Source organism: Micromonospora sp. D93, assembly GCF_018070365.1.
Lineage (GTDB): Bacteria > Actinomycetota > Actinomycetes > Mycobacteriales > Micromonosporaceae > Micromonospora > Micromonospora ureilytica.
The window spans coordinates 172,489-361,500 of sequence record NZ_JAGPXW010000004.1 but is presented as its reverse complement, the minus strand read 5'-3'; the positions used below and the strand labels follow the sequence as shown (position 1 = coordinate 361,500).

Genomic DNA, 189,012 nt, shown 5'->3' with positions numbered 1-189,012 from the left:
AGCCCACGGCCGGCCCGTTCCGGTTGCTGCCGCTGTCAGCGAGCCCTTTCAGGCGGTCGTCCGGGCCGCCTCCAGAATGACCTCGGTGACCTCGCCGGGATGCGAAATAAGGCCCAGGTGACCGGCGTCGATCCGGGTGATGTCGGCCCCCGCCCGCTTCATCATCTCCTCCTGGCGCGCTGGCGGGATGACACGGTCCTCGGTGCCGATCACCGCCCATACCGGGATCGTCTTCCACGCCGGCTCGGTGGCCGGCACCGCCAGGGCGTTCGTGGCCAGGGCGACCTGGGATACGGCGAGCACCTCCGCCTGCCGCCGGGGCAGACCGTTGGCGAAGCCGGGGATGAACACCTTCGGCAGGACGTACGCGTCGACCGCACCTTCCGGGGCGCCCGGGAACGGCACGAGCTTGAACACGCTCGTGGGGTCGGTCAGGGCCGGCTCCAGCACCGAGCCGGAGCCAGCGGTGAGTTCCTCCACCGTCTCCCCCTTGTCCGGGGCGAAGGCGTCGACGAACACGAGCGCCTTGACGTTCTTGTTGCCGGTCGCGGCGTCGCTTACCACGAAGCCGCCGTACGAGTGGGCCGCGAGCACGACCGGACCTTCGATGGTGGACAGGAAGTCCTTCAGGTAGCCGCTGTCGATCGTCGGCCCCCGGTTGGGTTGCGGCGCGACCTGCACCTCGAAACCGCGTGCCTGGAGTCTGCGGACCTCCCCACTCCAGCTCGAACCGTCGGCCCAGGCGCCATGCACCAGGACGATTGTCGGCTTGGTGCGATGCCCCTCGTCGGGGGTTGGTCGTGCACCGCCGTCCGCGGACACGCCTGGGGCGGCTGAGCCGAGCACCGTCACCAGCGTTGCGGCGGCGAGCGTTGCGGCGATGGTCTTCGGCCGACGTAGCGAGATACCGAGCATGTCTCTTCCCCCTCGTTGGTCAGTGGTTTCCGAACGCGGGCAGATGTGCGTGGCGCCAACGCGACCCCGCCGGAGTCACAAACCGTCGGAAGCACCGCCGAGCGGCGCACGCACCGACAGCGGCCGGGCTCCGGTGCCGCGGTGAGCTGCCTGATCGCCCAAAACTCACCGTACTGACGCGCAGCGGAAGTCTCGGACAGAAGGGGAAAATCGCTCAGGTTTCACCTTGCTGGAGGACATGGCACCAAACCCGCTCGCCTTCAGCGATCGGTGGCCGCCGGAGTGGGCTATCCGTCAGCAGGTGGTCGGCTGTGCACCACCAGCTCACCGATCTCCAACCGGCCGACGCGCAGCTCCCGCACGACCGCCCGGCGGATCGCCAGCCGCCCGATCACCAGCGCCCCGACGGCGACGGCACCGACGGCCAGCGCCCCCACGGCGAGAGCGCCGACCGAGGCCGCCCCCGCGGCCCGCGCGCCGGTAGCCGCCGCACCCGTCGCGACCGCGCCGTTGGCGCGCGTCCCGGTCAACCGCATCAGGCGTACCTCTCGCTTCATCCCCCCATTGTCCGCGTACCGCCGGCGGCCCGCCCAGTCGGCTCGAGCTGTCCGATCCCTGTGCTCTAATCCCGCCATGCATGTCGTCGTCTGCGGCGCACTCGTGGAGCACGGCGCGGTCCTGCTGGTACACCGCAGCCCGACCCGCCACGCATACCCAGATCTCTGGGATCTGCCCGGGGGGCACGTCGAGGCGGGTGAGTCCGAACTACAGGCTCTCGCGCGGGAGATGCACGAGGAGCTTGGGGTTCACATCGTGGCGGAGTCCTCGTCACGATTGGGTGACCTGCATGCTGGCAGTGGCGAGAGCGCCGTCCACGTAGGTGTCTGGCACATCAGCGAGTGGGTCGGCTCTCCCACCAATCGCGCACCTGAGGAGCATGACGACATCGCATGGGTCGAGATCCGCGAGCTGGGCGGCCTTCCCCTCGTGTTTGCGACCCTGCCGGCACTGCTCTCTTCCCTGCCTGAGCCTGACCGGCTGCCTCGTCGCGACGAAGCACGGACAACCGCGTCGCCGGTGGTCGCACCCGAACTGCCGATCGAGGACAGCTGCGTGGGGCTCGCGTCGGTGCCGGCCGGGCGGCTGACCAGACGGACGCGATAATTCGTCGGCGCCGGGCTCGATTTCGGGTCAATCCTGCGGCGCGATCAGCCGGTCATCGGTGGCGTCGCGGACCGTGATCGCCTCCACCGGGCACGAGTCGGCGGCGTCGAGGATGACTTCGGCCGGGGCGACGACGTCGGCCAGTGGCGCGGACAGGCTGCCGACCAGGCGGAAGTGCTCGGGCGCGGTGCCGGCGCAGATGCTCGCGCCGATGCAGCGGCGCGAGTCCACCGCGATCCGCCACGCGGTACTCACCAGGCCACCGGCATGGCGAGCAGGCCCCGCACCAACATGCCCCGCTTCCACTCCAGCTCGGCTTCCGGTACGGCGAGCCGCAATCCGGGTAGGCGGGTCACGAGGGTGGCGACGGCGACCTGCAACTCCATGCGGGCCAGCTGCGCGCCGACGCAGTGGTGTACGCCGTGCCCGAAGCCCAGGTGCGGGTTCTGCTCGCGGTTGAGATCCAGCCGGTCCGGGTCGGCGAAGACGGTAGCGTCCCGATTCGCCGACGACAGTGAACCGAGAACCGGCTCACCTGCCCGGACCAGCACCCCGCCGACCTCGACGTCCTCCTTGGCGTACCTAGCGAAGGAGGAGCCGACGCCGAGCGGCACGTACCGCAACAGTTCCTCGACCGCGGCCGGCACCAGCGACGGGTCGGCCCGCAGCCGAGCGAGCTGGTCCGGATTGTGCAGCAGGACGTAGACGAAGTTGGGAATCTGGGTCACCGTGGTCTCGTGGCCGGCCGCGAGCAGCCCGCCGGCCAACTCCACCAGCTCGGTCTCGCTGAGCCGATCCTGATTCTCGTCGCGGGCCCGCACCAACGCGCCGAGCAGGTCGTCGATCCCCGGCTCGCGGCGGCGCTCGGCGACCAGATCACCGATGTAACCCCAGAGACTGTTCAGGTACTCCTGGATCGTTTCCAGGGGCAGGGAGGTGGTCGAGACGATCGCCTCGGACCAGATGTGGAAGCGGTCACGGTCGGCGTACGGAACCCCGAGCAGCTCGCAGATCACCTGGATCGGCAGCGGCGTGGCGACATGCTCCACCAGGTCGGCCGGAGGACCGAGCCGGACCATGTTGTCGACCAGCGTGTCGGCGATCTCCTGGGTTCGGGGTCGCAGCGCCTCCACCCGACGTGCCGTGAACGCCTTCGCCACCAACCGTCGCAATCGAGTGTGATCGGGCGGGTCCATGGTGAGCATGCCGCTGTACTGCTGGCGCGGCGTGAGCCTGGGCTCGTCGCGCTGAACGGCCGGGGCGCGGCCGAACCGCACGTCGCCGAGGACCGTTCGGACGTCCTCGTACCGGGTGGCTAGCCACGCCTCCTCGCCGTAGGGGAGCTGGACCCGGATCATCGGCTCGTTCTCGCGCAGCTCGCCATAGGTCGGATCGACGACGAGGCGGTCGGGCACGCTGAACGGGTACGCCCGCGCGGGCGGAACGGTTCGACGATCGGTGGTCTGCGCGCTCTCCGTCATCCGGATTCCCTTCGTCGAGACGGCGTGATCCTCAGGCCGGCACCACGTTCGTAGCGGCGCCGGATTGCCAGCGTCCAGGGCTCGCGGACAGCACACATTGACGCTCGGTGACTCGTCGATATCGGATCGTAGCGGGAGGTGTCGATGATCGCCATGGAGTGCGGCCCACTGCGGACAGCAGTGATTCAGTACGGCCTACTTCAGGCGGTCAGGAGGTGCAGAAGGACGCGGGCTCGGTCAGGCCGAGGTCCTCGCAGTCCCATCCGGTGCCCTGGTCCTGGAATCGCCAGCCCGTGCCGGTCGTGTAATGGAACAGGTAGATGACGCCGCTGGCGTCCGAACGCTGCACGTCGGCCGCCGCCCACGTCTCGACGCACTCCACTTCCCTGGAAGCGAAAGACCAGCCCGCCGGCAGCTCGACCAGGGTCCCGAGGGTCTGCGTCGAGGGACAACTGGGGTTCTGGGGTCCCGCACTGGTGGGGGCGGATGCGGGTGGCGTCGAAGGGTCGGGCCGCTGGCGGGTGGCGAAGGCGACCGTACCGCCGATGGCGAACACCACCGCCGCGGCCGCGGCGCCGGTGGTGACCGCTATCCGCCGCTGCGACTGCCGCGACCTGCGCAGGGCGCGCTCGTACATGTCCGTGGTGCCGCCGTGCTCGCTCAGATCGGACATGGCCTGACGCAGGGGCCCGAGGTTGTCGGTCATCAGGCCTCCTCCATCACGGCCGAGAGCAGCTCGGGCGCTATCTCCCGCATGCGAGCCAGCGCCTTGCTGGTCTGACTCTTGATCGTGCCAACGGAGCAGTGCAACAGATCCGCGGCCTCGGCCTCGCTGCGGTCCTCGAAGAACCGTGCCACCAGTACGGCCCGTTGCCGCTGGGTGAGTTGGGCGAGGGCCTGGTGCAGGGCAAGCTTGAGATCGGTGCGGCGAGCATGGTCGCTGCCGGGCTGGACCACGTCCGCCAGTTCGCCGGGCAGGGACTCGGCTACTCTGCGGCGCCGCCACCAGCTCACGTGCTGGTGGTACATGGCCGTGCGGGTGTACGCCTCGAAGTGCCCGGGATCATCCAGCCGGCGCCGGCCCCGGTGCGTGCGGGCCAGCGCATCCTGCACCAGGTCCTCGGCGAGGTGCCGGTCGCCGGTCAGCAGGAACGCCGTCCGTAGCAACGCCGGCGAGCGGGTCCGAACGAACTCACAGAAAAGATCGTCTATGGAGTCCGCCATGCCCCGCTCGTCCCCCCACGTACCCCAAAGTCCTTCAGGCAGCGGCGGCGTCGATGCGGCCGGGTGACTGTGGCGCACACCATAGCTGGTGTGCGCCACGGCAAGCGACCGCGGTCACCTCGGTCAGGAGATGCAGAACGGCGCCGGTTCGGTGAGGCCGAGGTCCTTGCAGTCATACCCGCTGCCGTCGCCGTAGTACTTCCAGCCGGTGCCGGTCACGAAGTGGAACAGGTAGACGCCGTCACCTGCCTTCGGGCCCTGCGGATCGGCTCCCGCCCAGTCCTTGACGCACTGGACACCGCCGAACGTCCAGCCCTTCGGAAGCTCGACAAGGGTCTCGAGAGTCTTCGCCGAGGGGCACTTGGCACTCGTGACCGCGCTGTTCGCCGACGTGGTCGTCGTCGTCACCGGATCCGAGATGCAGAACGGCGCCGGCTCGCTGAGGCCGAGATCCTTGCAGTCCCATCCGCTGCCCTGGTCGTAGTACTTCCAGCCCGTGCTGTCCACGTGGCGGAACAGGTAGACGCCGTCACCGGCGGTCGGGCCCTGCGGATCGGCCGCGGCCCAGCCCTTGACACACTTCACGTTCGTGAGAGACATGCCCTTGGGCAGCTTGACCAGCGTCTGGAGGGCCGTCACCGAGGGACAGTCGGCAACCCCGGTGGCCGTGGCAGCCACAGCGGGCGACGCACCGGGGGTGCCGGTGGCCGCAGCACCCGACGTCGGAGCAGATGCGGCTGGGCTGGGACCAGCTGGCGCAGCGGAGTCGCAGGCCGACAGTCCGATCAGGACGGCGACAGCAGGCAGCAGGAGGTGACGTGCAGACATTTCCGGGCCCCTATGGATCGTGGCGATCGTCGCTTACATCCGGGTACATGCGATCCACGACCCGCAGGTTGCCGCCAACCAGAGAAATTCTGCAAATCTTTTCGGCGACCCGCTCATTAGTGACTTCGGTCCCCGCGGAGGAAGCACGACAGCAGTTGCCTGAACTCCTGCGGGTGCTCGATCGCCGGCACGTGCCCGCATCGGCCGAGCACGTGCAGACGGACATCGGCCAGGTGTTCGAGCAGGGGCTGGGCTGCCGTCCCGAGCGGGGTCACTCGGTCGTCGGCGCCGTGAACGAGCAGCACCGGCGCGCGGACCGTTGCCAGCGTTCGCGCCGAGAGGGTGAGATCGTCGACCCATCGTGCCCTGGGTGGGGGGAACAACGAGGCGAATGCCCCCGCCCCCGCTCGCATCGCAGCTGCACGGGCATCGACGGCCGAATCGGTTACGAGCGCCTGGTCGAGGACGAGGCGACTCAGCATGTCTCGTGCCCCGAGCGGGCCGGCGGGGGCGGCCCAGATTGCGTCGAGGTCGGCGGACAGCGGCGCCCCGGGGGTGCCCATCGTCGAGACCGCCACGACACGGGTGACCTGCTGGGGGCGCGCGGCCGCCAACGCCAGCGCCACCGCACCGCCCATCGAGTGACCCACCACGGCGTAGTGCTCGATACCGAGGGCATCCATCAGGCCCGCGGCCTGTTCCGTCCACAGCCTCAGCCCACCCCTGGAACCCGCCGGGACAGGTGTACGGCCGAACCCCGCCTGGTCAGGCGCCACCACGTGCCAGGACGCGCCCAGCGCCTGCGCCGTCGTTGCCCAGGCTCCGGACCCGGTCGTGCCGGGTCCGGAGCCGTGCAGCATCAGCACCGTGGGCCCGGCACCGCTCTCCAGGACGTGGACCGGGGAGCCGTCGACTGCGACGGTCCGAAGTGTCGTCATCAGGGCAGGTCAGGTGTGCTCATGCCGGTGCGGAGTTGACCGACTTCGAGAAGAGCTCCATCATCGCCCTGCCGAACTGCGGCATGTCGGGCCAACCCCGGCAGGAGACGAGGTTGCCGTCCACGACGTCGGGAGCGTCGATGACTGTCGCGCCCGCGTTCTCCATGTCACCGGTGATGGGCGGGAAGCAGGCAGTCTTTCGACCCTTCAGCAGCCCGTACACAGCTGGCACCTGCGCGCCGTGGCACACCAGCGCGATGGGGAGGTTGCGCGCGAAGAAGTGTTCGGTGATGCGCCTGACGTCGGCGTCCACCCGGATCCACTCGGGGGCACGTCCCCCGGGGATGATGAGGGCGTCATAGCGCTCGACGTCGACCTCGGCCCAGGGCACGTCGACCGGCAGCTTCCGGCCGTTCTTCTCCACGTAGGCGTCGGAGTTGGGGTCGAACTCGTGGATGACCAGTTGCACGTCACGCAGCGTCCGTGACGAGACGTCGACGTCCCAGCCGCCCTCCTGCACGCGATAGTAGGGATACATGGTGTCGAGCTCCTCGGCGGCGTCGCCGGTCAGGAGCAGCGCTCTGGGCACCTGCTTCTCCTCGCGTCTGGGGGCGGGTGGTGTCGATCCAATCCGATCCGATCGATTGTTAGCATTCCTCGGCCCAGCCCGCCCGTCAAGCCTCTACCGCCATTCCGTCCGCGCCCTTGACCTCGTCGAACAATCGTCGGAAACGCTCGCCGGATCGCAGGATGTGCCGACGCATCGCGTAGGCGGCGGCGTCGGGGTCACGCGCGGCGATCGCGGCCACCACTTCCTCGTGCTCGGCCATGGCCAGGTGGGTGACCTGGGTGTCGTGGTGAAGCCGGAAGAGGTGCACGTGGCTGTGCAGGCGAGCGAGCGCCTCACGGATGACCTGGTTCTCCGCGCTCAGGGCGACGAGATCGTGAAAAGCGGCGTCGCGTAGCCCGAAGGCGCCATAGGCCGTGGGCCCGTTGCCCCCCTCCAGCTCCGCCATCTCCTCCAGCATTCGTCGCAGACCGGCCACCTGCGCGGAGGACGCGCGTTCGGCGGATCTGCGTGCCGCCGCCGGCTCGAGGAGCAGGCGGACCTCGAGCATGTCCTCGAATCGATGACGGGTGATTTGCGGCGGAATGCGGTAGCCGGCATGGGGCACCCGCACGACCAGACCCTCGGCCTCCATGCGGTTCAGGGCGTCTCGGATCGGTGTCTGCGAGACCCCGAGCTCTCGTGCCAGGACGTCGATCGTGACGCGGGACCCGGGCTCGATCCGTAGCGACATCAGCTGTCCGAGCAGGGTGTCGTACACCTCGTCGGCAAGCCGGCCGCCAGATCTTCCTGGCGGCACTCCACCCGTCACGGCCCTGCGGCCCGGTGCGGTCATCGCTTCCTCGTCCATCGTGACGTGAGGTCCTTTCTTGCGTCTTCGGGAACCTGTTGACATCAGTCACAACGCTGCGGGATGCTGACGCCCCCACTCGATCGTATAGGAAAAGTGCCGGATGCTCGTCATCCTGCACCATCGCGGGACCGCCCGCCATCGCTCTACTTCGATCTCGTGACACCGGTCCGCGGTTCGGCCCCGCGACTGCCCGGCACCGCACCTGAACGACCCGGCAACTGCTCGGCGAAGCACATAGCGAGGCTCTAGAAGTCCCCAACCCAGAAGGCAGGCAAGAAGATGCGGTATCCAAAGCGAACAGGACGAATGTCCGCTCCCGGTCGAAGGGTTCAGCTGGCGACGGCGGCCATGCTGCTGGTGGCCACGACCGCGACGGCTTGCGGCGACGGCAAGGACGACGACGCGAAGGCGAGCGCCCCCAAGGCGCCGGCGACCATCCCGGAGCTCACCAAGGACCCGCTGACCCTCAGCTTCATCTGGTTCGAGTGGCCGCCCGCCAAAGCACTCGAAGCCTTCGCGAACGCGGAGTACAAAAAGGAACGGCCGAACGCGACCATCAAGGTCAACACCGTGCCGAACGCGAACTGGCACGACGCGATGTTCACCCAGTTCGCCGCGCACAAGACCGACTTCGACATCGCGATCCTGGACTCGCAACACATCGGCGAGGCCGTGACGAACGGCAACATCCTCGACCTCACCGACTTCGTCAAGAAGAACATCGACGTCACGGCCTACAACCCGTACCTCCTGGCGGCCTACGGCCAGTACCCCCAGGCGGAGACCGGCAAGCGCGACGAGAACGCCAGCCTGTACGGACTGCCGCTGCTCGGCGACACCTGGACGATGATCTACCGCAAGGACCTGATCGGCGACAAGCCACCACAGACCTGGGACGAGATGATCTCAGCCGCCGAGAAGTGCCAGGCGGACAACCCCGGCGTCAGCGGGCTGGCTTTCCACCAGGCCAACGGCTCCGACGCCGCGGCCGTCACCTACAACACTGTCAACGGCGTCTACGGCGGCAACCTCTGGGACTCCAAGACGCGCAAGATCGACGGCGTCCTCAACGACGCAGCGGGCCAGGAAGCGATGGACGTCCTGGTCAACAAGATGAAGCCGCTGACCGCCAAGGGCTCCGGCAACTGGTTCATCGACGAGGTGAACGCGGCGGTCGCGCAGGGCAAGGCATGCATCGCGTTCAACTGGATCGCCGCCAGCGGCGGCCTGCTGGATCCGAAGGAGTCGACGCTCGGCACCACGCGGGAGCAGATTCTCGACAAGCTGGGTTTCGCCACCCTACCGAGCCAGAAGACGAACCTGGTCCCTCTCGGCGGTATGGGGATGCACGTGTCGGCCTACTCCTCCACGGCGAACCAGGCCGAGGCCCTGAACTTCATGGAGTGGTTCGAGCGGGCTGATGTCCAGAAGAAGTGGGCCGCGGCCGGTGGCGTGCCATCGCGTACGGACGCCCTGGAGTCGCCCGAGTTCCTCAATGCCGGGCCGTTCAACCAGGTCTACACCGACTCGGTCCCACGGATGCGGGACATGTGGAACGTGCCCGAGTACGCCCGCCTCGTCAACATTGAGAACACCAACGTGAACGCAGCTCTCAACGGCGCGAAGAAGCCGAAGGATGCGCTCGACGACATCGCCAAGGAGCAGCAGAGCGTACTCGACTCCAGCGGCCGCAAGGGCGGCGGCGGACTGTGAGTGACCCCGCCCCTCTGACGACCGACGACCCCGGGCAGGTGGCGTCCGCGACGCCGCCTGCACGGGGCCGGTCCCGCGGGCTGAGCGACCGCGGGCTCGCCGTCGCCTTCATCTCCCCCGCGCTGCTGCTGTTGCTCGCGATGTCGGTATTCCCGTTGCTGTGGGCGTTGTACCTGTCTTTCACCGACTACTCGGCCACCCGCGGGGGGCCCGCCCATTTCCTCTGGTTCGGCAACTACACCGCCATCCTGACGTCGGCGCAGGTCCACCAGAGGGCCCTGACGACGTTGATCTACGTGATCGGCGCGGTCGGCCTACAGACCGTGCTCGGCTTCGCCATCGCCTACCTGATCTCACGGCGCACACACGGGCGAGGACTGCTGACCACCCTGTTCCTGGTTCCGATGATGCTGTCGCCGGTAGTGGTCGGGCTGTTCTGGCGATTCATGCTCGATGCGCAGTTCGGCGTGATCAACAGCATGCTCGGCTCGATCGGCCTGGGGCAGGTGGAGTGGCTCACCCGGCAGCGAACGGCACTGGTTTCCCTGATCGTGGTCGACACCTGGCAATGGACGCCGTTCATCATGCTCATCGCACTCGCGGGCCTTACCGCGGTTCCGAAGTACCTGTACGAGGCCGCCTCGATCGACCGGGCGTCCGAATGGTTCCGGTTCCGCAACATCACCCTTCCGCTGGTGTGGCCGCTGCTCCTCATCGCGGTGTTGTTCAGGGCCATCGAGGCCTTCCGCCTGTTCGACCTCGTCTACATCCTCACCAGCGGTGGTCCGGGTGTCTCCACCGAGACCTTGTCGTTCCACGTCTACAAGGTCGCGTTCCTGGGCTTCAACACCGGAACCGCCTCGGCGTACGGGATTCTCATGGTCCTCGTCGTCATCGTGCTCACGCAGTTCTACCTGCGCTACCTGAACAAGCTCAAGGAGGGCTGATGGCCGTCTCCGTCGACGAGGCCGTGTCCACGGGTCCTGCCGCGGATCACACGCCCCCGACGCGCCGCCTCGGCGGCCGGGGCCGCTCGGTGCTGGAGGTCGCGCTGCTGACCGTGCTGGCCGTCGTGATGCTCTTCCCGGTGCTGTGGATGATCGAGACGTCCATCAAGGAGAACCGCGACGTCTACGCCATCCCGGCCGAGTTCTTCGGCTTCACTGTCACTCTGGACCATTACAAAGACGTGTTCGTCTCCCCCGACGGCGGTCGCTCGGCCCTGTCCGTCGCGTTCCTCAACTCCGTCGTGGTCGCCGGGGTCTCCACGGTGCTGGCCACCGTGCTGGGGGTCCCGGCGGCCTGGGCCTACTCACGCTTCGCGGTGAAGGCCAGGAAGGATCAACTGTTCTTCATCCTGTCCACCCGCTTCATGCCGCCCGTGGTGGTCGTGGTCCCGATCTTCCTCATGTACCGCCAAGTCGGACTCATCGACTCCAAGCTCGGGCTGATTCTCATCTACGCCGCGTTCAACGTCCCGTTCACGATCTGGATGATGAAGGGGTTCGTCGACGAGGTGCCCTCCGAGTACGAGGACGCCGCCATGCTCGACGGCTACACCCGTTTGCAGGCGTTCTGGAAATTCACCCTTCCCCTGCTCGTGCCCGGTATCGCCGCGACGGCGGTCTTCGCACTCATCTTCTCGTGGAACGAGTTCGTGTTCGCCATCTTCCTCACCTCCAGTGACAACGTGCGGACGGCCCCGCCCGCCATCGCCGGCCTCATCGGCGGCACCACAGTGGACTGGGGTCTCGTGGCCGCCGCCTCCGTGGTGTTCGCCCTACCGGTGCTCGTCTTCGCCTACCTGGTACGCAAGCACCTCGTCGCCGGTGTGACGCTCGGGGCGGTGCGACGCTGATGGCGGGCATCGAGGTGACAGCCCTGCACAAGCGCTACCCGGACGGGACGGTCGCGGTTGATCACGTGGACCTGTCCATCGGCGACGGCGAGCTGTTCGTGATGCTCGGCCCTTCGGGCTGCGGCAAGACGACCACGCTGCGGGCCATAGCCGGCCTGGAGAGGCAGACGACTGGCGACATCCGCATCGGCGACACGCTGGTCAACGACCTGCCGCCCGCCGAACGCGACATCGCCATGGTGTTCCAGTTCTACGCCCTCTACCCACATCTGAAGACCCGCGACAACCTGGCGTTCCCACTGCGGGCCGAGGGACTGCCCAAGCCGGAGGTGCACGAGCGGGTCGAGGAGGCCGCCCGGCTGATGCGGCTCGGTCCGCTCCTGGACCGGCGACCGCGCCAGCTGTCCGGCGGGGAGCAGCAGCGCGTCGCGCTTGCTCGCGCCCTGGTGCGACGACCGCGCGCATTCCTCATGGACGAACCTCTCACCAATCTGGACGCGGAGCTGAGGGCGGACATGCGCACGGAGATCAAGCACCTGCAGGGAGAGCTGGGGGCGACGATGGTCTACGTCACCCACGACCAGGTCGAGGCGATGTCTCTCGGCCACCGAATCGCCATCCTCAACAAGGGCCGCGTCGAGCAGATCGGCACGCCGCTGGAGGTCTACGACCGTCCGGCGAGTCTCTTCTGCGCAGCGTTCATCGGCTCCCCGCCGATGAACCTGATCGAGGTGGAGGTGGCCGACGGGAAGCTGCGCGGTCTGGGCGGACTGGTCCTCACGCCACCGCCGGGCCTGCCGCGCGACCGCAGCCTGGTCGCAGGCGTCCGGCCGGAGGCGCTGGAAGTCACCGAACCAGGCGCGGATCGTTCGGTACCGGCCCGCGTGGTCTCGGCGGAGTGGCTGGGCGACGAAATCATCTACGTGGTTGACCACAACGGCCAGCGCGACGTACGGGTTCGGATGCCACCGACTGTCCGCTTCGCCACTGACGCAAAGGTCGGGCTACGGCACACCGGCGCGACCCCGGCGGTCTACGACGTGAGCACGGAAGAGCTGGTGGCCTGATGGGAACCGTGGCAGTGCGTGGGCTGTGCAAGTCCTTCGGCAGGGTTCAGGCCCTGGACGGGGTGACGCTGGACGTGCCGGACGGCTCGTTCTTCGTCGTGCTCGGGCCCTCCGGGGCAGGCAAGACGACGACCCTGCGGGCGATCGCCGGCCTCGACAAGCTTGACGCCGGGTCGGTGCATCTGGACGGGAGGGACGCGACAGCTGACACCCCGGCCGCACGCGACCTGGCCATGGTCTTCCAGAGCTACGCCCTCTACCCGCGACACACGGTGTACGACAACATCGCTTCGCCGCTGCGGGCACGCCGCTGTTCTTCGAGCGAGATCGCCGCTGCCGTCGAGCAGATGTCGAGCCTGCTGCACATCGAACGTCTGCTGCAGCGTCGTCCCGCGCAGTTGTCGGGCGGTGAGATGCAGCGTGTCGCCCTGGCCCGGGCGCTGGTCCGTCGCCCACGCGCGTTTCTCATGGACGAGCCGCTGACGAACCTCGACCTCAAGCTCCGCGTCGAGATGCGCACCGAGCTCACCCGCATCCACCGGAGCCTCGGAGCAACCTTCGTCTACGTGACCAACGACCAGGTCGAGGCCCTGTCCATGGCCGACCAGGTCGCGGTCCTCAAGGAGGGGAAGGTGCAACAGGTCGGAACGCCGACCGAGGTGTACGAGCGTCCCGCCAACCAGTGGGTCGCCGGCTTCGTCGGGAGCCCGCCGATCAGCCTGCTCGCCTGCCGCGCCGAGGGAGATCGTCTGGTGGGTGCGGAGGGCTGGACGCTGCCGCGGCCCCGCTGGACCACGGCCGAGGACGGTCGTGCGTTGCTGCTGGGCCTGCGCGCGGAGGACCTGTCCGTCGAGCAGCGTGGGAACGCGTCGTTGTCGGGGGAACTCTACGGACTTGAGCCGCTGGGTGACCGCACGGTGGTCGACGTCCGAGTGGGGACGGAGATCCTCAAGGTCAAGGCACGACCCACAGTCACCGGTACGCCGGGCGAGCGGCTGCTTGTCACTGTCGACCTGGACCGTGCGCACCTGTTCGATGCGGGCACCGGGCTGTCGCTGTCCGAGGCTGGGCGATAACCGCGCCGGGTGACACGTCCGTCGACACGCGTGGCGCGATCGTTGAGGCACGCCGGACATCACCAGGAAGATCACAGGAGGCGACGCAATGAGTGACCCGATGAACGTCCTGGCCCCCGAGCACCGGCGGCTCCGGATCGGCGACGCCTGGCGCGACGCCGCAAGCGGCGCCACCTTCGCCGTCGAGGACCCGGCCACCGGCAAGACCATCGCCGAGGTGGCGGACGCCGACGCCGCTGACGGGCTCGCCGCTCTGGACGCGGCGAGCAGGGCAATGGCGGAGTGGGCGGCGACCCCGCCGCGGAAACGGTCGGAGTTGTTGACCGCGACGTACCGGGCACTTACCGAGCGATCCGAGGACATCGCCCGGCTGATAACGCTCGAGATGGGCAAGCCGCTCGCCGAGGCGCGGGGGGAAGTGGCGTACGGCGCCGAGTTCTTCCGTTGGTTCGCCGAGGAGGCGGTGCGCGTCGAGGGCCGCTTCAGCATCGCTCCCGCAGGTGGATATCGCATCCTCACCGTGCCGAAGCCGGTCGGACCGTGCGTCTTCGTGACGCCCTGGAACTTTCCGTTGGCCATGGGTGCCCGCAAGATCGCTCCTGCACTGGCCGCGGGCTGCACGACGATCACCAAGCCGGCAGGCCAGACGCCACTCACCATGCTGTTGCTGGCCCGCATCATGGAGGAGGCCGGCGTTCCCCCGGGCGTCGTCAACGTGGTGACCACCAAGCGTTCCGGGAAGGTGGTCTCCGCACTGCTGGCCGACGGTCGGACCCGCAAGCTCTCGTTCACCGGGTCGACCGAGGTCGGGCGCGTGCTGCTACGACAGGCCGCGGACAACGTGCTGCGCACCTCCATGGAACTGGGCGGCAACGCGGCCTTGATCGTGTGTGCCGACGCTGACCTGGACGTCGCGCTCGACGGCGCCATGGTGGCCAAGATGCGCAACATCGGCGAGTCCTGCATCGCGGCCAACCGGATCTACGTCGAGGAGCCGGTGCGCGAGGAGTTCACGGCACGCTTCGCCGAGCGGATGGGCGCACTGTCGGTGGGCCATGGTCTCGACGACGGCGTGAACGTCGGAGCGTTGATCGACGAGGCCTCGGTCACCAAGATCGACGAGCTCGTCGCCGACGCGGTCGATCGCGGCGCCCGGGTCGTGGTGGGCGGCGAGCGTCCGGATGGACCGGGCCACTTCTACCCGCCCACCGTCATCGTCGACGTGCCCGACGACGCACGGATGCTGGAGGCGGAGATCTTCGGCCCGGTGGCGCCGATCATCTCGTTCACGTCCGACGACGAGGTGATGGCGAAGGCCAATGACACCGAGCACGGCCTGGCCGGGTACGTCTTCACCCGTGACCTTCAGCGGGCGCTCCGGTTCGCCGAGGGGCTCGATACCGGGATGCTCGGCATCAACCGTGGTTTGATATCGGACCCGTCAGCTCCGTTCGGAGGCGTGAAGCAGTCCGGGATCGGCAAGGAGGGGTCGCACGAGGGCATCCTCGAGTACCTCGACCTCACCTACGTGGCGATCGACCTACCGTGACCGGCCCGCCGCGCCGCGCGCACGCCGCGCGCGCCCGCGCCACCCGGGCGGCCAACCCTGCCGACGCCGTCCCGGTCACGCAGGTGACCTGGACGTCCGCCCAGCACATCGCCGCCGACGTTCCGGAGAGGCACTGACATGCTTGAGACCGTCCGCGGACCACGCCAGCTGATCGTGGGCGAAGGGGTCGCGCAGAACATCCCACGAGTGGTGGCCGAGAGTGGCTCCCGAGTCCTCATCGTGACCGACCAGGTTCTTCTGGGGCAGCCGGGCGTGGCCGACATCGTGGCCGCCGTACGGGAAAAGGTCGAGGTCGTCGCGGTGTTCTCCGACGCGACTCCCGACGTGCCACTCACCGATGTCGCCCTGGCCGTCTCGGTCGCCGCCGAGGTGGACGCCAACGTGATCCTCGCCATCGGGGGTGGCACGGTGATCGACCTCGCCAAAATCGTCGGCGTCATCCGGCGCCACGGTGGGACTCCGCGCGACTACTACGGCGAGTCGAAGGTGCCGGGGCCGACGATTCCTCTCGTCGCGGTCCCGACGACGTCAGGCACCGGCTCCGAACTCACACCGGTCTCGGTGCTGACCGACCCGGACCGCGAACTGAAGGTGGGGGTTTCCAGCGTCCACATCGTGCCCGACTTCGCCATCGTCGACCCCGAACTCACCTACACCTGCCCTCCGACCGTCACCGCCCACTCCGGCATCGACGCGTTTTGCCACGCGGTGGAGAGCTACACCGCGCGACCCCGGGCCCACGGACCGCGCGACCCTGTGGAGCAGGTGTTCCTCGGCCGCAACCCGATCACCGACCACTACGCGCTCCTGGCCGCCGAGCGGATCGCCCGTAGCTTGCGTCGTGCTGTCAGGGACGGAGGCGACACGGACGCGCGAGCGGACATGTCCTACGGCTCGATGCTCGCCGGGCTCGCGTTTTCCCACGCGGGCAACGCGGCCCCGCACGCTCTCCAGTACCCCATCGGCGCAGCCACGCACACGCCGCACGGCCTGGGCGTCGGGCTGCTACTGCCCTACGCCCTGGACGCGGCCAGGGATGCCATCAGCGACCGGTTGGCGATCCTCGCCAAGGTGTGCGGGCTCGACGTGACCGACGCCTCGGATGCCGAGGCCGCAGAGACGTTCCTCGCCTGGCTCGACGGGCTCCTTGCCGACATCGGCATCCCCCGCACCCTGGCGGACATCGGCGTGGCACGCGCCGACCTCCCGCGCTTCGCGGAGATGGCAAGTGGCGTCACCCGCTTGATCCAGAACCATCCAGGCCCGACCGACACCGCCAGCCTGACCGCGATCCTCGAAGCGGCCTGGACCGGGGACCGGACCCGACGCGTCCCGACTCCGAGCAGATAGTGACCGGCCGTTCACCTGACCACGAGTTCCCTGGCCCCACCCGTGGGTGTCGGCATGCTCCCGGCCTCAGCGAAGGAATTCACTGAGGACCCCGCACCGCCCCTGACCTGCGGGAACGTGGAGCCGCAGGCAGGGTGCGCAGGCGTCGGGCGTGAATCAGGGTCGGGCCGCACCCTCGATGGTGGTGCTTTCCTGCGGACGGAGTGCTGTCAAGAGGCTGTCGAGTTGACCCCAGGCCCGCGCGCTGGCGACGTGGTCAATGTAGTCCCGGGACTCGATGATGAGCCCATCGCGGATACGCATCACGAAGACGCAGGGCACCGTGAATGCCTCACCTGTCTCGGTGACCCGCCCCTGATAGGCAAACTCGGCGACAATCACCTCCGGGTCCGCGGTTTCATGAATCCGCACGTCGACCGGCTTACGGTTCAGCGTCCGGGCAACCGGAGGCGTCGCGGTGAAGTGCTCGTGCAGTTCGCTGCGGCTAAGCAGCGGCGGCGGGTTGAGCGGGTGGAACGGATGCGTGACATGGGTTTGTTCGGCGTACAGGTCGGCCAAGTCTTCGTACGGGCCGTCGCAGACACCATTCACCAGTCGGAGGAAAGTCTCGCGTGGGCCACTCATGCCGGCCTTCCTTCGAATCGGTGGATCTCACGTGGGGCATGCCGAGGACGACATCAAGGGATGGCCGGCACCCTACCGACCTCAGCCCTGATCTGACTGCCCCCTGGCGCTTCCGGAGCCAGGTGTCCAGCCGTGTCCAGCCGCGTCCAACATCTCACTCGCGGCCCCCTCCCGATTGCGAGGATTGCCGTCTGGTCCGGGCCATCCGGCTCCTGACCTGGCCGACCAGTCCCCCTCGTGATCGGAGCGGTGAATGTCAGAACCTGTTGTCAGCCACCCGCGTACGACAAGGCCAAGTCGCAGGTCCCTGCTCGCAATGGCACTCGCCGTCGTGGCGTCGGTGGCCTTCGTCCCGACGGCCGCAGCGGCTGGGCCCGTCGACCAACCGGCCCGGCCCGGAGGCGCGGCGGATCCGGCCCGCACCGATGGCCGGGCAGCCCTGGCTCCCGCCGGAGGCGTCGCCGGAAGGGCCCAGGCGGACGGGGCGGCGGACATGGCCGAGGCGATCGCCGAGCAGCGGGGCATCAGCCGCGATGCCGCCGAGAAGCTGATCAGTGCCGAGAACGCCAACGTGCGACTCGCCAACCAGTTGACCACCGAGCTGGGTGCCAGCTCGGGCGGCGCGTACCTGTCCGACGGCAACCTCGTTGTCACGGTCACCGACGCCGCGGCTGCCGCGAAGGTGACCGCCACTGGCGCGAAGGCCCGCCTCGTCGCTCGTGGCGAACGGCAACTCCAGAAAATCCAGCGGGCGTTGGAGGCCACGCCGAGTGAACCGAACACGACCTGGGGGGTGGACCCGAAGACCAACCAGGTGGTGGTGAGCCTGCCGGCGTCGGGGGCGAAGAACGCCGCGCAAAGCTCGGCGGCGCGCAAGTTCGGCGCGGCGGTCCGTTTCGAGACCAGCGCCGGCCAGATCCAGCCGAACGTCGGGATCTCCAGCGGGGACTCGCTGGGCGGCTGCTCGGTCGGCTTCACCGCCACCGACTACACATTCAACTACATCATCACGGCCGGCCACTGCACCCAGGGCTACCCGCACTGGACACTGCCCAACGGCCAGGACGTCGGGCCGTCGCTGGAGAGCAACTATCCGGAGAACGACTTCGGCCTCATCTGGATGAACGGTTCGTCGGTCTGGGCGACCGGCACCATCAACCTGTGGAACAACACGAGCCGCAGCATCCACGGTTGGGCGACGGCCGTGAGCGGGCTGTCGGTCTGCAACTCGGGCAGGACCACCGGATTCAGGTGCGGCTCCGTGCTCAGGACCAACGTGACGGTCAACGGCACGGGCGGCACCGTACGCCAGATGGTCGAGACCAACATCTGCACCCTCGGCGGCGACAGCGGTGGGCCGCTCTTCGCCACCAACACCGCGTACGGGCTGAACTCGCACGCCAATCGGAACGGCAGCCAGTGCAACTCCACGCCGCGAACCTGGCATCAGCCGGTGGGAGAGGCGATCAACGCGTACCAGGTCGTCATCTACGGCGCGCCGTGACGAGCGGCGACGAGCGAAGGAGACAGGGATGAGAACCGCATTCACCAGAGCCGCACGCCTCACCGCCGCGGCCGTCATGGCGACGGCAGTGGCCCTGACCGTTGCCGTCGGCCCCGCCCAGGCGGACCTCTGGCAACACACCGACGGGTTCGAGGGGAATCCGGCAGCGGTGTGGGAGTTCCACCGCTCCGGGGCCGGAAGCGGAGCCTACGAGCTGGGTACCGGAACGGCCCGGTCCGGTTCGAACAACGCCATTCTCACGACCTCGACCGGTGGCTGGTCCGGGGTGGGCAAGCTGCTCACCGTGGGGCCGCGTACCGCCGGGCACTCCACCACCTGCGGCGGCGGGTTCTTCGTCCGGGCGGTCAGCGGGCCGGCGGTGCTCAACGTCGAGGTGATCGATCCGGCGAGCTGGACCTACCTCGCGCTGCGCACCGTCCGGATCACCGACACCGTCTGGCGGCGGCATGACGTGGCCAGCTACGCGAACGGTCCGAGCCAGGTGTTCGTCCGGGTCTCCCTGCTCGGTGGCAGCGGTGCCGTGCGGGTGGACGACATGGCCTTCCAGTGCTCCTTCTACCGCGCCTGAGCAGGTCGACCACAGCGGGGCCGGCGCTCGTGGCGCCGGCTCCGCGAGGGTGATCGAGCGCGACGGGGGTGCGTTCGTGTCCCTACGACTCTCGCGCGCGGTTACGGCGGTGGTGAACGATCAGCGCGACCGCGCTGAGCACCGCCACCAGGCCGAACGCCGAGCTGATCCACTGGTTGTCCGCCGCCGTCGACAGCACCACGTTGGCCGCGGCGCTGACGAAGAGCACCAGCCACAGCAGCGGGCGTAGCAGGCCGCCGCCCGGCTTCTTCGATGCGTCGACCGTGGCTTCGGTGATGCGGTACGGATCGGTCATGACTACCCCCTTCGGCGAACGTTCCTCGACTCCGTCAACGCTAGGCGGACGGCGCGGCGGGGCCGATCCCGCCAGCTCGACGACAGTGGTACAGCAGGCTGCACCTTCCGCGCCGGGCGTTGCCGGGCGGGGCCCGCGGTGGCCTATGTTGGCGGGGGAGGTGGGTCGATGACGTACGTGCGGGGCCGCGTTCGCGCCTCGGTCGACGCCCTGGAGCACCTCGCCGGAGGGCTGGGCACCGCCGCGCTGGCGCTGGGCGCGCTGCTCTGGGCGGCGATCGTTGCGGTGACCTGCCTGGGCGGGGTGGGGCTGCTGGCGGCGCCTGGTGCTCTGCGGGCGGTGCGCTCGGTGGCCGACCGCGAGCGGGCCCGGCTGTCCCGCTGGGGTGAGCCGATCCTCACGCCGGGGCCGGCGCCGGCCGGGTTGCGGACGGCGACGCGCGATCCCTTCGTACGCCGGGAGTTCGGCTGGATCGGGCTGTACTCGCTCGTCGGCCCGGTGACCGGGCTGGTCGGCCTCGTGCTGCCACTCTCTGCCGTGCAGTACGTCACGTTCCCGCTGTGGTACGAGCTGCTCCCTGCCGACGCCGGCGGGCCGGGGATCGTCTGGTGGCGCATCGACGGATTGTCCGAGGCACTCGCGGTCGGGTTGTTCGGGGTGGGCTGGCTGGCCGCCGCGATCTGGTTCAGCCCGGTCCTGGCCCGTCTCCAGGCATGGCCGGGCCGGTTGCTGCTGCCTCCGCCGCCGGGTGTCGACCTGTCGCTGCGGGTGGCCGAGCTGACCGCCACCCGCGCTGCGGCGCTGGACGCCCACGCTGTCGAACTGCGCCGGATCGAGCGGTCGCTGCACGACGGCACCCAGAACCGGTTGGTAGCGGTCAACGTGTTGCTGGGCGCCGCGCGGCGGGCCGCGCGCCGCAATCCGGACCGCGCCGACGAGATCCTCGGGCAGGCGCAGGACGCCGCGGAACAGGCACTCGGCGAGCTGCGTACGGTGGTGCGCGGGATCCTGCCGCCCGTGCTGGACGACCGGGGTCTCGCCGGCGCGCTGGCGGGCCTGGCCGGAAGCTGCGTGGTGCCCTGCCGACTTGAGGTGGACGTGGCTGTGCGGTGCGCGGCCTCAGTGGAGGCCACCGCCTACTTCGTGGTGGCCGAGGCGCTGACAAACGTCGTCCGGCACAGCGGTGCGAGCCAGGTGGACGTGGACGTACGCCGCGAGCGCGGCCGGCTGCTGGTGTGCATTGAGGACGACGGGCACGGCGACGCGGACGAGACACGTGGCTCAGGGCTCGCCGGTATCCGCCGGCGGGTCGAGGCGTACGACGGCCGGATGACACTGACGAGCCCTCCGGGAGGGCCGACGAGAATGGACGTGGAGCTGCCATGCGGATCGTGATCGCCGAGGACGACCCGCTGCTGCGTGAGGGGTTGGCTCTGCTGCTGCGGGCGGAGGATCTGGACGTGGTCGCCACGGCCGGTACTCCGGGCGAGTTCCTGGTCGCCGTCGACAACCATGCGCCGGACGTCGCGATCGTGGACGTACGGATGCCGCCGACCCACACCGATGAGGGCATCGTGGCCGCGGTGGAGGCCCGGCGGCGTCGCCCCGGCCTCGCGGTGCTGGTCCTGTCGGCGTACGTCGAGCAGGCGTTCGCCACCGACCTGTTCTCGGTCGGCGCCGTCGGGCTCGGTTATCTGTTGAAGGAGCGGGTGGGCCGGGTCGAGGAGTTTCTCACCGCGCTGCACCGCGTGGCGGACGGCGGCAGCGTGATCGACCCGGAGGTGGTGGCGCAGTTGCTCGCCCGCAACCGCCGGACGGACACGGCGCTGAGCGAGCTGTCGCCGCGTGAGCGTGAGGTGCTGGGGCTGATGGCCGAAGGGCTTGGCAACAGCGCGATCGCCGAACGGCTGTTCGTCACGGACGGAGCGGTGCACAAGCACATCCGCAGCATCTTCTCGAAGCTTCAGCTTCCACCGGACGACCAGGCCGACCGCCGGGTCACCGCGGTGCTGCGCTACCTGAACGGCGATCGACGGTAGCGCCTGCTGTACCCGGACCTGGCAGCCCACGGGATGGTCGCCGTTCTCGCACGTCAATAGGTTTCTGGTGCGCGCAGTTCTTGCCGATGACACGGAGAGAGGCCACCAGAATGCCGGATTATCCGGGACAGACCGTCGAACCGGCGGTACGCGTCGAACACCTCACCCGCGTGTACGACGCCGGCCGCAACCAGGTGACTGCGCTCGCGGGTATCGATGTCGGCTTCGACCGGGGCACCTTCACCGCGGTGATGGGGCCCTCGGGCTCCGGCAAGAGCACGCTGCTGCAGACCGCGGCCGGGCTCGACCGGCCCACCTCCGGTCGGGTGGTCATCGGAGGCACCGACCTGTCGGGGCTGTCCGAGACCCGTCTGACCGAGCTGCGTCGTACCCGGATCGGGTTCGTCTTCCAGGCATTCAACCTGATCGGCGCGCTCACCGTCGAGGAGAACATCGTGCTGCCCCTGCGCCTGGCCGGCGTCCGGCCGGACCGGGCCTGGCTGACCCAGGTGGTCGAGCGGGTCGGCCTCACCGACCGACTGCACCACCGGCCGGCCGCGCTGTCCGGCGGCCAGCAGCAGCGGGTGGCGATCGCCCGGGCGCTGGCCACCCGCCCCGAGGTGATCTTCTCTGACGAACCCACCGGCGCCCTCGACTCGCGGACCGCGGCGGAGGTGCTGACGCTGCTTCGCGGGGTCGTGGACGAACACGGGCTGACCGTGGTGATGGTGACCCACGATCCGATCGCCGCGTCGTACGCGGACCGCGTGCTCGTGTTGGCCGACGGTGCGATCGTCGCCGACCTTCCGCAGCTCGGAGCCGCCGGTATCGCCGAGCATCTGGCATCGCTGGATCGGCGGGTCGTCCGATGATCGGCCTCGCCGCCCGCCTGCTGCGACACCGCGCCGGCCCCGCCGCCGCCACCCTGCTAGCCCTGATCGCCGGCGTGCTGATCCTGGTAGCGATGGGCACGCTCGTCGAGTCCGGGCTGCGTTTCCGCACGGAGCCACGGCTCTGGGCAACTGCCGACGTGGTCGTCGCCAACCGCACTGTCAGCCACACGTTCAAGGAGTTCGGCGGCGATACCACCACGAGCACCGTCACACTGCCCGAGGGCGGCACTGTGGACGCGGCCCTGGTAGAGCAGATCCGTCAGGTGCCGGGCGTCGCGGCCGTCACCGGCGACGAAGGGGTGCTGATCGGCTCACCCGCTGCCGTGGGACACGGCTGGGACACGTACGCCTTCACCGGCCGTCCCATCGGCGCGGGTGCCGCGCCACGGGCCGACGACGAGGTGCTCGTCGACACCCGGTTCGGCGCGGCACCCGGCGACCGCATCGACCTGGTCGTCGGCGGGGTCAGCCGGTCGTACCGGGTGAGCGGAACCGCCGAGACCGGTGCGACCGCGGTGTTCTTCACCGACGCGCAGGCCGCCCGGTTGTCCGCCCACCCGGGCCGGGTGGATGCGATCGGCGTGCGGATGGTGCCCGGCGCCGACCTCGGCCCGGTACGCGAGATCGCGTCGGCGGCCGGCGCCACGACGTACGCCGGGAAAGACCGTGGGAACGTCGAGCAGTCGGAGGATCAGGCCGCCCAGACCTTGCTGATCGAGGTCGGATCGGTTTTCGGGGGGTACGTCGTCCTGCTGATCGTCTTCGTGGTGGCCGGCACCATCGGGCTCTCCGTCCGGCACCGTCGACGTGACCTGGCGCTACTACGCGCGGTCGCGGCCACGCCGGGGCAGGTGCGTCGCATGCTGGTCGCCGAGGCCGCGCTGCTCGCCCTGATCGGCTCTGCGATCGGCGGCCCGGCCGGCCTGCTGGCGGCCCGTTGGGTGCACGGCGAGCTGGTTGGGCGGGGGTTCGTGCCGGCCAGCTTCCCGATGGCCGGCGGCCTGTTCGCGGTGCCGGCCGCGGTCCTCGTGGCGGTCCTCGTGGCGGTGCTCGCCGCGTTGGTCGCCGCACGCCGGGTCACCGGGATCAAGCCGATCGAGGCGCTCGGCGAGATCGCTGTCGAGCCTCGGCGGAGCGGCCGGGTGCGGCTGATCGCCGGCGTGCTGACGCTGGCGGCGGCCGGCGCCTCCGGGGCGTTCACGCTCGGTGCCGCCGGGTCGACCGGGGCTCTGGCCGGCGCGGTCGGCATGCTGTACCTGTTCGTCACCGCGGTGGCGCTGCTCGCACCGAGGATCAACGCGTACGCGGCACGCCTGCTCACACCGTTGTTGCCGCGGATGTGGCGGGTCAGCGGCTACCTGGCCGCGGCCAATCTGCGGGCCAACGCGCAGGGCATGGCGACCGTCCTGACCGCCCTCGTGCTGTCAGTGGGGTTCGGCGGCTCGGTTTGGTTCCTGCAGAACAACCTGGAACGGCAGACCACCACGCAGAGCAGCGCGGGCACCCTCGCCGAGCGGGTGCTTGTCGCTCCGGGTGGGCTGCCGGCGGACGCGGCGCGGGAGATCCGTGAGTTGGCCGGGGTGCGGGCGGCCACCGGTGTGCGCCGTACGCAGGTGGTGGTGCGGGCGTTCGGCGGAATCGAGCCGGTCAGCGCGCAGTCGGTCGACCCGGCGGGCATCACGTCGACGATGGACCTCGCCGTACGCGAGGGCAGCCTGGCCGACCTGCGCGCTGGCACTGTCGCCCTGTCGGCGATGCAGGCGTCCTCTTCCGGCTGGGAGGTCGGCGATCAGGCGGAACTCTGGTTGGGCGACGGCACCCCTGTCACGTTGGACGTCATCGCGATCTACGGACGTGGCCTCGGCTTCGGCGACGTCACGCTGGCTGCCGAGACGGTCGCCGGGCACACGGCCGGGGGTACCGACGACGAGATCCTGGTCAGCGCCGGCCCGGAGGCCGACACCGCGTTGGCCGCGTGGTCGTCTGGGCATCCGGGCACCGAGGTTCTCGACGCCGCCACCCGTACCCGCCTGATCAGCACCGATATGGCGTTCGGCGCCTGGCTGAACCGGCTGCTGATCGGCGTGATGGTGGGGTACGCGGCGCTGGCGGCGGCGACCACGATGGTGCTGGCCGCGCTGGCCCGCCGCCGCGAGTTGGCGTTGCTGCAACTGGTCGGGGTCACCCGCCGTCAGATTCGGAGGATGGTCCAGGCCGAACAGGCCGGGCTGCTCGGCACCGCGGTGCTGATCGGCGCGACGATCGCGGCGCTGACCCTGAGCGGGGTCGTCAACGGACTGACCGGCAGCCCGATCCCGTACGTCCCGCCGCTCGGTTGGGCGGCGGTGCTCGGCGGCACGACACTGCTGGCGTTGACAACCACTGTGTTGCCCGTCCGACGGCTGCTCAGCGCTCCTCCGATCGACAACATGGGTGTGAAGGAGTAGGCGTCGAGGCTCGAATATCGGCGTCCGTGCCGCCTCCGCGAACATCGCTGAGGCGGCACGGTCGTCCTGGTGTCCCAGCTACGCCCGGGCCCGCGCTGAGGACCACCAGATCGAACTGCTCGGTTACCTCGTTCAGGTCCGGGTCGAGATGGCGCAGCGTCGCCCACCGGCTCCAGGTCCGGCGGTATGCCGGATAGGAGTCAACCACCACGTCCCAGGGCTTGGCGGCTGTTAGACCGCGTCGCCGGGATCCTTATTGCCGGATTCGACGACTACGCTGCGGACGTGATCAAGGGACTGCTGCTGGACTTCTACGGCACGGTGGTCGAAGACGACGACGCGATCATGCAGGCGATAGCTGAACAGGTAGCCGCCGGCGCCTCGACATCCGTCTCTGGAGGCGAGGTCATGGATGCCTGGGCGCGGCAGTACGAGGCGGTCGCCGCCGGCCCGCAGTTCCGGACGCTACGAGACTGCGCGATGCGCAGCCTGGCTACGGTGATGGCTGAGGTGGGCTGCCCCGGTGACCCGGCCAAACTGTGCGCGGCGCAGTTCACGTACTGGCAGTCGCCGCCGTTGCGTCCAGGTACCCGGGAGTTCCTCTCCCGGGTCACGGTGCCCATCTGCGTGGTGTCCGACGTCGACCGCGCCGACCTGGACGCGGCTGTGGCACATCATGGCCTGGCCTTCACCGCCGTGGTGACCAGCGAGGACGTCCGCGCCTACAAACCGGACCGGGCCATGTTTGCCCGGGCGCTCGCCGCCCTGGACCTGGGTGCGGACGAGGTGCTGCACGTGGGCGACTCGACCACCGCCGATGTGCACGGGGCACACGCGGCCGGCATCCAGGCGGCGTGGATCAACCACCGCGGGCATACCCTGCCGGGCGATACGCCCGTCGAATACGAGATCACGGACCTCACCGGCCTCATCGAAATCATCCAGTAGTCCCCTGGACGACAAGGATTCCTGGGTCTGGTCCGACACCATCGCGCATCCGCCGCTGGTCGGCGCCGCTACAGCCAGTCGTGTTCGCGGGCGTAGCGGGCCGCCTCGTGGCGGGTCCGGGTCTGGGTCTTGCGCATGGCGTTGGAGAGGTAGTTGCGGACGGTGCCCGGGGCGAGGTGGAGCCGAGCGGCGATGTCGGTGACCGAGTAGCCCTCGCCGGTGACCCGCAGGACGTCGGCTTCCCGGTCGGTGAGGGGGTTGTCCTCGGTGACGGCGAGCGCGGACACGTCCGGGTCGATCCAGCGTTTTCCGGCGTGCAGGGTGGCGATGACCGACGTGATGTGGGCCGGCTCGGCGGACTTGCTGACGAAGCCCTGGACGCCAAGCTTCAGCGCCTTGCGCAGCACACCGGGGCGGGCGTGCCGGGTCAGCATGAGGATCACCTGCTCCGGCCGCTCGCGGCGGATCTCGGCGACCGCGCCCAGGCCGTCCACGCCCGGCATCTCCAGGTCGATGACCAGCACATCGGGCCGGTGCCGCAGGGTGGCGGCGATCGCCGTACGGCCGTCCTGCGCCTCGGCGAGGACAGTGATGTCGCCCTCCATCGGCAGCAGCGCGGCCAGTGCCGTGCGCAGCAGCGCCTCGTCGTCGGCGAGCACGATGGTGGTCATCGGCGGTCACCCCGCTCCGTGCCGGCACGCACGGCCGGGAACGTCGCCGCCGTCCGAAAGCGTCCCTGCTGCTGTTCCACGGTCAGCTCACCTCCGTCGCCCGCCACCCGTTGCCGGAGTGCCGCCAGCCCTCGCAACTCCGGGGGTGAGGTGGCGGTCACCCCGTCGTTGACGATGGTGATGCCCGACCCGCTGAGCGTGATCTGCACGTGGGTGGCCTGTGCGTGCCGAAGGACGTTGGTGGTCGTTTCCCGCAGCACCTGCCCGAGCAGTTCGCTGGCGCGGGCATCGACCTCGGCCTCCCGCGTCACCCGGACCCGGATGCCGGCGGCCTCGAACAGGTTCTTCGCGTTCTCGATCTCCGCGGTCAGGTTGAGGCGCCGTTGCGCGTAGGCGAGTTCCTTGGTCTGCGCGATGGTGTCGCTGACCAGCGCGTACGTCTCCCGTAGCTCCTTCTCCGCCCGACTGCTGTCGCGGAGCAGCAGTCGCTGGGCCAGGGCGATCTTCAGCTTGACCACGTGCAGGGTGTGGCCCTGGATGTCGTGCAGGTCGCTGGCGAACCGCACGCGCTCCCGGACCACGGCCAACTCCGCCTCGCGTTCCCGGGTCTGTTCGAGTTCCCGGATGAGGTCGTAGAACCGCTCGCCCACCACTGTGAAGACCGTCACGACGACGGTGAGGACGGTCGGGATGAGGACGTAGGTGAGCAGGACGTGACCGATGTCGTCCCGCTGCACCAGCAACCGCGCCGCGCCGACGGCGGCCACATAGGTGAACAGCCCGGCCATCGTCAGGGCCCGATGCCGTCGCACCTCGCGCAGGGAAAGCGAACCTACGGCGCAGACACCCCAGTAGGCGTTGGGGCTGCCGGTCACCAGGACCCCGAGCGGCCAGACCGCTGCCGCTACGACCAGGCAGGGCAGCGCGACCCTGGCGAGGTCGTTGGCCGTCCACCGTTCGAAGGCCACCACGGCCGCCACGGCCCCCGGCAACAGGACGACAATGTGCCACCAGGTACGCGCGTCGGTCCAGAGCAGGACCACAGCGGCGAACACCACAGGCGGCAGTGACGTGGCGAGGTTGAGCCGGCGCAGCCTTCCCTGCGTCGACTCGGTGAAGCGCGGCGATCTCGCGGTCACCACCCCAGTATCCGGCAGCCAGGTGGCCTGAACAGTGACACCACGTCACATGCGGTGATGACGTGGTGCCACTGACGGGTCGGCCGCGCCCGCGCTGTCATGGGTGCATGTCCACCACACCCGTCATCGAAGTCGAACGGCTGAACCTCACCTACGGCGACTTCCACGCCGTCAAGGACCTCTCCTTCGAGGTACGGCCCGGGGAGCTCTACGCACTGCTGGGCACCAACGGGGCCGGGAAGACCTCGACCCTGGAGGTTGTCGAGGGACACCGGAAGCCAACCTCGGGCACCGTACGCGTCTTCGGGCACAGCCCCGACGACCGGCGGGCGGTACGTCCCCGAATGGGCGTCATGCTCCAGGAGAGTGGATTCTCCCCGGACCTCACCGTCCGTGAGTCCGTCGGTCTGGTCGGTCGGCTCACCCGACGCACCGACGACGTCGGCCGGGTGCTGGACCTGGTCGACCTCACCGGCCGGGCCGGCCGCAAGGTGTCGCAGCTGTCCGGCGGGGAGAAGCGGCGGCTGGACTTCGCCACCGCGGTCTACGGCACCCCGGAGCTGATCTTCCTGGACGAGCCGACCACCGGCCTCGACATTCAGTCCCGCGATGCCGTCTGGGCGACGGTCGACCGGCTCCGGGAGAACGGCGCGACCATCGTGCTCACCACGCACTACCTGGAGGAGGCACAACAGCGCGCGGACCGGATCGGGCTGATGCACGAGGGCGCCTTCCACCGGGAGGGCACCGTCTCCGAGCTGACCCGCACCCTGCCCGCGGTCATCCGCTTCTCCCTCCCGGCATCGGCGCCGACGCTGCCGGTGCGGGCCGCCGCCGACGCGGACGGGAAGGTCACGGTCGAGACCTTCGAGCTGCAGAAGGACCTGCACCTCCTGCTCGGCTGGGCACAGGACCACGCCGTGGAGCTGCGGGACCTGGCGGCAGGGCCGACCCGGCTCGACGACGTCTTCCGCGCCATCAACAGTTGATTCGATCTTCCGCGAGGAGCCTCACCGTGTTGTCCATCGCGTCCAGCGAACTGATCCAACTCTTCCGCAATCGACTGGTGCTGATCACCAGCCTCATCATCCCGGTAGTCGTCAGCGCGTACTTCGTCCGTCAGCACGAGACCTTCGCCGACATCGGGAGCCTCGGCTACATCGCCGCGATCGTCATGTTCACGATCGCCGCGTTCGGGCTCTACGCCACCGCCGTCACCACCCTGGCCTCCCGGCGGCAGAATCTCTTCCTCAAGCGGCTGCGCTCCACCGCCGCAAGCGACACGAGCATCCTCGCCGGCCTGCTGCTGCCCGTGGTCGTGCTCGCCGTGGTGCAGGTGACCGCGATCCTGACCGCCCTGGCCGTGGTCGCCGGCGGACCGGCGAACGTTGCCCTGCTCGTGGTGGCGACCATCGCGGCCCTGGCCATGCTGATCGGCCTCGCGCTGGCCACCGCCGGGCTGACGAACTCCCCCGAACACGCCCAGGTCACCACCCTGCCCGTCACACTCGGGGTGATCGCCGTGACCACCTGGGTGGGCATCTCCGGCACCGAGAGCCTCGCCTGGCTCAAGCGACTCCTGCCCGGCGGCGCCGCCACCGAACTGACAATGAACGCCTGGAACGGCGGCGTCGCCGTGACCGACTCCCTGCTCCTGCTCGCGCCCACCCTTGCCTGGGTCGCCATCGCCGTCGCCCTCGCCACCCGACTCTTCCGCTGGGAGCCCCGCCGATGACCACCGAACCCCAGTTCGACGCCCCGACCCTGGTGGAAGATCTTCTGCTGCTGCTGTTCCAACCCAGGTCCGGGACCATCGCGGGAGAGGGCACCCTCTTCTACGTCCTCGGCGGAGCCGTTCTCGCGGACCTCGCCCTCGGCGATCACCTGACCACGGCGGACCGGGGGCGGCTCAGGAGCGTGGCGGATCACCCACCGTCGGATGGCCTTCTACGCCCGGCGTGGGACTACCTCGCGGAGAAGCCGCGGGGGGTGCAGACGGCGCTGGCGGCGATCGGTCCCGCCCTGCGTAAGCCGGTGTTGGAGCGGCTCATCGCGCGAGGCGACATCGACCAGGAGCCCCGTAAGGTGCTCGGCCTGTTCCGGACGACGGCCCTGCGAGACGGCAGGACCGAACGACGGGCCCGCCTGCTCGCCGACGTTCGGCACGTCCTCGTGGACGGAGCCGAACCGCAAGCCCGTGTCGCCGCGCTCGCGGCGCTGCTCTCGGCGAGCGGAACGCTCCCGCAGTTCCACAGCGAGATCCCGTGGACGTCAGAGGTGATCACGCGAGCCAAGGAACTCGAACGGGGCGACTGGGGTGCCGACGCCGCGGCGGCGGCCGTGACCCGCACCGTGACGGCCACCGTCGTCAACAGCGCCATCGTGGCCATCACCGTGCTTCCTCGAAGCTAGGAATTGGGCGGGTGCGGCCGTTCGGGCGGTTTTCCCCTGGCATGGACGGCGTCGGAAGCCGCGATGCCGGCGAGGACGACGACAGCGGTGACGGCCACGGCCAGCGGCGGCAGAAGGATCATGAACGGCGAGGCGCCGGCAAGCGTCAGAGCGCCGATGATCCGAGAGTGGGACACCCGGTCGAACACGGCATGTTCCACCAGGGCCCGCCCGATCAGGAACAGCATTGGTCCGCCGAGGACAACGAGAATCCACGCCGTGTTGGTGTGCCCGAACGGATGTACGATCACGATTTCGTATCCGACGGCGACCGCGACGATCCCCACGACCATGAGTACGTGCGCGAGGAAAGCCTCCCGGATGAGGTGCGCGGGCTCAGCGGAGGCTCTGATCGCCTCGGGCAACAGTTGGCCCGCCCGGAAGAGGTAGACGCGAAACAGCAGCACCGTGGTGACGAATGCGACAGCGAAAGCAGTCGCGGGGCCAACATGCCGAAAGGAAGTGTCGCTGTAGGCCGAGCCGGTCGTCAAAATCAGTTCACCGAGGGCGATGATGAAGAATTGTCGGTAGCGCTCGGACAGATATTCGGCCAGGACGGGCCACCGCTGTTGGGTGGGGCGGGACCACGGCGCGGGATAGAACAGCAGCAGTGCCGCGCAGTCGATGGCGATCGCGAGCGTCCACAACAGCCCGCGGGCCAGATCCGTCACGACCGCACCGGCGATCCACGGCACGGCTGACAAGGTGAACCAGAAGAACACCCCAGCCGCTCGGCGCTGAGCTTCGTGGCCTCGCAGTATCGGCACGATGACCAGCCCACGAATGATGTGGACGGCGACGTACGCGCCGGCGAAGGCCAGACCTCTGTCACCGAATGCCTGCGGCACGGCGACCGCCATCACCAGCGCGCCGAGCATAGCCGTGTAGACCAACAACTGCAGTTGCGGCCTCTGCGGATCGTAGAGGTCGGTGACCCACGCCGTGACGAACCACAGCACCATGAAGGCCAGCAGCAACAGCAGCGTCTCCCCCGCATCGACGAGAACGATCCGCCGCTCGGTGAGCTCCTCGACCAGCCGCTGTGAGACCCGATTGAGAGCAAAGACGAACACCAGGTCGAAGAAGAGTTCCAGAAGGCTGGGTCGCTGCGGTTGCCCCGGCTTTCGAAGTAGCGCTGCTGCCCTTGTCGACATGGGCTGCCCATCTCTGCCGGCTTCGCCTATCCGGGTATTGGTACCACGCCGGGCAGATCGTCGAGTCGATACCCGAAGAATGCCTCCGGACCAGACACCTTTCGCGGGCCCACCCATCACCCGCAGCTCACGGTTGTTTCTCCCTTCTTGGGGTACGCCCGCTGCGCCACGCGGGCGCCGTCGGATCAGCCGAGCGGGTCGGTGTGAGCCGCGTACACGCCGGGGGGCCGGTACCGGATGGATCAGCGAGAGGCGGCCGGGCGCGCTGGGCCTGACGGCGTCGTACAGCTGCGGGTGCACGGGGTGTCCGCCATTGGGCCGGAGGACCTGCTGGATCGGCCGGACGTGCAGCAGGTGGCAGGTGACCACCGGGGCGGCTTCTACCGAGTCCGGCCGGGCAACCACGAGGGCGGCGAGACCGATGGAGTGACGCTGGAGGCCTACCGCTGGAACAACCTGCCCGCGGGCAACGCGCTGCGAACGCTGGCGATGGTGATCCTGTTGCCGTTCATGCTGATCAACCTCGCCATCTGGATGCGTCCGGCCGGAGCCGGCTCCGACCCGGTGATCAAGGCCCTGTGCCGGTTGTTGGCGCTCACACTGACCGGGATGTACGTGCTGAGCATGGTGGGGATCGCGCTGGACGTGATCGCGTGGAAGTGCATGTCCTCGCCCGAGTGCCTGGCCGGACGCAGTTGGCTCTCCTGGCTCGGGGGCCGTCCGGCCGGACTGCGCATGGCGGTGCTCGCGCTTGCGCCAATTGCGGCCATCAGCCTGGTGTGGGGGCTCAGCGCGCGGCCGGCACTCCCCTTCCACGTCTTCCGCGCGGCCGACCAGCCTCTTGCGGCGCACCGGCTCACCGCCGTCGGCCGGTGGGACAACGAGCCGCTGGTCGGTCGACTGCGCTCGATTCACGTCGCGGCGGCGTTCGCCACGCTGGACCTCAGCCTGCTCGGTGCTCGGGCCGCACAGGGCTTGTCGATCGGCACCGTCGCGCTGACGGCAGTTGCCGGACTTCTGCTGGTCACCTGTGCGGTTCTGCTCTGCACTCCACCCCTGACCGCGCCCATGGAAGGGCGGCTCGACCGGTTGGTCAGCGCGCTGCGCACGGTCACCCTCGGCCTGACCGTGCTGGTCTGGATCCACGTTCTGACCAGTTCCGCCTCCTGGCCGGAGCGCAACGGGCTGCCCGGTTACAACCTGACAGTCGTCGGTCTGTTCATCGGTCAGGCGGTGCTGCTGGCTGCCCTGGGTGCGGTGTTGTTCTGGCACCGGGACCGACAGTCGGACGCCGCGCCCTCGCTCGGGTTCGGCGCCCTGGCGGCCTCCGTCGCGGCGATCAGTCTGGCACTGACGTTCTCCGCCGAACTGGCCTACCGGGTGTCCGACGTCCTGAACCGGGGCGCACCGACCGCGGAGGCGCTGATCACCAGCCCCCCGCGCGCCTGCGTCTGGGTGATCCTCGGCTTCACGCTGGCGGTGCTGGTGACACTTGTCGTCGCTGGCATCGATTCGTTGGCGTCACGACCGGGACGGATCCGCGCCGCGTCGGCAATCCTTGCTCGTGACTTCCCGGACGCGCCGGCAGATGCCACGCCACGGCTGCGGCAGGTACGCAAGGCCATCGCCCATGCCCGGTTCACCGAGCGGCTGGTGCCAATCGCGGTGCTCTACGCCTGCCTTGCCGGAATCGGCATGACGATGGTCGCGCTCGGCCTGCTGCCGACGCCACCGGGCGAACTGATCCAGCGGTACGTGGGGCTGCCGGCCAGCTTCGTCGACTTCGGCATCGGTGTCGGCAGCTACCTGATCGCCGCCATCATCGTCGGCCTCGTCATCGGCGGGATCTTCGCCTACCGCACCCCTGGATTCCGCAGGTACGTGGGCGTGCTGTGGGACCTGGGCACCTTCTGGCCCAGAGCCGCGCACCCGTTCGCGCCACCCTGCTACGCCGAACGGGCCGTCCCCGAGCTGACCTGCCGGATCACCCACCTCGTCGACTCCGGCAACACGGTGGTGCTCACCGGACACAGCCACGGCTCCGTCCTGCTCGCCGCGACGGTGCTCCAACTGCCGCCACGGGTCGCCGAACGGATCGCCCTACTGACCCACGGCTCGCCCCTTCGACGGTTGTACGCCCGACTCTTTCCCGCGTACGTCAACGACGAGGTGATTCACGAGATCGCCGACCGGGTCGACTGGCGGTGGGTGAACCTGTGGCGAGACACCGACCCCATCGGCGGCCGCGTATTTCCGCCGCAACGGCCCGAAGGGACACCGACCGCACCCGACCAACAGGCGACGGTGGACCGACGGCTTCGCGACCCCAACGGCGTCACAGCTCCGGCCGGCGACATCTTTCCACCACCGATCAAAGGACACAGCCCTTGCGAAGCCGACGGGGCGTTCGACGAGGCGGCGCGTGACCTCGCCGGCCGCCTCCGCTGAGCAAGCGGCGCGGGCAGGCGCCGGTGGGAAGGAGCCGGATCCGACCTGCCTCCGAGCTGTGGCAGTGGGTGCTCAGGCCCGTGGTTGGACCAGGCCGTTGTCGTACGCGAAGATCACGGCCTGGATTCGGTCTCGCGCTCCGATCTTGGCGAGGACACGCCCGACATGCTTCTTCACTGTGGATTCGGTGAGGGTGAAGCGTTCGGCGATCTCGGTGTTGGTGGCTCCCTGGCCGATGGCTTCGAGAACCTCTCGCTCCCGCTCGCTCAGCGTGCTCAGGCGGGGATTCTCGGATGTGGCCGTTGCCGGTTCCTGCAGGTAGGCGTCCATCAGCTTCCGGGTCAGGCTGGGGGCCACCACCGAGTCTCCGCTCGCGACGGCGCGGATGCCGGCGATCAACTCCTCGGGCCGGGCGTCTTTGAGCAGGAAGCCGCTCGCCCCGGCTCGCAGGCCGGCGTAGACGTATTCGTCCAGATCGAAGGTGGTCAGCATGAGTACGCGGCTGCGCGAGCCGACCGCGGTGATCCGGCGGGTGGCCTCTATGCCGTCCATGCCGGGCATGCGCACGTCCATCAACACCACGTCGGGGCGGGTCTGTTCCACCATCCGCACCGCCTCAGCGCCGCCCGAGGCTTCACCAACCACTGTCATCTCGGGGGTGCCGTCGAGCAGCATCTTGAAACCCATGCGTTGCAACTGCTGGTCGTCCACGAGTAGCACGGTGGTCATGAGGGCTCCTTGAGGATGACGTCGACGAGCCAGCCCCGCTCGGCCGGGCCGGCGGTCGCCGCCCCGCCGTACATGGAAGCGCGTTCCTGCATACCGAGCAGGCCGTGGCTCGGGGCCGCCGGTCCGCCGAGGCCGTTGTCGCGTACCTGTACCCGTACCACACCTTCGTCGACGGCGAGAGTGACCTGCGCGGCAGCGCCGCCTCCCGCGTGCTTGAGGGTGTTGGTAAGCGCTTCCTGAACGATGCGGTAGACCGCGAGCTGCACGCCCTTACCGAGGGTGTGCAGCTCGCCCGAGGTGGAGTAGGTGACCGGCAGCCCGGCCGCCCGTACGCTCGGCAGCAGCCGGTCGAGATCGTCGATGCCGGGCTGGGGGCTCAGCTGCGGATCGGCGTCTCCCTCGCGCAGCACGCCCAGCACCCGGCGCAGCTCGGACAGCGCCTGCCGGCCGGTGTCACCGATCAGCCGCAGCGGTTCGACGGTCTGCTCGGCCCGCGAGGTCGCAAGCGCGGCCCCGCCGTCGGCCAGGCCCACGATCACCGAGACGTGATGGCCGACGATGTCGTGCATTTCGCGGGCCACCCGGGCTCGCTCCTCGGCGACGGCGAGGCGAGCCCGCTGATCCCGCTCGACCTCCAGGCGGGCGGCGCGGTCCTCGAGGGCGATGAGGTACGCCCGGCGGGTGCGCACCGCGACGCCGGACGCGATCGCTGCCACTGTCGCCCCGAGTGCCAGCAACGACGTGAGGGTGCGGTTCTGCGTGACCGGCCCGAACAGGTAGATCTCAGCGAGCAGCTGGGCCACCGTGATCCCGGACGCCCAGGCCAGCGCCCGCCACGAACCGCGGGAGGCCACCCCGAACAGCATCACGAGCAGGATCACCCCGGCGCCGACGCCGACGTCCAGCAATCCCTCAATCAACTCGATGGTCGCGGTGACCAGGAACGCCGGGAACGGGTACCGCCGCCGCCAGTAGAGCGGCGGTAGCAGGGCCAGGGTCGCGATCGTCGCCGACAGTGGCTTCTCGATGATGTTCGGGATGCTGAAGAGCACGATCGGAACGGCCACCAGGGTGTCCGTGACCCACGGGTGGCGCCGGTCGAAGGCTCGCAACCGCGCCTGCCGGTCCACCAGCCACCCCTGCGTGCTCATCAGCCGATTCTCCCCTTCCGCGCTTACGCGTCGCTCGTCTTGAGCCGGTACGCCGCCGCGGCGAGAGTCGCGATCACGTACCCGGCGAAGACCGCGAGGCCGGCCCATGGCGTCAGGGCGCCGTCCGCCGGAGTCAGCATCATCATGGCGCTGCCGGCGTTGCTGGGCAGGTACGGGGTGATGGCCTCGGAGATCGACTCCGGCAGCAGCGCGGCCAGACCGGGCACGATCAGCAGCAGGCCGGCCAGGATCGCGATGGCGCCGGCGCTGGAGCGGACGAGGATGCCGAGTGCGACGCCGAGCACCGCTACCAAACCGAGATAGAGGCCGGCGCCGAGCAGGGCCCGCAACACGCCGTCGTCGCCGAGGCCCACAGCACCGAGCTTGTCGTTGAGCACGGCCGACCCCGCCGCGAAAGCGGCGAACGCGCCGGCGGTCATCGTGACGAAGGCGGCCGACCCCGCCACAAGGCTCTTCGACCACAGCACCGGCAACCGGCGCGGCACCGCGGCGAGAGTCGCCCGGATCATGCCTGTGGTGTATTCGCCGGCACCCAACAGCGCGCCGAGCACGCCCACGGACAGGGCGGCCAGGACGCTGCCCGACAGGGCCAGATCGACCGAGGTCAGGCCCTCACCCGAGAAGGAAGCCGAGGCGATCATGCCGAAGGCGACCAGGAGGAAGACGGAGATGCCGGTCGTGATCCAGGTGGAGCGCAGCGAGGAGAACTTGGTCCATTCGGCGGCAACGACGCCACCAGCGGTGATCTTCATCGGGATGCCTCGTATTCGACAGCGTCGCGGGTCAGGTCCATGAACGCCTCTTCGAGCGAGGCGTTCTGCGGGGTGAGCTCGAACAGTGGAATGCCGCGAGCAGCCGCGGCCAGCCCGATCACGCGGGCGGAGGTGCCGGCGACGAGCAGTTCCTCGGCACCCGTCGAGGTGACCGTGATACCCGGGCCGGCGATCGTCGTGCGCAGCGCGTCGGGGGCGGGAGTGACGACCCGGACGCCCTCGGCGGTCACGAAGTCGGCCACTGTGGTGTCGGCCAGCAGCCTGCCCCGGCCCACGATGACCAGGTGGTCCGCGATCAGCGAGACCTCGCTCATCAGGTGCGAGGACAACATCACGGTGCGGCCCTCGGCGGCCAGGCCGGTGAGCAGCTTGCGCACCCAGAGGACCCCCTCGGGGTCGAGGCCGTTGACCGGCTCGTCGAGCATCACCACGGCCGGGTCACCGAGCAACGCGGCGGCGATGCCGAGCCGCTGGCCCATGCCGAGAGAGAACGCGCCGACCCGCTTGTGGGCGACGGCCGAAAGGCCGGCCAGGCCGAGCACCTCGTCGACGCGCGAACGCGGGATGCCGTGCGTACGGGCCAGGGCCAGTAGGTGGCTGACCGCCGTCCGGCCGGGGTGCGCGGCCTTGGCCTCGAGCAGCACGCCGATCTCGCGCAGTGGCGCCTTCGACGACGCGTACGGCTTGCCGTTGACCAGCACGTCGCCCGAGGTTGGCGCGTCGAGGCCGACGATCATCCGCATTGTCGTCGACTTGCCGGCGCCGTTGGGACCGAGGAAGCCGGTGACCTGTCCGGGCTTCGCGGTGAACGAGAGACGGTCGACGACCGTTTTCGCACCGTATCGCTTGGTGACTTCGCGTACTTGAATCATGCTCACGACGCTAATTTCGGGCAGCGCCGGGATCGTGGTACCGCAGTCGACACTTCCCGACCGCCAGTGGTACCCAGGTACCACTGGCGACCGGCCGCGCTGCCGCCGCGACGCGAGTCGCCGTGTTGGCACTTGTGCCCGAGCAGCGAAAAGCGAGATCATCACGCATGCTCGACCCCTCACCCGAGGACGACGGGACTTCACCGACCGTTTCCACGCCGCACTTCGTTGGCCGTGATCGGGAGATGGCGGCGCTTCGGGGCGCCGTGGCCCGGCCACCGGCGATCGTGCTGGTGGAGGGCGAAGCGGGGATCGGGAAGAGCCGACTGCTGCGAGAGTGGCTGGCCGCGCCGGGCCAGCGCACTGCCTTGGTGTCGGTGTGCCCACCGCTTCGCGAGTCGCTGACGTTGGGGCCGATCGTCGACGCCTTCCGTGGGATCGACCGCCCGGTGTCGCGATTGCAGCTCACCGAGCTTGCGGGCGCGTTACGGCCCCTGTTCCCGGAATGGTCCTCGGACCTGCCGCCCGCACTGCCGCCCTTGGACGACGCGAAGGCGGCACGGCATCGCCTGTTCCGCGCACTGGACGAGCTGCTGCGGGCTCTGCGTGTCGACGTTCTCGTGCTCGAGGACGCTCACTGGGCCGACGAGGTGACCTTGGAGTTCCTGCTGTTCGTCACCTCCCGACAGCAGTCGCACGGGCCCAGCCTGGTGATCTCGTATCGGCCGGAGGAGGTGGACGACGGATCGCTGTTGCTGCGGCTGACGTCCCGGTTGCCCGCTGGGGTGACCCAGCTGAGGATCGCGCTGGCGCCCATGCGACCCGACGACACGGCAGCGTTGGTGTCCTCGATGCTGGACGGCAACCCGATATCACAGGAGTTCACGACGTTCATGCACGATCGGACCGGTGGGGTTCCGCTGGCCGTTGAGGAGTCGGTGCGCCTCCTGTGCGACCGGGCCGACCTCGTCTTCCGCGACGGACAGTGGGTCCGGCTGAAACTGCGCGAACTACAGGTCCCGCCAACGGTGCGTGACTCCACCCGGGAGCGGGTGGGCCGTCTGTCGCCGACGGCGCAGCAGGTCCTACGAGCCGCGGCCACGTTGGCTGAGCGGTCATCGGTGGCCACGATCGCGATGGCCGCCGGTCTGTCACCAGCCGCGTGCCGAGGCGCTGTCGCGGAGGCGGCCGGCGCCGGTGTCCTGGACGGAGACGACCGCGGCCGGTGGCGATTCCGACATGTGCTGGCCGCCACGGCCGTCTACGAAGCGATCCCGTTGACCGACCGCAGACACTTCCACCTGTTGGCCGGCCGGGCCCTGGAGCCCCTCCAACCGCCGCCTGTGGCACGCCTTGCCCACCACTTCCGTGAGGCGGGCGAAACGCAGTCCTGGGCGCGGTACGCCGAGCAGAGTGCCGAGCTGGCCATGGCCTCGGGCGACCACACCAAGGCTGTCGATCTGCTTGTCGATCTGTTGACGTGGGCCGTGCTGGCGCCGGTGGATCGGGCACGGGTCGCGCGGATCGCCGGAGTCGCCGCACTGGGTCGTCGTGAACAGGTCGACGAGGTCTACCACCGCGTGATCCGTACCCTGCGCTCGGTGCTGGAGACCCCCGGTCTCTCCGCCCGTCAGCAGGCCGATATCCGCAACCCCCTGGGTCGACTCCTGATCACCGGTGGTGAGGCGCAGGCCGCACTCACCGAGCTGGAGCAGGCGGTTGCCAACCTCGACCATGACCCGGTCGAGGCGGCTCGGGCAATGACCTACCTTGGCTGGGCCTATGCGGGACCGTGGCCGGCGTCGACCCATCGGCGTTGGCTGGATCGCGCCGCCGAACTCACCGCCGAATTCGACTCTCCCGCAGAGCGGCTGAACCTGGCCGGCAACCGAGCCGCGGCGTTGCTCATGCTCGGCGAAGAGGAGGCCTGGGACGTCGTCGCCGACCTGCCCATCGACGGCGCGACCGCGGCAGAGCGTCTCGACGTGGCCCGCATCCACGCAAACGTCGGGACCGGCGCACTGATCTGGGGTCGGTACGCCGACGCGGAGGAACACCTCGCCGTGGCCATGCGCCTCGCCGAGGCCGAGCAGGCGTCCCGGTTGCACCACAACGTGCGACTCGAACAGGCCAACCTGGCATGGCTCACCGGCCGGTGGGAGGGTCTCGCGGAGCGGAGCGCGGCACTCGCCGATGCCGACCGGGACCGGCCGGCGCACTACCTCGGCAGCATTCGCCTCGCTGCCCGGCTGGCAGCCGCAGCCGGACGGCGGCGCGCCGCGGAGGAGCAGTTCCGGCTGGTCCTCGAGGAGTCTGCCCGTCTCGGCGCGGCCGACGACACGATGGAGGCCGCCGCCGCGCTGGCCCGACTGTGGCTGACGGACGGAAACAGCGGCCGGGCGCTGCAGATCACGAACGAGCCGATGGACACCGTCCGGAGAAAAGGCATCTGGGTCTGGGCGACGGACCTCGTCCCCGCCCGGATCGAGGCGCACCTCGCCGCGGGCGATCTGTTGACCGCGACACGCCTGGGCGACCAGTTCGCCAGAGGGCTGCGTGGCCGTACGGCGCCCGCGCCTCGCGCCGCGCTCACCGTGTGCCGTGCCCTGCTGCTCGCCGCAGCCGGAGACCACGCCCGCGCGGCGACGGCATACGATCGGGCGGCGCGCGCCTGGAGCGCGTTGCCGCGCCCCTATGACGCCATGCTCGCCCGCGAGCATCAAGCCGAGGCGCTCATCGCGCAGGGCCAGATCGAACGGGGCCGAGAGCTGCTCGCGGCACAGTACGAGCAGCTGTTCAGGCTTGGCGCCCGGGGCGATGCGGACCGCGTCGCCCATCGGCTTCGCGAACACGGCGCCGAGGTCCCGCGACTGTGGCGCGGCGGCCGACGCGGGTACGGCGACCAGCTCTCACCTCGCGAGCTCGACGTGGTCCAACTGGTTGTCGCCGGCAAGACGAACAGGGAGATCAGCCGGATCCTGGCCAAGTCCCCGGCCACAGTGGATCAGCAGTTGCGTGCCGCGATGCGCAAGTTGAAGGTGAGCTCCCGGACCGCGCTCGCGGTCAAGGCAGTGGAGGCCGGAGTGTTCGCAGAAGAGGACTCCCTGCACGACGCGTCGTGAAGATTGACGTATCCGCTGGATAGCGACTGTCACTCGTCCCGCCGAGCATGACTCCATGATTCATAGCCGTTGGGCAATGCATGCCTGAGCGAGAAGTCGCGGGTGATGACGCCGCCGTCGAGCGCCCGCCACCACCCGACCTGCCCCGTGAGCCGCGGGTCAGCGCCCCCGACGCCCATGACGTTGACGGTGGCGACGACCACAAGAACCACGACCCCTACCAACCCCTGTAGGTCGAAGGATTCTCATGAGACTCAAAGCCCTCGCGGCTTCGCTCGCCGCAGCGGTCGGCCTGAGCATGATCCAGGCCCCACCAGCGTCTGCCGCTGAGCCGGATCCCGGCACCCCCTCCAACAAGATCGCGTCGAGCCTGAAGGACCGCTTCCGCACGTCTCCGGCTTCCGACTTCTGGATCACGTTCGAGACCAAGGCCGACCTCGGGCCGGCGAAGAAGCTCGCCGATTGGACCGCTCGTGGTCAGTTCGTCTACGACGCGCTGACCGCGGCGGCGAAGGATTCCCTGGCATCCGTCTCCACCGACCTCGACCGGGCGGGCGTCAAATACACCTCCTACCCGATCGCCAACGCCGTGCTCGTCAAGGGTGGCACCGAGAAGCTCGCCCTCAATGTGGCGTCGAGGGTGCAGGTCGCCGAGATCCACGCGACGCCGCAGGTCGCGCTGGTCGAGCCTGTGGACGAGAAGATCCCCACTGACCAGGCCGCCCGCCCCACTGCCCCGAAGGCCACCGCCGAGGCAGGCACCTCCACGTGGGGTCTGGACGCCATCCACGCCCCCGAGGCCTGGGCCATGGGCGCCACCGGTGCGGGCATCACCGTGTCCAACCTCGACTCGGGCGTCCAGTTCGACCACCCCGCCCTGATTCACCAGTATCGCGGCACGAAGCCCGACGGCACCATCGACCACAACTACAACTGGATGGCCACCCGGGGCACGTGCGTGGGCGCACCGTGCGACGACAACGGACACGGCACGCACACCATGGGCACCATGGTCGGCGAGGACGGCACCGACCATGTCGGCGTCGCCCCGGACGCGCAGTGGATCGCGACAAACGGCTGCTGCGACAGCACCGGCGTCGAGTCGCTGCTCCGGTCCGGCTGGTGGCTGCTCGCCCCGACCGACGTCCAGGGGAACAACCCAGACCCGTCCAAGCGCCCCCAGGTGGTCAACAACTCGTGGGGCCAGACCATCGAGCACAGCTTCGACGACTTCTTCCAGGCCATCGACGAGGCCTGGAGCGCCGCGGGCATCTTCAGCGTCTGGTCATCGGGCAACACCACTCCGTACGCCGCCTGCGACACCGTCTCCTCGCCCGGCTCCGCCGAGAGTGCCTACTCCGTCGGCGCCTACCGGCCGGACGGCACGCTCTCGTTGTTCTCCCGCAAGGGCGAGGGTGAAGGTGGCCGGATCAAGCCCGAGATCTCCGCTCCGGGCGACGGCGTCCGTTCGTCGTACCCGGGCAACAGCTACGTCGAGATGTCCGGCACCTCGATGGCCGCACCCCACGTCGCCGGCGCGGTCGCGGCACTGTGGAGCTACGACCCGACCCTCATCGGGCAGGTCGACGAAACCCGCCGCCTGCTCGCCGAGTCGGCCGTCGACGTCGACGACACCGAGTGCGGCGGCACCGCCGAGGTCAACAACAAGTACGGCGAGGGCCGGCTCGACCTCCTCCGGCTGCTCGAGCTCGCGCCCCGCGAGGGCGGCACCCTCACCGGTGTCGTCACCGCCGACGGCGCCCCGGTCCCCGCTGCCGAGGTGACGATCAGCGGGCCGTTCAGCCGGTCGATCGGAACCGACAAGGACGGCAAGTTCACCACGAACCTCCCAGTCGGCGACTACCAGCTCAGCACCAAGGTCTTCGGCTACCTGACCGCGACCGCCAACGTGACGATCTCCCTCGGCCAGGACACCTCCGTCAAGCTGCCGCTCACGGCCGCCGCGCGGCACGACATCAGTGGCAGGGTCGTCGATGACAAGAAGCGCCCCGTCCCGAACGCCGACGTCTCCGTCAAGGACACGCCGCTGAAGCCGGTACGCACCGATGCCAGCGGCGCGTTCACGATCAGCGCCGTACCCGAGGGCGGGTACACGCTGAACGTCAAGCCCAACGCCTGCTTCTCGCCCACGACCCTCGCGCTGACCGTCGGCGCGCAGAACGAGTCACGTGAGATCCCCGTCGGGCTCGTCGTCGACAAGGGCGGCTACAGCTGCGCCGTCTCCGAGGGCGAATACCTGCGCGGCACCGACCCGGTCACGTTCGGCAGTGGCGTGTGGGCGACTGTCAAACTGCCGTTCCCGATCGCGCTCTACAACGGCAGCCACGACACCCTCGGCGTCGGCCTGCGCGGCGTGATCGCCCCGGACGGCTCCACCGGACCCGGTTATGGCGGTGCGGGCATCTTCCCGCTCTACGTCGAGACCCCCGTCGAGTTCGCTCCCGGTGGCGGCATCTTCACGGCGGCCACCACTGTCAACGGTGAGGATGCCTTCGTCGTCGAGTACCGCAACGCCAAGCTGTGGGCGTATCCAACCCGGACGGAGTACACGGAGCCGGTCAACTTCTCGGCCACTCTCACCCGCTCGGGCACGATGATCTTCGGGTACGGCGACGGCGTCGGGACCGACGACCCGGTGACCGCCGGCGCGCACGCCGTCACCGGCATCCAGGGCTGGGCCGGCGTCGACGGCATCCGGTTCTCCGACCACGCCCCGGTGCTGCGGGACGGGATGATCGTCACCTACGACATGCCTGACTTCGGGTACCTCGACGCGACAGTCGTCGACCAGAACGACGGGCTGCCGGTGGCCGGGGCCGAGGTCTCCTTCAGCAACAAGAACGGCCTGGTCGAGACGGTCACCACCAACGGGACGGGCGTCGTTCATCGCCAGCTTCCGGTGGGCGACTACACGATGACTGTCGACGCGCCGAACTACACGACGGTGTCGTACCCGTTCTCACTCGACAAGCTCTACGCGCAGGCGAAGATCGACGCACGTCTGACCACGGGTGTCGCCGGCCTCAAGGCCGACGGCCTTGAGGCGCTGTTGGGGACCGACCAGAACGGCGTGGGCTCGCTGACGCTCACCAACAACGGTTCCGCCCCACTCACGTACAACCTGGGCGAGGCCGCGCGGCACCCCGAACTCGACGCCGCCGGCACCACCGGGCGCACCGCGAAGGGCGCGGCCAGCTCGATCGATCTCACCGCGTGGAAGAACGGTGCGAGCGGCATGAAGCCGTCGAACGTCGACGGCAGGACCGCGACGGCGAAAGCCGCGGAAGCGCAGGCGGCCGGCAAGGTCGGTGCCACCTCCGGCGGTGACGTCATCACCCGGATCGCCATCCCGGGCAAGATCGAGGACAAGGAGCCCTCCGGCGTCGGGTACGACGGTGACGTCTGGGTCCACGACTACAACGCGCGGACCAACACCGCCTACACGGTGACGGGCAAGCCGACCGGGAAGGTTTTCGACGCGTCGTGGAACCCCGCGTACCGGGCGTTCGACATGGCGCTCGACACCAAGACCGGTGACATGTGCCAGATGGAGGACAGCCCCGCCAGCTTCATCCACTGCTTCAACCGGGAGACCGGAAAGGAAACCCGGCAGATCAAGGGTGACTGGTCCACGCTGCAGCTGACCGGGCTCGCCTACAACCCGACCGAGGACGTGTTCTACGTCGGCGGCCGGCGGAACGGCATGATCGGCACCGTCGCCGGGACGTCGCACGACAACCCGGGTGCACTGCTGTCCTTCTGCGCCCCGCCGCTGCCCGAGGTGATGGGCCTGGCCTACAACCAGGCGTCCGACACCATCTGGTACACCGACCTCACCTCGAACCGGCCCACTCGCCTGCTGCAGGTCGACCCCGACGACTGCTCGTTGGTGAACGCGTGGTGGTTCCCGGGTCAGAAGGCGGGCCAGGGCGGCGGTCTGGAGACCGACTCGACAGGTGCGCTGTGGGCTGTGGACCAGGTCGCCGACGACGTCGTGCTTGTCGACGTCGAGGATGACCTGCTCACCGACCTGCCGTGGCTGTCGCTCTCCTCGAACGGTGGCACCCTCGCCCCGGGTCAGTCGACGACCGTGAAGGTCTCGATCTCCTCGAAGGGCGCCAAGCCCGGAGTCCTCGGCGCGAACATCGTGGTGCGGTCCGACTCCGGACGTCAGTCCAAGAGCTACGTCCCGGTGACGCTCACGACCACGAATTACCAGGTCGGCGTCAACGCCGGCGGCGCGAAGTTCACCGACGGCTCCGGCTACACCTGGCTCGCCGACCAGGCCGCCGGCAAGAAGGCGTGGGGCTACGAGGGGAAGACGAAGGTCACCGCCACGACGGCCGCGATCGCCGGTACGACTGACGACACCCTGTTCCAGTCGCAGCGCACCACGCCGGACAAGCAGCTGTTCTACCGCTTCCCGGACGCGCCCAAGGGCACCTACGCGATCGATCTCGGGTTCGCCGAGATCGAGAACGTGGCAACGGGTAAGCGGGTGTTCGACGTCGTCGTGGACGGTTCGCTGGCGGAGTACGCGTACGACCCGGCCGCGGCTGTGGGGCCGAACGCCGCCGACTGGCGTACCGCCGTCGTGAAGCACGAGGGCGGTCCGCTGACCGTGGAACTGCGGGGCTCGAAGGGACTGAAGGCCCCGAGCACTGCCGCGCTGCGGGTGACGCTCGACCCGCGCGCAGACACCGCGGAGCCGGAGCCGGAGCCCGAGCAGCCGGAGCCGGGCCCCGTGCCGGTGGCCCCCGCCGGTCGCTCGTACTCGATGAAGGTGACCGACGGGCTCTACCGACAGGGCACGCAGGAGTCCGGGTGGCACGGCGATGACCTGTGCGGCCCGCTGTGGTTCGACTCCAGCTTCCTGCAACCGTTCTACGACACGGCCTGGGACGGGGTGTGCGTCACGACGAACGGCACGCTGACCTTCGACCGCGCCAGCACGTCGGGGAACAACACGGCACTGCCGTCGTCGTACCCGATCGACGCGATCTATCCGCTCTGGGACGACCTCATCGTCGACGACGAGGCGGGCATCTACTTCGGCACGACCGAGGTCGACGGGCTGGCTGCGCAGGTCGTCGAGTGGCGCAACGTCGCGTTCTACAGCGACCGGACGGCCCGCGTGAGCTTCTCGGTCACCCTGATCGCGGACGGACGGGTCCAGATCGGGTACGGCGACGGCGTCGGCGGCGACAACCCCCTCACCCGAGGGTCGTCGGCGACGGTGGGCCTGGAGAGCCTGGACCGCAACCCCGCGAGCCAGTACTCCTTCAACCAGCCCGTCCTGAAGGCCGGTCTGGGGCTGGAGTACACCCTCCCGGCCGCGGGCACGATCGAGGGGACGGTCACCGACGCGAACGACCGCAAGCCGATCGAGGGCGCGATCGTCACGCTCAAGGGGCCGGCCGGTGAGCGGGTCATCACGACCGACGCGAAGGGCCGGTGGAAGTCCCAGGCGCTGGTCGGCGAGAACACCGTGCAGGTCGACACGCCGAACTACATCACCGCCAGCCACCCCGTGACGATCGCCAGGAAGGATCAGGCCGAGACCGTCGACACGGCGTTGACCACGGGCATCGCCACCGTCACCGGAGGTGACCTCGACTGGCTCCTCGACAAGGGCCAGAAGGCGACGGCCGACGTGACGGTCACCAACACCGGTTCCGCCCCGCTCGACGTGCGGGTCACCGAGCAGAAGCGCACCAGCGACGGTGGGCACGAGGCCGCCGACCTTTCCTGGCTGACCCTCACGGGTGCGGCCGCAACCGGCACGGTCACGCTCGCGGCCGGCACGTCCACCACGGTCACGGTGACGGCGAGCAACGCCGGCATCGAGCCCGGCGTACTGGTCGGAGACGTGCTCGTGTCGTCAAACGCCGGCAAGGGCGAGACCCAGCTCAAGCCGGTCCGCCTGGCGACGTCCGCGTACTGGAAGGGCGTCGACGCGGGCGGGTCGGGGTACGTCGATGCCGACGGCTTCTTCTGGGCGCCCGACCAGGCGCTCGGCTCGCGGCCCTGGGGCTACGTCGGCGGCAAGGCTCATGTCACCAAGGCCAACATCGCCGGTACCGAGGACGACGCGCTGTTCCGCACCCAGCGGACCGGCAAGACGTTCAGCTACGTGTTCAAGAACGCTCCCGCCGGGACGTACCGGATCGCCCTCGACTTCGCGGAGATCGAGAAGGTCAAGGCCGGCAAACGTACCTTCGATGTGCTGGTCGACGGCAAGGTCGTGCTCTACGACCACGACGTGCAGGCGAAGGTGGGTGCGCTGACCGCAGACGTGAACACCGTCACCGTCGAGCACGCCGGCGGCGATCTGAAGGTCGAGCTTCGCCGCGACAACGGCGAGAGCGACCCGATCCTCAACGCCCTGAAGGTCCAGCAGGACCCGCGCCTCTGAGCCAGCCAGCCAGTTCGCGAGCAGTGGTCGGAGCCTCCCCGGAAAGGATCGCCGGGGAGGCTCTGACCACGACCACCCAAGCGAGGTTGCCGACAGCCACCGCGTCAGCCTAGTCTGGACGTTATGGTCCAGTTACCTTACGCCAGAGTGCGGCCATGCAGCCACAACTCGGGGCGCGACGCATGGCACTGATCACCCGCGGCTTCGGTGGCCGCAGACGCGACGACACCGATCTCCCACCCGGCCAGTACCGCACGGACGACTTCCCGGTGCTGTCGGCGGGACCGACACCCCGCATCGACCTCGACGAGTGGGAGCTCGCCGTCGTCACCGAGACCGGTGAGCGGAGCACGTGGTCATGGGCGGAGTTCACAGCCCTTCCTGCCGACGAACCGACCGTGGACATCCACTGCGTCACGCGCTGGTCGAAGTTCGGCACGAGCTGGCGAGGCGTCTCCCTGGACACGTTGCTGGCCGACGTCGAAACTGCTGCCCAGTACGTGGTCGCCCACTCCTACGGCGGCTACACCACGAACATCCCGCTCGAGGGCCTTCTCGACGGCCAGGCCTGGGTGGCGTACGAGTTTGACGGCGAGCCGCTGGCTCCCGTGCACGGCGGCCCAGCTCGTCTCCTCGTTCCTCACCTGTACTTCTGGAAGAGCGCGAAATGGCTGCGCGCTCTGGAACTGCGTCTCGACGACGAGCCCGGGTTCTGGGAGACGGCCGGCTACCACAACGACGGTGACCCATGGCGCGAGCAGCGATACCTGGAAGACTGACCTGGCAGCCGGCGACCGTCGCCGCGACCCGCGCGGAGACTGCGACGGCGCGGACCCTGGTCCTCGACGTCGACGGCTGGACAGGTCACGTGCCGGGCCAACACCTCGACATCCGGTTGACGGCTCCCGACGGCTACATGGCGCACCGCAGCTACTCGATCTCGTCCGCCCCCGGGCCGGACCGGCTCGAGGTGACCGGTCCAGGTAGTGATCGACGGCGAGGTCTCCGCGATGCCGACGTTGTCGCGTTCGTCTGCGGGCCCACCGGATTCGTCGAAACCGTGGCCGACCTTCTCGTCGGCAGCGGCCACAACCCCGCGAACATCCGCACCGAACGTTTCGGAGCCACCGGAGGATGACCATGCCGACCACCAACGTCGGAGCAGACGATCCATACTCGGGTGGCGCGAACCTGTCGGTAGCCACCCCGCCCGGCGCGGAAGACTTCGTCATCACCAACAACAGCGCGAGCGGCATCTACGAGGCCGCGATAGGGGGCCGGACAGCCGCGGGGCTGGTCTACAGCCAGGTCGGAAGCCGCGTCATCCTGTCGGCGACATCCGTGTTCCCCGAGTTCCGGGGGAAGGGAGTAGCGGGCAGGCTCATCGGCGGGGTTCTCGACGAGCTGCGCATGCAAGGGAAGACCGCTACCGTGACGTGTCCGTTCGCGGCAGCATTCGTCAGTGCTCATCTGGAGTATGCCGACGTGCTGGACCCGGCGTTTTCTCGGTCGCACCCAACCGAGCGGGGGCATTGAACACGCGTCGTCACGGCCGGCTTCCCCGGTGGCTGCGGGCTGCGATCGCGTGGGCACGTCCGCAGCCCCGAAGGACAGCGGGCCGGTAGCTGCCCCCGAATCCTTACGAGCGAGCGCGGATGATCGTCTTTCCGGTGCTCCGCTCGGTCGGGTTGAGAGCGGCGACGGCGTCGTCGAGGCCCGCGACGTCGCCGATGTTCGTACGCAGTCGCCCGTCCCGTACCCGTTGGACGATTTCACTCAGCTGGCCGCGGTCAGACGTCACGACGAAGTCGATCGTCAGGGCGTCCGCGGGCCGCACCTCGGGCGGCCCGACGACGGACACGAGGCTTCCTCCGGCTCGAATCAGGCCTGCCGATCGTTTCCCGATGTCGCCGCCGATGACGTCAAAAACCAGATCAGTTCCACCGATGTCTTCGAGGACGTCGTTCTCGAGGTCGACGAACTCCTGCGCGCCGAATTCGAACGCCTTCTGCCGGTCGGCGGCGCGCCCGGTGCCGATGACATAGGCGCCGAACTCGCGTGCGAGCTGCGTCACCATCGAACCGACTGCGCCGGCCGCGCCGTGCACGAGGACGCTCTGCCCCGCCCGGAGGCGGCCGTGCTCGAACAGTCCCTGCCAAGCGGTCAGACCAGAGATCGGCAGGCTCGCGCCCACCGTGAAGTCGACGTCGCCGGGCAGCGGTGCGAGGTTTCGCGCCTCGACGGCCACATACTCCGCCAGGGTGCCGTCGCGGGTCCAGTCCGTGAGGCCGAAGACCCGCTGTCCCACCGACAGTCCCGTCGTGCCATACCCGAGTGCGCTTACCACTCCGGCCAGTTCGTGCCCGGGTATCGACGGAGTCCGGTCACGGCCGAGGCGATCGGTCCAGGTCGAGGGCCATGCCATCTCGGTCGGGACGAACCCCGACGCATGAACCTGGACAACGACGTCGTTGATGGCCGGTTCCGGCTCAGGCCGCTCCACCAGCGTCATCCCGGCCGTTCCCGCAGCCTCGTCCGTCACCACGATCGCCTTCATCAGATACCTCTCCCTGCATCCAGTCCTCGCCGCACTGCCACGAGGAGCACAACTCCGTTCCCAGCAGTGGCGGCGCCAAGCCTCGGCGCCGTGCCACACCACGCTGACCGGTGGCGGCTGCGGCGCGAGGATGAGGATATCCCGAACCTAGTTGCGGCAAAACTGGTCTGTCAAGTCCACTACTGGGCAAGGCGGTCACTGCTGGGATTAGCATAAATCCCAGTTCAGGCCGGTAACAGGGCCCTCGTTCGCCCCGGCTGCAGACGCTGTCCTGGACTTTGGAGTCCATTCGAGGCAGCGGCTGCGGGAATATGGCCGACCCGGGGATTGTCTGTACCTGCGTGTCCAGGTGCGCTCCGCCTGGCTCGGCAGCTTTGCGTCGCAAGGCCATGAAGGGAGAGCTGTGCACCAGCACACCCAGTACCACAAGAACCCGGAAGCCGTTTCGCGGCTCAACCCGGAGCAGTACCGCGTGACCCAGCAGGACGGCACCGAGCGACCGTTCGCCAACGCCTACTGGGACAACCATGAGCCCGGCATCTACGTCGACGTCGTGTCCGGCGAGCCGCTGTTCGCATCTGTCGACAAGTACGACAGCAACTCGGGCTGGCCGAGCTTCACCAAGCCGATCGCCAGGACGAACGTCGTCGAGCGCGAAGACTCCAGCCACGGAATGATCCGGACTGAGGCCCGCTCGTTGAACGGGAACAGCCACCTCGGCCACGTCTTCAACGACGGTCCCCCCGAGAAGGGCGGACTGCGCTACTGCATCAACTCGGCGTCGCTGCGGTTCATCCACCTCGACGACCTGGCGAACGCAGGGTACGGCGAATACCGCACCCTGTTCACGAGTGACACCAACACCAGCACGATGACAGGCAAGGAGACGATGTGACCACCGAAAAGGCGATTCTGGCCGGCGGCTGCTTCTGGGGCATGGAGGAGTTGTTCCGTCGTCAGCCCGGCGTCGTTTCCACGCGCGTCGGGTACAGCGGGGGCGACGTCCCGAACGCCACCTACCGCAACCACGGCACCCACGCGGAGTCCATCGAGGTCGCCTACGACACCGACCAGACCGACTTCCGGGCGCTGCTCGAGTTCTTCTTCCAGATCCACGACCCGTCGACGAAGAACCGCCAGGGTAACGACATCGGCGTGAGCTACCGCTCGGCGATCTTCTACACCAGCGACGAGCAGAAGCGGGTCGCCGAGGACACGATCGCCGACGTCGACGCCTCGGGCCTGTGGCCCGGCAAGGTCGTCACCGAGGTCACCGCAGCAAGTGACTTCTGGGAGGCCGAGCCTGAGCACCAGAACTACCTGCAGACCTACCCCAACGGATACACCTGCCACTTCCCCCGCCCGGGGTGGAAGCTTCCGAAGCGGGCGACGGCCTGACACTTCCGGCGCGCGGACCTCGGGTCCGCGCGCCGGTCGGGGCCGATCGAACTGACAGAGCGGACGTCCGTCGCTCGCCATCACGTGAATGCGACGGGACAATAATGGACTTCAAGGTCCCATTTTCGCTAGATCATCTGAACCACTGGATACACTTGACAGATGAGCGACGAGCAGGTGGCTGCGCCGACGAATAGGCGGAGGATCAGTCAACGGGGCATCGCGACCCGAGATCGAATCCTCGAGGCCGCGAACCGGCTGATGCTCGTGCGCGGAGTGAACGCGACGACCCTTGACGACATCCGCGAGGCAAGCCAGACGAGCAAGTCTCAGCTCTACCACCACTTCGCCGACAAGCAGGAACTCGTACGCGCCTTGGTCAAATATCGAGGCGCGCTCGTACTTCAGCGTGAGCGTGCAGGGCTCGAACGACTGCGATCATTCTCAGGTCTGGTCCGGTGGCGTAACGCGCTGGTCCAGGCCAACTCGCTGAACAACGGCAAATACGGGTGCGGCCTCGGTTCGATGGCTCTTGAGCTGTCCGATCAAGATGAGCAGGCTCGATCGTCGCTGTCGGAGACGTTCGCGGCATGGGAAAAGCTGATCAGTGACGGCCTGCACCGCATGCGGGACAGCGGTCTACTGCGCCAGGACGCCGACCCGGAGAAGTTGGCCACGGGGTTGATGGCCGCATTGCAGGGCGGCTACCTGCTGGCGAACGCCGCGCACGACGTCGCACCCATGGGAGTCGCGCTGGACATGGCACTGGAACACATCAAATCGTTCCTCGTGCAGCCGTCCGGTGAGCCGACCCCATAACTGGGGCCAATCAGTGGTGATGAGGCTGCTCACAGCGGGGCACGAGCAGCCCGGGGGTCGATGAGAGCGAGGTCGCGAGAGCGAGCCGCCCCGACCTCCCAGCCAACGCACGGTCGCCAGACCTGTTGGTCCATTCTCTGGCCTGGCGTTGATCTAGCCGTCCGGAAGCAACGCTGAACCCTCGCCGCTATCAGTGCTGCTTGAAACACCACGCCGTCCGGGTTCACCCAGCAGTCGACCTTGGGAGTGAACGAGCGATTGGACTAACTAGTCCGCTGAAGCTAACCTCCGAAGGTACCCGGCCATGGGGTGAATACGCCTGGCCACGGCCCCCTGCTCAGACTGCGGCTCGGCTGCCGCTGGCTACGTATGCCTGGACCCCTCACCACTGGATCTACAGGAAGGCGCGGCTGATGGAAACCGCTCGTGATCATGTCGTCGCATCGGCCCGAGTTGTCCTTCCGGCCACCGAGCGCCGGCGCACGGACATGACTACCCGCGGCTTCACCTTCGTCGCCGATGAACCACACAACGGCGCATTCGGTGACGGCCCGACGCCGACGGAGTACCTGTTGATGGCGCTCGCGTCGTGCACTGCTCAGACGCTGCGGCAGTATGTCGACTACAAGTACGACACCGCCGGCGATATCACCGTCGAGATCGGCTACCACGAACCCGAGCAGGAAGGCGCAGAGCGCTACCTGCAACGCACGATCACGCTCAGCGAGGAGCCCGACCCCGACGACCTGAAGGTGATGCACGACATTGCCGAGAGGTCCCCGGTGACCCTGCTGATCCAGTTCGCATGGAGCGTGCGAACGGAATTCGTCGGGCCGCGCTGAAAACAGGCCGTCTGCTGCTCGGCGATCACGGCTGTGCAGCAGACGCCTGGTGCTGCTGAGTGGCGGCCAGCAGCACCGGGTCCGGGAGGTCGCGTGGTTCCTTGCGCCACCTGGTCTAGCTATCCGTGCCGGCGCGGCCAGCACGTCGGAAGGTGACTTGTGACCCGAACCAAGACCGGTCGAACGATCTGGAGGCGGAACCTAGCGTCACCGCTGCGAGACCGGCAGAGCCGCGCGTAGCGACCCGACACGAGGTCAGAGGACTTCTCCCGATGTTGGGGGCTGCGCACAAAGTGACGTCCCCACCACTGGTCTGTCGTTGTCACCTGAAGGAGGTCCCCTTGGATACCAGGATTCAGAACGTCCGACTGAACGTCACAAACGAACGACTCATGGATCTGGCAAACGCCGGAGCCGCAGCTTTCGGCCATACCGCCACACTCCAGGTGGACAAGGCCCTGGCCCAGCTCCTGCGACTACGCGTCGCGCAGATCAACAATTGCAGCTACTGCCTTCTGGTGCACCACGCCGCCGCCCGCGTCGCCGACATCCCGCCGCCCAAGGTCGAGACCCTCAGCGCGTGGTGGGAGACGCACCTGTTCACCGAAGAGGAACAAGCCGCCCTGGCCTATGCCGAGGCGTTGACCCGGGCCGCCGACGTCACCGTCAACACGCGGCTCCAGGCGGCACACGACAGGATGGCTGCGCACTTCACGGAGGACGAGATCCTGGAGATCGTCGCTGTTGTCATCAACATGAACATTTGGACGCGACTCAAGCTCGCCGAGGGTGCCATGCCCACGGCGGCGCCCGCCGTGTGAGGTGCCACCCGGCGCTGCGCGCGTCCGGAGGGGTCGGCGAGTGGTTCCCGCCGCCCCCTCCGGGTGAGATCACTGTCCGTACAGCTCGAACTCGTGGAGCGAGAACCCGTACGAGGTGGCCCGCTTGACCCCGTACACCCGAACGTAGCGGGCGGTGACCGGGGCGAAGGTGGCGTTGTCGACGCCGCCGTTGCCGGTGGTGGTGGCGAACACCGGCGCCCAGGAGCTGCCGTCGCCGGAGAACTCGATCCGGTACGAGGTGCCGTAGGCGGCTTCCCAGCGCAGCACCGCCCGGCTGACGCGGCGGGCGGCGCCGAGGTCGACCCGGAGCCACTGGTTGTCGTTGTAGCTGCTGGCCCACCGGCTGCCGAGGCTGCCGTCGACAGCCTTGGCCGGTGTGTGGCCGGTCAGGAACTGGGTGCTCGACGCGGTGGTCGGGCGGCCCTGCGCCAGGTTGGCGACGTCGTCGCCCCGGCGCGCCGGGAACGAGACGACCTGCTGGTAGGTGGGGCGGTTCTGCCAGGCGATCACCGGATGGGTGATGCCGCCGAGCCCGGACTGGGCGATCGAGTCGGCACACCACTGATCACCGGCCCCGCAGGACTTGTCTCCGGGGTAGACCGTGGTGGTCGGCACCGCGGCGGCCTGGCCGAGCGCGTCGAGCAGTGCCTGCCGGCACGCGCCGAGGTTGCCGTTGCCGCAGTACGCGCGGCCCAGCCCGCCGGCCACCGGGTCGCCGAGCACGGTCCGCAGGTCCTTGTCGACGTAGCCCCACCAGCCGTACTGGAACGACGAGCCCTTGTGCGCCTGCCCCTGCGACGCCCAGCTCGCGGCGCCGTCGCGTCCCCCGTTCTGGCCGCCCGACGGCGCCTCGTTCACCTCGATGGCGTCGACCAGCGCGGCGTAGAGGTCCGGCCCGAGGCCGGGACGGAACTGCGCCGAGGCCAGCAGCGGCCACCAGGCGTCGAAGATCCGGATGGCGTCGGCGTGCTGGTAGACCTTGGAGCCGGGGGACCTCTCCACCCGACGGGCCCCGGCCTGCTGCCAGGCGCGCAGCTTGCCGACCGCGTCGGCCAGCGCCGGGTCCGTGACCGGCGTGCTGTCCAGCACCCGCAGCAGGTCACCGAGAACCTGCTGGCCGCGCAGGTCGGTCACCGCCGCGTCCGCCATGATCGTGACGACGTCGGCGCGACCAAGCTTGCGCTGGGCGATCGCGGCGCGCACCGGGCCGTCGAGCAACTGAGCCCGGTGTACGGAGCCGAAGCTGAAGTTGCCGTCCGCGGCCCCGAAGTCCCGCGCCTGCTTGTTGTTCCAGCTGACGTAGTAGTCCTGATTGACCGACTGCGGATGCGCCGACGCCGGGGTGTAGGTGGCGTCGTTGGTGTCCGGGTTCCAGCCGGCCCACTCGTACGCCGGTTCGGCCTTCGTGGGCAGATTCGGATCCACCGTGGCCGGACGGACCGGGTTCGAGCCGGAGTTGTGGTACGCCGCCTCGGTCGAGTTGACGTAGAACCAGTTGAACGCGTACCCGACGTCGGCCGCGGACGCTTGGAAGGCCGCCGCGCTGCCCATCGCGGACGGGTCGTTGAATGCCTGGAAGCCGATCGCCGAGTCCGCCTCGTGCCGGTAGGTCGAGCGCAGTTTGGTGAACGCGGTCGGCTGCCCGTTCACCAGGCCCCGGTGGGCCACCAGCCCGTACTTGGTGCGCAGCGCGCGCAGCGTGTACGAGCCGGCCGGGGTGGAGTCGGCAAGCGTCGGGGACCAGGAGTTGCGCTGCTCCAGCGCCTCCATGGCGAGGCACTGCCCGTGGTAGAGGTAGCGGTTGGTGCGCAGCGTCGGGGCGCTGCCGTCGGTGGTGCACAGCGGCACCGCGTACGTGTCGGTGAGGTCCTGTGCGGCCGAGGTCGCGCTCCACGCGTAGTCCTGACCCCGGCCGAGCAGCACGTAGAGGTTGAGCCCGGCGAACGCGGCACCACGAGCGCTGATGCCTGGCCCCTGCAGCTCCTGGAGCATCAGCAACTGCGGCGCGAAGTAGCCGGTCTGCGGCCCGAACACCGCAACCGGGTTGCCGGTGGTGGTGTGCCGCCCGGAGACCACCACCGCGTTGGACATGCCGTGCGCGCGCAGGTTGGTCAGGCCACCGAGCAGTTCCTTGGTGGCGGTGCTGGCGCCGGTGCGGGTGGCGGCCCCGCCGACGGCGTCGTAGGCGAAGGGCTCGGCGACCACCGAGCCGGCGTCGGGGAGCACCGCGCTGGTCGCGCCGGGCGGCGTCCCCCCGTACGGGAAGCTCTGCCCGTCGTGCAGGGTGAGCACGGTTTCCGGGTCGTTCTGGGAGCGGAACGCCGCCCACACGCGGTCGCCCTCGGTGGCGCCGTACTTGGCGCGGGCGGCCACCCGGACCAGCGCGGACTGGATCTCGCTGCCGCCGCCCCCGCCGAAGAGCCCGCCGATCACGCCGGCGGTGGCGATCAGGTCGGTCATGGTGAAGTGCTTCGGCTTGCCGGTGCCAGCGAGCACGTACTCACCCGGGTAGTTGTCCTCGGCGATCGACCTGTCGATGTAGGCGTTGATGCCGGCGATGTAGTCGACCACGTCGGTGTAGAGCTGCTGGCCCCGGGCGCCCTTGGTGCGCAACGCGTCCACCTGGGCCTGGAGGTCCGCCTCGGTGTACGGAGAGTTGGCCCAGACGCTCTGCTCCAGCTCACGGTTGCCGGGGGCGCCGCCGGCGAACGAGGTGACGTTTCCGCGGCCGACGTGCCGCAGCAGGTCCATCACCCAGAGCCGGTCCTGGGCCCCGGCGTAGCCGGCGCCGAACATGGTGCCGGCGCGGGTGGTGCCGGTGACGTGCGGGACGCCGGTGGCCTTGTCCCGCACGATCGTGACGTCCGCGCGCGGCGAGACGGTGCTCTCCACCTGCGCGGCCGGGACGCCGAACGAGGCGTCGTTGTAGAAGTGGGCGATCTGCTCATCGGTCAGCCCGGCGTAGTTGTAGACCAGGTTCGCGTACTCGTCGAGTTGGTCGCTGGAGTGCGCCGGGCGGGTGCCGAGCGCCTGGTGCGCCAGGATCGCGACAAGCGTGGCGTTGCCGTTCTGCCCGGGGGGCAGGATGTCGGCGCACTGGCCGAGGCAGTAGTCGTTGGCGGCGAACGTGCTGGCGGCCAGCGCGGGTGACGGCGGGTTCACCGTCAGGACGCTCGCGGTCAGGACGGCGGCGGTGAACGCCGCGAGCCGGTTACGGAGAGCGGGACGGGGCATGGCGATCCTCCGGGGACGCGGAGTCGGGCGTTCGGTACGCCCGGCTTCCGGTGCCGATGTCTCGCCCTCCGTGCCCGGACGTTCCACCCGGAGGTGAGAGTGACTCGCATCTATCTCCGGGCAATGATCGACGCAGGATCCCCCTCGGGGATACCCGTCGTTCACCACGCGCCAATGCCGACGTTTCGCCGCCTTTCGCCATCAACTCCGGCGCGAGTGTCGCCCGGCAGGCTCCCGACGCGATCGCGATTCGGCCGCGTCCAGCGCCGCAGCCTCTTTCGAGCGAAACGTGAGTTGAGCCGAACATCTCCTGGTTGCTGCCGTCGCGCACCTTTCGGGACAAATACCCGGCATTAGCGATGCACGTCGACCGTGACGTAATCCCCTGAGAGCTCTCCGGTGGCCACGGCGGGCGAGGCAGTGACGATGGTGGTCGTACGCCCTACCGACGCTTGTGGAGCGGTGGTTGTCGTACCGGTGTGTGAGGCTGCGGGGCATGGCGACTTTCGTTCTGATCCACGGCGGCGGGGGCAGCGCCTGGGACTGGCATCTCCTCGTCCCCGAGCTGATCAGCCGCGGCCACGACGTGGTAGTCCCGGAACTGCCGATCGAGGACGGCTCCGCGGGGTTCGCCGAGTTCTGCCAGACGGTCGTCGACGCGATCGGCGACCGAAGCGACCTCGTGGTCGTCGGGCACTCGTACGGTGCGTTCACCGCGCCGCTCATTGCCGACAAGCTGCCGGTGCGGCTACTCGTCCTGCTCACACCGATGGTCCCCAAGCCCGGCGAGAGACCCGGTGACTGGTGGGCCAACACCGGCTACCACGGCACGCAAGGACTCAGCGAGGAGCAGCAGTTCTACAACGGCGTGCCGGCCGACATCGTCGCGGAGGCAGCGGCACACAATCGGGACCAGGTCAGCACGGAAGGGAACGAGCCGTGGCCCCTGGACGCCTGGCCCGACGTGCCGACGACCGTCCTCATCGCCCGCGAGGACCAATTCTTCCCGGCAGACTTCCAACGCCGGGTAGCCGCCGACCGACTCGGCACCACCCCGGACGAGACAGACGGCGGACACTCCGTGGCGCTCAGCCACCCGCAGCAACTCGCCGACCGGCTGACCGCCTACCTGCTCCCCTGAAGGCATGCCTCCGAAGGTGCTCTCGGTGGGTTGACGAACGCGCCCGGGTACTCGCAGTGGGCAGGCACGGCACCGACAAGGCCGGCTACCCGCAGATGCTCGCCGCCGGCCGCAAGTACGCCGATCGGGTGCGGGCGGTCGAGGGCTGCAACGGCATCGGCAAACACATCGCCCACCGCCTGCTGCACGACGGAGGACCGGGTCCAGAACGGCCGGCCGGGCGCTCTCGCACACGGTGAGGGAGAATCGAAGCATGTTTGTCATCAGGGAGCGGTTCTTCTCGATCGGCGACGACTTCGACGTGCTCGACGAGCACGGCACCAAGGTTTTCCACGTCGATGGCAAGGTGCTCAGCGTTCGCAACAAGGTCGTCATCGAGGACGCTTCCGGGCATGAGGTCGCCACTCTGCACCGGCACCTGGTGGCGCTGCGTCCCACCTACGAGATCCGGATCGGCGGCGAGAAGGCCGCAGAGGTCCGCAAGAAGCTCCTCACGCCGTTCCGGGAGAAGTTCACCATCGATGTGCCGGGGTCCGACGACCTGGAGATGAAGGGTGACCTGCTCGACCACGAGTACGTGATCGAGCGCGACGGCGTCGAGGTGGCCGCGGTCTCCAAGCGGTGGCTGACGATCCGGGACACCTACGCTGTGCAGGTCACTGCCGACGTCGACCCGCTGCTCATCATCGGCAGCGTCCTCGCGCTCGACCTGGCCATGGACCGTGACAAGAAGGACGACCAGGACTGACCCCCTGCGAGGCAGGCGCGCTGCTCAGGGCGGGCTCGTCGCCAGGACGGTCAACGCGATCGTCGGCGGTAGGTCGCTGACCACTGCGCCGGCGTTGCCGGCGACCGTCCCCAACGGACAACGGCCGGAGTCTGACCAACTGGCCGGCCGGCCGAGGCGCCTCTACCCGGACCGGTACAACATCTGGGCCGGCGGCTCGGCCAACGGGCACGGCGCGCAGTGGGTCGGCCCGAACGGTGGCACCGGCGACCGGGCCAAGGCAGTGGTGGTCGAGCCGGGGGCCGGGATCACCACGCTGCCCGACATCCTGCTGGACCGGGCGGGGTCGATCACCGGGTCGATCACCGACGCGGTCACCGGCCAGCCGGTGTCGGTGACCGTCGCGCTGACGACCTACGACCCGTTCTGGTACGAGACCACCTGGAAGGTTTCCGGCAACGGCTCGTACACCTTCAACGGGCTCGGCCCGTACGAGTGGTCGCTGGCGTTCATCCCACCGGGCAACGGCGGCGCCAACAGCGTCTACGCCACCCAGTGGTCCGGTGGGGCGCCGAACAGCGTCAAATCGACCCGGATCAAGGTCGTCGCCGGCGGCACCACCGTGGCGAACGAGCGGATGCGCGCCGGTACCCCCGTCTCCGGCCAAGCCAACGGCCTTCCGGTGTACGGCTACAGCTACCCCGTCTACGTCTACAACGCCGACACCGGCGACATCGTCGCGGTCGACGAGAACGTCGAGGACGGCCGGTACGACGCCCGACTCCTGCCCGGCCAGCGGGTCCGCTTCTGCCTGCACGCCGACCGCTGCTACCCGGACTACCTCCGGCAGGTCGACGCGTCCGCCATCCGGGTGGGCACCTCGCCGTTCACAGTCGACTTTCCCGGCCGGCGGGGCTGAGCCGGCTACGGGCACCGGCGCCGCCCGGATCTTGCGCCATAGGGCGGTTCGGCGACCTCCCGCCGGGTGCTATTTCGGAGCGCGCAGCGCCTGCCATAACGTGCGGTAGAAGTCGATGTACGTCCGCTCGACGTGTCTGGCGAGCCGCCGCGTTTCCTCGTGCCGGGCGGGGAGTTGGTTGATGGGCACACTCATCGCGGCGTGATGCTCGATGTGCAGGTTGTTGCCGTTGGTGTACCAGGTACTCAACCAGCTTCCACGGATCGAACGGGTGTTGTGGAGCACGTTTGTGGTCTCGGTGTCGCAAAGAATGTGCTCGGGCAGCTCCACGAGAAAGTGCATCGGCACGGCGGCGACGACCGGCAGCACCCAGAGCAGCAACACGTACTCACCGAGACCGGCGAGGGTCAGACCGGTGGCGGTGAGAACTGCGGCGCCCTGAACCAGGTGCTCCTGCACGACGTGACGCCGCATTTTCGGGCTGATGTCGCCGAACTCGTAGCTCCACCGACCGGCCGCGCTGCGGACGACGTCCCGCAGCACGACCAGGACGCGGTAGTAGTCGAACGATCCGCGCAGCAGCGTGGCGAGCGTCAGCGATTGGCGCGTGTCGAATCCGAAGAACTCGGTGTCGTGCGGGGTGCCCAGAAAGCGGTGGTGCTGCAGGTGCCGCACCCGGTAATGGCTGTAGACGACGAACAGTGGGAGGCCGAGTGGCACCCCGACCAGGCGGTGGGGCCAGGCCCTGCGAAACGCGGAGTGGTGCAGTACCTGGTGTTGGAGTTCGACCGCGTGGGTGTACATGGCGGCCAGCAGCAGTACGCCCGCGACGACCGCGACCGGCTCCGGACGCAGGGCGAGGGTGACCCCGGCCGCGGTGATCAGGGCCAGGACGCCGAGCTTGCCGAGGAAGACGCGCTCGTCGGCTCCGGTGGTACGGGCGCGGGCGAACAGCAGGGTGGGCGCAGGGGTAGGGATGGACGCGGGCGCGGCGGTGAGCGTCATTGTTGTTTCCTCGGAGGCGGGTGTCGGTGGGATCAGCGGCCGCTGAGCAGGACGACGTGGGTGCCGGTCAAGGCGGTGCTGCGGGCGTGAGCGAGCAGCCCGGCCAGGGCGACCGAGCCGGCGGCGGTGGGCTGGGCTCCGTACTCGACGAGCAGGTGCCGTGCGGTGAGCAGTTCGTCGTCGGTGGCCGCGTGCACGGCACCGCCGCTGGCCCTGATCGCGTCGATGGCCTCGGGGCCCTGTAGTGCGTGCCAGTTGACAAGCGGCTGGTTGTGGTCGGTCGTGGTGACGCCGTCCGGGTCGAGCTTGCGGTACGGTCCCGGCCAGCTCGTCACCAGCGGGTTGTTGCCGGCCGAGCCGACGCCGTGCAGCGGCACGTCCCACCCGAGCTGAACCAGCGCCCTGTGTACGGCGATGACTGTGGTGCCGTTGCCGACCGGGATCCACAGCGCCGCCGGCGGTTCGTCCAGCTCGGCGTGCAGGGCGTGGACGACGGTGCCGTGGCCGGTGAACACCGCCTCGACGTAGGGTCCGTCGACGTTGCCGTCGATCGCGCCGTCGAGGATGGCCAGTCGCCTGGACTCGTCCACCGCGTCCTCATAGCTGCCGTCGATCAGGTGCACGTCCGCGCCGGCCGCGCGCATGAAGGCGCCGCCGTCGCTCCAGCCGGCGGGCAGCACGACGGTGCAGGGCATGCCGATGGCGCCGCAGGCCATGGCCATCGCGCGTCCGTAGTTACCGCAGGTGGCGATGACGATGCGCCGTCGACCTTCGGCGATCGCCCGGGCGACGACCTGGCGCGCGGCCGGTTCCTTGTGGCTTCCGGACGCGTACCGGGTCTCGTCCTTGACGAGGATCCGCGCGCCGGGTACGAGGTCCTGCGCGTCGATCAGGGGGGTCCCGTACGCGTCGACGGGGTGCTCGACGTAGGTGTCCACGGACATGTGATGGCCTTTCGCGAGGGTGGATGTCAGCGGGGGGTGGACAGGGCGGCGTCGGCCGCGCGCTGCAGGTCGTCGCGAGAGCCGATCTCGGCGGGTGGGAGGGCATCGGGCAGGCCGTCCTCGAGCAGGCGCAGCCGGCGGTCGAGCCAGCCCCGAACGGCCCACGCGAGTTGCAGCAGGCCACTGACGGTCACCAGCAGCGCGAGTCCGCGTCCGGGTCCGGTGCCGAGCACCTCGCCGACGGTGCCGGCGAGAGCGCCGCCGGGTTCGAGCAGTGGTTGGACGTACCGTTCGGCGAGTGGGCCAACCACCAGGTAGCCGATCGGCATGGTGAGCATCATCAGCGAGATGAAGATCGACAGGACGCGGCCCTGCAACTCGAAGCCGACCTTCGTCTGCACGACGGCGATCCAGTGCCCCTCGGCGAGCGACTCGCCGAAGGTCAGGAGGAACATGCCCACGATCACCCACACCGGGCTGGCGCCGAGCCCGACGACTGTCATCGCGATGCTCGCCAGGCCCATGAAGAGGATGAGGCCGTGGGCGCGGCGGACGGTTCCGCCCCAGACGCCCATGAGGACACTGCCGGCGAGCCCTCCGATGCCCCCGGCGCCCAGGGCCAGACCGAGCACCGCGGGGCTCTGCTCGATGAGCAGCATCGGGGTGATGACGGCGAAGCCGAGCGTGTAGAAGGCATGGTCGACGATGAAGAACCGCAACGCGGCCCGTAGGCCAGGGCGGCGAATGATGTAGCGCCAGCCGTTGGCGATCTCGGTGCGGAAAGCCTCTTCCCGGCGATGGAACATCAGGTTCGGGAACCGCACGAGCAGGAGGGACAGCACCCCGGCGACGAAGGTGGCGGTGTCGATGAGCAGCACGCCGGGAACGCCGACGGTGGCGATCAGGCCGGCGCCGAGCAGCGGGGCGAACACGGTGCCGACCGAGACACCGAGCTGGCTGATGCCGTTGGCGTGCCCGAGGAACCGCTTGGGCACCAGTTGGGCGACGGCCGCGAGGTAGGCGGGCCGTTGGAACGCGCCAGCCATCGAGGTGACCGACACCGCCAGGTAGATCTGCCAGAGCTGCAGGCCGCCACCGGCGAACACCGCCACGGCCAGAGTCACCATGGACAGGCCCGCGACCGTGTCGCTGGCGAGCATCACCCGTCGCCGGTCCCAGCGGTCGGCGACCGCGCCGGCGATCGGCCCGACGAGAATGCCGGGCAGCAGACCTATCGCGTTGACGGCGGCGAAGTCGGTGAGGGATCCGGTGCGTTGGAAGACCCAGATGCTGAGTACGAGGGCGCTGAGCCCACTGCCGATCATCGAGAGGAACTGGCCGGCAGCGACCGTCGCGAAGCGCGCGAGACTCGGCGCCGGCCCCGCCTGCTGATCCTGTGGCAACGGTTCGGTCGTCGCGCCGCCCGCGAACGCCACGAGCTCGGCGGCCAGCGGCTGCGCGTGCGACTTGACGAAGAAGTGCCCGGCCTTGGGCAGGACCGCGAGGCGCACACCACCCGCGCCGAAGTGCTCCCACTCGTGGAAGCGCTCCTGGTAGTGCTCGGTCACCCGGTCGCGTGAGCCCACAACGGCGAGCACGGGAGCCTTCAGCCCGGCGGTCTGCCCCCCGTAGGCGGTGGTGAAGAACTCCTCGGCGTCGCGGGCGTCGTGCCGGACGTTGCGCAGGACGAACGCCTGCTGCTGCGGGTCGTCCACATCGGTGAAGCCGCCGCGGCCCCGCAGGTAGGCCAGGTACTCGCGGTCCGAGGTGAACGCGTCGGTCGGCACGAACCGGTAGAACCAGTCGAAGACTCGTCCCGGCAGTCGGGCCGTCGGGAAGCCCGCGCCGAGCGCCACACCCGCGAGTTCGATGCCCGCCTCCTCGGCTCGCCGTGCGATCTGCATGGTGACGGCGACGCCGAGGCAGTGGCCGTACAGCAGCACCGGTCCGCTGACCTCCCGCAGCTCGGCGAGCACCCGCTCGGCGACCTCGGCCGAGGGCAACAGCGGCTCATCGGGGCGGGCGTAGTCGTGTCCGGGCAGCTCAACGGCCAGCAGCGCCCAGGTGGATGGCAGCGCGTCCGCCAGCGGCTGGTAGGCCACCGCGCTGCCACCCGAGTACGGGACGCCGATGACGGTCATGCCACCGGCGGTGAGGTCCGCGTCGCGCGGCGTGAGGCGGTGCAGCATCCGCCGCTCGGCGGGCGGGTTCTCCACGCGGCTGTCCAGCAGTGCCGCGAGTCGTCGTACGGTCGGTTGCTGGTAGAGGTCGAGCAGCGTGGGCGCCGGCGTGATCTGCCGGACCACCTTCAGCGCCGCGAACGAGTCCCCGCCGAGGGCGAAGAAGCTGTCGTCAAGACCGATGTCGGCGACACCGAGCACGGCGGACCACGCCTCGGCGATCGCCTTCTCCCGTGGTGTTCCCGGTGCGGGGCCGCTCACGGTGGCACCGGTCTGCGGCGGTGCGGGCAGACGGCGCCTGTCGAGTTTGCCGTTGGGTGTCAACGGCAGTGCGCTCAGGCTCAGCACGCGGGCGGGGACCATGTGCACGGGCAGGGTACGGCCCAACGCGTCGCGGAGCGCGGCCTCGTCGGCCTCCCCGCCTGTCGCCGTGACCACGTATCCGATCAGCCGGGCGATACCCGAGGTCGGGGTGTGCACGGCGACCGCGCACGACGAGACGCCCGGCAGGGCGCCCAGCGCGGCTTCCACCTCACCCAGTTCGATCCGGTAGCCGTTGACCTTGACCTGGTCGTCGAGGCGACCGAGGAAGTCGACTGTGCCGTCGGCGTGGAAGCGGGCGGCGTCGCCGGTGCGGTACATGCGGGCCCCGGCCTCCGGGGCGTACGGGTCATCGATGAAACGTCCGGCGGTCAGCTCGGGCCGCTTGTGGTATCCGGGGGCGACACCGGCTCCACCCAGGTACAGCTCGCCGACGACACCTGCGGGTACCGGCTCGCCGTGGGCGTCCAGCACGTACACGCGGTTGCGGGGAAACGGGCGCCCGATCGGCAGCGGCGCCTCGGCGGGCAGGTGTGCCGCGGAGCCGTCGAACCAGACGTTGTCGACGGTCACCTCGGTCACGCCGTACGCGTTGACCACGCGGCCGTGCGGCCCGACCAGGCGGCGGGCCAGTTCGTACTCGTGCACGTGCCACTTCTCGCCGCCGCCGATGAGCATCCGCAGCCAGGGAAGACCCGCGCCCGTGCGGTCGGCGTGCGCGAGCAGTCCGCGCAGCACGGCCGGGACCAGTTCGGTGCACTCGACCCGTTCGGTGCGCATCAGCTCGTACAGGTCGGCCGGGTCGAGCAGCGCCTCCCGGGGTACGACGACCAGTCGCCCGCCGGTGGTGTGGGCCCGCAGCGTCTCCCCGACGAACATGTCGAAGGAGAAGCTGGCCGCCTGCTGGTACGTCCATTCCGGACGCAGGTCGTAGGCACGCTGCCACATGTCGACGGCGTGCACGAGGTTGCGGTGTGTCACGACGACGCCCTTGGCCTTGCCCGTGGAACCGGAGGTGTAGATGACGTACGCCGGGTCGTCCGCCGCGGCGGCTGGCGGCAGGTTGCTGCCGTCGCCCGGTAGCGGGTCCCGCAGGTACGCGGCGTCAATCGACACGGTGGCACCGCTGTCGGCGAGCATGTAGTCGAGCCGTTCGCGCGGGTAGGCGGGATCGAGCGGCACGTAGGCCGCACCCGCCTTGAGTACGCTCCACATCGCGACGAACAGGTCTAGGCCCCGGTCGAGGCAGATCGCCACGCGGTCGCCGGGTTGGACACCTTCGACCCGTAACCGGCGGGCGATGCGGTTGGCCCGCATGTTCACTTCGCCGTAGCTCATCGTGTCGCCGCGAAACGTCAGCGCCGGCGCGTCAGGTGTGGCTGCGGCGTGCCGCTCGAACAGCTCGTGGACCGTCGTCGCGTCCGGAACGGGTGCCGCGACGTCGTTCCAGTCGTGCAGGATCCGGTGCCGCTCCTCGGCGGTCAGCAGCGGCAGGCGTAGTACCTCGGTATCCGGGTCGCTCGCGGCGGCGGCCAGCAGGGTGAGCAGGTGGTCGGCCAGCGCCGCCACCCGCGGCTCGTCGAACAGTTCGGTGGCGTAGTCGATGGTGAGCAGCGGTCCGTCGGCCGGGAAGTCCAGGCCCACGGCGAGGTCCACCATGGTGGCGGCGGGCGGGAGTTCTCCGGCGTACCGGAGGGCGGTATCGCGCGGCGCCGGCGTGTTGTGCACGGTGAGCATGACCGGGCTGATCCGGTTCCGGTTGCCGCTGCCGGGCCGCGCCAACGCGTCAACCAGGTCGGGCAGGGCGAGCGTCTGGTGGTCGAGGTCAGCCAGGACGGCGTCGCGGACCCGCGCGACCAGCTGGGCGAACGTCGGTGCGCCGGTCACGTCGCCTCGCATGGGCAGGATGTTGAGCAGCGGCCCGACCAGGGCGGTCTCGCCCGGTCCGGTGCGCCCGGCGGCCGGTGTCAGCACTGTCACGTCGGTTCGGCCGGTGTAGCGGGCGAGGACCGTCTGCAGCCCGGCCAGCACCACCATGAACAGGCTCGTGCGCTCGCCTCGGCCGTAGGCGCGCAGCCGCTCCAACAGCGCGGGATCGACGTGACGGGTCAGCCGCGCGGCGGAGAAGGACCGGGCTACCGGGCGCGGCCGGTCGGCGGGCAGTTCCAGGTCGAGGTCCGCGTCGACGAACCGCTGCCGCCAGTACTCTCGCAGCTCCGCGTCGGAGCGCGCGGCCGTGTTCCGTGCCGCCAGATCGGGCAGCGCGACGGCAGGGGCCAGGTCGGGCTCCGCACCAGTTCGGGCGGCGCGGTACAGCGCGGCCAACTCCTCCCCGACGACAGTGGCGGACCAGCCGTCGAACACCAGATGGTGCACGACCAGAACCAGCTGTCTACCGTCGGTGTCCAGGTACGCCCGCGCGAGCGGCCCGGCGGCGAGGTCGAACTTCGCCTTGACCGGCTCCCCCTCCACCAGCTCGAGCAGGGCGTCGGAGCCGATCACCATCCGCGGTTCTGCACCGTCGTCGGGAAACCGGGCACGCAGCAGTGGGTGCCGACGAGCCAGCGCAGTGAGGGCTCGAGCCAGCGCGGCGGGGTCGACCCGCTCGGCGAAGCGGTAGCGGATGCCCAGGGTGTGCGCGGGCAGGTCGGCACAGACCTGCTCGGCGATCCAGAAGTCACGCTGCAGTGGGCTCAGCGCCACCGGGACGCCCTCGGCCACGGCGACCGGCTCGCCCATCCCGCCGGTTCCGACGCTCGTGACGAGGTTCGCCACCTCCGCCAGGGTGGGCGCCGCGTACAGCCGGCTCAGCGTCAGCTGCACGCCGTGCTCGTGCCGCACGGCGCTGATCATGCGTATGGCGTCGAGCGAGTCGCCGCCGAGTGCGAGGAAGTCGTCGTCCTGGCGTACCTGCGGGATACCGAGCACCGCCGTCCAGATCCGGGCCACCGCGCGCTGCGCCGGGGTGAGGCCGGTGTCCACGACCGGGCCGTCCGGGACAACCGCGGCCAGGGCCCGCCGATCGACCTTGCCCTGCACGGTGAGCGGCAGGCGGTCGTGGCGCACCAGAGCAGCCGGGACCAGGTACGCGGGAAGCACTTCGGCCAGGGTGGCGCGAACCGCGATCAGATCGATCCCGCGGTCGGCCACCACGTGTCCGGTCAGCCGCGCCTGGCCGCCCCGCTCACCGAGCAACACAACGGCGTCCTCGATGCCCGGCGCAGTCCGCAGCGCCGCCTCAATCTCCCCCGGCTCCACCCGGAAGCCACGGATCTTCATCTGCTCGTCGAGGCGCCCCAGGAACTCCAGCGACCCGTCAGCGGCGCGGCGCACCCGGTCCCCGGTGCGGTACTCACGGCCATTGGGCCCCGGCCGGAAACGCTCGGTGGTCAGGTCCGGCCGGCGCAGGTACCCGGTGGCGACCTGGGCTCCGCCGATCGCCAGCTCCCCGGCTTCACCGTCGGGGGTCTCGGCGCCGTCCGCGGCGAGTACTCGACAGGTGAGGCCGGGCAATGGGTGCCCGATCGGCACGGCGTCGCCGGCCCAGCCGGTCAGGTCGGCGACGGTGGCGACGACTGTGGTCTCGGTCGGCCCGTAGGTGTTGAGCAGCCGTACCCCGGGACCGGCGGCACGCTGCCACCGGCGCACCGCGTCGGGCCGCGCGGCCTCGCCCCCGATGATCGCCAGCCGGATCGTGGCGGGCAGGGTCGCCTCGCCACGGTCCAGGGCGGCGACCAGGTCGTGCCAGTACGCGGTCGGCAGGTCCAGCACGGTGATGCCGAGTCCCGCGCAGCCGTCCAGGAACAGGTCGGGGCGACTGATCATGTCATCATCGCGCAGCACGACGGCCGCCCCGCAGGTCAGCGCCGGGAAGATCTCCTCGACGCTGGCGTCGAAGCTCAGCGACGCGAACTGCAGGACGCGGTCGGCGGCGGTGAGCTCGTAGCGCTGCCGGGCGGCGGCGCAGAACGCGGCGAGCGCGGACATCGGCACGACCACGCCTTTGGGCCGCCCGGTCGACCCGGACGTGTACACGACGTACGCCGCTCCCGTGCCAGCCGCTGCGTGCGCTTCTGTTCCGACCGGGGTGTCCGTCGCGGCGACGCCGTCCGGGCTGATGACCGCGCGGGGCCTCGCGTCGGCGAGGATGAGCTCCTGGCGTGCCGCCGGATAGGCCGGGTCGATGGGCACGTAGCCCGCGCCCACCCGCAGGACCGCCAGCATCGCCACGACCGCGTCCCGGCTACGCGGCATACGCAGCCCCACCAGGTCGCCGTCCGACACCCCGGCCACCGTCAACTCCGCCGCCCGCTCCTCGACGCGGGCAACCAGCTCCGCGTAGGTCAGGTCTCCCGCGCCGTCAACCACCGCCGTAGCCGCGGGCCGGCGGTGGGCCCGCGCGACGATCGCCTGCCACAGTGGACCCTCCCCCACCGGTGATGTGCGGATGCCAATGGCCTGACTCATGACGGGCTCCCGGGTGTCGCAGACAGCGAAAGGCGTGCCGGCGCAAGACCCTAGGGATCAACTGAGGTTCGCGGATGAACACCGACCGACGTCCGGAAGGACCTTGATCACGGGCACGTTCACCTGATGAACGCCACGGCCTACCGGCCAACGTCGCCGCCGCCTGCGGGAACATCGTTGTCGCACACCCGGTCGCGCTGAACTGCGCGTGAACTCGACGACATGGGAGGGGGGCCGTGGTTGCGCTGCCCCGTTGCCTCGCCGACCCACGGACACGTGCTCGCCACGAGGTCGCCTTGAAGGGACACCGCACGGTTCGGGCGCGGATTCCCTTTGGCCAGTCCGAATTCACCGCGTCTCTCTACCTTGCGATCGGATCACTACCGCGAAGTAGCTGGTCCTTCGTTCCCCACGAAATGAGGACTGATGGCAGTAAGCAAGCGGGTGGGCCTGGGTGCTGCGGTGGCCGCGCTGATCCTGACGCTGCCGGGCGCCGCGTCCGCCACCGAGCGGAGCACGTGGAACCGGGCCGAGTTGACTAAGTTCGCCATGCTGCCGGCGGCGACCTTCGTTCCCGGCAGCGACCCGTCCGGCTCGTCGCTCGGCACTGCCCCCATCAACGGCATCATTCCGCCGTTCGTCGACCAACCGGTCCAGGGGTTCAGCGGCGTCCTGCGCAACACCGACGGCACCTTCGACGTGTTGTCCGACAACGGCTTCGGCAACAAGGCCAACAGTGCCGACTTCCTGCTGCGGGTCCAGCGGGTCGCGCCCGCCTTCGCCGGCGGCGCCGTCGACGTTGTCGGCGGCATCAACCTGACCGACCCGTACGGCAAGGTTCCGTTCGCTCTCACCCGCGCCGACCGGGTGCTCACCGGTGCCGATTTCGACGTCGAGTCGATCACTCGGACGGCCGACGGCACCTACTGGATCGGTGACGAATTCGGTCCGTACCTGCTGCACTTCGACCGGGCGGGCCGGCTGCTGCAGGCGCCGGTGCCGCTGCCGGGGGTGTTCGCTCCCGAGAACCCGACCCGCGGTACGACCCCGGCCAACCTCGCCAGCAGCAAGGGCTTCGAGGGCATGGCCCAGTCGCCGGACGGCGCCACGCTCTATCCGCTGCTGGAGGGCACGGTCGCGGGCGACCCGACGGGCACACTCCGGCTCAACGAGTTCGACGTCAGGACCAACGCTTACACCGGTCGGCGCTGGACCTACGCGCTCGACGCTGCCGACCACGCGATCGGCGACGCGATCATGGTCGACCGCGACCGGTTCCTGATCATCGAGCGGGACAACGGTCAGGGTGAGACGGCGAAGGTGAAGAGGATCTACCTGGCCGACAAACGCGACCGGAACCGGGACGGGCGCCTCGACAAGACGCTGGTCGCCGACCTGATGAACATCGCCAACCCGCGACACGTCGGCGGGTTCGGCAGCACCTTCACGTTCCCGTTCCAGACCATCGAGGACGTGGTGATCCTCGACGACCAAACGATCGCCGTCCTCAACGACAACAACTTCCCGTCCTCCTCGGGCCGCACGGCCGGCCAAGCGGACAACAACGAGTTCATCGTGATCAAGCTGGACCGCCGCCTGGATGCCGACAAGCGCATCCTGCGTCGCTACTGACCCAGACACCAGGGGTGGGTGGCCTGATCCGCCGCCCACCCCGTACGCCCGGCACCTTGGAGGTCAGGGCCGGCACCACCAGGGGCTGGTGTAGGCCACCGCGAAGTCGTTACACGGGTGGCCGGCTGGGCCGGGGGTGTGGTCGTGGTAACAGTGGTGCGGGTGATGTCCAGTCATGAATATATAGATGTTGATGGACCTGGCGGAGACCTCACACCGAGTCGTCGGTCAGGCGAACACTGCGGTACGGCTCAGTCGTGCACCAATCCGCCCCGGATACCGTCGATTGTGGTTCGGGCCGCCGTCGGCGAGCCCGTTGACCTCCGCGGGTCGTCTGGCCACGATCATTCGTACCACCACCTCGTACGCCGACAGACCGCACCGAATCGCCACCGAGTCACCTACCCGTCAGCCCGGCATGCGACGCTCAAGCTCCGCGACCAACAGGCCACGCCACATGGCCCCGCACATTACCGCCATAGCCGCACAATTCCTGGCATGACAGCACGGCACCCCCAACCCCACACCCCATGTGCCCGGAGGAACGCAGACCATGGACCACGCATCTCAGCTCATCCAGGAGCGGAGTGCCCCGCCGGCCACGCTGGTGATCTTCGGTGCTTCCGGTGACCTGACCCGGCGTAAGCTGCTGCCCGCAGTCGAGAGCCTGGCTAGGCACGAGCGGCTCCCGGACCAGTTCGCGCTGGTGGGCGTCGCGCGCACGTCGATGACCGACGAGCAGTTCGCCGAGAGCGCCCTCGGTGAACGCACCCTCGCCAGCAAGCGCCAGCTTCTGGGCGGCGTGCGGTACGTGACCGGCGGCTACGACGACCCGGAAACCTATAAGCGGCTTGTGGAGACCCTCGACGAGCTGGACGCGCAGCGGGGCACGTCCGGCAACCGGCTCTTCTACCTGTCCACCCCGGCCGGGGCCTTCGAGCCGGTAATCAACGGACTGGCCGGTGTCGGGCTCAACCAGCCACGCGAAGGCTCCTTCTCCCGCCTGGTCATCGAGAAGCCGTACGGGCGCGACCTGCCCACGGCCCGCGAGCTCGACGGCGTCGTGCACAGCGCGTTCGACGAGCACCAGGTCTTTCGTATCGATCACTATCTGGGCAAGGACACCGTCCAGAACGTGCTGGCGCTGCGCTTCGCGAACTCGATCTTTCAGCCCATCTGGGATCGTTCCTGGGTCGACCACGTGCAGATCACGGTCGCCGAGACCCTCGGCGTCGGCAGCCGGGGCGGCTTCTACGAAGACGCCGGCGCGATGCGGGACATCGTGCAGAACCACGTGCTCCAGGTCCTCGCGCTGGCACTGATGGAGCCACCGGCCTCATTCGAGGCTGAGGGCCTGCGCAACGAGAAGGTGAAGCTGCTGCAGGCGATCCGGCTCCCCACCGACCGGGACATCGCCGAGGCCGCGGTCCGGGGACAGTACACCCGGGGCGGCACCCGCGAGGAGCTGATGGCCGGCTACCGCGAGGAGGCCGGCGTCGACCCCCTGTCGCGGACCGAGACCTACGCCGCCATGCGACTCAACGTGGACAACTGGCGCTGGGCCGGGGTGCCGTTCTACGTACGCACCGGCAAGCGCCTGCCGGCCCGGCTCACCGAGGTGGCACTGCAGTTCCAGCGGCCGCCGCATCTGCCGATCCCGACCGACCAGCTCACCGGTCTCGATGCTGACGCGCTGATCCTGCGGATCCAGCCGAACGAGGGCATCTCGCTGCGCTTCGGTGCCAAAGTGCCGGGCCACTCCTTCCGGGTCCGCACCGCCACGATGGAGTTCTCCTACGACCAGACGTTCGTCGAGGAGTCCCCGGAGGCGTACGAGCGTCTGCTCCTGGACGCGTTGATCGGTGACGCCTCGCTGTTCATCCGCAGCGACGAGGTGCAGCAGTGCTGGCGGATCGTCGACCCGATCATCGACAACTGGGAGAAGGACAACTTGCCGATCCCCACCTACGAGGCCGCATCCTGGGGCCCGACCGACGCCGACCGGCTCATCGGCCGGAACGGCCGCAAGTGGCGCAACTCCGCGTGACCCTGCCCATACCCGGAGTCTCCACGTGAGTCCGGGTGATCTTGGAGCGCAGAGTGGGGTGGCCTGCGGGACCGGGGTCGCGCCGCGCGGGACGCCGACCCAGCAGTCCGGGGCCGGCTGGCCACCACCGCCCAGGTGAGGCCGGCCAGGACGCGGACCAGGCGACCGGCCACCAGGTCGTCGCCGGTGTAGGCGATCGGCAGGTAGGACGGCGACGTTCCGCCGCGGACCGCCGCCTCGGTGATCTCGGTGGCCTCGCCGCCGCGCGGTCGCAGGCGCTGCCAGGCGAGCGACGGCTCGGCGAGGGGGTGCCGGCCCACGGAGACCTAGGCCAGCGTGGGCAGGACGCCGCCGCGCGACGAATGTGCCATTCGGGGCGCTGCCCGGGACAGCCGGGCGATGCCCTGACACGGGGCACACCGCCGGGCAGTCGGTGGATCACCAGACCGCCCGGTGGTGTGCCATATCTGATCAGGACTCGGCGGACTCGACGATCATCTGTTGGTGCCGGTTGATCAGCCGGTAGAGCAGGGCCACGACGACGAGCTGGGCGAGACCGGATACCGCGAACGCGGTCGGCACGCTGGTCTCGACGGCCACGACTCCACCAAGCACAGCACCAAGTGGAATGCCACTCCACAACACCACGCGGTGGGCGCCGAGCGCTCGGCCGAGCAGTTCGTCCGGGATCAACGCCTGCTTCAGTGACATCACCAGCACGTTCCACATCGTAATGCCCACCGCGATGCCGAAGAACCACACGCCGGCCGCCCAGAGGTTCGTAACAGTGCCGAGAAGTACATACATCACCGGGGCGATCGTCACAGCGATTTTGATCATTCGCGGCCGCCCGAGACGGGCGGTCAGCGGACCGACCGCAGCAGACCCGACGAGGCCACCGATCCCCATGGCGATGAACAAGATGCCGTACACCGACGGGCTCAGCCTCAGCGTTTCCAGCGCGTACAGGACGAAGAGCGAGGTAGCCATGGACATCAAGCCAGCTATCAGCCCACTGAGGATCGTGAACCCGCGCAACAAAGGGTGCCGCCAGAGCCAGCGCAGCCCGTCGCGGATGTCCGCGCGCACTGTCGTCGGCTCGGTGCGCTTCGGTCGGAACCGACCGGGGACGGCGAGCACGAGGACGGCGGCCACCGCGAAGCCGATCGCAGCGCCAAGCAGAGGAGCGGCGCGGAACCAGCTGAAGAGCAACCCACCCACTGGCGGACCGACGAAGCTCTGGCCGACGGTCTCCTCGACCGTCAGCCAGCTGTTGGCCTTTTCGAGACCGCGACGGCTGACGATCTGGGGCAGGATGGCGCGGATCGCCGACTCGTACACCACCTGGCAGAGACCAAGCGCGAACGCGATGACGTAGAGCACCAGAATGCTGTCCACGCCGGTGATGATGAGCAGCACGAGGGCGCCGATCAGGGCCGCCCGCATGAAGTTGACGGTCGACATGGCTGCTCGACGGTCCAGCCGGTCCGCCAGCGCGCCGCCAGGTAGACCGAACACTAGCCATGGCAGGAACGAGAACGCGGTGAGGCCAGAGATGAGCACCGGGTTGGTGGTCAACGACGTGGCGAGCAGTGGCAGCGACACTCTCGCGATGCCATCGGCACTGGTAACCGTGGCCGACGCGGAGAACAGTTTCCAGAAAGAGCGGTCGAGTACCGGCGCAGACTTGTCAGATGTTTTGGTCAGCGGAGTCAACGACTTCCCACCCGTAGAAACGGAACGTCGTTTCCGCTCAGGCGCCGACTGGCCTCCTGATGGCGCGGAAACGCATGACAAAATGAATGTTCACAGTCCCGCCTCCCATCAATACGTGAGGACAATGGGGCGTAGCCTAGCACGGCCGGGAGGATAAGGTCCCTGTCCTCGGCCGTGCGCCCGCGGGTCCCGCGCGTTCGCCGGGCGGGTCAGTTCAGGTCACCAAGGGATGCGTTCGTTCGCGCCCAACTGGTCCAGGGTCTGGCGGGACCGGATGAGGTCGAAGCTACCGTCCACCCGGCGGAGCACCTCTGCGGCCTCCGGACCATGCAGCGCATCTCTGGGAACTACTTGACACCTGGGTCCGGCGCGACGGGCTAGCCGAACGGGTTCTCAGCGCCCTCCACCTCACCGACGACCAAGCAACCCCCGACCTACGCGCCCTCGTCCGGGCCGGCGGGCTCGAACAGGACGGCAAGACCCGCGCCAGGTTCTACCTCACCTCACCGAAGCGGGGCGGCGAGGCCTCCTCAAGTGGACGTCCGTGGGCTCGGATCGTGTCAGAGACGGCAACGCCGAGCAGGACCGCGGCGGCTGCCGCAGCAACCTCGAGGGGCGGTAGGCCGACCATGATCGGCGCCATGGCCGCGAGGACGAAGATCCCGATCGGCCGCGGCCAGGACACCCGCGCGAAGGCCACGTACTCGAATACCGAGCGCCCGGCGAGGTAGAGCGCAGGCCCACCGAGGATGGCCCCGACCCAGGCAGGTTTCGCGTCTCCGGATGGATCTAGGAGGACGAGTTCGGAGCCGGCTGAGCTGGCGAGGATGCCGGACACCATGAGCAGGTGCGCGAACTCGGCCAACCGACCGAGCCGGGCAGGATCGGCGGATGCCGCGATGGCCTCGCCCAGGATTTGGCCGGCTCGGTAGAAGTAGATCCGCCACAGCAATACCGTGGTGAGGAACGACAAGGTAAGGGCCATCGTTCGTTGCGCCACGATCGGACCGCGGAGAAGACTCGACCCGGAGGTCAGGATCGTCTCACCAAGCGCGACAATGACAAGCTGCCAGTAGCGTTCGGCCAAGTGCTCGCCCGCGACGGCCCACGGGGACCCCCGCGAGCGCCCCAGCCCCGGTACCGGCCAGCCGAGCCTGGCCCCCAGGTAGTCGATCGCCAAGGCCGCCGTCCACAGCGAATTGCGCGTTACCTCGGGAGCGAAGGCTCCGGCGAGCCACGGTACGGCCGACGCGCCGAACCAGATGAGCGCCAGCATGTTGACGCGGCGCAGATTGTGACCGCGCACGACGCCTACGAAGAAGAGGGTGCGGCCCACCTGAATCGCGACATAGGTGCTCGCGAAGAGCAGGCCAGTCTCGGCGAGAGCCCCCGAAATCGCGACCGCCAGGAGCAGGCTCCCGTACATCGTCGCAACGACAACGAACTGGATCGGCGGCTGAAACGGATCGAATCTACTGGTCACCCATGCCGTCTGGGTCCAGATCCACCAGACCGCCAATAGCAGCAGCAGAGTCTCGCCGTTCTCCGCAAGGGAGGTGGTCAACCGCTCGGCGACGTGACCCCTGGTGTAGTCCAACACCAACTCGTGCACAATCCGGGTGAGCGCGAAGACGTACACGAGATCGAAGAACAGTTCCAGGAAGGTCGGCCGCTGCGGACTCTCACGCCTGCGCAGCAGATTAGCCACTCTATTCCTCGTCACCCGGCCCGCTCGCTCCGTCGGCTAGTCGCTGAAGCAGTCGTACCACGTCGCCGCAGCGCCCAGGGATGAGACGCACCCCCGATGACTAAATAGCCTGACGGCCGACGAGGGCTGCCACCGCGCCCAGCACCGTCCTCTCCCGGAAAGCCGACGGCTGGCTGACAGACGTGCTATGCGGCTTCCACGCAGGGCCCACAGGCGGCGGACAACGACGACAAGGCGCGGCAGCACCCGGTCCACCGAATCGTCTCTGGTGAACACCTGCGGCTGGTACGCGGCATCAGGAAGCCCTGTCCGTACATGGCTGCCTGACGCTGCTCACCCGCATCCACGACCTCACCCAGGCCGGCGCGCAGTTCGTCGTCGCCACCCACTCCCCCATCCTGCTGGCCGCCCCCCACGCACGGATCCTGCAGATCGAATCCGACGGCGCCATCCGGCACGTCGACTACGACGAGGTTTAGCCGGTGCTGCTGACCCGCTCATTTCTGGCCAACCCGCAGCGCTACCTGCACCACCTGTTTCCGGACGAGAGCCGACGTGGGCTGGCGTCATGGTCAGCCCGGCTTGCGAGGCCCGCGGGTGCCAACGGCTCGGCGAAGTCGCTGCGGTCGAGGAAAGCCCGCGCCGCACATCAGCACCAGCAGTTCCCGGCCATGACTGCTGTGCAGTGACGTCGTCGAGGTCAGCCGTGTTGGTGGATGTGATCCTGGATTTGCTGGGCGAAGCCTTCGGCGGTGGCGAGTTGCTCGCGTAAGGCTTCGACGCGGTTCTGCGCGGCGGTGTGGAACATCGCGAGGCGGTCCTGCAGGGCGGCGCGGTCTTCTCCCTCGGCGGTGCTCAGTGCGTCGAGGATGGTCAGCAGGTCCCGCATTTCCTCGAGGGTGAACCCGAGCGGCTTCATCCGCTTGACGACGCGCAGACGGTCGAGGTCCGGTTCGGTGTAGAGCCGAAACCCTCCCTCGCTGCGCGCCGACGGGACGACGAGGCCGGCGTCGTCGTAGTGGCGGATGGTGCGGATGCTCAGCCCGACCCGTTCGGCGGCTTCGCCGATCTGCATGCGCCCTGCGCTCATCGCATCAGTGTCCCTGGCGTCCATCAGTGGCCGACCTTGAGCTTGCCGGCGAGGTTCTCGTGGAACTCCGCGCTGGCGGCGTTGAGCCCGACAATGTCCACCCTCTTGCCGCGGGTCTCGTACTTCCTGGTGATGGCGTCCAGGGCGGCGACCGACGAGGCGTCCCAGATATGCGCGGCGCTCATGTCGATCACTACGTGGTCTGGGTCGTGCGCGTAGTCGAACTGGTAGACCAGGTCGTTGCTGGAGGCGAAGAAGAGTTCGCCGTGCACGCGGTAGATCCGGGTGGTCTCTTCCGGGTCGAGGACGCTGGTGACCTGCGCGAAGTGCGCGACCCGGCGGGCGAAGATCACCATAGCGGCGATGACGCCGAGCACGACACCGATAGCGAGGTTGTGCGTGGCCAAGGTGGCGGCGACGGTGACCACCATAACGATGATCTCGCCGGCCGGCATCCGCTTGAGGGTGGCGGGGGCGATGCTGTGCCAGTCGAAGGTTCCCACCGACACAATGATCATGACGGCGACCAGCGCGGCCATCGGGATCAGTGCGACGACGTCGCCCAGGGCCACGACGAGGATGAGCAGGAAGACCCCCGCCAGGAAGGTGGACAGGCGGGTGCGGGCGTTGGACGCCTTCACGTTGATCATTGTCTGGCCGATCATGGCGCAGCCGCCCATACCGCCGAAGAAGCCGGTGACGATGTTGGCTACGCCCTGCCCCCAGGACTCGCGGGTCTTGTCGGAGCGGGTGTCGGTGATGTCGTCGACGAGCTTGGCGGTCATCAGCGATTCCATCAACCCGACCAGGGCGATGGCCAGGGCGTAGGGGGCGATGGTGGTCAGCGTGTCAAGTGTGAACGGCACGTCCGGCAGGCCGAGGATGGGCAGGCTGTCGGGCAGGGTGCCTTCGTCGCCGACGTTGGGCACGTTCAGGTGCACAATGACGACGAGCGCGGTCAGCAGGACGATGGCGATCAGCGGCGCCGGCACGGCGGTGGTGAGCTTGGGCAGGAGCACCATGATGGCCAGCGCGACCGCCACCAGGGGGTACACCAGCCACGGCACGCCGAGCAGGTGCGGCACCTGGGCAGTGAAGATGAGGATGGCCAGGGCGTTCACGAAGCCCACCATCACGCTCCGGGGGATGAACCGCACCAGCTTCGCCACCCCGGCCAGCGCCAGGACGATTTGGAAGACCCCTCCGAGGATGACCGCGGCGACCAGGAAGCCCAGTCCGTGTTCGCGGGCCAGCGGTGCCACGACCAGCGCGATCGCCCCGGTCGCGGCGGAGATCATGGCAGGTCGGCCGCCGGTGAAGGCGATGGTGACAGCCATCGTGAAGGAGGCGAACAGGCCCACCTTCGGGTCCACACCGGCGAGGATCGAGAACGAGATCGCCTCGGGGATCAGCGCCAGCGCGACGACCAGTCCGGCGAGGACCTCGGTGCGTAACACGCGCGGCGAGGCCAACCACTGCGGGCGCGACCATCGAGGCGTCCGTACTGACTGCGACGACATAACTCTCATTTCCACTCGATGTGCACGTGCTCAGGCACGCACCGGCAACGCCGGCTGGGCCGCGCTGCTTGTCCTACGGGGTGCCGGGACGCGGCGGATAGCCGTCGCCGTGGCGCTGAAGCGTCTTCGCTCACGAAGCTTGTCGCTGCCCGGGCGCACACGGCGCCACATCTCGGCAACGCAGCCGACCCTACTCTTCGGTGAGAGGAGAGTTGACCTGACGGCCGAGTGTCGATCATCACCCGCAACCAGTCGGCCGGGGGCCAGGGCCACGTCGGTACCGCGGCCTCTCCCGCAACCAGCCGGCCACTCAGCAGGATGGGCGATGGGCAGCGATGGGGCACAGCGGCGGCGACTCAGCCGAAACGCTGCAAGCGGGTCGCCGACGCGTCAAGGGCGATCGCGCTCGTCACGTTCTACCTTGCGGCTCAGCGTGCTCGGACCGTCTCGCAGTAAGATCACTCTTAGGTGCGCCGGGAAGTCTGGTCGGCAATGTCCGACCCGACCCCGAAAACTGGAGCGTTCATGACGCCAGAACCTGCCCGCAGCCCGCACGTGTTCGGTCGCGGCTCATGGCCTGAAGCCCGCCGAATCGCTGACGTCCTCCGTAAGGAAACCATCGGCGGAGTCCTGCTGCTCGCCGGCGCCGTCGCCGCTCTGGTCTGGGCCAACTCACCGTGGGCCGACAGCTACGAGTCGGTGCGTTCGTTCACGTTCGGCCCCGAGGTGCTGCACCTGAACCTGTCGGTAGGGACGTGGGCAGCCGACGGACTGCTGGCGATCTTTTTCTTCGTCGCCGGCTTGGAGCTCAAGCGGGAGTTCGTCGCTGGCGACCTGCGGGATCCTCGCCGCGCCGCCGTCCCGATCGCCGCCGCCGTGGGTGGCGTGATCGTCCCCGCCGTGCTGTACCTGGTGATCAACCTCGCCGCGGGTGAGGGGGACGGCAAGGGCTGGGCGATCCCGACCGCCACCGATATCGCGTTCGCCCTGGCCGTGCTGGCGGTCATCGGTCGCTGCCTGCCGCACACAATGCGCACGTTCCTGCTCACCCTCGCCGTCGTCGACGATCTGCTTGCCATCGCCATCATCGCCGTCTTCTACACCGCGAGTCTGTCGCTGCTGCCCCTGCTGGGTGCTCTGCTCCCGCTGGCCGCGTTCACCGTGCTGGTGCAACGCCGGGTTCGTTCGTGGTGGCTGCTGCTGCCGCTGGCGTTCGCCGCCTGGACGCTGATGCACGCCTCCGGTGTGCACGCGACGGTCGCGGGGGTTCTGTTGGGCTTCGCGGTCCCGGTGCTGCGCAGCCGTAAGGCGGGCGGGCCGCAGGCGGGCCCTGGTCTGGCTGAGCACTTCGAGCACCGCTTCCGACCAATCTCCGCAGGCATCGCCGTGCCGATCTTCGCGTTCATGTCCGCCGGAGTCGCGGTCGGTGGGCTCGCTGGGCTCGGCTCCGCGCTGACCGATCCGGTCGCCGTCGGCATCGTGGTCGGGTTGATCGCCGGCAAGCCGATCGGGATCACCGCGGCGACCTGGCTGGTCACCCGTTTCACCCGGGCGAAGATGGATACCGGCTTCGCCTGGATCGACGTGTTCGGCATGGCCGTGCTCGCCGGTATCGGATTCACCGTGTCGCTGCTGATCGGGGAGTTGGCATTTGGGATCGGCAGCGAACGCGACGACCACGTCAAGGTCGCCGTACTGGCCGGTTCTCTGACCGCCGCGCTGCTGGCAACGGTCATCCTGCGGCTTCGTAACCGCACCTACCGGCGGATCCACGACGCCGAGACCGCCGACGCCAACCGTGACAACATCCCGGACGTCTACCAACAGGATGTCCCCGTGCACCCCGTGGGCAGCCTGAGCGAAACCCGCAATTCTCCTCAACCCTGAAGGTCGCGCCGTCGATAGCCCACGACACCGGCCACGCCCAGGGCAACGCCCAGCGTCATCATGATCAGCGTGCTGGTCCAGCTGACCGCGGTCAGCGGGACCGGCGCCAGGTGGGCGAACGGCGAGAGTCCGCGAACCCAGCCGGGTGCGCCGACGCTGTCGGCGATCACCAGGAGCAGGAACCCGCCGGTCGCGGGCAACGATCCGGCGAAGGCTGCCGCCCGCGGCGCCCAGCCGGCGGCGAGGATGGCCGCGCCGAGACTGAGCAGCACGATCGGCAGCGTGTTCCAGGCCCCACTCAATGCTGCAAGCACGCTGAGATCACCTCCGGTCGCGGTGATGCCCGCCCAGACGGCGAACCCGGCGACACTCACCAAGGCGATCGCGCCTGCTGCCGTGGCGGCGATCTCAACGGCGAGCAACCGGGTCCGGGTGACCGGCTGGGCGGTCAGCAGCGTGAGAATGCGGCTGTTCTCGGCCGCGACGAAGGCGGACACGCGGACCGCCGTGAACCCTCCGACGGGCAATGCCAGTAGCGCGAACAGGGTCGCGGCGAACCCCTCGACGGCACCGAGTTCGGTGAACCCGGCTTGTGTCGCCTCCTCGGCAAGAGCCGGATTGTCGGTCAGGAACTGGGTGACGGACACCGTGGTAAAGCCGATGAGCAGGTAGTAGGCGCCGATGCCCACAGCCCAGCCGGTGAGGGGCCGCAGCAGGCGCCGCACCGCGAACGCTCCCACGTCGTTCAGCAGCATCAGCCGCGGGTGGCGACCGGCAGCGATCGCGATCAGCCCGCCGCGGACATCACGGCGGCCGGCGACGGCAACCGCGATGCCGGCCAGCATCACCGCGGCGGCCAGCAGAATCAGCAGCGGCAGGATCCGGTTCCGCGCGTACGGTTCGCTGAGGGCGAGCAGCCCAAACGGTGACAGCCAGCGCAGCCACCCAAGTCCGGTGAGGCCGTCGCCGACCATGCGCGTCAGCAGGGCGGTACCGAGCACCGCCACGGCGGTTCCGGTCGCGGCCGGCCGGTTCGGGAACACCTGCGCCGCCAGCCCGGCGACGGCGACGAAGAACAACCCGAGCACACCGACACCGCCGCCGTGCACAGCGGCGCCGGCCGCATCGGTACCGGCCAGCAGCAACACCACGGCCACGGCGACGCCCGCGGCGACCGGAACAAGCATCACGGCGCCCAGATGGCGGGCCACCACCTCTCGCAGCGGCGCCCGTCCCGCCAGCAGCACGTCCCACCGGCCGGCGTCCTCCTCACCCCGGGTGATGCGGGTGGTGGCCAGGATCGCCCAGACGGCAAGCAGAACAGCGAGAAAGGTGCCGACCCGCCACACCGCGAATCCGCCAGCCTGATCGAGGGCGATCGGTTCGCCGAACAGGGTCCGAATGGCAGGGTTGGCGGCGAGCGCGGCAATGCTGCCCGCCGCGGCGGGATCCGCCATGACGCTGTTGTACGTGCTCACGACGAGCGCCGGCAGGGCAGCGACGAGCCCCAGCACGATCAGGCCACTGCGGCGCAGCTGGCGCACCGCCAGCCTGGTGACGGCTCGCCCGGGGCTGACCGGCACGCTGAGTCCGATGGCGGACGGGACCGTCCTGGTGATCATCGGACGCTCTCCTGGGCGCCGTAGTAGTCGAGGAAGATCTCTTCGAGGCTCGGTTCGCGGACTGCCAACGCGGTGACCTCGGCCGCGGCGAGCGCCCGCAACGCCGGCGCCGGCGGCCCGATGAGCGAGAACCGTAGTCGCCCGGGGCTGACCTGCTCGACCGTCTCGACGCCAGGAACCAGATCAAGACCGGGCGGCGGTACGCCGACGTACGACACGGTCACCTCGGCGCGATGCAGACCCCGCATTTGTTCGATGGTGGCGATCTCGACGAGCCGGCCGGCCCGCAGGATCGCGACACGGTCACAGACCGCCTCGACCTCGGCCAGTTGGTGCGAGCTGAGAAACACGGTCTGCCCGCGGTCACGGGCCTCGGCGACAGCGAGCCGGAACTCGCGCTCCATCAGCGGATCGAGGCCACTGGTCGGCTCGTCCAACACCAGCAGCGGCGCCCGGGTCGCGAACGCCGCGACCAGGGCCACCTTCTGCCGGTTTCCCGTCGAGTAGGCGCGGGCCGGCTTGCTGGTATCGAGCGCGAACCGTTGCACCAGTTCATCGCGGTACGCCAGGTCAACGCCCGGCCCCGTACACGCCTGCAGGTGCAGGATCTCCGCGCCGGTCAGCTGCGGCCACAACGCCACATCGGCCGGCACGTACGCCAGCGACCGATGCGCTCGGGCGACATCCGCCGCGTCACTGTCGAACACCCAGGCACGCCCCGCCGTGGGACGGACCTGTCCCAGCAGCAGGCGGATGGTGGTGGACTTGCCTGCGCCGTTGGGGCCGAGAAACCCGAACACCTCACCAACGGGGACCTCAAGGCACAGGTCGTCGAGCGCCGTGAAACGGCCGTACCGTTTGGTCAGATTGATGGCACGCAACGCGAGATCGTTCATGGCGGAAGTCCTCACCAGCCGACGCGGATATGACCGCCGACCAGACTTCCCGGCACACCAGAGCCACCGTACTCCCGCATCTACCCGGCAGGAAGCCGCCGCGTGGACACTCAGGACGGTTCAGCGTCGCTCAGCGTCGACGGTGGTGCCGACGAGTCTTTCGTCCTACCCTTGCTGCGGCTTGTGTCGGGATTGATGGCATTTCGAGCTTCGGCACGAGATAGATGAACTGAAATTCTTTGACTCAGTGCCTGTGTTGCCGGTTAATCACATCCACCTCGGTGTCGAGAGGAACTTCTGATGACGGACCTACCCGTGAGCCGTAGGCGCCTGCTCGCCACCGCCGCGCTGACCGCCGGCTCGTCGGCCCTGATCCCGGCCGTGGGCGCCGGACGGGCCGCCGCCTGTACGGCGCGTGGCCCCTGCACGAGATCAATCCCGAGGAGGCGCCCGGTCTGGTCACCGCCGCGCTCAGGGCCCTGGCGCTGCGCGGTGACGAGAACATCTCGGCGCACGGCAGCCTGCATCGAGCCCTCGCCTCCGCCCGACTCAAGGACGCAGCCGGCGTCTACAGCAACCTCCGGAAGATCATCGGCAACAACATGATCTTCCGGTCAGATCGTCGTAGGTCTGCCGGCCGCCGCCGCCGGCGGCGTCGTTCGACTGGTCAACCAGCGCAGCGCAAAGGTGCTGGACGTCAACGGCGGCTCCACCACGGACGGGGCAACTGTCATCCAGTGGCCGTGGACTGGCGCGGCCAACCAGCAGTGGCGGCTGCTGCCCAACAGCGACGGCTCATTCCGGCTGGTCGGTGTCAAAGGCGGGAAGGTCCTGGACAGTCCAGGTGGCTCGGGCCAGGGCGCGGCACTCGTTCAATGGGCCGACAACGGCGGACGTAACCAGTGGTGGAATCTCGTCCCGGCGACGACCAGCGGATACTACCGGTTCGTCAATGTGAGCAACGGCTGGCGTGTCGGGGTCGAAGGCGGCTCCACTGCGGACGGCGCCCGGGCGGTCCAGCAACCGGTCAGCGGCGAGATCAGCCAGGAATGGCAAATCCTTGATGCCTGAGACAGGGGGTCAGAGGCACCGGTCCCAGCGGCTCCGGGCGATGGCCGCCAGGACCTCTGCCACGCCAAGCGCCGCCACGCCGGGTGGGACTCGGAGGGTACGTCTGACCTTTAGGGGAGCATCCGTCAGTCGATCGCCTCTTGTGCGCCGACTCCACAATGCGATGGCGCGAACGGTGTGGGCCGGGTTTACGAGCCCTTGGCGGTTGGGACGCCCACATAGCATGTGGTCCCGTGGCAACGCATTGACCATTTTTTTGAGGATGTGCACTTCGCCGCAGCAGAGCGCCGCGGATCGGCGGGGCGCTCGCTTACGCGCCCGGCGACCGTCGCGGGCATCGGCGGCCACGCTGACCGATGCCCGAACCCGTACGACTGAACTGACTCGCCACGCGTCAGCCCTCAGCCGGCCTCGGCCGCACACGTGACGTCGTGCCGCGGCCGCTGGCCGGTGGTGAGGAAGGCCGTCACCGTGTTGTTGGCGCACATGTTCTTGGCGAAGAGCAGGTAGGCGCCGTGACCACCCTGGTCCACCGTCACCATCCGCGCCCGGTCACCGAACGCGTTCCTGAGCTCGCGGGCGCCGACCAGCGGGGTCCCCGGGTCGCGAAGGTTCTGCACCATCAGCACGTTCGACGGCCCTCGGTCACCAATGCGCACCGGCCGCTCGACCGGGGACGGCCAGAACGCGCACGGACCGATATTGGCCGCGGCGGCACCGACCATCGGGTACTTGACCCGCTGGACCGCGACGGCCCGCTGGTAATCGCGGACGGAACTCGGCCACTTCGAGTCGCCGCAGATGACATGCAGGCGGCCGGAGACGGCGTTGTCGATATTCGCGGGGGGCGGCTCGGGCGGCATCGGCTGGTTCGTGTCGAGCGCTTTCCACACTGCGGCCAGGGTGGGCATGCTCACGTCGCTGTAGAGGTGGTCGAACGTGATCCCCCGGAACAACGAACCGTCCACGCCCTGCACCGGTGACTTCTCCAGCCGCGCGGCGAGGTCGAAGAACTTCGCCCGCACCTGCTTCGGCGTCGTGCCCAGTCCGTACTGGGGATTGGCGGCGGCGAACTTCGCGAAGTCCGGGAACCGGTCCTCCAGGCCGCGGCCGAGCCTTCGCATGGCGGTGAGGTCGTAACCACCGGGGCCGAGGTTGCTGTCGAGCACGAACCGGTCACTGTGCTGGGGGAACATCGTCGTGTAGACCGCACCGAGGTAGGTGCCGTACGACACACCGAGGTAAGAGATCTTCGGCTCACCCAGCGCCTCCCGGATGCGGTCCATGTCCCGTGCGGTGTTCGCGGTGGTGATGTGGGGCAGCAGCGCGGCCGTCTCCGATGTCGCACACTGCCGGGCCATCGCCTTCGCGATCTCGGCGTCCTTCCGCACACCGGCCGCGTCAGCCGGGTACCAAAGGTTGCGCCGCGCGATCTGCTCCGGCGTCACGTCACAGGTCACCGGCGAGCTGTGGCCCACACCGCGCGGGTCGAATCCGATCACGTCGTACTGGTCCTGGACACTGCGCGGCAGCGGCTGCGGCTGCGGCTGCGGCGACAGATTGCCGGCGAGCAGGCCCGGGTAGATCAGTCCCCCGGCGCCGGGACCGCCCGGGTTGGTCACCAACACGCCCCGGCGCTGCGACGGGTCCTTGCTCGGCAGACGGGAGACCGCCACGTCGAGCTGCCGCCCCTGCGGCTTCCGATAGTCCAGGGGGACCTGGACTATCGTGCATTCCAGTCCGGGAAGCGCGCTGTCGGCGGGGCACGGACCCCACTTCAATCCGCTTTGCGCCGTCGCTTGTGAAGCCCCCAGAACCGACACCAGCGACATCGCCGCGACTGCCGAAACGAGCACGACCGACAACGTTTTTCGCATCTGACTCCCCTACTCAAGACTTGCCGCACCAGTGAAAACCCTGTCGCCGCCACACGGTCAAGGGAATGGCCGCGCACGATCTACTGTCCGACGGAGTCGCCCGTGATCCGCGTGGGCCGATCCGGGGTCTGCGCCCGGCCGTCGACGAGTTCGTACTGCAACGCTCCGGAGGGACAGCGCCGGATCACTTCGGCCAAGCGCTCGGCCTCGGCAGCGTCGGGTCGGATCCACGGGCGCTGGCCCGGGTCGAAGACCTCCGGCAAGCTGCGGACGCACTCGGCGGCATGCAGGCAACGCGTGGCCTGAAAGGTCACGGTGATCGACTGGCCCTCGTATGCCTTCTTCGCGGTTCCGCTGCTCATACCGACCTCCATCTCGCTGACGTGCCCTGCTGTTCAGTCGCTGACTCTGCTGCGGGACTGGTACACCAGGTCCTGGTACTCGGGGTGCCGGGCGATCCACCCCGCGAAGAATGGGCAGGTGGGCAGGACCAGCAGGCCCGCGGCGCGGGCCTCGTCGAGGCCGGTGCGGGCCAGAGCCGCCCCAACTCCCCTGCCCTCGTACTCCGACGAGACCTCGGTGTGTACGAACGCGATGAGCTCCGCGGTGCGGATGTACTGCGCGATACCCGCGACCTTGGACTCTCCCTCGAACCGGGCCTCGTACTGTTTGGCCTCGGGGGCATCTTTCACACTCACTACCATGTGTCCTCCCATCAGATTTCATGTCCGATACGGGGCCGACCGGCGCGGCGGTCACCACCCCAGTGTTCGGCGCTCACCCGGCTACGAACAGTGACACCACGTCACCAGCGATCGTGACACCGCGTCACTGACGCCTCGGGCGCGTCCACGCTGTCATTGGGGAACGCGCTCGTCGTGGTCCTCGCACCTCGACGTCGGTCGGTCCAGCCGAAGGATCCGGCTACCTCCCGAGCGCAGCGGCACCTCCGGTGGGTGGGTCCACCCCACGAGTGTCGGACGCTGCGGCCTGTCGCGAATCGGCCGGAGCCGGACACGACGTGTGGTGACCGCCCATCCGGGTTGCCACCGGAGCATCATGAGTACCAGTTCCTACAGACACCGAGGTGGGAGAGATGCCAGGTCTGAGCCCGGTCGTTGCGCAGCGCGTCGAGGCCGTTGCCGTCGCGGCCCTCGCCGTCGTCGTGACCGTCACCGCCGGATACCCGTGGTGGTCGCTGCTCGCCCTCTTCCTCGTCTTCGACCTGTCCATGCTCGGCTACCTGCACGGGCCACGCCTCGGCGCCTTCTGCTACAACCTGGCGCACTCCTACACCCTGCCGGCGGCGCTCGGCGCGGTGGCCGTGACCGCGGCCGCGTTCCGCGACCAGATCGCCTGGCTCGGCATTCTGGCCGTCGCGTGGGCATTCCACATCGCCGTCGACCGCACGCTCGGTTACGGCCTCAAGACCACCGAGGGATTCGAGCACACCCACCTCGGCCGGATCGGAAAGGCTCGGCACGCCGGGACACATCAATGATCGCTGTTCGCGCACGGTCTAGCCTTGACGCCAGCCGGCGCCAGTGTCCATGTGATCGACTGCCCGGTCCGGGTGCTTGACCGTGCTCTCCAGCGACAACTGGGGTCACACCGCCTACGCGCTGAGCGCCTGCGCGACCGCCGCGATCGACGCCTACCTGCTGACCGGCAAGCCGCCGGCCAGGGACAAGGTGTGCACGAACGCTCCGGAGCCGTTCGTGGGGCAGACGTTCGCCGAGCGCCGGAGTAAGCCACCGCACAATGTCCGCGAACCGCACTGCTCTCCAAAGGGCCGACATCGCGGTCATTCTGCGCAACGGCGCGGGGGCCGACACCCCGGCGGGTTTCGGCCGTGGTCAGTCACCTGCTCTCAGGGCATTGAGCACGGCCGTCACCTCGGGACGTGACGCGGCCGGTCGCCGGGCCCCGGCGGTGATGCGCCGGGTCAGCGGCGGGTTCAGCGGTCGGGTCACCACCCGGTATCGCGGGTCCACCGCCAGCTTCGGCAGCATGGTGATCGAGCGGCCGCTCTCCACGTGCTGGAGCGCCAGCATGTAGTTGTTGAACCGACAGATCACCACGGGTTCGAAGCCGGCCTCCCGGCACAGCCGGGTGGACAGCTCGGACATGTACGAGCCGTCGACGTCGAATGTCCAGCGCTGCTGCGCGCACGCCTCCAGGGCGACCGACTCGGCGCTGGTCAGCGGATGCTCCGGGGGCAGCACGAGCACGATCGGGTCGGTGGCGAGCGGCACCAGGTGAATCTCGGGGGAGAGTTCGGCGCCGGCGAAGTCGGCCGTCGTGATGATCAGGTCGACGTCGCCGCGACGCAGCGCCGGCATGCTCTCGTGCGGCTCCAGCTCCAGCAACACCACGCTCACGTCCGGGTGTCGGGCCGCGAGACGGGCAAGCGCCGGTTCGGCGAGGGCTTGCACCGCACTCTGGAACGCGGCCACGGTGACCATGCCGGCCGGCTCGTCGGCGAGGCGGCGCAGCTCCGCCTCGGCCGCGTCCATGGCTGCGAGGATCTCCCGAGCGCGGCCGGCGAGCAACATTCCGGCCGCGGTGAGCTGCACCCGGCGCCCGGTGCGTTCCAGTAGCGCGGTCCGGGTCTCCCGTTCCAGCGTGCTCAGCTGCTGCGACACCGCCGACGGGCTCAGGTTGCCGCGCTGCGCAACGGCCCGGATGGTGCCGTAGGTCGCCAGGTCGGCGAGCAGGCGCAGCCGCCACGGATTCAGCGTCATGACCGCCGACTGTACGGCTCTGCTTAACAGCGACAGCGGAAATGTGCGATGGACGCGCCTGTCCGGGCTGCCTAGCGTCGGCCCCATGGCTGATTCGTTCTGGTCCGACGCCGATCGTCACCTGGTCCGCTACATCGGCGCGGGCAGCTTCGTACGTGAGATCATCGACCGCGCCGAGGGCAGTTTCGTCTTCACCGCCGACGGCCGCCGCCTGCTCGACTTCACCTCGGGGCAGATGAGCGCGATCCTCGGCCACTCCCACCCGGCCGTCGTAGCCACGATCCAGCGGCAGGCAGCCACTCTCGACCACCTGTTCAGTGGCATGCTGAGCCGGCCCGTGGTCGAGCTGGCACGCCGCCTCGCCGGCTCGCTGCCCGCGCCGTTGGACAAGGTCCTGCTGCTCACCACCGGCGCGGAGTCCAACGAGGCGGCGATCCGGATGGCGAAGCTGGTCACCGGCCGGCACGAAATCATCTCGTTCGCCCGGTCCTGGCACGGGATGACGCAGGGTGCGGCGAGCGCCACCTACAGCTCAGGGCGCAAGGGGTACGGGCCCACGGCGCCCGGCAACTTCGCGATCCCCACGCCGAACGCGTACCGGCCCGACTTCACCCTTCCCAGCGGCGAGCTGGACTGGCAGCATCAGCTGGAGTTCGCGTTCGAGCTGTTCGACGCGCAGTCGGTGGGCAGCCTGGCGGCGTGCATCGTCGAGCCGATCCTCAGCTCCGGCGGGGTGATCGACCTGCCGCCGGGATACCTCGTGGCCCTGCGCGACAAGGTGCACGCGCGGGGCGGGCTGTTGATCCTCGACGAGGCGCAGACCGGTCTGTGCCGCACCGGAGAGTGGTACGCGTTCCAGCGTGACGGCATCGTGCCGGACATCCTGACCCTGTCCAAGACGCTCGGCGCCGGCCTGCCGCTGGCCGCTGTGGTGACCAGCCCGGAGATCGAGCAGACGGCGCACGAGCGCGGCTTCCTCTTCTTCACCACGCACGTCTCGGACCCGCTGGTGGCCGCGGTCGGCAACACGGTCCTGGACGTGTTGGAGGCCGACCGGCTCGACGAGCAGGCGGCGCACCTGGGTTCGTACCTGCGCAAGGGTCTTCAGGAGATCAGCCAACGGCACCCGGTGGTTGGCGACGTGCGCGGCCGCGGGCTGCTGGTCGGGCTCGAGCTGGTCAGCGACCGGGAGTCGAAACGACCGGCCGACGCGCTGGGCGCCGCAGTGACAGGGCGTTGCCTGGAGCTGGGCCTGCACATGAACGTGGTGCAGCTGCCGGGCATGGGCGGCGTCTTCCGCGTCGCGCCGGCGCTCACCTCCAGCCACGCAGAGCTGGACCTGGGCCTGGAAATCCTCGACCACGCACTCGCCGACGTGGTGCCGCAGTTCGCACCCTGACACTCCGCTGGGGATCGTGGTCCCGGTTGGATGAGGGCTTGTCGGGCGGAGTAACTCAGAGCCGCATCTCCGCCGAGACCCGACGCGGGCCGCGGTCCGGGCAGCGTACGGCCCGCCATGCTCACCATGGCCCAGCCCGCGCTGTCCCGCGCCATCACGGCGCGGGCACGTGCTGTGGGAGTTCGGCTGCTGGACCGGACGCCGCGTGGAGCGATGAGCGCGTCGCGCTGGTCTCCGCGTCGCCGATCCGGAGCTGACGCGAAGCACCGACCGCCGCCGCCCGAGCTGCTTCCGGGCTGGGAGCGGCAAGGGCCGCCTCGGCGATCTGGCGGCACTCGTCCAGGGTGTGCGCGGCCAGGGACTCGCGCACCGCCGGAATGCTGCGGGGCGCCATGGACAGGCTGGTGATGCCCAGCCCTGCGAGCACCAGGGCGAAATCGGGATCCGCTGCGGACTCTCCACACACGCCGACTGGCTTGCCCGCCTCGATGCCGGCTGCCGCGCAGGAGGCGAGCAGCGCGATCAGAGCGGGCTGCCACGGGTCGAGCAGGTCAGCGAGGTCGCCGCACATGCGGTCAGCAGCGAACGTGTACTGGCTGAGGTCGTTGGTGCCGACGCTGAGGAAGTCCGCGTGGCGCAGCACCTGGCTGGCGCGCAGGGCCGCGGCCGGCACCTCGATCATCACGCCGGCGGTCGGCAGGCCGTGCTCGCGGCAGGACTCAGTGAACGCTGCCGCCTCCGCCGCCGTGGCGACCATCGGCGCCATTACCCAGACGTCGGCGTCCGTCGCCGCAGCCGCCGCCGCGATCGCGGCCAACTGCGTGGTGAGCACGGACGGTGTCTGCCGCGCGACCCGCAGACCGCGGATGCCCAGCGCAGGGTTGGGTTCATCGGCCAGGCGCAGGAACGGCAGCGGCTTGTCGGCGCCGGCGTCGAGGGTGCGCACGACGATCTTGCGGCCGGGCAGCGCGGCGAAGACGTCGCGGTACGCGGTGACCTGCTCTTCGTGCGACGGCGGGTCGCTGCGGTCGAGGTAGAGCAGCTCGGTGCGGAACAGGCCGACGCCTTCAACCTCGCCGGTGAGGTCGCGGGCGGAGCCGATGTTGGCCAGTAGCGCGATGGGATGGCCGTCTGCTGTCCGCCCGGGGCCTCGGGAGCGGGCACGGCGTTCGATCTCCGCGAGCCGGTCCGCGTTGACAGTGGTCACCGTCTCGGCGGAGACACCGGCCACCACGACGCCGCTCGTGCCGTCGAGACTGGCCAGCGCCCCGTCGGTCACTTCCAGGATGCCCGGGCAGCGGACCACGGCCGGGATACCGAGTGTCCGGGCCAGGATCGCGGTGTGGCTGGTCGGCCCGCCCTCGGCCGTGATCAGGCCCAGCACCAGGCCCGGCTCGAGGCCGGCGGTGTCGGCGGGCGCCAGGTCGCGGGCGATGAGCAGGTACGGATGGCCAGGGTCCGGCACGCCCGGCATCGGCTGCCCCAGGCACGCCGCGACGAGGCGGTTCCGCAGGTCGTCGAGGTCGCTGACCCGCTCGGCGAGGTACCCGCCTGCGGCTTCGAAGGCGGCCCGGTGCCCGGCGAGCACGTCGGTGATCGCGTGCGGCGCGTCCGCACCGCCGTCGATGGCGATGTCGGCCGCGTCAATGAGCGTTTCGTCCTGCGCCATCATGACCTGCGCGCGCAGGACCTCGGCGGCGGTCACGTCCATTGCGGTGTCCGCGCGACGGGTCAGGTCGGCGGCGACGGCGACGGCCGCAGCCCGGACGGCGGTCTTCTCGGCTTCGGGGTCGACGGTCTCCACCAGCGGCGGCAGGGCCGGCGGCGGGGCCAGCCGGTAGACCGGCCCCGCCGCACCACCGGGGCTGGCCCCGATCCCCCGAAGTTCACGCATCGACGGCGTCCAGATCACGTTCGAGGAGGTCGGCCAGGGTGTCGACGGCGGCCTGGGCGCCGTCGCCGTCGGCCTCCAGGGTGACCTCGGTGCCCTTCTTGGCGCCGAGCGACAGCACGGCGAGCATGCTGCGGGCCGGCACGGGTTTCTTGTCGCCGCTGCGGATGGTGACCAGCACCGGCTGCTTCGCCGCCTCGGCGACGAACAGCGCCGCCGGTCGGGCGTGCAGCCCGCTGGCGGAGCCGACGAGGACTGTTCTGGTGGGCATCGGATCCCCCTAGGGTTCGATCGTCACCTTGATCGCTTCGCCGCGCGCCACGATGCCGAAGGCGTCGAGGGCGCGGTCGAGCGGCAGGCGGTGGGTGATGAGGTCGGCGACCGGCACGGAGCCGTTGGCGATGAGTCGCAGCGCTTCCTTGTTGTGCTCCGGGCTGGAGCCGTTGGCGCCGACGATGGTCAGTTCGCGATAGTGCACGAGGTTGGAGTCCAGGGAGATGACCGGCTTGTCCTTCGGCAGGCCGCCGAAGAAGCTGATCCGGCCCTGCCGCGCCGTCATCTGCACCGCCTGCTCCTGGGCGACGCCGGCGGCCGTGGCGGTGATGACGACGTCGGCACCCCGGCCCTCGGTGAGCTTGAGCACCGCGTCGACGACGTCGGTCTCGGCACCGCAGATCGCCGCGTCCGGCCGGACCAGGTTGGCGGCCAGGTCGAGGCGTTCGCGGTTGAGGTCGACGAGGAACACCCGGGCCGCGCCGCGCGAGCGGGCCAGGCGGACGTGCAGGCAGCCGATCGGCCCGGAGCCCACGACGACCACGTCGTCGCCCTCCCCCACACCGGCGAGGTTCTGGCCGTTGAGGACGCAGGCGAGAGGCTCGGCGACGGATGCCTCGGCGAAGCTGAGTCCCTCGGGGATCCGGTTGAGTCCGTCGACGGCGAGGACGTTGTGCGGCACAACCATGTGCTCGGCGAACCCGCCGTCGAAGTGGTAGCCCATCGACACCTGGTTGGGGCACACGGTCATCCGGCCACGCCGGCACTCGGCGCACTGACCGCACGGGATGGCGGCGATGACCTGGACCCGGTCGCCGGGCTGCCAGCCCGTGACGTCGGCGCCGACCTCGACGATCTCGCCGGCGATCTCGTGGCCCATGACGCGCGGCGGGGCGATGTGGTGGTGGCCGAAGCGGGAGATCTTCACGTCGGTGCCGCAGGTGGAGCATGCCCGGACGCGGATCTTCACGTCGGTGGGGCCCGGCGTGGGCTCGGGCCCGTCCTCGATGCGGACGTCACCGGGTGCGTGGAATCGGACAACATTCACGAGGGCTTCCCTTCAAGGATGGTGATCACGTCATCGACGCTCGTCGACTCTCGTAGCCGCTGCGCCTGGGCCGGGTCCATCAGCACCGAGGCGAGCTGGGCCAGGATGTCCACGTGCCCGTCACCGGCCGCGGCGATGGCGACGCAGACCCGCACGTCGAAGCCGTCCCAGTCGACGCCGTCCGGGAAGCGCAGCACCGCGAGGGCGTCGCGCTGAACCGACTCCTTGCTGTTCAGCGTGCCGTGCGGGATGGCGACGCCCTCCCCGATGTACGTGGAGACGCTCTGCTCGCGGGCGAGCATCGCGTCCACGTACGCCGGCGCGACCGCGCCGACCTCGACGAGTACCGCGCCGCAGCGGCTGATCGCCTCGTCCCGCGATCCGGCCCGCTCGTCGAGCCGGATCGCGTCACGGGCCAGCAGTTCAGCCACTCAGCTCACCACCGCGCTGCACCGCGTTCACGACCCTGGTGACGGCCGGGTCGCCGATGAACACCTGGATCGGCACGATCACCTTGTCGGGCGCGCTGACCCGGGCCCGTGCGGCGAGCCCCTGGTGGCAGATGACCACGTCCGCGTCCGCCGGGATCGAGTTGACCGGCGTGTGCTCGACGGTCACCGCGTTCTTCGCGAGTTGCCGCCGAAGTTGGCTGGCCAGCATCACGCTGCTGCCCATGCCGGCGTCGCAGGCGACGACGACCTTCTTGATGTCGGTGCCGTTGATGGTGGACATATGTTCAGACCTCCTGCTTTGCCGACTTGTCGAGGGTCTCGTCGGGGTCGATGACCCTTTCCTCGTCCGGGCGGACAGCCGTCTCCTCGTCGGGGCCGACAGCGTCCGCGGCGGGCTCGCCGCGCCCGAAGCCGAGCAGGGCCGAGGCGACGGCGAAGGTGACGGCGGCGGCGATCACGACGCCGAGGATGACCCCGAAGTGGCCGCCTTTGGGGGTGACGGCGAGGTAGGCGAAGATGCTGCCCGGCGAGGGGGTGGCGACCAGGCCCGCACCGGTGATCACGAAGGTGCCGACGCCGGCCGCACCCCCGGCGATCATGGCGAGGATCAGCTTCGGCTTCATCAGCACGTACGGGAAGTAGATCTCGTGGATGCCGCCGAGGAACTGCACGATGATCGCGGCTGGGGCGCTGGGTCGCAGCGCGCGGGGGCCGAAGACCATGAAGGCGAGCAGCAGACCGAGGCCGGGGCCGGGGTTCGACTCGATCATGAACAGGATCGACTTGCCCTTGTCGGCCGCCTCGGCGATGCCCAGCGGGCCGAACACGCCGTGGTTGATGGCGTTGTTGAGGAAGAGCACCTTTGCGGGTTCGACGAGCACCGAGGTCAGCGGCAGCAGGTCCTTGCCGACGAGCCAGTCGACGCCCGAGCCGGCTTGCTTGGTGAGCCATTCGACCACCGGGCCGATGCCGTAGACACCGCCGATGGCCATCGCGGCGCCGATGATGCCGGCGCTGAAGTTGTCGACCAGCATCTCGAAGCCGGGACGGATCCTGTTTTCGATCAGGCCGTCGAACAGCTTGAGGACATAGGCCGTGAGCGGCCCAATGATCATCGCGCCGAGGATCATTGGCACATCCGCGCCGACGACGAGGCCCATGGTCGCCACCGCGCCCACGACGGCACCGCGCTGGCCGTGGACCAGCCGGCCGCCGGTGTAGCCGATGAGCACCGGTAGCAGGATGCTGATCATCGGGCCGACGAGTTCGGCCAGGGTCTTGTTGGGGATCCAGCCGGTCGGGATGAACAGTGCGGTGATCAGGCCCCAGGCGATGAACGCGCCGATGTTGGGCATGACCATCGCGGCCAAGTAGCCGCCGAGGCGTTGCACAGTGGCTCTGAGGCCCTGGCCCTTCACCTCTGGTGTGTAGGAAGAGGAGGTCACGGGGGTATCTCCTTCATCGAGGGGCGGTCCAGACGGCCGCAGGGAAGAAGCTCGTCCGGCTAGGGGTGGATGGTGACGTCGTGGCGGAGCAGGTCCGCTGGACCGGGCATCCGGCTGCCGGGCAGGCTCACCGCGGCGGCGCCCCAGGCCAGGCCCTCAGCGAGAGCGGCGGCACCATGCGCGCCCGCAGCGAGGAACCCGGCGAGCAGCGCATCGCCGGCGCCGACGGCGCTCCGGGGCCGGGCGACCGGACAGGTGCCGGTGCGGACCCCTTCGGCATCGACAAGGACAGCGCCGTCAGCGCCGAGGCTGGCCACGACGGTGCCGGCTCCCCATGCCCGCAGGCACTGAGCGGCATCGACCACGTCGCCGAGGTCCTTCAGCGGGGTGCCGACCACTTCGGCCAGTTCGTCGCGGTTGGGCTTGAGCAGGGTCGCCCCGGCCAGGGCGGCCTCGCGTAGGGCAGGACCGCTGGTATCGACGGCGACCCTGACGCCGGCAGCACGCAGCTTGCGGCACAACTGAGCGTAAGCGTCGGCGGGCAGGCCGGGCGGGACGCTGCCGCACAGCACGACCCAGTCGGCGCCGCTGGCACGGGCGAGCACACGGTCGATCACCTCGTCGAACTCGGCGCCGCACATGGCCGGGCCAGGCTCGTTGATCTTGGTGACCGTGCCGTCGGGCTCGGCCAGGGTGATGTTGGAACGGGTCCTTCCGGAGATCGACACGGCGAGGACCTCCACACCCTCCGCCTTCAGTAGGCGGATGAGCTGGTTGCCCTCGTCACCGCCGGACGGCAACACTGCTACCGACGGCACCCCGTTGGCCAGCAGGGCACGGGATACGTTGACGCCCTTGCCGCCGGGGTCAAGGTGAGCGGTGGCAGCCCGAATGACCTCGCCCCGGGTGAGTGAGTCGACCTCCACGGCCCGGTCGAGGCTGGGATTGAGGGTGACGGTGACGATCATGCCCGGCCCGCTCTCATGCGCGTGCCACCCGAACGCCTGCGGACTCCAGGTCACCGACCAGGTCGAGGTCGGCAAGGCTGTCGGTGATGAGCAGGTCGACGTCGGCCAGCTCAGCGAACCGGGCCAAATAGTCGTTGCCGAGCTTGGTGTGATCGGCGACCACCACCGTGCGGCGGGCCGCACGGACCATCGCCCGCTTCACCGCCGCCTCGGACGGGTCCGGGGTGGTCAGTCCACGCTCGACCGAAATCCCGTTGGTCCCGATGAACGCGACGTCGACGTAGAGGTGCGCCAACGGCGACAGCGCCCAGTCGTCGACGGTCGCCAGGGTCTTCCCGCGGACCCGTCCACCCAACAGCAGGACGTTGAGGTTGGCATAGGTACCAAGGGTCGTGGCGATGACCGGCGAGTTGACCACGACGGTCAGCTCACGGTCGACCGGGAGCAGCTGGGCCAGCCGGGCGGTCGTGGTGCCGGCGTCGAGGATGATCGCGCCCTCCTCCGGCACCTCGCTCAAGGCGAGCTTGGCGATGCGCTCCTTCTCCTCGATGAGTACCGCGTCACGCGCCGCCAGCGCGGGCTCGAACCCGAGTCGCTCGACCGGAATTGCTCCACCGTGGACCCGGCGCAGCACGCCGGCCCGCTCCAGGATGGTGAGATCGCGGCGGATGGTCTCCGACGTCACGTTGAGCTGATCGGCCAGGCCAGCGACCTCGACCCGGCCCACGTCCCGGGCGATGCGAAGGATCTCCTGCTGTCGTTCTTCGGCGTACATGGTGTTGTTTCACCGCCGTTTCGTTTTGCTTGTGCCTTGTTTACGCCCGGCTTTTAGGGAAGTCAAGAGGTGGGCCACAGAAAGCCACACCGGCCGGCACCCGCCTGGATCTGGTATTCCCGGACGCACCCGCGCGCGCCGACCTCGACAAGCTCGACGCCCAGGACACCGGGTTCAACGTCAGTCCACCCGGCCCGGCGCGAAACCATGCGATTGGCACAGCAGAGTGGGAGGTTCAGCACCACCCGACATTGCAAGCACTGTGGGCGAGCACCCCCGTACACAGCGTCGTCACGCTGGACCGCGCAAACTAATCACCCGAACGCCCCAGCCGCACCCGGCTAGGTAGTGTCGGCACCGGGCGTCGGTCCCCTCCTTGGCGTCACCGAGCCCCGGACGGCTCACCAATGCCGGCCTCCACGGCGTGGGCGAGCCGCGCCTGGTGCGCTAGCGGTACGGTCCCGGGGCGGTGCGTCGCTTCCAGCGCGGCGGCACAACGCCGCTCCAGGCCCCGATAACCGGCCTGACGGGTGATCTCCAGCGCCCTGCTCGCCCGCTCAACCGCCTCAGCGGAACGATCGGTACGGGCCAGCAGCATCGCCGACCCGATCAGCGCCTCCGCCTCCGGACGCCGCGAGCCGGCGTCCCGGGCACTGCGGGTCGCCTGCTCGAAGTGCGCGAGGGCCTCCCCCTCCTCGCCGAGGAGGGCGTGGGCCTCGCCGAGCGCGTTGTGGGCGTCGGCCGCGATCAGACCGTCGCCCAGCTCCGCGCTCAGCTCAAGTGCCCGGGCGGCGGTGTCGACGGCAGCTTCGCCGTCGCCGTCGTCGGTCTGAACCCGGCTCAGCTCGATGAGAGCGGTGGCCTCGCCGTTGCGGTCCCCGACGTCGCGGTGGAATCGCAGACCGTCGTTGATGAGGCTGGTGGCCGCGACTGGGTCGCCCAACTCCCGGCGGACCGCACCCAGCGCGGTCAGCACGCTCGCCTGCCCGGTCGGCGACTTGAGCATCCGGTAGCGGACCAGCGCGGCGGCGAGGTAGTCGATCGCCTCCGGGAGCTTGCCCATCCGCCGGTACGTGTCACCCAGGTTGTTGAGGTTGACGGCGACGCCGGCCAGGCTGCCGTTGACCTCGTTCGCGTGCAGGGCCCGGTTGAAGTGCGCGACGGCGGCGTCCAGCTCCCCCAGGTCGTTGTAGACGATGCCCAGGTTGCACAGCGCCGCCGTGTGCCCCTCCGACCAACTAGCCTGCTCGCTGAGGGCCAGTGCCTGCCGGAGGTGGGTGATGGACTTGGCGTAGCGCGTGACGCTGTGGCACGCCTGCGCGAGGCTGTGGTGCGCTGCTGCCTGCCCGATCGCGCTGTCCTCCGCGACGGCCGCGGCCAGACCCGCCTCGGCGATGGTGAACCAGTCATGCGTGTACTGACGCAGCGCGAGATAACCCCGCAGGGTATCGGCGAGCAGCCATTTCATCGGGCGCACTGCGGGATCGTTGACCACCTTGGCGAGCGCCACGAGGTTGGGCCGCTCACCGTCCAGCCAACTCAACGCCGCCTGGGGGTCGTCCAACGTGACGATCGGCACGTCGGTTTGCGGCTCGGGCAGCCGGAGCCGGAACATCTGCGGGTACAGATGACGGGCGGCGGAGTCCGCCGTGTGCAGGTAGTAGGCGAGCAGGCGGCGCAGGGCGGCGAGCCGCATCTCGCTCGTGGTGTCGATCTGGGCCTGACGCCGGGCGTACAGGCGCAACAGATCGTGGTGGGTGAACCGGTCCGGCCCGCGCTCGTCGAGCAGATGGGTACTGACGAGCTGTTCCAGCAGACGTTCCGCCGTCGAGGTGGTGTCGCCGAGTAGCGCCGCAGCGGCGGGCACCGAGAAATCCTGTGCGGGCGCGACACCGAGCAGGCAGAACATGGTCCGCACCTCGGTCGGCAGCGCGCGGTACGACAGGTCGAACGCGGCACCCACCGTGCTCTGCTCGTCGCCGTCGCCCATGGAGAGGGCCTCCAGCCGATCGCTGACGTCGAGCCGGCCGATGTAGTGCTCCACCGACTGTCCCGGCCGGTCGGCGAGGGTCGCCGCGGCGATGCGCATCGCAAGCGGCAGGTACGCACAGGCCGCCGCCAGTGCCTCGAGGGTCCTCGGGTCGGTGGCCCCGGCGCGCGCGGCCAGGAGGTTGGTGAACATGCTGGTGGCCTCGGCGGGTCGGAGCACGTCGAGCTGAAGCCGCTGCGCGCCGTCCAGGGCGACCAACCCGCGGAGCCGGTTGCGGCTGGTGACCAGGACCATGCATCCGGGTGCCGCCGGCAGCAGGGGGCGGACGTCGCTGACCGCGGCCGCGTTGTCGATCACCACCAGGACGCGCCGCTCGGCCAGCAGCGAGCGGTACAGCGCGGACAGCTCGTCGACCGCCAGTGGCACGGTGGGCCCCGGCGCACCGAGCGCACGGACGAATTGGGCCAGCGCCTCGGCGGGGCGCACCGGCGCCCGGTTGGCGTACCCGTACATGTTGATGTAGAGCTGGCCGTCCGGGAAGCGGTCGCGGACCCGGTGCGCCCAGTGCGTGGCCAGCGCGGTCTTGCCGACGCCCGCCGACCCGGAGATCACCACTCGGATCCCCGCCGGGCCCGGCTCAGGCACCAACAGATGGTCTAGCTCGGCCAACCGCTCGTCGCGGCCGATGAAGACCGCCGCGTCAGCCGGAAGTTGCGCCGGTACGGAGGCGGCCCCGGCCCGGACCTGTGCGGTGCGCTCAGATTCGGCCAGTCGGCTGCGCTCGGCCCGTGTCGGCGACCGCAACATCGCTACGTGCAGCTCGCTCAGCTCGGGGCCGGGTTCCACACCGAGGGCGTCCAGCAGGTGCTGGCGGGTACGCGCGTACCAGTCGAATGCCTCCGCCCCCCGGCCGGTGGCGTGCAGGGCCCGCATCAGGCCGGCCACGATGGACTCCGTCAGCGGGTTCTCGGTGGCGAGGGTGGTCAGCGTGGCGATCACGGCTTCCGGCCGTTTGTTGTCCGTCTCGAGCCGCGCCCACTCGGCGGCAGCCATCAGCCGTTGCTGGGCCCACGTCTCGCGGGTGCGGCTCACCCACTCACCGGAAAGGTCGGCCATCGCGACGCCGCGCCACAACGACAGCGACGTTCCGAGGAGGGCCGCTTTCCGCTCCGGATCGGGTTCGCCCCGAGCTTGCCTGAGAAGAGCCTGAAAATTGCTGATGTCGACGAGTTCCGGCGGCGCGTTAAGCGCATATCCCGACGACGTCCGAGATATCGAGATATGGCTCGGGCGGCCTGCCGTCGTCAATAGCTGTCGGATCCGAGAAATGTGCGCGTACAGTGCATTACGCGCGGCGCGGGGCGGCCGTTCCCAGACCCGGTCGACGAGGACGTTGACCGGGACCACCTGCCCGGCGCCGGCCAGCAGCGCGGCCAGGACGAGTCGCTGCTTGACCGGGCCGAGCGGCAATGGCGCACCGTCAACCAGGACTTCCACCGTGCCGAGCAGCCGAAAACCCCACTCGGCCATGAAGCCCACCACCTTTCGGTAGCCCCCCGCAGGGCTTAGACGTCGCCGCCGCCGAGTTGGCCGGATCACCCGACATCGATGGTCGCCGGCCGGCGTACGTGACGCAAGTCTGACGCAGAGTCCCAACCGTGCACAAGAGACGTACAAGACTTCTGCAAGGTCTTTCGTCCACGCTGGTCACGCACCATGAAGTTGCGGCAGGGAACCACTCGGCAAGAAACAAGCCCCGTTTCAACGGCTACGAATCCATTCCCGCACGGGACTGGTCCTGCTATGTGTGGCCGGCCCTGGCGTCGGGCCGCCCACGGCGGCATGCTCCTCGGTTCTCGTATCGCCGTGGATCTTCCCGAACCCGACCTGCCCGCAGGTGGCGGTTCTCGCAGTGACGAGCCCGGAAGGACGTCGCCATGCACCGAGTCGTCGTGCTGGCGCTCGACGGTGTCCACCCGTTCGAGCTCGGCATCCCGGCCCGTATCCTCGGTGCCGCCGTCGGTCCCGACGCTGAGCCGCTCTACGAGGTCGTCACCTGCAGCGCGGACGGCCGCCCGGTCGCCACCGGTGCGGACTTCGCGATTGCCGTCCGGCACAGCACCGAGCTGATCGACCAGGCGGGCACCCTGGTCCTGCCGCCCTTCGCCAATCATGACCGGCCGCCCGGCGCGGTGGCGGCGGCGCTGAGCCGCCTGCCGCCGCGCGCGCGGATCGTCTCCCTGTGCACCGCCGCGTACGCGCTGGCCGCCCTGGGCCTGCTCGACGGCCGGCCAGCGACGACCCACTGGAAGTTCACCGATCACTTCCAGCGCACCTTCCCGGACGTGCGGGTCGATGCCGCCGCCCTCTTCGTGGACGACGGCGAGGTGCTCACCGCAGCCGGAGGGGCGGCCGGCGTCGACCTCTGCCTGCACCTCGTCCGGCGCGACCACGGCGACGCCGTCGCCAACCGGGTGGCTCGCCTGTGCGTCGTGCCGCCGCGTCGTGAGGGCGGTCAGGCAATGTTCATCGACCGTCCGACGCCCCCGGTGGAATCCAACCTCACCGCCACCGCGTCGACCAGGCGATGGGCGTTGCAACACCTGCACCGACCGCTCACCCTCGACGAGCTGGCCGCGCAGGCGAACATGAGCGTCCGAACCTTCACGCGCCGCTTCCGGGCCGACATCGGCATGGCGCCGGGGCAGTGGCTGGCACAGCAGCGGATCGCGCGTGCCCGGCACCTGCTGGAGACCACCGACCTGCCGATGGACCGGATCGCCGCAGAGACCGGCATCGGCACCACCGCGTCGCTGCGGCAACGACTGTCCGGCGCCACCGGGGTCAGCCCCTGGGCGTACCGGCGCGCCTTCCGCACCCGGGCCGCCGCCCAGGTCTGACCGGTAGAGCCCGCGCAGCGCCCGAAGCGTCCGGGCGCCAGCCCTCTCATGTCCGCACACCTCCGGAAGGACCGCCCTTGATGACCGAAGCCACCTTGGCCACACCGCCGGCGACCCTTACCGGGAGTCGCCATCGTGACGTCGCTGATGGCACCCCCGTTGCTGCCCCACGCCATGCGGCGTGTCGCGCAGAACGACGAAGAGGTACGGCGTCACGCCACCCAGATGGCCTGGGCCCGGCCAGGCGGGAACGGCGTCGGCGGCGGGCTGACACCCGCCGCCGCGCCGGCCCCTCAGCGCCGGTAGGCGGCGGGCACCCGGTCCGCCAGGCCCCACGGCTGGGCGGACCGGTAGGCCCGCAACCGGCCCAACGGAATGTCGGCCACCCCGACAGTCGGCTCTGCGTCGGCGCGCCACGTGACCATGTCCCGGGCCGACCCGTCCTCGTCGAAGGCAATGCCGTCACAAACCAGTGACGCGCCGGCCATGGGCGGCGTCGAATAGTTGGCGACCGCGATCGCATACTGATTTTCGAAGGCGCGGGTCCGCACCTGCGCCTCGCGGTTCAGGCACAGCGGACCCGCGTTCGGCACCAGCACCACCTCGGCGCCGGCCAGCGCCAACGCGCGACCGGCCTCCGGGAAGACCCGGTCGTAGCAGATCATCAAGCCGACCCGCACCGCTCTGCCGTCAGGCCGGGTCAGGTATCCCGCCAGCAGCCGCTTGCCGGAGGTGAAGGCGCGCTCGCCGGCGAACCGGGCCACATGCACCTTGGTGTAGCGCAGCAGCACCGTACCGTCCACACCGACGAGCGCGGCGCAGTTGCCCAGCGTATCCCCGTCGGCCCCGAGGTAGGTCGCCACCACCGCGACGCGTAACTCTCGAGCGACCTCGGTCATCTGTCCGAGGAACTCGTCGGCGAGCTGCCGCGCCGCAGCCCGGAAGTCCGCCGAGGCGGCCTGTTGCGGCGTCGGCAGCCGGTACCCGATGTTCCACAGTTCGGGCAGGACGACCACCTCTGCGCCGGCGTCGGCGGCGGCGCGGATGTGCCGCTCGGCCTCCGCCGCGGCGCTGCCCGGGCCGGGGACGGGCTGTTGAACCAGCCCGATCCGCAGCACGTCTGTCTCTCGCGACTCAGTCAACGTCAATCCCCGATCGTCACGGCTTGAGGAGCTCGGACCCGGTGCCGCCGAGCAGCGATCGCCAGCCCGGCGGTCTCGCCCAGGACCCCGCCAAGCACCGCCAGCGAGGCGCAGGCCAGCCCGGGAAGGCCGGCCACGAGCGTGCCGGCAAGCACCGCGACCAGGCCGGCCAGGTGCACGGCGATGCCGGACGCGAGAACCTGTGAGCCGCCGCCGGCCATCGCACCGGCCCGCAGGTAACCACGCGCCACCCAGCCGGCCGGGATCAGCAACGTGCACATCGACCAGGTCAGGGCCAGCCGTAGCGGATCGCCGGTCAGCCCGGAGAAGGAGCCCAGGTACGCCGCCAGCAGTGGAGTGAACAGCACCAGCCCGTACACCGTGGTGACCCCGGCGACGAGGACCGCACCGAGCCGACCCGGAACGGGATCCGTCGGATCCCGACGCAACGCCGCGGCGCCGACCGTCTCGTAGTCCGCCAACGGGCCGGTGAACAACGAGAGCAGTCCGTAGACGACCGGCCAGGCGGCCAGTGAGGACAGTGAGCCGACCGCGTGCGCGATACCGACCATGGTGATCAGCTGCGGGATCATGTTGAGCACCCGGGTCGCGGCCAGCGGCAGATGCGCCGCGCCGATGACGCCCAACCCGGCCGGCGGCGCGTCGGCGTGGGACTCTTCGCCGACGCGTACCCGGCGCAACCGCAGAGCCAGCGTGCTCGCCTCGGCGCAGGCGCCGATGGTCAGCGCGGCTGCGCCCAGTACCGCGCCCGATTCGACGAACGGCGCGGTGCACCAGGCGAACGTCGCCGACGCGACCAGCCGGACGGCGGTTGCCACACCGATGCCGCCGGTGGCTCCGAGTGCGATCAAACGGCCGTGCTGGTAGCGGCGGATGGCCACGACCACCGACGCGGGCGCGAGGGCGAGCAGCGCCGCGCCGGCGTCCCGGATGGTCTCCGCGTCCAGGTCGAACAGCGCCACCAGGACCGGTCGGCACAGGCCGAGTGCCGCGACGACCACGGCCGCCGAGACACCGAGAACCAGGGTGTACCGGCGGATGCTGCGTCGCGCGTACCGGCCGTCGAGCGTCACCACCAGCGGCGCGAGGGCAAGGGCTGGGCCGTTGACCACGACGATGACGGCGATCGCGATGCCGAGCGCCGCGATGGCCCGGCCCGCTGATTCGGACCGGGCCACTGCGGCCGCCACCACCGGGATCTCCAGAACCAGCATGCTGGAACCGAGGCTTGTCGGCAGCCACTGCCACCAGAGTCCGCCGAGGGTGGCTCTGTTCTGCGACATCAAGCCGCCGGTCGGTCTCGCCGGTACTGCTCGCACACGCACCCGGGCCGAAACTCGTACTCGGTGAAGGTGAACGTGAGAGTGTCGGTGTTCACGTAGAGGCTCTGCCCGCTGGTGCGGGTGGCCGGCTTGGCGCCGGAGAGAAGCTGCAGAACCTCGTTGACCGCGATGCCGGCGAGCATGGCCACCGTCGAGCCGGTCAGCGCCGCGGTCTCCTCGTGCCGCAGGATGTCGAAGCCGTAGATCCCGGCGCACTCCCAGCAGGGGGTCATCCCGGGCAGCATGGTCGGGCCGACCCGAGCACCCTTGTCGGTCGCCCCGATCGAGCTCAGCGGTGTCCCGGTGCGCAGGCTCGCCAGATTCGACCAGGCGGCAGCGTGCTCCCGCGGCCGGTCGAAGGCGTGCAGGAAGAAGTCGGCGCCGTCGATCAGCTCAGCCAGGTCGTCGGCGGAGCGGATGGTCCGGTCGTGCGCGGTGAACGCGGTCCGCGAATTCTGCCGGAAGAGGTGGCGGCGCAGCGATTCGAGCTTGTGCGAGCCGACGTCCTCCTCGTCCAGGGTGGCGTGTGTCGGCAGGTTGTCGATCGCGAACGTGTCGAAGTCGACCGCCTCCAGGTGCCCCACCCCTGCCGCGTTGAGCAGGCGGAGAAGGGTCGTACCGCCAGCGCCGGTGCCGACGACCACCACGCGGGCGTCGCGGATGCGCTGCTGACCGTCGAAGCCGGACCAACCCGGCCTGTCGTACAGGCGGAGGTAGTTGATCTGGCGGCTCCAGCGCTGGGCGACGTCCGCCGGCAGCACCACGTCGCCCTCGACGTCCTCGAGCACGTCGACGCTGGCGAGACCGCGCAGCCAGTCGTCGGTCTCCGGGTACTTCTCGCGCAGTTGCTCGACGCTGCTGCTGCCGTCGAGGCCGACCACGAAGTCGACCATCGCCGGCGTCGGGTCGGCGATCCGGACCTTGTCCGGGCCGACGCCGACGAACAGGTGTTTCTCGTCCTGGCGGTGGTAGACCCGCAGGAACGGCTTGAGGCGTGGGTTGGTCACGGTCTCCTCCGCGTGTGCTGCATGCCGTCGGTGGTCGCCCGTGGTTCGGTGGGGGCCCTGAGGCCCCCACCGGCCACGATCAGATCTGGTTGCCGTGCCACTCCTTGACGAGGCCCTCCTCGTATACGCGTTCGATGGTCATCTGGTCACCTCCTTCCGCCTGCTGCCGGAGTCCCCAACGGGATCCGGAAATCTTCGGGTTACGAGAAAGATGCTCCGCAACTCGGTCCTCGTTCGGTCCTCGGTCCGTCCACCCGAGCGCCCTACAGGCTCTGGACCAACCCACCGTCGCAGCGCAACAGGGTGCCGGTCACGTACGAGGCCGACGCACCACACAGGAACGCGGCGGCCGCTGCGAACTCCGCCGGGCGGCCGTACCGACGCATCGGAATCGTGGCGGCCGAGGCTTCGCGCACCTCGGCGAGGGTGCGGCCGGTCCGTTTCGCGTTCGCCGCGTCGACCGCCGCGGTCCGATCAGTCTCGATCCGGCCGGGCAGCACCATGTTCACAGTCACCCCGTCGGCGGCCACCTCGGCGGCGAGCGTCTTCAGGTAGCCGGCCAGCGCGGCCCGGCCAAGGTTCGAGAGCGCGAGGTTCGGCAGGGGCGCCGCGACACCGCTGGAGCCCACCGCGACGACGCGTCCCCAGTGCCGCGCACGCATGACCGGCAGCACGTACGCCAACAGCCTGATGTGTTGCCGTACCAGCGCGTCGAACGCGGCGTCGACCGCGGCGACGTCAACGCCCGCCGCCGGGCCGGGCGCGGGTCCCGGCCCGTTGATCACGAGGATGTCCGGGGCGGAGAAGGCTTCAACCGTCGCCTCGAACAGCTTCGTCGGCCCGTCCTCGGCGAGCAGGTCGACGCCGACTCCGACGGCGGAGGGCAGGCCCGCGGCGATCTCCTTCGCCTGGGCCTCCCGGCGGCCGCAGACCACCGTCCGGGCCCCCTCGGCGGCCAACTGCTCGGCGATCGCCCGGCCGAGACCGCCGGTCGACGAGCAGACCAGCGCCGTACGCCCCGCAATACCGAGGTCCATCCCACCCTCCTTCGTACGATTCGCGGACTCGGTGCGGTCAGCGGCCGGCGACTCGGTCGAGCATCTCCTCGCCCTCCGGATTGCGTTTCGCCGTGATCGTCTTCTGGTGTGGATCGGTGACCATGACGCGGTGCAGGACCCGCGCCTGCCCGGAGATGTCCGTACGCGGCGACCACAGCACCCCGTCGTGGAGGACCCGCAGGTCGTTCACGCTCAGACCGCTGATGCGCTCCAGTTGTGGGGCCAGCAGCCGGTCGTCCTCACCGGTCAGCAGAGCCCGGATACGGTCCTCGTCCATCAGCAGGTGCGGGTGTTCGCCGGCCAGGAACTCGCGCAGGTGGACCGCACCTCCCGCGAACGGCGAATACACCATGCAGACGAGCTGGGTGGTGGTGAGCCCGAAGGCGTCCTCGGCGTACTCGCCGGCCACCTTGCGCATGTGCTCGACGCCGTCCTCGGTCTCATACCGCCGGCGCATCTCCTCGACCAGGTGCTCGGGGAAGTTCTTGCGACGCATCAGCTCCAGCGCGAAGTCCACGTACTGACCAATGCCCTCGGCGTAGGTCCGCCCGTACGCGCGTTCGGTCCGCAGCCCGCGTAGGTGCGCCATCAGCGCGGGGTTCGCGCAGTCGGACTCGGTGAAGTTGAAGGCGATCTCGTCGAACACGAAGCCCAGGAAGTCGGAGAGCAGCCGCCAGTGCGCCCCCGAGGCGTAGCTCGTGTAGTCGTAGATCGAGAAGAACTGCAGGGCGACCGGCACGTCCGAGGTCACCCGGCGCTCCTGGCTCCGTTCGACATCCGTCGAGCCGTGGATCTCCTGGAAGTAGGCGGTGGCCAGCCCGTTGAGCGTCTCCAGGGTGCCCTTGAAGCCCTTGCGGCTGTCCGCCGGCTTGAGGCCGGCGTCGCGTGCGAGCTTGCGGATCCACAGGGCGTAGTCGCGCTGTTCCTGAGGCGAGTCACCGGTGATGATCAGGTCGACGCCGTTGTCGTGGCGTGCCGCGACGCCGAAGGAGTTGGCCACGTTCAGGTTGCAGGCGTTGCAGAAGGTGGCCCGACCGTCACCGTAGCTGCGGTGGCCGGACATCAGCATGTCGGTGCGGTTGAACTCGATCAGCCGGTGCGGCATGGGGCGGTCCCGCTCGAACGGGCGCACCTGGTTGCCCTCGATCAGCAAGAGGTCGACCCGCGAGTCTTCGTAGAGGTCCAGCGCTCGGTACGTGCGGTCGATGTTCAGCATCACCTGGTATGGCATGCCACCATGCCGCATGGTCACCACGCGCAGCTGGAACGTGTCCCCGTACCGCTCCGCGAGCGCCAGGTGGACGGCCCGGACGAACGCCACCGCGTAGGCGCTGTCCTTGCCGCCACCGTAGGCGACCATGACTGTGTTCCGCCCCAGGTCGTCCTGGTCCGGCAGCGACTCGTACAGGCGCGTGGCACATTCCTCGACCGCGGGGACGTCCCGCTCGGGCAAAGCCTTCCGTAGATCCGCCAGGATCGTGGTACGCAGCATGAGGTGCCTCCCTGGATACCGCCCCCGCGTGGGAGCGGTCGAAATGTGGTGGTCGGCCCGTCTGGTGACGCGGCCGCTCAGTGGTGGACGTGGCGGCGCGGCCGAGCCGATGTCGCGTCGCGCAGCCACGTCACGAAGGCGTCGTCGGCGAGCAGGTCGATGTGACCGCCCGCGAAGATCCGGTGGTCGAAGTCCCCGGTGGTCGCCCGCCCCCAGTCCGCGAGCCCGGCCGTGGTGATCAGTGGATCGGTCTCGCCCTGGGCGGCCAGGATCGGACAGCGCAGCAAACCCAGACGCGAGGGGGTGAATCCCCGCAGCAGAACGAGGTCGCTCATGGCCGTGTCGACCATGACGTCCCGCCACTCGCCCGAGGAGTCGATGTCCGGGTTGATCTCGTCGAGGTAGGCGGCGAGCGCCGCACGGCTCTGAGTGACCGATTCGGGCACCGAGAACAGATTGGGCGGCATCGCCCCGACCACCACCACGCTGCCCAGCTCGGTTCCCAGCCGCTCCAGCTCGACAGCGGCCGCGTACGCCACGTACGCGCCGAAACTGTGCCCGACGAGCGCCGGCCGGTCGGTTGATCGGCGGGTGACCTGCTCGACGCAGGAGCGCACCACCTGGTCGAACGAGTTCGCCGGCCGACCGAAGTCCCTCCCGAACCGGCCCGGGTAACGCACGAGCCAGGCCGACGGCTGGAACGCCTGGATGAGCGGCCGCAGCTCACCTCCGAAGGAGCCGGCGCCGGGTAGGACCGCGATGTCGGTGTGCAAGAGAGCCTCCCCCAGGGGTGTCAGAAACCGAGACCCAGCTCGTCCATGACCATCGCGATGCTGATGGCGCTGAGTCGGAAATCCCACTTGTCCGGCCGGTCGGCGCGGCTCGCGTCGAGACAGCCCGGTGCGAACAACCCAGTGGCCGCGACCATCTCCCGCCAGCCCGACCAGATCTGAACGTCCGTGATCGATTCCAGGTCGGGCGCGGTGAAGCCGTGCTTACCCCGGCGGAGGACGCGGTCCGGGACGATGCCCGCGTAGGCGGACCGGAGGCAGGACTTGCCCTCGTAGTCCACGACCTTCGCGTCGTCGCCGATCTGCAACGCGGCGGAGACGACCGAGTTGCCGAGGAACGGGTAACGGCCCTCGATCGACGTCTTCATCAGCATCGCGTCGCCGTGGTCGCCCAGGAGGTGACCGGACATCTGAACGTAGACGTCGGCGACGGAGCGCAGCTGCATCGCCGACAGCCGGCCAGCCTCCTCGTCGGAGAACGGGATCAGTCTCGACCGCCAGAACTCGTTGCCGATGATGGCCTCCCGTGCCGCCGGCGAGAGGTACGTCGCACGGCGCTGGTCGAGCTTGCGCCAGTCGACCTCCCAGCCGAACTCGGCGCTGCCCCAGGCATGTTCGTTCTCGGGTCGGCCGGCGCGTCGAAACCGGGTAGCGCTGTCGAAGGCGTACGAGTCGTAGCCGAAGAACAGCTCGTCGGCGCCCTCGCCGGACACGACGCCCTTGATGCCGTCGGCGCGTACGGCCTCGGCCAGCATCATCGCCGCCACGTTGTAGGTCTCGCGCTGCGGATAGCCGCAGTGCCGGACCATCTCCTCGAACCTCGACATCACGTCGGCCGGCCGGCACATGATCTGCTCGTGTTTGGTGCCGGCCCGCTCGGCGACCTCGCGCTGGAACTCACTCTCGTCGAGTGCCGGGTCGTCGAAGACGACCGAGTAGCTGCGGACCGGTCGATCGAAGAGGCCCGCGGCCTCCATCACGATCGCTGTGGAGTCGAAGCCGCCACTCAGGTAGGCGCCGATCTCCACGTCGGCGCGCAACCGGGCGCGGGTCGACTGTCGCAGACTGTCCCGCAACTCCTCGTCGGACATCGGCGGGCCGCCGTCGGTGAAGTCGCCGTAACGCCAATAACGGATCGTTTCGTGCCCGTTGGCGTCGAATCGGACGGCACAGCCAGGAGGTACGGCCATCAGGCCGGCGACGAGCGTACGCGGAGCGACGATGTTCCCCAGCGAGAAATACTGGTCGATCGCGCCGACGTCGACCTTCCAGGACCGGTCGACGCAGCGCACCAGCGGTTTGATCTCAGAGCAGAAGTGCACCTGCGCGCCGTCGACGGTGTAGTAGAGCGGGCAGATGCCGAACCGGTCCCGGGCGAGTAGCAGCGAGTTGTCCGACCGGTCGAGGATTACGGTGGCGAACTGGCCGTCCACCAGGCCGAGCCCCGCGATGCCGTGGTTCGCGACGAGTTCCGGGATGACGGCGACATCCACACCGTTGCTCCCTGGATTGTCACTCCCCTGCTGCCGCAGCGCCCGATGGTTGTAGACCTCGCCGTTCGTCATGGCCAGGTAGCGGCCACTACGGTCCTCCGCCGGCTGCCAGCCGTCCACCAACCCGGTCATGCCGAGGCGGGCGAGCTTGGCCGAGGCCCACGGGGTGTTCAGCGAGTAGGTCTCGTCGGGTCCGCGGTGCACGAGCCCGGTGTGCATGGCGGCGACGAGGCCGCGGTCGAAGCGCTCGGTCGGCGAATATGTTCCACAGACTCCACACACGGCGTCACACGCTCCGCTCGGACAACTCGAGGACCAGTGACTCCAGGTTCTCGGCGCGCAGGACGTCTCGAACGCCGACGTCCATCCAGCCCAACTCCTTGAGCCTGTTGACCAGGATCAAAGTCGAGGCCGAGTCGCCCCCGATGTCGAAGAAGTTGTCGTTCAGGCCAGCGTCGGCCACCCCGGTGAGGTGGCGGGCCAGTTGCAGGACCTGCTCGGCGGCGGGCACCGTGGCCTGCTCGGACCGCGTGGCCTGGCGGCTTGCCCGCAGGGCGTCCCGATCGACCTTTCCGTTGCGGGTGTAGGGCAACGTGTCGATCTGCTGGATCACCGAGGGCACCTTGTAGCCGTCGAGGACCACCTCAAGGTGTCCGCGAACCTCGCGCGGCGTGGCCGCGCCCAGGTAGTAGCAGACCAGGGCATCCGCGGCGGCCTGATCGGAGCCGTCGTGCGACTCGGCGGTGACCACTGCCTCGACGACTCCGTCGAGACGACAGGCGGCGCTTTCGATCTCGCCCGGATCGATGCGGTAGCCACGCACCTTCACCTGCCGGTCGACCCGTTCCACGAAGTAGAGCTCTCCGCCCCGCATCTCGACGACGTCGCCGGTCCGGTAGATCTGGACCCCGTTGGCATCGAGGAAACGCCGCACGCCGGTCGGCGTCAGGTATCCGAACGCGACGCACCCACCGGTGATCACCAGCTCTCCTCGGGGGCCGCGGCGGGTGCCGTCCTCCGTCGACAGCGGCAGCGACTCCAGGTGGTAGTCGCCCTCACCGACCAGCTTCCCGAGCGGTACGCCATCGGCGCACTCGTCCGGAGTCAGCGGATCACTGAGAAGATTGCAGATGGTGGTCTCGGTCAGCCCGTAGGCGTTGTGGAACGCGGCCACCTCGGACCACTTGCGCATTAAGGCCGGACGGCAGGCCCCACCGCCGTTGACCACGTGCCGCAGGCTCATCGCCGACGTCGGATCGGTCGCGGTCAGCGCGAAGGGTGTCGTCTTGAGGTGCGTGACGCGGTAGTTCTCAAGCGTGGCGCCGAGCATGGCGCCCGGCCGCAGCCGCTCCTCCGGCAGGATCACCAGGCAGGCGCCGGCGGTCAGCGTCCAGAGGATCTCCGTGATGCAGCCGTCGAAGGTCAGTCGGGCGAACTGGAGCGTCCGGGACTCGGGCGTCACCTCCAACTGCCGTACGTGGTCCTCGATCACCCGCGCCAGCGGATCGACCCGGACCAGCACACACTTGGGCTCGCCGGTCGAGCCCGAGGTGTGGATCGCGTACCCGATCCGGTCGCCGCCGGTCGGCACCCCGATCGCCGGGTCCTGATCCGCCGCGGTGCCCCACGGCAGCGTCGAGGCCGTGGCGAGCACCGGGACCGGTGACCCGTCCGCCGTCCGGGCCACCACTTCGATGTCGAGTGACGAGACCTTGCCGGCGTTCGACGACGTGCTGTCCCGAGGGTCGATGAAGACGAACGGGCACTCGGCGATCATGGCTCCGACCATGGCCACGATCGAGCTGGGGGTCCGAGTGGCCTCGATTCCGACGAACTCGCCGCGCCGGGTGGATGCCTGCAACTTCGCCACGAACTCGTCGACGTACTCGCCGAACTGCCGATAGGTGATGACCTCGTCACCCGTGACGAGGGCGTCGTTCTGCGGATGACTGCGGATGGAGTTCTCAAGCGCCGAGACGATGCGTCGCTGTGTCATGGCCGTTTCCCTGCCTTCATGCCACTGTGTGCGAGAGCGTGCCCACGCCCTCCACGACGGAACTGATCACGTCGCCGGGGCTGATGACCGCCGCTCCCGGCGTACCGGTGCAGATGACGGTTCCCGCGGCGATGGTGCGGCCGGCGGTGAAGTATTCGACCAGGTAACCCAGGTCGTACTTCATCTCCGACACCGGAGCGGCGGCAACGGTCTCGCCGTTGCGTACGGTGGCGACCCGGATCGACCGAAGGTCGGCGTCGTCGAACTCGTCCAGGCTCACCAACTGCGGGCCCACGCTGCAGAAGGTGTCGAACCCTTTGGCCCAGGGGATGTACCGGGGGTTCTCCCGGATCACGTCCTCTGCCGTCATGTCCAGGACCGCGGTGACCCCGGCGATGACCGACCGCCAGTCGTGGCGGCGTACGTCCTTGCAGGTCCTGCCGACGACAAGACCCAGTTCGGCTTCCGCGGTGACCCGCTTGGACTGGCTGGGTAGCGAGATCTGCTGGCCGTTGCCGATGAGACAGCTTCTCGGTCTCAGGTAGGACCCCGGCCCGGAGGCGGGCTGCTGGGCGTTCAGGTCCGCGGAGTGGCCCCGATAGTTCAGGCCCGCGCCCCAGATGTCACCACGGTCCAGGGTGGTCGCGGCGTCGTCGAGCGGGCGGACGCTCAGCGCGGTGGTCGGCGCCGAGGCGATCTGCTGCGCGATGTCCGCTCGGCGGTCCTCGGCGAGGAGATCGGTCATGCTCAGCCCGTCGGTGCCGGTGAGCGCGACCCAGCCGCCGTCGCGGCCGGCAAAGATCTGGTGGTCGCCGTCGACGGCGAATCGGGCCAGTCTCACCGGACCCCTCCCGCGACGGAGGAGTTTAGCGGCTGCATGGACGCTTCGATGGAGCGCACGATCCGGTGGGCGGCCTCGCGGATGTCGTTCTTGTCGATGCTCTGCCGGGCCAGCTCGGCGGCCTTCTCCATCAGAATCGCCGCCTCAAGGTCGTACTCGGCGCAGATCTGTTCGATGAACGGGAAGAAGCCGGAGTGCACGCCGATGACACCGCCGAGAACCTGCAGGTTCCGGTTCTCGGGGAGCGGCTCGAGACTGGTCCGGCAGAACGAGGCGAGGTGGGCCAGGCTCTGGTAGGAGTACTTGTCGTCGCCGACGATGCTGAGAATGCCGGCCAACGATTCGGTCTCCGCGTTCCCGGCACCCCGGCCGATGCCGTCCAGCGTGCCGTCGACGATCGCGGCTCCCGCCTCCAGGGCGGCCATGCTGTTCGCGTTTGCCAGGCCGAGGTTGTCGTGACCGTGGAAGCCGACAACGGGGCACAGGCTCTTCGCGACGTCGATGTACTTCTTGACGTCGCCGGGGAGCATCGAGCCGTAGGAGTCGACGACGTACAGACCGGCGATGCCTGGCGAGACCCCCCGGAGCAGCTTGGGGATCTCCTCGGCGGACACCGCGCTCGACTTCATGAGATTGAGGTAGACCTGGTCGCAGGTCTCGACCGCCGCCTCGATGTAACCCAGGTTGTCCTGGACCTGGTCGGCCTCCATGCCGATGCGGACGAACGACATCCCCTGGTCGCAGAGCTCGGTCAGGGTCGAGAGCCGACTGAACTCGGGCTGGGCGAACATGCCCCAGGACGACGACGTGAGCGTCGACCGGGCGATCTCGCACCACCGGTCGAGGTCGATGTTGCAGGCCTTGATCCCGGCACGCTCGGCTTCGTATCCGATGCCGTGACCGATCTCGATCTTCTGGATGGGCGTGTCGTCGAGGTGGCTCAGCAGGGTGGCGACGAACTTCTCGTCGAGCTCGAAGTTCACCGCGTAGGAGCCTTCGCGGATGGTGGCGTCGAGGACCTCGACTACCGGAGTTTGGAAAAGCGGGACGGGCGGTGCCGACATTGTGACTCTCCCGAGCTGATCGCTGGCGCTGGTTGTCTTCGGAGCGGTTGACCCCAAGGTCTTCGGTAACCCGGATCACCCAGCGATGCGAACGTAGGAAGCCGCGTCCTCGCACGGTCCTTGGCGCTTGGGCGCTGCCAAGAAGGCGCTGACGCAAGGGGCCCGGCTTCTGGCGAAGCCGGGCCCTGTCGACGTGCTGCGGAGTCAGGCCAGTTGCAGGGAGTACGCCCGAACCAGTTCGTTCATGCGGTAACGGCCCTGCCCGGTGGAGGTGAGCAGATGGGAGTCGACCAGCTCTTCGAGCAGCCGGGTGGCCCGGGCAATGGAGAGGCCGGCCATCGTCGCGAGTTGAATGGGCTCGATGTCCTGGTCATCGATGTGACCGAGCAGCCGGAAAAGCCGCTGGTGCTCGGGGTCGAGCCAGTAGAACGACATGTCGAAGGCCGCCGCGACCCCGGTGTTCTCCATGCTCAGTTCGGCCAACCGGGACTGGTCATCGGCCAATCGGGCGGCCATGTACGACACGCTCCAGTTGGTGCGGTGACGTAGCCGGACCGCGGCGCTACGAATGGCGAGCGGCAGCCATCCGCAGTGCCGCAGGATCTCGTCGACGGCCGCCGCGTCGGCGAGGGGCCGTTCATCGCCCACCACGCTGCTGAACAGGGCCCTGCCGGCGGCGATGGTGAACTCCGGCAGGGACAGGTGGCAGGTCGAGTGCATGCTGGTCAGTCGGCGTCGGCTGGTCACCACGGTGAGACAGCCCGGCACACTGGCCAACAACGGGGTGACGTGTGAGGTGCTCGCCGCATCGTCCAGGAGGATGAGGACACGCTTGCCGAGCAGCCGACTCTGCCATGCCGCATGCCGTCCGTCCAGATCGTCCGGGATCGACTCGGCGGGCACGCCGACGGTGCGCAGCAGCATGGACAGCGCCGACGACACCTCCGTCCATCGCCCTTCGATACCGTGTGCGCCGAGGTCGACGAAGAGCTGCCCGTCCGGGTACGCCGTCGCGAGCCGCCGGCCCAGGTGCAGGGCGAACGCGGTCTTCCCGACCCCGGCCATCCCGTCGATCGCCACCACCGCCGGCGGCGGCACGTCGAACCCGTCGGAGTGCCGCCGCAGCTCCCGCAGGACCGTAGCCTCTTCCCGGTCTCGGCCGGTGAGCCGCACCGCCTCGCCGGGCAGGTTGTACCAGGGCGACGACGGCTCGGACACCACGGCCGGGGCGGCGGGCGGCAGGTCGCTGGAGAGGATCTGCAGGTGCAGCTCTTGCAACTGGGGCTCGGGATCGACGCCCAACTCGTCGCGCAGGAGGCGGCGGGTGGCGTCGAATACCTGCAACGCCTGCGCCCGGGCGCCCGAGCGGCACAGCGCGATCATCAACTGCGCCACGAAACGCTCCCGGAACGGGTTCTCCGCCACCGCCGTGGTCAGCTCCCCGATCACGGCGGAGTGTCGGCCGAGTTCGACTTCCAGGTTGATGCACTGCTCGAGGGCGGTCAGTCGCAGTTCTTCGACGCTGACCACCTCGGAGCGCAACGCCTCGCTGGTCAGCCCCGCCAGCGCTCGGCCCCTCCAGAGCGACAGCGCGCCACGCAGCGCCTTCACCTTGCACACCACGTCGGGTTCCTGGCCCGCCGAGTCGACCTGCCGGACGAATTCCGTCAGGTCGAGCCCCGCACCCATCCGGTCGAGCCGGTAACCGTCGGCGGCCGGGTTGATGGTCACTCCGGTCACGGCCAGCGCCTGACGCAGGTCGGATACGGCGTTGCGGATCTGCTTCGACGCGGTCGACGGCACGGACTCGTCCCACACCGCGTCGACCAACCGGGACAGCGCCACCGGTTTCTCCTTGGCCACCAACAGCATGCCCAGAACGCTCTGCTGTTTCGCTCCGCCAATCCTGATCGTCGTGTCGTCCACATGACATTCGAGCGGACCCAGCACACGGAAAACCGTAACCGGCACGAGTTACCCCCGTAACTGTGTGGCGATTCATCAGGCGGAAGCCGGTCCTGACAAACAGACAGGACACCATGACTTGCACCATTGCCGAGAGGCTGGAGGCCGGAATTCCCTTACATCGGCGGAAGAGCCACCCGGGCTCGCAGCCGTCACGCTAATGCCGCGCCTGACATTCGTCAACGGCCTTGATGCGAAGCCTGGGCAAGATCGGCATCACGCAAGGTCACTAAAAGCGGCGCTTTCCGCCCGTGAACGGACCGCGCTTTCACGCTGCGTCGCAATTGCCGGGCGCGGCGGCATGCCCAGGAGAGCGCCGCCGCGTCTCAGGTTCTGAGAGCGGAGAACCGCCGCGTCCAGGGTCCTCGAAATCGACTCGGTTCGTCGCCGAGGGACCATGGCAGCGCCGGCCGCCTCGCCAACGGGCGAGACTGACGGTTACCGGGCCGAGCCCAGGGTCTGCGCCGGCCGCGCCGGGGGTGCCGCGGCCAGCTGCCGCGAGCGACTCCACGGGTTCACCGCAAGCAGGGCGCCCGCGAGCATGACCAGCGATCCGACAATCTGCCAGGCAGTAAAGGACTCGCCGAGGAAGAGCACCGAGCAGGCGATGCCGAACACCGGCACGGCGAACATCATCACCGTCGCGGTGGACGGACTCACCTTGGCCAGTCCCCGGTAGTACAGCAGGTAGGCAAGCGCCGTCGGACCGACGGCCAGGTAGACGACGTTCGCCCAGGCGGTGCCGGACACGGCCGTCCACTCGGCCGAGGGCAGGGCCGGCGCCGCCGGGATGATCAGGGCGATCGCGCCGACCGCCGTCGCGATCGTGGTGGCGCGCAGCGGCTCCATGCCGACCAAGACCTTCTTCGACACGATGCTGTAGGCGGCCCACGCCGCAGCCCCCAGTAGGAACAGCACGTCGCCGAGCAGCCGCGAACCACCGAACTCGCCACCGGTCCCCCGCACACCCAGGAAGAAGGCCGCCGCACCGAGCAGACCCAGGAGCAGCCCCACGCCCCTGGACATGGTCGTCCGTTCCGCCCCGGTGATGATCAGGGCGGCCGTGGTGAGCACCGGGCTCAGCACCGGGACGATGATGCTGCCGTCGATGGACGGGGCCAGCGACAGCGCCCAGAAAAAGAAGAGGTTGTAGGCGAACACGCCGAGCAGACCGACGAAACCGCACCGGACGACCTGGCGCCACGTCAGCCGGGGCCCGTCCGGACGCCGCGCACCCAGGGCGATGCTGATCAGGACCAGGATGAGGGCGCCACCACCGAACCGCAGCAGGGCGGCCACCTGGTGCGGCACCTGCTCCACGACCACTTTGGAGCTGGCGAATGCGCTGCCGAAGAAGACCATCGTGGCCAGCAGCGACAGGTAGGCGTCGGCTGGAGCGTCCGGCCGCCCGGCCTCGTTGCGCATAAGGGTCCCTTCACCGTCGATCACCGGGTCAGTGGTGCATGTCGGCGCCTTTCAGCACCCTGTCCACCGCGTTGCGCGGGCCGTAGACCGCCAGCCCGACGAGGTCGAGCTTCTCGGTGGGCACAGCCCGCACGGCGGACCGGTTGTCCCGGTCGTTGGCCGTCGCGAACAGCTCGGACGTGAACACCGACGTGGGCAGGTCCCGGCTGAGGGCCCGGTCGTGCGCCAACCGCAGCAACTCCTTGTCACCCTGAAAGACCAGGACGGGCTGGCGGAACATGGACAGGTACTCCACGCCGCTGGCGTCCTCGTACGGCTTGCCAATCACCTCGGGCAACGCCGTACCCATCCCACTGACTAGGAACGCCGTAATGTTCAGGCGCTGCCAGGGAAGCACGTCGTCGCGGAGCAGCACGGCGATCTTCGTGTCGAAGCGCACGGGTGCTGGTTCAGGTTGCATGGCTCAATCATGTGACGGCGGCACATCCGCGGTCTTGTACAAAGTTGACGTGGCGGGTGGGGCACGTGCAAGGAGCGCACAAGACTTCGACAAGGTCGGCCCCGGAGGCTGGATCACGACCACCGAGGGAGGCGTGATTATGACTTACGAACTGTCGCCAGCCGAACTGGAGCATTTCTCGTCGCGCGGTTATGTCCAACCCTTCGACGTTCTCGACGATGAGGAGCTCGTACGTATACGGCCGACGTTCGAGAAAATTCTCTCCAACGACCTCAAATCACCAATCTACGACCGGACCACGCACCGCGACTGGCATCTGTACTACAAGAATCTGCTGACGATGGTCTACCGGGCGCAGGTGATCGACCGTTTGAAGTCCCTGCTCGGCGAAAACCTTCTGGTGTGGCGGTCGTCGATCTTCCACAAGGCACCCGGCGATGGGCGTCTCGCCTGGCACCAGTCGAGCCTCTTCGCCGGCGAGGAGTACGGCATCTTCAAGCCGGCGCTGCTGCCACCGGAGGAGTACGAGGTCTACACCGACCTGTTCAACGTCTCGGTATGGATCGCCCTGGACGACGTGACCGAGGCCAATGGTGCCATGGAGTTCGCGCCCGGCACGCACTACCGGCAGTTCCCGGTGCGCAGGGTGCCATTCGCCGACTCGGTGTTCGGCAAGGTGGCCAAGGACACCTTCACCAGGGCCGGCGACACGGCGCGGCTCGCCGAGCTGGCTGAGCGGTTCGCGTGCGAGACCATCTTCGACCCCGAGGCCGAAGGCGTCGAGGTCGTCCCGATCACGATGAATGCCGGGCAGGCAGTCATCTTCACCGACCGGGTCATGCACGGTTCGCTGCCGAACGTCACAACCGACGAGCGCCGCCTCGCGATCAACTTTCGAGTCACGATCCCGCAGGTCGAGGTGTACCCGCATCGCAAGGACGGCGACTTCGTCGATGGCAACGACCACAGCATCGAGAAGCACGCGTGCGTGATGCTCAACGGCGAGGACCGCTTCGGCAAGAACATCTACTTCAACTGATCAAACTACGCAGGCTCCGGCCGTTTATCGGAGGTGGGGGATCATGACGACGCCCGGACCGGACCGGTCGGCACTTCTCGGGGAGTTCTACCGGGACCTCCACCGGCATCCCGAGCTCGCCACACACGAGCACCGCACCGCCGCGCGGATCGTGGCGCAGCTCGCCGACCCCGCTGTCGAGGTGACCGTCGGTGTCGGGGGCACCGGGGTCGTAGCGGTGCTGCGCAACGGGCCGGGACCTGTCGTCATGCTCCGCGCCGACATGGACGGCCTGCCGGTGGCCGAGGCTACCGGCCTGGACTACGCCAGCACGGCGTATGGCAGGGACCCGCAGGGAAACGACGTCCCGATCATGCACGCCTGCGGGCACGACATGCACGTGGCCTGCCTGGTCGGCGCCGTGTGGGAGCTGTCGGCCAGCCGGGCGAGCTGGGCGGGAACAGTGGTCGCTGTCTTCCAGCCGGCCGAGGAGATCGCGGCCGGTGCCCGGCTGATGGTGGACGACGGTCTGTTCGAGCGCTTTCCCCGGCCGGACGTCATCCTCGGGCAACACGTGGCCCCCCTGCCCCCCGGCGTGGTGGGCTACGTGCCCGGGATCGCCATGGCGAACGCCGACCTTCTGGTCGTCCGTCTGTTCGGCCGGGGCGGCCACGGCTCCCGACCGGAGTCCACCGTCGATCCGATCGTCATGGCCGCGGCAGTGGTCATGCGCCTGCAGGGCGTAGTCGCCCGGGAGCTGCTGCCGAGCGAACCGGCGGTGCTGACCGTGGGATACATCCACTCCGGGGTGAAGGCGACAGTCATCCCGGACATGGCCGAGTTGGGCCTCAGCCTGCGCACGTTCTCCGAGGAATCCCGGGATCGGGCGCTGGCAGCCATCCGGCGGATCGTGTCGGCGGAGGCTGCGGCGTCCGGCGCCGACCGGGAAGCCGAGGTGGAACTGACGCATCGCGTACCGGCGCTGCTCAACGACGAGGCGGTGGTGTCGCGTACCGTCGAGCGGTTCGCGGACGCCCTGGGCCGGGACCGGGTCATCGCGATGGAACCGGTGACCGCCAGCGATGACTTCGGCACGCTCGGCCGGGTCTCGGGTGCGCCCGCCTTCTACTGGTTCTTCGGTGGTCCGGCGACGCGTGGCGGTCCGGCGGTGGGCATCGACCAGGCCGCGCCCAGCAACCACGCGCCGGACTTCGCGCCGGTGATTGAGTCGACCCTCGGCACCGGCGTGACCTGTCTGGTGACCGCGGCTCGGGAGTGGCTCGGCACTCCGGCCGAGCCGGACCTGCCCGACGTGGCGGCTCTCGCCGGGCGCTACGCCTGAACTGATCTTCGTTGTCGACAAAGGGAGCAGTGCCATGCCGTTGGCGCGTGCAGAATTTCGGACCGAGTTGGAGTCGGTGCTCCACAACAAGCTCACGCTGTCGCACCCGATCTTCGACATCCTCTTCGACCCCGCGCAGCCGGACATCGAGACCCTGCGCAAGGTCGCCCTTCAGGGCTACCAGCTCACGAAGCACTTCCTCGAATACATCGAGACGTTGTTCTTCTACTGCCCGCCCGGCCGGAACAAACGCCGCCTCCTGCACAACATGTACGAGGAGGAGACGGGCCGCATCTCCGGGACGAAGAACCACGTACGCCTGATGCAGGACTTCCTGCGGGCGCTCGGGATCGACGACGACGTCCGCGACTCGGCGGCGCCGCTGCCGGCCACCCGGGAACTCATCGACTACCGGATGGAGAACGTGAAGGACCCCGCCCGGTACCACATCGGCGCGGCCGCCGTCATGATCGCCAGTGAGGGACAGAACCTGGAGACCCGGGGTGCCGAGGCGCGCGACACCCTCTTCAAGCGGGTCTACGGCCTCACCGACGCCGACCTGCTTTTCTTCTCGGTGCATCAGGCCGAGGACGTGCAGCACGTGCAGCACGGCCTCGACCTGGTCGCCGACATCTGCGGCACCGACCAGAAGCAGGCGGAGGCGCTGTACGCAGTCGAGCACACGTGCGACCTCTTCTACGAGATGTACGAGGGCATCTTCCGGCAGTACAAGGCCGGAACGCTCTAGCCGGGGGCGGTCGCAGACATGAACCGTGTCAAGGACTGGCGGCAGTACCGCAACGCCACACGTGCGGTCCGGGCAGGCCAATATCAGGATGTCGGGGACCAGCACAGCGAGGCGCTGGCGCTCACCTCAAGCTATGTGTTCGACGACGCCGAGGACGCCGCCGAGAAATTCGCCGGTACCCGGTCCGGGAATGTCTACATCAGGTTCACCAACCCAACGACGCTCGCGTTCGAACAGCGGATCGCCGCGATGGAGGGCGCCGAGGACGCTGCTTCGGTCGCCTCCGGCATGGCCGGCTACCTGGCGGTGGCGATGGCCCTGCTCCAGGCCGGTGACCACGTGATCCTGGGTGCCGGGATGTTCGGGACCACCACCCGGCTCTTCGAGTCGTACCTGCGTAAGTTCCAGGTCGACGTGAGCGTCGCCGGCGTGGTGGACCTCGCGGACTGGCGTGCGCTCGTCCGACCCAACACGAAGATGTTCGTGGTGGAGAGCCCCACCAACCCGATCATGCAGGTGGCTGACATTCGGGGGTTGGCCCTGCTGGCCGCCGAGTCGGGCGCGCTCCTCGCTGTCGACAACACCCTGTGCACCCCGGTGTACCAGAATCCGATCGATCTCGGCGCGGACCTGGTCCTGCACTCGGCCGCGAAGTACATCGACGGCCAGGGACGCTGTGGCGGCGGAGTCGTCGCCGGCCGGGCGGACCTGATCGCCGAGGTACGCGGTGTCCTCCGCACGATGGGCCCGAGTCTGAGCCCGTTCAACGCCTGGGTGTTCCTCAAGGGGTTGGAGACGTTGCGCATTCGGATGCGGGAGCATTCCCTCAACGCGCAGATCGTCGCCGAGTGGCTCGCCGTCCATCCGGACGTCGAACAGGTCTTCTACACCGGCCTGACCAACCATCCGCAGACGGAGCTGGTCGCCAAGCAGCAGTCGGGTCACGGCGGGCTGGTCAGCTTCACCGTCCGAGGCGGGCAGGAGCGGGCCTGGGCGCTCGTCGACCGACTGGAACTGATCTCCAATACGACCAACATCGGCGACACCAAGAGCATGATCACGCATCCGGCCACCACCACGCACGGCCGCCTCTCCTGTGCGCAGAAGCTCGCGTCCGGCATCTTCGGCAACCTGCTGCGGATCTCGGTAGGGCTGGAGGACGTCCAGGACATCATCGCCGACCTCGATGGTGCCTTGCAGCACAGCACCGGTGAGGCCGGTCGATGACCCTGACCCGCTACCAGCCCCGCCGCTACCGGCCTGCGGCGGGGCTGCGGATCGGCATCGCGGATCTCATGGGCGCCGGGGCGCGGGGCGTCGCCTACCGGATGTTCGCCGATCTGGTGGCGAGCCGGCGCCCGGCACCCGAGGTCCGACTCTTCGATCCGCTCCAAGCTGTACCCCGCGCCTCGACGCCGGGCTCCGCCCGGATCGGGTGGCGCGACCTTGCCGGGCTGGACGCCCTCGTCGTTACCGGCGCCGAGCCGACCACCGCCCACCTCGAGGCCGACTCGACGTGGCCGGTGATCACCCGCATCGTCGAGAGCACCGCGGCCGGTTCCCTGCCGGTCGTGTTCTCGTGCCTCTCGGCGCACGCCGCGCTCCGCATCCGCTATCGGCTACCGCGCAGCCCGTTGGTCGGCAAGCGGTGCGGGGTGTTCGAATACCCGGTCACCGATCCGACGAGCAGCCTGATGGCCGGTGCCGGCCCGATCGTCACGGCACCGCAGTCACGGTGGAACACCGTCGCCCTCGACGACCTGGTGCGGACCGGGATCAGGCCGCTCGCAGCGACCGCCGACGGCGATTGGCACATCGCCGTAGGCCCCGACGGGTTGCGCGAGGTGTTCCTCCAGGGGCATCCGGAGTACGGGACGGACATGTTGCTGCGGGAGTATCGCCGCGACGTCCGGCGCTTCCTGGAAGGGCAAACCGCACGCTATCCGGCGCTTCCCGCAAATTACTTCGACGCCGCGGCGGTCACCGCGCTCGAGGAGTTCCAGTCCCGAGCCGTGCGCCGACGCGACATTCGCCTGCTGGAGTCGTTTCCGGGCACCCTGGCCGCGGCTGGGCTGCGCGACGGGTGGCGACCGGCCGCACGCACCATCTTCGGTAACTGGCTCGATCAGATCGCCCTACGCAAGAACGGAGTTTCGATGTGAGTACGGTGACCCGCGCCGGCCTGCGGTGGCGATGGGCGACCGATGTCCTCGCCATCCGCGACGAACTCGGCGGGTTCCTCGGGGCCAGCGTCGACGACGACGGCATCCTGGGTTACCGCGAGCCGCCGTCGCCCCGCCAGGTGCGAGAGTTCGCGGAGGATCTGCAACGAGGGGTCACCAAGGGCGTGGCGCACCTGCTGGTTGGTTCCGGCGCGTCCGCGCTGGCGGCAATGTGTGTGCTCAAGCCGAGCTCGATGCCGAACTGTCGGCACATCGCCGAGGTGTCGAAGGCGTACCTCACTCCGGCAGTCCGTCGCACCGGCGCTCTGCTGGAGCTGGCCGGCAACGTCTGCGACAAGGCTCGCGAACTTGGCGTGGAGAAGTTGGTCATCGACGTCCGCGAGCAATCCCCGGCATACCGCACCTGGCTACGGCTGGGCTTCACCACCTTCGGGACGCTGGAGGACTACGCCCGAATCGGGGGCGTCAGCCATCGCGGCCACTACATGGAGCACTCCCCGGCGGCACTGCGCGCCGTCGTCGACTCCGTACAGGCCGCAGGGCGGCACGGATGATGCCGGTCCAACGTCGGTGGCGCGCGTCGATGGTCGCTGTCGCGGCACTGGCCTTCGTCATCACGCTGTTCTCGTCGGCGATGAAGAACACCATCACGGCGTTCTTCGTGCCGATGGCCGTCGACTTCGAGGTGTCCCGGGGGATCTTCGCGGTCGCCCCGTCGTTGTTCATGTTCACCTACGCGGTGGCATCGATGGTGAGCGGATACCTCGCCGATCTCCTCGGCGCGAAGCGGGTGATGATCGGCGGGCTGGTGCTCAGCGCGTTGGTCTTCCTGGTCGGCGGGCTCACCGAGTCCTTCACGCTCTTCGCCGCCCTCTACGGCGTCGGTATGGCGTTCGCCTCTGCGACGGTCTCATACGTGCCGCTCGGCGTCCTGGTCGACGAACTGTTCCCGCCACACCGCCGGGGCCTGGCGTACGCGGCCATCACCAACGGCACCGCGGTCGGCTTCATCGTGCTGCTTCCGCTCTGGATCCAACTCAGCGACCGGTGGTCGTGGCGGTCCGTCTTCGTCGCGCTGAGCCTGGTGATGCTGGCCCTGGCGGCGGCCGCCGTGGCCGGGATTCCGCAGCGGGTGTCCGAGCCGGCGCAGGCCGCGAGCGACGACGAGGCGGTCGCCGGCAGGTGGAACGGGTTCGCCCGCGTACGCCGTTCGCGTACCTTCTGGGCGGTCAGCACGGCGTTCGTCGGCTGCGGAGTGACCATGGCCTTCGTCGACGTACACCTGGTCGCGAGCCTCAGCGAACACCATCTCGGCCATGGCGTGGAAAGTCTCACGTCGGTCGTGCTCGGCGCGGCTGAGCTGGTCGGTGCGATCGTCGCCGGATACCTCTGCGATCGCGGGCATCCGCTCGCCGTGCTCGCCGGGGGTTATCTGCTCCGTGCCCTCGGCATGATCGTCCTGGCGGTCCATCCGACAGCGTTCGGCGCGGCGATGTTCGGGCTGCTGTTCGGGGTGAGCTATCTCGCCACGGTGGTCGCCGGAACGATGCTGCTGCTCGCCGAGTTCGACGCGCGCAGCCGCGGGCTGGCGCTCGGTCTCATGTGGCTGATGCACCAGGTCGGCGCGTTCCTGGCGAGCCAGGCGGGTGGGCTCAGCTTCGACAGGTACGGATCGTATGGGCCGATCACCGTGGCCGGGGCAGCGGCGGCAATCGGATCGCTGCTCATCATCGTGCTGACCCGCCCAGGCGACCGGGCAAAGAGCCCGGTGCTACCCACCTAACCCGACCGTACGGGCGAAGATGCCCGGGCTGACACCGAGGATCCGCTTGAAGTGGCGGGCCAGATGAGGCTGGTCGTAGAAGCCGCTGCTCGTGGCGACCCGGTCCAGGGGGTGCCCGTCCAGGATCAGGCGTCGCGCCTCGTCGACCCGGCGGGAGGTCAGGTAGCGGTGCGGCGACATGCTGAACTCGCGGCTGAACGCCCGGACCAAGTACGAGGGGTCGAAGTGCAGCAACCGACCGGCGTCGTACAGCGAGACCCCGTCGGCAACGTGCTGCTCGAGCAGATCGCGAAGCAGGTAGGCCGCCGTGGGATCGGCGTCCGGCATGACGATCCGCTCCCCCAGGCGGGCGCGCACGCTGTCGGTGAGCCGGGTCAGCAGCGTTTCCGCCCGCAATTCGTCACCGGGTCTCAGAAATGCGCCATGCAATGCCGATATAGCGCCGCGCAGCCACGGATCGGGGAAGCTGGAAATGTCGACCGATCGACCAGCGAGGTCGGCCGACAGATGGCTCGCGTCGAGGTAGATCACCCGTTTCCGGAAACCACCCGGACTGGCCGAGCGACCGTTGTGCGGAACGTGCGGAGGCAAGAGGGTTACCAGCTCACCGAACGCGCAGCGCTCGTGCCGGTGCAGGTCATAGCGCACCGCACCATCATCGACGATGAGTAGCGTCCAGGTGTCGTGAGCGTGCATGGGATAAGCATGATCGGTGAGGTGGGCATGCAGCACCTCGGCGACGCCCGGCAGTTTCGGGCGCCATGCCTGCATCTCCGTAGCGGGCTGCACGTTCCGTGACACAAGAGCATTCTTCCCGCCTCGGCAGAGAATTTCCACCTGTGACGTCGCATCCCTGAGCCGCACCGCTGGACGGGGCCACTCCGACGAACTCAGATCGCTCATGCCCTCCAGGGGTCGAATTCGATCGAGGGTTACCAGGTATCCCTGGACGACGCAACCGCGGCCGTCGCCAGAGACGAACCGGTAGAGACCAACCCGCAGACCTGGGAGGTCATCACCGGCTACCGGGACGCCCTGACCTACGTGCAACAACTCGCCCGCTCACGCGACTAGGTAGTTCTTGCCGATGTGTAGCGGTTGCCGTCTTGGCACGATCGCATCTGCCGGGTGTGGATCTAGCGGCCCACACTCATGCCCGGCGATCCGATGGTCAGTGACCGCAGAGAGGCTTCACGATGGAAAACACTACGGACACCGGCGAGGCCGGTATTGACGTGTCGGCCCCGGTGGTCAGCCGCCACAGCGTCACGGTGACCGCGTCGGCGGACACCGTGTGGCGAATCCTCAGCGACATCGACGCATGGACGACCTGGCTGCCAGAAATCCCGTACGCACGCGTGGAAACACCCGGTCCGCTCGCCCCGGGCTCCGTGTTCCGCTGGTCGGCCGCGGGCATGGAGATCGAGTCGACGATCGTTCAGGTACGGCCGCGGGAACGCCTCGTGTGGCGGGGATACGGTGACGGACCGGACGGGGTCCTCGGCGTCCACGTCTGGGCGCTCACCCCGGCCGGCGACGGTGTGGAGGTGTCGACCGAGGAGTCCTTCGCGGGCCCGCCTGTCGATGCCGACCCTGGGCCGTTCCAGGAGGGCCTCGACACGACCCTCGCCACGTGGCTGGAACGACTCAAGGGCACCGCCGAGGCGGTGGCCGCCTCATGAAGAATCGTGTGTTTGCCGTCGCGACGGCAGTGGTCGTGGCCGGCCTCGTGGGCACCGCAGGTGCGCCGGCTCGGGCCGAGGTCAGGCGCGATGTCGGTGCCGACCACGCGACGGTGCGATGTGCGGGACGGACTGTCGACACCGCGGCGAAGATTCGCTATCGGACGGAGACGACGATCAACGCTCCGCTGCGAACCGTCTGGAAGTTGCAGACCGACGTGGAGCGCTGGCCGTCGTGGCAGAAGCCCGTTTTGTCCAGCAAGCGGCTCGATCGTGGCCCACTGCGTCCCGGTTCGTCGTTCCGGTGGACGACACCGGTCCCCGAGACCGCGCTGAATCCCGCCACGACCCTCGTCGTCACGTCCACCGTCCGGCAGCTCCAGCACCAGAGGTGTCTTCGGTGGGACGGCCCGGCGATCGGTGCGGGTCTGCGCATCGACGAGGGGGTGCACGTGTGGACGTTCACCGAGATCGACGGTCGGGTTCTCGTGCGTACCGAGGAGACGTGGCGCGGTGACCAGGTGGAGCAGGACGTCGATTTCTCCACAATGGCTCTCGGAGGGGGCCTGGAGACGTGGCTGACGGAGCTGAAGACGCGTGCCGAACGGGAGTGTGGTCGGGCCCGGCGCTGACGTGACCCAAGGTCCCCGCCGGTCTCGTACCGGCGGGGCCCTTTCGTCGCTCGGTCGGCCCGGCTCCGTCAGCGGAGTAGTTCTCGTAGCTGCCGGCGTGAGGTGATGCCCAGTTTGCGGTAGAGGTTGCGCAGGTGGGCGTCGATCGTTCGCGGGCTGACGAACAGCAGCGCGGCGACCTCCTTGGTGCCTGCGCCGGAGGCGACCTTGCGGGCGACGAGTAGTTCGCGGGCGGTCAGCCCCGCGAGCGGATCGGCGTCGTCGGCCAGGGTCGGCTCGCCGATGGCATCCAGTTCGCGGGCGGCGCGGCCGGCGAACCCGCGCGCGCCGATGGTGGAGAGCAGTTCGTGGGCGGCGCGCAGCTCCACCCGCGCCTCGGCGCGACGGCCGACCCGTCGCAGCCACTGCCCGTAGAGCAGTCGGGCACGCGCGTAGTGGACTCGCATCCTGCTCCCAGCGAACCGGCTGATCGCGGCACGGTAGTGGTCCTGCGCGCCGAGCCCCGGGTCGAGCAGCGCACTCGCCAGTAGATGCGCACCGGTCGTCCACGCGTTCGGGTTGACCCGTGCGACATCCCCGATCCATTTAGCCGATTCCTTGGCTTCTTCGGGACGTCCGACGTACGCGGCGGCCTCGACCATCTCGTGGTGGAAGACGGAGGCGGCGTACGCCCCGCGCCGGTGCTGGTCCCGTAGCAGCAGCAACGCGTCGATCGCGGCCTCATGGTCGCCGCTGCCGTTGCACAGCACGCCGATCGCATAGTGCAGCGCTGTGGGTTTCACCCCCACCCAGTCGCGCAGCTTCTCCCGGATCTCGCGGAACCGTTCGACATCCCCGCTCCAGGCGGCAAGCATCAGGTCGGACCCGACGAGGTTTGACGTCCCGGCGGCCTCGTCGACCGCACGCGCCTCGATGATGCAGACCTGCGCGTCGGCGAAGCGACCCACGATCGTCCGGGCGACCGCCTGGAAGCGCAACGCATGGGGAAGGATCGCGTAGGCCCCCTGCGCCCGGGCGAGTTCCACCTGACGGTCGGCGATCTGCTCCATGGCATCACTGTCACCGATGTCGACGCTCAGCACGCAGGCGCGTTCCATCCACCACGGATCCGCGCCGGGCGTGCGGGCGTGGTCCCGGAAGGCGTCGACCGTGCGGCGCATCAGGGGCATCGCCTCGTCCACCGGGCGGAGATGCTGCTCGACCAACGCCCGCAGCAGCAGGTCGACCGGACGTGGTGGCTGACGCTGGGGCACCCGTTCCCGGATGTGCAGGGCGAGCCGCCGCAACCTCCCCGGCTCGTCGACGCTGAACATGAGCGACGCGAACGCCTCCAGGTAGGTCTCGCGGACCTCACCGGGCCCCACGCCGTCGGCCGCCTCGATGAGCGCGATCGTCGCCGGGATACTGCGCGCCACGTGATAGTCGATCGTCGCGCGCAGCAGCCGCGCGGCGCGGCGGTCGACGGGGTCCGGCTGGAGACGCTCGGCCTCGTCCACCAACTCCCGGGCGGCAGAAGGTGCCCCCGAACCCAACCGCGCCCGAGCCGCGGCCAACAACCGGCGGGCCCGCCGCGACCGGCCGGGCGTCAGTCGGGCCGCGCGCTCGAGGAACGCGGCCACTGCCGCGAATTCGCCGCGGCGCTGTGCCCGTCCGGCCGAACGCTCCAGCTCGGCCGCGGTCTCCTCATCCAGGCCGGTGATCGCGTTCGCCTGGTGCCAGGCGCGACGGTCGGGATCGACATCGGCGTCCGTACCGGCGGCGAGCGACGCGTGCGCCTGCCGTCGCGCCCCGGCGCCAGTCGACAGGTACACCGCGGAACGCGCCAACGGATGCCGGAAGTGCACCCGGGGCCCGGCCACCAACAGGCCGCTGTCCTCGGCCGCGGCCAGGTCCACGGCGTCCAGCCCCTGGATCGCCATCGCACGCCGCAGCAAAGCGAGGTCGCCTGTCGGCTCCGCCGCGGCCAGCGCCAGAACCGAGCGCGTGGGTGCCGGCAGCCGCAGGAACCGACTCACGAACCGGTGTTCCACGGCGCGGTGCCCGGCATCCCCGGGTAGCCCGAACGGTCCGGCGTCGCGGGCGAACTCGACCAGGGCGAGCGGGTTGCCGGCCGCTTCGGCGAGGATCCGTTGCACGATCGCCGCCTCGTGGCCGAATGGTGCGCGATACCGCAGCAGGGTGAGGGATTCCGAATCGGTGAGCCCTGGAAGAGTGAGGGCGGGTAGGTGACCGAGCCCCGACACCGAGGCGGCGTCACGGCCAGCGAACACCATGGCGACCCGCTCCGCCGCAACGCGTGCCGCGACGAAGGCCAGTACCTGCCGCGAGCCGGCGTCGATCCACTGCACGTCGTCGACCACGCAGAACACCGGCCTGCGCCGGCCTACGGCACTCAGCAGGCCGAGAACGGCCAGGCCGACAAGCATCGGGGTCGGCGTGGCCCCGGCCTGCAGCCCGAACACCGCGTCGAGCGCGCTCCGCTGCGGCACGGGGAGCCCAGCGCGGTGGTCGAGCACGGGCGCGCACAACTGGTGCAGGGCCGAGTAGGGCAGCTCGCTCTCGAACTCGACACCACCGGCCCGCAGCACCTGCCATCCGTCGAGCCGCGAAGCGGCCGCACCGATGAGCGTCGACTTGCCGATCCCCGCATCACCGAGAACGAGCATCGCTCCGCCACGGCCCCGCGCCGCGGCTGCCGTCACCGAGGCGATCTCGCCCAACTCCGCCTCGCGAGCGACGAACAATCCCGACCTGATATCTGTCATCAGCTTCTGCGTGTCGCCGGACGAATGGTGCCCTCCGGTTGTTCGGTCCCACCGATGGTATCCAGAGCAGCGCACCGACCGGGACGGGCGCCGGGTCCGGAGTCGGCGGCGCTCCTACGAGGGCAACTCGAACAGCTCCAGCTGGATGCCGTCGGGGTCACGGAGATAGAGGATCTTCGTCCCGGTCAGCGCCCCCGCTTCGACGCCATCGCCGTCCTGGAGCACGACCGGATCGGCGTTGACGTGCACGCCCCGCTCCACCAGGTCGCGGTGCGCCGAGTCGAGGTCGTCGACCTCAAAACACAGGTGCATGACCCCAACGTCAGAGTTGCGCCCGGTGAAGGGCCTCGGCTGCGGGCTGTCGTACTGGATGAGTTCCAGCAGGACGTTGTCACCGGCCAACGCGAACGATGCCCGCATCGACGCGTTCTCGACCTCGACAACCGCACCGATCGCCGGGTTCGTCGCCGAGATCGTCACGCCGTTCGGCGCGATGCCGAGGACGTCCTCGTACCACCTCACCGACCGCGCCAAATCGCTGACCGGCACTCCAATGTGATGCATTCTGGTCACTCTGCTCATGATCCCCATCCTGAAGGGCCAGCCAGCACTGTGGAAGGCACAGGTCTTCCGCGTACCGCTGGTACCACCCAGCTCCCCGGACCGATGGCGGATCATGGGGTTCATGAATGACCTCGGAGCCGCGCTGCGGGCCTGGCGGGATCGCACGGACCCGGCCGCGACCGGTCTCACGAACGCGTCGCCTCGCCGCGTCGCCGGGCTACGGCGCGGCGAGCTGGCAGCACTCGCCGGCATCTCCCCCGAATACGTGGCACGCCTCGAACAGGGCCGGGCGGCCACACCATCGGCGCAGGTGTGCACCTCCCTGGCCCGCGCGTTACGACTCTCCGACGACGAGGAGGCGCACCTGATGCGCCTTGCCGGCTTCGCCGCGGCCCCGGACCGGATACCCCACCTGATCCCCAGCAGCCTGCACCGCGTCATCGACCACCTCGGCGACACCCCGGTGGCCATCTACGACGCCGTCTGGCGGCTGCTGCACTGGAACCGGCTGTTCGCGGCCGTCTTCGGCGACCCGACGGGCGCCACCGCCGACGATCGCAACGCCCTGATCGTCCAGTTCGAATCCCGAAACCCCCGAGTCCGCCAGACCGACACCGAACGCGCCTACTTCGAGCAGTCGTTGGTGGCCGACCTGCGCGCCACCAGCGCCCGCTATCCGAACGATCCCGACGTGGCGGCACTGATCTCGCGGATGGTCGGGAACGACAGGTTCTGCCGCCTCTGGGCCCTCCGCGCGGTGGCCAATCACGAGAGCGCGCACAAGACCGCCGTACACCCGGACGTGGGCGCCATCCCGCTGGACGCCAATGTCCTGACCACCCAGAACACTGACCTGCGCCTCGTGGTCCTCACGCCTCGGCCCGACACCGCCGCTCGCGAGAAGCTGGATCGACTGGGTTGACGACACCGGATCCGCTCTGAAACCAGGGGACGTCGAGGCCGCTCAGGCAATGGGCGGCGTCCGAACGCGCTCGTCACCGCAGGTGAATCCCGAGAGGTAACGGCGGATCGGACGCCGGCCAGCCCACCCCGCCCCGAATAGGCAATACGCCCTGGAACCGCCGACACCGGCGGTAGCGGTAGTGCGGGACCTGATCGTGGGGTCCTGGAACATGCAGGACCAGAACGACGCAACGGCATCGACATCGGCATCACCGAACATCGGTACACGGCAGTAGGGGGTGGCGGTACCGGCACGTTTCTTCGAGAACCTGCGCTGACCAGGCGTGCGATCGCCCGGCCGGCTCAGGCCACGCCCGCCGGGCGACCGCACACACTTCGGCTTATGGGAGGGGCGTTCGGGCCGTACCGCGTCGTGATCGAGATCAACCACTCCCCCACGTGACCAGGTCGCCCGAGCTCGCTCGGCTACCGGATGGTCAAGGCCCACCGGAGATCAGCGAAACGGCATTGTCCCGTGCTTTCGCCGGACCCTATGCCGGTTTGCGGCTCAGTTTCGACAACACCGTTGCCAGCAAATCAGTGCACCAGGGTGCTGATCCAGCCACCGTCCACGCTCAGGAGCTGACCGGTGACGAACGAGCTGGCCGGCGACGCGAAGAACAGGACGGCCTGGGCAATGTCCTCTGGTTCACCAAGGCGACCCAGTGCGTACTGCGCGGTCAGCGTTTTCTTCCATTCGGGGTCGGCGAAGATGGGCGCCGACATGTCGGTGTTGGTCACGGCAGGACGGACAGCGTTGACGCGCACGCCCTTCGGGCCCCACTCGGCGGCCATCGCGAGTGTCATTCCGTCGACCGCTGCCTTCGTGGCGCCATACAGGGTCTGGTTGGCGATGGCCCGTTCGCTGCCGATGACCGATGAGAGGTTGACGATGCTGCCGCCTCCTCGCGATGCCATGTGCTCAGCAGCTCGACCGGCCAGGATCAGCGGGGAGCGGGCGTTCAGCCGCCAAAGGTCGTCCGCCTCGGCCTCGGTGAGTTTTTGGCTTTGGGTGAAATTGAGAGCGCCCACGTTGTTCACCAGGATGTCCAACTGACCCAGGCGGGCGAGGGTGGCGTCGAAGAGTCGCTCTGTTTCGCCGTCCCGTGACAGGTCCGAGGGGATGATCACGGCGCCGTCCTGGAGGCTGTCGGCGACCTTGCGTAGTGACTCCTCCGATCGGCCGGTTAGCGCGAGCCGGGCGCCGGCCGTGGCGAACAATCTGGCGACGCTCGCGCCGACGCCGCGCCCTCCACCGGTGATGAGAGCGGTGCGGCCGGCCAACGGGTGAATCGGCAGTCCTTCGTTCACTTCTTCGGCTCCTCGACGAGGTTATTCGCGGGTGGGCGGCGGTAGGCGCCGTACCACCAGATGTGCCCGAGTTCGCGGGCGAACGCGGCGTCGCCGCCGCCGTCGTCGACTTCGATATGCCTGGCGATGGCCTGTCCCCCACCCCACACGATCACCCGGCTCGCCGCGGCGGCGTCCAGGTCGGCCGGGGTCGTTCCCGACTGCTGCTGTTCGACAAGTGTGCGGAGCACGGCCTGGTCGAAGCCCTCCAGATCGGCGGTATAGAAGCCGCGAACCGTCTGGTCGTAGCTCGCGACCTCGCGCAGCGCCGTCAGCACGAAGCCTTTCCGGCGGTGCAGGGCGATGACGTCGGCGAAGAAGCGGGTGTACCGTTCGGCGCCATCCTCGCCTGCTGCGGGATCCCATCCCTGGGCCATCTCGAGCAGCCGCTGCCGCAAATCGGCGGTCACCCGCACGATCAGGTCGGTCTTGTCCCGGAAGTGCGCGTAGAAGGTCGCCCGGGAGACGCCCGCCTCGGCCAGGATTTGCTGCACCGAGATCTCGGTGTAGCGCTCGCCCCGCTCGATCAGGCGTTCCGTGGCGGCCAGGATACGGCTCTCGACCGCCGGCGTACCGGGGCCCGCCTTAGCTCGCCGAGTGAACGAGGCCATCGATTTCCACCAGGACGTCAGCGAACTCGGCGGGATTCGACCAGAACGGCGCGTGGTTGCCGGGCACCCGGAACACCCGGTCGGCACGGGCGGCCATCTGCTCGGCGATCGTCCCGGTCAGGGAGATGTCATCGGACGGAATGACATAGCTGTTGGCCACCTCGCGCCAGCCGACGCGAGTCACCGACTCGTAGTCAGCGCGGGCGCTCTGGGGAACCAGCCGCGCCATCGCCGCAGCGGTCTCGGGGTTGGTCGGGTCGCCGTCGTAGAAGGCGAGGGGCAGGTTCAGGTCCGGGTTCGCTGCGGGGCGCAGACCACCGAGCGAGTCCGGCGTCGGGACTCCGTGCGTGCCGAACATGCTTTCCCCGCTGTCGACCATGTAGGCGGCTACATAGACGGCGTGGGCGACCCCGGACCCTGCGGTGATCGCCTCGGTGACGGGCACCCCCGCGTAGGAGTGGGCCACCACGACGACCGGACCGGTGATCTCGGCGATAGCCTCCCGGACGACCTGGGCATCGTCGTACATGCTCGGGTAAGGCTCACCGGACGACGCGTCCGTCACCGCGGTCGGCAGCGTCACCGTGCGGGTCGCAAGACCGCGCTCCGCCATCGCTTTCTGCAAAGGACCCCAAACCCACTCGCCGTGGTGGCCACCGTGTACGAGCAGGAAAGTCGCATCACTCATAAAGCTACTCCGAAGCTGAGGAGAGACAAGTACGGCCCGAGTGTACGACGCAACCATACATGGTGTTTAGACACGATGTTCCGATGTAACTTCGGTCACAGCGTGGCCATCTCCGCAGGTGCTTGATGAAACGTTCGCTCAGCCCGTTGGCGAGAAGGCATTCCTTCGTCACCGGCGTCTTCGGACTTTCGTACCGCGTGTGCTGCTTCACTTGAAGAGGAAAATCCCGCCGAAGGATGCCGGCCCTGCCGATCAGCACGAAGTCGCATCCCTCATCCAGAGTCATGGCAAGCGGGCACGGACGGTGTCCCTCGTCTCGCCCGACGACCCGTTCGCGAAGCTGCTCGGCATCGCGTTGTTCGGCACCGCCACGACCTGGCTGCTCATCTTCGCGACCCACGCGGCCCTCCGCCGTTGGCCCGCCGACGACGCACCCCGGTCGCCGCTGTCGCTGCCCGGCGGTTGGCACACCAGTGCCGCGGCGGCGGTCGTGAGCATGCTGTTCGTCGGGACGTTCCGGGTCGCGTGGACGGCCGGCGCGCCAACCGTGGAGGCGACCATGGCAACCTGCGAGCTGACCCCGAACGGTACGGCGCACACACCCTCGACGGTGATCTGAACCGGCATCGCCCTCTCCAGTCAGCAGCCGAGCCGCTTACTGGAGAGGGCGATGTCATCGATCCAGAGGCCGAACTCGCTCGGCGTCGTGTGTCTGCACGGTTATACCTGCCAGGGCGTCCGGCACGACCAGATTGGTCAGCCAAGCTTGCGGGTCAGGAAGTCGTGGATGAGCGGAAAGACCTCGTCGGCGCGGTCCTCGAGCGGGAAGTGCCCGCTGTCGAAGAGGTGGAATTCGACGTCCTTCAGGTCTCGCTTGTAGGGGTGCGCGCCCTCGGCGGGGAAGATCACATCATTCGCACCCCACACGATGAGGGTGGGCGGCTGCGTGTTGCGCAACCACTCCTGCACCGGCGGGTAGAGCGCCGGGTTCGTGCCGTAGTCGAGGAAGTAGTCGAGCTGGATCTCGTCGTTGCCGGGCCGGTCGAGCAGGGCCTGGTCGACGATCCAGTTGTCGGGTGAGATACGCGAGGCGTGGGCCATCCCGTCGGTGTACTGGAATTTCGTGGCGTCCAGGGTGACCAGGCCGCGGAGGGCATCCCGGTTCTCCGGGTTGTTGTCGGCCCAGTAGCGCTTGATCGGCACCCAGAAGTCGTTGTCCAGGCCCTCGTCGTAGGCGTTGCCGTTCTGCACGATGAGCGCCGTGATCGCGTCGGGGTTCGCGAGGGCGAGGCGCCAGGCGGTTGGTGCGCCGTAGTCGAAGACGTTGACGGCGTACCTGGTCACTCCGAGCTTCGTCAGCAGCTTCTGCACGTACTTCGCCGCGTTGTCGAAGGTGTAGGAGAACTCTGCGCGATCGGGTGCGGCGCTGTTTCCGTAGCCGGGCAGGTCCGGCGCGATGACGCGGAACCGATCCGCGAGGAACGGGATCAGGTTGCGGAACATGTGGGAGGAGGTCGGGAAGCCGTGCAGGAGCAGGACGACCGGGCCATCGGCCGGGCCGGCCTCTCGGTAGAACATCCGGAACCCGTCGAGGTCCTCGGTCTTGTACTGCACGACGGGGACGAACGGTGTGGCGGTCATGGTGGTGCTCCCTTCGGTGAACGTCGGTCGGGAAGAACCATACATACCTCTAGGTATGGCAGCAACCCTACCTCCAGGTATGGAGCTTGGTAGTCTTGTGTCATGGACAACAGGCGGCTGATCATCGACTCGGCCAAGAGGCTCTTCTGGCATCACGGATACTCGACGACGAGCCCGAAGCAGGTGATGGCCGACTCCGGTGTCGGGCAGGGCAGCTTCTATCACCACTTCCCGACGAAGCCCGACCTCGGTCAAGAGGTGGTTCGGGAGAACGGGCGGGATCTCCTCGCGTCCGTGCGCGCCGCGATGGAAGGCCTGCCGACGGGCCGGGAGCGTCTTGCCGTATTCCTCGCGTCGGCCGGCGACGCGCTCGGCGGATGCCAGATCGGCGGTTTCGCATACGACGCAGGGGTTCTTGCCGAAGCCGGCTTGCGGGAGGCACTCGGTGCCGCGTTCACCGAACTGGGCGACCTTCTCGAGAACGTTGTTCGAGAAGCTCAGGTCGACGGCTCTCTATCGCCGAAGCTGGATCCGGCGAAGACCGCCGCCGCTCTCCTGGCCGTCGTCGAGGGCGCGTTTGTCATCGCGCGAGCCACTGGACGGCAGTCCTCCGCCGACAACGCGACCGCCGGCGCCCTCGCGTTGCTGGACGGGAACGAGATCAGGTCGTGACTCCCAGTCGACGTGCCGCGAGATCGGACCGGGACGTTCGAGCCTCAGATGGCCCGCAAGCGGCAGCGCCGGCCGTCGGGGGTCGACGAGGTGGAGTTGTCGTTACATGCGCTGGATCACCGACACGGTGATCAAGGAGATGAACGACTGGTCAAGCCGGTCCCCGTCGGACCGTGGGCCGGCGGCGGTGACGCAGGCGCGTTAGGCAGGTGGGCACGCTCGGCGAGGTCCGACATCTCCTGGCGCATCGGTGCTGTACGTATTCGCCGCCTGCTGGGGACGCAGCCACGAGGGCCGCTGCAGCGACGACGTAGGTGAGCTACCTCTGGGCGACGGCGTCCAGGTACGCGTCGATGGCCTGCAGATTCTTGGCCAGCGTCGGGTTGTCGGCGCCGGCAAGCGAGATGAGTGCCGCACCCACCAGCACCGAGAGGCCGCCGCTGATGATCACTGGCAGATGGCCGCCCATCTTGCGACGGGTGACACTCACCATGAGCTGAACCAAGCCGGCCACGATGGATGAGCGCCCAGACGACGGCGAACACGAAGCGGACGCAATACAGCCGCCGCAGGGCGGAAGCGGTCCCCGAATGGCCAGGCGAAGCAGCAACGGATCGCTAGCCCCTCCCCTCCCCGACCGCCCGGGGGGAGACTGATCGTGTTCAACGAAACTTGCTTTCCGCCTTCCTCCCGACGGCGTTTGAGCAGCTCCGGCCCGCCGACTGTCGGCCTCACCGCCGGCACCCGCCGGCAGACCCGGGACTCGCCGGCAGCGGCACTGCCGCGCGGATTTCACTGATCAGCTGAGGGTGTGGCAACGACGATGGTTCAACAACCTGGCGATTCTGGGCATGGACAAGCCCGCTGAAGCTGAGGGACCCCGGGTGTAGACATCGTTTCTGCCTACGCCCGGGGAGCTTGCAATCCTCAAGCCTGCTCGATGTCCGAGAAAAGCCCCTTGAACGTGACCTGCGTCCCCACGAGGGTGCCGAAGACATCAGCGGCACCGGTTGTCGCGACCGCTGCGGAGGCGTCCTCGTAGCTGTCGAAGTAGAGGTCGAGCGTCCGGTACGCAGGGGTAGCGGTGCCATCCTCCTTCGGCCACACTTTCGCAGACTCGAGTCGCCGCAGCTTCGGGAACTTCGCTGCGGCAGCCTTCACGTCCGCGTAGGCCCGCTCGAAGTCGTCGGGGCTCGCAGGGTTGTCGATGACAATAGTGATCTTGGTAGGCAAGGGGCTCTCCTCGAAGTGAAAAGAATGCTCGGTCCATTTAGGACGAAACAAACGCCGCGGACCTGAATTGGAAATGCACGGTAGTGGACGGCGAGTCTCGTCCCGGCGCGAACAGCGCTGGGACGAGCGCTCGGTTCACGTCAGCGGCCGTAGGTCTCCAACAGCCGCAGCCACACCTCGCTGACAGTCGGGTAGGCCGGAACCGCGTGCCACAGCCGGTCCAGCGGGACCTCGCCGACGATGGCGATCGTTGCGGCATGGATGAGCTCCGCGACGTCCGGGCCGGCGAGGGTGAAGCCGATGATTACCTTTCGGTCCTCGTCGACGACCATGCGGGCGTGTCCCTTGTAGCCATCGCCGTGCAGGGAAGCTCCGGCGACTGCCCCGAGGTCGTAGTCCACGACCCGGACCCGTAGCCCAGTTGCCTCGGCCGCAGTCGCGGTCAGCCCGACCGACGCAATCTCCGGGTCGGTGAAGACCACCTGCGGCACCGCACGTTCGTCGGCCGTCGCCACGTGCCGGCCCCACCTGCCGTCCTCGACCTTCTCGCCCTTCGCCCGGGCCACGATCACGTCGCCCACCGCCCGCGCCTGGTATTTGCCCTGATGGGTCAACAGCACCCGCCGGTTCACATCGCCGGCGGCGTACAGCCACTCCCCGCCGCCGACGACGCGCAAGGTGTCGTCGACCGCCAGCCAGGCACCCGGCACCAGCCCAACCCGGTCGAGGCCGATGTCCTGGGTGTTCGGTGTACGACCGACCGCCACCAGCACCTCGTCAGCTTCGATCCGCTCGGCGGAGGCGGTGCCGATGTGGACGACTCCGCTGGCGTCACGCTTGACCGAGACGGCCTCCGCACCGGGGCGTACCGACACACCTGCCTCGCGCAATGATTCGGTGACCAGTTCACCGGCGAACGGCTCGGCCGAGGGCAGCAGGCCATCGCGGGCCAGCACCGTCACCGACGACCCCAGAGAGGCGAACGCGGTCGCCATCTCGGCCGCCACCACGCCACCACCGATGATCGCGAGCCGACGGGGAACCGAACTGGCCGAAGCCGCCTCGCGGCTGGACCACGGCACCGCCTCCCGCAGCCCCGGGATATCCGGCAACAGAGCGCTGCTTCCGGTAGCGACGACCACCGCGTGCCGCGCGGTCAGCCTCGTCGTGACGCCGTCGACGCCGGTCACCTCGACGACCCGGGCGGAACTGATCCGCCCCTGACCGCGGTGCAGCGCGATGCCAGCCGACTCCAACCACGAAACCTGCCCGTCGTCCTGCCAGTGCGACGCGAAGGAGTCCCGCCGGCCCAGCACCGCAGCCGCGTCCAGGTCGCCCGTCACTGCCTCACGCGCGCCCGGCAGCTGGCGAGCCGCCCGCAACGCGGACGCGCTGCGCAGCAACGCCTTGGTCGGCATACAAGCCCAGTATGAGCACTCACCACCGACCAACTCCCGCTCGACAATGGCGGCGGTCAGCCCACCTCGCACGACCCGGTCGGCAACGTTCTCCCCAACCGGACCGGCACCGATCACGACGACGTCGTACTCGATGGTGGTCATGTCAGTTGCCCTTCGCGGCGCGGCCGAGGCGGATGGCGGCGATGAGGAAGAAGATGGCACCAGGAATGGCGTAGCCAGCCGCGTTGGTCAGCGACGGGTTGTCCGCGGAGGCTCCGGCGATGAAGGACCCACCAGCCAGAACCGAGATGCCGCCACTGATGATCATCGGCCACTGCCCGCCCATCTTCCGACGGGTGACACCGACGATCAACTGGACCAGACCGGCGACGATCGCCCAGGCGCCCCACACCCGCAGGACAGCGGGAACACCGGACGCCCCGGCGACACCCACTCCGACCGCGGTGATCAGGCTCACCGCGACGTTGACATAGAGCAGGGTCGGCGAGCCGGTGGTCCGCGACGAACGAAGGTCGTAGATGGCGGCGCCCACGTCGAACAACGGGTAGAGCACGAACAGCGCCACCGCGAGCGGACCGATCTCCTTGGCGGTGGCGATCGTCACGCCAGCCCAGACGATGGCGAACGCGAAGCGGACGAAGTACAGCCGCCGCAGCGCGGAAGCGGTCTGGGAAATACCGGGGGAAGCAGCAATGGTGGTCACGGGTGACCCTTTCAGCGGAGGGGTTAGAGAGACCGATCGTTCTGTCTTGTCCAGCATGACAGGCGCAACCTGCATCGTCAAGACCGAACGTTCTATCCGCTATGATGGCGATATGACGCCCACCGCACCCGGTGCCCGGCCCTCCGAGGCGCGCCACCGGCTCCTCACCGCGGCAACCAGGATCTTCTACTCGGAGGGCATCCATTCCGTCGGCGTAGATCGGATCATCGCCGAGGCGAAGGTGACCCGGGCCACCTTCTACCGGCACTTCCCCAGCAAGGACGATCTCATCCTCGCCTACCTGCGTGAAGTCCATGAGATGGATCGCGGCGCGGTCGACACGGTCATCACCACCACCTCACGGCCGGTCGCCCCACTCCTGGCCATTGCCAACTCCATCGCGGAGAGCATCCAGTCCCCGGGGTTCCGAGGATGCGCGTTTCTGAACGCTGCGGCGGAGTATCCCGACACGGAACATCCCGTGCGTCAGGAGATCATCGCCCACCGGCAATGGTTCCTGGACACGCTCACCACGCTGATGGCGCAGGTCCAGGAGGAGACGGCAGAGTCCGCCGCGCGTCACTTCGTCATGCTCCGCGACGGCGCCATGGCAGCCGGATGCCTCTTCGACCCCGCGTTGGTGTCCGAGACCTTCCTCCGCGGCGTCGAAGGACTTCTCCGGATCACTGCCGAGCGCCAGCCGACCGAATCCGCGGGCTAGTCCGGCGTGGCCGCGTGCGGTCAGGCTTCCGCGTCGGGATCGCCGGATGTCGCCTGCCCGACCGGCGAGGACGGGACCTCCAGCGGCCGTCCCCGGCTGCGCAACGCGTCGAGGAGCGCGACCAGGGCCAACACGGCGGCCACCACACTCAGCCCGACCATCGGCGCCCACCGCGCCAACAGCGGCGTGAACAGCACCAGGACCACCAAGCCGATCACCCGGGACCAGGAAAGCCGACCGAAGATCTCATAGTCCAGCCGTATGCGAGCGACAAGAAACAACACCGGACCGCCCACCACGAACAGAAGCCAACTGGGCCGCGGCTGCCCGAACGGATCATCGATCACCAACTCGTAGCCGACCGCAGTAACGAGCACGCTGAGCACGATCAGCAAATGCGTCCGTTCCGACGCCGTACCCAACCGCCCAGGCATCGCCGCCCGAGCCAACGCATCGCTCAGCAGCAGACCCGCGCGGTAGAAGTAGATTCGCCAGAGCAGCGCGCTGGTGGCGAACGCGACAGCGAAGGCCGCTGCCCGCTCGGCGGAATAGTCCGCGCCGCTGAAAACCACGCCGATGATCAGAATCGACTCACCGAGGGCGATGAGAACCACCTGCTGGTAACGGTCGGCCAGGTGAGTCCCCGCGATCCGCCAGTGGGACACCTTCGAGACCCCGAGCCACGGCAGCGGCCAGCCCAGACCCCAGGCGAGATAGTCGACGGCGAGGGCGGCAGCCCACAACGGCAGACGCAGTCGGTCCGGACCCAACGCGCCGGCCAGCCACAGAGGCGCGCTCGCCGAAGCCCACACGGCAAGCCGGAACGGCACCAGCCGTCGTGGGTGGCCACGCAGCGCGGCGGCGATCACCAGCGGCCGCACCACCATCACCATCAGGTACGCCACAGCGAACGGCAACGCACGCTCCTCCATGGCGCGCGGCAGCGTCACCGCCATGATCAGGCCGGCGAACATGGTGCCGACCACGACGGCCTGGATGATCGGCTGCTCGGGTTCATACCGACTGGTGATCCAGCTGGTATGCGACCAAATCAACCACAGTGCCAAGAACAGCAACAGGGTACGACCAACCCCCCCGAGCAGCACCCAGCCCGTGTCATCACCCAAGTCGGCGAACCGCTGCGACACCCGGGTAAGCGCCACAACTAACGCCAAATCAAAGAAGAGCTCCAGGAACGTCGCCCGGCCCGAACTCGTGGCGGGACGCAGCAGCTCGGCACCCCGCCCCGCCGCCATAATCCGCCTCCGTCCGCCCCTTGCCGCACCAACGAGCCGCCCGCCAGAGGGTTGCGTCGGCCCCATCCCCGCAAGGACACCTGGTGGGCACCCGAAGCCACCTCATTGAAGCGACCGAAGACCCTCCACGTCCGCGATAACCACCTACTCGACCGCATTGGTAACTACGCCGCGTGTTCGAAACCACCGGCCAGCTCCAAACTGACGTAGCCGTGGAAGACGCTGCCCAACATTCGGACCGCATGAGCTTCCCGAGGGCTCGGGCTCGTGCTGGTCAGCGAACTCACCCGCCGCGGCTGAAGGTCGCCGCCGCCCGGCGCAGCGGCGGCGAGCTACAGGCCACCGCCGACGCATCGCAGGGACACCATCACACCCACTCCCGTACAACCGGAGTAGACGATCAGGACTCGCGCACGCGCTCGGCAATTGCGTTGGCCAGTTCCGCCGTCGTGCCGGTGCCGTGCAGGTCGGGGGTGAGCGGGGCTTCCCTCGGACCGTAGGCCAGGACGTCCTCGACGGCACCGAGCAGGTGCGCTGCCGCCTCGGGGTGACCGAGGTGCTCCAGCATCATCGAACCGCACCAGATCTGGCCGATCGGGTTGGCGATGCCCTTACCGGCGATGTCCGGCGCGGAGGTGGCAGCGGCCGGCCTGGTAAGCGACCACAGTCGGTATCCGTCGTGGCAGTAGGCGCTTCAGCGTCCGAGCGGCTGGGGTACGGAGCTCCTATCTGGTGGCGGGTAGGTGGATGACGAGGATGACGGTGTCGTCGTGAACGTGACCGGCGGTGAAGGTGCTGACGGCGTTGTCGACGGCGTCGACGAGCCGACCGGCGGAGGTCGCCTTGTTGTCAGCGAGGACTTCGTGCAGTCGCTCGACACCGAACAGGTCACGGCTGTCCGCGCGGCGGCCTTCGGTGACACCGTCGGTGTAAAGGACGAGGCTGTCGCCGGGGCGCAACACGGTGCGCTTGTCCCGTAGGACGGGGTGGTCGATGAGCCCGATGGCCACGCCGTGATGGCCGAAGGGTTCCACGCGGCCGTCGGCGCGGCGGATTAGGGCGGGGTCGTGGCCCGCGCAGCTGATCTGGGCGCTGATGCCCTCGGGGTGCAGGCGGAGGGTGGCATAGGCGGCGGTGAGGAAACGAGGATCCTTGGTTTGCCAGGCACGCAGTGTGGTGTTGAGGGTGGCGAGGTTGCGGCTCGGGGTGATGAAGCGACCCGCTGTCGCGCGCAGGGTGTAGCGGGCCAGTGCGGTGGTCTTGGCCGCTTGCGGACCCTTGCCGCACACGTCGCCCACGACGACGGCCCAGGTGTCGCGCGCCGATGGGAAGACGTCGTAGAAGTCACCGAGGACTTCGGCGGTGCCGCCGGCGCCGCGCCGGTAGCGGACGGCGATCTCGACGCCGGGCACCTGTGGCAGGTGTGGGGGCAGCAGACTTTCCTGCAGCGTGTCGGCCAGTTGTTGCGCCTGGTCGGCGGCGGCCCGCGCGTCGGCTGTCGCTTCGTTGGCCCGGGTCGTCGCGGCCTGCGCGTGGATGGCCGCCGTCTCCGCGTCCTCGACGGCCTCTCGCAGTGCGATCTCGCCGGCTGCCGCCAGCGCGAGCGTCTTGAGGACCTCGATGTCGTGGGGAGTCCAGTGCCGTGTCGAGGTGTCGACGGCGCAGAACGTGCCCAGCACGTGACCGTCCGGGGAGCGCACCGGGAAGCCCGCCCACGCGGCGACTCCCATCAGCTCGATGGAAGGGTTGTCCGCAGTCCGCGGATCCGCGCGGGCGTCGTCGACGATCAGTTCGGCGTCGGCCTCGATGACGTATCGGCAGAACGACTGCTGCACTGTGTTCTGCCGGTCGGCGAGGTCGGTGCTGCTGACGCCGATGCAGCTCTTCCAGAAAGATCGGGTCTCGTCGACCAATGTCACGAACGCGAATGGGGTGCCCAGCAGCGTGGCCGCCAGACCCGTCAGCCGGTCGAACGCCACTTCCGGCCGGGTGTCCAGCAGCCCGGTGCGGTACACGGCGGAGATGCGGGCCGGATCGAGGACACGGGGACGGTCCTGCGTCGACTGGGTCACCGGCCCGCCTGGTTCACCACTGCGGACTGCGTGACCAACGGTGCGGACAACGGACGGTCGCAGCGCTGTCGTGAGCGGGCATCATCGACGTGCGGGTCCTCCCCGGGTGGGCTGAGCCGGTCCAGCAGGGCCCACAGCTCGGCCAACAACGCCTGATGGTCGACGACGTGAGTGGGAGCGATCACTGCCGCCGGCCGGCCGTGCTTGGTCAGCACCGTGACCTCGCCCAGAAGGTCTGCTCGGGCAACGAGTTCCGAAAAGCTGGCCTTCGCCTCACGCAGCGGCACGTGCGGCACCCACGCCACGTCGGCATGATCAGCTTCCGGCATGGGGTCATTGTGACCACACCGCCGCCGCTGGTGGAAGCGGCCGATCGGCTCTGCCGGCGAGTGATCTGTCACCGGTGTCGTCGGGAGTTGCCTGACCTGGCCCGGGAGGACAGCGAGCGACTGAGCTGTGACACCTCAACCTTTCGGCTAGGCTTCTGGTGCACTTTCGTCTAGCCTCTGCTCAGACGGTTGGCGCCGCACAGGCGGAGCGCGGCCGGTGCGATGCGGAGGAACCAGCATGACCATCACCACTGACCGGCCCGCGCCGACGAGCACCCGCACCGAGGACGCCTCGACCGCCACGACGTTGCTCCTCGCGATGGCGGCGATGCCCGCCGGTCACCCGTCACGGGCCGCGTTGCGGGACCGCGCGATCGAGGCGTGGCTGCCGCTGGCCAATCACCTCGCCCGACGCTACACGGGGCGTGGCGAGCCCACCGGGGACCTGACGCAGACCGCGGCGATGGGCCTGATCAAGGCGGTGGACAAGTTCGACCCGTCACGTGGGGTGGACTTCGCCGGCTACGCGATCCCCACCATCGTCGGGGAACTCAAGCGCCACTTCCGGGACCGCACCTGGGACATCCGCGTGCCCCGCCGTCTGCAGGAAATGCGCCTGGCCATTTCCGACGCCAACAACGCATTGCTGCAAACGCTGGGCCGTTCGCCGACGGTCGCCGACATCGCCGCGCACCTCAAGCTCACCGAGGAAGAAGTCCTCGAAGGCCTCGAAGGCGCCCGCGCGTACAACGCTGTGTCGCTGTCCACCCCTGTTGGCGACGGCGAACGCGGCACCGAACTGGGCGAGATGTTGGGCGGCGAAGACGCCGAGTTCGCCCACGCAGAGCTGCGTGTGGCCCTCGGCCCCGCGTTGGCCACGCTCGACGAGCGGGAGCAGAAGATCCTCACCCTGCGCTTCTACGGCAACAAGACCCAGAGCGAGATCGCCGACCAGGTCGGCGTCTCGCAGATGCACGTCTCGCGGCTGCTGGCCCGCGCGCTCGTCAAGCTACGCGCGCACCTGGCCGACGTCGCCTACTGATCGACCTACTGCGAAGTCCAGCCGTACGTTCGCGGCAGGAGGCACGCAGCCCGTCACGAGGCCAGTCCCCAGGGCCGGGTTTGCTCCTACTGACAGCACCCGGACTACACAGGCGCGTGGTCGACACGGCCAGCCACGAGGACGATTGATCAATCATCGTGGCTGGCCGCCTAGGGTCGTAGGCTCGTGCACGTGAACACTGCCGCCGATGCCACCGGCACCCGGTCCGCCGCACTGCGCATCCTGCTGGTCGAGGACGACCCGGCCGACGTCGCACTGATCGAAAACGCTGTCGCGGTGTGTGGTCTGCCCACCGAGCTGCACCAGGTCGGCGACGGCGAGGAAGCCATGGCATTCCTGAACCGCAGCGGCGCCCACACAAACGCGCCACGCCCCGATCTGGTCATCCTCGACTTGAACATGCCTCGGATGAACGGGCGCGAGGTCCTGTCGGCGGTCAAGTCCGACGACCAGCTGAAGGCGATTCCCATCGTGGTGTTCACGACCTCAGGCGGCGACGCGGATGTTCTGGCCAGCTACTCCGCCCACGCCAACGCGTACGTCACCAAGCCCGTCGACCTTCCTACCTTCGAGCGCGTCATCAGCGACATCCACCGCTTCTACGGCAACATCGCCTCGCTTCCTCCCGCACCGCCGGACCTCGGCTAGGTCACGGGCTGGCAATGCTGCGGGCGATTCCAGCCTTCCCGCAGTCAGCACCCGCTGGCTCTGGTGATCGATGAGCGCGATCAGATGGTCCAGCGCGGTTGATTGCCTCAGGTGGATTGTTGTGCAGAAGGTGCGAAAGTTGAAGGAAACGCCGAATCCCGACAGATGTTGCGGATCGCCTCTACATAGGCTCTGAGCAGGGAATTCTTCCCTGCACCGCCGTCGGAAACGGCGTCGGATTCCGCCGAGGAGTCCGTCGGTGCACCTGATCAAGGAAGTGCCTCTCATGCACCGTACGCTTCGCCGAGGACTGCTCGTAGCCGCCATGATGACGGTCGCCAGCATCGGGATCACCGCGACGCCAGTCACCGCCGCCCGACCAAGCCACAGCACAGCCACGAGCCTCCCGGCGCACGGCCTGCCCTCGTTGGGCACTGGGACCTGCACCCTGCTGTGGGACCTGCTCAACGCCGGAGGCCGCAACGGGCTCGTCGCCATCGGTCTCACCGACGGCCAGCAGCTGATCAAGTTCGCCGCCAACCGCCCCGCGCTGGCCTGCACCATCGGCCCGGTCGACCTGCCCGGCAGCGAAGCGCTCATCGGCATCGACTTTCGCGTCCAGGACGGCCAGCTCTACGGCGTCGGCAACACCGGCGGCGTCTACGCGCTGAACACGCGCACCGCGGCGGCCACACAGGTCAGCCAACTGACCGTCGCACTGAACGGCACGTCGTTCGGCGTCGACTTCAACCCCGCCGCCGACCGACTCCGGATCATCAGCGACACCGGCCAGAACCTGCGCCACAACATCAACCCCGGCGGCACGACAGTTGTCGACGGCTCTCTCACCTACCCGCCCAGCACCGCCGCCGCCGGTGTCACCGGTGCGGCGTACACCAACAACGACCTCAACCCCGCCACCGCCACCACCCTGTTCGACATCGACACCACCCTCGACCAGGTTGCCCTGCAATCCCCCGCCAACTCCGGGCAACTGGCCGCCACCGGCGCACTGGGGGTCAACGCGACCCTCCACGCAGGCTTCGACATCCACAGCCAACTGAGTGGAGACCGCGCCGTGGGGAACAACGCCTACGCCGTACTCAACGGCATCGCCGGCTCCCGGCTCTATCGGGTCGACCTGCTCACCGGCGCGGCTCAGACGACAGGCGTGTTCAACGGGCACGTGGTCCTCGATCTCGCCCTGCTCCTACGGCAGTAGCCAGGCCGGGTGGGCATTCACCGACCCTACTTCGTCGGGTTGACCACGCCGGAGCTGTCCGTGTCCAACTCGCCGAACCAGCGACGATCGCGGCGGAACACCTCGCGGACAGTGAGCCCGGCGGCAGCGGCCACCCCGGTGACCGCCGTGGTGTCGAGCCGGGCCCACCGAAACGGTGGCCCGAGGCGCGAACTACCGCAGGCGGCCTGGATGGCCAGTTGGGCCTGACCCCGCCACAATCCGGGACCCGGTGGTTCGAGTTCGACGAGCACGGTACCGCCGGGGCGCAGCAGGTCGTGGCACCGGCCGAGGAGGGTGACGGGGTCACCGCCGATGCCGATGTTTCCGTCTATCAGGAGCACATGCGCCCATCGCCCTTCTGCGGGCAGTGGGGCGAAGACGTCTCTCTGGAGGGCGATCGCGCCTCGGGCTCGGGTCAGGCGGACCGCGTGCGCGGAGATGTCGACTCCGACCGCTGTCAGTCCGGCCCGGGTGAGTGCCAGTGTGAGCCGGCCTGGACCGCAGCCCAGGTCGAGGGTCGGGCCGGTGCACCGGGCGACGAGTGCGACCACCGCCGGTTCGGCTGGACCGTGCCACCGGCGTACCGGTAGGCGGCTGCGCCACCCGTTGTCGCCGTGTACCAGCCAGTGGTCGTCGGTGCGGTGCCGTAACGCGCTGCCGAATGCCTCGGTCGGTCTGGCCCGTAGGCGACGGCTCATCCTGGGAACCCGGGTGTCAGGCTGCGCTGGACCGCCGCGACCTGGCGCGCGAAGCGGCTGCAGGTGGCGTGCCGCGCCGGATGGGCGGCGTCTTCGCCCCCGGACTGCCCGGGCATGACTGCCGCGGCCCGCCCAGGACGACCGTTGGCAATCACGTCGATCGACCATGCTGACGCATCACGGGAAGTCGACGCGGCCACCGCCAGCGCGTCGGGCCACTCGTCGACGTCGCGAAGGAGGGGTAGGGAATCGACGCGCAAGCCCCGCACGCGCAGGGCCTCGATGGTGTGGTGTCCGGTCAGCGCGGTGGACATCGGCACGGCCGTCAGCACGGCGGCGTGCCGGGGGTTGTGCAGACCCAGGGCCCACCACCCGCCGTCGATGGCGGGGCCGAGCACCGCGTCGCTCACTGTGAGGCGGTGGACGGCCTCGTCGAGGTGCGCCGGCGTCAGCTGTGGCGTGTCCATGCCGATCTGGAGCACCGGTCGACCGGGGTAGGCGTCAGCCACGTCGGCGTGGGCGTTGGCGAGACGGTTGCCGAGATCGGCGCCGCGCTGCGGGAGGACCTGCCAGCCGGCGATCGCGGCGGTCAGCTCGGCGGCTTCCTCGCCGTCGGCCAGCCGACCGTGCAGGGCGAGGACGGGTGTCACGCCGGGTGTGGCGCGTACGGTGTCCAGACTGTCCAGCAGTGCTGCGGCGGCGATCCGGGCCGCCTGACGGTGGCTGGCCGGTGGGCAGAGACGGGTCTTCACCGCCCCGGGCACAGGTGCCTTCGCCATCACCAGCAGGACGGTCACCGCGACCGCTCCACAGTACGCAGGACCCCGGCGAAATCGCGGGTCGCGCGGAGCGTGCCGCGTACCGAGCCGGAGACCTTCGACCGGGTGCCGGCGGCGCGGTGCGAGTACCGCACGTCGAGTTCCCGGATCCGCCAGCCCGCGGCGGCGGCGCGGATGAGTAGTTCCAACGGGTATCCGAAGGCGCGGTCGGTGACTCCGAGGCCGAGCAGCGCGTCGCGGCGGGCCACCCGAATCGGGCTGAGGTCGCGCAGCGGTATGCCCCGGTGCCGCAGCAGCGCCGCGACAAGCGCGGTGCCGGCTCGGGCATGCCACGGCCAGACGCCGGCGGCGACGGGCCGACGACGACCGACCACCAGATCGGCCGACCCGCTGGCCACCGGCGCGACAAGAGCCGGGAGTTCGGTGGGATCGAAGGAGCCGTCGGCGTCGAGCACACAAACAAGTGCGGTCTCGGCCGCCTCCAGCCCGCTGTGTACGGCCGCGCCGTAGCCGCGGCGCGCTTCGTGGACGACCCGGGCGCCGTGCCGGGCCGCGACCTCCGCTGAGCCGTCCCGGGAGCCGTTGTCCACCACGATCGCCCGGTAGCCGGGTGGCAGGGCGGTCAGGACGCCGGGTAGTGCCGCGGCTTCGTCGAGGCACGGCAGTACCACGTCGATCAGTGATGGCATACCGGAAACGCTAGGACGCCAAGCCGCCCGAGATAGGCGAAATCGGACCATCAGCATCCTCGCCAGCGTCACTCCCCCACCGAACGGTGATGTCCTGCCCGTTCCCGCGGCACCGGGCCGGCGATGGCCGTACCGTCCGGTCGTCATGAAAGTGCTCGCGCCGCTGCGGCGGGGACCGGAACTGCCCGCCCGGCGCGTCGACGCCGACCTGGTGGTGCTCGGCGTCGAGGTCGCGTTGGTCGCCGCCGCGGTGGCGGTGGGGCTGCTGCTCAACGCGCGCGGTGTCGGTCTGCACGCCGACGCCGCGCCGCTGTACGCCAGCTGGCGTCCGCACCTGGGCTGGGGCACTCCGGCCGCGCTTCTGGTCGCCGCCGGGGTGCTCGGCTGGGGCGTCCGGTGGTCCCGCATCGCCAGGTGGGGACAGCTGCTGGTCGCGGGCTACCTTGCGGCGGTCGCATGGACGATGTCGTTGGCGCTGGTGGACGGCTGGTCGGCCGGTTTCACCCGACGACTCACCCCGCAGGCTGAATACCTGCACGAGGTGCCCCGGGTCACCGACGTCACGGCCATGCTGGCCGGCTTCAGCGCACGGATTCTCGACTTCCAGCCGGACTCGTGGTCCACCCACACCGCCGGCCATCCACCGGGGGCTCTGCTGGTCTTCGTCGGGTTGGACCGGATCGGCCTCGGCGGTCCCACCGCCGCCGCCCTGGCATGCGTGCTGGTGGGAGCGACGGTGACCGTGTCGGTGCCGGTGACGCTGCGGGCGCTCGGCGCGGAGGAAGCAGCCCGTGACGTGCTGCCGTTCCTGGTACTGCTGCCCGGCGCGATCTGGGTGGGAGTCTCAGCCGATGGCATCTTCACCGGGGTGGTGGCGGCGGGGCTGGCCCTGCTGGCAGTGCGTGGTCTGGTCGCCGCCGCGGTCGGGGGCCTGCTGCTCGGCTTCGCCCTCTACCTGTCGTACGGCTTCGTACTTGTCGGCGTCCTGGTCCTGGCAGTGGTGGCGCTGCGCCTGCGGGACCGGTGGCCGGTACTGCTCGCGGCACTGGCCGGGGCCGGCACGGTGGTGGCCACGTTCACGCTGGCCGGCTTCTGGTGGCTGGACGGCTACCACCTGGTGGTGCAGCGGTACCACCAGGGCTGGGCGGCGGATCGCCCGTACGGCTACTGGGTGTGGGCGAACATCGCGGCGCTTCTGCTCTGTGTGGGCCCAGTGCTCGGGACCGCGCTGCGCCGGACCGCGCTCGCGGCGGCCGCTCCTGCGTGGACCGTTGCGATTCGATGGCGCGGGCCGGACCGAGCCGGGATGATCGCCCTGCGGGAAGCCGGGCCCACGGTGCTGCTGCCACTGGCCGCCGTGCTGGCGGTCGGCGCGGCTGACCTGTCCGGGCTGAGCAAGGCGGAGGTGGAACGGATCTGGCTACCGTTCGTGGTCTGGCTGCTGGTGGCCGCCGCCCACCTGCCACCGCCCGCCCAACGGTTCTGGCTGGCCGGGCAGGTGGTCACCGCCCTCGCGGTCAGCCACCTGCTGTGGACGGTCTCCTGATCCGCAGGGCGGCGGTCTCAGACGGTGAGGGCGGCTGGTTCCCGGAGCGGATCGGTGGCGAAGGCGGCTACGCCCTCGGAGAACCCGACCCGGGCGGTGTAGCCGAGCAGCTTCGCCGCCCGCCGGGGGTCGGCGACCACGTGTCGGACGTCGGCCGCCCGGCCGCCACCGGCGATCAGCGGCGCCGGCCCGGCCATCGCCTCGGCGAGACCGACGGCCAGCTCACCCACGGTGTGCGGCTCACCGGAGCAGATGTTGACCGGCACGAGGCCCCGCGGTGGCAAAGCGGTCAACGCCAGCAGGTTGGCCCGGGCGACGTCGGTGACGTGGACGAAGTCGCGGCGCTGCCGGCCGTCCTCCAGCACAGTTGGCGGCAGACCCGCCGCCAACGCGGACCGGAAAATCGAGGCCACACCCGCGTACGGGGTGTCCCGGGGCATCCGGGGACCGTAGACGTTGTGGTAGCGCAGTGCCCAGACGCTCCCGCCGGTCTGCCGCGCCCACGCGGCGGCGAGGTGTTCCTGGGCAAGCTTGGTGGCCGCGTACGTGCTTCTCGGCTCGAGTAGCGCGTCCTCGGGCACCAGAGCGGGCGAGAGGGTGCCCGCGCAGTCTGGGCAGGTTGGCTCGTACCGGCCGGCGGCCAGGTCGGCGGCGCTGCGAGCGGCGGGCCGCACGGTGCCGTGCGTCGCGCAGACGTACCGGCCTTCGCCGTAGACAACCATCGAGCTGGCCAGCACCAGCCGGGTCACACCGGCCCGGTGCATCGCGGCAAGCAGCACCGCGGTGGCGTAGTCGTTGTGGCGGACGTAGTCGGGTGCGTCGGACGGATTCAGCCCGTGCCCCACCATCGCCGCCTGGTGACACACCGCGTCCACGCCGGCCAGAAGCTGGTCCAGCAGAGCGGCGTGCCGCACGTCACCGACCACCGGGTCGTGCCGGCGGGACCACTCGGGGAGTTCCCCGCCGTGTGCCTGAGGCAGCAGCGCGTCGAGCGCCACCAGGTCGTGGCCCTCGGCGACGAGCAGGTCGGCGATCTGCGATCCGATGAAACCGGCCGCGCCGGTGAGCAGTACCCGCATCCCGGTGACCGTAGACCGCACTCGGCCGCGGCGAGGTCACTTCACCCGCCTTGCCAGGCGATCGGTATCGCCGGAATGCACCAGATCCGGCACCTGTGGCGTCTAGCGTCCCGGGGTATGGGTGTGACGGACCGGCCGACGGGTTTCCCGCAGCGGTGGTGGCGTGCCCTCGAACGGCACCCTCCACCAGTCCCCGGCCTGGCCGGGGATCGCTGGCGCAGCCCGCTGCGCGGTCCGTGGCTCACCGCCGTTTACGGTGTTGTGCTCCTCGTCGGGCTGCCGCTGGTGATCATCACCGGGCTGCTCGACTACGCCGCCTACGGTCCGCAGTTCGATCAGGCCCTCCCGCGCGAGGTGGGCTGGTTACGGCTACCGCCGTTCGACTGGCCGACTCGGCCGACCTGGCTGTTCCGGGTCACCCAAGGGCTGCACGTGACGCTCGGCATCATCCTGATCCCCGTGGTGCTGGCGAAGCTGTGGTCGGTGATCCCGAAGCTCTTCAGCTGGCCACCGGCCCGCTCCCTGGCCCAGGTGCTCGAGCGGTTGTCCCTGCTGCTGCTGGTCGGCGGCATCCTGTTCGAGATCGCGACCGGCCTGCTCAACATCCAGTACGCGTACCTGTTCGGCTTCGACTTCTACACCGCGCACTACTTCGGAGCCTGGGTCTTCATCGCGGCGTTCGTGGCACACGTGACGCTGAAGCTGCCCCGGATGGTCAGCGCACTCCGATCCCGGCCGGCCCTGCGGGACCGCAACCCACCCGGGCAGAGCGAGCCGCTGCGGGCCGAGCTGCGTACCCCGCTGGCCGTTACCCGACCCGAGCCACCCGATCCGGACGACCTGGTGGCAACCGCACCCGGCGCGCCGACGATGAGCCGACGCGGCGCGATCGCCCTGGTCGGTGGCCTGTCCCTGCTGCTCGGCGCCCTCACGATCGGGCAGACCCTTGACGGTGGCTGGCGTCGCACCGCGCTGCTGCTGCCCCGCGGACGTCAGCCCGGCACCGGACCGAACGGCTTCCCCATCAACCGCACCGCCGTCGCGGCAGGCATCCAACCGGACGAGACCGGGCAACGCTGGCGGTTGACCGTGCGGGGCGGCGATCGCCTCGTCACCCTCGACCGCCCCCGCCTGCTCGCCATGGGCCAGCACACCGCCCGCCTGCCGATCGCCTGTGTGGAGGGGTGGTCGACGCGACAAACCTGGTCAGGCGTACGACTGCGTGACCTCGCCGCCCTGGTCGGTGTGGGCGATCCGGCGTCGGCGCAGGTGCGATCACTGGAGAAGGCCGGGTTGTTCAACCAGGCGATCCTCCAGGCCAACCAGGTCCTCGACGCCGACTCCCTGCTCGCGCTGCGGGTCAACGGTGTCGACCTCTCGGCCGACCACGGCTTTCCCGCCCGGGTGATCGTCCCCGCCCTGCCCGGCGTGCACTGCACGAAATGGGTCACCGAGATCACCTTCCGGACCGGCGCCGATGGGTAGGCATCTCCCCCGACTCCGAGCGGCCTACGGATCGTCCCCACAGCACCTGGTCGTCATGATCGCCTGTTTCACCCTCGCCGGTTGGGTCGCGCTCCGCATCGCCGACGAGGCCACGGCTGGCCGGATGCTGCTCTGGTTCGTCGGGGCGGCCATCGCCCACGACCTCGTCCTCTTTCCGATCTACGCGACGGCCGACCGGTTGCTCCGCGGCGCGCTCGGGCGCTCCGGCAACCGGGGGATGGATGGCCCCGCCGCACACCACCCGATGCCGGGCCGGCCCTCGACGCTGAACCACATCCGGGTACCGGCACTCGCCACCGGGCTGCTGTTCCTGGTGTATCTCCCCGGCATCCTTCGGCAGGGCCGGGAAACCTATCTCGCGGCCACCGGTCAGAACCAGCATCCGTACCTGGCCCGATGGCTGGCCATCACCGCCACGCTGTTCCTGGTCAGCGGCGTCTGGTACGTGATACGGCAGATCCGCTGGCGACGGATCGCCGGATCGACACGTTGAACGGGTGATGTCCCGGCGCTGTCTCCAGAAAGGCACGAGCATTGACCAGGTACACGGAACCGCCCCGGGCCGACGTGGGGGTGATCGGTGGCAGTGGCCTCTATCAACTGGTGGCCGGTGGCACGGCGGTCGAAGTCTCCACCCCGTACGGCCGCCCCTCCGACGCGGTCACCGTCGGCCAGGTCGATGGCCGGACGGTGGCGTTCCTGCCGCGGCACGGCGCCGACCACCGGTTCCCCCCGCACCGCATCAACTATCGGGCCAACCTCTGGGCACTGCGCGCGCTCGGGGTGCGCCAGATCCTCGCACCCTGCGCCGTCGGATCACTCACCACGGCACTGGCCCCCGGGACGCTCGTCCTCCCCGACCAGATGGTCGACCGGACCAGCGGACGAGCCAGCACCTACTACGACGACGGTGCGGTCCACACGTCGTTCGCCGACCCGTACTGCCCGAACGGGCGCGCGACCGTCGCCGCCGCCGCCCGCGAAATCGGGGTCGAACCCGTCGTGGGCGCCACGATGGTGGTCGTGGAAGGACCGCGCTTCTCCACGCGGGCGGAGTCCCAGTGGTACGCCCGCCAGGGCTGGCAGCTGATCAACATGACCGGGCACCCAGAAGCGACCCTCGCCCGTGAACTGGAGCTGTGCTACACCCCCATCGCCCTGGTCACCGACCTCGACGCCGGAGTCGACGCGGCCGACGCGGTCAGCCACGCAGAGGTGCTCCGCATCTTCGCCGTGAACGTCGAGCGACTACGCGAGGTGCTCTACCAGGCGGTTCCGGCGCTGCCCGAGCCGTCCAACTGCGCCTGTGCGCGGGGCCACCAGGACGTGCCGCTCCCGATCACACTGCCCTGACACGGCACCACCGGCGATGCGCGACCAGGATCCAGACAGCGTCGCGGGCTACCTCCGGCTCAACAACATGATCATCGTGTGCGACCACGACGCCTGGACCATCGAAACTGACACGGCGGTCTTCCCGCTCACCGCCCCGACGAGCGTCCTGCCCCGCACAGCAAAAATCCCCGCCCAACGGGACGGGGATCCCTACCGCAATGATATGGGTACGCGCGCAAGCGTTACGGTCCGTAAGGAGTTTCTCGACGCCGCAAATCGACCCCATACCGATTGCGAGGAGGCACGGCACATGCGGCCACACAAACACTCACCCTCACACAACAGCGGGGCTGAAAAGGGGGGCGTCCTCGGCCACAAAGAAGGATGAGGACGGCCTAGACCACGAGGCTTAGAGCTGCGCTGACGGCGGAGTTTGCGGATCGGCACGAACACTGCCCATTGTCGGACCCGTCGCGGTTCGACGGTGACATTCAGCGCCGAGTGCGACCGAGAACACTCAGCTTAATCGTCACCCCTGCCCGATTCACCCGAAAAGCTCTCGGATGACCCCCATTGCTCGTGGCGAGATCGCTTCGTCGGGGTAAAAGTCGTTGCATAGACGTATAGCGTCGTCCACCGTCGTTACCTTGGCCAGCGCCGCCAGGGCGCGAAGGTCGTCCACGTCGCGGGTTCGCGCCGCGAGCGCTTTCATCGCGAAGATGTGCTCCGGAGAGGCGGCCATCACGCGCAGGCCAGGGTGGTCGAAGACTCGTCGCTTGCCAGGGTCGTCCTTGCCGGATACATACACGCTGGCCTGCTCGTTGAGCCACCCCGGCAGTAGGCCCAGTTCGTCGGCCACTGCACGCGCCTCATCGAGGACGACTCCGTGCGTGGACCAACATCGCGTCGACGTCCCTGGTCACCCGTTTCGCGTCGTAGGCGAGCGCCATCGCGGCACCACCCACGATGAAGATGTCAGCGACGACTCCGCGGCGGACAAGCCGGTCGCCCAGGTGAGCGAACGCGCGTTCGAGTTCCGCGCGCCCCATGAGGACGCCGTCTGATCCGCTCACGCCGCAGCCAGGTCGTGAACGGACAGGTACACACCGTGCTTCCGGAATGCAGCCGGGGCCCATGCCAGGGCGTCGGCCCGGTGGATGGCCAGTTCGGCCGGGAACCATGCCCGGCGCAGCACACGTGCGTCGCCCCATACGGGCGGGGCAAGATCCGCCTGAGCCAGCAGGTGCTCCGCGAGCGCGGCAAGCAGCGCGTCCCACCGCGGGTCTCCGATTAGCCCGGGCTCATCTCGTAACAGGTCGACCCTGGTTTCGGCGCGTTCCCAGCGGTACTCCTCCAGAAACTCCCATACGAGCTTCCAGCGAGTCTGGTCGGTGTCCGCGGATGCCAGATGGGTGGCCAACCTGGCCAGACTCATCGGTTCATAGCTGGTACCCATCGGGCAAGCCTCACCTTCGAGCCGACGGCTTCATCCGTTGCAGACTATCGCGGCGCCGCCCACGAAGACCGCAGAGGTGAGGCGGCGACGGGTGCCCGATTTTGAGCCGCACCCCTGCTCGGACCGTTCACTCATGCTGCACGCACGGCATCACCCTTGTGATCTTGATTGTAGGCAGCGCAGCCTGTGACGTCGCCTGTCAACTAACCTCTGACCTGACCGACGCCGAGTGGGAGATCATCGAGCCGATGCTGCCGTCCCCGCAGTGGACGGGCAGACCAGAAGGACGCCTCGAATGCGCTGATCCCTTCGACCGTTTCCGTCGCGCGCTCGGTGATGTCCCGCAGCTGCAGGTTACAGTCGGCGTCCTCCCGCAGCAGATCCCGCAACGGCGAAAGCGCGACGGACGGGTCCCGGGCAACGAACGCCACCGCGGTGCCGATCCGAGATTTGGCCGTTGTCCGCGAGAACCGACCGATGAACTGGATCCTCGGACTGAGGCTCTTCTTGACGTCGTGCAGCGCGGCATCTTCAGCGCCGGCAGGTCGAAGCCCTCGCCGAGCACGTCCACGCAGACGACGATCCGGCATGTGCGGTCGTCGAGTGCCGCCATAACGTGCCTGCGGCGCTTCTCAGGCAGTCGGTCGTGCAGCACTTGCGGGCCAAGCTCGGGCGCCTTCGCCTCGTAGATCGAGACCAGCTCCTCGGCGCGGCGAACACTCGCGCCCCGTGCCATAAGGAGGTGGTCGTACCCTTCGGCGAGATCGCGGCGGAGGCGGTCGACCGCGAGGTCAGCGACGAGGTGGTCGGCGCCGCCGAGACTGAGCACCGCCCGGTAGTCGATCTGCGTGAAATACCTGTCCCGTTGCGCCTCCCGCAGGGGGAACCGGAAGATGATGCGTCCCGGCAGCTTCTTGCCATCCTCGCGGAACGGTGTCGCCGTGAACAGCAGGACGGGACGATCCCCGAATGCCTGGATGATTCCCGCCCAGCTCAGTGCCGGAGCATGGTGTGCCTCATCGACCATCAGGTGACTGAACTGGGCAAGCAGCGCGTCGCGAGCCTCTGGAGTGCATGCCCCAAGCACCTGCGGGGTCGCGATCACCACGTTGCACGCGGAGGCGAACGCCACCGCGTTGTCGGCCGAGTGGAAGCCGTGCTCAATGCGCCCGACAGCCGGCCGCATCGCCTTCGGGTCGACGATCCTGCACTCGTGCAGGATCCCCAACGTCTCAAAGGCCACGCTGCCGAAGACGCGCACCGAGAGCCCCACGTCGAGGCTCGGCAGCGCCACGACTGTCAGGGCGGCGAGCACGACGGCGCGCTTCGTGCGCACGAGTCGGCACCTCCACTGCTGCGGTCTCGCAGTCGAGGTGGTGCCAGAAAGCCGGCCCGCGGAGCCCGGGATCCCGCCGATCCCCTGCGCGGATTCGACCCGAGCGACCCGTTGGCAATAGACGAACGCGCATCGACCATCGCCGAACGCATCGACGGCCGGCACGATCTGGCGGATCCCATCAAGAATCACGAGTGCAATCCTGTGACAGGAACTCGCATCGGAGCATCGACAGCTGTCGCATGAACGACTGCTCGCCGACGCCGGCCTGGGTTAACTTCCCGCGCCGCCGAGGGGCAGCTCAGTCAGTCGTGTCACAGCAGGCCCGCGCCGCAGCCGTAGCCGCATTTCCGCGCGACCGACCACGTCGACCAGCCGTCACGGCGGGTTCGCAGTGCGACGTCACGAACCACTGCTGAGGGCCGCCGCGTCAGAGGTGGCCTGCCGAATGCTGTTGCCATCAAGGGGGAGTTGGACGCGATGACCGACGTCATGAGGCCCCGGCAGGTGACGCCGGTCATGCCACGCCGGCGCGACCCTGCCGGAGACCCGGTCGTGGCCACCCACGAGCAACGCCAGATGTGGTCGTTGAGCCGCCTCGACCCCGATCCGGCCAGCTACCTGGTGCCGCTGGCGTACCGCCTCGTCGGGCCGCTGGACGTGGCCGCATTGGTCGCGGCGCTCGATGCGCTGGTGGCCCGCCACGCCGCGCTGCGCACCACCCTGGCGGTCGACGACCCGGCCGGGGTGCCAGCGGAGGTCGACGACGCGGTGCCGAGCCTCGTCCAGGTAATCCACCAGCCGCACCCCGGGCTGTTGCGGGTGCACGACCTGAGCGGGCTGCCCGGGTGGCAACGCGACCAGGAGACGCAGGCCCGGATGCACGCGGAGACGCGCATCCCGCTCGATCTGGAACGCGGGCCGGTGCTACGCGCCAGCCTGCTGCGCCGCGCGCCGCAGGAACACGTACTCCTGCTGACGTTCCACCACGTCGCCGTCGACGAATGGTCGCTCGGCATCCTGCACGACGAGTGGGAACGCCTCTACGCCGCACACCGCACCGGACGGCCGGCGGACCTCGACCCGGTCGCCGTCGACCCGCGCGACCACGCCGCGTGGCAACACGACTGGCTACACGGGGCTGAGGCAGCGGCGCAACGCGACCATTGGCACCGGCAGCTCGCCGGCGCGCCAGCCACCCTGGAACTGCCCACCCGGAGCCCTCGGCCCGAGGTGCCGTCCGGCGCGGGGGCCACCCTGTCGCTCCCGCTGGACCTTCCCACCGACGGGATGCTGGCGCTGTGCCGACACGTCGGCGCCTCCCCGTACATGGTCATGCTCGCCGCGTTGCACGTCCTGTTGGCCCGCTGGACGGGGCAACACGACATCGTCATCGGCACGCCGGTGGCGAACCGGCGAAGGGTCCAGGCGCAGCGGCTCGTCGGGCTGCTGCTCAACACCGTGGCCGTCCGGGCCCGACTGGACGACGACCCCTCGTTCGAGACGCTGCTCGCCCGGGTGCGCACCGCCGCCGTCGAGGCCCTGGACAACGGTGAGCTTCCCTTCGGGACACTGCTGGAGTCGCTGCGTCCGGCCCGTCGACCCGGCTACGCCCCGTTGTTCCAGGTGATGTTCGTGTACGGCCGCGAGGCCACACCGCCCAACCTCGACGGCCTTGAGGTCACCCCGATCGACCTGCCCGCCACCACCGCCAAGTTCGACCTGACCGTCTCGGTACGGGAGAACGCCGACGGTGTGCGGACCGTGCTGGAGTACTGCACCGACCTGTTCGACGCCGACACCATGACGCGCCTCGCCGGACACTTCCAGACGCTGCTGCGCTCGCTGCTGGCCGACCCGGGCGCACCGGTCGGCTCGGCCGCGATGCTCACTCCCGACGAGTACCGACAACTCGTCCTGGAGGCGAACGCGACCGCCACCCCCACCGAACCCGACGATCTGGTCCATGTGCTGATCGAACGGCAGGCGCACCGGAACCCCGACGGCACAGCGGTGACCGACGGGGACATCGCGCTGAGCTACCACGAGCTGCACGCGGCAGCCGAGGCGCTGGCGGAGACGCTGCGCGGGCGCGGTGTGGGCATCGGCAGCCTGGTCGGTGTGCTGCTGCCGCGTTCTGTCCCATTCGCGGTGGCGGTGCTCGCCGCGCTGCGGGCCGGTGCTGCCTACGTACCCATGGACGTGGCGAACCCGCCCGCCCGGCTGCGGTATCTGATCGACGACGCGGCCACCCCGGTCGTCCTCACCTGCGCGGAGCTGGCGCATCTGGTGCCCGACGGCCGGGCGATGCTGGTGCCCGACCACACCACGCCACTCCCGCAGGCCCAACCCGCCCGGGACGCCGACGGCGCAGCGCACGCCGGTCCTCGGCGACGACCGCGACGACGGCCGATGCCCTCGGCGGACGACCTCGCGTACGTCATCCACACCTCCGGGTCCACCGGTCGCCCCAAGGGGGTCATGGTTACCCATCGGGGTGTCAGCAACTACGTGCGCTGGGCCGCCCAGGCATACCGGCTGCGGTCCGGGGACACCGTCCCGTTGCACTCTTCGGTCGGGTTCGACCTGACCGTTACGAGCCTGCTGGTCCCGCTCGTCAGCGGGGCCACCGTGCTGATGCTCGGCGAACATCTCGGCCCGGAGGCGCTCGGCGAGGCGCTGCGCCGCCAGCGGCCGGCGTTCGGCCTGGTCAAGATCACCCCGGCCCAGCTCGACCTCGTCAACCATCAACTCGGCCCCGCCGAGATGGCCGACCGCACCCGATGTTTCGTCATCGGCGGCGAGAATCTGCGCGCCGACCAGGTCGCGCCGTGGCGGACGCACGCCCCCGACACCGCGCTAATCAACGAGTACGGGCCAACGGAGACCGTGGTCGGTTGCGCGGCGTACGAGGTCGACCCGGCCACACCGGGCGACGGGTCCGTCCCCATCGGCCGGCCGATCGCGAACACCGAGCTGTACGTGCTGGACACCTGGCGAAACGTGGTCCCGGTGGGCGTGATCGGCGAGCTGTACGTCGGCGGCGCCGGCGTGGCGCGCGGCTACCTGCGCCAGCCCACGATGACGGCGGAACGGTTTATCCCGCACCCGTTCTCGTCCCTCCCCGGCGCGCGGCTTTACCACACCGGCGACCTGGTGCGCCTGCGCCCCGACGGGAACCTCGAATACCTGGGCCGCACCGACCACCAGGTCAAGCTACGCGGTTACCGGGTCGAGTGTGGCGAGATCGAGGCAGCCATCCGACGGTGCCGGCCGGACAGCGACGTGACGGTGCAGCTGCGCCGGGACGACCCCGACGACCCGCAACTCGTCGCGTACGTGACCGGCGGAGCCGGCGGGAACGGCCGGGCGGGGACCGACGCCGCGGAGCTGCGGACGGCGCTCGCCGTCGAACTGCCGTCCTACCTGGTGCCGGCCACCTTCGTCTTCCTCGACGCGCTGCCGCTGACCCGCAACGGCAAGGTGGACGCCGCGGCACTGCCCGCCGCCGGGCCGGACCTGCCACGGCAGCGCACCGCCGTTGAACCCGTGCGACCGGCGACCGGACAGCCGACAGCCGCCTCCGGTGCACCAGCGCCGTGGGACGCCGCCCGGATCGGCCTCGAGCGGCTGGTCGGGGACGTGTGGCGGGACGTGCTCGGCGTCGCGCAGGTCGGGACGCGGGACAACTTCTTCGACCTCGGCGGCCACTCGATGCGCCTGCTGGCCGTTCTGAAACGACTACGCGAACGGCTCGGTGACGTCGTCACCGTCACCGATCTGTTCCGGAACCCCACTGTCGAGTCCCTGGCGACGTTCCTGACCACCGCCACCGCCGGCACGAGCGCGCCAGCCGCCCCCGCCGCGCTGACCCGCGTCGCCCGGCCAGTGGCCGCTGTCACCTCGCAGCCCAGCGGTCTGGTCGCCGTCGTCGGCATGGCCTGCCGCTTCCCCGGAGCGCAGAGCATCGACGAGTACTGGCACAACATCCGCACCGGCGTGGAATCGGTACGGGAGTTCACCGTCGAGGAGATGCTGGCCGACGGGGCGGACCCGAGCCGGCTCGACGATCCCGCGTACGTCCGGGCCGGCACCTGGCTGCCCGGGATCGACGAGTTCGACGCGGCCTTCTTCGGCTTCACGCCTCGGGAGGCGCAGACCCTCGACCCGCAGCACCGGATGCTGCTGGAATGCGCCTGGCACGCGCTGGAGCACGCCGGCTACGACCCGGCCGGTCACGCCGGTCGGATCGGCCTGTTCGCCGGATCGGGTCGCAGCACGTACCTGCTCGACAACCTGGCCAGCCATCCGGAGCTGATGCACACCATCGGCGAGCACCAGCTGTCCATCGCCAACGACAAGGACTTCCTCCTCAGCCGGGTCGCCTACAAACTCGACCTGACCGGCCCCGCCGTCACCGTGGCCACGGCCTGCTCGACCTCACTGGTCGCCGTGCACCTCGGCCGGCAGAGCCTGCTGACCGGCGAGTCCGACCTGGTGCTGGCCGGCGGAGTCAGCCTCTTCCCGGCGCAGCGGCGCGGCTACCTCTACCACGACGGCGGGGTGTACTCCCCCGACGGACACTGCCGCCCGTTCAGCGCCGACGCGCGCGGCAGTATCGCCTCCAGCGGAGTCGGCATCGTCGCGCTCAAGCGGCTGGAGGACGCGGTCGCGGACAACGACACCGTTTACGCCGTGATCCGCGGTTCCGCGATAAACAACGACGGCGCCCGCCGCACCGGCTACACCGCGCCGGGCGTCGACGGTCAGGTCGCGGTGATCAGCAGCGCCCTGGCGTCGGCCGGCGTGGACCCCCGCTCGGTGAGCTATGTGGAGGCGCACGGCACGGGCACCAGCCTCGGCGACCCCATCGAGGTGACCGCCCTGACCGAGGCGTTCCGACGGGGCACCGACGAGCAGGGCTTCTGCGCCCTCGGCTCCGCCAAGGCCAACATCGGGCACGCCGACGCCGCGGCCGGGGTGGCCGGCCTCCTCAAGACGATCATGGCGTTGTACAGCCGTACGCTGCCGCCGACCATCAACGTGAGCCGCCCGAACCCGGCGATCGACTTCGAAAGCAGCCCGTTCTACCTGAACGACGCCGCCCGGCCGTGGCCCGGTGACGGTCCACGGCGGGCGGGGGTCAGCTCGTTCGGCATGGGTGGCACGAACGCCCACGTCGTGCTGGAGGAGCCGCCGAGCACGCCCGCCGCGCCACCGGGCACGCCGGACGCCGGGGGGCACCTGCTGGTCGTGTCGGCGCGCACCGCCGATTCGTTGGAGCGGCAGACGCACCGGCTCCGCGACTGGCTCGGCGCGCACCCCGAGGTCGACCTCTCCGACGTGGCGGCCAACCTGGGCCGGCGTCAGCCGATGACCCACCGGCGGTTCCTCGTCGCGGCGGACCACGCCGACGCGCTGGCCGCCCTCGACGCGCCGCAGCGGCAGTTCACCGGTGCTCACCCGGGCGGCCGGCGGGCGCTGGTGTTCGCCTTCCCGGGGCACGGTGCCCAGCACGCGTCGATGGGCGCCGGCCTGTACCGCGCGGAGCCAACCTACCGGGCGGTGGTGGACGAGTGCTCCGAACTGCTTCGCGACGACCTGGGCCTCGACCTGCGTACGCTGCTGTGCCCGACGCCCGACGACCACCAGGAGGCGGAGCGGCTGCTCACGCGGCCCCGGCTGATCCAGGCCGCGCTGTTCGTCACCGAGTACGCCCTCGCCCGGTCGCTGCTCGCCCGCGGGGTGTCCCCGGACCTGATGGTGGGACACAGTCTCGGCGAGTACGTCGCGGGGTGCCTCGCCGGCGTCTTCTCCCTGGCCGACGCGCTGCGGTTGGTGAGCGCCCGCGGTGAGTTGGTCGAACGGACCCCGGTCGGGGCGATGCTCGCGGTGAGCCTGCCCGAGACCGCCGTCGCCGAGTTGCTGGTGGACGGTCTGTCGCTGGCCGCCGTCAACGCACCCGAACTGTGCGTGCTGTCCGGCACTCCGGAGACGATCGATGAGCTACGCCGGCGGCTGACCGCCGACGGGGTCGAGTGCCGGCCGCTGCGGGTCACCCGGGGCTACCACTCCGCCCTGCTCGATCCGGTGCTCGACGAGTTCGCCGACCACGCACGCCGGGTGACCTACCACGAGCCGCAACGCCCGTACCTGACCAACCTCACCGGCGGCCCGGTCGCCCCGGGGCAGGTCACCGACCCCGCCTACTGGGTGCGACACATGCGGGAGCCGGTCCGGTTCGCCGATTCGGCCGCGCTCCTCGCCGAGCAGGACGTCGTCCTCGCGGAGCTGGGCCCCGGGCACGCTCTCGGTGGCCTCGCCCGGTTGGCCGGAGTGCGACCCGGTCAGGTGGTGGGGGCGATGCGGCATCCGCGCAGCGACGCCGACGACCTCACCACGATGCTCGACGCCGTGGGCCGGCTGTGGCTGTCCGGCGGGCCGGTCGACTGGCAAACGTTCCACGGTGGCCCCCGCCACCGCCTGGCCCTGCCCGGCTACCCCTTCGAGCGGCACCGCCACTGGGTCGACCTCGCGCCACGGGCCGACACGGCGGAGCCCGCACCCGTCCCGCCGGCCGCGTCCTCGACCGCCCCGGACGCACCCGGCCACGTCGCCGCCGGCAACCGGCCGGCCGTCAGCACGGCCTACCTCACCCCGAGCACACCCGGCCAGGAATGCGTGGCAGAAATCTGGAGCGAGCTGCTCGGAATCCGGCCGATCGGGGCGCTCGACAACTTCTTCGAGCTGGGCGGTCACTCACTGCTGGCCACCCAGTTCGTCGTGCGGCTGCGGGCCCGGCTCGGCGTCGCGCTACCACTGGAGGCGGTCTTCGCGACACCGACCGTCGCTGGGATCGCGGACACGCTGCCGGCCACCGGCACCGCACCCGCCACCGCCGCCGCGCCTCAGCCCACCGCCGCGCCGACCGCGCCGGCCATCCCCCGCGCCGACGCCGACGCCGGACCGGCGCCGCTCTCCTCCGGGCAGCACCGGCTGTGGTTCCTCGACCAGGCGTACGAGCAGAACGCCTACACCGTCGGTACGGCCCTGCTGCTGGACGGCGCACTCGACGTCGACGCGTTACGCCGGGCACTCGCGGAGCTGACCCGGCGGCACGAGTCCCTACGTACCGTCTTCCCGCTCGGAGGAGACGGCGACCCCGTGCAGCATGTGCTGCCGCCCGGCCCGGTCGACCTGCCGATCGTGTCCGCGCCGACCGGCGCGGACGACACGTCCCCGGTCGGCCGCAGCATCGTGGAGCCGACGGTCGCCGACGCGGTGCCGCCGTGGGCACACGTCGCCCTGGCCGCCGACGTCGGCCGCCCGTTCGACCTGGCCCGCGGGCCGCTGTTCCGGGCCCTGCTGCTGCGCATCGCCGACGACCGGCATGTGCTGTCGCTGACCATGCACCACAACGTCTCCGACGGCTGGTCCCTCGGCATCATCGCCGGTGAGGTGGCCACCCTCTACGGCGCCGCCCTGGACGGTCGCCCCGCCCCGCTGCCCGACCTGGCCGTCCAGTACGGCGACTACGCGCGCTGGCAGCGCAGCCGGCTGGCGGACGCCGACAGCGACGACATCCGGTACTGGCGCGAGCAGCTCGACGGGGTGGCGAGCGTCCTGGAGGTGCCCACCGACCGCCCCCGACCTCCGGTGCAGACCTTCCACGGTGCGGTCCACGCCCGGGTCCTGCCGCCGAGGACCGCAGCCGAACTACGCCGGTTCAGCCAGGCCCGGGGTGCCACCCTGGCCATGACGGTGCTGTCCGCCCTGAAGGCGCTGCTGTGGCGCTACACCGGCCAGCGGGACATCTGCGTCGGCACGCCGGTAGCCGGGCGGGTCCGCGCCGAACTTGAACCGGTTGTCGGCTTCTTCGTCAACATGCTGCCGATGCGGACCTCGATCGACGGCGAGTGGACCTTCGAGGAACTGCTCCGGCAGGTTCGGCGCACCGCGCTAGGCGCGTACGACCACCAGGAGGTGCCGTTCGAGCGGCTGGTGGACCTCGTGGACGCGCCCCGCGACCTCAGCCGGAACCCGTTGTTCCAGGTGATGTTCAACCTGCTGAACCTTCCCGAGCAGCGGGAGCTGGAGACGGCCGGGTTGCGGATTGTCCAGTTCGCCGTCGAGCCGGGCATCGCCCAGCAGGACCTCGCCCTGTACGCGTACGAGGTGGCCGAGGGGCTGCGGTTCCGGTTGGAGTACAACACCGACCTGTTCGACGCGGCCACCGCCGAGCGGATGATGGACCACCTGGAGACGCTGCTCGCCGCCGCTGTCAGCGACCCGAGCGTCCGGCTGGCGGACCTGGCCGTCCTCACGCCCGCCGAGCTGACCCGGGTCAGCGAGTGGAACGACACGGCAGCCCCGCTCGGCTGGGCCACGCCCGGTCACGACGGGGGAACGCCGACCCTGGTCGAGCTGATCGCACACCAGGTCGCCACGAACCCCGACCGGCCCGCCGTGACGTTCGGGGCGACCACGCTCAGCTACGCCCAGCTCAACGCCCAGGCCAACCGGCTCGCGCACCGGCTGCGCCGGGCCGGCGTCGGCCCCGACGGCACGGTCGCCGTCTGCCTCAACCGCTCCGAGCGACTGCCGGGCACGCTGCTCGGCGTGCTCAAGGCGGGCGGCGCGTACGTCCCGGTGGACCCCGACTATCCGATCGAGCGGCAGCGGTACGTACTGACGCACAGCGGTGCCGGCGTCCTGATCACCGAGCCGGGCCTCGCCGATCGCTTCGCCGGCTACGCCGGCGAGGTCCTGCTCACCGACGCGACGCCGAAAGACGGGCCGGAGACGGAGCCCGAGCCGCTGGCCGGGCCGGAGCATCTGGCGTACGTCATCTACACGTCCGGGTCGACGGGCCACCCCAAGGGGGTCCGGGTGACACACGGAGCCGTCGTCAACACCCTGGCCGCCATGCGCGAACGGCCGGGTCTCACCAGCGACGGCACAATGCTCGCGATGGCCAGCTTCGCCTTCGACATGTCCGTACCGGAGCTGTTCCTGCCCCTCGTGGTCGGAGCGCGGATGCTGTTGGTGGGCCGCGACGTCGGCTACGACGCGCCGCGACTGTCGGCGCTGCTCGCCGCGGAGGGGGTCACCCTGGCTCAGGGCACGCCGGCGACCTGGCGGCTGCTGATCGAATCGGGCTGGGCCGGACTGCCCGGCCTGACGGCCGTGTGTGGCGGCGAGGCGGTGTCCGCGTCGCTGGCCCGGCAGCTCGCCGACCGGGTCGGCGCGTTGTGGAACCTCTACGGCCCGACCGAGGCCGCCGTCTGGTCCACGATGGAGCGGCTCGATCCCGACGTCACGCGCCTGACCATCGGTCGCCCGATCGGCAACATGCGCGCCTACGTGCTCGATCCGCAGCTCTCCCCCGCCCCCGTGGGCGTACTGGGTGAGCTGTACCTCGGCGGCGCCGGACTGGCCCGCGACTACCTCGGCGACTCCGACCTCACCGCGCAGCGGTTCGTCCCGGACCCGTTCGCTGACGGCCGGCTGTACCGCACCGGCGACCTGGGCCGGTGGCTGGCCGACGGCCGCATCGAGTTCGTCGGCCGCAGCGACTCGCAGGTGAAGGTGCGCGGATTCCGCATCGAGCTGGGTGAGATCGAGGCGGTGCTGCGCCGCCACCCGGCGGTCCGCGACAGCGCCGTGGTGGTCCGCGAGGACGACGGCGAGAAGAGTGTCGTGGCCTACCTGACGCTCGCCACCAGGGCGGCCGCCGACGTGGACGAACCGAACGGCCCGGCGGCATCGGACCCCGTACCCGACTTCGACGCCGACCCGACACCCTGGCGGGCGTTCGCCCGCACCTACCTGCCCGACTACATGATCCCGTCCGCGTTCGTGGTGCTCGACCGGATGCCACTGAGCGCCAACCGCAAGGTCGACCGGGCCGCCCTGCCGGCACCGGTGCGCGGCGGCGCCGGAGTCGGCGCGGCACCGCCCGACACACCGCTGCGCAAGGCTCTCGCGCAGCGGTGGGCGACGGTGCTCGGGTACGACACCGTCGGCATCGACGACGACTTCTTCGACCTCGGCGGCGACTCCTTCAAGGCCATCAAGGCGTTGGCCGGCAACGACCCGGCGATCAGTGTCCTCGACCTGTTCCGCCACCCGACGATCCGGGCGTTGACCGAACACCTGGACGCGACCGGAGGTGCGGCCGGACGACTGCTGCACGAGCTGACCCCGGCGGGACCGGCGACGCCGACGCGGCTGACGCTGCTCTGCGTACCGTTCGGCGGTGGTAGCGCGATCACCTTCCAGCCCCTCGCCGACACCCTCCCGGCGGGCGTACGGCTGTACGCGCTGGAACGGCCCGGGCACGACCTGAACCGCCCGGACGAACCCCTACTCGGCATGGACGAGGTGGTGGACCGCTGCGTTACCGAGGTCGTCGACCAGATCACCGGTCCGGTGGCGGTCTACGGGCACTGCGTGGGCGGCGCCGAGGCGGTGGAGCTGGGTCGCCGGCTGGAGGCGGCCGGCGTCGAACTGACCGGCGTGGTCGTCGGTGCCCACTTCCCCGCCCCGCGACTGCCCGGCCGGCTGTTCGGCTGGTTGCGCCAGTGGTTCCCGATGGAGCGCTGGTGGTCGAAGCGGCGGAATCTGGAGGCGCTGCGCGCGATGGGCTTCTTCACCGAGGTCTTCGACGAGCACGAGAAGGACTTCGTGATGCGGGTGGTGCTGGCCGACGCCGCGAAGGCCGAGGACTACTACACCGTCGTCTACGCCGAGGGTCTGCCCCAGAAGCTGTCCGCCCCAATCGTCAGCATCGTCGGCAGCGGCGACCGCGCCACCGAGTTGTACCAGGAGCGGTACCTGGAGTGGGAGTTCTTCTCCGACCGGGTGTCGCTGGAGGTCATCGAGGGCGCCGGGCACTACTTCGCCAAACACCAACCCGCCGATGTGGCACGCATCATCCAGGCGGCCTGCGAACCGTCGGTCACTGCGCCGGTCGACGACGCACCCCCGCCGGCCGACACCGCCGAACCGGCGGCGGCAGAGTCGGCACCCGGTCGCACCCCACCCGCCGCACGCCGTGCGATGCCCAGCCTGACCGTGTTCTACCTGATCGCCTTGGGTCAGCTCGTCTCGCTCATCGGCAGCGGACTGACCGGTTTCGGCATGGGTCTGTGGGTGTACCAGCAGACTGGGTCGGTCTCGTTGTTCGCCACGGCCACCGTCCTGGCGCTGCTGCCCGCCGTGGTGCTGTCCCCCGTCGCGGGTGCGCTGGCGGACCGGTGGGACCGACGCCTGATCATGATCGTCGCAGACTGCCTGGCCGCCACCGGCACAGTGAGCCTCGCCCTGCTGCTGTGGCTCGGCCAGCTTCAGCTCTGGCATGTGTTCACCGCCATCACCGTCACCGCGGTGGCGACCGCCTTCCAGCTACCCGCCTACCTGGCGGCCGTCACACAACTGGTGCCCAAGCGGTACTACGGGCGCGCCAACGGAATCGTCTCGCTCGGCACGGCGACGAGCACCGTGCTGGCGCCGCTGCTCGGCGGCGCGCTGGTAATCGCGGTCGGGCTGCGCGGAATCGTCGTCATCGACCTGCTCACCTTCGCCGTCGCGGTGACCGTGACCCTGTCGGTCCGCTTCCCCGACACCCTGTTCCTACGGCGCGAAGAGTCGTTCCGGCGGGCGGTCCTGGGCGGTTGGCGGTTCATCGTCCGCCGGCACGGCCTGGTGGCCCTGGTCGTGCTGACCGCGTCGCTGAACTACTTCTTCGCCATGGTCGAGGTCCTGGTCACCCCGCTGACCCTGTCGTTCGGCGACCCGGCGGCGCTCGGCCGGGTGCTGGCCGCCAGCGGCGTCGGGATGCTCGTCGGCTCGGTCCTCATGGGGGTGTGGGGCGGCACGGCTCGGCGGACCACCGGCATCCTGGCCAGCGTCGTGCTCCTCGGCGCGTCGCTGCTCACCGTCGGCCTGCACCCGAGCCCGCTGTTCCCGGCCCTCGGCCTGTTCGGCATGGGCCTGGCCACGGCCCTGGTGAACACGCACTGGCTGGCCATCGTGCAGGCCAAGGTCGGGCTGGAGCTACAGGGCCGGGTGCTGTCGATGGGGCAGATGCTGTCCTGGCTGATGGTGCCGGCCGGTTTCCTCTCCGCCGGGCCGCTCGCCGAGCACGTCTTCGCCCCGCTGGTGTCGCCCGACGGCCTACTCGCCGCTGTCGTCGGCACCGGGCCGGGCCGCGGCATGGCCCTCGCGGCGATCGTCGCCGGGCTCTGCTCGCTCGCCCTGGCCGCCGTCGGCATCGCCTACCGACCGATCCGTGACGTCGAAAAGGAGCTACCCGACAACGATCCCGGCACCATCGTCGTCGCCGACAAGGACCGCCTGCAGGCCGAGGCCGACCGCCGGCTCGCGGTGCACCGCCGTACCGGGGCGGACCCGACCCCGCCGGTCCGGGTGGGCGGCCACGGTGGTCGGAGATGAGCGCCCCCGCCCGACCTGCCGGCCCGACCCGCCGAACCGGCACCCGACGCGCCACCGGCGGCCCGGCCGAGGTCGACTGTCTGCACCGGATGGTGGCCGCGCAGGCGGCCCGGACGCCGGACGCGGAGGCGGTACGGCACGCCGACCGCACCTGGTCCTACCGCGACCTCGACGAGGCGGCGAACCGGCTGGCCCGGATGTTGATCGCGCGGGGCGTGACCCGGGAGGAACGCGTCGGCGTGTGCCTGCCGCGAACGCCCGAGCTGGTGGTCGCCCTGCTCGCCGTGCTCAAGGCCGGCGCCTGTTACGTCCCGCTCGACCCGGCCTACCCGCCGGCCCGGGTGGCCTTCATGACGGTCGACTCCGGGGCGCGGCTGGTGCTGACCCGCGCCGACCTCGCCGGTCGATTCCCCGACCTGGCCGTCCCGATCGACCGACTGGACCTCCCCGGCGACGGCACCGAACCGGCGGTCCCGACGACACCAGCCAACCTGGCGTACGTCATCTACACGTCCGGCTCCACCGGGCGGCCCAAGGGCGTGGCCATCGAACACCGCTCGGCGTCATTGCTCATGCACTGGACCCGGCAGACCTTCGACGACGCCGAACTGGGCGGCCTACTCGCCGCCACCTCGGTCTGCTTCGACCTGTCCGTCTTCGAGATCTTCGGCCCGCTCTGCTGGGGCGGCCGGGTGCTGCTCGTCGACGACGTGCTGACCCTCGCCGCCCCCGGCGCTGATCGGCTGCCCGTCACCCTGGTCAACACCGTGCCCTCCGCGTTCGGGGAACTCCTCACCGCCGGCGCGCTGCCGGAGAGCGTGCGGACCGTCTGCCTCGCCGGCGAGCCGCTCACCGCCGCGCTGGCCGCCCGGGTGTGGGCGCGTCCGCACGTACGCCGGCTCTGCAACCTCTACGGCCCGTCCGAGGACACCACCTACTCCACCTGGGCGGAGGTGCCGCCGGACAGTGGAGACCCGCCGATCGGCCGGCCCCTGCCGCAGACCCGGGCCTACGTTCTCGACCCCGACGGGCGGCCGGTCCCGCCGGGCGATCCGGGCGAACTGCACCTGGCCGGGGCGGGGTTGGCCCGGGGATATCTCGACCGGCCCACGGAGAGCCAGACCCGGTTCCTGCCCGACCCGTTCCGCCCCGGCGAGCGGATGTACCGCACCGGCGACCGGGTCCGACTGCGCCCGGACGGGCAACTGGCATACCTGGGTCGGCTCGACGACCAGGTGAAGCTGCGGGGCTACCGGATCGAGCTGGGTGAGGTCTCCGCCCGCCTCGCGGCCCTGCCCGGCGTACGCGAGGCTACCGCCGCCCTCCGACAAGGCCCGAGCGGAGACTCACTGCTGGTCGGCTACCTGGTCGGCGAGCGGCGCGACGACGTCCGGGCCAGGCTGGCCGAGGTGCTGCCCGCGCCGCTGGTCCCCGCGACCGTGGTCTGGCTGGATCGGCTGCCGACCCTGCCCAACGGCAAGGTGGACCGGTCGGCGCTGCCCGCCCCCACCCTGGGCGACGACGCCTCGCACGACGCCCGGCCGCTCGACGGGACTGTCGGCGTGGTGGCGGCGGTGTGGAGCGAGATGCTCGGTGTGCCGGTCACCGCCACCGACAGTGACTTCCTCACCCTCGGTGGAGACTCCCTGCTCGCGGTCCGCTGCGCCACACGGCTGGCCGCCGCGACCGGGCGACCGGTCCGACCGGCCGACCTCTTCGCGCACCCGACCGTCGCCGCGATGGCGACCCACCTCGACGGGCTGCCCGCCGACCCGACGCCGGTCGGAGAACCGGTCGGCCGGGCGCCGTCCGGCCCCGCCCCGCTGTCGGCCGCGCAGTCCCGGCTGTGGTTCCTGCACCACCTCGACCCGGCGGACACGTCCTACCTGCTGGCCTTCGCGGTGCGGTTCGACGCGCCGCTGGACCCCGACCGGCTGGCCCGGGCGCTGAGTCGGGTGGTCGACCGGCACCCAGCCCTGCACACGGTGTTCCCGTCCGGGCCGGACGGACCGGTGCAGCGCGTCCACCGCAGCGCCGGGCCGCAGCCGGTCGTCACGCCGCCCGAACCGGGCACACCACTCGACGAGCGGCTCACCCGGCTCACCGTCGAGGCCACCCGGGCCCCCATGGACCTGACCACCGGACCGCTGCTCCGCGCCCACCTGGTGCCGGACGAGAACGGCCGCGCCGTGGCGATGCTGCTGGTCGTACACCACATCATCTGCGACGACTGGTCGTTCGGCCTGATCGTGCGGGAGTTGGCCCGGGCGTACGACGTCGAGGGGCACGGCGCAGCGGCGGCGCCGGAAGCGCCGGTGGCCGGCCCGGCGTTGTTCGCCCTGGCCCAGCGCGACTGGCTGGCCGGGCCGGCAGGGCGGCGGGCGCTCGACGACCAACTCGACGAACTGCGCGGCGCACCCGACCTGCTCGACCTGCCCGCCGTCGCACCGGGCCGGTTCGACCGAACTTCGACGGAGCCCGGACCGGCACTACCACCACCAGTCGTGCGGTCGGGTGCCGCGTTGCGGGCCACCGTGGACGGCGCCACCGCCGACACGGTTCGCGAGCTGGCCCGGGCCGAGCGGGTCAGCCTGCACATGGTCGGGCTGGCTGCCTTCGCGACCCTGCTTGGCGTGGCCACCGGCCGGCACGACCTGCTGATCGGTGTGGCCTTCGCCGGCCGGACCAGCGTCGCCGCCGAACAGAGCGTCGGCTGCCACGTCAACACCGTGCCGCTGCGGCTGCGTCCCGCGCCCGAGCGCTGCTTCGCCGACCTGCTGGCCGAGGCCCGCCGGGTCACCCTGTTCGCCGCGGCCCACCAGGACGTGCCCTTCGACCTACTGGTGGAACGGCTGCGGCCCACCCGCCGGCCGCATCGCACCCCGCTGGTGCAGGTCGCCTTCGGCGTGCAGAACGCCCCACCAGCCCGGCACCGAGGTGCGGCCGGCGTCGAGTTCACCGGCGTGGAGCTGACCCCGGACACCGCGCGGCTCGACCTGACCCTGTGGCTCGATGAGCGGCGGGACGGGCTGGCGGCGCTGTGGACGTACCGCACCGATCTGTTCGACCACGACGGGGTGGTCGCGTGGCATCGCCGGTTCACGGCGCTGCTGCGTACCGCCGCCGCCGACCCCCGGCGCAGTCTGGCCGACTGCGTCGACATCCTGGGAGCGAGACATGACTGAGCAGACCCGGGTCGCGCGGAGCATTCCCCGTCGCGGCCGTGAACGGAACCTGGTGGACGTCCGCCCGGACTGGCCCGGCGGCCCGCTGCCGGCGCTGGTCCGGGCCACCATGCCCGACGTGGATCTGGCCGGTTGGCTGGCCGGGCACCGCGACGAGGTCGACGAGTTGGCCCGCCGGCACGGTGCGGTGCTGTTCCGCGGCTTCGCCGTGGCTGGCGCCGACGATTTCCGCACCGTGATGGCCGCGCTCTCCGACGAGGTCCTCACCTACGGCGAACGGTCCTCACCGCGCAGCCAGGTCACCGAGGGCGTGTACACCTCCACCGAGCACCCCGCCGACCAGCCGATCGTGCTGCACAACGAGCAGTCGTACACGGTGAACTGGCCATTGCGGATCGTGTTCCACTGCGAGGTGGCGCCGGGCGCGGGTGGGCGTACCCCGCTCGCGGACAGCCGCCGGGTGCTCGCCCGGCTGCGCCCGGAGACCGTCGCCGAGTTCGAGCGGCGCGGGGTGCTCTACCGGCGCAACTACCTGCCCGGCATCAGCCTGACCTGGCAGACCGCGTTCCAGACCGATCGGCGCGAGGACGTCGAGGCGTACTGCGCCGGCGCGCTGATCGACGTGGAGTGGGTCAGTGACCGGCAGCTGCGCACCCGGCAGGTCCGCCCGGCGGTGCGCCGCCACCCCGTCACCGGCGAGCGGACCTGGTTCAACCACGCGCTGTTCTTCCACGTCACCTCCCTGCCCGACGACGTCAGCGTCGGCCTGCGGGCCGCCCTCGACGACGAGAACCTGCCCTACCAGACCGCGTACGGCGACGGCACGCCCATCGGCGACGAGGTGCTGGCCGAGCTGCGGGCCGCGTATGCCGCCGAGACCCGCTGCTTCGACTGGCAGCGCGGCGACGTGCTGCTGGTGGAGAACATGCTGGCCGCGCATGCCCGGGATCCGTTCACCCCGCCCCGACGGATCCTCACCGCGATGTCCGACCCGGTTGCCTCGCCCGAGCTGACCGAGGCGGCCCGCTCATGCCCGGTGCCGACCGGGGACCAGGCATGAGCGGGCCAGCGCCGCGTCGGCGCGGCAGCGCGGCGGTCAGCTCGCCGGTGTCCCGGCGGGTGCTCGTGGACGAGCGGTTCGTGCTGCTCGTCGAGGCCGCCGTACCCGACCTCGACCTGGCCGGCTGGCTCGCCGGCAGGCGTGCGGAGCTGTTGGCGGATCTGGACCGCTACGGGGCGGTGTTCTTCCGGGGCTTCGAGGTGCGTACACCCGACGACTTCAGCCAGGCCGCCCGGGCAATCAGCCCGGACCTGCTCGGGTACCTGGAACGGGCCGCGCCCCGGCACGAGGTCGCCGACCGGGTGTTCACCTCCACCGAGTTCAACGCCGAGCAGTGGATTCCCCTGCACCACGAGATGTCCTACTCACACAACTGGCCCAGCTACCTCTACTTCTGGTGCGCGCAGCCGGCCACCGGCAGTGGCGGGGCCACCCCGTTGACCAGTGAGCGGGTCATCACCCCGTTGATCCCCGCCGACGTGCGGGAACTCTTCCTCCGCTCCGGGGTCTGCTACGTGCGTAACTACGGCCCGCACCTTGACCTGCCCTGGCAGGAGGCGTTCCAGACCAGCAACCGGGCCGAGGTGGAGGCGTACTGCGCCGCCTCGGCGACCGAGTTCACCTGGCTTGGCTCCGACGGCCTGCGCACCAGGGCCCGCCGGCAGGCGGTCGCCACGCATCCGCGCACCGGGGAGACGGTGTGGTTCAACCACGCCCACCTGTTCCACATGTCGAACATGCCAGTGGAGGTGTCCGGCGCGCTGCTGCGCGAGTACGGCCCGGACGGGCTGCCCCGCAACGCGTATCTCGGCGACGGCCAGCCGATCCCCGACGAGGTTGTCACCGGGCTGCGCGACCTGTATCGGGAACACGCGGTGTCGGTTCCCTGGCAGCGCGGCGACGTGCTGGTGGTGGACAACTTCCTGGCGACTCACGGTCGCGAGCCCTTCAGCGGCGACCGGCAGATCTTGGTCGCTATGTCCGACCTCTACATCAACCGGAGCATCCTGTGAACGGCTACCGTCTGTCCCCCATCCAGCGGCTCGCCTGGTCCGGGAAGCAGGATCTGGTCCGGGCGCGGGTGCGGCTCGACCGCGCGCTGGACCGCGCCCGGCTGCAGACCGCTGTGGACGCGGTGGTGGCCCGGCACGAGGCCCTGCGCCTGACCCTGGTGCACCACCCGGGTCTGCGGGTGCCGATGCAGGACGTCGACGACAGCCGCAGCGTCACCCTCGGCGCGCAGGGCGAGCTGTCGGTGACACTCACCGACGAAGCCCTGGAGCTGGCCGCCACACCGCTGATCGCGGACCCGGCCAGCCTGCGCCTGGTCCTCGCCGACCTTGCCCGGGTGTACGCCGGCGAGGCGCTGCCTCCGGATCCGGAGGCGCTGCAGTTCCTCGACGTGGCCGAGTGGCAGCTCGAAGAGCGCGAGCGGTCCCCGGCCGCTGCCCTGCCGACCGCGCCGGCGGTGCGGCTGGTCACCCCACACGGCGACGACCCGACGGCAGTGGTTTCCGCGAGCATCTCCGGCACGGAACTGGCCGACGTGGCGCGGGCCGCCAGCGTCGAGCCGGAAACCGTGCTGCTGGCCGCGTGGGCGCTCGCGGTGTCCCGTCGCGCCGAGGGGCCGGCGGGTGTCGACGAGGTAGACCTGGTGCTGGCCCGGTGGAGCGACGGGCGCCACGCCGCCGGCACGGCCGAGGTGGTGGGCCCACTGGGCGGCTACGGTCCGCTCCGGTTGGCCCTGCCGTTGCCCGTCGCACCCGCCGAGCTGCTGGCCCTCGTCCGAGCTGCCGAGACCACCGCCGACGACGCGTTCCATCTAGTCGACCCGGTCGACGAGCGCTCCGGGGCGGTTGCCGGCTTCGCGGCGCCACCCGCCGTCGCACCGACCGCGGTGGCAGGGCTGGATGGCGTCGCCGTGGAGGTCGGCGTCCCACCGACGGCTGGTCCAAGCCTGACGGCGGTGACCGACGGCGACCGGATCACCCTGAGCGTGATCGGCGGTCAGTGGCTGCTCGATGCGCTGCTGGCGACCCTGCGGACCCTGCCAGCCGCGCTCAGCACCGCCGCCGCGCCGGCCGTGCTCGGCGATGCCGAGGCGCGTTGGTTGGCCGAGGCGGCAGGGACGCCGTCGCAGGCGTCGGCGCGTACCCTCGTGGACCTGATCGACGCGGGCCTCGCCGGCATGGACCAGGAGGCCGTGGCGGTCGTTGCCGCGGATGGCGCTTATACGGTCGGTGAGCTGCGGGAGCGGGCGGGGCGGGTGGCCGGGGCGCTGGCCGCGCGCGGCCAGTCCGGCACCCCGGTCGGGGTGCTGGCCGCTCGGTCGCGGGACACCGTCGTCGCGTTCCTCGGCGTGCTGCGAGCCGGGGCGATCTTCGTTCCGCTGGACCCGGACGCCCCGCTCCAGCGGCTCGTCGCCCAGGCGTTCGCGGTCGGCGCGCAGGACGTCGTGGGCGACGGCGCCGCGGCGACCGTGACGATCGACGACCTCGTCGCGGCCGGCGACGGCCCACCAGCCACGGTGCCGATCCCGACGGACCCGGCGTACGTGATCTTCACGTCGGGCTCCACCGGCGCACCCCGTCCGGTGCAGGTGTCGCACGGTGCCGCCGCGCACCTGGCCGATGCCCTGGAACGGGCCGTGTACGGGGACAGCCGCCCCGGCCTGCGGGTGGCGGTGAACGCCCCGCTGACCTTCGACGCCTCGGTGAAGCAGCTCGTGCAGCTCGGCCACGGCCGCAGCCTCTACCTGGTGCCCGAACAGGCTCGCCGGGACGGTGCGGCGCTGGCCGCCACGCTGGCCGACCACGACGTCGACGTGCTCGACCTGACCCCCTCCCAGCTGCGCGTCCTGCTCGCCGGGGCGGGCGACACCAGACTGCCCGGCCTCCTGCTGCTCGGTGGGGAGGCGATCGCGCCCGACCTGTGGGAGACCCTCGCCGCGCTGCCCGACGTCCGGGCGGTCAACCTGTACGGCCCGACGGAGTGCACAGTGGATACCAGCGCCGCGCCGGTGCGCGCCGGGGACGCCCCGACCATCGGCCGGCCGCTGCCCGGCGTCGCGGTATGGGTGCTCGACGAGCACCTGCGGCCGGTGCCGCCCGGCGTGGCCGGGGAACTCTGCGTCAGCGGGCCACAGCTCGCCGACGGGTACCGGGGCGATCCGGAGGCCACCGCGCGGCGATTCGTGTCGGTGATGCTGCCGTCCGGCCGCCGCGAGCGGGTGTACCGCACCGGCGACCGGGTCCGCTTCGACGCCGACCGGCGACTGCGCTACCTGGGCCGGCTGGACGACCAGGTGAAGATCCACGGGTTCCGGGTGGAGCCCGGTGAGGTGGCCGGAGTCCTGCGCGCGCACCCCGAGGTGGCCGACGCCGCCGTGGTCGCCCGCGACGACGACGGACACGGCGACCGGCTCGTCGCCTACGTCCGGCCGGGTGACCGACCGGCCGCCGTTGACGTTGACCGGATCGCCGGGGTCAACCCGCACGAGACCCGCTACCTGTACGACGAGATCTTCGTCCAGCAGGTCTACCTGCGCGACGGGATCGAGCTGCGACCCGGGGCCACGGTCCTCGACGTGGGCGCGAACATCGGCATGTTCTCGCTGTTCGTGCACGCGGTCTGCCCGGACGCCACGATCCACGCGTTCGAGCCGGTGCCGTCGGTGGCCGACCTGCTGCGGCGCAACGTCGCCGAGTTCGGCGTGCCCGCCACCGTGCACGCGATCGGGCTGTCCCGGACAGCCGGGGAGGTGTCCTTCACCTACTACCCGGGCTACTCGATGATGTCCGGCCACGCCGCCTACGCCGACCCGGATGCCGAGGTGGCGGTGATCAAACGGTTCCTCGCCAACGAGCGGGACGCTGGCGCGGACGCCCGCGACGTACTGCTCGACCGGGTTGACGAGCTGCTCGCCGAACGCTTCGCCGGTCGGGGGCTCACCGTGCCGGTGCGACCACTGTCGGACGTTCTCGACGAGCTTGCCCCGGAACGGATCGACCTGCTCAAGATCGACGTACAGCGCGCCGAGGCGGACGTGCTCGCCGGGCTGGAGGATCGACACTGGTCGCTGGTCGCACAGGTCGCCATGGAGGTGCACGACGCGCCCGGCACCGGCACCGGAGGCCGACTGGCCGAGCTGACCGCGCTCTTGCGGGCCCGCGGCTTCGACGTGGTGGCCCGGCAGGACGACCTGCTGGTCGGCACCGACCGGCACACCCTGCACGCCGTGCGTCCCGAGTACGCCGCCGATCCGCGTCCGGCCGTGGTAGTCCCGGCCGCAGCGACGGCCGGACCGCTCGACGAGCGACTCGCCGCCTGGCTGGTCGACCGGCTGCCGGCCCACCTGGTCCCGGCCGCGGTGGTGCTCCTCAACGATCTGCCGTTGACCCGCAACGGCAAACTCGACCGGGCGGCGTTGCCCGCGCCCCGCTTCGACCGGCCCGACGGCGGCACGGCGGTGGCACCGGCCAACCGGGCCGAGGAGATCCTGGTCGAGGCGTGGCGTGAGATCCTCGGGGTTTCGGCCGTCGGCGTGACCGACACCTTCTTCGCGCTCGGCGGCGACTCCATCCGCAGCATCCAGATGCAGGTCGCGGCCAACAAGCGGGGATTGTCCTTCCGGCTCAGCGACATCTTCACGTACCAGACGATCCGCGAGCTGGTCGCGCACGGCGAGATCACCCTCACCGGGGCGGACATCGGCCCGGCCGCCGCGACGACGGCGGAGCCGGCCGGACGCTTCGCGATGGTGGCGGACGCCGATCGGGAGCTGCTGCCTGGCGGGCTCGCCGACGCTTACCCGATGACTACCCTTCAGCAGGGCATGGTCTACCACTGTGAGCTCACCGGCGATCCGGCGATGTACCACAACGTCACCGCGCACCTGATCGCCGCGCCGCTGGACGCGCCCGCGCTACGGCGCGCGCTGGCTGGCCTCGTGGCCGCCCATCCGGTGCTGCGAACCGGGTTCGCGCTGGGCGCGTACTCCGAACCGTTGCAGCTCGTGCACGAAGACGTGCCGGTCGAGGTGCCGGTGACGGATCTGATCGGCGCCGACCCGCAGACCCGCCGGGCCCGGATCGACGAAATCGTGGCGGCAGAACGGGTCCGACCCTTCGACCTGACCCGCCCGCCACTGCTGCGGCTGCACGCCATTAGGGAGGACGCCGACACGTTCACCCTGATGGTCGCCGAATTCCACGCCATCCTCGACGGCTGGAGCCTGCACCTGCTCCGCACCGACCTGCTCGCCGCGTACGACCGGGAGCGGGCCGGCACCGCCCGCCCGGCCCGTACCGGGCTGCCGTTCCGGGAGTACGTGGCCGCCGAGCGGAGCGCCCGGGAGGATGAGGCCACCCGCCGGTTCTGGCTGGACGGCCCGGGCGCGGTGTCGCCGCTGCTGCTCGGCGGGGCAGGCCCACGGACCACCACCACCCAACAGGTGCCGCTGCGGGAGGGCACCACCGAGTTGGTCACCGAAGCGGCCCGGACCGCCGGCGTTCCCGTCAAGTCCTGGCTGCTCGCCATCCACCTGCGGATGCTCGGCGAGCTCACCGGTCGCAACGACGTGGTCAGTGGACTGGTGGTCGGCGGCCGGCCGGAGGGCGAGGGCAGCGACGCCACCCTCGGTCTGTTCCTCAACACCCTGCCGGTCAGCGTGGATCTGGGCACCCGTTCGCCAGCCGAGCTGGCGGCCGACGTGTGGCGAGTCGAGCGGACCATGATGGGGCACCACCGCTTTCCGCTCGCCGAGATCGTCCGTCTCGGCGGGGCGGGACCCCGCTTCGACCACTTCTTCAACTGGACCCACTTCGCCAACGGAGCCACCGGTGGCGCCTCCCGCATCGTGGACAGTCGGGGTGTCACCGTGGACGTGGCGTTCAGCCTCGCGGTCGACGCCGAGCTGGACCCGGACACTGGCCGGCTGGCTCTCACCGTTCAGTACGACCACCGCACCATCGGCGGAGACCAGGTGGACGCCTTCGCCGACGGCTTCCGCCGGCTGCTGGCGGCCGACCCGGACGCGCCGCTGCCCGCTGTGCCCGGCGCAGGGCAGACGGCCGGCGACGACGCACGGGCACGGTGGGCGGCCCGGGTGGCGGCGGCCTGGCAGGAGGTGCTCGGCGCAGCGCCGGATCATCCGGGTACCGGCTGGTCGGCCGCCGGCGGGGACTCGCTGCGCGCGTTGCGACTGGTCACCGTGCTGCGGCAGCGCCATGGCAGCGACCTCACGCTGCCCGAGTTCGTGACGCTGGACAGCTACGACAACCTGGTAGACCGGGTGGCCCGTTCGTGACCGGATTCGGCACGGTCGCCGTGCACGGCGACGATGGGCTGGTCACCGGTGGAGCTGTGGCACCGCCGATCGTGCAGAGCGTGACGTTCAGCGCCGATTCCGACGAGCAGTTCACCGCGATCGCCACCGAGCCGCAGGGCAGTGCCTTCTACACGCGGTACGGCAACCCGAACCACGCCCAGGTGGCCACCGTCGTCGCCGAGTTGGAAGGTGCGGAGACGGGCCTGGTCACCGCCTCCGGCATGGGCGCGATCAGCACTGTCGCGCTGGCCCTGCTCTCCGCCGGCGACCACGTCGTGGTGCAGCGCAGCACGTACGGCGGCACCACCTCCCTCGCCACCGGGCTGCTGTCACGGTTCGGGGTGTCGTACACCCAGGTGGACCAGACCGACACTGCGGCGTTCGAACGGGCGATCCGGCCGCGGACCCGCCTCGTCCTGGTGGAGACACCGAGCAATCCGCTGCTGGAGCTGACCGACCTGACGGCGGTGGTGGAACTCGGCCACACGGCTGGTGCGCTGGTGGTGGTCGACAACACCTTCGCCACGCCCATCAATCAGCGTCCGATCATCGCAGGGGCGGACCTGGTGTGGCACAGCGGCACCAAATACCTCGGCGGCCACTCGGACGTGTCCGCGGGGGTGGTCGTCGGCTCCGCCGAGCTGATCGAGCGGGTGTGGCAGACGGCCATCGTCACCGGCAGCACCCTCGGTCCGGTGGACGCCTGGCTGCTGCTGCGCGGCATTCGTACGCTGCCGCTGCGGGTGGAGAGGCACAACGCCAACGCGCTGGCCCTGGCCCGCGCCCTGCAAGGCCATCCGGCGGTGGCCCGGGTCCGTTACCCAGGGTTGCCGTCGCACCCGCAACACGCGCTGGCGGGCCGGCAGATGACCGGCTTCGGTGGAGTCCTCAGCGTCGACCTGGCGGCGGGACGCGCGGGTGCCGCCGCGCTGCTGGAGGGACTGCGGTTGGCCAAACGAGCGGCTAGCCTGGGCAGCGTCAGCACGCTGGTGGTGCACCCCCGGTCGATGTGGGCGGGCATCGTGGACGCCGAGCAGTTGGCCGTCGCCGGCATCGGCGACGGGTTGGTACGCGTCTCCACCGGCATCGAGGACACCGCCGATCTGGTCGACGACTTTCTCGCGGCGGCGGACAATGCGACCGGCGGCTGATCCCTGGCGCGCGGCCGTCGGCGAGGGTGCACGTCGCGGACGCGCAGCAGGCCGCTGAGCTCCGCCGCGCGCCGACAACCGCCACCGTAGGGTCGCCCATTCGACCGACGCGGATCATCACCACTCGGGCATGTCACTGAGACATGAATATATCTCAGTGACATACACTTTCACCGAATAGCGACTCCCGCCGACCCGCAGGCCAACCCATACCCGCACACGCGGGACTTGCTGCGGCTCCCCCACTCACTTACTGCTGCTGCAGTACCCGAGGTTCGCTCAGAAGGCCGGCTACACCGCGGATGTGGTAGGTGCTCATGAAGTCGTAGACGTCCAGCGCCGTGCCGAACTCGTCCTCGATCTGCGCAAGGACCTCGACCGCAACAATCGAGTCGCCGCCGAGGTCCAGAAAGTCGTCGTGCACGCCGATCCACTTGAGGTTCATGGTGCTGGCCCAGATCGACAGGAGCCGCTCTTCGACGCCGTCGACCGGACCTTCGAACAGGGTGCATGTGCCGGCAACGACGGCGGACCGGACGTATTCGGTGTCGAGCGTGTTGCCGGCAAGCGGCATGGCGTCGACGAGCAGCACCCCGTCCAATCCACAGCCCGCACCGAGCCGGTCCCACACGTAGCCACGAAGCTCCGGCCCGCTTACGTACTGGGAAAACTCGACCACGCCGATCGTGACGTCCCGATCGTCGTGGCGGATCGTCGTCGCCCGGGCATCACGCACGGCCGGATGCCCCAGCAGGGTGGATGCGAACTCTGCCAAGCCAACCATCAATCCGCTCCTTCAGTAACGGCGGCAATCCGAGCCGTCGGCGCGGATTGACAACAGTCGCCAATGTGCCACCAAAGCTTGAGTGATCGCAGAGAAAAATCGGCAGAAGTTCCGGAAGTGGTTGACTGCCGTTGCTTCTTACCGCCTATCCTTGCCCCGCGCCGGCCAAGCGGACCACAATTCTCCCGAGGGCGGCGGACCTGCGACTGTTCGCTATCCGACGCCATATTGTCACCGGCCAGGGGGTAATGGACGATGAACGAGATCAGCTATGCACAGTCGTCGCTCGCTGAAGAGGACAGGCCAAGCACCACTACGGAGCGGGCCATCGCCGAGGTGTGGGCCGAGGTACTGAATCTCGACGAGGTCGGGCGACACGACAACTTCTTCGACATCGGCGGCCATTCGGTGCTCGCGACGCAGGCCGTGGCCAGGTTGTGCATCGCTCTGGACCGGCAGCTGCCGGAGCGGGCCCTGTTCGACTGGCCGACCGTCGCGACTCTGGCCTCGGCCCTGCCCGGCTACCCCGTCGTCGAACAGATTGCGCCCATCAGGCGCCGGTGAGCGACAGGTCCGGTGAGCTCCGGGACCGAAGCAGCGCTGCCTCATCCCGCGGGTCGGACAAACCGATCAAGCCGGAACCACACGACATGCCGGATCCTCACGACATCGAGCGACCAAACTATCGTTCAGAATTTACCGGGGTTTCGTCCGTCACCGGTCATCAGTAAGACGATCTGCAACCGGTCAAACCGCCCCCGACGAATTGAGGTTACTCGCGGTATCCCTGCTCCGCGGCCCCGCTCGAGTGCGCCCGGTTGCCGACCGAAGAACTTCCGGAACAAAAGTGATTGATGATCGTCGTTCCGTGATACCGTATGCTGGCCGACATGGTGCGAGTCGAGTTCCGGGTTCTCGGAACATTGGAAGCCGTGGTCGATGGTTCCCCCGTGCCGATAACCTCCCCGCGGCAACGTATAGTGCTGGCCAATTTGCTGATGGCCGCCAACCATGTCGTGACCGTGGAAAAGCTGATCGGCGCAGTTTGGGACGATTCCCCGCCGACCAGCGCGCGTGGTCAGATCCAGATCTGCATCTCCGCGTTGCGCCGGGCCCTCGGCAGTCCGGAGATCATCGACACCAGCCCACTCGGGTACTCCATCCGGGTGGACCGTCAGCAACTCGACTACCTCATGTTCGACGACGCTCTCGCCCGGGGCCGGTCCGCCGCAGCCAAAGGTCGGCTGGACGAGGCGCTGACGCACCTGGACCGCGCGATCGACATCTGGTCCGGACCGGCGTTGGGCGGAGTGCCCGGCCGGGCCGCCGAAGTCGTCTCCCACCGTCTGGAGGAGCGGCGGATCATGGCGCTGGAGGACCGCGCCGAGATCCGTCTGGGCCTGGGCGGTCATCGGGAACTGGTCGAGGAACTGGTCGCGTTGACCACGGAGTACCCCCTGCGGGAACGCCTCTGGGGGTTCCGGATGCTCGCGCTGTATCGGTCAGGACGGCAGGCAGAAGCGCTGGCAACGTACCGTACGGCCCGCACCAACCTGGTGGGCGAACTCGGCATCGAGCCGAGCCAGTACCTGCGCAAGCTGGAACGCGCGATCCTCAGCCAGGACAGCAGCATCAGCGGCGAAGTGGACGACAAGCGAACCGAGACCGCCACGAGCGTGCACCGTCCGCAGGAGTTGCCCGCAGATCTGCCGGACTTCGTCGGCCATGCGGCGCTTATCGAAACCCTGACCGCCACGCTGACCAGCGAGGACACCAAACAGGTGCCGATCGCGGTCATCACCGGCGCGCCGGGCTGTGGAAAGACCTCGCTGGCCCTGCACGTCGCGCATCTGTTGCGCGCCAAGTTCGTCAACGGCAGTCTGTACGCCTGCCTCTACGGGAGCACCACGCAGCCACGCTCGACCGAAGCGGTACTCAGCGATCTCCTGCACGGACTCGGCGTCGCCCCGGCGGCGATCCCGGTCGCACCCGGCCAGCGGATCAACCTACTACGGAGCCAGCTCGCGACGCGGCGGCTGTTGATCGTGCTGGACGATGTGGGCAACGAGGACCAGATCGCCGACCTGCTCCCCGGCGTGCCAGGCCCGGCGGTGCTGATTACCAGTCGCCGCCGGCTCGCCGGCATTCCGGGCGCCCGAGCCGTCGACGTCGACATGATGTCGGCCGACGAAAGCCTTACCCTGCTCGGCCAGATCTGCGGAGGGCAGCGGGTCGCCGCGGCGCCTGAGGCCGCGGCGGCGCTGACCGAGATGTGTGGTGGCCTGCCCCTGGCCGTGCGGATCGCCGGGGTGCGACTGGCTGCGCACCCGCACTGGGCCGTCGGCACCCTGCTGGATCGACTGCGTGACGAACGGTCTCGGCTGGACGAACTGTCCCACGGTGACGTCGCGGTCCGCTCGCTGCTCGCTGACGTCTACGAGTCCCTCACCGTGCCGGCGCAGACTTTGTTCTGGCTGCTCAGCGCATTGGAGCTACACGAGTTCAGCGCGTGGACCGCGGCGGCTCTGCTGGACTGCGATTCGAGGCAGGCCACGGCGCTCCTCGACGAGCTCGTAGACGTCCGGCTGCTGGAAGCCCACCTTTCCGCGCTCACCAAGCAACCCCGCTACCGATTCCACGAGCTCGTGCGGGTGTTTGCGAGCGAGCACCGGCTGACGCAGGACGACCGGGAGACCTGCATAGTGGCGGTCAACCGATCGCTCGGTGCCCTGCTCGCCTTCGCCGAGGAGGCTCATCATCGAATCTACGGGGGGCGGTTCGCGGTTCTGCACGGCACGGCACCCCGATGGGCCGGCGCACATGCCGAATTCGACCGCTTCCTCGGCGATCCCACCGCCTGGTTCGACGAAGAGCGCATCACGCTGGAGGTGGCGATCCGCCAGGCGGCGGAGCTGGGGCTGGACGAACTGTGCTGGGAGTTGGCCACCGTATCGGTCGCCCTGTATGAAAGGCGCGGCCTGTTCGCCGAATGGCGTACAACCCACAACACCGCGCTGGAGGCCACCAGCAGGGCCGGCAATCGCCGGGGCGAGGCCGCCGTGTTGGCATCACTCGGCTCGCTGGGCGTAGCCCAACACGCCGAGGACGATGGCGAGAACCTGCTGCACGCGATGAGCTTGTTCGATGCGGTCGGCGATCAGACCGGGGTGGCATTGACGCTGCGCAACCTTGCGCACCTGGACCGGATCCAGGGTCGACCCGACATGGCGGTGCTGCGTTACGGGCAGGCGCTGGAGAAGTTCCGGGCAGTCGGCGACCTGGGCGCACAAGCTCATGTACTGAGTGGACTCGCGCGTAGCCACCTGGATCTCGGAGCCCCGGAGCGGGCCGAGATCCTGGCGAAAGAGTCGATGGCGCTGGGTGAACAGCTGGGAAACCGTCGCCTTCAGGCCCAGGCGTTGTACCGGCTCGGTGAGGTGTTTGCCGATTCAAAGCAGTCGCTGGCTGCGAAGGCTGTCTTCCAGTCGGCACTGGATCTGGCTCGGGCGCAGGATGACCGTATCGGCCAGTCCTACGCCCTGATCGGCCTCGGCGGGGCCACGTTGGAGCAGAACGAGTTCACCGCCGCCGAGATTCACTTCAGCGAGGCTGTCGAGATCTGCCGGATGACGCAGGAGCGGAATGTTCATGCACACGCCCTGTTCGGTCTCGGCCGGGTGTACCTGAGCCGGGGTGAGTTCGATACCGCGGAACACTTCTTCGTGCAGGCCGCGAACGCGTTCGCCATGCAGGAGAACAACCCGTGGCACTCACGTTCCATCGACGAGCTGGGCGCGCTGCGCCGGGCCGCCGGCCGGCTGACGACGCAGAGCAACAAGAACGAGCCTGCCGGCGAGGTGAAGACCTGACCGCGATCAGCCCCGCTGGCCGGCCAGCCGCCAACGTTCGAGCTTTCCGGCGGCCGAGCGCGGCACCTGATCGACGAATGTGACCCGCGTCGGCACCTTGTAGTTGACCAGACCAGCCCGGCAGTGCGCCATCAGCTCACCGGTACTGACCGAGGCTCCCGGCCTGCACACGACGTAGGCGCCGACCGTAGAGCCCAGCACCTGGTCCTCGGCCGCCACCACCACGGCGTCCAGCACCGCGGGGTGTTCCAGCAACTGCGCCTCGACCTCGTTGGGGTAGACCTTCTCACCGCCCACGTTGATCACGTCGTGCCGACGGGGGGCGAGGAACAGATAGCCCTCCGCGTCGAGCCATCCGAAGTCGCCGACGCTGGCGAAACCGTCGGCCGTCGTTTCGAGCAGCTGGCTGCCCAGGTAGGCATCTCCTCTGGAGACCCGACCGGCGCGCATGAACACCTTGCCGATCTGTCCCGGGCCGAGCCGGTTCCCGGCGTCGTCCCTGATGCTGATCTTCGTGAAGAATCCTCGGCCCACCGTGCCCGGCCGCTGCTGCCATTCGTCCCCCCGCACCAGGGTGCCGCCAATGTTCTCGGTCGAGCTGTACACCTCGTACAGGTGTTGCGGCCCGACCAGCTCGATCCACCGCTTCTTGGTGAACGAGTCACACGACGCAGCCGTGTGCATCACCGTACGCACGCTGGCGAAGGACGCCGGGTCGGGCTGGAGGAGCATGAGGATCGTGCGCATGTGTGCCGGGGTCAGCTGGATCCATTCCACGGCGTAGCGCTCGACCAGCTCCACCGTCCAGGCCGGCAGGAAGTATGGCGGCAGAATTGTGGTGTTGCCGTCGAGGAGCCCGTCCAGCAGCGTGGTGAACGGGGCCGCGTGGTGCAGCGGGCCGAGAATCAGTTGCCGCTGACCGGCCCGCCAGCCGGCGCGACGGCGCAGGGGCAACGGCACCTGGTGCGGATCGTAGCCGAGTGGTCCGGGCCGAATCGCGATCTTCGGCCGGCCGGAACTGCCGCCGGTGGGCAGCAGGTAGGCGATCCGGCTGGCCATCGCCGCCGGCGACCGCGCCGGTCGTCCCGGGTCGGCGTCGGCTTCGGCTTCGGCTTCGGCTTCGGCGTCGATGAGTTGGGGCCGCCCGTACGTCTGACCGATGAAGTTGAGGAGCTTTTCCCGCTCGGGTACGGGTGAGGCCGGGTTCAGCGGCAGCAGTGGCAGGTCCGCGGAGAGGACGGCCACGATGTCGACCACCGACTGGATCGTGTTGTTCGCCTCGATCGCGACCACGCCCGGACCGGTCTTCAAAGCGGCGGCGTCCACCAGTGCGTCCGCCCGCCGGCCGCTCCGCTCGGCCAGCTCCCGCCACGTCAGTACCTGCTCGACGAAGTTCTCGTCGAAGCCGACGAGGGCAGGCCGATCGGCTGACATCTCCGCGATATCGGTGATCCGCTGACGGATCGATACGCTCATTCGAGCCTCCCACAATCGAGTGCGTCGTCATCCACCCGGCGGTCGGCGACCTGCCGGACGGGCCGGCCGAGTGGACGAAACGCAGACCCACCCGGCAGACCTTGCCGGCGCACACATGATGGACGCAGATCGATGATGGCCCGGCAGGGCCGGCGCACGCAGAGAACAACCGGCAGAACAGCGCACACGGCCCGGCCCCGAGTCGCTACCGGTCCTTCTCTACTGCGCGGCGTGGAGCGCTCAATAGCCTGGCGCACATGGTCTCACCAGGGCACACCGACAGTGCCGCGCCGAGCACCCGGACGACGCGGACCCACCAGGCAACCGGAACCCGCGCGCCCCGGCGTCGGGGGCGATCGGTGAGCCTGGTCCCGCTGCCACCGGTGACCGTGCGGTTCCACGGAACGCGATCGGCCGAGGGGCCCCTCAACATCGGCCAGTACAACATTCTGCAGTGGCTGCGTCGTGAGTCGGAGCAGTTCTTCGCGGCCGTCGCGGGGGAACTCGACGTTCCGGCCTCGACCGTGGTCGATGACGTCGCCCGGGCACTCGCGGTCCTGATCGAGCGGCACGAAGGACTACGTACGACCTACGTGGACGGCGTCGAACCGCAGCAGTTCGTACACGCCACCGGCGAGCTTGTCGTAGAGGTCTACGCGATCGAGGCCGCTGACCCACAACTCGTCGACCGGGCGAGCCTGGCCAGGGACCTCACCCGGCGGTTGCGCGCCGCGGGGGCGTACCGCATCGGCGAACTGCCGGTCCGGGTCGCCGTCGCGGTGTCATCCGGTGCGGCGTCCACCAGCTCCGCCGGGGTGGTGCAGGCCGCGGTGATCGGCTGCTCGCATCTCGCGGTCGACTATCAGGCCATGGAGATCATCAAGCGGGAGTTCGCGGACCTGATCCGTGACCGCGATGCACGACCGGCCGGCGGACCACCAATCCAGCCGTTGGACCTGGCCGCCCTGGAACGTTCGCCCAAGGCCCTGCGGCACGAGGAATCGGTGCTGAGCTACTGGAAAGACCGGTTCTCCCGCATGCCGCAGTGCCTGTACCCGGTCCCGCGGGTCGCCGCCGGCACCGGGTCGGTCTCCGTCGAGATGACCTCCACCGCAGCCGGGATGGCGTTGCGAGCGGTGACGGCGCGCACCAGGACGAGTCGCGCCAGCGTCGTGCTGGCGGCGATCGGCGCGGTGCTCTCGCACCGGACCGGCGTACAGGAACTCGTGCTCCCCACCCTGTCGGCCAATCGTTTCGAGCCGCACCTTCGGCAGCACGTCGGCAGCCTCGCGCAGCTCGCGTCGATCACGCTCACGATCAGTGACACCACCTTCGACCGGCTGGTCCGGCAGGCGTGGGCTGCTGTGGTCGACGCGAGCCGGCACGGCCGTTACGACGTGGACCGGCAGAGTGCCATCGCACGCCGCACCGAGCACGAGCGCGGCGTCGTATTCGATTGCGAACCGTTGTTCAACAACCTTGTCATCGAGTCTGGTCGGGCGGCAGGACGGGCCACGGCACCGGTACCCACGCCGGATGAACTGGTCGCCGCGCGACGCACGACGCAGCTGCGGCGGCAGCCGATGCCCGCC

At 69.5% G+C, this 189,012-nt stretch carries 154 protein-coding genes and 3 pseudogenes (1 of these 157 only partly in view); 76 read left to right on the top strand and 81 right to left on the bottom strand.

The window, feature by feature from the left end:
• Nucleotides 1-48: 48 nt before the first annotated feature.
• Together KBX71_RS07550 and KBX71_RS07545 are read right to left on the bottom strand one after the other, a co-directional pair.
• Complete coding sequence (locus KBX71_RS07550; protein WP_210817290.1) at nt 49-915, bottom strand: alpha/beta fold hydrolase; 867 nt, start codon at nt 913-915, stop codon at nt 49-51.
• Between the two features lie 287 nt (nt 916-1,202).
• Nucleotides 1,203-1,472 (bottom strand): hypothetical protein, encoded by a 270-nt coding sequence (locus KBX71_RS07545; RefSeq protein ID WP_210817289.1) that lies wholly within the window; start codon nt 1,470-1,472, stop codon nt 1,203-1,205.
• A gap of 76 nt (nt 1,473-1,548) precedes the next feature.
• Here KBX71_RS07545 and KBX71_RS07540 point away from each other — a divergent pair, with 76 nt between their 5' ends.
• Nucleotides 1,549-2,079: an NUDIX domain-containing protein gene (locus tag KBX71_RS07540; RefSeq protein ID WP_210817288.1), complete on the top strand. Its 531-nt coding sequence runs from the start codon at nt 1,549-1,551 to the stop codon at nt 2,077-2,079.
• Between the two features lie 27 nt (nt 2,080-2,106).
• Here KBX71_RS07540 and KBX71_RS07535 read toward each other — a convergent pair whose 3' ends face one another.
• The 8 genes from KBX71_RS07535 to KBX71_RS07500 form a co-directional block, all read right to left on the bottom strand.
• On the bottom strand, nt 2,107-2,334 hold the full coding sequence (locus KBX71_RS07535) for a ferredoxin (protein ID WP_210817287.1): 228 nt from the start codon (nt 2,332-2,334) through the stop codon (nt 2,107-2,109).
• On the bottom strand, nt 2,331-3,560 hold the full coding sequence (locus KBX71_RS07530; protein WP_210817286.1) for a cytochrome P450: 1,230 nt from the start codon (nt 3,558-3,560) through the stop codon (nt 2,331-2,333). The genes KBX71_RS07535 and KBX71_RS07530 overlap by 4 nt, the downstream gene beginning before the upstream one ends.
• A 208-nt stretch (nt 3,561-3,768) precedes the next feature.
• Entirely contained in the window at nt 3,769-4,266 is a 498-nt protein-coding gene (locus KBX71_RS07525) for a hypothetical protein (RefSeq protein ID WP_210817285.1), read from the bottom strand.
• The gene (locus tag KBX71_RS07520; protein WP_210817284.1) at nt 4,266-4,784 is read right to left on the bottom strand and encodes a SigE family RNA polymerase sigma factor; all 519 of its coding nucleotides are present in this window, start codon (nt 4,782-4,784) and stop codon (nt 4,266-4,268) included. The genes KBX71_RS07525 and KBX71_RS07520 overlap by 1 nt, the downstream gene beginning before the upstream one ends.
• 123 nt (nt 4,785-4,907) lie before the next feature.
• Complete coding sequence (locus tag KBX71_RS07515; RefSeq protein ID WP_210817283.1) at nt 4,908-5,423, bottom strand: hypothetical protein; 516 nt, start codon at nt 5,421-5,423, stop codon at nt 4,908-4,910.
• 305 nt (nt 5,424-5,728) lie between these two features.
• Nucleotides 5,729-6,472, bottom strand: coding sequence for an alpha/beta fold hydrolase (locus tag KBX71_RS07510; RefSeq protein WP_247683105.1), 744 nt, complete (start codon nt 6,470-6,472; stop codon nt 5,729-5,731).
• A gap of 97 nt (nt 6,473-6,569) precedes the next feature.
• On the bottom strand, nt 6,570-7,139 hold the full coding sequence (locus KBX71_RS07505; RefSeq protein ID WP_210817281.1) for a DJ-1/PfpI family protein: 570 nt from the start codon (nt 7,137-7,139) through the stop codon (nt 6,570-6,572).
• An 85-nt stretch (nt 7,140-7,224) separates the two neighbouring features.
• Complete coding sequence (locus tag KBX71_RS07500) at nt 7,225-7,968, bottom strand: GntR family transcriptional regulator (protein WP_247683050.1); 744 nt, start codon at nt 7,966-7,968, stop codon at nt 7,225-7,227.
• 309 nt (nt 7,969-8,277) lie between these two features.
• Here KBX71_RS07500 and KBX71_RS07495 point away from each other — a divergent pair, with 309 nt between their 5' ends.
• From KBX71_RS07495 to KBX71_RS07460, 8 genes are all read left to right on the top strand, one after another.
• Entirely contained in the window at nt 8,278-9,684 is a 1,407-nt protein-coding gene (locus tag KBX71_RS07495) for an extracellular solute-binding protein (protein WP_247683049.1), read from the top strand.
• Entirely contained in the window at nt 9,681-10,631 is a 951-nt protein-coding gene (locus KBX71_RS07490; protein ID WP_210817278.1) for a carbohydrate ABC transporter permease, read from the top strand. Before KBX71_RS07495 ends, KBX71_RS07490 begins: the two co-directional genes overlap by 4 nt.
• Nucleotides 10,631-11,542, top strand: coding sequence for a carbohydrate ABC transporter permease (locus tag KBX71_RS07485; RefSeq protein WP_210817277.1), 912 nt, complete (start codon nt 10,631-10,633; stop codon nt 11,540-11,542). Before KBX71_RS07490 ends, KBX71_RS07485 begins: the two co-directional genes overlap by 1 nt.
• Nucleotides 11,542-12,609, top strand: a complete 1,068-nt coding sequence (locus KBX71_RS07480; RefSeq protein WP_210817276.1) for an ABC transporter ATP-binding protein — start codon at nt 11,542-11,544, stop codon at nt 12,607-12,609. Before KBX71_RS07485 ends, KBX71_RS07480 begins: the two co-directional genes overlap by 1 nt.
• Nucleotides 12,609-13,685, top strand: coding sequence for an ABC transporter ATP-binding protein (locus KBX71_RS07475; RefSeq protein ID WP_210817275.1), 1,077 nt, complete (start codon nt 12,609-12,611; stop codon nt 13,683-13,685). The genes KBX71_RS07480 and KBX71_RS07475 overlap by 1 nt, the downstream gene beginning before the upstream one ends.
• A gap of 88 nt (nt 13,686-13,773) precedes the next feature.
• On the top strand, nt 13,774-15,234 hold the full coding sequence (locus tag KBX71_RS07470) for an NAD-dependent succinate-semialdehyde dehydrogenase (RefSeq protein ID WP_210817274.1): 1,461 nt from the start codon (nt 13,774-13,776) through the stop codon (nt 15,232-15,234).
• Complete coding sequence (locus KBX71_RS07465; RefSeq protein WP_210817273.1) at nt 15,231-15,371, top strand: hypothetical protein; 141 nt, start codon at nt 15,231-15,233, stop codon at nt 15,369-15,371. Before KBX71_RS07470 ends, KBX71_RS07465 begins: the two co-directional genes overlap by 4 nt.
• Nucleotide 15,372: 1 nt before the next feature.
• The gene (locus tag KBX71_RS07460; RefSeq protein WP_210817272.1) at nt 15,373-16,605 is read left to right on the top strand and encodes an iron-containing alcohol dehydrogenase; all 1,233 of its coding nucleotides are present in this window, start codon (nt 15,373-15,375) and stop codon (nt 16,603-16,605) included.
• Between the two features lie 156 nt (nt 16,606-16,761).
• Here the strand turns inward: KBX71_RS07460 and KBX71_RS07455 are convergent, their stop codons facing one another.
• Nucleotides 16,762-17,229, bottom strand: coding sequence for a nuclear transport factor 2 family protein (locus KBX71_RS07455; RefSeq protein WP_210817271.1), 468 nt, complete (start codon nt 17,227-17,229; stop codon nt 16,762-16,764).
• A gap of 316 nt (nt 17,230-17,545) precedes the next feature.
• Here KBX71_RS07455 and KBX71_RS07450 point away from each other — a divergent pair, with 316 nt between their 5' ends.
• Together KBX71_RS07450 and KBX71_RS07445 are read left to right on the top strand one after the other, a co-directional pair.
• Nucleotides 17,546-18,733, top strand: coding sequence for a S1 family peptidase (locus KBX71_RS07450; RefSeq protein WP_210817270.1), 1,188 nt, complete (start codon nt 17,546-17,548; stop codon nt 18,731-18,733).
• Between the two features lie 28 nt (nt 18,734-18,761).
• A complete protein-coding gene (locus KBX71_RS07445) occupies nt 18,762-19,322 on the top strand; it encodes a hypothetical protein (protein WP_210817269.1) in 561 nt (186 codons plus the stop codon).
• Nucleotides 19,323-19,404: 82 nt separating this feature from the next.
• Here KBX71_RS07445 and KBX71_RS07440 read toward each other — a convergent pair whose 3' ends face one another.
• Nucleotides 19,405-19,638, bottom strand: coding sequence for a hypothetical protein (locus KBX71_RS07440; RefSeq protein ID WP_210817268.1), 234 nt, complete (start codon nt 19,636-19,638; stop codon nt 19,405-19,407).
• A 168-nt stretch (nt 19,639-19,806) separates the two neighbouring features.
• Here KBX71_RS07440 and KBX71_RS07435 point away from each other — a divergent pair, with 168 nt between their 5' ends.
• The 5 genes from KBX71_RS07435 to KBX71_RS07415 all read left to right on the top strand — a co-directional run bounded on the left by KBX71_RS07435 (nt 19,807) and on the right by KBX71_RS07415 (nt 25,965).
• Entirely contained in the window at nt 19,807-21,033 is a 1,227-nt protein-coding gene (locus tag KBX71_RS07435; protein ID WP_210817267.1) for a sensor domain-containing protein, read from the top strand.
• The gene (locus tag KBX71_RS07430) at nt 21,021-21,677 is read left to right on the top strand and encodes a response regulator transcription factor (protein ID WP_210817266.1); all 657 of its coding nucleotides are present in this window, start codon (nt 21,021-21,023) and stop codon (nt 21,675-21,677) included. The genes KBX71_RS07435 and KBX71_RS07430 overlap by 13 nt, the downstream gene beginning before the upstream one ends.
• A 110-nt stretch (nt 21,678-21,787) precedes the next feature.
• A complete protein-coding gene (locus KBX71_RS07425) occupies nt 21,788-22,549 on the top strand; it encodes an ABC transporter ATP-binding protein (RefSeq protein ID WP_210817265.1) in 762 nt (253 codons plus the stop codon).
• Nucleotides 22,546-25,017: an FtsX-like permease family protein gene (locus KBX71_RS07420; protein WP_210817264.1), complete on the top strand. Its 2,472-nt coding sequence runs from the start codon at nt 22,546-22,548 to the stop codon at nt 25,015-25,017. The genes KBX71_RS07425 and KBX71_RS07420 overlap by 4 nt, the downstream gene beginning before the upstream one ends.
• A 285-nt stretch (nt 25,018-25,302) precedes the next feature.
• Complete coding sequence (locus KBX71_RS07415) at nt 25,303-25,965, top strand: HAD family hydrolase (protein ID WP_210817263.1); 663 nt, start codon at nt 25,303-25,305, stop codon at nt 25,963-25,965.
• A gap of 68 nt (nt 25,966-26,033) precedes the next feature.
• On the opposite strand, the gene KBX71_RS07410 is transcribed toward KBX71_RS07415, so the two are convergent.
• Both KBX71_RS07410 and KBX71_RS07405 read right to left on the bottom strand, forming a co-directional pair.
• Nucleotides 26,034-26,636: a response regulator transcription factor gene (locus tag KBX71_RS07410; protein WP_210817262.1), complete on the bottom strand. Its 603-nt coding sequence runs from the start codon at nt 26,634-26,636 to the stop codon at nt 26,034-26,036.
• Nucleotides 26,633-27,775 (bottom strand): sensor histidine kinase, encoded by a 1,143-nt coding sequence (locus tag KBX71_RS07405; RefSeq protein ID WP_210817261.1) that lies wholly within the window; start codon nt 27,773-27,775, stop codon nt 26,633-26,635. The genes KBX71_RS07410 and KBX71_RS07405 overlap by 4 nt, the downstream gene beginning before the upstream one ends.
• Nucleotides 27,776-27,882: 107 nt before the next feature.
• Here KBX71_RS07405 and KBX71_RS07400 point away from each other — a divergent pair, with 107 nt between their 5' ends.
• The 3 genes from KBX71_RS07400 to KBX71_RS07390 are packed head-to-tail and all read left to right on the top strand — an operon-like array spanning nt 27,883 to nt 30,187.
• On the top strand, nt 27,883-28,764 hold the full coding sequence (locus tag KBX71_RS07400; protein WP_210817260.1) for an ABC transporter ATP-binding protein: 882 nt from the start codon (nt 27,883-27,885) through the stop codon (nt 28,762-28,764).
• A gap of 26 nt (nt 28,765-28,790) precedes the next feature.
• Nucleotides 28,791-29,510, top strand: a complete 720-nt coding sequence (locus KBX71_RS07395; RefSeq protein ID WP_210817259.1) for an ABC transporter permease — start codon at nt 28,791-28,793, stop codon at nt 29,508-29,510.
• Entirely contained in the window at nt 29,507-30,187 is a 681-nt protein-coding gene (locus tag KBX71_RS07390) for a GPP34 family phosphoprotein (protein ID WP_210817258.1), read from the top strand. Before KBX71_RS07395 ends, KBX71_RS07390 begins: the two co-directional genes overlap by 4 nt.
• Here KBX71_RS07390 and KBX71_RS07385 read toward each other — a convergent pair.
• A complete protein-coding gene (locus tag KBX71_RS07385; protein WP_210817257.1) occupies nt 30,184-31,380 on the bottom strand; it encodes a low temperature requirement protein A in 1,197 nt (398 codons plus the stop codon). The genes KBX71_RS07390 and KBX71_RS07385 overlap by 4 nt on opposite strands.
• Before the next feature lie 303 nt (nt 31,381-31,683).
• Here KBX71_RS07385 and KBX71_RS07380 point away from each other — a divergent pair, with 303 nt between their 5' ends.
• Entirely contained in the window at nt 31,684-33,828 is a 2,145-nt protein-coding gene (locus KBX71_RS07380; protein WP_307846994.1) for a hypothetical protein, read from the top strand.
• A 72-nt stretch (nt 33,829-33,900) separates the two neighbouring features.
• Here KBX71_RS07380 and KBX71_RS07375 read toward each other — a convergent pair whose 3' ends face one another.
• The 4 genes from KBX71_RS07375 to KBX71_RS07360 are packed head-to-tail and all read right to left on the bottom strand — an operon-like array spanning nt 33,901 to nt 37,374.
• Nucleotides 33,901-34,557 (bottom strand): response regulator transcription factor, encoded by a 657-nt coding sequence (locus KBX71_RS07375; protein WP_210817255.1) that lies wholly within the window; start codon nt 34,555-34,557, stop codon nt 33,901-33,903.
• Nucleotides 34,554-35,708, bottom strand: a complete 1,155-nt coding sequence (locus tag KBX71_RS07370; RefSeq protein ID WP_210817254.1) for a sensor histidine kinase — start codon at nt 35,706-35,708, stop codon at nt 34,554-34,556. The genes KBX71_RS07375 and KBX71_RS07370 overlap by 4 nt, the downstream gene beginning before the upstream one ends.
• A 23-nt stretch (nt 35,709-35,731) precedes the next feature.
• Nucleotides 35,732-36,481 (bottom strand): ABC transporter permease, encoded by a 750-nt coding sequence (locus KBX71_RS07365; RefSeq protein WP_210817253.1) that lies wholly within the window; start codon nt 36,479-36,481, stop codon nt 35,732-35,734.
• Nucleotides 36,478-37,374: an ABC transporter ATP-binding protein gene (locus KBX71_RS07360; RefSeq protein WP_210817252.1), complete on the bottom strand. Its 897-nt coding sequence runs from the start codon at nt 37,372-37,374 to the stop codon at nt 36,478-36,480. The genes KBX71_RS07365 and KBX71_RS07360 overlap by 4 nt, the downstream gene beginning before the upstream one ends.
• 167 nt (nt 37,375-37,541) lie before the next feature.
• Here KBX71_RS07360 and KBX71_RS07355 point away from each other — a divergent pair, with 167 nt between their 5' ends.
• From KBX71_RS07355 to KBX71_RS07330, 6 genes are all read left to right on the top strand, one after another.
• Nucleotides 37,542-40,496, top strand: coding sequence for an AAA family ATPase (locus tag KBX71_RS07355; RefSeq protein ID WP_210817251.1), 2,955 nt, complete (start codon nt 37,542-37,544; stop codon nt 40,494-40,496).
• Between the two features lie 80 nt (nt 40,497-40,576).
• Nucleotides 40,577-40,729: a hypothetical protein gene (locus KBX71_RS07350; RefSeq protein WP_210817250.1), complete on the top strand. Its 153-nt coding sequence runs from the start codon at nt 40,577-40,579 to the stop codon at nt 40,727-40,729.
• A gap of 14 nt (nt 40,730-40,743) precedes the next feature.
• On the top strand, nt 40,744-46,932 hold the full coding sequence (locus KBX71_RS07345) for a S8 family serine peptidase (RefSeq protein ID WP_210817249.1): 6,189 nt from the start codon (nt 40,744-40,746) through the stop codon (nt 46,930-46,932).
• 182 nt (nt 46,933-47,114) lie between these two features.
• Nucleotides 47,115-47,711 carry a sulfite oxidase-like oxidoreductase gene (locus KBX71_RS07340; RefSeq protein WP_210817248.1) on the top strand — a complete coding sequence of 199 codons (597 nt, stop codon included), beginning with the start codon at nt 47,115-47,117 and terminating at the stop codon, nt 47,709-47,711.
• A complete protein-coding gene (locus tag KBX71_RS07335; RefSeq protein ID WP_210817247.1) occupies nt 47,681-48,070 on the top strand; it encodes a hypothetical protein in 390 nt (129 codons plus the stop codon). The genes KBX71_RS07340 and KBX71_RS07335 overlap by 31 nt, the downstream gene beginning before the upstream one ends.
• Before the next feature lie 2 nt (nt 48,071-48,072).
• The gene (locus KBX71_RS07330) at nt 48,073-48,468 is read left to right on the top strand and encodes a GNAT family N-acetyltransferase (protein WP_210817246.1); all 396 of its coding nucleotides are present in this window, start codon (nt 48,073-48,075) and stop codon (nt 48,466-48,468) included.
• A 103-nt stretch (nt 48,469-48,571) separates the two neighbouring features.
• On the opposite strand, the gene KBX71_RS07325 is transcribed toward KBX71_RS07330, so the two are convergent.
• Nucleotides 48,572-49,489, bottom strand: a complete 918-nt coding sequence (locus KBX71_RS07325) for an NADP-dependent oxidoreductase (RefSeq protein ID WP_210817245.1) — start codon at nt 49,487-49,489, stop codon at nt 48,572-48,574.
• A 403-nt stretch (nt 49,490-49,892) separates the two neighbouring features.
• On the opposite strand from KBX71_RS07325, the gene msrB reads away from it, so the two are divergent.
• The 5 genes from msrB (at nt 49,893) to KBX71_RS07300 (ending at nt 53,369) form a co-directional block, all read left to right on the top strand.
• On the top strand, nt 49,893-50,384 hold the full coding sequence (gene msrB, locus KBX71_RS07320; RefSeq protein WP_210817244.1) for a peptide-methionine (R)-S-oxide reductase MsrB: 492 nt from the start codon (nt 49,893-49,895) through the stop codon (nt 50,382-50,384).
• A gap of 41 nt (nt 50,385-50,425) precedes the next feature.
• Nucleotides 50,426-50,887 (top strand): peptide-methionine (S)-S-oxide reductase MsrA, encoded by a 462-nt coding sequence (msrA, locus tag KBX71_RS07315; RefSeq protein ID WP_247683098.1) that lies wholly within the window; start codon nt 50,426-50,428, stop codon nt 50,885-50,887.
• A gap of 162 nt (nt 50,888-51,049) precedes the next feature.
• Complete coding sequence (locus KBX71_RS07310; RefSeq protein ID WP_210817242.1) at nt 51,050-51,706, top strand: TetR/AcrR family transcriptional regulator; 657 nt, start codon at nt 51,050-51,052, stop codon at nt 51,704-51,706.
• A gap of 413 nt (nt 51,707-52,119) precedes the next feature.
• Nucleotides 52,120-52,548 (top strand): OsmC family protein, encoded by a 429-nt coding sequence (locus tag KBX71_RS07305; RefSeq protein ID WP_210817241.1) that lies wholly within the window; start codon nt 52,120-52,122, stop codon nt 52,546-52,548.
• Nucleotides 52,549-52,889: 341 nt separating this feature from the next.
• On the top strand, nt 52,890-53,369 hold the full coding sequence (locus KBX71_RS07300; protein WP_210817240.1) for a carboxymuconolactone decarboxylase family protein: 480 nt from the start codon (nt 52,890-52,892) through the stop codon (nt 53,367-53,369).
• 69 nt (nt 53,370-53,438) lie between these two features.
• Here the strand turns inward: KBX71_RS07300 and KBX71_RS07295 are convergent, their stop codons facing one another.
• A complete protein-coding gene (locus KBX71_RS07295; RefSeq protein WP_210817239.1) occupies nt 53,439-56,624 on the bottom strand; it encodes a penicillin acylase family protein in 3,186 nt (1,061 codons plus the stop codon).
• 496 nt (nt 56,625-57,120) lie between these two features.
• Here KBX71_RS07295 and KBX71_RS07290 point away from each other — a divergent pair, with 496 nt between their 5' ends.
• The 4 genes from KBX71_RS07290 to KBX71_RS07275 all read left to right on the top strand — a co-directional run bounded on the left by KBX71_RS07290 (nt 57,121) and on the right by KBX71_RS07275 (nt 59,411).
• Nucleotides 57,121-57,765, top strand: a complete 645-nt coding sequence (locus KBX71_RS07290) for an alpha/beta fold hydrolase (RefSeq protein WP_210817238.1) — start codon at nt 57,121-57,123, stop codon at nt 57,763-57,765.
• 56 nt (nt 57,766-57,821) lie between these two features.
• Nucleotides 57,822-58,004 carry a hypothetical protein gene (locus tag KBX71_RS34530; RefSeq protein ID WP_210817237.1) on the top strand — a complete coding sequence of 61 codons (183 nt, stop codon included), beginning with the start codon at nt 57,822-57,824 and terminating at the stop codon, nt 58,002-58,004.
• Nucleotides 58,001-58,513 carry an LURP-one-related family protein gene (locus KBX71_RS07280; RefSeq protein ID WP_307846993.1) on the top strand — a complete coding sequence of 171 codons (513 nt, stop codon included), beginning with the start codon at nt 58,001-58,003 and terminating at the stop codon, nt 58,511-58,513. The genes KBX71_RS34530 and KBX71_RS07280 overlap by 4 nt, the downstream gene beginning before the upstream one ends.
• Before the next feature lie 94 nt (nt 58,514-58,607).
• Nucleotides 58,608-59,411, top strand: coding sequence for a hypothetical protein (locus KBX71_RS07275; protein WP_210817235.1), 804 nt, complete (start codon nt 58,608-58,610; stop codon nt 59,409-59,411).
• A 69-nt stretch (nt 59,412-59,480) separates the two neighbouring features.
• Here KBX71_RS07275 and KBX71_RS07270 read toward each other — a convergent pair whose 3' ends face one another.
• Genes KBX71_RS07270 through KBX71_RS07260 form a run of 3 tightly spaced genes read right to left on the bottom strand, consistent with a single transcriptional unit; the run spans nt 59,481 to nt 68,328 of the window.
• Entirely contained in the window at nt 59,481-60,416 is a 936-nt protein-coding gene (locus KBX71_RS07270) for a fatty acid desaturase (protein WP_210817234.1), read from the bottom strand.
• Nucleotides 60,417-60,448: 32 nt separating this feature from the next.
• Nucleotides 60,449-61,360 carry a pyridoxal-phosphate dependent enzyme gene (locus KBX71_RS07265; RefSeq protein WP_210817233.1) on the bottom strand — a complete coding sequence of 304 codons (912 nt, stop codon included), beginning with the start codon at nt 61,358-61,360 and terminating at the stop codon, nt 60,449-60,451.
• A 26-nt stretch (nt 61,361-61,386) separates the two neighbouring features.
• The gene (locus KBX71_RS07260; RefSeq protein WP_210817232.1) at nt 61,387-68,328 is read right to left on the bottom strand and encodes a non-ribosomal peptide synthetase/MFS transporter; all 6,942 of its coding nucleotides are present in this window, start codon (nt 68,326-68,328) and stop codon (nt 61,387-61,389) included.
• A gap of 426 nt (nt 68,329-68,754) precedes the next feature.
• On the opposite strand from KBX71_RS07260, the gene KBX71_RS07255 reads away from it, so the two are divergent.
• Together KBX71_RS07255 and zwf are read left to right on the top strand one after the other, a co-directional pair.
• Nucleotides 68,755-69,960, top strand: coding sequence for an esterase-like activity of phytase family protein (locus KBX71_RS07255; RefSeq protein WP_210817231.1), 1,206 nt, complete (start codon nt 68,755-68,757; stop codon nt 69,958-69,960).
• A gap of 553 nt (nt 69,961-70,513) precedes the next feature.
• On the top strand, nt 70,514-72,007 hold the full coding sequence (zwf, locus tag KBX71_RS07250; protein ID WP_124820825.1) for a glucose-6-phosphate dehydrogenase: 1,494 nt from the start codon (nt 70,514-70,516) through the stop codon (nt 72,005-72,007).
• Nucleotides 72,008-72,478: 471 nt separating this feature from the next.
• On the opposite strand, the gene KBX71_RS07245 is transcribed toward zwf, so the two are convergent.
• Together KBX71_RS07245 and KBX71_RS07240 are read right to left on the bottom strand one after the other, a co-directional pair.
• A complete protein-coding gene (locus KBX71_RS07245; RefSeq protein ID WP_210817230.1) occupies nt 72,479-73,723 on the bottom strand; it encodes an MFS transporter in 1,245 nt (414 codons plus the stop codon).
• Nucleotides 73,724-74,216: 493 nt separating this feature from the next.
• Nucleotides 74,217-75,431, bottom strand: a complete 1,215-nt coding sequence (locus tag KBX71_RS07240) for a low temperature requirement protein A (RefSeq protein WP_307846992.1) — start codon at nt 75,429-75,431, stop codon at nt 74,217-74,219.
• Nucleotides 75,432-75,913: 482 nt separating this feature from the next.
• On the opposite strand from KBX71_RS07240, the gene KBX71_RS07235 reads away from it, so the two are divergent.
• A complete protein-coding gene (locus KBX71_RS07235; RefSeq protein ID WP_210817228.1) occupies nt 75,914-76,120 on the top strand; it encodes a hypothetical protein in 207 nt (68 codons plus the stop codon).
• Nucleotides 76,121-76,131: 11 nt separating this feature from the next.
• On the opposite strand, the gene KBX71_RS07230 is transcribed toward KBX71_RS07235, so the two are convergent.
• Both KBX71_RS07230 and KBX71_RS07225 read right to left on the bottom strand, forming a co-directional pair.
• Nucleotides 76,132-76,521, bottom strand: coding sequence for a MerR family transcriptional regulator (locus KBX71_RS07230; RefSeq protein ID WP_247683047.1), 390 nt, complete (start codon nt 76,519-76,521; stop codon nt 76,132-76,134).
• Nucleotides 76,522-76,544: 23 nt separating this feature from the next.
• Nucleotides 76,545-78,041, bottom strand: coding sequence for a SulP family inorganic anion transporter (locus KBX71_RS07225; protein WP_210817227.1), 1,497 nt, complete (start codon nt 78,039-78,041; stop codon nt 76,545-76,547).
• A gap of 525 nt (nt 78,042-78,566) precedes the next feature.
• Here KBX71_RS07225 and nhaA point away from each other — a divergent pair.
• Nucleotides 78,567-79,928, top strand: coding sequence for a Na+/H+ antiporter NhaA (gene nhaA, locus KBX71_RS07220; RefSeq protein WP_210817226.1), 1,362 nt, complete (start codon nt 78,567-78,569; stop codon nt 79,926-79,928).
• Here nhaA and KBX71_RS07215 read toward each other — a convergent pair.
• Nucleotides 79,919-81,550, bottom strand: coding sequence for a hypothetical protein (locus KBX71_RS07215; RefSeq protein ID WP_210817225.1), 1,632 nt, complete (start codon nt 81,548-81,550; stop codon nt 79,919-79,921). The genes nhaA and KBX71_RS07215 overlap by 10 nt on opposite strands.
• On the bottom strand, nt 81,547-82,446 hold the full coding sequence (locus KBX71_RS07210) for an ABC transporter ATP-binding protein (protein ID WP_210817224.1): 900 nt from the start codon (nt 82,444-82,446) through the stop codon (nt 81,547-81,549). The genes KBX71_RS07215 and KBX71_RS07210 overlap by 4 nt, the downstream gene beginning before the upstream one ends.
• A gap of 404 nt (nt 82,447-82,850) precedes the next feature.
• Here KBX71_RS07210 and KBX71_RS34770 point away from each other — a divergent pair.
• Both KBX71_RS34770 and KBX71_RS33555 read left to right on the top strand, forming a co-directional pair.
• Nucleotides 82,851-82,982 (top strand): annotated as a pseudogene (locus KBX71_RS34770) (hypothetical protein); the annotation flags it as partial.
• A gap of 151 nt (nt 82,983-83,133) precedes the next feature.
• On the top strand, nt 83,134-83,517 hold the full coding sequence (locus tag KBX71_RS33555; RefSeq protein WP_307846991.1) for an RICIN domain-containing protein: 384 nt from the start codon (nt 83,134-83,136) through the stop codon (nt 83,515-83,517).
• Nucleotides 83,518-83,918: 401 nt separating this feature from the next.
• Here KBX71_RS33555 and KBX71_RS07200 read toward each other — a convergent pair whose 3' ends face one another.
• The 3 genes from KBX71_RS07200 to KBX71_RS07190 form a co-directional block, all read right to left on the bottom strand.
• The gene (locus tag KBX71_RS07200) at nt 83,919-85,193 is read right to left on the bottom strand and encodes an alpha/beta hydrolase (protein WP_210817223.1); all 1,275 of its coding nucleotides are present in this window, start codon (nt 85,191-85,193) and stop codon (nt 83,919-83,921) included.
• 281 nt (nt 85,194-85,474) lie between these two features.
• Nucleotides 85,475-85,756 carry a (4Fe-4S)-binding protein gene (locus KBX71_RS07195; protein ID WP_210817222.1) on the bottom strand — a complete coding sequence of 94 codons (282 nt, stop codon included), beginning with the start codon at nt 85,754-85,756 and terminating at the stop codon, nt 85,475-85,477.
• Nucleotides 85,757-85,789: 33 nt separating this feature from the next.
• Nucleotides 85,790-86,098 (bottom strand): GNAT family N-acetyltransferase, encoded by a 309-nt coding sequence (locus tag KBX71_RS07190; protein ID WP_210817221.1) that lies wholly within the window; start codon nt 86,096-86,098, stop codon nt 85,790-85,792.
• 392 nt (nt 86,099-86,490) lie between these two features.
• Here KBX71_RS07190 and KBX71_RS07185 point away from each other — a divergent pair, with 392 nt between their 5' ends.
• Together KBX71_RS07185 and KBX71_RS07180 are read left to right on the top strand one after the other, a co-directional pair.
• Nucleotides 86,491-86,895, top strand: coding sequence for a DUF4260 domain-containing protein (locus KBX71_RS07185; protein ID WP_210817220.1), 405 nt, complete (start codon nt 86,491-86,493; stop codon nt 86,893-86,895).
• Nucleotides 86,896-86,977: 82 nt separating this feature from the next.
• Entirely contained in the window at nt 86,978-87,301 is a 324-nt protein-coding gene (locus tag KBX71_RS07180) for an alpha/beta hydrolase (protein WP_307846990.1), read from the top strand.
• Here KBX71_RS07180 and KBX71_RS07175 read toward each other — a convergent pair.
• Entirely contained in the window at nt 87,251-88,138 is an 888-nt protein-coding gene (locus KBX71_RS07175; RefSeq protein WP_210817218.1) for a LysR family transcriptional regulator, read from the bottom strand. The genes KBX71_RS07180 and KBX71_RS07175 overlap by 51 nt on opposite strands.
• An 85-nt stretch (nt 88,139-88,223) precedes the next feature.
• On the opposite strand from KBX71_RS07175, the gene KBX71_RS07170 reads away from it, so the two are divergent.
• A complete protein-coding gene (locus KBX71_RS07170) occupies nt 88,224-89,537 on the top strand; it encodes an aspartate aminotransferase family protein (RefSeq protein WP_210817217.1) in 1,314 nt (437 codons plus the stop codon).
• A gap of 274 nt (nt 89,538-89,811) precedes the next feature.
• Here KBX71_RS07170 and ptsP read toward each other — a convergent pair.
• The 9 genes and pseudogenes from ptsP to KBX71_RS07125 form a co-directional block, all read right to left on the bottom strand.
• Nucleotides 89,812-91,431, bottom strand: a pseudogene (ptsP, locus tag KBX71_RS07165) (phosphoenolpyruvate--protein phosphotransferase); the annotation flags it as partial.
• Nucleotides 91,424-91,699, bottom strand: coding sequence for an HPr family phosphocarrier protein (locus tag KBX71_RS07160; protein ID WP_124820844.1), 276 nt, complete (start codon nt 91,697-91,699; stop codon nt 91,424-91,426). The gene KBX71_RS07160 and the pseudogene ptsP, both read right to left, overlap by 8 nt.
• 9 nt (nt 91,700-91,708) lie before the next feature.
• Nucleotides 91,709-92,749, bottom strand: a complete 1,041-nt coding sequence (locus tag KBX71_RS07155) for a zinc-dependent dehydrogenase (protein WP_210817215.1) — start codon at nt 92,747-92,749, stop codon at nt 91,709-91,711.
• Complete coding sequence (locus tag KBX71_RS07150) at nt 92,746-93,180, bottom strand: PTS sugar transporter subunit IIA (RefSeq protein WP_210817214.1); 435 nt, start codon at nt 93,178-93,180, stop codon at nt 92,746-92,748. The genes KBX71_RS07155 and KBX71_RS07150 overlap by 4 nt, the downstream gene beginning before the upstream one ends.
• Nucleotides 93,173-93,481, bottom strand: coding sequence for a PTS lactose transporter subunit IIB (locus tag KBX71_RS07145; protein WP_124820847.1), 309 nt, complete (start codon nt 93,479-93,481; stop codon nt 93,173-93,175). The genes KBX71_RS07150 and KBX71_RS07145 overlap by 8 nt, the downstream gene beginning before the upstream one ends.
• A gap of 4 nt (nt 93,482-93,485) precedes the next feature.
• A complete protein-coding gene (gene mtlA, locus KBX71_RS07140; protein WP_210817213.1) occupies nt 93,486-94,646 on the bottom strand; it encodes a PTS mannitol transporter subunit IICB in 1,161 nt (386 codons plus the stop codon).
• Between the two features lie 59 nt (nt 94,647-94,705).
• Nucleotides 94,706-95,614 carry a 1-phosphofructokinase gene (pfkB, locus tag KBX71_RS07135; RefSeq protein WP_210817307.1) on the bottom strand — a complete coding sequence of 303 codons (909 nt, stop codon included), beginning with the start codon at nt 95,612-95,614 and terminating at the stop codon, nt 94,706-94,708.
• Between the two features lie 13 nt (nt 95,615-95,627).
• Nucleotides 95,628-96,389: a DeoR/GlpR family DNA-binding transcription regulator gene (locus KBX71_RS07130; protein ID WP_210817212.1), complete on the bottom strand. Its 762-nt coding sequence runs from the start codon at nt 96,387-96,389 to the stop codon at nt 95,628-95,630.
• A gap of 382 nt (nt 96,390-96,771) precedes the next feature.
• The gene (locus KBX71_RS07125; RefSeq protein WP_210817211.1) at nt 96,772-99,909 is read right to left on the bottom strand and encodes a BTAD domain-containing putative transcriptional regulator; all 3,138 of its coding nucleotides are present in this window, start codon (nt 99,907-99,909) and stop codon (nt 96,772-96,774) included.
• Between the two features lie 407 nt (nt 99,910-100,316).
• Here KBX71_RS07125 and KBX71_RS07120 point away from each other — a divergent pair, with 407 nt between their 5' ends.
• Nucleotides 100,317-101,279 (top strand): GlxA family transcriptional regulator, encoded by a 963-nt coding sequence (locus tag KBX71_RS07120; RefSeq protein ID WP_210817210.1) that lies wholly within the window; start codon nt 100,317-100,319, stop codon nt 101,277-101,279.
• Between the two features lie 293 nt (nt 101,280-101,572).
• On the opposite strand, the gene KBX71_RS07115 is transcribed toward KBX71_RS07120, so the two are convergent.
• The 13 genes from KBX71_RS07115 to KBX71_RS07055 all read right to left on the bottom strand — a co-directional run bounded on the left by KBX71_RS07115 (nt 101,573) and on the right by KBX71_RS07055 (nt 117,356).
• Nucleotides 101,573-102,421 (bottom strand): carbon-nitrogen hydrolase family protein, encoded by an 849-nt coding sequence (locus tag KBX71_RS07115; protein ID WP_210817209.1) that lies wholly within the window; start codon nt 102,419-102,421, stop codon nt 101,573-101,575.
• Nucleotides 102,422-102,423: 2 nt separating this feature from the next.
• The gene (locus KBX71_RS07110) at nt 102,424-103,725 is read right to left on the bottom strand and encodes a hypothetical protein (RefSeq protein WP_210817208.1); all 1,302 of its coding nucleotides are present in this window, start codon (nt 103,723-103,725) and stop codon (nt 102,424-102,426) included.
• Nucleotides 103,725-104,771 (bottom strand): ThiF family adenylyltransferase, encoded by a 1,047-nt coding sequence (locus KBX71_RS07105; protein ID WP_210817207.1) that lies wholly within the window; start codon nt 104,769-104,771, stop codon nt 103,725-103,727. Before KBX71_RS07105 ends, KBX71_RS07110 begins: the two co-directional genes overlap by 1 nt.
• A 263-nt stretch (nt 104,772-105,034) precedes the next feature.
• Entirely contained in the window at nt 105,035-105,808 is a 774-nt protein-coding gene (locus KBX71_RS07100; RefSeq protein ID WP_210817206.1) for an SDR family oxidoreductase, read from the bottom strand.
• Between the two features lie 37 nt (nt 105,809-105,845).
• Entirely contained in the window at nt 105,846-107,321 is a 1,476-nt protein-coding gene (locus KBX71_RS07095; protein WP_210817205.1) for a hypothetical protein, read from the bottom strand.
• A gap of 77 nt (nt 107,322-107,398) precedes the next feature.
• Nucleotides 107,399-108,094, bottom strand: coding sequence for a thioesterase II family protein (locus KBX71_RS07090; RefSeq protein ID WP_210817204.1), 696 nt, complete (start codon nt 108,092-108,094; stop codon nt 107,399-107,401).
• 20 nt (nt 108,095-108,114) lie between these two features.
• Nucleotides 108,115-109,887 carry an asparagine synthase (glutamine-hydrolyzing) gene (gene asnB / locus KBX71_RS07085; protein ID WP_210817203.1) on the bottom strand — a complete coding sequence of 591 codons (1,773 nt, stop codon included), beginning with the start codon at nt 109,885-109,887 and terminating at the stop codon, nt 108,115-108,117.
• 4 nt (nt 109,888-109,891) lie between these two features.
• Nucleotides 109,892-111,601, bottom strand: a complete 1,710-nt coding sequence (locus KBX71_RS07080; RefSeq protein ID WP_210817202.1) for a non-ribosomal peptide synthetase — start codon at nt 111,599-111,601, stop codon at nt 109,892-109,894.
• A gap of 16 nt (nt 111,602-111,617) precedes the next feature.
• On the bottom strand, nt 111,618-112,442 hold the full coding sequence (locus tag KBX71_RS07075; protein ID WP_210817201.1) for a fumarylacetoacetate hydrolase family protein: 825 nt from the start codon (nt 112,440-112,442) through the stop codon (nt 111,618-111,620).
• Complete coding sequence (locus tag KBX71_RS07070; protein ID WP_210817200.1) at nt 112,439-113,506, bottom strand: hypothetical protein; 1,068 nt, start codon at nt 113,504-113,506, stop codon at nt 112,439-112,441. Before KBX71_RS07070 ends, KBX71_RS07075 begins: the two co-directional genes overlap by 4 nt.
• 204 nt (nt 113,507-113,710) lie before the next feature.
• A complete protein-coding gene (locus KBX71_RS07065) occupies nt 113,711-115,378 on the bottom strand; it encodes a BTAD domain-containing putative transcriptional regulator (protein WP_210817199.1) in 1,668 nt (555 codons plus the stop codon).
• A gap of 531 nt (nt 115,379-115,909) precedes the next feature.
• Nucleotides 115,910-116,896 (bottom strand): DMT family transporter, encoded by a 987-nt coding sequence (locus tag KBX71_RS07060; protein WP_210817198.1) that lies wholly within the window; start codon nt 116,894-116,896, stop codon nt 115,910-115,912.
• A gap of 28 nt (nt 116,897-116,924) precedes the next feature.
• Entirely contained in the window at nt 116,925-117,356 is a 432-nt protein-coding gene (locus tag KBX71_RS07055; protein ID WP_210817197.1) for a DUF2000 domain-containing protein, read from the bottom strand.
• Nucleotides 117,357-117,495: 139 nt separating this feature from the next.
• On the opposite strand from KBX71_RS07055, the gene KBX71_RS07050 reads away from it, so the two are divergent.
• The 7 genes from KBX71_RS07050 to KBX71_RS07020 are packed head-to-tail and all read left to right on the top strand — an operon-like array spanning nt 117,496 to nt 124,430.
• Nucleotides 117,496-118,395, top strand: a complete 900-nt coding sequence (locus KBX71_RS07050; RefSeq protein ID WP_210817196.1) for a phytanoyl-CoA dioxygenase family protein — start codon at nt 117,496-117,498, stop codon at nt 118,393-118,395.
• 43 nt (nt 118,396-118,438) lie between these two features.
• Nucleotides 118,439-119,716, top strand: a complete 1,278-nt coding sequence (locus KBX71_RS07045) for an amidohydrolase (RefSeq protein ID WP_210817195.1) — start codon at nt 118,439-118,441, stop codon at nt 119,714-119,716.
• A gap of 34 nt (nt 119,717-119,750) precedes the next feature.
• The gene (locus KBX71_RS07040) at nt 119,751-120,464 is read left to right on the top strand and encodes a TenA family transcriptional regulator (protein ID WP_210817194.1); all 714 of its coding nucleotides are present in this window, start codon (nt 119,751-119,753) and stop codon (nt 120,462-120,464) included.
• Nucleotides 120,465-120,482: 18 nt separating this feature from the next.
• The gene (locus KBX71_RS07035) at nt 120,483-121,691 is read left to right on the top strand and encodes an O-succinylhomoserine sulfhydrylase (RefSeq protein ID WP_210817193.1); all 1,209 of its coding nucleotides are present in this window, start codon (nt 120,483-120,485) and stop codon (nt 121,689-121,691) included.
• On the top strand, nt 121,688-122,626 hold the full coding sequence (locus KBX71_RS07030; protein WP_210817192.1) for a homoserine O-succinyltransferase: 939 nt from the start codon (nt 121,688-121,690) through the stop codon (nt 122,624-122,626). The genes KBX71_RS07035 and KBX71_RS07030 overlap by 4 nt, the downstream gene beginning before the upstream one ends.
• On the top strand, nt 122,623-123,201 hold the full coding sequence (locus KBX71_RS07025; protein WP_210817191.1) for a GNAT family N-acetyltransferase: 579 nt from the start codon (nt 122,623-122,625) through the stop codon (nt 123,199-123,201). The genes KBX71_RS07030 and KBX71_RS07025 overlap by 4 nt, the downstream gene beginning before the upstream one ends.
• 29 nt (nt 123,202-123,230) lie before the next feature.
• The gene (locus tag KBX71_RS07020) at nt 123,231-124,430 is read left to right on the top strand and encodes an MFS transporter (protein WP_210817190.1); all 1,200 of its coding nucleotides are present in this window, start codon (nt 123,231-123,233) and stop codon (nt 124,428-124,430) included.
• On the opposite strand, the gene KBX71_RS07015 is transcribed toward KBX71_RS07020, so the two are convergent.
• Entirely contained in the window at nt 124,419-125,201 is a 783-nt protein-coding gene (locus KBX71_RS07015; protein ID WP_210817189.1) for an AraC family transcriptional regulator, read from the bottom strand. The genes KBX71_RS07020 and KBX71_RS07015 overlap by 12 nt on opposite strands.
• A 425-nt stretch (nt 125,202-125,626) precedes the next feature.
• On the opposite strand from KBX71_RS07015, the gene KBX71_RS07010 reads away from it, so the two are divergent.
• Nucleotides 125,627-126,112, top strand: coding sequence for an SRPBCC family protein (locus KBX71_RS07010; protein WP_210817188.1), 486 nt, complete (start codon nt 125,627-125,629; stop codon nt 126,110-126,112).
• Nucleotides 126,109-126,744 carry an SRPBCC family protein gene (locus KBX71_RS07005; protein WP_210817187.1) on the top strand — a complete coding sequence of 212 codons (636 nt, stop codon included), beginning with the start codon at nt 126,109-126,111 and terminating at the stop codon, nt 126,742-126,744. Before KBX71_RS07010 ends, KBX71_RS07005 begins: the two co-directional genes overlap by 4 nt.
• Before the next feature lie 68 nt (nt 126,745-126,812).
• Here the strand turns inward: KBX71_RS07005 and KBX71_RS07000 are convergent, their stop codons facing one another.
• Both KBX71_RS07000 and KBX71_RS06995 read right to left on the bottom strand, forming a co-directional pair.
• Entirely contained in the window at nt 126,813-129,509 is a 2,697-nt protein-coding gene (locus KBX71_RS07000; protein WP_210817186.1) for an AAA family ATPase, read from the bottom strand.
• Between the two features lie 114 nt (nt 129,510-129,623).
• The gene (locus KBX71_RS06995; RefSeq protein ID WP_210817185.1) at nt 129,624-130,073 is read right to left on the bottom strand and encodes a VOC family protein; all 450 of its coding nucleotides are present in this window, start codon (nt 130,071-130,073) and stop codon (nt 129,624-129,626) included.
• A 121-nt stretch (nt 130,074-130,194) separates the two neighbouring features.
• Between KBX71_RS06995 and KBX71_RS06990 the strand changes: the two genes are divergently transcribed.
• On the top strand, nt 130,195-130,995 hold the full coding sequence (locus KBX71_RS06990) for a helix-turn-helix transcriptional regulator (protein ID WP_247683045.1): 801 nt from the start codon (nt 130,195-130,197) through the stop codon (nt 130,993-130,995).
• Nucleotides 130,996-131,573: 578 nt separating this feature from the next.
• On the opposite strand, the gene KBX71_RS06985 is transcribed toward KBX71_RS06990, so the two are convergent.
• The 3 genes from KBX71_RS06985 to KBX71_RS06975 are packed head-to-tail and all read right to left on the bottom strand — an operon-like array spanning nt 131,574 to nt 133,685.
• Nucleotides 131,574-132,347, bottom strand: a complete 774-nt coding sequence (locus KBX71_RS06985; protein WP_210817184.1) for an SDR family NAD(P)-dependent oxidoreductase — start codon at nt 132,345-132,347, stop codon at nt 131,574-131,576.
• The gene (locus tag KBX71_RS06980) at nt 132,344-132,997 is read right to left on the bottom strand and encodes a TetR/AcrR family transcriptional regulator (RefSeq protein ID WP_210817183.1); all 654 of its coding nucleotides are present in this window, start codon (nt 132,995-132,997) and stop codon (nt 132,344-132,346) included. Before KBX71_RS06980 ends, KBX71_RS06985 begins: the two co-directional genes overlap by 4 nt.
• Nucleotides 132,972-133,685, bottom strand: a complete 714-nt coding sequence (locus tag KBX71_RS06975; protein WP_210817182.1) for an alpha/beta fold hydrolase — start codon at nt 133,683-133,685, stop codon at nt 132,972-132,974. Before KBX71_RS06975 ends, KBX71_RS06980 begins: the two co-directional genes overlap by 26 nt.
• Before the next feature lie 304 nt (nt 133,686-133,989).
• Here KBX71_RS06975 and KBX71_RS06970 point away from each other — a divergent pair, with 304 nt between their 5' ends.
• The gene (locus KBX71_RS06970; RefSeq protein WP_210817181.1) at nt 133,990-134,304 is read left to right on the top strand and encodes a hypothetical protein; all 315 of its coding nucleotides are present in this window, start codon (nt 133,990-133,992) and stop codon (nt 134,302-134,304) included.
• A gap of 137 nt (nt 134,305-134,441) precedes the next feature.
• On the opposite strand, the gene KBX71_RS06965 is transcribed toward KBX71_RS06970, so the two are convergent.
• Complete coding sequence (locus tag KBX71_RS06965) at nt 134,442-135,326, bottom strand: alpha/beta fold hydrolase (protein WP_210817180.1); 885 nt, start codon at nt 135,324-135,326, stop codon at nt 134,442-134,444.
• Between the two features lie 102 nt (nt 135,327-135,428).
• Between KBX71_RS06965 and KBX71_RS06960 the strand changes: the two genes are divergently transcribed.
• Together KBX71_RS06960 and KBX71_RS34765 are read left to right on the top strand one after the other, a co-directional pair.
• On the top strand, nt 135,429-135,998 hold the full coding sequence (locus tag KBX71_RS06960; RefSeq protein WP_210817179.1) for a TetR/AcrR family transcriptional regulator: 570 nt from the start codon (nt 135,429-135,431) through the stop codon (nt 135,996-135,998).
• Nucleotides 135,999-136,004: 6 nt separating this feature from the next.
• Nucleotides 136,005-136,109, top strand: a pseudogene (locus KBX71_RS34765) (transposase); the annotation flags it as partial.
• Between the two features lie 208 nt (nt 136,110-136,317).
• Here the strand turns inward: KBX71_RS34765 and KBX71_RS06955 are convergent.
• The 4 genes from KBX71_RS06955 to KBX71_RS06940 form a co-directional block, all read right to left on the bottom strand.
• Nucleotides 136,318-136,503: a hypothetical protein gene (locus KBX71_RS06955; protein ID WP_247683044.1), complete on the bottom strand. Its 186-nt coding sequence runs from the start codon at nt 136,501-136,503 to the stop codon at nt 136,318-136,320.
• Nucleotides 136,504-136,925: 422 nt separating this feature from the next.
• Nucleotides 136,926-137,231, bottom strand: coding sequence for a hypothetical protein (locus KBX71_RS06950; protein ID WP_210817178.1), 306 nt, complete (start codon nt 137,229-137,231; stop codon nt 136,926-136,928).
• A gap of 140 nt (nt 137,232-137,371) precedes the next feature.
• On the bottom strand, nt 137,372-138,793 hold the full coding sequence (locus KBX71_RS06945; protein WP_210817177.1) for an NAD(P)/FAD-dependent oxidoreductase: 1,422 nt from the start codon (nt 138,791-138,793) through the stop codon (nt 137,372-137,374).
• Between the two features lies 1 nt (nt 138,794).
• Nucleotides 138,795-139,355, bottom strand: coding sequence for a hypothetical protein (locus tag KBX71_RS06940; RefSeq protein WP_210817176.1), 561 nt, complete (start codon nt 139,353-139,355; stop codon nt 138,795-138,797).
• 55 nt (nt 139,356-139,410) lie between these two features.
• Between KBX71_RS06940 and KBX71_RS06935 the strand changes: the two genes are divergently transcribed.
• The gene (locus KBX71_RS06935) at nt 139,411-140,076 is read left to right on the top strand and encodes a TetR/AcrR family transcriptional regulator (protein WP_247683089.1); all 666 of its coding nucleotides are present in this window, start codon (nt 139,411-139,413) and stop codon (nt 140,074-140,076) included.
• A 20-nt stretch (nt 140,077-140,096) separates the two neighbouring features.
• On the opposite strand, the gene KBX71_RS06930 is transcribed toward KBX71_RS06935, so the two are convergent.
• From KBX71_RS06930 to KBX71_RS06915, 5 genes are all read right to left on the bottom strand, one after another.
• The gene (locus KBX71_RS06930) at nt 140,097-141,332 is read right to left on the bottom strand and encodes a low temperature requirement protein A (protein WP_210817175.1); all 1,236 of its coding nucleotides are present in this window, start codon (nt 141,330-141,332) and stop codon (nt 140,097-140,099) included.
• Between the two features lie 164 nt (nt 141,333-141,496).
• Nucleotides 141,497-141,619 (bottom strand): TetR-like C-terminal domain-containing protein, encoded by a 123-nt coding sequence (locus KBX71_RS34760; RefSeq protein WP_374102585.1) that lies wholly within the window; start codon nt 141,617-141,619, stop codon nt 141,497-141,499.
• 113 nt (nt 141,620-141,732) lie between these two features.
• Complete coding sequence (locus KBX71_RS06925) at nt 141,733-141,999, bottom strand: isocitrate/isopropylmalate family dehydrogenase (protein WP_210817304.1); 267 nt, start codon at nt 141,997-141,999, stop codon at nt 141,733-141,735.
• Nucleotides 142,000-142,057: 58 nt separating this feature from the next.
• Nucleotides 142,058-143,404: a PP2C family protein-serine/threonine phosphatase gene (locus KBX71_RS06920; protein ID WP_210817174.1), complete on the bottom strand. Its 1,347-nt coding sequence runs from the start codon at nt 143,402-143,404 to the stop codon at nt 142,058-142,060.
• Complete coding sequence (locus tag KBX71_RS06915; protein ID WP_210817173.1) at nt 143,401-143,733, bottom strand: type II toxin-antitoxin system Phd/YefM family antitoxin; 333 nt, start codon at nt 143,731-143,733, stop codon at nt 143,401-143,403. Before KBX71_RS06915 ends, KBX71_RS06920 begins: the two co-directional genes overlap by 4 nt.
• A gap of 238 nt (nt 143,734-143,971) precedes the next feature.
• Between KBX71_RS06915 and KBX71_RS06910 the strand changes: the two genes are divergently transcribed.
• The 3 genes from KBX71_RS06910 to KBX71_RS06900 all read left to right on the top strand — a co-directional run bounded on the left by KBX71_RS06910 (nt 143,972) and on the right by KBX71_RS06900 (nt 146,666).
• Entirely contained in the window at nt 143,972-144,775 is an 804-nt protein-coding gene (locus tag KBX71_RS06910) for a SigB/SigF/SigG family RNA polymerase sigma factor (protein ID WP_210817172.1), read from the top strand.
• Nucleotides 144,776-144,967: 192 nt separating this feature from the next.
• A complete protein-coding gene (locus KBX71_RS06905; protein WP_210817171.1) occupies nt 144,968-145,444 on the top strand; it encodes a response regulator in 477 nt (158 codons plus the stop codon).
• Nucleotides 145,445-145,730: 286 nt separating this feature from the next.
• Complete coding sequence (locus tag KBX71_RS06900; protein WP_210817170.1) at nt 145,731-146,666, top strand: DUF4394 domain-containing protein; 936 nt, start codon at nt 145,731-145,733, stop codon at nt 146,664-146,666.
• 26 nt (nt 146,667-146,692) lie between these two features.
• Here KBX71_RS06900 and KBX71_RS06895 read toward each other — a convergent pair whose 3' ends face one another.
• Genes KBX71_RS06895 through KBX71_RS06885 form a run of 3 tightly spaced genes read right to left on the bottom strand, consistent with a single transcriptional unit; the run spans nt 146,693 to nt 148,853 of the window.
• Nucleotides 146,693-147,385, bottom strand: coding sequence for a bifunctional 2-polyprenyl-6-hydroxyphenol methylase/3-demethylubiquinol 3-O-methyltransferase UbiG (locus tag KBX71_RS06895; protein WP_210817169.1), 693 nt, complete (start codon nt 147,383-147,385; stop codon nt 146,693-146,695).
• Nucleotides 147,382-148,182 carry a TIGR04282 family arsenosugar biosynthesis glycosyltransferase gene (locus KBX71_RS06890; protein ID WP_210817168.1) on the bottom strand — a complete coding sequence of 267 codons (801 nt, stop codon included), beginning with the start codon at nt 148,180-148,182 and terminating at the stop codon, nt 147,382-147,384. The genes KBX71_RS06895 and KBX71_RS06890 overlap by 4 nt, the downstream gene beginning before the upstream one ends.
• Nucleotides 148,179-148,853 (bottom strand): glycosyltransferase family 2 protein, encoded by a 675-nt coding sequence (locus KBX71_RS06885; protein WP_210817167.1) that lies wholly within the window; start codon nt 148,851-148,853, stop codon nt 148,179-148,181. The genes KBX71_RS06890 and KBX71_RS06885 overlap by 4 nt, the downstream gene beginning before the upstream one ends.
• Nucleotides 148,854-148,998: 145 nt before the next feature.
• On the opposite strand from KBX71_RS06885, the gene KBX71_RS06880 reads away from it, so the two are divergent.
• Nucleotides 148,999-150,399, top strand: a complete 1,401-nt coding sequence (locus tag KBX71_RS06880) for a hypothetical protein (RefSeq protein ID WP_210817166.1) — start codon at nt 148,999-149,001, stop codon at nt 150,397-150,399.
• 17 nt (nt 150,400-150,416) lie between these two features.
• On the opposite strand, the gene KBX71_RS06875 is transcribed toward KBX71_RS06880, so the two are convergent.
• Nucleotides 150,417-151,478, bottom strand: a complete 1,062-nt coding sequence (locus KBX71_RS06875) for an NAD-dependent epimerase/dehydratase family protein (RefSeq protein ID WP_210817165.1) — start codon at nt 151,476-151,478, stop codon at nt 150,417-150,419.
• 117 nt (nt 151,479-151,595) lie between these two features.
• Here KBX71_RS06875 and KBX71_RS06870 point away from each other — a divergent pair, with 117 nt between their 5' ends.
• From KBX71_RS06870 to KBX71_RS06860, 3 genes are read left to right on the top strand one after another with little or no spacing between them, the layout of a single operon-like run.
• Nucleotides 151,596-152,963 (top strand): molybdopterin-dependent oxidoreductase, encoded by a 1,368-nt coding sequence (locus KBX71_RS06870; protein ID WP_210817164.1) that lies wholly within the window; start codon nt 151,596-151,598, stop codon nt 152,961-152,963.
• Nucleotides 152,956-153,477, top strand: coding sequence for a hypothetical protein (locus KBX71_RS06865; protein ID WP_210817163.1), 522 nt, complete (start codon nt 152,956-152,958; stop codon nt 153,475-153,477). The genes KBX71_RS06870 and KBX71_RS06865 overlap by 8 nt, the downstream gene beginning before the upstream one ends.
• Before the next feature lie 41 nt (nt 153,478-153,518).
• Nucleotides 153,519-154,337, top strand: coding sequence for an S-methyl-5'-thioadenosine phosphorylase (locus tag KBX71_RS06860; RefSeq protein WP_247683042.1), 819 nt, complete (start codon nt 153,519-153,521; stop codon nt 154,335-154,337).
• A 526-nt stretch (nt 154,338-154,863) separates the two neighbouring features.
• Here KBX71_RS06860 and KBX71_RS06855 read toward each other — a convergent pair.
• Nucleotides 154,864-155,178 carry a hypothetical protein gene (locus tag KBX71_RS06855; protein ID WP_210817162.1) on the bottom strand — a complete coding sequence of 105 codons (315 nt, stop codon included), beginning with the start codon at nt 155,176-155,178 and terminating at the stop codon, nt 154,864-154,866.
• Between the two features lie 31 nt (nt 155,179-155,209).
• On the opposite strand from KBX71_RS06855, the gene KBX71_RS06850 reads away from it, so the two are divergent.
• Complete coding sequence (locus tag KBX71_RS06850; protein WP_210817161.1) at nt 155,210-155,383, top strand: hypothetical protein; 174 nt, start codon at nt 155,210-155,212, stop codon at nt 155,381-155,383.
• 5 nt (nt 155,384-155,388) lie between these two features.
• Here the strand turns inward: KBX71_RS06850 and KBX71_RS06845 are convergent, their stop codons facing one another.
• A complete protein-coding gene (locus KBX71_RS06845; RefSeq protein ID WP_210817160.1) occupies nt 155,389-155,775 on the bottom strand; it encodes a hypothetical protein in 387 nt (128 codons plus the stop codon).
• Nucleotides 155,776-155,974: 199 nt separating this feature from the next.
• Complete coding sequence (locus KBX71_RS06840) at nt 155,975-157,303, bottom strand: DEAD/DEAH box helicase (RefSeq protein WP_210817159.1); 1,329 nt, start codon at nt 157,301-157,303, stop codon at nt 155,975-155,977.
• Between the two features lie 288 nt (nt 157,304-157,591).
• On the opposite strand from KBX71_RS06840, the gene KBX71_RS06835 reads away from it, so the two are divergent.
• Genes KBX71_RS06835 through KBX71_RS06810 form a run of 6 tightly spaced genes read left to right on the top strand, consistent with a single transcriptional unit; the run spans nt 157,592 to nt 181,291 of the window.
• On the top strand, nt 157,592-169,567 hold the full coding sequence (locus KBX71_RS06835) for a non-ribosomal peptide synthetase/type I polyketide synthase (protein ID WP_210817158.1): 11,976 nt from the start codon (nt 157,592-157,594) through the stop codon (nt 169,565-169,567).
• A complete protein-coding gene (locus KBX71_RS06830; protein WP_210817157.1) occupies nt 169,564-172,752 on the top strand; it encodes a non-ribosomal peptide synthetase in 3,189 nt (1,062 codons plus the stop codon). The genes KBX71_RS06835 and KBX71_RS06830 overlap by 4 nt, the downstream gene beginning before the upstream one ends.
• Nucleotides 172,745-173,812 (top strand): TauD/TfdA family dioxygenase, encoded by a 1,068-nt coding sequence (locus KBX71_RS06825; RefSeq protein ID WP_210817156.1) that lies wholly within the window; start codon nt 172,745-172,747, stop codon nt 173,810-173,812. Before KBX71_RS06830 ends, KBX71_RS06825 begins: the two co-directional genes overlap by 8 nt.
• Nucleotides 173,809-174,825 carry a TauD/TfdA family dioxygenase gene (locus tag KBX71_RS06820; RefSeq protein ID WP_210817155.1) on the top strand — a complete coding sequence of 339 codons (1,017 nt, stop codon included), beginning with the start codon at nt 173,809-173,811 and terminating at the stop codon, nt 174,823-174,825. Before KBX71_RS06825 ends, KBX71_RS06820 begins: the two co-directional genes overlap by 4 nt.
• Complete coding sequence (locus KBX71_RS06815; protein WP_210817154.1) at nt 174,822-180,119, top strand: non-ribosomal peptide synthetase; 5,298 nt, start codon at nt 174,822-174,824, stop codon at nt 180,117-180,119. Before KBX71_RS06820 ends, KBX71_RS06815 begins: the two co-directional genes overlap by 4 nt.
• A complete protein-coding gene (locus tag KBX71_RS06810) occupies nt 180,116-181,291 on the top strand; it encodes a PLP-dependent aspartate aminotransferase family protein (protein ID WP_210817153.1) in 1,176 nt (391 codons plus the stop codon). The genes KBX71_RS06815 and KBX71_RS06810 overlap by 4 nt, the downstream gene beginning before the upstream one ends.
• Nucleotides 181,292-181,541: 250 nt before the next feature.
• Here KBX71_RS06810 and KBX71_RS06805 read toward each other — a convergent pair whose 3' ends face one another.
• Nucleotides 181,542-182,075: an acyl carrier protein gene (locus KBX71_RS06805; protein WP_210817152.1), complete on the bottom strand. Its 534-nt coding sequence runs from the start codon at nt 182,073-182,075 to the stop codon at nt 181,542-181,544.
• Between the two features lie 255 nt (nt 182,076-182,330).
• On the opposite strand from KBX71_RS06805, the gene KBX71_RS06800 reads away from it, so the two are divergent.
• A complete protein-coding gene (locus tag KBX71_RS06800; RefSeq protein WP_210817151.1) occupies nt 182,331-182,639 on the top strand; it encodes a phosphopantetheine-binding protein in 309 nt (102 codons plus the stop codon).
• Between the two features lie 326 nt (nt 182,640-182,965).
• Nucleotides 182,966-185,944 (top strand): BTAD domain-containing putative transcriptional regulator, encoded by a 2,979-nt coding sequence (locus tag KBX71_RS06795; RefSeq protein WP_210817150.1) that lies wholly within the window; start codon nt 182,966-182,968, stop codon nt 185,942-185,944.
• Nucleotides 185,945-185,950: 6 nt separating this feature from the next.
• On the opposite strand, the gene KBX71_RS06790 is transcribed toward KBX71_RS06795, so the two are convergent.
• Complete coding sequence (locus KBX71_RS06790) at nt 185,951-187,420, bottom strand: AMP-binding protein (RefSeq protein ID WP_210817149.1); 1,470 nt, start codon at nt 187,418-187,420, stop codon at nt 185,951-185,953.
• A 359-nt stretch (nt 187,421-187,779) separates the two neighbouring features.
• On the opposite strand from KBX71_RS06790, the gene KBX71_RS06785 reads away from it, so the two are divergent.
• Nucleotides 187,780-189,012 carry the 5' portion of a condensation domain-containing protein gene (locus KBX71_RS06785; RefSeq protein ID WP_210817148.1) on the top strand. It continues 546 nt past the right edge of the window, so 1,233 of the gene's 1,779 nt are visible here — the first part of the coding sequence; it begins with the start codon at nt 187,780-187,782; its stop codon lies off the right edge, out of view.

Coding starts and splice junctions, on each gene's coding strand:
- KBX71_RS07330 (WP_210817246.1), top strand. CDS start 48,073: ATGCCGACCACCAACGTCGGAGCAGACGATCCATACTCGGGTGGCGCG.
- KBX71_RS07480 (WP_210817276.1), top strand. CDS start 11,542: ATGGCGGGCATCGAGGTGACAGCCCTGCACAAGCGCTACCCGGACGGG.
- KBX71_RS06800 (WP_210817151.1), top strand. CDS start 182,331: ATGAACGAGATCAGCTATGCACAGTCGTCGCTCGCTGAAGAGGACAGG.
- KBX71_RS06915 (WP_210817173.1), bottom strand. CDS start 143,733: ATGCCGGAAGCTGATCATGCCGACGTGGCGTGGGTGCCGCACGTGCCG.
- KBX71_RS07545 (WP_210817289.1), bottom strand. CDS start 1,472: ATGAAGCGAGAGGTACGCCTGATGCGGTTGACCGGGACGCGCGCCAAC.
- KBX71_RS07525 (WP_210817285.1), bottom strand. CDS start 4,266: ATGACCGACAACCTCGGGCCCCTGCGTCAGGCCATGTCCGATCTGAGC.
- KBX71_RS07015 (WP_210817189.1), bottom strand. CDS start 125,201: ATGCAGGCATGGCGCCCGAAACTGCCGGGCGTCGCCGAGGTGCTGCAT.
- KBX71_RS07080 (WP_210817202.1), bottom strand. CDS start 111,601: ATGACACAGCGACGCATCGTCTCGGCGCTTGAGAACTCCATCCGCAGT.
- KBX71_RS07365 (WP_210817253.1), bottom strand. CDS start 36,481: ATGAAGATCACCGCTGGTGGCGTCGTTGCCGCCGAATGGACCAAGTTC.
- KBX71_RS06875 (WP_210817165.1), bottom strand. CDS start 151,478: ATGCGGGTACTGCTCACCGGCGCGGCCGGTTTCATCGGATCGCAGATC.
- KBX71_RS06990 (WP_247683045.1), top strand. CDS start 130,195: ATGAATGACCTCGGAGCCGCGCTGCGGGCCTGGCGGGATCGCACGGAC.
- KBX71_RS07110 (WP_210817208.1), bottom strand. CDS start 103,725: ATGTCGCAGAACAGAGCCACCCTCGGCGGACTCTGGTGGCAGTGGCTG.
- KBX71_RS07530 (WP_210817286.1), bottom strand. CDS start 3,560: ATGACGGAGAGCGCGCAGACCACCGATCGTCGAACCGTTCCGCCCGCG.
- KBX71_RS07410 (WP_210817262.1), bottom strand. CDS start 26,636: ATGACCACCATCGTGCTCGCCGACGACGAGGCGCTGCTGCGCACGGCA.
- KBX71_RS07160 (WP_124820844.1), bottom strand. CDS start 91,699: ATGCCCACCAGAACAGTCCTCGTCGGCTCCGCCAGCGGGCTGCACGCC.
- KBX71_RS07190 (WP_210817221.1), bottom strand. CDS start 86,098: ATGGTAGTGAGTGTGAAAGATGCCCCCGAGGCCAAACAGTACGAGGCC.
- KBX71_RS07130 (WP_210817212.1), bottom strand. CDS start 96,389: ATGTACGCCGAAGAACGACAGCAGGAGATCCTTCGCATCGCCCGGGAC.
- KBX71_RS07420 (WP_210817264.1), top strand. CDS start 22,546: ATGATCGGCCTCGCCGCCCGCCTGCTGCGACACCGCGCCGGCCCCGCC.
- KBX71_RS07510 (WP_247683105.1), bottom strand. CDS start 6,472: ATGCTGCACGGCTCCGGACCCGGCACGACCGGGTCCGGAGCCTGGGCA.
- KBX71_RS06910 (WP_210817172.1), top strand. CDS start 143,972: ATGACCATCACCACTGACCGGCCCGCGCCGACGAGCACCCGCACCGAG.
- KBX71_RS07095 (WP_210817205.1), bottom strand. CDS start 107,321: ATGCTGCGTACCACGATCCTGGCGGATCTACGGAAGGCTTTGCCCGAG.
- KBX71_RS07450 (WP_210817270.1), top strand. CDS start 17,546: ATGGCACTCGCCGTCGTGGCGTCGGTGGCCTTCGTCCCGACGGCCGCA.
- KBX71_RS07255 (WP_210817231.1), top strand. CDS start 68,755: ATGGCAGTAAGCAAGCGGGTGGGCCTGGGTGCTGCGGTGGCCGCGCTG.
- KBX71_RS06995 (WP_210817185.1), bottom strand. CDS start 130,073: ATGCATCACATTGGAGTGCCGGTCAGCGATTTGGCGCGGTCGGTGAGG.
- KBX71_RS07455 (WP_210817271.1), bottom strand. CDS start 17,229: ATGAGTGGCCCACGCGAGACTTTCCTCCGACTGGTGAATGGTGTCTGC.
- KBX71_RS07035 (WP_210817193.1), top strand. CDS start 120,483: ATGAACCGTGTCAAGGACTGGCGGCAGTACCGCAACGCCACACGTGCG.
- KBX71_RS07345 (WP_210817249.1), top strand. CDS start 40,744: ATGAGACTCAAAGCCCTCGCGGCTTCGCTCGCCGCAGCGGTCGGCCTG.
- KBX71_RS06835 (WP_210817158.1), top strand. CDS start 157,592: ATGACCGACGTCATGAGGCCCCGGCAGGTGACGCCGGTCATGCCACGC.
- KBX71_RS07340 (WP_210817248.1), top strand. CDS start 47,115: ATGGCACTGATCACCCGCGGCTTCGGTGGCCGCAGACGCGACGACACC.
- KBX71_RS07435 (WP_210817267.1), top strand. CDS start 19,807: ATGACGTACGTGCGGGGCCGCGTTCGCGCCTCGGTCGACGCCCTGGAG.
- KBX71_RS07260 (WP_210817232.1), bottom strand. CDS start 68,328: ATGAGTCAGGCCATTGGCATCCGCACATCACCGGTGGGGGAGGGTCCA.
- KBX71_RS07040 (WP_210817194.1), top strand. CDS start 119,751: ATGCCGTTGGCGCGTGCAGAATTTCGGACCGAGTTGGAGTCGGTGCTC.
- KBX71_RS06830 (WP_210817157.1), top strand. CDS start 169,564: ATGAGCGCCCCCGCCCGACCTGCCGGCCCGACCCGCCGAACCGGCACC.
- KBX71_RS07440 (WP_210817268.1), bottom strand. CDS start 19,638: ATGACCGATCCGTACCGCATCACCGAAGCCACGGTCGACGCATCGAAG.
- KBX71_RS07270 (WP_210817234.1), bottom strand. CDS start 60,416: ATGACGCTCACCGCCGCGCCCGCGTCCATCCCTACCCCTGCGCCCACC.
- KBX71_RS07385 (WP_210817257.1), bottom strand. CDS start 31,380: ATGTCGACAAGGGCAGCAGCGCTACTTCGAAAGCCGGGGCAACCGCAG.
- KBX71_RS06790 (WP_210817149.1), bottom strand. CDS start 187,420: ATGAGCGTATCGATCCGTCAGCGGATCACCGATATCGCGGAGATGTCA.
- KBX71_RS07370 (WP_210817254.1), bottom strand. CDS start 35,708: ATGAGCACGCAGGGGTGGCTGGTGGACCGGCAGGCGCGGTTGCGAGCC.
- KBX71_RS07475 (WP_210817275.1), top strand. CDS start 12,609: ATGGGAACCGTGGCAGTGCGTGGGCTGTGCAAGTCCTTCGGCAGGGTT.
- KBX71_RS07400 (WP_210817260.1), top strand. CDS start 27,883: ATGTCCACCACACCCGTCATCGAAGTCGAACGGCTGAACCTCACCTAC.
- KBX71_RS07485 (WP_210817277.1), top strand. CDS start 10,631: ATGGCCGTCTCCGTCGACGAGGCCGTGTCCACGGGTCCTGCCGCGGAT.
- KBX71_RS06885 (WP_210817167.1), bottom strand. CDS start 148,853: ATGCCATCACTGATCGACGTGGTACTGCCGTGCCTCGACGAAGCCGCG.
- KBX71_RS07375 (WP_210817255.1), bottom strand. CDS start 34,557: ATGACCACCGTGCTACTCGTGGACGACCAGCAGTTGCAACGCATGGGT.
- KBX71_RS07520 (WP_210817284.1), bottom strand. CDS start 4,784: ATGGCGGACTCCATAGACGATCTTTTCTGTGAGTTCGTTCGGACCCGC.
- KBX71_RS07030 (WP_210817192.1), top strand. CDS start 121,688: ATGACCCTGACCCGCTACCAGCCCCGCCGCTACCGGCCTGCGGCGGGG.
- KBX71_RS06895 (WP_210817169.1), bottom strand. CDS start 147,385: ATGAGCCGTCGCCTACGGGCCAGACCGACCGAGGCATTCGGCAGCGCG.
- KBX71_RS07120 (WP_210817210.1), top strand. CDS start 100,317: ATGCACCGAGTCGTCGTGCTGGCGCTCGACGGTGTCCACCCGTTCGAG.
- KBX71_RS07305 (WP_210817241.1), top strand. CDS start 52,120: ATGGAAACCGCTCGTGATCATGTCGTCGCATCGGCCCGAGTTGTCCTT.
- KBX71_RS07065 (WP_210817199.1), bottom strand. CDS start 115,378: ATGCTGTTGGTGGCCAAGGAGAAACCGGTGGCGCTGTCCCGGTTGGTC.
- KBX71_RS07010 (WP_210817188.1), top strand. CDS start 125,627: ATGGAAAACACTACGGACACCGGCGAGGCCGGTATTGACGTGTCGGCC.
- KBX71_RS07310 (WP_210817242.1), top strand. CDS start 51,050: ATGAGCGACGAGCAGGTGGCTGCGCCGACGAATAGGCGGAGGATCAGT.
- KBX71_RS07540 (WP_210817288.1), top strand. CDS start 1,549: ATGCATGTCGTCGTCTGCGGCGCACTCGTGGAGCACGGCGCGGTCCTG.
- KBX71_RS07215 (WP_210817225.1), bottom strand. CDS start 81,550: ATGATCACCAGGACGGTCCCGTCCGCCATCGGACTCAGCGTGCCGGTC.
- KBX71_RS07050 (WP_210817196.1), top strand. CDS start 117,496: ATGACTTACGAACTGTCGCCAGCCGAACTGGAGCATTTCTCGTCGCGC.
- KBX71_RS06870 (WP_210817164.1), top strand. CDS start 151,596: ATGGGTGTGACGGACCGGCCGACGGGTTTCCCGCAGCGGTGGTGGCGT.
- KBX71_RS06945 (WP_210817177.1), bottom strand. CDS start 138,793: ATGACCACCATCGAGTACGACGTCGTCGTGATCGGTGCCGGTCCGGTT.
- KBX71_RS06930 (WP_210817175.1), bottom strand. CDS start 141,332: ATGGCGGCGGGGCGGGGTGCCGAGCTGCTGCGTCCCGCCACGAGTTCG.
- KBX71_RS07175 (WP_210817218.1), bottom strand. CDS start 88,138: ATGACGCTGAATCCGTGGCGGCTGCGCCTGCTCGCCGACCTGGCGACC.
- KBX71_RS06975 (WP_210817182.1), bottom strand. CDS start 133,685: ATGAGTGATGCGACTTTCCTGCTCGTACACGGTGGCCACCACGGCGAG.
- KBX71_RS07460 (WP_210817272.1), top strand. CDS start 15,373: ATGCTTGAGACCGTCCGCGGACCACGCCAGCTGATCGTGGGCGAAGGG.
- KBX71_RS07295 (WP_210817239.1), bottom strand. CDS start 56,624: ATGCCCCGTCCCGCTCTCCGTAACCGGCTCGCGGCGTTCACCGCCGCC.
- KBX71_RS07390 (WP_210817258.1), top strand. CDS start 29,507: ATGACCACCGAACCCCAGTTCGACGCCCCGACCCTGGTGGAAGATCTT.
- KBX71_RS07125 (WP_210817211.1), bottom strand. CDS start 99,909: ATGGCCGAGTGGGGTTTTCGGCTGCTCGGCACGGTGGAAGTCCTGGTT.
- zwf (WP_124820825.1), top strand. CDS start 70,514: ATGGACCACGCATCTCAGCTCATCCAGGAGCGGAGTGCCCCGCCGGCC.
- KBX71_RS07500 (WP_247683050.1), bottom strand. CDS start 7,968: ATGGACGAGGAAGCGATGACCGCACCGGGCCGCAGGGCCGTGACGGGT.
- KBX71_RS07230 (WP_247683047.1), bottom strand. CDS start 76,521: ATGAGCGCAGGGCGCATGCAGATCGGCGAAGCCGCCGAACGGGTCGGG.
- KBX71_RS07170 (WP_210817217.1), top strand. CDS start 88,224: ATGGCTGATTCGTTCTGGTCCGACGCCGATCGTCACCTGGTCCGCTAC.
- KBX71_RS07425 (WP_210817265.1), top strand. CDS start 21,788: ATGCCGGATTATCCGGGACAGACCGTCGAACCGGCGGTACGCGTCGAA.
- KBX71_RS07070 (WP_210817200.1), bottom strand. CDS start 113,506: ATGTCGGCACCGCCCGTCCCGCTTTTCCAAACTCCGGTAGTCGAGGTC.
- KBX71_RS07020 (WP_210817190.1), top strand. CDS start 123,231: ATGGTCGCTGTCGCGGCACTGGCCTTCGTCATCACGCTGTTCTCGTCG.
- KBX71_RS07290 (WP_210817238.1), top strand. CDS start 57,121: ATGGCGACTTTCGTTCTGATCCACGGCGGCGGGGGCAGCGCCTGGGAC.
- KBX71_RS07325 (WP_210817245.1), bottom strand. CDS start 49,489: ATGAAGGCGATCGTGGTGACGGACGAGGCTGCGGGAACGGCCGGGATG.
- KBX71_RS06965 (WP_210817180.1), bottom strand. CDS start 135,326: ATGACCGCCACACCGTTCGTCCCCGTCGTGCAGTACAAGACCGAGGAC.
- KBX71_RS07210 (WP_210817224.1), bottom strand. CDS start 82,446: ATGAACGATCTCGCGTTGCGTGCCATCAATCTGACCAAACGGTACGGC.
- KBX71_RS06935 (WP_247683089.1), top strand. CDS start 139,411: ATGACAGGCGCAACCTGCATCGTCAAGACCGAACGTTCTATCCGCTAT.
- KBX71_RS07005 (WP_210817187.1), top strand. CDS start 126,109: ATGAAGAATCGTGTGTTTGCCGTCGCGACGGCAGTGGTCGTGGCCGGC.
- KBX71_RS07145 (WP_124820847.1), bottom strand. CDS start 93,481: ATGTCCACCATCAACGGCACCGACATCAAGAAGGTCGTCGTCGCCTGC.
- KBX71_RS06820 (WP_210817155.1), top strand. CDS start 173,809: ATGAGCGGGCCAGCGCCGCGTCGGCGCGGCAGCGCGGCGGTCAGCTCG.
- KBX71_RS07430 (WP_210817266.1), top strand. CDS start 21,021: ATGCGGATCGTGATCGCCGAGGACGACCCGCTGCTGCGTGAGGGGTTG.
- KBX71_RS07495 (WP_247683049.1), top strand. CDS start 8,278: ATGTCCGCTCCCGGTCGAAGGGTTCAGCTGGCGACGGCGGCCATGCTG.
- KBX71_RS06845 (WP_210817160.1), bottom strand. CDS start 155,775: ATGGGTACCAGCTATGAACCGATGAGTCTGGCCAGGTTGGCCACCCAT.
- KBX71_RS07195 (WP_210817222.1), bottom strand. CDS start 85,756: ATGAGCAGCGGAACCGCGAAGAAGGCATACGAGGGCCAGTCGATCACC.
- KBX71_RS07265 (WP_210817233.1), bottom strand. CDS start 61,360: ATGTCCGTGGACACCTACGTCGAGCACCCCGTCGACGCGTACGGGACC.
- KBX71_RS06865 (WP_210817163.1), top strand. CDS start 152,956: ATGGGTAGGCATCTCCCCCGACTCCGAGCGGCCTACGGATCGTCCCCA.
- KBX71_RS07185 (WP_210817220.1), top strand. CDS start 86,491: ATGCCAGGTCTGAGCCCGGTCGTTGCGCAGCGCGTCGAGGCCGTTGCC.
- KBX71_RS07055 (WP_210817197.1), bottom strand. CDS start 117,356: ATGCAACCTGAACCAGCACCCGTGCGCTTCGACACGAAGATCGCCGTG.
- KBX71_RS07355 (WP_210817251.1), top strand. CDS start 37,542: ATGCTCGACCCCTCACCCGAGGACGACGGGACTTCACCGACCGTTTCC.
- KBX71_RS06960 (WP_210817179.1), top strand. CDS start 135,429: ATGGACAACAGGCGGCTGATCATCGACTCGGCCAAGAGGCTCTTCTGG.
- KBX71_RS07000 (WP_210817186.1), bottom strand. CDS start 129,509: ATGACAGATATCAGGTCGGGATTGTTCGTCGCTCGCGAGGCGGAGTTG.
- KBX71_RS07335 (WP_210817247.1), top strand. CDS start 47,681: ATGGCGCGAGCAGCGATACCTGGAAGACTGACCTGGCAGCCGGCGACC.
- KBX71_RS06825 (WP_210817156.1), top strand. CDS start 172,745: ATGACTGAGCAGACCCGGGTCGCGCGGAGCATTCCCCGTCGCGGCCGT.
- KBX71_RS07360 (WP_210817252.1), bottom strand. CDS start 37,374: ATGATTCAAGTACGCGAAGTCACCAAGCGATACGGTGCGAAAACGGTC.
- nhaA (WP_210817226.1), top strand. CDS start 78,567: ATGACGCCAGAACCTGCCCGCAGCCCGCACGTGTTCGGTCGCGGCTCA.
- pfkB (WP_210817307.1), bottom strand. CDS start 95,614: ATGATCGTCACCGTCACCCTCAATCCCAGCCTCGACCGGGCCGTGGAG.
- KBX71_RS07470 (WP_210817274.1), top strand. CDS start 13,774: ATGAGTGACCCGATGAACGTCCTGGCCCCCGAGCACCGGCGGCTCCGG.
- KBX71_RS07445 (WP_210817269.1), top strand. CDS start 18,762: ATGAGAACCGCATTCACCAGAGCCGCACGCCTCACCGCCGCGGCCGTC.
- KBX71_RS07550 (WP_210817290.1), bottom strand. CDS start 915: ATGCTCGGTATCTCGCTACGTCGGCCGAAGACCATCGCCGCAACGCTC.
- KBX71_RS06900 (WP_210817170.1), top strand. CDS start 145,731: ATGCACCGTACGCTTCGCCGAGGACTGCTCGTAGCCGCCATGATGACG.
- KBX71_RS07350 (WP_210817250.1), top strand. CDS start 40,577: ATGCCTGAGCGAGAAGTCGCGGGTGATGACGCCGCCGTCGAGCGCCCG.
- KBX71_RS06795 (WP_210817150.1), top strand. CDS start 182,966: ATGGTGCGAGTCGAGTTCCGGGTTCTCGGAACATTGGAAGCCGTGGTC.
- KBX71_RS07225 (WP_210817227.1), bottom strand. CDS start 78,041: ATGTCGTCGCAGTCAGTACGGACGCCTCGATGGTCGCGCCCGCAGTGG.
- KBX71_RS07045 (WP_210817195.1), top strand. CDS start 118,439: ATGACGACGCCCGGACCGGACCGGTCGGCACTTCTCGGGGAGTTCTAC.
- msrA (WP_247683098.1), top strand. CDS start 50,426: ATGGAGGAGTTGTTCCGTCGTCAGCCCGGCGTCGTTTCCACGCGCGTC.
- KBX71_RS07060 (WP_210817198.1), bottom strand. CDS start 116,896: ATGCGCAACGAGGCCGGGCGGCCGGACGCTCCAGCCGACGCCTACCTG.
- KBX71_RS06980 (WP_210817183.1), bottom strand. CDS start 132,997: ATGGCCTCGTTCACTCGGCGAGCTAAGGCGGGCCCCGGTACGCCGGCG.
- KBX71_RS06805 (WP_210817152.1), bottom strand. CDS start 182,075: ATGGTTGGCTTGGCAGAGTTCGCATCCACCCTGCTGGGGCATCCGGCC.
- KBX71_RS07100 (WP_210817206.1), bottom strand. CDS start 105,808: ATGGACCTCGGTATTGCGGGGCGTACGGCGCTGGTCTGCTCGTCGACC.
- KBX71_RS06880 (WP_210817166.1), top strand. CDS start 148,999: ATGAAAGTGCTCGCGCCGCTGCGGCGGGGACCGGAACTGCCCGCCCGG.